The organism is Stenotrophomonas acidaminiphila (genome assembly GCA_002951995.1).
Classification (GTDB): Bacteria; Pseudomonadota; Gammaproteobacteria; order Xanthomonadales; family Xanthomonadaceae; genus Stenotrophomonas; species Stenotrophomonas acidaminiphila_A.
On record CP019797.1, the window covers coordinates 265,001 to 495,686 of the forward strand.

At 69.6% G+C, this 230,686-nt stretch carries 193 protein-coding genes, 1 tRNA gene, 2 rRNA genes and 10 pseudogenes (2 of these 206 cut by a window edge); 126 read left to right on the forward strand and 80 right to left on the reverse strand.

The window, feature by feature from the left end:
- Positions 1–2,588: ribosomal RNA gene (locus B1L07_01105) — 23S ribosomal RNA — on the forward strand (it extends 305 nt beyond the left edge of the window).
- 115 nt (positions 2,589–2,703) lie between these two features.
- Positions 2,704–2,818: ribosomal RNA gene (gene rrf / locus B1L07_01110) — 5S ribosomal RNA — on the forward strand.
- 683 nt (positions 2,819–3,501) lie between these two features.
- Here the strand turns inward: rrf and B1L07_01115 are convergent.
- Both B1L07_01115 and B1L07_01120 read right to left on the reverse strand, forming a co-directional pair.
- Positions 3,502–5,216: pseudogene (locus B1L07_01115) on the reverse strand (aminopeptidase).
- Positions 5,217–5,275: 59 nt separating this feature from the next.
- Positions 5,276–5,932, reverse strand: coding sequence for a hypothetical protein (locus B1L07_01120; protein ID AUZ53960.1), 657 nt, complete (start codon positions 5,930–5,932; stop codon positions 5,276–5,278).
- Positions 5,933–6,023: 91 nt separating this feature from the next.
- Here B1L07_01120 and B1L07_01125 point away from each other — a divergent pair, with 91 nt between their 5' ends.
- Positions 6,024–7,298 (forward strand): peptidase M23, encoded by a 1,275-nt coding sequence (locus B1L07_01125; GenBank protein AUZ56387.1) that lies wholly within the window; start codon positions 6,024–6,026, stop codon positions 7,296–7,298.
- 114 nt (positions 7,299–7,412) lie between these two features.
- On the forward strand, positions 7,413–8,816 hold the full coding sequence (locus B1L07_01130) for a peptidase S41 (protein ID AUZ56388.1): 1,404 nt from the start codon (positions 7,413–7,415) through the stop codon (positions 8,814–8,816).
- Positions 8,817–8,963: 147 nt separating this feature from the next.
- On the opposite strand, the gene B1L07_01135 is transcribed toward B1L07_01130, so the two are convergent.
- The gene (locus tag B1L07_01135; protein ID AUZ53961.1) at positions 8,964–9,287 is read right to left on the reverse strand and encodes a hypothetical protein; all 324 of its coding nucleotides are present in this window, start codon (positions 9,285–9,287) and stop codon (positions 8,964–8,966) included.
- 36 nt (positions 9,288–9,323) lie between these two features.
- Positions 9,324–10,016 (reverse strand): rhomboid family intramembrane serine protease, encoded by a 693-nt coding sequence (locus B1L07_01140; GenBank protein AUZ53962.1) that lies wholly within the window; start codon positions 10,014–10,016, stop codon positions 9,324–9,326.
- 213 nt (positions 10,017–10,229) lie between these two features.
- Here B1L07_01140 and B1L07_01145 point away from each other — a divergent pair, with 213 nt between their 5' ends.
- Together B1L07_01145 and B1L07_01150 are read left to right on the forward strand one after the other, a co-directional pair.
- Positions 10,230–11,609 carry a hypothetical protein gene (locus B1L07_01145; GenBank protein AUZ53963.1) on the forward strand — a complete coding sequence of 460 codons (1,380 nt, stop codon included), beginning with the start codon at positions 10,230–10,232 and terminating at the stop codon, positions 11,607–11,609.
- Between the two features lie 121 nt (positions 11,610–11,730).
- Entirely contained in the window at positions 11,731–12,336 is a 606-nt protein-coding gene (locus B1L07_01150; protein AUZ53964.1) for a nicotinamide mononucleotide transporter, read from the forward strand.
- A gap of 82 nt (positions 12,337–12,418) precedes the next feature.
- Here the strand turns inward: B1L07_01150 and B1L07_01155 are convergent, their stop codons facing one another.
- A complete protein-coding gene (locus tag B1L07_01155) occupies positions 12,419–15,625 on the reverse strand; it encodes a bifunctional proline dehydrogenase/L-glutamate gamma-semialdehyde dehydrogenase (protein AUZ53965.1) in 3,207 nt (1,068 codons plus the stop codon).
- A 303-nt stretch (positions 15,626–15,928) separates the two neighbouring features.
- Here B1L07_01155 and B1L07_01160 point away from each other — a divergent pair, with 303 nt between their 5' ends.
- From B1L07_01160 to B1L07_01180, 5 genes are all read left to right on the forward strand, one after another.
- Positions 15,929–16,402 (forward strand): hypothetical protein, encoded by a 474-nt coding sequence (locus B1L07_01160; protein ID AUZ53966.1) that lies wholly within the window; start codon positions 15,929–15,931, stop codon positions 16,400–16,402.
- Positions 16,403–16,419: 17 nt separating this feature from the next.
- Entirely contained in the window at positions 16,420–17,358 is a 939-nt protein-coding gene (locus B1L07_01165; GenBank protein ID AUZ53967.1) for a cytochrome c oxidase subunit II, read from the forward strand.
- Between the two features lie 64 nt (positions 17,359–17,422).
- Complete coding sequence (locus tag B1L07_01170) at positions 17,423–19,033, forward strand: cytochrome c oxidase subunit I (GenBank protein ID AUZ53968.1); 1,611 nt, start codon at positions 17,423–17,425, stop codon at positions 19,031–19,033.
- Positions 19,034–19,181: 148 nt separating this feature from the next.
- Entirely contained in the window at positions 19,182–19,763 is a 582-nt protein-coding gene (locus B1L07_01175) for a cytochrome c oxidase assembly protein (GenBank protein AUZ53969.1), read from the forward strand.
- A 21-nt stretch (positions 19,764–19,784) separates the two neighbouring features.
- Positions 19,785–20,660, forward strand: a complete 876-nt coding sequence (locus B1L07_01180) for a cytochrome c oxidase subunit 3 (protein ID AUZ53970.1) — start codon at positions 19,785–19,787, stop codon at positions 20,658–20,660.
- An 83-nt stretch (positions 20,661–20,743) separates the two neighbouring features.
- On the opposite strand, the gene B1L07_01185 is transcribed toward B1L07_01180, so the two are convergent.
- The gene (locus B1L07_01185; GenBank protein ID AUZ53971.1) at positions 20,744–20,962 is read right to left on the reverse strand and encodes a hypothetical protein; all 219 of its coding nucleotides are present in this window, start codon (positions 20,960–20,962) and stop codon (positions 20,744–20,746) included.
- Positions 20,963–21,019: 57 nt separating this feature from the next.
- Here B1L07_01185 and B1L07_01190 point away from each other — a divergent pair, with 57 nt between their 5' ends.
- Genes B1L07_01190 through B1L07_01205 form a run of 4 tightly spaced genes read left to right on the forward strand, consistent with a single transcriptional unit; the run spans position 21,020 to position 24,405 of the window.
- The gene (locus B1L07_01190) at positions 21,020–21,730 is read left to right on the forward strand and encodes a hypothetical protein (protein AUZ53972.1); all 711 of its coding nucleotides are present in this window, start codon (positions 21,020–21,022) and stop codon (positions 21,728–21,730) included.
- A 27-nt stretch (positions 21,731–21,757) separates the two neighbouring features.
- Positions 21,758–22,333 (forward strand): hypothetical protein, encoded by a 576-nt coding sequence (locus B1L07_01195; protein ID AUZ53973.1) that lies wholly within the window; start codon positions 21,758–21,760, stop codon positions 22,331–22,333.
- Between the two features lie 10 nt (positions 22,334–22,343).
- Entirely contained in the window at positions 22,344–23,507 is a 1,164-nt protein-coding gene (locus B1L07_01200) for a heme A synthase (GenBank protein AUZ53974.1), read from the forward strand.
- Between the two features lie 4 nt (positions 23,508–23,511).
- Complete coding sequence (locus B1L07_01205; GenBank protein AUZ53975.1) at positions 23,512–24,405, forward strand: protoheme IX farnesyltransferase; 894 nt, start codon at positions 23,512–23,514, stop codon at positions 24,403–24,405.
- Positions 24,406–24,485: 80 nt separating this feature from the next.
- Here the strand turns inward: B1L07_01205 and B1L07_01210 are convergent, their stop codons facing one another.
- From B1L07_01210 to B1L07_01235, 6 genes are all read right to left on the reverse strand, one after another.
- Positions 24,486–25,457: a bile acid:sodium symporter gene (locus B1L07_01210; GenBank protein ID AUZ53976.1), complete on the reverse strand. Its 972-nt coding sequence runs from the start codon at positions 25,455–25,457 to the stop codon at positions 24,486–24,488.
- A 31-nt stretch (positions 25,458–25,488) separates the two neighbouring features.
- Positions 25,489–25,986 (reverse strand): hypothetical protein, encoded by a 498-nt coding sequence (locus tag B1L07_01215; GenBank protein AUZ53977.1) that lies wholly within the window; start codon positions 25,984–25,986, stop codon positions 25,489–25,491.
- Positions 25,987–26,006: 20 nt separating this feature from the next.
- Positions 26,007–27,734 carry a DNA primase gene (locus tag B1L07_01220; GenBank protein AUZ53978.1) on the reverse strand — a complete coding sequence of 576 codons (1,728 nt, stop codon included), beginning with the start codon at positions 27,732–27,734 and terminating at the stop codon, positions 26,007–26,009.
- 57 nt (positions 27,735–27,791) lie between these two features.
- Positions 27,792–28,670, reverse strand: a complete 879-nt coding sequence (locus B1L07_01225; protein AUZ53979.1) for a BrkB protein — start codon at positions 28,668–28,670, stop codon at positions 27,792–27,794.
- A 97-nt stretch (positions 28,671–28,767) separates the two neighbouring features.
- Complete coding sequence (locus B1L07_01230; protein AUZ53980.1) at positions 28,768–29,214, reverse strand: glutamyl-tRNA amidotransferase; 447 nt, start codon at positions 29,212–29,214, stop codon at positions 28,768–28,770.
- Between the two features lie 135 nt (positions 29,215–29,349).
- The gene (locus tag B1L07_01235; protein ID AUZ53981.1) at positions 29,350–29,565 is read right to left on the reverse strand and encodes a 30S ribosomal protein S21; all 216 of its coding nucleotides are present in this window, start codon (positions 29,563–29,565) and stop codon (positions 29,350–29,352) included.
- Between the two features lie 186 nt (positions 29,566–29,751).
- Here B1L07_01235 and B1L07_01240 point away from each other — a divergent pair, with 186 nt between their 5' ends.
- From B1L07_01240 to B1L07_01260, 5 genes are all read left to right on the forward strand, one after another.
- A complete protein-coding gene (locus B1L07_01240) occupies positions 29,752–30,777 on the forward strand; it encodes a tRNA (adenosine(37)-N6)-threonylcarbamoyltransferase complex transferase subunit TsaD (GenBank protein AUZ53982.1) in 1,026 nt (341 codons plus the stop codon).
- Positions 30,778–30,885: 108 nt separating this feature from the next.
- The gene (locus tag B1L07_01245; protein ID AUZ53983.1) at positions 30,886–31,239 is read left to right on the forward strand and encodes a dihydroneopterin aldolase; all 354 of its coding nucleotides are present in this window, start codon (positions 30,886–30,888) and stop codon (positions 31,237–31,239) included.
- Between the two features lie 65 nt (positions 31,240–31,304).
- A complete protein-coding gene (locus B1L07_01250) occupies positions 31,305–32,573 on the forward strand; it encodes a mechanosensitive ion channel protein MscS (GenBank protein ID AUZ53984.1) in 1,269 nt (422 codons plus the stop codon).
- Between the two features lie 86 nt (positions 32,574–32,659).
- Positions 32,660–34,834 carry a beta-glucosidase gene (locus tag B1L07_01255; protein ID AUZ56389.1) on the forward strand — a complete coding sequence of 725 codons (2,175 nt, stop codon included), beginning with the start codon at positions 32,660–32,662 and terminating at the stop codon, positions 34,832–34,834.
- 99 nt (positions 34,835–34,933) lie between these two features.
- Positions 34,934–35,428, forward strand: a complete 495-nt coding sequence (locus B1L07_01260) for a hypothetical protein (GenBank protein ID AUZ53985.1) — start codon at positions 34,934–34,936, stop codon at positions 35,426–35,428.
- 59 nt (positions 35,429–35,487) lie between these two features.
- Here B1L07_01260 and B1L07_01265 read toward each other — a convergent pair whose 3' ends face one another.
- The 6 genes from B1L07_01265 to B1L07_01290 all read right to left on the reverse strand — a co-directional run bounded on the left by B1L07_01265 (position 35,488) and on the right by B1L07_01290 (position 43,213).
- Complete coding sequence (locus B1L07_01265) at positions 35,488–36,633, reverse strand: glucose dehydrogenase (protein AUZ53986.1); 1,146 nt, start codon at positions 36,631–36,633, stop codon at positions 35,488–35,490.
- Positions 36,634–36,733: 100 nt separating this feature from the next.
- On the reverse strand, positions 36,734–38,002 hold the full coding sequence (locus tag B1L07_01270) for a dicarboxylate/amino acid:cation symporter (protein AUZ53987.1): 1,269 nt from the start codon (positions 38,000–38,002) through the stop codon (positions 36,734–36,736).
- Positions 38,003–38,184: 182 nt separating this feature from the next.
- Positions 38,185–38,973: a hypothetical protein gene (locus B1L07_01275; protein AUZ53988.1), complete on the reverse strand. Its 789-nt coding sequence runs from the start codon at positions 38,971–38,973 to the stop codon at positions 38,185–38,187.
- 17 nt (positions 38,974–38,990) lie between these two features.
- Complete coding sequence (locus B1L07_01280) at positions 38,991–39,851, reverse strand: transcriptional regulator (protein ID AUZ53989.1); 861 nt, start codon at positions 39,849–39,851, stop codon at positions 38,991–38,993.
- A gap of 876 nt (positions 39,852–40,727) precedes the next feature.
- Positions 40,728–41,825: a dipeptide epimerase gene (locus B1L07_01285; GenBank protein ID AUZ53990.1), complete on the reverse strand. Its 1,098-nt coding sequence runs from the start codon at positions 41,823–41,825 to the stop codon at positions 40,728–40,730.
- Positions 41,822–43,213, reverse strand: a complete 1,392-nt coding sequence (locus B1L07_01290) for an NlpC-P60 family protein (GenBank protein AUZ56390.1) — start codon at positions 43,211–43,213, stop codon at positions 41,822–41,824. The genes B1L07_01285 and B1L07_01290 overlap by 4 nt, the downstream gene beginning before the upstream one ends.
- Before the next feature lie 183 nt (positions 43,214–43,396).
- Between B1L07_01290 and B1L07_01295 the strand changes: the two genes are divergently transcribed.
- From B1L07_01295 to B1L07_01360, 14 genes are all read left to right on the forward strand, one after another.
- Complete coding sequence (locus B1L07_01295) at positions 43,397–44,884, forward strand: transglutaminase (GenBank protein AUZ53991.1); 1,488 nt, start codon at positions 43,397–43,399, stop codon at positions 44,882–44,884.
- 49 nt (positions 44,885–44,933) lie between these two features.
- Complete coding sequence (locus B1L07_01300; protein ID AUZ53992.1) at positions 44,934–47,972, forward strand: energy transducer TonB; 3,039 nt, start codon at positions 44,934–44,936, stop codon at positions 47,970–47,972.
- A 129-nt stretch (positions 47,973–48,101) separates the two neighbouring features.
- Complete coding sequence (locus tag B1L07_01305) at positions 48,102–49,346, forward strand: diaminopimelate decarboxylase (protein ID AUZ56391.1); 1,245 nt, start codon at positions 48,102–48,104, stop codon at positions 49,344–49,346.
- 59 nt (positions 49,347–49,405) lie between these two features.
- Positions 49,406–50,173, forward strand: coding sequence for an N-acetylmuramoyl-L-alanine amidase (locus B1L07_01310; protein AUZ56392.1), 768 nt, complete (start codon positions 49,406–49,408; stop codon positions 50,171–50,173).
- Between the two features lie 17 nt (positions 50,174–50,190).
- On the forward strand, positions 50,191–51,747 hold the full coding sequence (locus B1L07_01315; GenBank protein ID AUZ53993.1) for a penicillin-binding protein: 1,557 nt from the start codon (positions 50,191–50,193) through the stop codon (positions 51,745–51,747).
- A 541-nt stretch (positions 51,748–52,288) separates the two neighbouring features.
- Complete coding sequence (locus tag B1L07_01320) at positions 52,289–55,150, forward strand: TonB-dependent receptor (GenBank protein ID AUZ53994.1); 2,862 nt, start codon at positions 52,289–52,291, stop codon at positions 55,148–55,150.
- Positions 55,151–55,293: 143 nt separating this feature from the next.
- Entirely contained in the window at positions 55,294–56,052 is a 759-nt protein-coding gene (locus B1L07_01325; protein AUZ53995.1) for an N-acetylmuramoyl-L-alanine amidase, read from the forward strand.
- Between the two features lie 57 nt (positions 56,053–56,109).
- Entirely contained in the window at positions 56,110–58,149 is a 2,040-nt protein-coding gene (locus B1L07_01330) for a hypothetical protein (GenBank protein ID AUZ53996.1), read from the forward strand.
- A 21-nt stretch (positions 58,150–58,170) separates the two neighbouring features.
- On the forward strand, positions 58,171–58,875 hold the full coding sequence (locus B1L07_01335; protein ID AUZ53997.1) for a D-alanyl-D-alanine dipeptidase: 705 nt from the start codon (positions 58,171–58,173) through the stop codon (positions 58,873–58,875).
- A 146-nt stretch (positions 58,876–59,021) separates the two neighbouring features.
- Complete coding sequence (locus B1L07_01340) at positions 59,022–59,402, forward strand: hypothetical protein (GenBank protein ID AUZ53998.1); 381 nt, start codon at positions 59,022–59,024, stop codon at positions 59,400–59,402.
- Positions 59,403–59,623: 221 nt separating this feature from the next.
- Positions 59,624–59,971, forward strand: coding sequence for a hypothetical protein (locus B1L07_01345; GenBank protein ID AUZ53999.1), 348 nt, complete (start codon positions 59,624–59,626; stop codon positions 59,969–59,971).
- A gap of 82 nt (positions 59,972–60,053) precedes the next feature.
- The gene (locus B1L07_01350; GenBank protein AUZ54000.1) at positions 60,054–60,803 is read left to right on the forward strand and encodes a haloacid dehalogenase; all 750 of its coding nucleotides are present in this window, start codon (positions 60,054–60,056) and stop codon (positions 60,801–60,803) included.
- Positions 60,800–61,384 carry a hypothetical protein gene (locus tag B1L07_01355; protein AUZ54001.1) on the forward strand — a complete coding sequence of 195 codons (585 nt, stop codon included), beginning with the start codon at positions 60,800–60,802 and terminating at the stop codon, positions 61,382–61,384. The genes B1L07_01350 and B1L07_01355 overlap by 4 nt, the downstream gene beginning before the upstream one ends.
- A gap of 124 nt (positions 61,385–61,508) precedes the next feature.
- Positions 61,509–62,873 carry a DUF1338 domain-containing protein gene (locus B1L07_01360; GenBank protein AUZ54002.1) on the forward strand — a complete coding sequence of 455 codons (1,365 nt, stop codon included), beginning with the start codon at positions 61,509–61,511 and terminating at the stop codon, positions 62,871–62,873.
- Between the two features lie 246 nt (positions 62,874–63,119).
- Here the strand turns inward: B1L07_01360 and B1L07_01365 are convergent, their stop codons facing one another.
- The 3 genes from B1L07_01365 to B1L07_01375 all read right to left on the reverse strand — a co-directional run bounded on the left by B1L07_01365 (position 63,120) and on the right by B1L07_01375 (position 70,884).
- Positions 63,120–66,239 carry an acriflavin resistance protein gene (locus tag B1L07_01365; GenBank protein ID AUZ56393.1) on the reverse strand — a complete coding sequence of 1,040 codons (3,120 nt, stop codon included), beginning with the start codon at positions 66,237–66,239 and terminating at the stop codon, positions 63,120–63,122.
- Positions 66,236–69,472, reverse strand: coding sequence for an acriflavine resistance protein B (locus B1L07_01370; protein ID AUZ54003.1), 3,237 nt, complete (start codon positions 69,470–69,472; stop codon positions 66,236–66,238). The genes B1L07_01365 and B1L07_01370 overlap by 4 nt, the downstream gene beginning before the upstream one ends.
- 158 nt (positions 69,473–69,630) lie before the next feature.
- On the reverse strand, positions 69,631–70,884 hold the full coding sequence (locus B1L07_01375; protein AUZ54004.1) for an efflux transporter periplasmic adaptor subunit: 1,254 nt from the start codon (positions 70,882–70,884) through the stop codon (positions 69,631–69,633).
- 209 nt (positions 70,885–71,093) lie between these two features.
- On the opposite strand from B1L07_01375, the gene B1L07_01380 reads away from it, so the two are divergent.
- The 7 genes and pseudogenes from B1L07_01380 to B1L07_01410 all read left to right on the forward strand — a co-directional run bounded on the left by B1L07_01380 (position 71,094) and on the right by B1L07_01410 (position 79,747).
- The gene (locus tag B1L07_01380; protein ID AUZ54005.1) at positions 71,094–72,410 is read left to right on the forward strand and encodes an N-acyl-L-amino acid amidohydrolase; all 1,317 of its coding nucleotides are present in this window, start codon (positions 71,094–71,096) and stop codon (positions 72,408–72,410) included.
- A gap of 209 nt (positions 72,411–72,619) precedes the next feature.
- Positions 72,620–73,432 carry an NADPH-dependent 7-cyano-7-deazaguanine reductase QueF gene (locus B1L07_01385; protein AUZ54006.1) on the forward strand — a complete coding sequence of 271 codons (813 nt, stop codon included), beginning with the start codon at positions 72,620–72,622 and terminating at the stop codon, positions 73,430–73,432.
- A gap of 102 nt (positions 73,433–73,534) precedes the next feature.
- A pseudogene (locus B1L07_01390) lies at positions 73,535–73,819 on the forward strand (peptidoglycan-binding protein LysM).
- A 58-nt stretch (positions 73,820–73,877) separates the two neighbouring features.
- Positions 73,878–74,366, forward strand: coding sequence for a hypothetical protein (locus B1L07_01395; GenBank protein AUZ54007.1), 489 nt, complete (start codon positions 73,878–73,880; stop codon positions 74,364–74,366).
- Between the two features lie 300 nt (positions 74,367–74,666).
- Complete coding sequence (locus B1L07_01400; protein ID AUZ54008.1) at positions 74,667–76,892, forward strand: isocitrate dehydrogenase (NADP(+)); 2,226 nt, start codon at positions 74,667–74,669, stop codon at positions 76,890–76,892.
- A gap of 208 nt (positions 76,893–77,100) precedes the next feature.
- The gene (locus tag B1L07_01405) at positions 77,101–78,819 is read left to right on the forward strand and encodes a bifunctional isocitrate dehydrogenase kinase/phosphatase (protein ID AUZ54009.1); all 1,719 of its coding nucleotides are present in this window, start codon (positions 77,101–77,103) and stop codon (positions 78,817–78,819) included.
- A gap of 58 nt (positions 78,820–78,877) precedes the next feature.
- On the forward strand, positions 78,878–79,747 hold the full coding sequence (locus B1L07_01410) for a protein tonB (protein ID AUZ54010.1): 870 nt from the start codon (positions 78,878–78,880) through the stop codon (positions 79,745–79,747).
- 74 nt (positions 79,748–79,821) lie between these two features.
- On the opposite strand, the pseudogene B1L07_01415 reads toward B1L07_01410, so the two are convergent.
- Positions 79,822–81,551, reverse strand: a pseudogene (locus B1L07_01415) (transcription termination factor Rho).
- Positions 81,552–81,772: 221 nt separating this feature from the next.
- Positions 81,773–82,102, reverse strand: a complete 330-nt coding sequence (locus tag B1L07_01420) for a thiol reductase thioredoxin (GenBank protein ID AUZ54011.1) — start codon at positions 82,100–82,102, stop codon at positions 81,773–81,775.
- A 197-nt stretch (positions 82,103–82,299) separates the two neighbouring features.
- Between B1L07_01420 and B1L07_01425 the strand changes: the two genes are divergently transcribed.
- The 7 genes and pseudogenes from B1L07_01425 (at position 82,300) to B1L07_01455 (ending at position 89,028) form a co-directional block, all read left to right on the forward strand.
- The gene (locus B1L07_01425) at positions 82,300–83,979 is read left to right on the forward strand and encodes an ATP-dependent RNA helicase RhlB (GenBank protein AUZ54012.1); all 1,680 of its coding nucleotides are present in this window, start codon (positions 82,300–82,302) and stop codon (positions 83,977–83,979) included.
- Positions 83,980–84,075: 96 nt separating this feature from the next.
- Positions 84,076–84,762: a cell division ATP-binding protein FtsE gene (locus B1L07_01430; protein ID AUZ54013.1), complete on the forward strand. Its 687-nt coding sequence runs from the start codon at positions 84,076–84,078 to the stop codon at positions 84,760–84,762.
- Positions 84,759–85,736, forward strand: coding sequence for a cell division protein FtsX (locus tag B1L07_01435; protein AUZ54014.1), 978 nt, complete (start codon positions 84,759–84,761; stop codon positions 85,734–85,736). The genes B1L07_01430 and B1L07_01435 overlap by 4 nt, the downstream gene beginning before the upstream one ends.
- Before the next feature lie 7 nt (positions 85,737–85,743).
- Positions 85,744–86,586, forward strand: a complete 843-nt coding sequence (locus B1L07_01440) for a histidine kinase (GenBank protein ID AUZ54015.1) — start codon at positions 85,744–85,746, stop codon at positions 86,584–86,586.
- Positions 86,583–87,315 (forward strand): annotated as a pseudogene (locus tag B1L07_01445) (uracil-DNA glycosylase). Before B1L07_01440 ends, B1L07_01445 begins: the two are co-directional and overlap by 4 nt.
- A 178-nt stretch (positions 87,316–87,493) precedes the next feature.
- Positions 87,494–88,369, forward strand: a complete 876-nt coding sequence (locus B1L07_01450) for an RNA polymerase factor sigma-32 (GenBank protein ID AUZ54016.1) — start codon at positions 87,494–87,496, stop codon at positions 88,367–88,369.
- Between the two features lie 179 nt (positions 88,370–88,548).
- Positions 88,549–89,028 carry an aldehyde-activating protein gene (locus B1L07_01455; protein ID AUZ54017.1) on the forward strand — a complete coding sequence of 160 codons (480 nt, stop codon included), beginning with the start codon at positions 88,549–88,551 and terminating at the stop codon, positions 89,026–89,028.
- On the opposite strand, the gene B1L07_01460 is transcribed toward B1L07_01455, so the two are convergent.
- Entirely contained in the window at positions 88,964–90,241 is a 1,278-nt protein-coding gene (locus B1L07_01460; GenBank protein AUZ56394.1) for an FAD-dependent oxidoreductase, read from the reverse strand. The genes B1L07_01455 and B1L07_01460 overlap by 65 nt on opposite strands.
- 154 nt (positions 90,242–90,395) lie before the next feature.
- Here B1L07_01460 and B1L07_01465 point away from each other — a divergent pair, with 154 nt between their 5' ends.
- Both B1L07_01465 and B1L07_01470 read left to right on the forward strand, forming a co-directional pair.
- Positions 90,396–91,172: a hypothetical protein gene (locus B1L07_01465; protein AUZ54018.1), complete on the forward strand. Its 777-nt coding sequence runs from the start codon at positions 90,396–90,398 to the stop codon at positions 91,170–91,172.
- A 79-nt stretch (positions 91,173–91,251) separates the two neighbouring features.
- Positions 91,252–91,872: a glutathione S-transferase gene (locus B1L07_01470; GenBank protein ID AUZ54019.1), complete on the forward strand. Its 621-nt coding sequence runs from the start codon at positions 91,252–91,254 to the stop codon at positions 91,870–91,872.
- A gap of 193 nt (positions 91,873–92,065) precedes the next feature.
- Here B1L07_01470 and B1L07_01475 read toward each other — a convergent pair whose 3' ends face one another.
- Positions 92,066–95,200, reverse strand: coding sequence for a TonB-dependent receptor (locus tag B1L07_01475; GenBank protein ID AUZ54020.1), 3,135 nt, complete (start codon positions 95,198–95,200; stop codon positions 92,066–92,068).
- 742 nt (positions 95,201–95,942) lie between these two features.
- Between B1L07_01475 and B1L07_01480 the strand changes: the two genes are divergently transcribed.
- The 8 genes and pseudogenes from B1L07_01480 (at position 95,943) to B1L07_01515 (ending at position 108,633) form a co-directional block, all read left to right on the forward strand.
- Positions 95,943–98,393, forward strand: a complete 2,451-nt coding sequence (locus tag B1L07_01480) for an alpha-mannosidase (protein ID AUZ54021.1) — start codon at positions 95,943–95,945, stop codon at positions 98,391–98,393.
- Between the two features lie 127 nt (positions 98,394–98,520).
- Positions 98,521–99,582, forward strand: coding sequence for a transcriptional regulator (locus tag B1L07_01485; protein ID AUZ54022.1), 1,062 nt, complete (start codon positions 98,521–98,523; stop codon positions 99,580–99,582).
- A gap of 31 nt (positions 99,583–99,613) precedes the next feature.
- Positions 99,614–100,921: an L-fucose:H+ symporter permease gene (locus B1L07_01490; protein AUZ54023.1), complete on the forward strand. Its 1,308-nt coding sequence runs from the start codon at positions 99,614–99,616 to the stop codon at positions 100,919–100,921.
- 6 nt (positions 100,922–100,927) lie between these two features.
- A complete protein-coding gene (locus tag B1L07_01495) occupies positions 100,928–101,923 on the forward strand; it encodes a carbohydrate kinase (protein AUZ54024.1) in 996 nt (331 codons plus the stop codon).
- Positions 101,920–103,197, forward strand: coding sequence for an N-acylglucosamine 2-epimerase (locus tag B1L07_01500; GenBank protein ID AUZ54025.1), 1,278 nt, complete (start codon positions 101,920–101,922; stop codon positions 103,195–103,197). Before B1L07_01495 ends, B1L07_01500 begins: the two co-directional genes overlap by 4 nt.
- Positions 103,198–103,267: 70 nt before the next feature.
- Positions 103,268–105,952: a beta-mannosidase gene (locus B1L07_01505; protein AUZ54026.1), complete on the forward strand. Its 2,685-nt coding sequence runs from the start codon at positions 103,268–103,270 to the stop codon at positions 105,950–105,952.
- Positions 105,949–107,381 (forward strand): annotated as a pseudogene (locus B1L07_01510) (glycoside hydrolase family 47). The gene B1L07_01505 and the pseudogene B1L07_01510 overlap by 4 nt, the downstream one beginning before the upstream one ends.
- 142 nt (positions 107,382–107,523) lie before the next feature.
- Complete coding sequence (locus B1L07_01515; protein ID AUZ54027.1) at positions 107,524–108,633, forward strand: serine hydrolase; 1,110 nt, start codon at positions 107,524–107,526, stop codon at positions 108,631–108,633.
- A gap of 39 nt (positions 108,634–108,672) precedes the next feature.
- Here the strand turns inward: B1L07_01515 and B1L07_01520 are convergent, their stop codons facing one another.
- The gene (locus tag B1L07_01520; GenBank protein AUZ54028.1) at positions 108,673–110,868 is read right to left on the reverse strand and encodes a primosomal protein N'; all 2,196 of its coding nucleotides are present in this window, start codon (positions 110,866–110,868) and stop codon (positions 108,673–108,675) included.
- A gap of 490 nt (positions 110,869–111,358) precedes the next feature.
- Here B1L07_01520 and B1L07_01525 point away from each other — a divergent pair, with 490 nt between their 5' ends.
- The 4 genes from B1L07_01525 (at position 111,359) to B1L07_01540 (ending at position 116,400) form a co-directional block, all read left to right on the forward strand.
- Positions 111,359–112,372: a hypothetical protein gene (locus B1L07_01525; GenBank protein ID AUZ56395.1), complete on the forward strand. Its 1,014-nt coding sequence runs from the start codon at positions 111,359–111,361 to the stop codon at positions 112,370–112,372.
- A complete protein-coding gene (locus B1L07_01530; GenBank protein ID AUZ54029.1) occupies positions 112,359–112,922 on the forward strand; it encodes a hypothetical protein in 564 nt (187 codons plus the stop codon). Before B1L07_01525 ends, B1L07_01530 begins: the two co-directional genes overlap by 14 nt.
- A 140-nt stretch (positions 112,923–113,062) precedes the next feature.
- Entirely contained in the window at positions 113,063–114,424 is a 1,362-nt protein-coding gene (locus B1L07_01535; GenBank protein AUZ54030.1) for an MATE family efflux transporter, read from the forward strand.
- An 83-nt stretch (positions 114,425–114,507) separates the two neighbouring features.
- On the forward strand, positions 114,508–116,400 hold the full coding sequence (locus B1L07_01540; protein AUZ54031.1) for a signal peptide peptidase SppA: 1,893 nt from the start codon (positions 114,508–114,510) through the stop codon (positions 116,398–116,400).
- A 74-nt stretch (positions 116,401–116,474) separates the two neighbouring features.
- On the opposite strand, the gene B1L07_01545 is transcribed toward B1L07_01540, so the two are convergent.
- On the reverse strand, positions 116,475–116,693 hold the full coding sequence (locus B1L07_01545; GenBank protein ID AUZ54032.1) for a hypothetical protein: 219 nt from the start codon (positions 116,691–116,693) through the stop codon (positions 116,475–116,477).
- A gap of 90 nt (positions 116,694–116,783) precedes the next feature.
- Here B1L07_01545 and B1L07_01550 point away from each other — a divergent pair, with 90 nt between their 5' ends.
- On the forward strand, positions 116,784–117,557 hold the full coding sequence (locus B1L07_01550) for a tropinone reductase (protein AUZ54033.1): 774 nt from the start codon (positions 116,784–116,786) through the stop codon (positions 117,555–117,557).
- Positions 117,558–117,572: 15 nt separating this feature from the next.
- Here B1L07_01550 and B1L07_01555 read toward each other — a convergent pair whose 3' ends face one another.
- The 8 genes from B1L07_01555 to B1L07_01590 all read right to left on the reverse strand — a co-directional run bounded on the left by B1L07_01555 (position 117,573) and on the right by B1L07_01590 (position 126,446).
- Entirely contained in the window at positions 117,573–118,247 is a 675-nt protein-coding gene (locus B1L07_01555; protein AUZ56396.1) for a hypothetical protein, read from the reverse strand.
- Between the two features lie 96 nt (positions 118,248–118,343).
- Positions 118,344–118,904, reverse strand: a complete 561-nt coding sequence (locus B1L07_01560) for a tRNA threonylcarbamoyladenosine biosynthesis protein RimN (GenBank protein AUZ54034.1) — start codon at positions 118,902–118,904, stop codon at positions 118,344–118,346.
- A gap of 130 nt (positions 118,905–119,034) precedes the next feature.
- Positions 119,035–121,554 carry a DNA topoisomerase I gene (locus tag B1L07_01565; protein AUZ54035.1) on the reverse strand — a complete coding sequence of 840 codons (2,520 nt, stop codon included), beginning with the start codon at positions 121,552–121,554 and terminating at the stop codon, positions 119,035–119,037.
- Between the two features lie 186 nt (positions 121,555–121,740).
- The gene (locus B1L07_01570) at positions 121,741–122,661 is read right to left on the reverse strand and encodes a transporter (GenBank protein AUZ54036.1); all 921 of its coding nucleotides are present in this window, start codon (positions 122,659–122,661) and stop codon (positions 121,741–121,743) included.
- A 33-nt stretch (positions 122,662–122,694) separates the two neighbouring features.
- Positions 122,695–123,393: a pilus assembly protein PilA gene (locus tag B1L07_01575; protein AUZ54037.1), complete on the reverse strand. Its 699-nt coding sequence runs from the start codon at positions 123,391–123,393 to the stop codon at positions 122,695–122,697.
- Positions 123,394–123,563: 170 nt separating this feature from the next.
- Positions 123,564–124,037, reverse strand: coding sequence for a hypothetical protein (locus tag B1L07_01580; GenBank protein AUZ56397.1), 474 nt, complete (start codon positions 124,035–124,037; stop codon positions 123,564–123,566).
- A 43-nt stretch (positions 124,038–124,080) separates the two neighbouring features.
- A complete protein-coding gene (locus B1L07_01585) occupies positions 124,081–125,232 on the reverse strand; it encodes a DNA protecting protein DprA (GenBank protein AUZ54038.1) in 1,152 nt (383 codons plus the stop codon).
- Between the two features lie 77 nt (positions 125,233–125,309).
- Positions 125,310–126,446, reverse strand: coding sequence for a peptidoglycan-binding protein LysM (locus B1L07_01590; protein ID AUZ54039.1), 1,137 nt, complete (start codon positions 126,444–126,446; stop codon positions 125,310–125,312).
- 130 nt (positions 126,447–126,576) lie between these two features.
- On the opposite strand from B1L07_01590, the gene B1L07_01595 reads away from it, so the two are divergent.
- The 4 genes from B1L07_01595 (at position 126,577) to B1L07_01610 (ending at position 130,439) form a co-directional block, all read left to right on the forward strand.
- Positions 126,577–127,092: a peptide deformylase gene (locus tag B1L07_01595; GenBank protein ID AUZ54040.1), complete on the forward strand. Its 516-nt coding sequence runs from the start codon at positions 126,577–126,579 to the stop codon at positions 127,090–127,092.
- Positions 127,093–127,180: 88 nt separating this feature from the next.
- Positions 127,181–128,104 carry a methionyl-tRNA formyltransferase gene (locus tag B1L07_01600; GenBank protein ID AUZ54041.1) on the forward strand — a complete coding sequence of 308 codons (924 nt, stop codon included), beginning with the start codon at positions 127,181–127,183 and terminating at the stop codon, positions 128,102–128,104.
- Between the two features lie 4 nt (positions 128,105–128,108).
- Entirely contained in the window at positions 128,109–129,446 is a 1,338-nt protein-coding gene (locus B1L07_01605; GenBank protein ID AUZ54042.1) for a 16S rRNA (cytosine(967)-C(5))-methyltransferase, read from the forward strand.
- 237 nt (positions 129,447–129,683) lie between these two features.
- Positions 129,684–130,439: a hypothetical protein gene (locus B1L07_01610; GenBank protein AUZ54043.1), complete on the forward strand. Its 756-nt coding sequence runs from the start codon at positions 129,684–129,686 to the stop codon at positions 130,437–130,439.
- A gap of 40 nt (positions 130,440–130,479) precedes the next feature.
- On the opposite strand, the gene B1L07_01615 is transcribed toward B1L07_01610, so the two are convergent.
- Positions 130,480–131,406: a glycosyl transferase family 2 gene (locus B1L07_01615; protein AUZ54044.1), complete on the reverse strand. Its 927-nt coding sequence runs from the start codon at positions 131,404–131,406 to the stop codon at positions 130,480–130,482.
- A complete protein-coding gene (locus B1L07_01620) occupies positions 131,403–132,341 on the reverse strand; it encodes an NAD-dependent dehydratase (protein AUZ54045.1) in 939 nt (312 codons plus the stop codon). Before B1L07_01620 ends, B1L07_01615 begins: the two co-directional genes overlap by 4 nt.
- A 230-nt stretch (positions 132,342–132,571) precedes the next feature.
- Here B1L07_01620 and B1L07_01625 point away from each other — a divergent pair, with 230 nt between their 5' ends.
- The gene (locus B1L07_01625) at positions 132,572–133,822 is read left to right on the forward strand and encodes a polymerase (protein ID AUZ54046.1); all 1,251 of its coding nucleotides are present in this window, start codon (positions 132,572–132,574) and stop codon (positions 133,820–133,822) included.
- Here the strand turns inward: B1L07_01625 and B1L07_01630 are convergent.
- Positions 133,813–134,625, reverse strand: coding sequence for a lipopolysaccharide biosynthesis protein (locus B1L07_01630; protein AUZ54047.1), 813 nt, complete (start codon positions 134,623–134,625; stop codon positions 133,813–133,815). The genes B1L07_01625 and B1L07_01630 overlap by 10 nt on opposite strands.
- Positions 134,626–134,629: 4 nt before the next feature.
- Here B1L07_01630 and B1L07_01635 point away from each other — a divergent pair, with 4 nt between their 5' ends.
- Positions 134,630–135,685, forward strand: coding sequence for a CDP-glycerol glycerophosphotransferase (locus B1L07_01635; protein AUZ56398.1), 1,056 nt, complete (start codon positions 134,630–134,632; stop codon positions 135,683–135,685).
- Positions 135,686–135,707: 22 nt separating this feature from the next.
- Here B1L07_01635 and B1L07_01640 read toward each other — a convergent pair whose 3' ends face one another.
- From B1L07_01640 to B1L07_01655, 4 genes and pseudogenes are all read right to left on the reverse strand, one after another.
- Positions 135,708–137,207 carry a hypothetical protein gene (locus B1L07_01640; protein AUZ54048.1) on the reverse strand — a complete coding sequence of 500 codons (1,500 nt, stop codon included), beginning with the start codon at positions 137,205–137,207 and terminating at the stop codon, positions 135,708–135,710.
- Positions 137,208–137,209: 2 nt separating this feature from the next.
- Positions 137,210–137,716: a hypothetical protein gene (locus B1L07_01645; GenBank protein AUZ54049.1), complete on the reverse strand. Its 507-nt coding sequence runs from the start codon at positions 137,714–137,716 to the stop codon at positions 137,210–137,212.
- A 55-nt stretch (positions 137,717–137,771) separates the two neighbouring features.
- A pseudogene (locus tag B1L07_01650) lies at positions 137,772–138,901 on the reverse strand (GTP cyclohydrolase).
- 82 nt (positions 138,902–138,983) lie between these two features.
- Complete coding sequence (locus B1L07_01655; protein ID AUZ54050.1) at positions 138,984–139,904, reverse strand: lipid A biosynthesis lauroyl acyltransferase; 921 nt, start codon at positions 139,902–139,904, stop codon at positions 138,984–138,986.
- Positions 139,905–140,026: 122 nt separating this feature from the next.
- Between B1L07_01655 and B1L07_01660 the strand changes: the two genes are divergently transcribed.
- The 8 genes and pseudogenes from B1L07_01660 (at position 140,027) to B1L07_01695 (ending at position 147,608) form a co-directional block, all read left to right on the forward strand.
- A complete protein-coding gene (locus B1L07_01660) occupies positions 140,027–140,467 on the forward strand; it encodes a D-tyrosyl-tRNA(Tyr) deacylase (GenBank protein AUZ54051.1) in 441 nt (146 codons plus the stop codon).
- A gap of 91 nt (positions 140,468–140,558) precedes the next feature.
- The gene (locus tag B1L07_01665; GenBank protein AUZ54052.1) at positions 140,559–142,412 is read left to right on the forward strand and encodes an RNA polymerase sigma factor RpoD; all 1,854 of its coding nucleotides are present in this window, start codon (positions 140,559–140,561) and stop codon (positions 142,410–142,412) included.
- Between the two features lie 134 nt (positions 142,413–142,546).
- Positions 142,547–144,880, forward strand: a pseudogene (locus B1L07_01670) (sugar hydrolase).
- Between the two features lie 69 nt (positions 144,881–144,949).
- Positions 144,950–145,025, forward strand: a tRNA-Met gene (locus tag B1L07_01675).
- Between the two features lie 488 nt (positions 145,026–145,513).
- On the forward strand, positions 145,514–145,762 hold the full coding sequence (locus B1L07_01680; GenBank protein ID AUZ54053.1) for a hypothetical protein: 249 nt from the start codon (positions 145,514–145,516) through the stop codon (positions 145,760–145,762).
- 421 nt (positions 145,763–146,183) lie between these two features.
- Positions 146,184–146,519 (forward strand): hypothetical protein, encoded by a 336-nt coding sequence (locus B1L07_01685; GenBank protein ID AUZ54054.1) that lies wholly within the window; start codon positions 146,184–146,186, stop codon positions 146,517–146,519.
- A 5-nt stretch (positions 146,520–146,524) separates the two neighbouring features.
- A complete protein-coding gene (locus tag B1L07_01690; protein AUZ54055.1) occupies positions 146,525–147,097 on the forward strand; it encodes a hypothetical protein in 573 nt (190 codons plus the stop codon).
- Complete coding sequence (locus B1L07_01695; protein ID AUZ54056.1) at positions 147,084–147,608, forward strand: hypothetical protein; 525 nt, start codon at positions 147,084–147,086, stop codon at positions 147,606–147,608. The genes B1L07_01690 and B1L07_01695 overlap by 14 nt, the downstream gene beginning before the upstream one ends.
- A gap of 170 nt (positions 147,609–147,778) precedes the next feature.
- On the opposite strand, the gene B1L07_01700 is transcribed toward B1L07_01695, so the two are convergent.
- The 13 genes from B1L07_01700 to B1L07_01760 form a co-directional block, all read right to left on the reverse strand.
- The gene (locus tag B1L07_01700) at positions 147,779–148,600 is read right to left on the reverse strand and encodes a transposase (GenBank protein AUZ54057.1); all 822 of its coding nucleotides are present in this window, start codon (positions 148,598–148,600) and stop codon (positions 147,779–147,781) included.
- Positions 148,597–148,911 (reverse strand): transposase, encoded by a 315-nt coding sequence (locus B1L07_01705; GenBank protein ID AUZ54058.1) that lies wholly within the window; start codon positions 148,909–148,911, stop codon positions 148,597–148,599. Before B1L07_01705 ends, B1L07_01700 begins: the two co-directional genes overlap by 4 nt.
- On the reverse strand, positions 148,908–149,912 hold the full coding sequence (locus tag B1L07_01710; GenBank protein ID AUZ54059.1) for a hypothetical protein: 1,005 nt from the start codon (positions 149,910–149,912) through the stop codon (positions 148,908–148,910). Before B1L07_01710 ends, B1L07_01705 begins: the two co-directional genes overlap by 4 nt.
- Positions 149,913–150,055: 143 nt before the next feature.
- Positions 150,056–150,352 carry a hypothetical protein gene (locus B1L07_01715; protein ID AUZ54060.1) on the reverse strand — a complete coding sequence of 99 codons (297 nt, stop codon included), beginning with the start codon at positions 150,350–150,352 and terminating at the stop codon, positions 150,056–150,058.
- A 693-nt stretch (positions 150,353–151,045) separates the two neighbouring features.
- Positions 151,046–151,609, reverse strand: a complete 564-nt coding sequence (locus tag B1L07_01720) for a fasciclin (GenBank protein AUZ56399.1) — start codon at positions 151,607–151,609, stop codon at positions 151,046–151,048.
- 139 nt (positions 151,610–151,748) lie between these two features.
- Entirely contained in the window at positions 151,749–152,429 is a 681-nt protein-coding gene (locus B1L07_01725; GenBank protein ID AUZ54061.1) for a hypothetical protein, read from the reverse strand.
- Between the two features lie 519 nt (positions 152,430–152,948).
- The gene (locus tag B1L07_01730) at positions 152,949–154,028 is read right to left on the reverse strand and encodes an SAM-dependent methyltransferase (protein AUZ54062.1); all 1,080 of its coding nucleotides are present in this window, start codon (positions 154,026–154,028) and stop codon (positions 152,949–152,951) included.
- Between the two features lie 22 nt (positions 154,029–154,050).
- Entirely contained in the window at positions 154,051–154,824 is a 774-nt protein-coding gene (locus tag B1L07_01735; protein ID AUZ54063.1) for a hypothetical protein, read from the reverse strand.
- The gene (locus B1L07_01740) at positions 154,821–155,354 is read right to left on the reverse strand and encodes a hypothetical protein (protein ID AUZ54064.1); all 534 of its coding nucleotides are present in this window, start codon (positions 155,352–155,354) and stop codon (positions 154,821–154,823) included. Before B1L07_01740 ends, B1L07_01735 begins: the two co-directional genes overlap by 4 nt.
- Positions 155,351–156,604 (reverse strand): SAM-dependent methyltransferase, encoded by a 1,254-nt coding sequence (locus B1L07_01745; GenBank protein ID AUZ54065.1) that lies wholly within the window; start codon positions 156,602–156,604, stop codon positions 155,351–155,353. The genes B1L07_01740 and B1L07_01745 overlap by 4 nt, the downstream gene beginning before the upstream one ends.
- Positions 156,601–157,377: a chromosome partitioning protein ParA gene (locus B1L07_01750; protein AUZ54066.1), complete on the reverse strand. Its 777-nt coding sequence runs from the start codon at positions 157,375–157,377 to the stop codon at positions 156,601–156,603. Before B1L07_01750 ends, B1L07_01745 begins: the two co-directional genes overlap by 4 nt.
- On the reverse strand, positions 157,374–158,624 hold the full coding sequence (locus B1L07_01755) for a dehydrogenase (protein AUZ54067.1): 1,251 nt from the start codon (positions 158,622–158,624) through the stop codon (positions 157,374–157,376). The genes B1L07_01750 and B1L07_01755 overlap by 4 nt, the downstream gene beginning before the upstream one ends.
- A gap of 1 nt (position 158,625) precedes the next feature.
- Positions 158,626–159,522: an acyl-CoA desaturase gene (locus tag B1L07_01760; protein ID AUZ56400.1), complete on the reverse strand. Its 897-nt coding sequence runs from the start codon at positions 159,520–159,522 to the stop codon at positions 158,626–158,628.
- Between the two features lie 212 nt (positions 159,523–159,734).
- Between B1L07_01760 and B1L07_01765 the strand changes: the two genes are divergently transcribed.
- Positions 159,735–160,373 (forward strand): RNA polymerase subunit sigma, encoded by a 639-nt coding sequence (locus tag B1L07_01765; GenBank protein ID AUZ54068.1) that lies wholly within the window; start codon positions 159,735–159,737, stop codon positions 160,371–160,373.
- A complete protein-coding gene (locus tag B1L07_01770) occupies positions 160,370–161,038 on the forward strand; it encodes a transcriptional regulator (GenBank protein ID AUZ54069.1) in 669 nt (222 codons plus the stop codon). Before B1L07_01765 ends, B1L07_01770 begins: the two co-directional genes overlap by 4 nt.
- 64 nt (positions 161,039–161,102) lie before the next feature.
- On the opposite strand, the gene B1L07_01775 is transcribed toward B1L07_01770, so the two are convergent.
- The 4 genes and pseudogenes from B1L07_01775 to B1L07_01790 all read right to left on the reverse strand — a co-directional run bounded on the left by B1L07_01775 (position 161,103) and on the right by B1L07_01790 (position 164,782).
- Positions 161,103–161,822, reverse strand: coding sequence for a GTP cyclohydrolase (locus B1L07_01775; GenBank protein ID AUZ54070.1), 720 nt, complete (start codon positions 161,820–161,822; stop codon positions 161,103–161,105).
- Between the two features lie 107 nt (positions 161,823–161,929).
- Positions 161,930–163,458: pseudogene (locus B1L07_01780) on the reverse strand (cryptochrome/photolyase family protein).
- On the reverse strand, positions 163,455–164,207 hold the full coding sequence (locus B1L07_01785; protein ID AUZ54071.1) for a hypothetical protein: 753 nt from the start codon (positions 164,205–164,207) through the stop codon (positions 163,455–163,457). The pseudogene B1L07_01780 and the gene B1L07_01785 overlap by 4 nt, the downstream one beginning before the upstream one ends.
- Positions 164,204–164,782 carry a hypothetical protein gene (locus B1L07_01790; GenBank protein AUZ56401.1) on the reverse strand — a complete coding sequence of 193 codons (579 nt, stop codon included), beginning with the start codon at positions 164,780–164,782 and terminating at the stop codon, positions 164,204–164,206. The genes B1L07_01785 and B1L07_01790 overlap by 4 nt, the downstream gene beginning before the upstream one ends.
- Before the next feature lie 201 nt (positions 164,783–164,983).
- Here B1L07_01790 and B1L07_01795 point away from each other — a divergent pair, with 201 nt between their 5' ends.
- The 4 genes from B1L07_01795 (at position 164,984) to B1L07_01810 (ending at position 167,924) form a co-directional block, all read left to right on the forward strand.
- Entirely contained in the window at positions 164,984–165,124 is a 141-nt protein-coding gene (locus B1L07_01795; GenBank protein ID AUZ54072.1) for a hypothetical protein, read from the forward strand.
- Positions 165,125–165,135: 11 nt separating this feature from the next.
- Entirely contained in the window at positions 165,136–165,801 is a 666-nt protein-coding gene (locus tag B1L07_01800; protein AUZ54073.1) for a hypothetical protein, read from the forward strand.
- A 78-nt stretch (positions 165,802–165,879) separates the two neighbouring features.
- Positions 165,880–166,644 (forward strand): diguanylate phosphodiesterase, encoded by a 765-nt coding sequence (locus tag B1L07_01805; protein AUZ54074.1) that lies wholly within the window; start codon positions 165,880–165,882, stop codon positions 166,642–166,644.
- Positions 166,641–167,924: a hypothetical protein gene (locus B1L07_01810; protein AUZ56402.1), complete on the forward strand. Its 1,284-nt coding sequence runs from the start codon at positions 166,641–166,643 to the stop codon at positions 167,922–167,924. Before B1L07_01805 ends, B1L07_01810 begins: the two co-directional genes overlap by 4 nt.
- A gap of 113 nt (positions 167,925–168,037) precedes the next feature.
- Here B1L07_01810 and B1L07_01815 read toward each other — a convergent pair whose 3' ends face one another.
- Positions 168,038–168,325 carry a hypothetical protein gene (locus B1L07_01815; protein ID AUZ54075.1) on the reverse strand — a complete coding sequence of 96 codons (288 nt, stop codon included), beginning with the start codon at positions 168,323–168,325 and terminating at the stop codon, positions 168,038–168,040.
- A gap of 1,160 nt (positions 168,326–169,485) precedes the next feature.
- Here B1L07_01815 and B1L07_01820 point away from each other — a divergent pair.
- A complete protein-coding gene (locus tag B1L07_01820; GenBank protein AUZ54076.1) occupies positions 169,486–172,119 on the forward strand; it encodes a bifunctional diguanylate cyclase/phosphodiesterase in 2,634 nt (877 codons plus the stop codon).
- 10 nt (positions 172,120–172,129) lie between these two features.
- On the opposite strand, the gene B1L07_01825 is transcribed toward B1L07_01820, so the two are convergent.
- Entirely contained in the window at positions 172,130–172,972 is an 843-nt protein-coding gene (locus B1L07_01825; GenBank protein AUZ54077.1) for an SAM-dependent methyltransferase, read from the reverse strand.
- A 163-nt stretch (positions 172,973–173,135) separates the two neighbouring features.
- Between B1L07_01825 and B1L07_01830 the strand changes: the two genes are divergently transcribed.
- Both B1L07_01830 and B1L07_01835 read left to right on the forward strand, forming a co-directional pair.
- Positions 173,136–174,068 carry a hypothetical protein gene (locus B1L07_01830; protein ID AUZ54078.1) on the forward strand — a complete coding sequence of 311 codons (933 nt, stop codon included), beginning with the start codon at positions 173,136–173,138 and terminating at the stop codon, positions 174,066–174,068.
- Between the two features lie 246 nt (positions 174,069–174,314).
- Positions 174,315–175,388 (forward strand): hypothetical protein, encoded by a 1,074-nt coding sequence (locus tag B1L07_01835; protein ID AUZ54079.1) that lies wholly within the window; start codon positions 174,315–174,317, stop codon positions 175,386–175,388.
- Positions 175,389–175,464: 76 nt separating this feature from the next.
- On the opposite strand, the gene B1L07_01840 is transcribed toward B1L07_01835, so the two are convergent.
- A complete protein-coding gene (locus B1L07_01840; protein ID AUZ54080.1) occupies positions 175,465–175,683 on the reverse strand; it encodes a hypothetical protein in 219 nt (72 codons plus the stop codon).
- A 47-nt stretch (positions 175,684–175,730) separates the two neighbouring features.
- On the opposite strand from B1L07_01840, the gene B1L07_01845 reads away from it, so the two are divergent.
- Both B1L07_01845 and B1L07_01850 read left to right on the forward strand, forming a co-directional pair.
- Positions 175,731–175,934: a hypothetical protein gene (locus tag B1L07_01845; GenBank protein AUZ54081.1), complete on the forward strand. Its 204-nt coding sequence runs from the start codon at positions 175,731–175,733 to the stop codon at positions 175,932–175,934.
- A 92-nt stretch (positions 175,935–176,026) separates the two neighbouring features.
- Positions 176,027–178,105, forward strand: a complete 2,079-nt coding sequence (locus tag B1L07_01850; protein AUZ56403.1) for a gluconolaconase — start codon at positions 176,027–176,029, stop codon at positions 178,103–178,105.
- Positions 178,106–178,113: 8 nt separating this feature from the next.
- On the opposite strand, the gene B1L07_01855 is transcribed toward B1L07_01850, so the two are convergent.
- Positions 178,114–178,488 (reverse strand): hypothetical protein, encoded by a 375-nt coding sequence (locus B1L07_01855; protein AUZ54082.1) that lies wholly within the window; start codon positions 178,486–178,488, stop codon positions 178,114–178,116.
- A 170-nt stretch (positions 178,489–178,658) separates the two neighbouring features.
- On the opposite strand from B1L07_01855, the gene B1L07_01860 reads away from it, so the two are divergent.
- From B1L07_01860 to B1L07_01900, 9 genes are all read left to right on the forward strand, one after another.
- Entirely contained in the window at positions 178,659–179,090 is a 432-nt protein-coding gene (locus B1L07_01860) for a dehydrogenase (GenBank protein ID AUZ56404.1), read from the forward strand.
- Positions 179,091–179,112: 22 nt separating this feature from the next.
- Positions 179,113–179,550, forward strand: coding sequence for a hypothetical protein (locus tag B1L07_01865; GenBank protein ID AUZ54083.1), 438 nt, complete (start codon positions 179,113–179,115; stop codon positions 179,548–179,550).
- The gene (locus B1L07_01870) at positions 179,547–179,957 is read left to right on the forward strand and encodes a glyoxalase/bleomycin resistance/extradiol dioxygenase family protein (protein ID AUZ56405.1); all 411 of its coding nucleotides are present in this window, start codon (positions 179,547–179,549) and stop codon (positions 179,955–179,957) included. The genes B1L07_01865 and B1L07_01870 overlap by 4 nt, the downstream gene beginning before the upstream one ends.
- 61 nt (positions 179,958–180,018) lie before the next feature.
- Entirely contained in the window at positions 180,019–180,375 is a 357-nt protein-coding gene (locus tag B1L07_01875) for an RNA signal recognition particle (GenBank protein ID AUZ54084.1), read from the forward strand.
- A 54-nt stretch (positions 180,376–180,429) separates the two neighbouring features.
- Positions 180,430–181,683, forward strand: coding sequence for an RNA polymerase subunit sigma-24 (locus tag B1L07_01880; protein AUZ54085.1), 1,254 nt, complete (start codon positions 180,430–180,432; stop codon positions 181,681–181,683).
- 353 nt (positions 181,684–182,036) lie between these two features.
- Positions 182,037–183,686 carry a peptidase M20 gene (locus tag B1L07_01885; GenBank protein AUZ56406.1) on the forward strand — a complete coding sequence of 550 codons (1,650 nt, stop codon included), beginning with the start codon at positions 182,037–182,039 and terminating at the stop codon, positions 183,684–183,686.
- A 211-nt stretch (positions 183,687–183,897) separates the two neighbouring features.
- Complete coding sequence (locus B1L07_01890) at positions 183,898–185,187, forward strand: sensor histidine kinase (GenBank protein AUZ54086.1); 1,290 nt, start codon at positions 183,898–183,900, stop codon at positions 185,185–185,187.
- A complete protein-coding gene (locus B1L07_01895; protein AUZ54087.1) occupies positions 185,177–185,950 on the forward strand; it encodes a DNA-binding response regulator in 774 nt (257 codons plus the stop codon). The genes B1L07_01890 and B1L07_01895 overlap by 11 nt, the downstream gene beginning before the upstream one ends.
- Positions 185,951–185,983: 33 nt before the next feature.
- Positions 185,984–186,328 (forward strand): hypothetical protein, encoded by a 345-nt coding sequence (locus B1L07_01900; protein AUZ54088.1) that lies wholly within the window; start codon positions 185,984–185,986, stop codon positions 186,326–186,328.
- Between the two features lie 37 nt (positions 186,329–186,365).
- Here B1L07_01900 and B1L07_01905 read toward each other — a convergent pair whose 3' ends face one another.
- Positions 186,366–186,968 (reverse strand): hypothetical protein, encoded by a 603-nt coding sequence (locus tag B1L07_01905; protein AUZ54089.1) that lies wholly within the window; start codon positions 186,966–186,968, stop codon positions 186,366–186,368.
- Between the two features lie 330 nt (positions 186,969–187,298).
- Here B1L07_01905 and B1L07_01910 point away from each other — a divergent pair, with 330 nt between their 5' ends.
- Positions 187,299–188,219: a hypothetical protein gene (locus B1L07_01910; GenBank protein AUZ56407.1), complete on the forward strand. Its 921-nt coding sequence runs from the start codon at positions 187,299–187,301 to the stop codon at positions 188,217–188,219.
- Positions 188,220–188,308: 89 nt separating this feature from the next.
- Here the strand turns inward: B1L07_01910 and B1L07_01915 are convergent, their stop codons facing one another.
- On the reverse strand, positions 188,309–190,408 hold the full coding sequence (locus B1L07_01915; GenBank protein AUZ54090.1) for a peptidase M13: 2,100 nt from the start codon (positions 190,406–190,408) through the stop codon (positions 188,309–188,311).
- A 175-nt stretch (positions 190,409–190,583) separates the two neighbouring features.
- Between B1L07_01915 and B1L07_01920 the strand changes: the two genes are divergently transcribed.
- Positions 190,584–193,646 (forward strand): sensor domain-containing phosphodiesterase, encoded by a 3,063-nt coding sequence (locus B1L07_01920; protein AUZ54091.1) that lies wholly within the window; start codon positions 190,584–190,586, stop codon positions 193,644–193,646.
- Here B1L07_01920 and B1L07_01925 read toward each other — a convergent pair.
- Entirely contained in the window at positions 193,638–194,546 is a 909-nt protein-coding gene (locus B1L07_01925; GenBank protein AUZ54092.1) for a LysR family transcriptional regulator, read from the reverse strand. The genes B1L07_01920 and B1L07_01925 overlap by 9 nt on opposite strands.
- Positions 194,547–194,647: 101 nt before the next feature.
- Between B1L07_01925 and B1L07_01930 the strand changes: the two genes are divergently transcribed.
- A complete protein-coding gene (locus B1L07_01930; GenBank protein AUZ54093.1) occupies positions 194,648–195,445 on the forward strand; it encodes a dioxygenase in 798 nt (265 codons plus the stop codon).
- A gap of 116 nt (positions 195,446–195,561) precedes the next feature.
- A complete protein-coding gene (locus tag B1L07_01935; GenBank protein AUZ54094.1) occupies positions 195,562–197,208 on the forward strand; it encodes a Na+/H+ antiporter in 1,647 nt (548 codons plus the stop codon).
- Positions 197,209–197,253: 45 nt separating this feature from the next.
- On the opposite strand, the gene B1L07_01940 is transcribed toward B1L07_01935, so the two are convergent.
- Complete coding sequence (locus B1L07_01940) at positions 197,254–197,502, reverse strand: glutathione peroxidase (GenBank protein ID AUZ54095.1); 249 nt, start codon at positions 197,500–197,502, stop codon at positions 197,254–197,256.
- 119 nt (positions 197,503–197,621) lie between these two features.
- On the opposite strand from B1L07_01940, the gene B1L07_01945 reads away from it, so the two are divergent.
- Complete coding sequence (locus B1L07_01945) at positions 197,622–198,164, forward strand: hypothetical protein (GenBank protein ID AUZ56408.1); 543 nt, start codon at positions 197,622–197,624, stop codon at positions 198,162–198,164.
- An 89-nt stretch (positions 198,165–198,253) separates the two neighbouring features.
- On the opposite strand, the gene B1L07_01950 is transcribed toward B1L07_01945, so the two are convergent.
- The 5 genes from B1L07_01950 to B1L07_01970 all read right to left on the reverse strand — a co-directional run bounded on the left by B1L07_01950 (position 198,254) and on the right by B1L07_01970 (position 201,485).
- Positions 198,254–198,529: a hypothetical protein gene (locus B1L07_01950; protein AUZ54096.1), complete on the reverse strand. Its 276-nt coding sequence runs from the start codon at positions 198,527–198,529 to the stop codon at positions 198,254–198,256.
- A 14-nt stretch (positions 198,530–198,543) separates the two neighbouring features.
- Positions 198,544–199,032: a hypothetical protein gene (locus tag B1L07_01955; protein AUZ54097.1), complete on the reverse strand. Its 489-nt coding sequence runs from the start codon at positions 199,030–199,032 to the stop codon at positions 198,544–198,546.
- A gap of 80 nt (positions 199,033–199,112) precedes the next feature.
- Entirely contained in the window at positions 199,113–200,087 is a 975-nt protein-coding gene (locus B1L07_01960; GenBank protein ID AUZ54098.1) for a flagellar motor protein MotB, read from the reverse strand.
- Positions 200,088–200,090: 3 nt separating this feature from the next.
- Positions 200,091–200,945: a flagellar motor stator protein MotA gene (locus tag B1L07_01965; GenBank protein AUZ54099.1), complete on the reverse strand. Its 855-nt coding sequence runs from the start codon at positions 200,943–200,945 to the stop codon at positions 200,091–200,093.
- A 72-nt stretch (positions 200,946–201,017) separates the two neighbouring features.
- Positions 201,018–201,485, reverse strand: a complete 468-nt coding sequence (locus tag B1L07_01970; protein AUZ54100.1) for a peptide-methionine (R)-S-oxide reductase — start codon at positions 201,483–201,485, stop codon at positions 201,018–201,020.
- A gap of 124 nt (positions 201,486–201,609) precedes the next feature.
- On the opposite strand from B1L07_01970, the gene B1L07_01975 reads away from it, so the two are divergent.
- On the forward strand, positions 201,610–201,987 hold the full coding sequence (locus B1L07_01975) for a hypothetical protein (protein ID AUZ54101.1): 378 nt from the start codon (positions 201,610–201,612) through the stop codon (positions 201,985–201,987).
- A 391-nt stretch (positions 201,988–202,378) separates the two neighbouring features.
- On the opposite strand, the gene B1L07_01980 is transcribed toward B1L07_01975, so the two are convergent.
- On the reverse strand, positions 202,379–202,858 hold the full coding sequence (locus tag B1L07_01980) for an AsnC family transcriptional regulator (GenBank protein AUZ54102.1): 480 nt from the start codon (positions 202,856–202,858) through the stop codon (positions 202,379–202,381).
- A 197-nt stretch (positions 202,859–203,055) separates the two neighbouring features.
- On the opposite strand from B1L07_01980, the pseudogene B1L07_01985 reads away from it, so the two are divergent.
- Together B1L07_01985 and B1L07_01990 are read left to right on the forward strand one after the other, a co-directional pair.
- A pseudogene (locus B1L07_01985) lies at positions 203,056–204,323 on the forward strand (D-amino acid dehydrogenase small subunit).
- Entirely contained in the window at positions 204,323–205,399 is a 1,077-nt protein-coding gene (locus B1L07_01990; protein AUZ54103.1) for an alanine racemase, read from the forward strand. The pseudogene B1L07_01985 and the gene B1L07_01990 overlap by 1 nt, the downstream one beginning before the upstream one ends.
- Positions 205,400–205,471: 72 nt before the next feature.
- On the opposite strand, the gene B1L07_01995 is transcribed toward B1L07_01990, so the two are convergent.
- A complete protein-coding gene (locus B1L07_01995; GenBank protein ID AUZ54104.1) occupies positions 205,472–206,041 on the reverse strand; it encodes a hypothetical protein in 570 nt (189 codons plus the stop codon).
- A gap of 238 nt (positions 206,042–206,279) precedes the next feature.
- Between B1L07_01995 and B1L07_02000 the strand changes: the two genes are divergently transcribed.
- From B1L07_02000 to B1L07_02015, 4 genes and pseudogenes are all read left to right on the forward strand, one after another.
- Positions 206,280–208,238 (forward strand): hybrid sensor histidine kinase/response regulator, encoded by a 1,959-nt coding sequence (locus tag B1L07_02000; protein ID AUZ56409.1) that lies wholly within the window; start codon positions 206,280–206,282, stop codon positions 208,236–208,238.
- A gap of 76 nt (positions 208,239–208,314) precedes the next feature.
- Positions 208,315–209,369: pseudogene (locus B1L07_02005) on the forward strand (16S rRNA methyltransferase).
- Positions 209,366–210,073, forward strand: coding sequence for a 16S rRNA pseudouridine(516) synthase (locus tag B1L07_02010; GenBank protein ID AUZ54105.1), 708 nt, complete (start codon positions 209,366–209,368; stop codon positions 210,071–210,073). The pseudogene B1L07_02005 and the gene B1L07_02010 overlap by 4 nt, the downstream one beginning before the upstream one ends.
- Complete coding sequence (locus tag B1L07_02015; GenBank protein ID AUZ54106.1) at positions 210,070–210,777, forward strand: hydrolase; 708 nt, start codon at positions 210,070–210,072, stop codon at positions 210,775–210,777. The genes B1L07_02010 and B1L07_02015 overlap by 4 nt, the downstream gene beginning before the upstream one ends.
- Positions 210,778–210,870: 93 nt before the next feature.
- Here the strand turns inward: B1L07_02015 and B1L07_02020 are convergent, their stop codons facing one another.
- The 3 genes from B1L07_02020 to B1L07_02030 all read right to left on the reverse strand — a co-directional run bounded on the left by B1L07_02020 (position 210,871) and on the right by B1L07_02030 (position 213,163).
- Positions 210,871–211,419, reverse strand: coding sequence for a hypothetical protein (locus tag B1L07_02020; GenBank protein ID AUZ54107.1), 549 nt, complete (start codon positions 211,417–211,419; stop codon positions 210,871–210,873).
- 97 nt (positions 211,420–211,516) lie between these two features.
- Positions 211,517–212,002: a YajQ family cyclic di-GMP-binding protein gene (locus B1L07_02025; GenBank protein ID AUZ54108.1), complete on the reverse strand. Its 486-nt coding sequence runs from the start codon at positions 212,000–212,002 to the stop codon at positions 211,517–211,519.
- Positions 212,003–212,062: 60 nt separating this feature from the next.
- Complete coding sequence (locus tag B1L07_02030) at positions 212,063–213,163, reverse strand: hypothetical protein (protein ID AUZ54109.1); 1,101 nt, start codon at positions 213,161–213,163, stop codon at positions 212,063–212,065.
- 81 nt (positions 213,164–213,244) lie between these two features.
- On the opposite strand from B1L07_02030, the gene B1L07_02035 reads away from it, so the two are divergent.
- The 5 genes from B1L07_02035 to B1L07_02055 all read left to right on the forward strand — a co-directional run bounded on the left by B1L07_02035 (position 213,245) and on the right by B1L07_02055 (position 217,796).
- A complete protein-coding gene (locus tag B1L07_02035; protein ID AUZ54110.1) occupies positions 213,245–214,156 on the forward strand; it encodes an EamA family transporter in 912 nt (303 codons plus the stop codon).
- A gap of 114 nt (positions 214,157–214,270) precedes the next feature.
- The gene (locus B1L07_02040) at positions 214,271–215,278 is read left to right on the forward strand and encodes a methionine ABC transporter ATP-binding protein (GenBank protein ID AUZ54111.1); all 1,008 of its coding nucleotides are present in this window, start codon (positions 214,271–214,273) and stop codon (positions 215,276–215,278) included.
- Positions 215,275–215,964, forward strand: coding sequence for a metal ABC transporter permease (locus B1L07_02045; protein AUZ54112.1), 690 nt, complete (start codon positions 215,275–215,277; stop codon positions 215,962–215,964). The genes B1L07_02040 and B1L07_02045 overlap by 4 nt, the downstream gene beginning before the upstream one ends.
- 29 nt (positions 215,965–215,993) lie before the next feature.
- Positions 215,994–216,794, forward strand: coding sequence for a methionine ABC transporter substrate-binding protein (locus B1L07_02050; GenBank protein ID AUZ54113.1), 801 nt, complete (start codon positions 215,994–215,996; stop codon positions 216,792–216,794).
- Between the two features lie 243 nt (positions 216,795–217,037).
- Complete coding sequence (locus B1L07_02055) at positions 217,038–217,796, forward strand: lipo-like protein (GenBank protein ID AUZ54114.1); 759 nt, start codon at positions 217,038–217,040, stop codon at positions 217,794–217,796.
- A gap of 90 nt (positions 217,797–217,886) precedes the next feature.
- Here B1L07_02055 and B1L07_02060 read toward each other — a convergent pair whose 3' ends face one another.
- A complete protein-coding gene (locus B1L07_02060) occupies positions 217,887–218,537 on the reverse strand; it encodes a hypothetical protein (protein AUZ54115.1) in 651 nt (216 codons plus the stop codon).
- A gap of 197 nt (positions 218,538–218,734) precedes the next feature.
- Here B1L07_02060 and B1L07_02065 point away from each other — a divergent pair, with 197 nt between their 5' ends.
- The 3 genes from B1L07_02065 (at position 218,735) to B1L07_02075 (ending at position 223,025) form a co-directional block, all read left to right on the forward strand.
- Complete coding sequence (locus B1L07_02065; GenBank protein ID AUZ54116.1) at positions 218,735–219,319, forward strand: DNA-deoxyinosine glycosylase; 585 nt, start codon at positions 218,735–218,737, stop codon at positions 219,317–219,319.
- Between the two features lie 152 nt (positions 219,320–219,471).
- A complete protein-coding gene (locus B1L07_02070; protein AUZ54117.1) occupies positions 219,472–220,848 on the forward strand; it encodes a branched-chain alpha-keto acid dehydrogenase subunit E2 in 1,377 nt (458 codons plus the stop codon).
- A gap of 17 nt (positions 220,849–220,865) precedes the next feature.
- The gene (locus tag B1L07_02075; GenBank protein AUZ54118.1) at positions 220,866–223,025 is read left to right on the forward strand and encodes a dihydrolipoyl dehydrogenase; all 2,160 of its coding nucleotides are present in this window, start codon (positions 220,866–220,868) and stop codon (positions 223,023–223,025) included.
- On the opposite strand, the gene B1L07_02080 is transcribed toward B1L07_02075, so the two are convergent.
- On the reverse strand, positions 222,980–223,420 hold the full coding sequence (locus B1L07_02080; GenBank protein AUZ54119.1) for a hypothetical protein: 441 nt from the start codon (positions 223,418–223,420) through the stop codon (positions 222,980–222,982). The two genes, B1L07_02075 and B1L07_02080, sit on opposite strands and share 46 nt — an antisense overlap.
- Positions 223,421–223,449: 29 nt before the next feature.
- Here B1L07_02080 and B1L07_02085 point away from each other — a divergent pair, with 29 nt between their 5' ends.
- The gene (locus tag B1L07_02085) at positions 223,450–223,800 is read left to right on the forward strand and encodes a hypothetical protein (GenBank protein AUZ54120.1); all 351 of its coding nucleotides are present in this window, start codon (positions 223,450–223,452) and stop codon (positions 223,798–223,800) included.
- 105 nt (positions 223,801–223,905) lie between these two features.
- Here B1L07_02085 and B1L07_02090 read toward each other — a convergent pair whose 3' ends face one another.
- On the reverse strand, positions 223,906–224,730 hold the full coding sequence (locus B1L07_02090) for a hypothetical protein (protein AUZ54121.1): 825 nt from the start codon (positions 224,728–224,730) through the stop codon (positions 223,906–223,908).
- Between the two features lie 443 nt (positions 224,731–225,173).
- Here B1L07_02090 and B1L07_02095 point away from each other — a divergent pair, with 443 nt between their 5' ends.
- From B1L07_02095 to B1L07_02130, 8 genes are all read left to right on the forward strand, one after another.
- Positions 225,174–225,506: a hypothetical protein gene (locus B1L07_02095; protein ID AUZ56410.1), complete on the forward strand. Its 333-nt coding sequence runs from the start codon at positions 225,174–225,176 to the stop codon at positions 225,504–225,506.
- A 27-nt stretch (positions 225,507–225,533) separates the two neighbouring features.
- Positions 225,534–226,331, forward strand: a complete 798-nt coding sequence (locus B1L07_02100; protein AUZ54122.1) for a F0F1 ATP synthase subunit A — start codon at positions 225,534–225,536, stop codon at positions 226,329–226,331.
- A gap of 74 nt (positions 226,332–226,405) precedes the next feature.
- Positions 226,406–226,708, forward strand: coding sequence for a F0F1 ATP synthase subunit C (locus B1L07_02105; GenBank protein ID AUZ54123.1), 303 nt, complete (start codon positions 226,406–226,408; stop codon positions 226,706–226,708).
- Between the two features lie 111 nt (positions 226,709–226,819).
- Positions 226,820–227,290: a F0F1 ATP synthase subunit B gene (locus B1L07_02110; protein AUZ54124.1), complete on the forward strand. Its 471-nt coding sequence runs from the start codon at positions 226,820–226,822 to the stop codon at positions 227,288–227,290.
- 3 nt (positions 227,291–227,293) lie between these two features.
- A complete protein-coding gene (locus B1L07_02115; protein AUZ54125.1) occupies positions 227,294–227,821 on the forward strand; it encodes a F0F1 ATP synthase subunit delta in 528 nt (175 codons plus the stop codon).
- 44 nt (positions 227,822–227,865) lie between these two features.
- Positions 227,866–229,413, forward strand: coding sequence for a F0F1 ATP synthase subunit alpha (locus B1L07_02120; protein ID AUZ54126.1), 1,548 nt, complete (start codon positions 227,866–227,868; stop codon positions 229,411–229,413).
- A gap of 78 nt (positions 229,414–229,491) precedes the next feature.
- Positions 229,492–230,355, forward strand: a complete 864-nt coding sequence (locus B1L07_02125; protein ID AUZ54127.1) for a F0F1 ATP synthase subunit gamma — start codon at positions 229,492–229,494, stop codon at positions 230,353–230,355.
- Between the two features lie 37 nt (positions 230,356–230,392).
- Positions 230,393–230,686, forward strand: the beginning of a protein-coding gene (locus B1L07_02130; protein ID AUZ54128.1) for a F0F1 ATP synthase subunit beta. It continues 1,113 nt past the right edge of the window; only the first 294 of its 1,407 coding nucleotides appear in the window; it begins with the start codon at positions 230,393–230,395; its stop codon lies off the right edge, out of view.

Consider the following 230,686-nt stretch of genomic DNA (forward strand, 5'->3'; position numbering starts at 1 on the left):
AAGGCCGGCCATAGAAGGTGATAGCCCTGTATTTGAAAGGGCCATTCCAGTGAAGACGAGTAGGGCGGGGCACGTGAAACCCTGTCTGAACATGGGGGACCATCCTCCAAGGCTAAATACTACTGACCGACCGATAGTGAACCAGTACCGTGAGGGAAAGGCGAAAAGAACCCCGGAGAGGGGAGTGAAATAGAACCTGAAACCGTGTGCGTACAAGCAGTAGGAGCTCGAAAGAGTGACTGCGTACCTTTTGTATAATGGGTCAGCGACTTACTGTTCGTGGCAAGCTTAACCGTATAGGGGAGGCGAAGGGAAACCGAGTCTGATAAGGGCGCATAGTCGCGGGCAGTAGACCCGAAACCGGGTGATCTAGTCATGCCCAGGGTGAAGGTGCGGTAACACGCACTGGAGGCCCGAACCCACTCCCGTTGCAAAGGTAGGGGATGAGGTGTGATTAGGAGTGAAAAGCTAATCGAACCCGGAGATAGCTGGTTCTCCTCGAAAGCTATTTAGGTAGCGCCTCATATGTATCCTCTCGGGGGTAGAGCACTGTTATGGCTAGGGGGTCATCGCGACTTACCAAACCATTGCAAACTCCGAATACCGAGACGGACTGTATGGGAGACACACGGCGGGTGCTAACGTCCGTCGTGAAAAGGGAAACAACCCAGACCCACAGCTAAGGTCCCAAATTTTGTGCTAAGTGGAAAACCATGTGGAAAGGCACAGACAGCCAGGAGGTTGGCTTAGAAGCAGCCACCCTTTAAAGAAAGCGTAATAGCTCACTGGTCGAGTCGGTCTGCGGGGAAGATTTAACGGGGCTAAGCACAGAACCGAAGCTTGGGGTGCATAACTTTGTTATGCGCGGTAGAGGAGCGTTCCGTAAGCCTGTGAAGGTGAGTTGAGAAGCTTGCTGGAGGTATCGGAAGTGCGAATGCTGACATGAGTAACGATAATGCGGGTGAAAAACCCGCACGCCGAAAGCCCAAGGTTTCCTTGCGCAACGTTAATCGGCGCAGGGTGAGTCGGCCCCTAAGGCGAGGCAGAAATGCGTAGTCGATGGGAAGCAGGTTAATATTCCTGCACCTCGCGTAAGTGCGATGGAGGGACGGAGAAGGTTAGGTGTACCAGGCGTTGGTTGTCCTGGGGAAAGGCGGTAGGTTTGGATCTTTGGCAAATCCGGGATCCTTCAAGACCGAGCACCGAGACGAGTCTTTAAGACGAAGTCACTGATACCACGCTTCCAGGAAAAGCTCCTAAGCTTCAGCTTACGCAGACCGTACCGTAAACCGACACAGGTGGGTAGGATGAGAATTCTCAGGCGCTTGAGAGAACTCGGGTGAAGGAACTAGGCAACATGGCACCGTAACTTCGGGAGAAGGTGCACCATTGCCGGTGGCCCATGCGGGCTATAGCTGGCGATGGTCGAAGTGACCAGGCCGCTGCGACTGTTTATCAAAAACACAGCACTCTGCAAACACGAAAGTGGACGTATAGGGTGTGACGCCTGCCCGGTGCTGGAAGGTTAATTGATGGGGTCAGCCGCAAGGCGAAGCTCTTGATCGAAGCCCCAGTAAACGGCGGCCGTAACTATAACGGTCCTAAGGTAGCGAAATTCCTTGTCGGGTAAGTTCCGACCTGCACGAATGGCGTAACGACAGCGGCGCTGTCTCCACCCGAGACTCAGTGAAATTGAAATCGCTGTGAAGATGCAGCGTTCCCGTGGCAAGACGGAAAGACCCCGTGAACCTTTACTATAGCTTTACACTGAACGTTGAGTTCGTCTGTGTAGGATAGGTGGGAGGCTATGAAACTGTGGCGCCAGCTGCAGTGGAGCCATCCTTGAAATACCACCCTGTCGTGCTTGACGTTCTAACCTAGGCCCGTTATCCGGGTCGGGGACCGTGTATGGTGGGTAGTTTGACTGGGGCGGTCTCCTCCTAAAGAGTAACGGAGGAGCTCGAAGGTACGCTCAGCGCGGTCGGACATCGCGCACTGTGTGCAAAGGCATAAGCGTGCTTGACTGCAAGATCGACGGATCAAGCAGGTACGAAAGTAGGACTTAGTGATCCGGTGGTTCTGTATGGAAGGGCCATCGCTCAACGGATAAAAGGTACTCCGGGGATAACAGGCTGATACCGCCCAAGAGTTCATATCGACGGCGGTGTTTGGCACCTCGATGTCGGCTCATCACATCCTGGGGCTGTAGTCGGTCCCAAGGGTATGGCTGTTCGCCATTTAAAGTGGTACGCGAGCTGGGTTCAGAACGTCGTGAGACAGTTCGGTCCCTATCTGCCATGGGCGTTGGAAGTTTGAGAGGGGCTGCTCCTAGTACGAGAGGACCGGAGTGGACGAACCTCTGGTGTTCCGGTTGTCACGCCAGTGGCATTGCCGGGTAGCTATGTTCGGAAGCGATAACCGCTGAAAGCATCTAAGCGGGAAGCGCGCCTCAAGATGAGACTTCCCGGGGCACAAGCCCCCTGAAGGAACCATGTAGACTACGTGGTTGATAGGTCAGGTGTGTAAGCGCGGCAACGCGTTGAGCTAACTGATACTAATGATCCGTGTGGCTTGACCATATAACCTCAAGTTGCCTTGGCCGACATGACATGTCGATAGACCCAAGTGCACGCTACGTCACAAGACCTACGAGAGGCTGGCGCTTTATCCTGCTCCAACGGATAGCGACCCTCCAACCCTCTCCCTGGTGAAATTAGCGCTGTGGAACCACCCGATCCCATCCCGAACTCGGAAGTGAAACGCAGCTGCGCCGATGGTAGTGTGGCTCAAGCCATGCGAGAGTAGGTCATCGCCAGGGGCTTTATCCCCAAACCCCCGCTGCTCACGCAGCGGGGTTTGCTTTTGTGCGGCATCCAAAACCCGGCTGTCGCATGGACCAGAACGGCGCCTGACGGCGCCGTTGGCGTTTTCCACCCCTCAAATCAGCGTTGCTGCGGGCGTTGCCCGGCAGTGAGCCGCCCTGCGCGTGGCAAGGTTGGGTGCGGTGATGCATACCGCCTCGTCGTCGTCACCGCACGCTCCAGCAGCTGTATGCCTGCCTCTCGCTCACGTGCTACGTGCGAGCCCACGGATCTGCAGGAGTGCACTGCGACGGCCGCCCTGCAGGCGCGGGACAGACAAAAAGGCCAGCAGCCACGCGGGCCTGGCTGCTGCACCCTAACCGATCCGCCTAGGCGAAGGCGTGGAGCAGGTGCAGCCTCAAGCTGATCGGCGCCCACCGCACATACGACAACGGCGCCAAAAGGCGCCGTTGCTTCCATCACTGCCGCCAGAACGCGAAGATCACACCCGCCCGAACACCAGCGTCGCATTCGTACCCCAAAACCAAAACTGTTCGACATCACCCTCTCCAACCGCGCTTCCTGCGTTGAACGCAGGATCGGAAAGCCCTCCGCGCGCGGGTCCAGCGTGGTGAGGGTCGCTGCGCCGGATCTGAAGCCGTGGCGCATGACCGACCGTGCAGTTGCAGATCGATGCGGATCAGTCGTTGGCCGTGCGCCGGCCTTGCATCATGCGATCGCGGTTGGCCTTGAACGGGTTGCCTTGGTACCAGTTGGGCCAACTGTCACCGCCCGCCAGTTCGCGGCCGACGCCGTACAGGAGTTCGAGGTCCTGCAGGGTGCCGTCGAGCTTCCAGCTGGCAGCGTCGTACTCGTCGCGCGGACTGTGGTAACGCTCGCGGGCGTAGGTTTCGGCGGCTTTCCTGCCAGCCTCGACCCCGCCATCCAGAAGATCCACCCCGCCGCCAGCGTAGAGCGCCGGAACGCCGGCCTTGGCGAAGTTGAAATGGTCCGAGCGGAAGTAGAAGCCGCTCTGCACCGCCGACTCCGCGTGCAGGGTCCGTTTCTGCGCCGCCGCCAGGGGCTTGAGGATGTCCTCGAGCTCCGAGCTGCCATAGCCGGTGACGGTCATGTCGCGGGCGCGGCCATTGACCGACATCGCGTCGATGTTGATCACGCCGGCGATCTTGTCCAGCGGGAAGGTGGGATGGCTGACGTAATACTGCGAGCCGAGCAGGCCGGACTCCTCCAGCGTCACCGCAAGGAACACCACCGAGCGCTCCGGCGCCGGCTGCTGGTGGACCATCGCGTCGGCAATCTCGAGGATGCCGGCCACGCCGGTGGCGTTGTCCACGGCGCCGTTGTAGATGTCGTCGCCGGCCTGCGCGCCGTGTGCCTGGTCCGCGTGCCTGCCCAGGTGGTCCCAATGCGCCATGTAAAGCACGGCCTCGTCGGCGCGCCTGCTGCCGGGCAGGACGCCCACGACATTGCGCGACTTCTTCTCCGCGATGCTGCTCTTCAGGTCGAGCGACAGCGTGGTACGCAGCGGTACCGGCTTGAATCCGCGCCTGCCGGCATCGCGATAGGCCTTGTCCAGGTCGAGCCCGGCATCGGCGAACAGCTGCCATGCCGCTTCCGCACTCAGCCAGCCCTGCGCCTGCAGGCGTGGCTCCTTGTCTTCGGCAGCCGGCAGGTCGTACTGCGCGCCCCCCAGGAGCTGCGCACCACGTCCCAGCCGTATGCCGCGCCCGCGGTGTCATGCACGATCAGCGCCGCAGTGGCGCCCTTGCGCGCGGCTTCCTCGAACTTGTAGGTCCAGCGCCCGTAATAGGTCATGCGCCTGCCCTCGAACAGGCGTGCATCGCCCGCGTGGAAGCCGGGGTCATTGACCAACATCACCACGGTCTTGCCCTTCCAGTCCTGGCCGGCATAGTCGTTCCAGTCCTGCTCCGGCGCATCCACGCCGTAACCGACGAACACCATGTCGCTGGCGTCGATCCGCACTTCCGGCTGGCCGCTGCGGGTGCCGACCACCATGTCGCTGCCGAAGGCGAGCGTGCGCCGGGCGTCGCCATGCACGAGTGTGAGCACGGTCGCGGGATCGGCGATGGTCTCGGTCATCGGCACTTCCTGGAACCAGCTGTCGCCGTTGCCCGGTTGCAGGCCGATGCGCTGCATCTGGTCGCGGATGTAGTCGACGGTCAGCTGTTCGCCGCGGCTGCCTGGCGCGCGTCCTTCGAACGCATCCGATGCCAGCGTCTTCACCAGTTCGGCGAAGTCCGCGGCGTTGATGCCGGTGGAGAATGCATGTCCCGGCGCGGGGGCGGGCACCGGCGCCTGCGGCGGCGTGGCCTCTTGCCGGCACGCGGCCAGCGCCGCGCCCGCGGCGAGGCACAACAGGAATCTGCGGGGCATGGAACCGGGCTCCGGATGAAAGGGGAAGCCCGATTCTAGGCAAGCCTGCCGCGAAGCGCTCAATCCTTCGGCGCGGCCTCGCTGTCAAAGCGCCGCACGGTGGCGCCGCTGACCGGGCCGATGGAGGCGCTGTCGTGCACGTACAGCGTCACTTCGCGTTCGAAGTTGAGCGGGCCGTCGACCTTCGCGTTGGGGCCGATGATCACCCGCGGCTTGCGCGGGGGCGTCAGTGACAGGCTGAACGACGGCTTGGTCACGCGGATGCCGCCCTTCACATGCGAGCCGATGCCGACGGTGATGTCGCCGTTCACCGTTTCGATGTTGCGCCCGACCTCGGTCCCGACCAGGCCGATGCCACCGTTGACGGTTTCCACGCCGCCGCCGATGCGTCCGCCCTGGTCGATGAAGATGCTGCCGTTGACGGTTTCCACGTCGCCGGAGAGGACCAGCCCGCGTCCGGCACGCACCGCGCCGTTCACCGTCTCCAGACTGCGCGCCTGCACGTTGTCGTCGGCATTGATGCTGCCGTTGACGGTTTCCACGCTGCGTGCCTGCACGCCCTTGGCGAGGTGGATGCTGCCATTGACGGTGTCCAGGTCGCGGTAGGCGGTGCCGGAGTCGGTACGGATGCTTCCGTTCACCTTGCTGATGTCGTCGGACGCCATCGCCAATGGGCTGGCCAGGCCCAGGGCCAGCAGAAGAAGGAATCGTTTCATCGCGGGTCTCCGTCGGGATTTCCTGTGGGCGAGCCGGGATGGCACCATGGCTGGATACAATCCGCATCTGCCTGAAGTCACTGGAATGCCCTTGCGACCCTCCCGCCGCCCGCCCGCCCGCTTCCCGGCACCGCCGGCCTGGGCCGCCGGCTGCCTGCTGGGGTTGTCGCTGCTGGTGCCGTCCGCGCCGGCGCAGAACACCCCGCGCGATGCGGAAAAGAAGCTGCAGCAGGTACGCGGCGAACTCAAGAACGTGGCCCAGGAGCGGCAGCGCCTGCAGGCCGAGCGGGAAGCGGCGTCGCGGCGGCTGCGCGAGGCCGACCAGAAGGTGGCCCGCAGCGGCCGGGCGGTGGCCGACACCGAGGCGGCGATGCGCCGCGAACAGCAGGCACTGGCCGGGCTGCAGCAACGCCGCGCCACGCTTGAAGCCAACCTGTCGCGGCAGCGCGAGCAGCTTGCCGCGTTGCTGCGCGGCGCCTACCGGCTGGGCAACCATGCCCCGCTGAAGTTGCTGCTGTCGCAGGACCGCGTGGCCGACGCCAACCGCGAACTGGCCTATCACCGCTACCTGCAGCGTGAGCGGGCGCGGACCATCGCCTCGCTGGCCGGCGATCTCCAGGCACTTTCAGCGAACGAACAGGAGATCCTGGCGCGCAGCCGCGAGCTGGAGCAGGCACGCGCGCAGCAGCGCGAGCAGGCCGCGGCGCTGGCCGAGGACCGGCGCAGGCGCGCGCAGCTGGCGGCCGAGCTGGACCAGCGCTACCAGGACCGCAGCGAGCGGGAGAAGGTGCTGGGCAAGGACGCGCGGGCGCTCGAGCAGCTGCTGTCCAGCCTGCGCGCGGCGGCCGCACGCGCCGAGGCCGAGCGCAAGGCGGCCGCGCGCCGTGCCGCCGCCGAGCAGTCGCGCCAGGCGGCCACCGGGACGGCACGGCCCACCCCCGGCAAGGTGCCGCCGCGGGTCACCGCGAATGCGCCGGCACCGAAGGTCGGCGGGCTGGGCTGGCCGTTGTCCGGCAACCTGCTGGCCCGCTACGGCGGGCGCCTGCCGGATGGCCGCACCAGCAACGGGGTGTTGATCGGCGCCCCGCCCGGCACCACGGTGACCGCGGTTGCCGACGGCACGGTGGTCTTCTCCGACTGGATGACCGGCTACGGCATGATCCTGATCGTCGACCACGGCAATGGCTACATGAGCCTGTATGCCCACAACGACACCCTGCTGCGCGATTCGGGCGCGCGGGTGCGCCGCGGCGAGGCGGTGGCACGGGTCGGCAACTCCGGTGGCCAGGGCGTGACGGCGCTTTACTTCGAGCTGCGCCGCAACGGCCAGCCGGTGGACCCGGGTACCTGGCTGCAGCGCCAGTGAGCGGCGGCTGAGCGGGCGCCCCCGGCGGCGGCCGCGTTCAACGTGAATTCCACCGGTGTTCGCGCATAATCGGTCCGACGCGCATGGTGCGCATCCGTTTTCATGGAGTGGTTCATGCGTGTAGCCGGCCTTGCTGCTGCCCTGCTGTTCGCACTGTCGCCGGCCGTCGGCCTGGCGCAGGGCGCCCCGGACAAGACGCCCAAGGCGGACGACCCCGATGCCCAGGAGTCGGTCACCTCGCGGGTGCCGCTGGACGAGATCCGCCGCTTCGTCGCGGTATACAACGCGGTGCGCGCGGCCTACGTGGACCCCGTGGACGACAAGAAGCTGATGCAGTCGGCGGTGCGCGGCCTGCTGCTGGACCTGGATCCGCACAGCACCTATTTCGACAAGGAAGACGCGCAGGCCTTCGATGAGCAGGCTACGGGCGCCTACGAGGGCATCGGCGTCGAGCTGCTGCAGCAGGACGGTGCGCTCAAGGTGGTGTCGCCGATCGACGAAACGCCCGCCGCGCGGGCCGGGTTGCGCGCCGGCGACCTGATCGTGGCCATCGACGGCAAGCCGATCAGTGCGTTCGAGGCGATGGAACCGCTGCGCGGTCCCGCCGGCAGCAAGGTCGTGCTGACTATCGAGCGCGGCGAGGAAAAGCCGTTCGACGTGACCGTCACCCGCGAGACCATCCGCGTCACCAGCGTGCGCAGCCGGATGCTCGAGCCGGGCTATGGCTATGTGCGCATCAGCACCTTCCAGGCCGATACCGGCGCCGACTTCCAGAAGCACCTCGCGCAGCTGCAGTCGCAGGCCGGCGGCAAGCTGAAGGGCCTGGTGCTGGACCTGCGCAGCAATCCGGGCGGCCTGCTCACCGCGGCCGTGCAGGTTGCCGACGACCTGCTGGAGAAGGGAGGGATCGTCAGCACGCGCGGCCGCATCTCGGTCAGCGATGCCCGGTTCGAGGCCACGCCCGGCGACCTGATGAAGGGCGCGCCGGTGGTAGTGCTGGTGGATGCCGGTTCGGCGAGTGCTTCGGAAGTGCTGGCCGGTGCGCTGCATGACAACCAGCGTGCGCGCATCGTCGGCAGCCGCACGTTCGGCAAGGGCTCGGTGCAGACCGTGCTGCCGCTGGACAACGGCGACTCGGTAAAGCTCACCACCGCGCGTTACTACACGCCCAGCGGACGTTCGATCCAGGCCACCGGCATCGTACCGGACGTGGAACTGACCCCGGATCCGGGCACCACGGACAAGGACGTGCCGGCTGCCATCGCCGATTTCAGCGAGGCCAAGCTGCCGGGCCACCTGCGTGGCGACGACGAGACCAGCGGCGTCGCGACCGGCGTCGTGTTGCCGGGCGAAGGGCCGGTGCGCTCGGCCCTGCGTGAGCTCAAGCGACCGGGCTCGCTCGCTGCCCGGCCCGCGGCCGCGGCACGGCCGGATGTCCCGGTGAAGCCGCCGGCAGCGCCTGCGCCGGCGGGCGTCAACGTGCCTGCCAGGCCGGAGGCGGCCGACGGCGGCAAATAGCGCGCGTTCCCGCGCGCCGCGGGGCCTGCGTGTCAATCGCCGGTGCGCGCCGCGGCAAGCCCGGCAATGGAAAGGCAGCAGCGGCGCGCGGCCGGGCGTGCTGCACGCGTGCCGCCAATTCCGCGGCGATGATCCCGCAGCCGGTGCTCAGCGCGGCTTGGCGGGCATCGGGAACGGGGTGACCACCTTCTCGCCGGTGGCCGCATCGCGGATGGCCGATTGGCCCTTCTTTTCCACTTCCTCGATGCGCACGATGCTCTGCATCGGCAGGTGCAGCACCTTGGTGTCGGCGAACTCCTCACGCAGGCGCTCTTCGGTGGGATCGACCACCAGCCCGTCGTGCAGGTCGAACACCAGCTCGGCGATTTCATTGAATCCCCACAGGTGGCTGCTGCCCACGCGCCGGGCATACAGCTCGTAGACCTTGCCGTGGTTGAGGAACGTGATCTTGTACAGGGGCTTGCTGCTCATGGCGCGATTATAGGGAGCACGTAGAGCCGGCGGCTGCTAGAACCCGTGGCGCTTGCGCAGCCGCCGGGCGATGGCCGCGCGCACGTACAGCCCGTAGACGATGCCGAACAGGAAGCCGGACAGGTGCGCCGACCAGGCCACCATGCCGAAGCTGGGGCCGATGTAGGCGAAGACGATCTGCAATGCCGCCCACACGCCGATCAACAGATACGCGGGCGCACGGACGAACTCCAGGAACAGCCCCAGCGGCAGCACCACGCCCAGCCGCGCGCCGGGGAACAGCGCCAGATAGGCTCCCAGCAGCGCTGACACCGCGCCGCTGGCGCCGATGATGATCTGGTCGGGCGATCCCATGGCGTACAGCGCCGCCAGGTTGGCCGCGGCACCGCCCAGCAGGAACAGCAACAACAGCCGCCACGGCCCCAGCACCCGCTCGGCCGGCAGCCCGAAGATCAGCAGGAACACCAGGTTGCCCAGCAGGTGCGACCAGTCCGCGTGCAGGAACAGCGCGGTGAACAGGCGCAGCACGCTGCCGTCGCGCAGTGCGGCCCACCAGTCCTGGGGATTGCCCAGGCCGGTGGACAGCGCGCCCCAGTCCATCCACAGCGAACGCCGGGCCTCGTCCGGTCGCGAGATCGACCAGAGAAAGGCCAGCCAGATCGCCGCGAACAGCAGCGGCACCGCCCAGCGGAGTCCGGGTTTGTCGCGGGAGGGAATGGAAACGAACATGGACGCGGAAGCCTACCCCGTGCGGGGCCGGACAGGGTGATGGAGCCGAAGGAAATGAATGCGGGGGCGTTATTGTTTAGTTAACAAGCTTGATGGATACTGCATACGGCGTCGTATGTCGGGAGGGGAATCCGGCGCACCGCAGGGCCGTCCGACGGCACCGGGTGCAGGCGCACAACGAATCACCTTTGGCCTACGGAGAGAGCTTCCAACATGCATACCGCTTCCACCCTCGCACGCGTCACCGCCCTGGCTGTCGGCATTGCCGGTGCCTTGGCTTTCAGCCACGCCGACGCCGCCGCGTTCCAGCTCAAGGAAAACAGCGCCAAGGGCCTGGGCCGCGCCTTCGCCGGTTCCAGCTCCGCCTGGGGCGATGCTTCGGTGATCGCCACCAACCCGGCTTCGATGCGCCTGCTCGACGGCCGCCAGTTCCAGGCCGACCTGAGCGCGATCAGCTTCTCGGCCAAGATGGAAGACGTCTACAGCGCCCGCAACGCCGGCCCGACCGGCGCTGGCAAGGGCACCCCGATCTCCGGCGGCAACGGCGGTGACGCCGGCATGATCGCCCCGGTTCCGGCCGCGTACTTCCACGTGCCGTTCGGCGAGAACGACAACATGCACTTCGGTCTGTCGCTGACCGCGCCGTTCGGTTTCAAGACCGAATACGACCGCGACTGGGTGGGCCGCTACCACGGCACCAAGACCGACCTGAAGGCGGTCGACCTGGGCGCGGCGTTCTCCTATGACGTCAACCCGTACGTGTCCTTCGGCGCCAGCGTGTTCGTCGAGCACCTGACCATCGAGCTGGCCAATGCCGTGGACTTCGGCGCCGTGGCCTACAGTTCCAGCAAGGGCGCCAGCGCCGCGCTGGGCCTGGTGCCGGGCAGCGCCGATGGCTACGCCACCGTCGAAGGCAACAACAATGCCGTCGGCTACGTGATCGGCGGTACCTTCAGCCCGACCGAGAACACCAACATCGCGCTGAGCTATCGCTCCAAGGTCGAGCACAAGATCACCGGCGGCAAGGCCCGCTTCGATGTCCCGGGCAAGGTCGACGCGGTGCTGGGCCTGGCGGCCAAGGGCCTGTTCGTCGACACCAGCGGCAAGGCCACGGTGACCCTGCCGGCCTCGGCCACCCTGAGCGTGACCCACAAGGTCAACGACCGCTGGACGGTGATGGGCGACGTGTCGCGCACCGCCTGGGCCACCGCGTTCGACAAGGTGACCGTGGACTTCGCGTCGAACCAGCCGGACAACGTGCTGGTGTTCGGCTACAAGGACACCACCTTCGGCTCGATCGGTACCGAGTACAAGCTGTCCGACACCATCACCCTGCGTGGCGGCGTGGCCTATGACGAGACCCCGACCACCTACGGCCACCGCGACGTGCGCGTGCCGGACGTGACCCGCAAGTGGCTGTCGTTCGGCCTGGGCTGGACCCCGAAGGAGAACACCGAGTTCAACTTCGGCTACACCCACCTGTTCACCAACGACCCGGCGATCAACGCCACCAGCAGCACCGGCAACGTGCTGCAGGGCAAGTACAAGGTCGGTGGCGACATCCTGGCCGCGTCGATGAACTACAAGTTCTGATCCGGGCGCACCTGGTACGACTGACCGGAGGGCCCCGCGCAAGCGGGGCCCTTCGCTTTCGTGGGCGGCGCATTGCCGCGCGTACCGTCGCCCCGCGGCGCACGACGGGCGACAATGCGGCATGAACCTGTCCGACCCCGCCTTCCAGCTGGAGCTGGCCGCCAACATCGCCGTCGCCGGTTCGATCCTGCTGGCCGGCCGCAACAACGTACACACCTGGTGGCTGGGTATTGTCGGCTGCGCGCTGTTCGCGCTGGTGTTCCAGCGGTCGCACCTGTACGCGGACATGGTGCTGCAGTTCTTCTTCGTCGCGATCAGCGTGCTGGGCTGGTGGCAGTGGCTGCGTGGCGACCATGGTGCGCCGCTGCCGATCACCTCGTTGCGACCGCGTGCATGGGCCTGGCTGGTACCGCTGGCGCTGCTGGCCACGACCGCCTACGGCTGGATGCTGACCCGCATGACCCATGCCTACGCGCCGTACATCGATTCGGCGGTGCTGGTGCTGAGCGTGATCGCGCAGCTGCTGATGATGCGGCGCAAGCTGGAATCATGGTGGCTGTGGCTGCTGGTGAACAGCATCGCGGCACCGCTGTATTACAGCCGTGGCCTGCACCTGACCTCGATCCTTTACGTGGGCTTCTGGATCAACGCGCTGGTGGCGCTGCGCCACTGGCGCCGCCTGATGGGCGATCAGGCCGCCACGCCGGTGGCCGGCAGCGCCGCCTGAGCCGAGCGGGGCGGTGGCCACGCATCGCCCATGAAAAACCCCGCCTGCGCGGGGTTCTTCGTTCACGGGGACATGCCGGCAATCAGTCGCCCAGGGTCAGCAGCGAGGCGTTGCCGCCGGCGGCGGTGGTGTTGACCGTCACCGTCTTCTCGGTGGCGAAGCGCAGCAGGTAGTGCGGGCCGCCGGCCTTCGGGCCGGTGCCGGACAGGCCCTGGCCGCCGAACGGCTGCACCCCGACCACCGCGCCGATCTGGTTGCGGTTGACGTAGACATTGCCGACGTTGACGCGCGAGGCGATGCGCTCGACGGTTTCGTCGATGCGCGAGTGCACGCCCAGGGTCAGGCCGTAGCCGGTGGCGTTGATCTGGTCGATCACCGCGTCGAGCTGGTCGGCCCTCCAGCGGATCACGTGCAGTACCGGCCCGAAGATCTCCCGGTGCAGCTGGCCCAGGTCCTTCAGCTCGTAGGCGCGCGGGGCGAAGAAGGTGCCGTGCGCGGTGGCGTCGGACAGCGGCGCGGTGGCGATCAGGCGGGCTTCGGCATCCATCCGAACGGCGTGTTCCTCGAGGATCCGCAGTGCGTCGGCGTCGATCACCGGGCCGACGTCGGTGGACAGCTCGCCCGGGTCGCCGACCTTCAGTTCGGCCATGGCACCGGCCAGCATGCCCATCACCTTGTCGGCGATGTCGTCCTGCACGAACAGCACGCGCGCGGCCGAGCAGCGCTGGCCGGCCGAGGTGAAGGCCGAGCCGATCGCGTCCTTGACCAGTTGTTCCGGCAGCGCCGAGGAGTCGGCGATGAAGGCGTTCTGGCCGCCGGTCTCGGCGATCAGCACGCCGATGGCGGCGTCGCGCGCGGCCATCGCGCGGTTGATGGCGCGGGCGGTTTCGGTCGAGCCGGTGAACGCCACGCCGGCCACGCGCGGGTCGGCGGTGAGCGCGGCGCCGACGGTGGCGCCGTCGCCCGGCAGGAACTGCAGTACCTCGGCCGGCACGCCGGCGTCGTGCAGCAGCTTGACCGCGTAGTAACCGACCAGGTTGGTCTGCTCGGCCGGCTTGGCGATGACGCTGTTGCCGGCGGCCAGCGCGGCGCTGACCTGGCCCAGGAAGATCGCCAGCGGGAAGTTCCACGGGCTGATGCAGACGAACACGCCGCGGCCGTGCAGCTGCAGCTCGTTGCTCTCGCCGGTGGGGCTCGGCAGCGTTTCGGCGTGACCGAACTGCTCGCGCGCCTGCTTGGCGTAGTAACGCAGGAAATCCACCGCCTCGCGCACTTCGGCGACGCTGTCCGGCAGGCTCTTGCCGGCTTCCTTCACGCACAACGCCATGAACTCGGCGATGCGCGCTTCCAGCTGGTCGGCGGCATGCTCGAGGATCGCGGCACGGCTGGCGGCCGGCGTGCGGTTCCAGGCAGGCTGCGCGGCGACGGCGTTGGCCAGCGCCTGCTGCACGGTGGCGCTGTCGGCGGCCTGCCAGTGGCCGACCACGTCGCGGTGGTCGGCCGGGTTGGTCACCGCGACGCTGGCGCCGGCGGGCGTGGCGCCGGGCACCAGCGGGGCGGCCTGCCACGGCTTGACGGCGGCGTTGAGCTGCCCGGCGAGGGCACGCAGTGCGTTGTCGTTGGCGAGGTTGATGCCCATGGAGTTGTTCCTGTCGTGGTTCTGGCTGCGCAGCAGGTCGACCGGCAGCGGGATCTTGGGGTGCGGGATGGAGGCGAACGAGGACACGGCCTCGACCGGATCGCGGATCAGCTCGTCGATGGACACGTCCTCGTCGGTGATGCGGTTGACGAAGCTGGAGTTGGCGCCGTTCTCGAGCAGGCGGCGCACCAGGTAGGGCAGCAGGTCCTCGTGCGAACCGACCGGCGCGTAAACGCGGCAGGGCACGCCCAGGCGGTTGGCCGGGATCACTTCGGCGTACAGGTCGTCGCCCATGCCGTGCAGCTTCTGGTGCTCGTAGGTGCGGCCCTGCGCGATCTGCTTCACCGCGGCGATGGTGGCCGCGTTGTGGGTGGCGAACATCGGGTACAGCACGTCGCTGTGGCCGAACAGCCGCCTGGCGCAGGCCAGGTAGGACACGTCGGTGTTCTGCTTGCGGGTGAACACCGGGTAGCCGGGCAGGCCATCGATCTGCGCGCGCTTGATCTCCGCGTCCCAGTAGGCGCCCTTGACCAGCCGCACCTGCAGGCGGTGGCCGATGCGGCGGGCCAGGTCGGCCAGGTAGTCGATCGTGTACGGGGTGCGCTTCTGGTAGGCCTGCACCACGATGCCGAAGCCTTCCCAGCCCTTGAGCGAAGGATCGCTGACCACCCGTTCGATGATGTCCAGCGAAAGCTCCAGGCGATCGGCTTCCTCGGCGTCGACGGTGCAGCCGATGCCGTAGGACTTGGCCAGCTGCGCCAGCTCCAGCACGCCCGGCACCAGGTCCGCGAGCACCCGCTCGCGCTTGGCGTGCTCATAGCGCGGGTACAGCGCCGAGAGTTTGATCGAGATGCCGTGCGAACGGGTCACGTCGCCATCGGCGCTGCCGCCGCGCGCCAGGTTGTCCGTGCCGATGGCATGGATCGCGCGCCGGTAGTCCTCCAGGTAGCGCAGCGCGTCCTTCATGGTCAGCGCGCCTTCGCCGAGCATGTCGAAGGAATAGCGGTAGTTGCCGTTGTCGCCCTTGTGCGAGCGCGCCAGTGCCTCGTCGATGGTGCGGCCCATGACGAACTGGTGGCCCATGATCTTCATCGCCTGGCGCACGGCCAGGCGGATCACCGGTTCGCCGACGCGGCCGATCAGGCGCTTGAAGGCGCCGTGCACGTCGCGCTTGGTGTCGTCGGCCAGGTCGACCAGGTGGCCGGTCAGCATCAGGCCCCAGGTCGAGGCATTGACCAGCACCGAATCGGACTGGCCCATGTGCCGCTTCCAGTCGGCCTCGCCGAGCTTGTCGCGGATCAGCTTGTCGGCGGTTTCCTGGTCGGGGATGCGCAGCAGCGCCTCGGCCACGCACATCAGCAGCACGCCCTCCTCGCTGCCCAGGTCGTACTGGCGCATGAACGCCTCGATCGCGCCCTGGTTGCGGGCGCGGGCACGCACCCGGCGCACCAGGTCGGCGGCGGTGGCCTGGACCCGTGCCTGTTCGTCGGCCGGCAGGCGGGCCTGTTCCAGCAGCTCGCGCACATGGGTGGTTTCGTCTTTCAGCCAGGCATCGGTGATGGCCTGGCGCAGTGCGGCCGGTGGCGGGGGCAGTTCGGGCGAGAGCAGCGGCCGCGCCGTGGCGGCCTGGGCGGAGGGTGTTGCATTCATGGGCATGACCACGTCGGGACACGTTGGGATTCGGCCATTTTAATCCCTTGCGTCAAATTTCCCAGCCCTCGCCGGCGCCCCATAGGGGCCGCGAAACCATTGGTGGGTGGGCGATTCGGGGAAACAAGCGGGGCGGTGTCAGTTTGTGCTGAATCCGGCAAATTTTCTGCCGATGTCGTTTCAGACGGCGGCCGATCCGGTGTGCAGTGCAGCAATCACAACAATGATGAATGAGAGCTTGCCGGGGTGATTGGGCGGGGCTACCATCGAAGCCGTTTTCCGCGGTACGGACGCGGTTGCGACATGATCGAGATGCTTCGGCAGGTTGAAGGCGACTCACGTGCGCAGCTGGTGCTGCATCCCCCACGGGCGCTCAGCGCCCGGCAGTTCGTCCTGTTGTTCGTCGCGCTGGCAGGGTTGATGGCGTTCTCCGCAGGCCTGGGTTGGCTGTCTGGAAACGTTTTCGCCCCGGTCTTCGCGCTATTGCATTGCTTCCTGGTGGGAGCTGCCCTGCGCGCGTCCTGGCGCAGCGGCGAACGCCGGGAAGAGATCCGGGTAGGACCGGACTGCGTGGAGGTGATTCCCGCAGCCGGATGTCCGCCGGTCTTCCGCGCCCACCCGTACTGGGTGCGCCTGGTGATCGAGGACGAACGGGTCGTGCTGGTCTCCAGCGGAAAGCGGGTCGAAGTGGGGATTCTCCTCGCGCCCGCCGAACGCAGGGAACTGGCGGCGACGCTGGATGGCTTGCTCGCGGCCAGTGACGGCCGCAACCGATGACGTCAAGGGTCTAGGCAATGAAGCAAAGCAACAGGTGGGGGGTGTGGTGCAGGCAGGGTCTGGGGGTGGCGGCAATGGCGCTGGCCGCACCCATGGCATGGGCCCAGGCGGGTGATCCCAAGCCCTGGCAGCTCAACATGGGCAAGGGCGTCACCCACACCGCGCGCATGGCGTGGGACGCGCACATGGTGGCGCTGTGGGTATGCACGGTCATCGGCCTGATCGTGTTCGCCGCGATGGGCTATGCGATCGTCAAGTTCCGCAAGTCCAAGGGCGCGGTGGCGGCGCAGTTCTCGCACAACACCAAGGCCGAGATCATCTGGACCGTCATCCCGATCATCATCCTGGTGGTGATGGCATGGCCGGCCACGGCCAAGCTGATCGCCATGTACGACACCCGCGATTCCGAGATGACGGTGAAGATCACCGGCTACCAGTGGATGTGGAAGTACGAATACCTGGGCGAGGACGTGGCGTTCACCAGCCGCCTGGACCGCAAGTCCGACGAGGTGCGCCAGAGCGGCGCGGTGCCGACTCTGGCGTCCGACCCGCACTACCTGCTGGACGTGGACAACCCGCTGGTGCTGCCGGTCGATACCAAGGTTCGTTTCGTCATCACCTCCGACGACGTGGTCCACGCCTGGTGGGTGCCGGCGCTGGGCTGGAAGCAGGACGCCGTGCCGGGCTTCATCAACGAGCGCTGGACCAACATCGAGCAGGAAGGCGTGTACCGCGGCCAGTGCGCCGAACTGTGCGGCAAGGACCACGGGTTCATGCCGATCGTGGTCAAGGCCGTGTCCAAGGACGAGTTCAAGGCGTGGCTGGCCTCGCGCAAGCCCGCGCCTGCGCCGGCCGCCGAACCCGCCCCGGCCGCCGAGCCGGCGCCCGCCACCGACGCCCCGCAGCCGGAGGCCGCGCCTGCCGCGGAGCCGGCGCCCGCGGCGCCCGGCGCCTGATACCGCCGCGCGCCGGCCGCTGCCGGCGCGATGCCTGGAAACTGGATAACGAGGTATAGCTGCAATGGCGAACTCCGCAGTGGGCCACTCCGACCATCACGGCCACCAGCAAGGCTTCTTCGAGCGTTGGTTCTTTTCGACCAACCACAAGGACATCGGTACGCTGTACCTGCTTTTCAGCTTCCTGATGTTCATCATCGGCGCCTTCATGTCGGTGCTGATCCGCTGGGAGCTGATGGAGCCCGGGCTTCAGCACATGAAGCCGGAATTCTTCAACCAGATGACCACCGTGCACGCGCTGGTGATGATCTTCGGCGGGGTGATGCCGGCCTTCGTGGGCCTGGCCAACTGGATGATCCCGCTGCAGATCGGCGCGCCGGACATGGCCCTGCCGCGCATGAACAACTGGTCGTTCTGGCTGCTGCCGGTGGCATTCACGCTGCTGCTGCTGACCCTGTTCCTGCCCGGCGGCGCGCCCGCCGGCGGCTGGACCATGTACCCGCCGCTGTCGCTGCAGGGCGGCTACAACGTCGCCTTCAGCGTGTTCGCCATCCACGTGGCCGGCATCAGTTCGATCATGGGCGCGATCAACATCATCGCCACCGTGCTCAACATGCGCGCCCCGGGCATCGACCTGCTGAAGATGCCGATCTTCTGCTGGACCTGGCTGATCACCGCGTTCCTGCTGATCGCGGTGATGCCGGTGCTGGCCGGCGCGGTGACCATGCTGCTGACCGACAAGTTCTTCGGCACCAGCTTCTTCAATGCCGCCGGCGGCGGCGACCCGGTGATGTACCAGCACATCTTCTGGTTCTTCGGGCATCCCGAGGTCTACATCATGATCCTGCCGGCGTTCGGCGTGATCAGCGAGATCATCCCCACCTTCAGCCGCAAGCCGCTGTTCGGCTACCAGGCGATGGTGTACGCCACCGCGGCCATCGCATTCCTGTCGTTCATCGTGTGGGCGCACCACATGTTCACGGTGGGCATGCCGCTGGGCGGCGAGATCTACTTCATGTTCGCCACCATGCTGATCTCGATCCCGACCGGCGTGAAGGTGTTCAACTGGGTCAGCACGATGTGGAAGGGCGCGCTGACGTTCGAGACCCCGATGCTGTTCTCCATCGCCTTCGTGGTGCTGTTCAGCATCGGCGGCTTCTCCGGCCTGATGCTGGCCATCGTGCCGGCCGACTTCCAGTACCACGACACCTATTTCGTGGTGGCGCACTTCCACTACGTGCTGGTCACCGGCGCGGTGCTGGCGCTGATCGCGGCGGTCTACTACTGGTGGCCGAAGTGGACCGGGCGCATGTACAACGAGTTCTGGGGCAAGGTGCATTTCTGGTGGACGATGGTGTTCGTCAACCTGCTGTTCTTCCCGCAGCACTTCCTCGGCCTGGCCGGCATGCCGCGCCGCATCCCCGACTACAACCCGGTGTTCGCCGACTGGAACCTGGTCAGCTCGATCGGTGCATTCGGCATGTTCGTCACCCCGTTCCTGATGGCCGCCATCCTGCTGTCGTCGCTGCGCAGCGGCCAGCGCGCCGAAGCGCGCGCCTGGGAAAGCGCCAAGGGCCTGGAGTGGACCGTGCCGTCGCCGGCGCCGGCGCATACCTTCACCGTGCCGCCGGTGATCCGGCCGGGTGACCTGGCCCACGACGACGTGACCCATTGAGGCGCGCGACGATGAGCCGTCCCGACTGGCAACCCGATGAGCTGGCCCTGCGCCGCCGCCGTTCGCGGCGCACGGCGCTGGTGGTGGGCGTGATCGCGGTACTGATCTACGCCGGCTTCATCCTGTCCGGGGTACTCGCGCATTGACCATGCCCGCGCCCCGGCCCGAACGCAATGCCGGCATCGTCCGGCTGCTCGGCGTGGCGCTGGGCGTGTTCGTGCTGACCTTCTCGCTGGTGCCGCTGTACCGCATCGCCTGTGAGAAGGTGTTCGGCGTGCGCCTTGAGCGTGGCGCCAGCCAGGCCGCCGCGTCCGCATCCGCCACCGGCAGGCGCCTGGTGCGGGTGGAGTTCGATGGCGGGGTCAATTCCAAGCTGCCGTGGGCGTTCCATCCGGAAAAGCTAACCATGGACGTGGTGCCGGGCGAGCTGAACGAGGCGCTGTACTTCGCCCGCAACGACAGCGACCACGCGCTGGTCGGCAGCGCCGTGCCCTCGGTGGCGCCGGCGCGCGCGTCGGGCTATTTCAACAAGACCGAGTGCTTCTGTTTCACCGCGCAGACCCTGCAGGCCGGCGAGCAGCGCGAGATGCCGGTGCGTTTCATCGTCGATCCGGACCTGCCCGCAGACGTCCGCACGATCACCCTGTCCTACACCTTCTTCAAGAATGACGCGCTGACGGCGCAGCTGGCACCGGCTTCGGCCGGCGGCTCGTCGCACGCGGCCCCCTGACCACGGATCCGGAAGCAAGCCATGGCCCATAACACGCCTGATGCCAACGTCTACTTCGTGCCGAGCCAGAGTCGCTGGCCCTTCGTCGGCTCGATTTCCATGCTGGTGCTGATGGTCGGAGTGGCCAGCTGGCTCAACGACGCCAGTTGGGGCCGCTGGGCCTTCTTCGTGGGCCTGGCGATGCTGGTGTTCACCTTGTTCCTGTGGTTCGGCGACGTCATCCGCGAGTCGGTCGGCGGCAACTACAACCGCCAGGTCGATGGCTCGTTCCGCATGGGGATGGTCTGGTTCATCTTCTCGGAAGTGATGTTCTTCGGCGCCTTCTTCGGCGCGCTGTTCTATACCCGCGTCTATGGCCTGCCCTGGCTGGGCGGCGAGGGCCACGGCGTGGCGACCAACGAAATCCTCTGGGACGGCTATTCGGCGGCTTGGCCGACCAACGGCCCCGGCGGCATCGGCGGTATGTTCCAGACCATCCCGGCGTGGGGCCTGCCGCTGGTCAATACGCTGATCCTGCTGAGCTCCGGCGCGACCCTGACCATCGCCCACCACGCGCTCAAGGCCGGCAACCGCCGGCAGCTGCTGATCTGGCTGGGCGCCACCGTGCTGCTGGGCTGCGTGTTCCTGTTCTTCCAGGCCGAGGAATACATGCATGCCTACGGCGAGCTCAACCTGACCCTGGGCTCGGGCATCTATGGCTCGACCTTCTTCATGCTCACCGGGTTCCATGGTGCGCACGTGGCGCTGGGCACGATCATGCTGATCGTGATGTGGCTGCGCTCGGCCAAGGGGCACTTCACCCGCGACAACCATTTCGGCTTTGAGGCCGCGGCGTGGTACTGGCACTTCGTCGACGTGGTGTGGCTGATGCTGTTCCTGTTCGTCTACGTGCTGTAAGCGACAGAAAAGACAGGGAGCGGGGCATCGGGACGGGATCCCGGCGCAACGCTCCCTGGTTCACTTCATGGACGCGCCCGGTGTCAGCCGCCGACGCCGTGCGGCCTGATCCAGCCGCTGTAGATGCCCAGGATCACCAGCAGGATCAGCACCACCGACAGCACGATGCGCCGGGTCAGGGCATTGACCGTGCGTTTGGTCTGGCCGCGGTCGATCATCAGGTAGTACAGCCCGGCGCCAAGATTCCAGACGATGACGATCAGGAACGCGATCACCAGCAGTGTCTTCAGCGAATCATTCATGCACGGCTCTAGGAGTGGGAAGGCGTTGCTATCTCACCCGCTCGCGGCGCCGTTGTCATGACGCGACAGCACACGGGGCTGCTGGGCTGGCTGCTGGCGTTCGCGGTGGCCGCGCTGTTCAGCGCGCTCGGCGCGTGGCAGCTGCAGCGCATGCACGACAAGCAGGCGCTGCTGGCGCAGGTGCCGCCGGAGCGCGGCCACGGGCTGGCGCTGGCGCAGGCGATGCGCGCGCCGGCCACGCTGCACTGGGTGCACGACACGCTCGAGTTCCTGCCCGCCACGGTGCTGCTGGACAACCAGCTGCGCGATGGCCGCCCCGGGCTGAAGGTGTACCAGGCCGCGCGCGCGGAAGGTAATGCGGTGCTGGTCGACCTGGGCTGGCTGCCGTTGCCGGGCGACCGCCGGTTGCCGCCCATCGTGCCGCTGCAGGGGCGGATCGAGGTGCAGGGCCTGTGGGCGCCGCCGCCGTCACCGGGCCTGGCGCTGGGGCCGGCGCTGGCGGCCACCGCGCAGCCGCGGGTGTGGCTGGCCACGCGCCTGGACATTCCCGCCATCGCCGCGCAGCTGCAGCTGCCGGCCGCTGCGTTGCCGGGCCAGGTGCTGCGGCTGGATCCGGCCATGCCACTGGGTTACGCCCGCGACCTGGAGCTGCTGCCCAATACCCTGCCACCTTCGCGCCATCTCGGTTATGCGGTGCAGTGGTTCGCCATGGCGCTGGCGGTGCTGGTGATCGCCGGCGTGCTGCATGTCCGCCGCCGCGGGCGCTGAACGCCAAGCCATGGGAAAATGCCGCACATGAATGCCCTGACCCCGGAACAACTCGTCATCCGCAAGCGCGGCCGCCGCGTGCTGCTGCTCATTTTCGCCCTGTTCTTCGGGTCGATGGCGCTGGCGGGCATCCTGCGCTTCTCCGGCTGGATGCCGCAGGTCAACCGCAACCACGGGCAGCTGTTCGACCCGGCGCTGGACCTGCGCCAGGAACGGCTGCGGCTGGCCGACGGCAGCGCCTATGCATGGAACCCGGCCGCCCGCCACTGGCGCATCGTGCTGGCGCCGGCCGCCGATTGCGCGCCGGCCTGCGTCACTTTGTCGCAGCAGCTGGACACCGTATGGCGGCTGTTCGGGCATAACGCCGATAATGTCGAGATACTGTGGCTGGGCACGCCGCCGGAACAGGTGGTGGCCTCGCCGGCGCTCAAGGTGCTGCAGGCCTCGCCGGCGTTCCGCGCGAAACTGCCGGGGGTGGACGACCCCGCCGGCATCCCGGTTTACGTGATCGATCCCAACGGCTTCGTGGTCCTGCGTTATGCGCCCGGCTTCGACCCGGGCGGCCTGCGCACCGATCTTTCCAGGCTGTTGAAACTGAAGTGAGTTCCATCCGATGAATGCCCCCGCGCGTCCGGCGCTGTACCGCAATTTCCACCGCCTGGCGTGGTTCGCCCTGATCATGACCGCGAGCACGATCATGTTCGGCTCGTTCGTGCGCCTGTCCGATGCCGGGCTCAGCTGCCCGGACTGGCCGACCTGCTACGGCCGCGTCACCTGGCCGCAGACCCAGGTGGAGGCCGCGCAGCACGTGGCCAGCGAGATCCGCCCGCTGGAAAGCCACAAGGCCTGGCGCGAGCAGGTGCACCGCTTCCTGGCCGGCCTGTTGGGCGTCGAGGTGCTGGCGCTGGCGCTGCTGGCCGCGCGCCGCCACCGCCGGGGCGTGGCCCAGGTGGTGACCGCCTCGGCGCTGGTGGCGCTGGCCATTCCCCTTTACATGCGCGGCGAACATGTCGCCTCCAGCGTGCTGGCGATCGGCGGCGAGGTGATCCTGCTGCTGGCGGCGCTGCGCTGGTCCAACATCGACCTGTCGCGCGCGGCGGTACTGACACTGGCGGTGGTGATCTTCCAGGCGCTGCTGGGCATGTGGACGGTGACCTGGCTGCTCAAGCCCATCGTGGTCATGGGCCACCTGCTCGGCGGCATGCTGATGTTCAGCCTGCTGGTATGGATGGCGTGGAAGGCCACGCACCTGCCGATCACCCTGGTACAGGCACCGCGCCTGCGCTGGTGGCTGCGCGCCGGGTTGGCGCTGCTGGTGCTGCAGATCGCGCTGGGCGGCTGGGTCAGCGCCAATTACGCGGCGCTGGCCTGCGGTGGCGGCAGTGCGTCGCTGGACAATTTCCCGCGCTGCGTGAGCCAGTGGTGGCCGCCGCAGAACTACGCCGAAGGCTTCACCCTGTGGCGCGGCATCGGCGTGGACTACGAAGGCGGCGTGCTCGACGGCGCCTCGCGCATCGCCATCCAGATGGCGCACCGGATGATGGCCGTGGTCGTGGCCGTGTACCTGCTGGTGCTGTCGGTGCGCATGTTCCGCCTGCCGGGCATGCGCGGCTGGGCCAGCGCGCTGGGCGTGCTGGTACTGCTGCAGGTCACCTTGGGCGTGCTCAACGTCAAGCTCGCGCTGCCGCTGGCAGTGGCGGTGATGCACAACGGCGGCGCCGTGTGCCTGTTGTTCGTGCTGGTCTCGCTGCTGGCGCGGCTGCGTGCCCCGGAGTGAGCCGATGAGTACGACGTTGCGTGATTACTGGGACCTGACCAAGCCCAAGGTGGTGGCCCTGATCGTGTTCACCGCGCTGGTGGGCATGTTCCTGGCGATCCCCGGCTGGCCGACCGCCGCGCAGGCGCTGACCGGCGCGGTGGCCTTCATCGGCATCTGGCTCTCGGCGGGCGCCGCCGCGGCGATCAACCAGCTGCTGGATGCGCGCATCGACGCGCAGATGGCGCGCACCTCGTGGCGGCCGCTGGTGGTGGGCAAGGTGACCCCGCGGCAGGTGCTGGTGTTCGCTGGCGCACTGACCGCGCTGTCGATGACCATCCTGGTGCTGTGGGTGAACGTGATCACCGCGGTGCTGACCTTCGCCTCGCTGATCGGTTACGCGGTGGTCTACACCGTGTACCTGAAGCGGGCGACGTCGCAGAACATCGTCATCGGCGGCCTCGCCGGCGCGACCCCGCCACTGCTCGGCTGGGCGGCGGTGACCGGCATGCAGGGGGGCTCCGACTGGGCCTACGCCTCGCTGCTGGTGCTGATCATCTTCGTGTGGACGCCGCCGCATTTCTGGGCGCTGGCGATCTTCCGCCGCGCCGACTACGCCAAGGCCGCGGTGCCGATGCTGCCGGTCACCCATGGCGTGGCGCACACCCGCCGGCAGATCCTGTTCTATTCGGTGGTGCTGGTGGTGGTGACCCTGCTGCCGGTGGCGCTGGGCATGAGCGGGGTGTTCTATCTCGGCGGCGCCACCGTGCTGAACCTGGTGTTCCTGTGGTACGCGTGGAAGATGCAGGATCCGCCGGACGAGATGTTCAACATGCAGATGTTCGGCTACTCGGTGGTCTACCTGATGGCGCTGTTCGCCTTCCTGCTGGTGGACCACTGGCTGCTGCCCTGGCTTTGAGGCCGGGCCCGTGCCGCAGGTGCGGGGCTTGCCCCGCACGAAGCTTCACCGGGAACGCCTCCTGCGGGCAAGCCCCTCGGCTACGGGGCGTGGCGCGCGTAGCGCTGCGCCACCACCGCGCAGACGATCAGCTGCAGCTGGTGGTAGATCATGATCGGCAGCACGATCGCGCCGAGGCTGCCGCCGGCGAACAGCACCTTGGCGATCGGCACGCCGGTGGCCAGGCTCTTCTTGGAGCCGCAGAACACGATGGGAATCTCGTCCTCGCGGCTGAACCCCAGCCGCCGCGCCAGCCAGGTGATGCCGGGCATGGCGATGGCCAGCAGCACCACCGCGACCCCCGCGGCGGCGAGCAGCGAGCCCACCGGGGTCTTGTGCCACAGCCCTTCCACCACCGATTCGCCGAACGCGCCATAGACCACCAGCAGCACCGTGCCCTGGTCGGTGTAGCGCAGCAGCGCGCGCTGCCGCTCCACCCAGCGCGCGATCCACGGCCGCAGCAGGTGCCCGGCGACGAACGGCACCAGCAGCTGCAGCATGATCGCGCCGACCGCGTGCAGCGGATCGGCCATGCCGCCTTGGCTGCCGGCCAGCAGGCCCATCAGCAGCGGGGTCAGGAACACACCGAGGATGCTCGACAGCGAGGCCGCGCACACCGCCGCCGGGATGTTGCCGCCGGCCATCGAAGTGAACGCGATGGATGACTGCACCGTGGACGGCAGCGCGCACAGGAACAGCACGCCGACGTAGAGGTCGGGCGTCAGCGCCCATCCGGCGAGCGGCTTGAACGCCAGCCCCAGCAGCGGGAACAGCACGAACGTGCAGGCCAGGATGACCAGGTGCAGGCGCCAGTGCAGCATGCCGGCGACGATGGACTCGCGTGGCAGGCGTGCGCCATGCAGGAAGAACAGGGCGGCAATGGCCAGGTCGGTGAAGCGGTCCAGCCCGCGCGCGGCATCGCCGGTCATCGGCAGCACGCTGGCCAGGGCCACGGTGGCGAGCAGGGCGAGGGTGAAGTTGTCCGGTCGCAGGCGCGACCACCAGCGGGTCATCGGCAGGGGTGTCCTTGTCGGTGTGGCGCGGTCATGGCCGCGCGGGGTGCTCCAGCGCCGCGCGCACGGCCGGCTCCAGCGACGTCAGGCCGGCATCGCGGCCGAACTGCAGCGCGGCTTCGGGCGACGCGCCGTGCACCCGCGCCTGCGCCAGCGCCAGCAGCGCCCCGGCGCGGTTGCCCGAGGCACAGTGCAGCAGCGTGCTGCCGGGGTCCTGCCGCAGCAGGCGGTCCAGCGTGCGCGCGTTGGCCTCGCTGATGCCGCCGGCACCGTCGATGGGCAGGCGCACGTAGCGCAGGCCCAGCGCCTCGGCGGCAGCGGCCTCGTCATAGCCGCGGTCCTCGTGCGGCATGCGCAGGTCGATGACACTGGTGACGCCGGCTTGCGCGGCGTCGCGCAGCTGCTGCGCGCTGGGCTGGCCGCCGGTGAACAGGCCCGGGCGTGGCTGCTTCAGTCCCTGCCCGGCGGCAGCGGTGGCGCCGGCGCAGGCCAGCAGCAGGAACAGCAGTTTCGGCAGGTGTTTATGCATCGCTTCGCTCCGTCCGCGCCTCAGCGCATCGTCGCGCGCGCCTTGAGCAGCTCGCGCAGTTCGAACTTGTCGGTCTCGTCCAGGCCCTGCTGGCGCTGCTTGGCCTGCAGCTCGTCCAGCCGCTGCTGCAGCAGCTGCTTCTCCAGCTGCACGATGGCGTCGTGCAGCTCCTGGGTCCAGCTGGCCTCGTCGCCGGGCAGGGCGACGGCGGCCAGCCGATGCAGCGCGGCCTGTTCCTCGCGGCCATCGAAATGCTCCAGCAGCGCGCCGGTGCTGATGTCCGGGCGCTGCTGCACCAGCTCCAGCAGTTCCAGCAGCAGTTCAATGCCGGGCAGGCGCAGGCCGGCGATGGCATGGTGGCCTTCCAGGCTCAGCGCCAGCGAGGGTTGCTGCAGCAGGAGGGCAATGGCCGCGCGCACCAGGCTGCGCTTCTGCACCGGTGCGGCCGCCGCGCGGCGCACGGGCGCGGCGGCGGTGCCGGCGGGCGCGCGGCCGATGCCGGTCAGGCGCTGCAGCTCCTGCTTCATCAGGTCGCCGAAGGCGCCGTCGGGAATCTGCGCCAGCATCGGCCTGGCGCGCTCGGCCAGGCGCGCCTTGCCGTCCAGCGTGCCCAGGTTGATCTCGCGGGTGAGCTCGTCGAAGAAGAACTGCGACAGCGGCGTGGCCTGCTTCAGGCGCGCGTCGAAGGCGTCGGCGCCTTCCTTGCGCACGATGGTGTCCGGATCCTCGCCGTCGGGCAGGAACAGGAAGAACGCCTGGCGCCCGTCCTTCATCCGCGGCAGCACCGACTCCAGCGCGCGCCACGCCGCGCGGCGGCCGGCGGCGTCGCCGTCGAAGCAGAAGTACACGTCCGGCGCATTGCGGAACAGCAGCTCGGCATGGTCGGGCGTGGTCGCGGTACCCAGCGTCGCCACCGCCTGGGTGACGCCGAACTGGAACAGGCTGACCACGTCCATGTAGCCCTCGACCACGATCAGCCGCTCGATCTTCTGGTTGGCCTGGCGCACCTGCCACAACCCGTACAACTCGCGGCCCTTGTGGAACAGCGCGGTCTCGGGCGAGTTGAGGTACTTGGGGCCGTCGTCCTTCTGCATGACCCGGCCGCCGAAGGCGATGACCCGGCCGCGGCGGTCGAAGATCGGGAACATCACCCGGTCGCGGAACTTGTCGTAGACATGGCCGCGGTCGTTCTTGGAGAACAGCCCGACGCGGTCGAGCAGCTTCATCCGCCGCTCGTCCTTGCCCAGCGCGTCCTTCAGCGCGCTGTAGCCGTCCGGCGCATAACCGATGCAAAAGCGTGCGCGGGTATCGGCGTCCACGCCGCGGCCATCGAGGTAGGCCAGCGCCTTTTCGCTGCCCTCCAGTTGCTTCTGGAAGAAGCGCGCGGCGGCGTCGAGCGCCGAGTACTGGTCGCGGCTGTCATCCTGCTGCTGCGGGCTGCGCGGGTGGGCGTCGCGCGGCACCTCCATGCCGGCGCGCTTGGCCAGTTCCTCCACCGCGTCGAGGAACTCGAGGCGGTCGTAGTTCATCAGGAAGCTGATCGCGGTGCCGTGCGCGCCGCAGCCGAAGCAGTGGTAGAACTGCTTGGTCGGCGACACCGTGAACGAGGCCGAACGCTCGTCGTGGAACGGGCAGCGCGCCGCGTATTCCTTGCCCTGGCGCTTGAGCGGCACGCGCGAACCCACCACTTCGACGATATCGGAGCGGGCGAGCAGGTCGTCGATGAACGCGTCGGGGATTCGGGCCATGCGGGGGACTGGAGCACCGCTGCGGGCGGTACATGGCGAAGGTGTGCGGCAAGTGTACTAGACGCCCGGCCCGGGCATGGCCGTGGCCGCGCGCGCATGCGCGCGTTCGTCGATGACCGCGGTGACCAGGGCGCCGGCGAAGAACACCACGCTGGCGTAGTACACCCAGACCAGCATGATCACCAGGGTGCCCATTGAGCCATAGGCACTGCCGGGCGCGGCGTTGGCGATGTACAGGCCGATGCCGTAGCGGCCCAGGGTGAACAGCACCGCGGTGATGGCGCCGCCGCCGAAGGCCTGGCGCCACGCCACCGGGCGGTCGGGCAGGTAGTGGTAGAGGAACGCGAAGCCCAGGGTGTAGAGCAGCAGGGTGGACACGTAGCCCACCGCCGGCAGCAGCGACGGCAGGTGCGCGAACACCACCTGCAGCGCGGTGGTGGCGACCATCGACACGATCAGCAGGAAGCCCAGGGCCAGCACCACCCCGGCCGAGAAGATGCGCTTCTTCAGCCAGCCCAGCATCCCGTCGAAACGCTGCAGGTCGGCGCGGAAGATACGGTTCAGGGCGGCCTGCAGCTGGGCGAACACGACGGTGGCGCCGATGAACAGCAGCAACAGGCTCCACGCGCCGGCCAGCGAGCCCAGGTCGGGCTGCGCGCTGGCATTGGCGATCACCGTGTCGGCGACCTCGGCGACGCTATGCCCGGCCAGCGCGCCGATCTGGCCGACCAGTGCCTGCTGCGCGGGCGGGTAGAGCGAGGCCGTCAGCCACAGCAGCAATACCAGCAGGGGGGCCAGCGAAAGCAGGGTATAGAACGCCAGCGAGGCCGCCTGGGTCATCACGTCCGCTTCGGTGAAGCGGCGGACCAGGGCGGCCGGCAGGCTCTGCTGCAACCGCGCCAGGCGGTGCTTCATGTGCGGTGACAGGGGCGCCATGCCGCGCAGGATGGCATACCCGTCCGCGTAGCCGCCGTGATGGGCGGCCGCGCGCCGGCCCGCCGCTGGCGGCAGCGGCAGGTCGGGTGCGCCGGACTCAGCCGGCCAGCGCCTGCTTGACCAGCTTCGACACCAGGCCCATGTCGGCCTGGCCGGCCAGCAGCGGCTTGAGCACGCCCATCAGCTTGCCGATGTCGGCCGCGCTGCTGGCGCCGGTTTCGCTGATCGCGGCGTTGATCGCGGCCAGGATCTCGGCCTCGCCCAGCTTGGCCGGCAGGTAGCGCTCGATCACCACGATCTCTTCGCGCTCGACCTTGGCCAGGTCTTCGCGATTGGCGGCCTCGTACTGGGTCACCGAGTCCTTGCGCTGCTTGACCATCTTGTCCAGCACCGCGATCACTGCGGCGTCGTCCAGCTCGATGCGCTCGTCTACTTCCTTCTGCTTGATCGCCGCGTTGATCAGCCGGATCACGCCCAGGGAGTGCTTGTCGCCGCCCTTCATGGCGGCCTTCATGTCGTCGGTCAGTTGCTGTTTCAGGCTCATGGATCACCTCTTGCGGGATCGGAATGCGGGGGTGCGCACGGGGCGCGGGAACGCAAAAAGCCGGCTACGCTCGCGCGTGCCGGCTTCCACTCCGGTCACGGAAGGCCGAAGCCCCCGTTCAGGAGTTGCGTCCGATCAGTACAGGCGCTGACGCTTGGTGACGTCGCGCGAGGAACGACGCAGCTGGCGCTTCACGGCAGCAGCAGCCTTGCGCTTGCGTTCCTGGGTCGGCTTTTCGTAGAACTCGCGCTTGCGGGTCTCGGCCAGCACGCCGGCCTTTTCGCAGGTGCGCTTGAAGCGGCGGAGCGCAAACTCGAAAGGTTCGTTCTCGCGGACTTTGACGCTGGGCATGGAATCTCCGGGACACAGTGAGACCGGGTCACGCCCGGTGAGCCGCGCATTATAGCCGCTTTGAATCCGGGCGCAAGTGGGCCGGCAGGACGGCGCGGCGCGGGGGCGGGCGTGGCCGCGGTCCCGGCCGCCGGGACGGACCCCGGGCGGTTCGTAAACACGCGTCGGCAGGTTCACAATACCGGCATGAAAGTCCTTGGCATCGAATCCTCCTGCGACGAGACCGGCGTGGCGGTGTACGACACCGCGCTGTCCGGCGTCGACGCCCTGCGCGCCCATGCGGTCTACAGCCAGATCGCGCTGCATGCCGAGTACGGCGGCGTGGTGCCGGAGCTGGCCAGCCGCGACCACGTGCGCAAGACCCTGCCGCTGATCCGGCAGACCCTGGACGAGGCCGGCATCGCCGTGTCCGAACTGGACGGCGTGGCCTACACCGCCGGCCCCGGGCTGGTTGGCGCGCTGCTGGTCGGCGCCGGGGTGGCGCGTTCGCTGGCCTGGGCGCTGGACGTGCCGGCCATCGGCGTGCACCACATGGAAGGCCACCTGCTGGCGCCCCTGATGGAGGACGACCCGCCGGAACCGCCGTTCGTGGCGCTGCTGGTCTCCGGCGGGCATACCCAGCTGATCGCGGTGGACGCGATCGGCAGCTATCGCCTGCTCGGCGAGACGCTGGACGACGCCGCCGGCGAAGCCTTCGACAAGACCGCCAAGCTGATGGGCCTGCCGTACCCCGGCGGGCCGCAACTGGCCAGGTTGGCCGAGATCGGCACGCCGGGGCGCTTCAGGTTCGCGCGGCCGATGACCGACCGGCCGGGGCTGGACTTCAGTTTCTCCGGGCTCAAGACCCAGGTGCTGCTGGCCTGGCGCGACAGCGACCAGAGCGAGCAGACGCGCGCCGATATCGCCCGCGGCTTCGAGGACGCGGTGGTCGATACCCTGGCGATCAAGTGCGAACGCGCGCTGGAGGCGGCCGGCTGCGACGTGCTGGTGGTGGCCGGCGGGGTCGGCGCCAACAAGCGCCTGCGGGCCAAACTGCAGGATGCGGCGCAGCGCCGCGGCGGCCGCGTGTGCTTCCCGCGCCCGGCGCTGTGCACCGACAACGGCGCGATGATCGCCTTCGCCGGCGCGCTGCGCCTGCAGGCCGGCCAGCACAGCCCGGCCGAGGTGAAGGTGGTGCCGCGCTGGGACATGGCGACCCTGCCACCGGTGTGACGCCGCCCCGCGTCCCGGGCCGTGCGCCCGGGCGCCCCCTCCTGCGCCGTAACGGCAGGCTCAGCAGCGGCTCGTTACCATGTCCGTTCATTCACCGCGACGGACGCAATGGACAAGGTATTCATCGAAGGGCTGGAGATCGACGCCCTGATCGGCATCTATGACTGGGAACGGCGCATCCGCCAGACCCTGGTGTTCGACCTGGAGATGGGTTTCGACAACCGCAGGCCGGCGGCGACCGACGACATTGCCGACACCCTCAACTACAAGGCGGTCAGCCGGCGCCTGCAGGACTACGTGCGTGGATCCGATTTCGGCCTGGTGGAAACCCTGGCCGAGCGCTGCGCGGCCATCGTGCTGGACGAGTTCGACGTGCGCTGGCTGCGGCTGAAGCTGAGCAAGCCGGGCGCGGTGCGCGGCGCGCGCGCGGTGGGCGTGGTCATCGAGCGCGAGCGGGGCTGAGCACGTTGCCGGCCGGCCGGTAAGCGCGCGGAACGAAGTACACGGAAACACACAGGAGACGACGGATGGTGGATGCGGTGGTGGCGGTACAGTGGCTCGAGCGGTTGCAGGACACACTGGAACCCTATCCCGGGGCTTACCTGGCCTTGACGATCCTGGCCCTGCTGGTGGCCGCGGGGCTGGCCAACTGGGTCACCAAGCGCATCCTGCTGCGCGGCCTGCGCCGGCTGCTCAGCCGCCTGCCCGGCGCCGAGACCGGGCGCGGCAGCCACCTGATGCGGGTGATCGCGCGCCTTTCCAACGTGGTGCCCAGCCAGGTGATCGCCGCCGGCATCAAGGTGGTGCCGGACCTGCCGCCGGGCGTGGTGACGTTCGTCGTCGGCGCCTGCCAGGCGTGGGCGGTACTGACCGTGGCGCTGGCGGTATCGCATGCGCTGGACGCGGCCAACGACCTCTACGAGCGGCGCCCGGACGCGCGCGACAAGCCGATCAAGGGCTACCTGCAGGTCGCCAAGATCGTGATCTTCGTGATCGCCGGGCTGTCCATCGTCGCCACCCTGGCCGGCGTGGACCTGCGTTACCTGGTCACCGGCCTGGGCGCGGCTACCGCGGTGCTGATGCTGATCTTCCAGGACACCATCCTGTCGCTGGTGGCCAGCGTGCAGATCAGCGGCGACGGCCGCGTGCGCATCGGCGACTGGATCGAGATGCCCAGCCAGAACGCCGATGGCGACGTGATCGACATCGCCCTGCACACGGTGACGGTGCAGAACTTCGACAAGACCATCACCACCATCCCGACCAAGAAGCTGGTCACCGAATCGTTCAAGAACTGGCGCGGCATGCAGGAGGCGGGCGGGCGCCGGATCAAGCGCGCGCTGTACCTGGACCAGCACAGCGTGCAGTTCCTCGACGCGGCGGCACTGGGCCGGCTGCAGCGGTTCGGCCTGCTCGACGATTATCTGGCGGGCAAGCAGGCCGAGCTGGAGCGCTGGAACACGCAGGTGGCGCAGGCGCACCCGGAAGAGGTCAACGCGCGGCGGCTGACCAACCTGGGCACCTTCCGCGCCTATGTCGAGCGCTACCTGCGCAGCCACCCGGGCATCCACCAGGACATGACCCTGCTGGTGCGGCAGCTGGCGCCGGGGCCGCAGGGTCTGCCGCTGGAGGTCTACTGCTTCACCGTCACCACCGCGTGGGGCGAGTACGAGGCGATCCAGTCCGATGTGTTCGACCACCTGCTGGCGATCCTGCCCGAGTTCGGCCTGCGCGTGTTCCAGGAGTCCAGCGACGCCATGCTCATGGCGATGCGCGGCGGGCCGGCCACGGGCTAGCGTACGGCGGCCTGGCCCGGCGTCGCCGGCTTCACGGCGACACGGCTAGAATCCGCGCTCTGAAAGCGTTTCCACAAGGACCGCCGCTGGTGGCAGACCGCATCGAATCCCTCATCGCCCGCATGACCCTGGAAGAAAAGGTGGGCCAGCTGGGCGTGTTCGCCGACATGGTCCGCCCGTTCGCGCCGGACGTGAATCCCGAGGCCAACGTGCGCAACGCCGCGCAGGTGCTGGAGCAGGTGCGTGCCGGCCGCGTCGGCTGCCTGTTCAACGGCGTCGGCGCCGCGCAGGGCCGCGAGATCCAGCGCGTGGCGGTGGAGGAGAGCCGGCTCGGCATCCCGGTGGCGCTGGCCGCGGACGTGATCCACGGCATGCGCACGGTGTTCCCGATCCCCTTGGGCGAGGCCGCCAGCTTCGAACCGGCGCTGGCCGAGCGCACCGCGCGCGCCACCGCCATCGAGGCCACCGCCGCCGGCATCCACTGGACCTACGCACCGGCGGTGGACATCGCCCGCGACCAGCGCTGGGGCCGGGGCGCGGAATCGGCCGGCGAGGACGTGGTGCTGGGCTGCGCCTTCGCCGCCGCGCGCGTGCGTGGTTTCCAGGGCCCGGACCTGGCCGCCGCCGATTCGCTGCTGGCCACGCCCAAGCACTTCGCCGGGTATGGCGCGGTGGCTGCCGGCATGGAATACGCACAGGTGGACATTTCGCCGCAGACCCTGCACGACGTGCACCTGCCGCCGTTCAAGGCCGCGCTGGCGGCCGGCGCGCGCGCGCTGATGAGCGCGTTCAACGACATCAACGGCGTGCCGGCCAGCGCCAACCGCTGGCTGCTGACCGACCTGCTGCGCGGGCAGTGGGGGTTCGACGGCGTGGTGGTGTCCGATTACACCGCCGACATGGAGCTGATCGCCCACGGCTACGCCGCCGACGAAGCCGACGCCACCGCCAAGGCATTCCTGGCCGGGCTCGACCTGAGCATGCAGAGCGGCTTCTATGCCGCGCACCTGCCGGGGCTGGTGCGCAGCGGCCAGGTGCCGATGGCGGCACTGGATGCCTCGGTGCGCCGCATCCTGCGCCTGAAGGAGGCCATCGGCCTGTTCGACGACCCTTACCGCTCGCTGGACCCGGCACGCGAGGCCGATACCTCGCACCTCGCCGCGCATGACGCGCTGGCGCGCGACGCGGCGCGGCGTTCGATCGTGCTGCTGAAGAACGACGGCGCCGCGCTGCCGCTGCGCCGGGCCGGGCAGAGGATCGCGCTGATCGGGCCGTTCGCCCGCGACCGCGACAACATCGAAGGCTGCTGGACCCTGTTCGGCGACAAGACGCGCTACGTGACGCTGGAAGCCGGCATGCGCGCGGCGCTGGACGACGACGCGCTGCTGGAGGTAGTGCCCGGCTGCGCGCTGGAAGACGCGGTCGAAGGCGGCATCGAGGCGGCGGTGGCCGCGGCGCGGCGCGCCGACGTGGTGGTGCTGGCGCTGGGCGAGCCGCAGCGCTACAGCGGCGAGGCGCAGTCGCGGGTGGAGATCGTGCTGCCGGCGGTGCAACAGGCACTGGCCGAAGCGGTCGCCGCGACCGGCACGCCGGTCGTGGTGCTGCTGCGCAACGGCCGCGCGCTGGCGCTGCAGGGCGCGGTGCGCGACGCCCGGGCCATCGCGGTGACCTGGTTCCTCGGCACCCAGACCGGCCACGCCGTGGCCGACGTGCTGTTCGGTGGCTACAGCCCGTCGGGCCGGCTGCCGGTGAGTTTCCCGCAGCATTCCGGGCAGCAGCCGTACTTCTACAACCACCCGCGCACGGGCCGCCCGGAGCTGCCGGAGATGTCCGAGTTCAAGGCGCGCTGGCGCGAGATCCCGAATGCGCCGCTGTACGCCTTCGGCCATGGCCTGGGCTACACCACGTTCGCCTACGGCGCGCCGCGCCTGAGCGCGCCGCAGCTGGACTGGGACGGCGAGCTGGTCGTCACCACCACCGTCACCAACACCGGCACCGTGGCCGCCGAGGAAGTGGTGCAGCTGTACGTGCACGACCGCGTCGCCAGCCGCGTGCGCCCGGTGCGCGAACTCAAGGCGTTCGAGAAGATCGCGCTGGCGCCCGGCCAGGCCAGGGACGTGGTGTTCCGGCTCGACCGCGGGCAGCTGGCCTTCACCAACAGCGAAGGCGTGTTCGCCGCCGAGCCCGGCCTGTTCGACCTGTGGGTGTGCGCGTCGTCGGCCGATGGCGAACCGGTGCGGTTCGAACTGCTGGCGCCCTGACCGCCTGCCCCGACCCGCCTGCCGGGCCGGGATGACGACCGGCATCTTGAAGCGGGCAGCGGGCGTGCGATGCTGTCGCTGCGCCCACGGAGACCCGTCATGCCCGCACCGATGCCCACCTACCTGCCGTGGCTGATGACTGCCGGTTTCGGCTGGATGTACTACCGCCGGCTCCGCCGCCACTTCGGCTGGCAGCCCTGGCAGCCGCGCCGCACCCTGGCGCGCATCGTGATCCTGGCGCTGGTGGCGGCGATGCTCGGGCTGGCGGCGGCCTTCGTGCCGCACGTGGCCGCCGGCATGGCCGTGGGCGCGCTGGCCGGCATCGCGTTGGGATGGTTTGCGCTGAAACACACGCGCTTCGACGCGCGCGAAGGCCGGCCCGGCTATACGCCCAATCCGTGGATCGGCGGCGCCCTGTCGCTGCTGCTGGTCGCGCGCCTGGCCTGGCGCTGGCAGGACGGCGCCTTCAGCCAGGGCATGGCGCCCGGCGCCGCCAACGCCAGCCCGCTGACCCTGGGCCTGGCTGCCGCCCTGGTCTGCTACGGCCTGACGCAGGCCATCGGCCTGCACCTGCGCCTGCGCTACAAACCGTAGCGCAGGCCCGTTGCGCGAGGGGCGTCAACGGCACGCCCTCCCGCGTACGACAGTGGCGGCTACGTGCGCGGCGTCAGCTTGAGCAGGCGCGCGTTGCTGCCGTCCTCCAGCAGCCACAGCGCGCCATCGGGGCCCTGCGTCACCGCGCGGATGCGCGCGCCCATGTCGAAGCGTTCGGCCTCGCGCGCGTTGTCGCCGTCGAAGGCGATGCGCACCAGCGACTGCGACGACAGCCCGCCGATGAAGCCATTGCCGCGCCACTGCGGGAACTGTGCACCGTCGTAGATGATCAGGCTGGACGGGGAAATGACCGGCGTCCAGCTGACCTTCGGCGCGACGAACTCCGGCCGGGTGTGGTGGTCGGGAATGTCGCGGCCGTCGTAATGGTCGCCGTTGGAGACCAGCGGGTAGCCGTAGTTGCCGCCGCGCCGGATCAGGTTGAGCTCGTCGCCGCCCTTCGGGCCCATCTCGTTTTCCCACAACCGCCCGCGCGCGTCGAACGCCAGCCCGAGGACGTTGCGGTGGCCGAGCGACCACACCTGGTTGGCCGGCGAACCCTGCGCGGCGAACGGGTTGTCGGCGGGCACGCTGCCGTCGTCGTTGAGGCGGATGATCTTGCCGAGGTTGCCGCCCATGTCCTGCGCGGGGTCGAACTTCTGCCGTTCGCTGGAACTGATCCACAGCTTGCCATCGGGCCCGAACAGCAGGCGGTGCCCGTAGTGGCCATTGCCGCTCACCTTCGGCGTCTGCCGCCAGATCACCTGCGGCTCGACCAGGCGGCCGCCGCCCTGCGCGTCGAGCACCAGTTTCGCGCGCGCCACCGCGGCGCCGCGGGTGTCGTTCGCGCCGGGCTCGGCGTAGCTGTAGTAGACCAGCCCGTTGCGGGCGAACTGCGGGTGCAGGGCGACATCGCCGAAGCCCCCCTGGCCGGCATGCGCCACCCGCGGCACCCCGGCGATCTCATGGCGGCGGCCGCTGGCCGGGTCGAAATGCACCAGCCTGCCCGCCTTCTCGGTGACCAGCAGGCTGCGGTCGGGCAGGAACGCCATCGCCCACGGACTGTCGAAGCGGGCCACCTCGGTGGCGGTGAACGGCCATTGCGCCGGCTTGAGCGCGGCCTGCGCGGCCGGGTCCGCGGCACAGGCGGTGATGGACAGGACGGGCGTCAGCGCAAGGGCCAGGCTGAGCAGCAGGGGGCGGGGCATGGCGAACTCCAGGGCGGCAAGCGGTGGAACCGCACACCTTATGCGAAGCCGGCGCGCGAGGCACGCCGGCATGCACGATCGTGCGTGCCCGCCGCGCGGATCAGGCCTCGTCGGCCGGCGCCATCCGCCTGGCGACGATCGAGGTGGCGGTCATGTCGCCGGTGGTGTTGCCGATGGTGCAGAACACGTCGGGGATCGTATCCACCGCCAGCAGCACGCCCAGCGGTTCCACCGGCAGGCCCATGCTCTGCGTGACCGGCATGTTGTTGGTCATGAAGTTGGCCTGGCCCGGCAGCCCGGTGGAGCCCATGCTGATCGCCGCGGCCAGCAGCACCGCCACCGCATACTGCGAGAACGTGATGTCGATGCCGTACAGCCAGGCGATGAAGCTGGCCACGGCGATGTACTGTGCCGGGCTGGTGACCCGGAACAGCGACACCGCCATCGGCAGCACCAGCGAGGTCAGCGCGGTGGGGTAGCCCAGCCGGTTGCGCGCGCTGTCGATCATCGCCGGCAGCGAGGCCAGCGACGACTGGGTGCTGCCGGCGATGACCTGCACCGGCACCAGCGCGGCGGCGAAGCGGCGCAGGCCCTCGCGCGCGGCCAGCACCGCCACCACGTACAACAGCAGCGTGATCAGGATGTAGACCACGCACATCAGCAGGATGTAGTAGCCGAGGATGCCGAGCACGCTCATCCCGACCTCGGCGCAGACCACCAGCACCAGCGCGAACACGCCCAGCGGCGCGGCCCACAGCACCCAGCGCACGATGGTGATCATGGTGTCGCCGATGATCTTGATGATCTCCAGGATGCGGTCGCGGCGCTCGGCGTCCTGCCGGCTCAGCGCGAAGCCGAAGAACATCGCGAACACCACCAGCGGCAGCATCGCGTTGGCCGACGCCACCGCCAGCACGTTGCTTGGAATCAGCGACGAGATCCATTGCGCGGCGGTCGGCGCCTTGGACAGCGTCTCCGGCGCGTGCAGCGCGGCACGGAAGGTCTGCATGGTGGCGCTGTCGTGCGGCACCAGGCCCAGCAGCGCCGGGGTCACCACCGCCGAGAAGCTGGCCGCGGCGACCAGCAGCACGATGAACACCAGGATCGCGTTGCGCGCGGTACGCCCGGAGGCGGCGGCGTTGCTGGCGGTGTTGACGCCGACGATCACCAGCGCGGTGACCAGCGGCACCACCGTCATCTGCAGCGCATTGAGCCACAGCCGGCCGATGGGCCGGGCGAACTCGGCGACCTGCAGTGCGAGCGCCGGGTCGTGGTGGGTGAGTGACAGCCCGACCACCGCGCCGACCAGCAGCGAGATCAGCACTTTGACGGGAGCGGAGAGCCGGAAACGTCGGGTCGTTGGGGTCATGGAGGGCCGGATTGCGGAAGGAGGGAAACAGGGCAGGGGGCGAGCCCGTGCCACGAGCGAGGCGTTACTGCCGGGCGCGCCTCATGCCTCAGGGCGATGCCTGAGGCGACCGGTTCGCCCATCCATGGCGTGGCAGGTACCGCCTGCCGCGGGAATACGGGAGCGCCCGGGCATGGCGCCGGTCAATGCCCGGCCTTGGCCGCAGGCGCCGGCAGGCCCCAGTGTTGCTGCAGGCGCCGGTACTCGGCTTCGGGCAGCAGCACGAACAGCGGATGCGCGGCCGGGTCCAGCCAGCCGAGCAGGGCGGACATGTGCTCCGGTTCCATCGCAGTGCAGCCGGCCGTCGCCTCGCCGTGCTGCCGCCACAGGTGGGCGAAGATGCAGCTGCCGCGTCCGGGCTCGGCCTTCGGGTTGTGCTCGATCACGAAGCCCTCGCGGTAGCGGCGGTCGCCCTGGTTGTGCAGGTCCAGCCGCATCGGCTCGGTGGAACCCTCCACCGCGTCGCTGCCCACCACCTCGGCATCGACGATGCGGTTGTACAACGGGGAATCGGGCACATCCATGCAATAGCTGGTGGCCAGCATCGGCTGGTAGGGCAGCGCGCTGTCCATCCGCGGCGCGTAGCCGAAGGCCTCGCCGATGCCGAACACGCCGGCCGGGCTGCGGCCGTCGCCCTCGCGCTTCTGCGGGCCGTCCGCCTGCGCCGGGTGCCGGCCCAGGCCCCAGGCACTGCCGTTGCGGCCCAGCGATACCTCGAATCCGGCGCCATGCGGCGTCCAGCCCTGCGCGGTGCGCTCATAGGCCTGCAGTCGGCCGGCAGGGCTGTCCCACGATGGCGTGGTGACCACCACCAGCTGGCGCGCATCGTGCACCGGCGCAGCGGGCGTCGCGGCGCCGGCAGCAGTGGCCACGGCCATCGCCGCGAGCGACGGCAGCAGGCAGCGGGCGAAGGAACGGAACAGGGAGGGCATGGCGACGGCTCCGGCAATCAGTTGTCGATCAACTGCTGGATGCGCTCCTGGTTCAACGCTAGCTGGCGCTGGCGGTCGGAGTTGGCATGGCACAGCAGCACGAACACGAAATCCAGCAGGTACTGCAACGAACAACGGTACAGCAGCTGCGCCACCGGCGGCTGCGGGTCCTGCGCGCAGATCGCCAGCGAGGCATCGGCATGCGCGCGCAGCGGGTTGGCGGTGTGGCGGGTGATCGACACCACCTTGCCGCCCATCTCCTGGAACTGGCGCGAGAGCTGCCACAGCTGCGGCAGCTTGCCGAACTCGGAGAACACCAGCAGCACATCGCCCGGGCGTGCGGCCGACAGGTTGGCGGTCATCAGGATCGGGTCGGCATGCTGCACGGTGAGGATGCCCAGCAGCGCCAGGCGCATGGCAAACTCGCGGGCATACAGGCCGTCGTCACCCAGGCCGTAGACGAACACCTTGGGCGCGGCGTCGATCAGCGCGATCACCGCTTCGACCTCTTCCTGCGGATTGGCGACGCGGGTCTCCTCCTCGGCCGCGGCCTTGCTGCGGCGCAGGCCCTCGGCTACCTGCAGGTACCCGTGCGGATCGTTCTCCGGCGGCCATTCGGTGACGTTGCCGTTGCCGTTGCCGTTGCTGGCCAGGGCCACCGCCGCGCCAACCGAGTACTTCAGGTCCGGGTAGCCCTTGAACCCGAGCTTCTGGCTGAACTTGACCACGCTCGACTGGCTGATGCCCAGCGCGTTGGCCAGCTGCTGTGACGAGTAGTCGCGCAGCAGGTGCGCGTTGTCCAGGATGAAGTCGGCGATACGCCGTTCGATCGCCGACATCTGTTCGCGTTCGGAGCGGATTTTTACCAGGGGTGGCATGGGTGGGCCGTCGGCTGCGATGGGGTGACTCTAAAAGGATTTTGCGGAGCCGGTAAGGCTTGGCATCCAGCCGGGACGTTACGTTGGCAAGGCAGCCGGGGGAAGATCGGCTGTTGCTCTTGTAGTTGCATGTGCTTTTGACTTCCCGGGTCCCCTTCCGCAGCGACGGAGCCGGCGGACAAGACCCCGTAGGGGCGACGTGCAGGGATGCACGTCGTTTTTCGACGAGACAGGGATGTCTCGTCGAAAAATCCCGCCGGCGGAGTGGACCCGGCCCGCGTAGCGGGCTGGGCGCAGAGGCAGGGGCGTGCTTTCTCTTGGTTACTTCTCTTTGCACGAGCAAAGAGAAGTAACTCGCTCCTGCGAAGCAGGGGCGAAAGCTCTGCTTCATGCCTTGGCTGCTTCGCGCTTTGGCTGTTGCTTCTTTCCAGAGCAAAAACCCAAGCAACGGCTGAAGCAGGATCAAGGGCTTTCGCCCCCTCCGGGGAGCGAGCCACCTTTCTTTGCTCGTGCAAAGAAACGTGGCCCAAAGAAACACGGGCCGGGACGCGATCCGTCGGGCTGCGCCCGCCGGTCCCCTGCGCTCCTCGCGTGCCAAGGGGACGGCGCACAACTCGCTTCGCTCAGACACGTGCGCCTCTTCGCCCCTCGGCCCGCTGTGGTGCTCGGCCCGCTCTACGGCCGGGGAAATCAAAAGCCGACGAGCAAAATCACGGGCAACGGCAACGGCAACGGCAACGGCAGAAGCGACGGCAGAAGCGACGGCAGAAGCGACGGCAGAAGCGACGGCAGAAGCACTCCCCACTGCTTCCTGCGATGCGGCCCACCCGCGAGGGAGTGCGACAGCAACAAGGTCGGTTGCCGTCGCCATGCCGGTCATGCCTTCAGCATCTCCAGCCCGCGTACCTCGGTGATGCCCAGCCCCGGCGCATCGGTGATGCTGATCTCCGATTCGTTGAAGATCACCCCGCCATTGACCGGGTTGAACAGGCTCAGCGACGGCCCGTCCAGGTCCACCTTGGTGATCGCCCCCGACTTGGCCACCGCCAGGTGCACCGCCGCGGCCACGCTGATGCTCGATTCGAGCATGCAGCCGATCATGCACGGGATGCCGTACAGCGAGGCGATGTCGGCGACCTTGATCGCGTTGGAGATGCCGCCGGTCTTCATCAGCTTGATGTTGATGATGTCGGCCGCGCGCTGCTGGATCAGGTCGAACACCTGGTGCGGGCCGAACACGCTCTCGTCGGCCATCACCGGGGTGTTGACCCGCTCGGTGACGTACTTCATGCCATCGATGTCGGCCGCCTTGACCGGCTGCTCCAGCAGCTCCAGCACCACGCCGGCGTTCTCCAGCGCGCTCATGGCATACACCGCCTGCTTGGCGGTCCAGCCCTGGTTGGCGTCCAGCCGCAGCAGGGCACGGCCCTCGACCGCGGCGTGGATCGCCTTGACCCGCTCGATGTCCAGGCCGATGTCCTTGCCGACCTTGATCTTCAGCGATTCGAAGCCGCGCTCGATCGCCGACAGCGAGTCGGCCACCATCTTGTCGATGTAATCCACGCTGATGGTGATGTCGGTGGTGATCACCGGGTCGCCGCCGCCGAGCATCTGGTACAGCGGCGCGCCGTGCAGCTGCGCCCACAGGTCGTAGATGGCGATCTCCACCGCGGCCTTGGCGCTGGTGTTGCGTTCCAGCGAGGACTGCACCAGCCCGCAGATGCGGTTGAGGTTGGCGATGTCCTCGCCGATCAGGCGCGGCTTGATGAAATTGTTGATGGCTTCGATGATCGAGCCATGGGTGTCGCCGGTGATCACCGCGGTGGCCGGCGCCTCGCCGTAGCCGGTGTGGCCGGTATCGGTGCGCACCAGCACCACGATGTCCTCGACCGATTCGACGGTGCGCAGCGCGGTCTTGAACGGGGTTTTCAGGGGCACGCGCAGCATGCCCAGTTCGATATCGGTGATCTTCATTTGGTGGTATGCGGGCGGATGCGCTGGATGTTGGTGATGCGGTCGACGTAGCTGGCGGTATCGCTGGCCATCATCGGCTGCAGCGGCGTCACCGAGACGCCATTGAGGTGGGCCTGGACCCGCTTGCCATCGGCACCGAACCAGCTGCCACCGGAGGTATCGTGGATCATCCAGGCCATGCCGTCGGCATGGCCGATGGTCATCATCACATGCCCGGGGATGTAGACCAGGTCGCCGACCTGCAGCGCGTCCACCGCGGCGTCGCGCCGCGCCTTGCCGTCCTTCTCGCCGAGTGCGATGCGGTCCAGCGCCGGGCTCACCGCCTGCGCGCTGGTATTGCGCGGCAGCAGCACGCCGAAACTGCGGTAGACCTCGGAGACGAAGCCGCTGCAGTCGCGGGTGTCGTAGGAGTGGCCCCAGCCGTAGCGCTCGCCCAGGAACTTGAAGGCCTGGGTGAGCAGGTTGCGCGGGGTCAGCGCCAGGTAGTCGTCGCTGCTGTCCTGCGAACGCGGCAACAGCGCCGGGGCGAAGCCCAGGCGGCCGTCGGCGTCGCGCACCGGCAGCTGGATGACGTGCGCGGCATGGCCCTGCTGGCCGTTGACCGGTTGCTGTGCGGGCCAGTCGGCCAGCACCGGTACGCGCACGCCCATGTCCAGCTGCAGGCGCGAGACGCGCGGTTCTTCCGGGGTGTACGTGGTGGTGGCGGTGGCGCCGGTGATCACCCGGTACGGGCCGCTGGCGCCGTAGCCGAACACCTGGGCGGCGTCACCGATGCCGACGAAGCGCTTCTCCACCCATGCGACATAGCGCTCGCTGGCGACGAACAGCCATTGGCCATCGGCGCTCTCATGCAGCACCGCCACGGCATCGCCGGGGAACAGCGCCGATTCCTGGAAGCGGTCGATGTCGGTGTCGCCGCTGCTGGAGAACACGCGCAGCCCGGTGGGGAACGCGCGCAGCGCGGCGCGGTGCACGGCCAGGCCGTACTGCAGCGGGCGGGTTTCGCCGATCCGGTCCAGCGCCAGGTTGTCGCTGATCGCGCGCAGCTGCGCGGCGTCGACCGGCTTCCCCTGCACGTCGTACAGCGTGCGGGTCGGCGGGCGTGAAATCGCCTCGATCTGCGCGCGCACGAATTCGCGCGTCAAGTTCGCCGGCAGTGCGCGCAGATCGTGGATCGACGCGTCCAGCTGGCGCATGCGCGCGTTCTGCGCCGCGATCCCGGCGCGGTCGAGGATCACCCGGTCCGGATCGGACAGCTGCGCGATCCAGTGCGCGGCCGACAGGTATTCCTCGCGCAGGCCGATGACGCCGGCATGGTCCTGTGGCGAAGCGGTGGCCGCGCCGAGCGCGAAGGCCGGCGCCGCGCACAGCGGTGCGGCGAGCAGCAGGGACCAGCACGCCCAGGTGAGGCGCCGGCGGCGGGGATGGACGGGGGTGGCGGTCATGAGGACTCCCTCTGGGTGCATTGGAATACTTATTCCTTTCTTCCTTGAAATCAAGAATAAATTATTGACCCGTTGTCGCACGCGTGTTACACAACCGTTATCCCGCGTACCCGTGGAAGTGTTGCCGTGGATCCAGCGTTGCGCCAAGTCCCAGTCGCTTTCAGGCCTGCCCGGTACCGGCTCGTGGCAGGCCTGCTGCTGTGCCTGGTGTCCGCCATGGCGGGCGCCGTGGACACACCCGGGCAGCTGGCCGCGCGCGTGGACCGCGGTGATTTTGCCGGTGCGCAGGCGCAGATCGACGCTGCACTGCAGCAGCCGGCACTGGACGCGAGCCAGCGTGACGCCTACCTGTTCCAGCGCGAGCGCATGCGCCGCATGCGACTGGATTTCAGCCTGGACCGCGAGCACGCGATGGCCGCCGTGCGCCGCATCATTCCCGACCTGCGCGAAGACGAGTTCCGTGCCTGGGACGAGGCCGGGCTGATCGAGCACCTGGACATCGATGGCCAGCGCCGCTGGTTCAACCGCGCACCGTCCAACCTGTTCCGGGTCAGTGCCGCGGCGGCCGCACGGCGCTCGCCGGCGATCAGGCCGCCGGCACCGGGCCCGTTCGAGGTGGTCACGCCGCATCACCTGGAGGTGCTCGAGCGCGCGCAGGCCGATGCCGCCAGCAGCGTCGCGCCGCGGCGGGTACGGGTCACCCAGTCGCTCACGGTCAAGGCCGATGCGGTACCGGCCGGCGAGACAATCCGCGCCTGGATCCCGTACCCGCGGGCCATTCCCGGGCAGCAGCAGGACATCCGCCTGCTGGGCAGCGTGCCGGACGGGGCGCAGGTCGCGCCGGAAGCCACGCTGCAGCGCACCGCCTACCTCGAACGCAAGGCCGTGGCCGGCACGCCGACCGCGTTCTCGGTGAGCTATGAGGTCACCGTGTACGCGCGCCATTTCGCCATCGACCCGGCCAAGGTGCAGCCGACGCCGGACGACCCGGCGCTGGCACCGTACCTGGCCGAGCGTGCGCCGCACATCGTGTTCACCCCGGCGCTGCGCGAGTTCTCGCGGCGCGTGGTGGGCAGTGAAACCAACCCCTACCGCGTCGCGCGCAGGTTGTTCGACGCGGTCGACCGCATTCCCTGGGGGGGCGCGCGCGAGTACTCGACCATCGGCAACATCAGCGACCACGCGCTGCATGCTACCCACGCCGACTGCGGGCAGCAGACACTGTTGTTGATGAGCCTGCTGCGCCTGAATGGCATACCCGCGCGCTGGCAGTCGGGCATGGTGTACTCGGACAACACCACCGGTTACAGCAACCTGCACGACTGGGGCGCGCTGTACCTGGCGCCCTATGGCTGGGTGCCGATGGATGTCACCACCGGCGCGCTCGACAGCCCGGTGCCGGCGGTACGTGATTTCTACTTCGGCGGGCTGGATGCCTACCGCATCGCGTTCAACGACGACTACGCGCAGGCGCTGGTACCGGCCAAGCAGCACTTCCGCTCCGAAACCGTGGACTCGCAGCGCGGCGAGGCCGAATGGGCGGGCGGCAATCTCTATTTCGACCAATGGAACTACGACTTCCAGTGGCAGGTCCTGCCACCGCCGGAGGGCTGAAGTTCCGTGACACCGCTGTAATACACAACACTGCAGGAGAGAGCAGGGGATGAACAGGAAAATGCTGAAAAAGGCGGCGCTCAGCGTCGCGCTGAGTGCGTGCCTCGGGGCGCTCGCACCGACCGTCATGGCGCAGAGTGCCACCGGCGCCATCGCCGGCCGCGCCAACGCCGGCGACCAGATCACCATCACCAACACCGCCACCGGGCTGACCCGCACGGTCACCGCCGGTGGCGACGGCAGCTACCGCCTGAGCCAGCTGCCGGTGGGCGACTACAGCCTGACCGTCAAGCGCGACGGCCAGGCCGACAAGGAGCCGGTCGCGGTCAACGTCTCGCTGGGCGGCACCACCAATGTCAACCTCGGTGGCAGCGACACCGGCCCGGTGACGCTGGACTCGGTGCAGGTGGTCGGTTCGCGCATCATCAACCGGGTGGACGTGTACTCGACCGAGTCCTCGTTCAACATCAACCGCGAAGAGCTTTCGCGCATGCCGGTGGCCCAGGACCTGTCGTCGGTCGCCCTGCTTGCTCCGGGCGTGATCGGCGGTAACTCGTCGTTCGGCGGCATCTCCTTCGGTGGTTCGTCGGTTGCGGAGAACTCTGTCTTCATCAATGGTCTGAACGTCACAGACTTCTACAGGCGCCAAAGCTTTTCCAGCGCGCCATTTGCCTTCTTCCAGGAATTCCAGGTCAAGACCGGCGGCTACTCGGTGGAATTCGGTCGCAGCACGGGCGGCGTCATCAATGCGGTGACCCGCTCCGGCAGCAACGAGTTCAAGAGCGGCGTGGAGTTCACGTTTGAGCCAGCCGCGTGGCGCTCGAAGGCCGATGATCACCAGTTCGACAGGGTTGATGGGGATGGCAAGCCGGCCACGGCCATCTACAAGGCCAGCCACGATACCAGCAGCTTCATGAAAGCGAATGTCTGGGCGTCCGGGCCGCTGGTAAAGGACAAGCTGTTCTTCTTCGGCATGTACGAGCAGCGCCAGGGAAATTACGGCAACACCAACAATGCCGGCACCGAGTGGTCGCGCGCCAAGTCCGACAATGGATTCTGGGGTGCCAAACTGGACTGGAACATCACGGACGATCACCGGCTCGAGCTGCTGGCTTTCTCGGACGAAGCCAGCACCGACAGATCCACCAGTCAATACGACTTCAACACCCGGGTCATCGGCGATTCGATGGGCACGAGCGTAGATGACAGCGGCGGAAAGAACGGTTCGCTGACCTACATCGGGCAGTTTGGCGAGAACTTCACCGCCAAGGCGATGTATGGCGTCAATCGCAGCCAGGCGCTCAGCGCCTCTCCGGCCGATGCCCTATGCCCGCAGGTGCTTATCGATGCCAGCTACAACGCCGTTTACACCGCGATGGGCAAGCCGGCTGTCAGCTGCCATCCCAGTGGATCTACGTCCGTGGTCAACCACCATGACGAACGCAAGGTGGGGCGTCTGGACTTCGAGTGGGCATTGGGTGACCACCTGCTGCGCTTTGGCCTGGACCGCGAGGAAATGACCACCGATCGCACCACGCACTACCCGGGGCCGCCGGGCATGCGCTATTCGGTCTTCGGCACGACGCCGGGTTCCGAGTTGGACAACGGGGCGGTTGTACCAGGCGGTGTCAATGCAATCGTGATGGGGCGCCGCCGCATCGACGGAGGTGTGTTCGAGACCACTGCCAATGCGTACTACCTGGAGGACGCCTGGAGCGTCACCCCCAATCTGGTACTGAACCTGGGCGTACGTGTGGATGGTTTCGACAACAAGACCGCGACCGGCGCCAGCTTTATCAAGATGGATAGCCTTGTGTCGCCTCGCTTCGGCTTCAGCTGGGACATGAAGGGTGACGGCAGCACCAAGCTGTCGGGCAATCTAGGCCGCTACTACTTGCCGGTCACCAATATCATCAACTACAACTTCGCCGGTGGTTTGATCGACGAACGAACCTTCTATGCGCTGGACGGCTGGCGTGCGGCTACGAATCCGATTACCGGTTCCGGCTACATGGAGCCGATCCTGGGTGCGCAGATCGGCCCGGTCGACGACTCGTACAATCTGCCGGTCGACGACCTGCGCCAGAGCGTGAGCCGCGACCTGGACGCGGTCTATCAGGACGAAGCGATCCTCGGCTTCCAGCAGATGATCAACCAGGCCTGGTCGTGGGGCGTCAATGCTACCTATCGGCGCATGCCCAACGCGATGGACGACATCCGCATTAATGCGCTGTGTGGTGTCCGCCACGGCACCTTGTGGCCCATCGCCAATCCAGGCGACAAGCTGACGTTGTGGGGCACCAAGGACATGGGCTGTGCCCAGGACGGTTGGGTCACCATTGACACGTCCAAGGAAGGCTACATGGCCGGTGGCAGCGACAAGATCATGGGTTACTTCAAGCCCAAGCGCACCTATAAGGCGTTGGAGTTCCAGATCGATCGTGCATGGGATGACAAGTGGGCGTTCAACGCTTCCTATCTGTGGTCGAAGTCAGAAGGCAACCACGAAGGCCCTGTGAACTCGGATACCAACTATGGCGACACCGGCATGGTCCAGCACTGGGACCATCCGGCCAACAACCAGGATTACGGCCCGCTGTTCAACGATCACCGCCATCAGATCAAGTTGCGCGGAAGCTACAAGCTCAATGACATGTGGTCGTTCGGCGGCACGTTCACAGCGCTGTCCGGTGGTCCGATCACTGCGTTGGGTGTTGCATGGCCGGGTGACAGCACCGGCGCCGCCAGCTTCGTGACGGAGGGGTCGGGTGGTGGTTCGTTCTGGCACTGCGTGAAGAATTGCAGCGGACCTTGGGACCAGCGCGAGTTCGAGTACGCGGGACGTGGCTGGGGCGGTCGCATGCCTTGGACCTACAATCTCGGTGCCAACATCACCTGGACCTTGCCGGTCGAGGGAGTCGACCTGAAGGCGCGACTGTCGGTCTACAACCTGCTCAACGAACAGGAAGTCATCAACCAGCGTGCGCGCTACGAAAAGGGGCCAGGCGTCACCCGTGGCCTGTATGGCACCGGCACCCGCTGGCAGTCGCCCCGCTACGCGCAGCTGGTCGTGACCTGGAACTTCTGATCCAGCCACGGCAATGACGATGCAACCGCGGTACTGAGTTCCTCCTCTGGCGGCCCCTGCATGGGGGCCGCCATCTTTTTTTGGAGCAATGCCTTGGATCAGGGATTCACACGAGATGACCACTGCGGTCTGCCGGAGGCGTTCCGGCAGGCCGATCTGGTGGAGCTGGCGGCCCGCGAGGGCACCCCGCTGTATGTCTACGCCGCGCCGGCCATCCGCCAGCGGGTACGGGCGCTGCGCGAGGCGCTGTCCGGGCTGGACGCGGGTATCCGTTACGCGGTCAAGGCCAACGGCAACGGCGCGGTGCTGCGCCTGCTGGCCGAGGAAGGCGCGGGTGCGGACATCGTGTCCGGTGGCGAGCTCGAACGCGCGCTGCGCGCCGGCATCGCCGCGGCCGACATCGTGTTCTCCGGCGTGGGCAAGTCCGACGCCGAGATCGCGCTGGCGCTGGACGTGGGCATCGGCCGCTTCAACATCGAGTCCCGCGCCGAACTCGACGCGATCCAGCGCATCGCCGCCGCGCGTGGCGTCACCGCGGTCGCGTCGGTGCGGATCAACCCCGACGTGGACGCCAAGACCCACGCCAAGATTTCCACCGGCAAGGCCGAGAACAAGTTCGGCGTGTCCATCGCCGAGGCGCGCGCCTGGTTCGACGCGAAGGCGCAATGGCCCGACGTGCGCCTGGACGGGCTGCACATGCATATCGGTTCGCAGCTGCTCAGCCTGGACCCGGTGCGCGAGGCGCTGGCACGCATGGCCGCGTTCTGGAAGGAACTGGCCGCGGCCGGGCACGCCATCGCCAGCATCGACGTCGGTGGCGGGCTGGGCGTGCGCTACCGCGAAGGCGAGCAGGCACCGGATGCGCGCGCGTATGCCGATGCCATCCGCCAGGCACTGGCCGGCTTCGGCGGGCGCATCCTGGTCGAGCCGGGCCGCTGGCTGGTGGCCGAGGCCGGCATCGTGCTGACCCGCGTGCTGCTGGAAAAGCACGGCCAGGCACGCCGGTTCCTGGTGCTGGACGCGGCGATGAACGACCTGCTGCGCCCCAGCCTGTACGACGCGTGGCATGACATCGTGCCGGTGGGCGCCGCCGCCGGGCGCGAGGCCGCGACCTATGACGTGGTGGGACCGGTGTGCGAGACCGGCGACACCTTCGCCACCGCGCGCGCGTTGCCGCGCTGCGAGGCCGGCGACCTGGTGGCGATCCTCGGCGCCGGGGCCTACGGTGCATCGATGGGGTCCACCTACAACTCGCGGCCGCTGCCGGCCGAGGTGTTGCTGGACGGCGACCGCTACGCGGTGGTGCGCCGCCGCCAGAGCCTGGATGAAATGCTGTCCGGCGAACAGCCGGCCAGTGACTGGAGGCGGACATGACCCATCGGAAAACCCGTGCTGCCCAGGCGCCGGTCTGCGGACGTGGGCCGGCCCGTGGGCTGCCGCGGCTGCTGGTTGCGCTGCTGCTGCTCGTGCTGCTGAGCGCCTGCGCGCACCGCAATCCGCTGGCCAGGTGGGAACGTTCGCCGAACTTCGACGCGCGGCGCCCGGTGGTGGTGGTGCTGCACTACACCGCCGGCAAGACCGCCGAGGGCAGCCTGCGCACGCTGCGGACCGCCAACAGCAACGGCCCGGTCAGCGCGCACTACCTGCTGGGCAAGGACGGCACGCTGTACCAGCTGGTGGACGAGCGCAAGCGTGCCTGGCATGCCGGCGACGGACGCTGGGGCACCATCACCGACCTCAACTCGGCGTCGATCGGCATCGAGATCGACAACGACGGTTACAGCCCGTATCCGGACGTGCAGATCGAAAAGCTCATCGTGCTGCTCGACGACGTGACCCGGCGCCTGGGGATCCCGCGCCAGCAGGTCATCGGCCACGAGGACATGGCACCGGGGCGCAAGATCGACCCGGGCCCGCTGTTCCCCTGGAAGCGCCTGCACGAGGCCGGCTTCGGCATCTGGCCCGACCCGGCCGCCGGCGATCCGCCGCCGGCGTTCGACGCCTGGCTGGCGATGGCCGCCATCGGCTACCCGCTGGACGACCGCGCCAACGCCCTGCAGTCCTTCCGCCATCACTTCCGTGGCATGCGCAGCGAGGGCGCCGAGCTGGATGCCGAGGACCGGCGCATCCTCTACGGCCTGAGCCGGTCGCTGCTGCAGGCCCGGGCGCCGTCGGCGTCGACCACGGCCGATACGCCGTAACGGCACGGAGCGCGTCGATGAAACCGATCCTGCTGTGCCTCGCCCTGCTGCCGGGCATCGCCCACGCCGCTGTACCCGCCGCCGATGCCGATGCCGCGTTCTACGACGCGGCGGTGCAGCAGGCCTTCGAGCACTACCGCCTGCCGGGCCTGGCCGTGGGCGTGATCGAGGACGGCAAGGTGGTGCACGTCGCCACCCGCGGCGAGCTGGTCGCCGGCGAGGGACGGCGTGTCGATGGCGACACGCTGTTCAAGATCGCCTCCAACACCAAGGCGATGACCGCGGCGGTGCTGGCGCGGCTGGTGCAGGCCGGGCGCCTGCGCTGGGACGATCCGGTGACCAGGTACCTGCCCGCGTTCCGCATGTACGACCCGTGGGTGACGCGCAACATGCAGGTCCGCGACCTGCTGATCCACAACAGCGGCCTGGGGCTGGGCGCCGGCGACCTGATGCTGTGGCCGGAGCCCAACCACTTCAGCCGCCAGGACATCATCGCCGGGCTGGCGCACCTCAAGCCGGCCGGCAGCTTCCGCGCCGACTACGCCTACGACAACCTGCTCTACGTGGTGGCCGGCGAGGTGGCCGCGGCAGCCGCCGGCAAGCCATACGCGGCACTGGTGCGGCAGGAGATCTTCGGGCCGCTGGGCATGGACCGCTGCCAGGTCGGCGAATGGTCGCCGGCGAAGGCGGGCAATGTCGCCCAGCCGCATTACCGCCAGGACGAGCGCAACGTGGTGGTGGGGCGCGATGGCGACGTCGCTGCCGACTTCCCGTCGATGGCCGCCGGCGGCGTGCGCTGCAGCCTGGATGACATGCTGCGCTGGATGCAGGCGCTGCTCGATCCGGCGCGGGTACCGGGCTGGCTCGACGCCACCCAGCGCCGCGCGCTGTGGACCGCGCACATGCCGATGCCCATCGGCCAGCGCCTGCGCGACTGGGACAACACCCACTTCCTGGCCTACGGCTACGGCTGGCGCCTGTCGGACATGGACGGGCAATGGAAGGTGGCGCATACCGGCACGTTGTCGGGCATGTACTCGTCGCTGGCCCTGCTGCCGGACCGGCGCAGTGGCGTGGTGATCCTGATCAATGGCGAGGGCGAGGACGCGCGCACCGCGCTGATGCAGGCGCTGCTCAAGCGCCAGACCGCGCCAGCCGCCGGCCATGATGTGCTGCACTACGCCGGGCTGCTGGAACGCGAGCGGACCCAGCGCCGCGCGGCCGGCCACGTGCGCCCGGTGCTGGCGCCGGCAGCCGCGGTCGCCGCGGGTGAGTTCGGCGCCGATGCCGGGGTGTGGGCCGACCCCTGGTTCGGACAGGTCACGCTGTGCCCGGTGGGTACCGGCATCACCTTCGCCGCGGCGAAATCGCCGGCCCTGCGCGGTCGGGTCATGCGCTCGGCCGGACGCCCGTGGGTGCAGTGGCAGGGGCTGGGCGAAGACGCCGAGGCCTGGCTGGTGTTCTCCGGCGAGGGCGCGCAGCGCACCCTGCACATGCGCGCCATCGATCCGGACATCGACTTCAGCTACGACTACCAGGATCTGGAATTCCGCCGCGTGGGCGATTGCCCGTGAAGGCGTGGGCGACGGGCCGCCGGCCCGCGCCCGGTTCCCTCGGTCCGCCAGGCGCACTTGCGTGATGCCGCGCCGGGATTGTGCGGCGCATCACGAAAATATTTTATTTCCATAGCCTTGGGGTATGGGGAATAGTTTATTGACCGCCGGATTCAGCCCGTGTTAAACAGCTGTGAAACGGGGTCTGGGCGGGAGCGCATGCGCCCGCCGCTTCACCGCCCGGGACTGCATGACGCAGCGTCCGGGTGGCAGCCCCGGTGCTGGACAGGTCTGCGGTCGGGGGCCTGGCATGTTGCAGGCCGGCAGACAAGGACGCTCCCCGGTGTGGTGCAACCATGGAAGGAGAGGCGCGGCCCCCGCAGCGGTGGCCGTGGATCCCATTGCCCCGGCGGAATCGTGCCGCCCCCCTTGAGGATCGATGGATGGTCGTCGTACCCCCGCCAGCCCGGATGAGCAAGGGCGCCGGCATCGCTCCTGCAGCACCCACGTTACGCGCCCTTTTCTGGAGAGAGAGCATGTCCGCAACCGCACGTCCCCCCGCATGCACCACCTGAGCGCCGCACTGTTGCTGGCGCTCGGCAGCCCGCTGGCCGCGTTCGCGCAGGCGCAGCCCGCGGCTTCCCCGGCGTCGCCGGAGGCGCGCACGCTCGACAAGATCGAAGTCACCGGCTCGCGCATCAAGCGCACCGACGTCGAAGCGGCGATGCCCGTCACCATCATCCAGAAAGCCGAGATCGAGGCCCAGGGCATCACCTCGGCCGAACAGCTGCTGCAGCAGCTGAACATCGCCAGCAGCGGCCCGGACAGTCTGGCCGCCAACAGCGGCGTCGCGCCCCCGGGCACCCGCGGCAACAACGGCGTGTCCGGCGCCAACCTGCGCGGGCAGGGCGCCGACGCGACCCTGGTGCTGCTCAACGGCCGCCGCGTCGCCGCGCACGGCCTGGCGGGCCAGGTGGTCGACCTGAACTCGATCCCGTTCGCCGCGATCGAACGCGTGGAAGTGCTGCGCGACGGCGCGTCCGCCGTGTACGGCACCGACGCCATCGGCGGCGTGATCAACTTCATCACCCGCAACAACTACCAGGGCATCACCCTCACCGCCGGCGCCGACGTGACCGAGGAGGGCGGCGGCAACATCTTCCACGGCAGCCTGCTGGGTGGCTGGGGCGACCTGGACAACGACCGCTGGAACGTCTGGGCCGCGGTCAACGTGAAGCAGAACAAGATCCTGCGCGGCAACCAGCGCGATTTCGTCAACAGTTTCCAGGCCGACCGCGGCCTGTCGCCGGATACCCGCGGCACGCCGTTCGCCAACATCGTCACCGGCACCGGCAGCATGATCGGCGGCGGCCTGAAGGACCCGGTCACCGGCCTCACCAAGACCACCATCAACACGCTGCGCCTGCCCGGCGGCGCCGGCTGCGTGAACGGCGGCGACATGATGGGCGATTACGGCGACAAGATCTGGGCCAGCCCCGGCGCCAGCTTCGGCTGCGCCTGGGACTATGGCCGCGCGCGCACCATCCAGCAGCCGGTGGACACGGTGCAGGGCATCGGCCGCGCCACCTTCAAGGTCGGCGACAACCATGAGTTCTTCGCCGAGTTCATGGGCTCCAAGGTGACCTCCAAGCGCCAGTTCGAAGCGCAGCAGATCACCACCAGCATCAACGCCAGCGCCACCCAGCTCGACGCCTACGAGCTCAACGCCAACACCAAGGCGACCTACGACGCCATCTACAACCAGCTGCACGACTATTTCGGCAACCAGGCCAACCTGGTCTACGGCAGCCCCATCGCCTACCGCTGGCGCTGCGAAGTCTGCGGCCCGCGCCAGATCGAGACCACCACCAAGGCCTACCGCGCGCTGCTGGGCATGACCGGCAGCCTCGGCAGCTGGGACTACAACATCGGTCTATCGCGCGCGCAGAGCAAGGCCGAGTCGGTGACCGCCGGCGGCTACTACTACACCCCGCAGCTGAAGGCGGCGCTGAAGAATGGCGTGCTCAACCCGTTCCTGATGCCGGGCCAGAGCCAGTCCCAGGCCGCGTACGACGCGCTGGCCGCGGCCGACGCCAGCGGCCTGCAGATCTACGAAGGCACTTCGACCACGACCACCTTCGACGCCAGCTTCAGCGGCAGCCTCGGCTTCCGCCTGTGGAGCGGCAACGACGTGCAGGCGGCGGCGGGCGTGGACGTACGCCGCGAGGAATACGAGTTCGGCGGCCCGGCCGAATGGGTGGCGGGCAACGCCTACGTGTTCGGTGTTCCCGGCGATGCCTCCAACTACATGTCGCCCAAGCAGCGCAACGTCAAGGCGGTGTTCGCCGAGGTCAACCTGCCGGTGGTCGACAGCCTGGAAGTCAACCTGGCCGTGCGCCACGACCGTTACGACGGCTTCGGTGGCACCACCAACCCGAAGTATTCGTTCAAGTGGCAGCCGATGGACTGGCTGGTGTTCCGCGGCTCCTACAGCACCGGCTTCAAGGTGCCCGATTTCGCCAAGCTGTTCCGCGGCATCACCGAGAGCCAGTACACCGGCCTTGACCTGGCCGACCCGGCGACCTGCCCCAAGGGCCAGTACAACCCGGACGTGCCCAACTGCAGCGAGCAGATCCGCCCGGACATCATCACCGGCGGCAATCCGAACCTGAAGCCGGAAGAGGCCGAACAGCGCAGCATCGGCTTCGTGATCGCGCCCAACGGCAACTTCAACGTCAGCGTCGACTGGTGGGAGATCGAGCGCACCAACACGATCCGCAGCGGCTTCAACCTGTCGACGATGACCGCCAACTACCCCCTGTACGCGTCGAACTTCATCCGCGATTCGGCCGGCAAGATCATCGCCATCGACCAGCGCTACATCAACACCGGCGGCACCCTGACCCGTGGCATCGAGCTGGACTCCAACGTGCGCGGCGACCTGGCCGGCGGTACCTGGAACGTCCACCTCAACGGCAACTACCTGGACACGTTCAGGACCAAGACCTTCGACAGCCTGCCCTACAGCGACAACCTGGTCGGCGAGTACGAGCGCTACTACAACCTGCCGATCCGCTGGAAGCACACCGTCAGCGCCGGCTGGGCGCGGGGCGACTGGGCGCACACGCTGACCCAGGTCTACCGTGGCGGCTACAAGGACTGGAAGCCGGGCGGCATCGTCAACGGCTACAACCCGCCGGCGTGGGACGGCAACGTCGATGCCTACATCACCTACAACTACAGCCTGACCTGGACCGGCATGGAGAACCTGAAGGCGACGTTCGGCATACGCAACCTGCTCAACACCGATCCGCCGTTCACCGTCCGCTACCTGGACGATGGCGACGGCGCCGGCTGGGAAGCGCGCGTCGCCGACCCGCGCGGCCGTTCGTTCAACCTGCTGCTGGAGTACCGCTTCCAGTGACATGCCCACGGGCCCGGTTGCCGGGCCCCTTTCGCCGCCGCCCGGCAACCGGCGGCGGCCAAGGCGCTTTCTTCGTGTTGTCGGCAGGCCGCGCGCCGGTCCTGCCCTGATCCACGCACCACCGTCGTGCAAGCGAGGCGTTGATGAAGATGTCCACCAAGCTGTTGCTGCCAGCCGCGCTGCTGGCCCTGCTCACCGCCTGCGGCCACGCGCCGCCGCGCAACCCGCTGGCAGGCTGGGTGCCTTCGCCGAACCAGGACGTGCGCCGGCCGAACCTGATCGTCATCCACTTCACCGAACAGGATTCGGTGCAGCAGAGCCTGGATACGCTGCGCGGCCGCAACAGCGGCGGCCCGGTCAGCGCGCACTACCTGATCGGTGCCGACGGCACCCGCTACCAGCTGGTCAGCGACGAGCGCCGCGCCTGGCATGCCGGTGCCGGCAGCTGGGGCTCGTTCACCGACCTCAACTCCGCCTCGATCGGCATCGAGCTGGACAACGACGGCAGGTCGCCGTTCGCCGAGGCGCAGGTGCAGAGCCTGCTGGTGCTGCTGGAGGACCTGTGCACGCGCCTGCGCATCCCGCGCAGCCAGATCATCGGCCACCAGGACCTGGCGCCGACGCGCAAGCCCGACCCGGGCCCGCTGTTCCCGTGGAAGCGCCTGGCCGATGCCGGCTTCGGCCGCTGGCCCGCCGCCGATGCGCCGCCGGCGCCGGCCGGGTTCGACCCATGGACCGCGCTGCGCCTGATCGGCTACCCGCTGGACGACCGCGCCGCCACCGTGCGCGCGTTCCGCAACCATTTCCGCGGCCAGGGTGGCAGCGAGCTGGACGCCGAGGACCTGCGCATCCTGCATGCGCTGGCCGCGGGCAACCTGGCCGCCCCGGCCGCCAACCCCTGAGGCGGCCGCATGACCCGACCGAACCGTGCCTCCTTCCCCCGTACCGGACGCATTGCCATGACGTTCGCCCTGAGCCTGGCGGCGATCAGTCCGGCCGCGCTTGCCGCCGATGCCGGCGAGCGGCTGGGGCTGCCGCCGTCACCGGCCTCCACCGGGTTCGTGCAGCAGCGCACCCAGTTCCAGCTGCATACGCTGCTGACCGAACAACGCCATCCCCGGACCTGGAACCTGAGTGAAGTCGCCGCGCACGACCCGGCGCAGGCGCTGGCGCAGCTGTTCTCGGTGGACGAGGATGTGGCCCGCGCCTTCGCCGCGCTGGCCGACGATCCGCAGCGCATGGCGAAGCTGCACGCCGCCTCGAGCGCGGTACAGCGCGCGCTGCGCGACGGCCATCGCATCTACTTCTACGGCACCGGCTCGACCGGGCGCCTGGCCGAGACCCTGGAAAGCGGCGTGTGGCGCCCGTTCTGGAAGCGCCTGCAGGCCGACCCGGCGTGGCCGCGCATCGCCGCCCGGCTGCCGGCCGGGCTGGGCGAGCGCGTGCGTGGCGAGATCACCGGTGGCGACCGCGCGCTGATCAGCTCGCTGGAAGGCTTCGAGGACCTGCAGCTGATCGGCGCGCTGCAGATGCGCGACGACGACATCGGCGCCGACGACGTGGTGTTCGCGGTGACCGAAGGCGGCGAGACGTCGGCGGTGATCGGCACCGCGCTGGCCGCCGCCGACCAGCGCGGTGCGGGTACCGACCGGGTCTGGTTCGTCTACAACAACCCGGACGAGGTGCTGCGCCCGTTCGAGCGCAGCCGGCGCGTGCTCGATGACGCGCGCATCCACAAGATCGCCCTGCCCACCGGGCCGCAGGCCATCACCGGGTCCACCCGCATGCAGGCCACCACCACCAGCCTGTACGCGCTGGGGCTGGTGCTGGAAGACGCGCTGCGCGCGCTGCTGCTGCCGCAACTGGACGCCGCCGATGCGCAGCGCCTGGGGCTGGATGCCCGCGACACCATCGAAAGCCGCCTGCGCGGCTTCACCGGCCTGCAGCGCCGCGTGGCCGCCAGTGCCCCGCAGCTGGCGCAGTGGACCGCGCGCGAGGCGCAGGCCTATGCCGACGGCCGCCACGCCACCTACCTGGCCGGGCAGGCGCTGATGCCGGTGTTCGTGGACGTGACCGAACGCGCGCCGACCTTCCGGCTGGCGCCGCTGGACCGCACCGACACCACGCCGCCGGCGTCGTGGATCCGCGTGTGGGCGCCGGTGGCGACACCGCAGGCGGCCTGGGACGCACTGCTGCACCGCCCGTTCCACGGGCTGGATGCGGCGCAGTACCGCCCGCAGTTCGAGCAGAACGTGGACGATCCGGCGCTGCGTGCCACCGCGCTGCGCAGCCTGGAACGCGCCGGCGCCGAGCAGCAGGCGCTGTACGACCTGTCCTGGTCGCCGGGCAACCGCGAACGGCTGCCGCCGCAGGCGGGCGACCTCGGCGTGCTGCTGCGTTACGCCGGCGAGCCGGTGGACGCACTGGCCCGGCAATGGTGGCAGGCGTTCGCCGATGCCGGCGCCGGCCGGCTCACCGTCACCGTGGGCCATGGCGCCGGTACCGGCGATGATTCCCGCGCGCTGGACGGCGCGGCGCCGGGCGTCGCGCTGGACCTGCCGCGCAGCAACGACCCGCTCGGCCTGGACCGCACGCTGGCGCTGAAGATGCTGCTCAACGCGCATTCGACCGCGGTGATGGCGCGGCTCGGGCGCACCGTGGGCAACACCATGACCGCGGTGCAGCCGGGCAACCTCAAGCTGATCGGCCGCGCCACCTACCTGATCCAGTCGCACGTCAACGCCGTGCTCGATGGCCAGCGCTGGCGCGCGCAGCACGGCAACACCGCGCCGCTGAGCTATGCCGAGGCCAACCGCGTGCTGTTCGAGGCGATCGACCAGCGCGCGCGCCTGGCCGAAGCGGCGCAGCTGCCCGAGGTGGAACTGGCGATCGTCGCCGTGCTCGAGCGCCTGGACAGCGGCAAGCCGCTGGATTGGGCCGGTGCCGCGCAGCTGCTGCGTGCCAAGGGCCTGAACGGCTACCTGCGCGGGCGCGCCTGAGCCATGGGGAGAGCCATTGCGATGAACTTCCGGTGTTGGATCGCGTTGCCTGCGCTGGCCGCCTGCGCCGCGGCGCAGGCGGCGGTACCGGCGGTGTCCCCGGCGGCCACCCCGGCGCAGGCCGGCATGCTGGATGTCGCCACCCTGGCGCCCGGGTTCTCGCTGGACATGCGCTATGCCGGCAGCGACAACTTCACCGGCCGCCCGGTGCCCGGATACGACGCACCGCGCTGCTACCTGCTCGCCCCGGTCGCGCAGGCGCTGGCGCGCGTGCAGCGCGCGCTGCACGCGCAGGGCCACGCGCTGCGCCTGTACGACTGCTACCGCCCGGTGCGCTCGGTGCAGTCGTTCGTCGCCTGGGCGCACGACCCGGCCGACCAGCAGGCCAAGGCCCGCTATTACCCGAACATCGACAAGAGCCGGTTGCTGGACGGCTACATCGCCGAGCATTCGGGGCACAGCCGCGGCGCCACCGTCGACCTGGGCCTGCTCGACTGCCGCCAGGGCGGCTGCGTGGAGCTGGACATGGGCACCGGCTTCGACCGGTTCGATCCGCTGGCGCATACCGACAGCCCCGGGATCACCGCGCAGCAGCGCCACAACCGGCGCCTGCTGCTCGACGCGATGGCGGCCCAGGGCTTCGCCAACTACCCGATGGAGTGGTGGCACTACACCTTCCGCCCCGAGCCGACGCCCGATACCGCCTACGATTTCCCGGTGCGCTAGCACCACCGGCGCCGCGTCCGGCGGCGCTGCCGGCGTGTCGGCCCTGATGGCGTCGCCAGCAAGGCCGCAGCGCGGCCGCCGGCGCACCTGCAGGCCGTGTGCGGCCGGCTACACTGCGGCGTCCCCGTTGCCATGACCGACCCCCGATGAACCTGGAACTCCACTACGGCCTGCTGGGCTCGCTGGAAGCAGCCCTGATCGCGCTGGCGGTCGGCTTCGTGGTGTTTTCCCTGTGGTGGCAGGTGTGCCGCCGCAGCGGCCTGTCGGCGGGCCATGCGATCGCCTGGCCGTGCCTGGCCGCGGTTGCGCTCGGTGCCGGGGTGGATGGCTGGAACCTGTTCTACCTGGGCATGGTGCAGCTGGAGTCGCCGCTCTACGCGCGGCTGGCGCTGGCCGGCATCCACGACCCCGACCAGCTGGGCACGCGGGTGGTGCTGGAAGTGGCCGGCGCGCTGGTCGGGGTGGGGCTCGGATGGCGGGCGTTCAGCCCGCACGCCACCGCCAGGGACGACACCCACGGCGACTGACGCCGGCCGATCCGCGCCGGCGTGCCGCGGATGGAACGCCCGAATGCGCGGCTTACCTGCGGCTCACGCATCGCTAACCAGGGCGGTAGCGGTTCCGGCGCGTGCGTTGGTTAACGTCGTGTCTGCGGCGGTTCCGCGGGGCGTGCGCGATTCAGCACCGGCCTGCGAGGGTGGCGGCGTGCGGAATCACCGCGCTTTCCAGACCGCAGGAGGAACACCTGATGACCGTTCGCAACCGCAACCCGCTGTTCGCCCTCGTCGCCGCCGCCGGTGCCGCACTGGCCATGCCGGCCATGGCTCAGGACGCCCGCGTCGAACAGCAGCACCAGGCGCACGAGCAGGCGGCGCAGGCCAGCGACACCCGCCAGGATGCCGCCGACGATGCCGCCACCCGCGGCAATGGCCAGTCGTGGGCCAGCCTGGACGCCGACGGTGACGGCAGCATCAGCCGCGCCGAATCGCAGGCCCACGCCGGGCTGGCGCAGGTGTTCGACGCCGCCGATGCCGACAAGGACGGCAAGCTGACCCCGGACGAATACCGCACCTACACCGCCTCGCAGCAGAAGTAACGCGCCGGCGCCGGCGCCCCCGTCCCGGAAGAGCGGCCGCCGGCCGCTCTTCCCCCGGGGGCGGATTGCTATCCTGTGGCGCATGACGCACGCACCCCACGCTCCCACCCCCTCTTCCGCTATCGGCCTGGTCGGCTTCGACGGCGACGACACGCTCTGGAAGAGCGAAGACTATTACCGCCTGGCCGAGCAGGAATTCGAGTCCATCCTCGGCCACTACGTCGACCTGCACGATGCCGGCACCGCGCAGCACCTGCTCAAGGTGGAGCGGCGCAACCTGGCGATATTCGGCTACGGCGCCAAGGGCATGACCCTGTCGATGATCGAGGCGGCGATCGAGCTGACCGACGAGCGTATTTCCGCCGCCCACCTGCGCCAGATCGTCGAGATCGGCCGCCGCACCCTGCAGCATCCGGTCGAGGTGATCGACGGCGTGCGCGAAGCGGTGTCGGCCATCGCCGCGCGCTGGCCGGTGGTGCTGATCACCAAGGGCGACCTGTTCCACCAGGAGCAGAAGATCGAACGCTCCGGCCTGCGCGACCTGTTCCCTCGGATCGAGATCGTCTCGGAGAAGGACCCGTCCACCTACGCCCGGGTGCTGGCCGAGTTCGGGCTGCCGGCCGAGCGCTTCGTGATGGTCGGCAACTCGCTGCGCTCGGACATCGAACCGGTGCTGGCGCTCGGCGGTTGGGGCGTGCATACCCCGTACGCGATGACCTGGGCCCACGAGGCCGAGCACGGCGTGTCCAGCGAGGAGCCGCGCCTGCGCCTGGCCGACACTGCCTGGCAGTGGCCGCAGGCAGTGGCCGCGATCGAAGCGGCCGGCCGATGAACCGGCGCGTGCGCGCGGAGCCACGCGTGGCGTGGCTGCGCCGCTGCCTGCCCGCGTTGCTTGCGTGCGTTTCCGCGTGGCCCCTGTTCCCCGCGGTGGCAGCGGCACAGGCGGCCGCCGCGGACCCGGCGGCCACCGCGCCCGCCTACGAACCGGGGACCGGCGATGCCTGGCTCGACCGCCAGCTGGCCGACGTCAACCGCTACGCCGAGCGCTACCCCGACGCCTTCATCGACGAGCTGGTGCGCTATGGCGGCGCGCGCCGCGGCTACGTCGAGGCGCTGCTGCAGCAGCATGGCTGGGTGCCCGGCGACGTCTGGTTCGCCTGCTTCTGGGGCCAGGCCATCGGTGCCAGTTGCCGCGAGCCGGTGCAGGCGCGCAGCCGGCTCCCGGGCGAGGGCTGGAGAGCCGTGGTGGAAAGCCTGCCGGTGGCGCCGGACAACCTGCACTGGCGCGCCGTGCGCCACGCCCTGGTCGCCAGTTACGACCACTGGGACCGGCCGATCCGGCTGGACGCGCTGCTGCAGCGCCAGCTCGGTGACCGCGCGCGCCGCGATGCGGCCGCCCGTGGCCACGACTGACCGCCCGCGTCGCAGTGCCGTCGGTGCCGCGACGGTACCGCGAAAGTATCCAATGCAATGGATGACCGGCTGACCCCATCCGGGCGAAAATAGCGGTTTCCCCTGCCGCGCCGCGCGCCCCGCCATGACCGCCGACCGTTTCGTCTCCGCCGATCACATCCGCAGCCTGTTCTCGCAGGCGATGTCGCACATGTACCGCACCGAGGTGCCGCTGTACGGCACGCTTGTGGAGCTGGTCGGCGAGGTCAACGCCGGCGTCCTGGCGGCGCAGCCGGAACTGGATGCGCAGATGCAGCGCAGTGGCGAGCGCGAACGCCTGGACGTGGAGCGCCACGGCGCGATCCGGGTCGGCACCGCGCAGGAGCTGTCCACGCTGCGCCGCCTGTTCGCGGTCATGGGCATGCAGCCGGTGGGCTACTACGACCTGTCGGTGGCCGGCGTGCCGGTGCACTCCACTGCGTTCCGCCCGGTCGATGGCGAATCGCTGAACCGCAATCCGTTCCGGGTGTTCACCTCGCTGCTGCGGCTGGAACTGATCGAGGACGAAGCGCTGCGCGCGCAGGCGGCCGGGATCCTGTCCCGGCGCACGATCTTCACCCCGGGCGTGCTGCAGCTCATTGAGCAGTGCGAACGCGATGGCGGCCTGTCCGGCGAGGATGCCTGGCGCTTCGTGGTCGAGGCACTGGAGACCTTCCGCTGGCACAACGAGGCCACCGTGTCGCTGCAGACCTACCACGCCCTGCATGCCGCGCACCGGCTGGTGGCCGACGTGGTCAGCTTCCGTGGCCCGCACATCAACCACCTGACCCCGCGCACCCTCGACATCGACGCCGCGCAGGCGGCGATGCACGCGCGCGGCCTGGCCGCCAAGGCGGTGATCGAAGGCCCGCCGCGCCGCGCGTGCCCGATCCTGCTGCGCCAGACCAGCTTCAAGGCGCTGGAAGAATTGGTGCACTTCCCCTCGGGCGAGGACAACGCCGCCGGCACCCATACCGCGCGTTTCGGCGAGATCGAGCAGCGCGGCCTGGCGCTGACTCCCAAGGGCCGCGCGCTGTACGACGCGCTGCTGGCCCAGGCGCGCGACAACGGCGGCGCCGGCAGCACCGGTGGCGACTACATGCAGCGCCTGCAGGCGGCGTTCGCCGGCTTCCCCGACGACCACGCAACCCTGCGCCGCGAGGGCCTGGGCTACTACCGCTACGCGCTGACCGATGCCGGCCGCGCGCTGCCGGCGGCCGAGCGCGCACTGCCGGCCGAGGTGCTGATCGAGCGCGGCCTGGCCGTCGCCGAACCCATCGTCTACGAAGACTTCCTGCCGGTCAGCGCCGCGGGCATCTTCCAGTCCAACCTGGGCGGCGAGGAGCAGCGCGCCTATGCGGCGCGTGCCAACCGCGAAGCGTTCGAGCAGGCACTGGGGGCGACGGTGGCCGACGAGTTCGCGATCTACGAGCGCCTGCAGGCGGAATCGCTGGCGCAGTTGGCGGCCTGATCCGTGGCGATGGGGCCGGTACGACACGCCGGCTGCCGACGCGACTGTGCTTGCCCCATCTGCTGCCGGCCTCCATCCGCCGGCCATGTCGCTGCGGACGAAAACCCGCACGTATGAACCGCGTGCAGCCGTTGGCCGGGGTGACGGCTGCGTCGCCGCGATGGTGATCTCCGCGATGCCGCGCAGTGCCAGGCAGGGACGTTCCCGGCTACGTTCCAGCGGAACGTAGCCCCGTGCCGGAGACGATCAGGCCCGTGCGATCCGCCGCTGGCCCTTGCGCTCGCGGCGGCGTGCGCGCCAGCCGCGCCAGTGCTGCTGCAGGCAGGAGAAGATCACGTACAGCGCCGGGGTGCTGAGCAGGGTCAGGCTCTGCGAGATCAGCAGGCCGCCGATCATCGCGATGCCCAGCGGGCGGCGCAGTTCCGAGCCTTCGCCCAGGCCGATCGCCAGCGGCAGCGCCGCCAGGATCGCGACCATCGTGGTCATCATGATCGGGCGGAAGCGCACGATGCTGGCCTCGCGCACCGCTTCGGCCGGCGACCTGCCGTGTTCGCGCTGCGCCACCAGGGCGAAGTCGATCATCATGATCGCGTTCTTCTTGACGATGCCGATCAGCAGCACCAGGGCGATGGTCGAGATCACCGACAGGTCGGTATTGGTCACCCACAGCGCCAGCAGCGCGCCCATGCCGGCGGCCGGCAGGGTGGACAGGATCGTCACCGGGTGCACCAGGTTCTCGTACAGCATGCCCAGCACGATGTAGACGGTGGCGATGGCGGCGATGATCAGCATCAGCATCGCCGCCGGGTCCAGCGCCTGGCGGAAGCCGCCGGGTTCGGCCTGGCGGATGTCGCCGGGCATGCGCAGGCCGTCGATGGCGGCCTTGACGATGGCGTCGCCCTCGCCACTGCTGACCCCGGGCGCCAGGTTGTAGCTCAGGTCCATCACCGTGTACTGGTTCTGGTGGGTCACCTGCGACGGCGCCAGCCCGGGTTCCTGGTGGGCGAAGGCGGTCAGCGGGATCATCTGCCCGCTGCTGGAGCGCACGTACACGTCGTCGATGGCCGCCGGGCTGCCGGTCTGTTCCGGCAGCGCGTTGACCACCACGCCGTACTGGTTGAGATCGGCGTAGATGGTGGAGATCTGGCGCTGGCCGAAGGCGCCGTACAGCGCGCCGTCGATCGCGCCAATGCTCACGCCCAGGCGCGAGGCCTTCTCGCGGTCGATGACGATCTTCTGCATCAGCCCGCCCTTGTCCACGTCCGAGCCGACGTCGCGCAGCTTCGGGTTCTGCTTCAGCACCTCGACCAGCTTGGGCAGCCATTCGGCCAGTTGCGCGGCATCGTTGCCCTGCAGGGTGACGCGGTTCTGCGCGCCCTGGCCGCCACCGCCGCCACCGTCGGACGGCAGGTCCTGGATGGCGCGCAGGCGCACGTCCAGGTCCGGGAACTGCGCCGCCTTGGCGCTGAGCCGGGCCACCACCAGGCTGGTCGGCTCGCGCCGGCCCTCGGCCATGGTCCTGAGCTCGATGTTGAACTGCGCGCTGCTGCCCTGGCGGCTGGAGCCCAGCCGCGAGCCGACCATCTTCACCGCCGGGTCGGCCAGGAACATGTCGCTCAGGCGCCGCTGCCGCTGGCTCATCTCGGCGAACGACACCGTGGCGCTGGAGCTGGCGCGGCCCCAGATCAGGCCGGTGTCCTGCTCGGGGAAGTTGCCCTTGCCGACCGCGCCGGCCAGGTAGAACGTGGCCACGATCAGCAGCAGCGGGGTGAGCGCCAGCAGCAGCGCATGGCGCAGCGAGAAATCCAGCGCCACCGTGTACACCTTCAGCATGCCGCCGTGCACGCGGTCGAGCAGGCGGTGCATGCGCGATTCGCGCACGTGCGCCGCGTGCGGCTGCAGGAAGCGCGCGCACAGCGCCGGGGTCAGGGTCAGCGACACCAGCGCCGACACCATGATCGCCGCCACCAGGGTCAGGGTGAACTCGCGGAAGAACGCGCCGAGCATGCCCTGGGCGAAGATGATCGGCAGGAACACCGCCACCAGCGAGGCGGTGATGGAGACGATGGTGAAGCCGATCTCGCGCGCACCCGCCATCGCCGCCTGCAGGCGCGGCATGCCGGCGTCCAGGTGGCGCATGATGTTCTCGATCACCACGATGGCGTCGTCGACCACGAAACCAATGGCGATGACCAGCGCCAGCAGGGTCAGGTTGTTGAGGGTGAAACCCAGCACCATCATCACCACCGCCGCGCCGGCCAGCGACAGCGGCACGGTGACCGCGGCGATCAGCGTCGGCGCCAGCCGGCGCAGGAACAGCGCCATGGTCAGCACCACCATCGCCAGGCTGATCATCAGGGTGATCTGCACCTCGGCCAGCGACGCGCGGATGGTCGGGGTGCGGTCGAAGTAGGGGGTGAGCGTGGTGCCGGCATCGAGATGGCTGGACAGCGCCGGCATTTCCGCCTTGACCCGGTCCACGGTCGCCACCAGGTTGGCGCCGCTGCGCAGGTACACGTACATCAGCACGCCGCGCTTGCCGTTGAACCAGGCCGCCTGGAACGCGTCCTGCTGGCCGTCGTAGACGGTGGCGATGTCCTTCAGCCGCACCACCGCGCCGTCGTGGCTGGCGATGGCGATGTTGGCGAAATCGGCGGCCCTGCGTACCTGGTCGTTGAGGACGATGGCGGTCTGGCTGCGGCCGTCGTCGAGGAAGCCCAGCGGCGAGGCCACGTTGGCCGCGCGCATGGCGTTGCGCAGGTCGTCCGGGCTCAGCCCCAGCGCGTTCATCGCGCGCAGGTTGAGGTCCACGCGCACCGCCGGGGTCGAGGCGCCGGCGATGTCCACCTGCGATACCCCCGGCAACTGGCGCAGGCGCTGCGCCAGCAGCGAATCGGCCAGGTTGTAGAGCTGCGCGACCGACTGCGTGTCCGAGGTCAGCGACAGCGCGATCACCGGGTCGTCGTTGGGGTTGGCCTTCTGGTAGGTGGGCGTGTTGATGCCGGCCGGCAGGTCGGCCATGGCGGCGTTGATCGCCGCCTGCACGTCCTGCGCGGCGGCGTCGATGTCGCGGCTGGTGTCGAACATCAGGAACACCATGCTGCGCCCGTCGCTGCTGCTCGAGCGCATGGTGCTGATGCCCGGCACCTGGCCGAGGTGGCGTTCCAGCGGCGCGGTGACGGTGGCGGCCATGGTGTCGGCGTCGGCGCCGATGTTGCTGGCCTGCACGAAGATCACCGGGATCGACAGGTTCGGCAGCGCCGCCACGCCCAGCCGCAGGTAGCAGAGCAGGCCGGCGAAGAACAGGCCGATGGCCAGCAGGCTGATGCCGATCGGGCGCTTGATGAAGGGCGCGGAGATGTTCATGCCGTGCGCTTGCCGGCGGCCTGCAGGCGTGCGGCCGCGCGCTGCTCGCGGCGCCGCGCGGCCCACTCGGAGAACCGCTCGAAGTACAGGTAGATCACCGGCGTGGTGTACAGCGTGACCAGCTGCGACAGCAGCAGGCCACCGACGATGGCCACGCCCAGCGGGCGCCGCAGCTCCGAGCCGATGCCGGTGCCCAGCGCCAGCGGCAGCGCGCCGAGCATGGCCGCGGCGGTGGTCATCATGATCGGGCGGAAGCGCAGCAGGCAGGCGCGGCGGATCGCGTCAAAGGCATTCATGCCGGCGCGCTGCGCGTCCAGCGCGAAGTCGATCATCATGATCGCGTTCTTCTTGACGATGCCGATCAGCAGCACGATGCCGACGATGCCGTCCACCGACAGGCTCATCCCGCACAGGTACAGCGCCAGCAGCGCGCCGACCCCGGCCGGCGGCAGGGTGGAGATGATGGTCAGCGGATGGATCCAGCTCTCGTAGAGCACGCCGAGCACGATGTAGATCACCGCGATGGCGGCCAGCAGCAGCATCACCACGTCGGTCTGGCTGCTGGAGAACTCGGCCGCGGTGCCGACGAACTGCGCCTGCATCTGCGGCGGCAGCTGCAGCGCGGCCACGGCCTTGTTGATCGCCGTCACGCCCTCGGACAGCGAATAGCCCGGGGCCAGGTTGAACGAGATCGTCGCCGACGGCAGCTGCTGCTGGTGGCTGACGACCAGCGGCGCGGTGCCCGGGGTGGCGGTGGCGATGGCCGACAGCGGGATGCTGCCGCCGGCGCCCAGCGCGATGCCGGTGTTGCTGTTGCCGATGCCGGTGGCGGTGGAGGAGTTGCTGGAGCTGACCTGGCCCAGGGTGGTGGCGTTGCTGCCGGTGAGCGCGCCGCTGCCGTTGCTGCCGATCGCCAGCTGGTTCATCAGCGCGTCGGCGGTGCGGAACTCCGGCGCCACCTCCAGCACCACGCGGTACTGGTTGAGCTGGGTGAAGATGGTGGAGATCTGGCGCTGGCCGTAGGCGTCGTACAGGGTGTCGTCGATGGTCTGCATCGGCACGCCGTAGCGGCTGGCCTTGTCGCGATCCACTTCCACGTGCAGGGCGCGGCCGTGGTCGGCCAGGTTGTTGTCGACGTCGGCCAGCTCCGGCAGGCGGCGCAGCGCGTCGGTGACGCGCGCGGCCTGCTCGGCCAACTCCCGGCTGTCCATGTCCGACAGCGAGAACTGGTAGGCGGTGGCGGCCACGCGCGTGTCCAGGGTCACGTCCTGCACCGGCTTGAGGTACAGCGCGACGCCGGGGATGTGCGCGGCGGCGGCCTGCAGCCGCGGCAGGATCGTGTCCAGGCTGCCGCGCTCGCCGCGATCCTTGAGCACGATGTTCAGCTGGCCCTGGTTGAGCGTGGGGTTCATCGAGCCGGCGCCGATGTAGGCGGCCACGCCGGTCACCGCCGCGTCCTGGCGCAACGCCTCGGCCACCGCCTGGGTGCGCTGCTGCATCTGCTCGAAGGCCACGTTCTGGTCGGCGATCACCACGCCGGTGATCATGCCGGTGTCCTGGTCGGGCAGCAGGCCCTTGGGAATGGCGATGTACAGCAGCACGGTCAGCACCACCGAGCCCAGGGCGATGCCCAGGGTCATGCGCTGGTGGCGCAGCACCCAGTCCAGGCTGGATTCGTACAGGTGCACCAGCCGCGACCACGCCGTCACCTTGCCCTGCGCGGCGGCGCGCTCGTGGGCATCGTCGCCCTCGGGCAGGGCGTCCGGCTTGAGCAGGTAGGCGCACATCATCGGGGTGAGCGTCAGCGAGATCAGCATCGAGATCGCCACCGCGATCGACAGCACCCAGGCGAACTCGTGGAACAGGCGGCCGGTGACGCCGGGCATCAGGATCAGCGGCAGGAACACCGCGATCAGCGACACGGTCAGCGACAGCACGGTGAAGCCGATCTCCCTGGCGCCGGTTTCGGCGGCATCCTGGCCGTCCTTGCCCTGCTCGATGTAGCGCACGATGTTCTCGATCATCACGATCGCGTCGTCGACCACGAAGCCGGTGGCCACGGTCAGCGCCATCAGCGACAGGTTGTCCAGCGACATGCCGGCGAACGCCATCACCCCGAAGGTGCCCAACAGCGACAGCGGCACCGCCACCGAGGGGATCACCGTGGCCCACAGCCGGCGCAGGAACACGAAGATCACCGCCACCACCAGGCAGATGGTCAGGATGAGGGTGAACTGCACGTCGTGCACCGAGGCGCGGATGGTGACGGTGCGGTCGGAAAACACGTCCAGCTTCACGTCCGCCGGCAACATGCCCTGCAGGCCGGGCAGGATCTGGCGGATGCTCTCCACGGTCTTGACGATGTTGGCGCCGGGCTGGCGCCGCACTTCCAGCAGCACCGCCGGCTTGCCGTCGGCCCAGGCCGCGATCTGGTCGTTCTCCACCCCGTCGACCACGCTGGCCACGTCGCGCAGCCGCACCGGCGCGCCGTTGCGGTAGCGCACGATGATGTCGTTGTAGTCGGCCGCGTCGCTGAGCTGGTCGTTGGTGGACAGCGTGTAGCTCTGGGTCTTGCCGTTGAGCGAGCCCTTGGGCGCGTTGACGTTGGCCTGGGTCAGCGCGCTGCGCAGGTCTTCCAGGGTCATGCCCATGTTGGCCAGCTGCGCCGGGTTGGCCTGGATGCGCACGGCCGGGCGCACGTTGCCGGCGATCGACACCAGGCCGACGCCGTCCACCTGCGACAGGCGCTGCGCCAGCACCGAGTCGGCCAGGTCGTTGACCTCGCGCAGCGGGCGCGTGTCCGAGGCCAGCTTGAGGGTCAGGATCGGCGCGTCGGCCGGATTCACCCGGTTGTAGACCGGCTGGTACGGCAGCGAGCCGGGCAGGGTGGCCTGGCGGATCGCCGCCTGCACGTCCTGGGCGGCGGTGTCGATGTCGCGCTCCATCGAGAACTGCAGCACGATCGTGGACAGGCCGGCCGAGGAGTCGGAGGTCATTAGGTCCAGGCCGGAGATCTGGCCCAGCTGCCGCTCCAGCGGCGTGGTCACCAGCGAGGCCATGGTCTGCGCGCTGGCGCCGGGGTACTGCGTGGTCACCACCAGGCTGGGCGCTTCGATCTCGGGCAGGGCCGAAACCGGCAGGCGCTGGTAGCCGAGGATGCCGAGCAGCATCAGCCCGACCATCAGCAGCGAGGTGGCGATGGGGCGGCGGATGAAGAGAGTCGAGAAGCCCACGGTCGATTCCTGTGGTGAGAGTGTGCGCGGCGCGGGGCGGTCAGTGCCTGCCCCAGCTCCGGCCGCGCGCGTCGCGTGCACCGCACCGGGTGTTCACGCGTGCATAGGGAGCCGGTGCCCGCGCGGCGCCGTCGCGCGCGGCAGGCAGCGGCCGCGCCTCAGCGCGGGCCACGACCGCCCCGGCCGCCGCCGCCGCCACGCTTCTCGCTGGCGGCCTTGAGCTGCGCCTCGGTCGGTGCCGGCGGCGCCTGCCCCGGCTGCAGCGGATTGACCGCGACGCCTTCCTTGAGCCGGAACTGGCCTTCGGTCACCACCTTGTCGCCCGGCTGCAGGCCCTTGCTGATGACCACGTGGCTGTCGTCGACCTGGCCGCCCTGCACCACCTCTCGCAGGGTGACGGTGTTGTCCGGCTTGATCAGGTAGACGAAGTCGCCGGTGCTGCTGCGCTGCACCGCTTCGGCTGGCACCACCACCGCGTCGGGCAGCTCGTCGAGCTTCATGCGCACGTTGACGAACTGGCCCGGCCACAGCGCCTGGTCGGCGTTGGGGAACTCGGCGCGCAGGCGGAAGGTGCCGCTGCTGGCGCTGATCTGGTTGTCCACCACCTGCAGCCTGCCGTCGGCGTTGACCACGCTGCCGCCGGCGCGGTCCAGCGTCGCGGCTTCCAGCGGTCCCTTGCCCTGCGCCGCGCGCACCGCCTCCAACTGCTGCTCGGGCAGGTTGAACAGCACGTAGATCGGCTGCAGCTGGGTCAGGGTGACGATCGCCGTACCGGCGCTGACCACGTTGCCGGGGTCGACCGCGCGGATGCCGGCCACGCCGTCGATCGGCGAGACGATGCGGGTGTAGCCCAGCTGCACCCTGCTCTGGTTGGCGCTGGCCTGGGCCGCCGCCACCGCGGCCTGGTACTGCGCGACCTGGTTGCGCAGGGTAGTCAGGTCGGTCTGCGCCACGTACTGGCGGTAGGCCTCGGAATTGGAGCGTTCGTAGTTGGACTGGGCGGTCGCCAGCAGGGCCTGGTTCTGGCGCTGGCTGGCGATGGCCTGGTCGTACTGGGCCTGGAAGGTGCGCGGGTCGATCCGGGCGAGCAGGTCGCCCTTCTTCACCGTCTGCCCTTCCTTGAAGTCCACGCTCAGCAGCTCGCCCCCCACCTGCGGGCTGACCGTGACCGTGTTGTAGGCGGCCACCGTGCCCTGCGCGGTGACATACACCGGCACGTTCCTGCGTTCGGCCGCCACCGCGGTGACCGGCACCGGATCGCGTGCCTTGTCGCCGCCGCCCCGGCCTCCCGGGCCGCCTGCGGTTGGTGCCGCGCCCCCGGCCTGCCTGCCGCCCCCCATCATCCGGTAGCCGATTCCCGCCACCAGCAGGACGGCGATGACGAGCAGCACGATCTTCCAGAAACGCGACATGCAAAAACTCCCGGGGAACCGATGGGCGAAGGGGCGGGCACAACGGCGCAGAGCATAACGCCGGGCCATGACAGCGGCTGCATGACCGATGGGCCACGCGCTCTGACCGGCAAGGGGGGTGAACGGTTCCGCGCGGCATCGGTTGACACTCGTCGCCCCGGTTCGTTTGCCCTACATTCACCTCTCGATTGCCGACGAGGAATGCCTGGATGATCCGCAAGACCGTTGTGTTGACCGCGCTGGCGTGCGCCTTGGCCCCTGCGGCCGCGCTGGCCGGTGATGCCCAGCGCCCCGAGGTCGCGGCCGCCGCCGCGCGCCTGCAGCACCAGGTGGTGGAGTGGCGCCGCGACTTCCACCAGCATCCGGAGCTGTCCAACCGCGAAGCGCGCACCGCCGCCAAGGTCGCCGAACGCCTGCGCGCGATGGGCCTGCAGCCGAAGACCGGGGTGGCCGTGCACGGCGTGGTCGCGGTCATCAAGGGCGGCCTGCCGGGCCCCAAGATCGCCCTGCGCGCGGACATGGACGCACTGCCGGTGACCGAGCAGACCGGGCTGCCGTTCGCGTCCACCGCCACCGCCGAGTACCGCGGCGAGAAGGTCGGGGTGATGCACGCCTGCGGCCACGACGCCCACACCGCCACCCTGCTCGGCGTGGCCGACGCGCTGGTAGCGATGCGCGACACGCTGCCCGGCGAAGTGATGCTGATCTTCCAGCCGGCCGAGGAGGGCGCGCCGCCGCCGGAGCAGGGCGGTGCCGAGCTGATGCTCAAGGAAGGGCTGTTCAAGGACTTCAAGCCGGAGGCGGTGTTCGGCCTGCATGTGTTCTCCAGCGTCCAGGCCGGGCAGATCGCCGTGCGTGGCGGCCCGCTGATGGCCGCGTCGGACCGCTTCGCCATCACCGTCAACGGCCGCCAGACCCACGGCTCGGCGCCGTGGAACGGCATCGACCCGATCGTCGCCGCCTCCGACCTGATCGGCACCGCGCAGACCATCGTCAGCCGCCGCGCCAACCTGTCCAAACAGCCGGCGGTGCTGACCTTCGGCGCGATCAAGGGCGGCATCCGCTACAACATCATCCCCGACGCGGTGGAGATGGTCGGCACCATCCGCACCTTCGACCCGGACATGCGCCGACAGATCTTCGCCGACCTGCGCAGCGTCGCCGAGCACACCGCGGCCGCGCACGGCGCCAGCGCCACCACCGACATCTACGAGAAGGACGGCAACCCGGCCACGGTCAACGATCCGGCGTTGACCGCGCGCATGCTGCCCAGCCTGCAGGCCGTGGTCGGCAAGGACAATGTCTACGAGCCGCCGTTGCAGATGGGCTCGGAGGACTTCTCGCTGTACGCGCAGCAGGTGCCGGCGATGTTCTTCTTCGTCGGCTCGACCGGGCAGGGCATCGATCCGGCCACCGCGCCCAGCAACCACTCGCCGAAGTTCCTGCTCGACGAGACGGCGCTGGACGTCGGCCTGCGCGCGCTGCTGCAGGTGTCGCTGGACTACCTGCACGGCGCCCGGGGCTGAGCCGCGGCGGTTACCGGCAACGGCGGGCGGCCGCACAGCCGCCGCCCGCCTGGCCGTGGCGCCGGGCCAGGGCCCGGTGGCGCGCGCGCCTGCGTGCCCCGGGGAAGGCGGCTGCGGCCCGGCCCTCCCGGCCAGCACCCGGCGGCGCTGGCACCGGCGTCGATGCTTGGTGCAGGCAGGGCTCACCCGGCACCCCCTACAATCCGCGCATGAATACCCCCCACGATTCCAGCCTCGGCCGCGAGGTCGCCTATCCCTCGCAGTACGACCCGGGCCTGCTGTTCCCGATCCCGCGCGCCACCGCCCGCGCCGCGATCGGCCTGGATGCCACCTTGCCGTTCGTCGGCCAGGACCGCTGGCATGTCTATGAGCTGGGCTGGCTGGACAGGCGCGGCAAGCCGTGCGTGGCGACCGCGACCCTGTGGGTGCCGGCGGCCTCGCCGCACCTGGTCGAATCCAAATCGCTCAAGCTCTACCTGAACTCCCTCAACGCGGCGCGCTTCGACAGCGCCGACGAGGTGCGTGCGCGCATCGCCGCCGACCTGTCCGCCTGCGCCGGGGCCGCGGTCACGGTCGAGTTCGGGCTGCCGCCGGTGGCCGACGCCGAAGGCCACAGCATCGATGGCCTGGACCTGGACATCGACCACTATGGTCCGCCGCAGGCCGGCTTCCTGCATGCCGATACCGGCGAGGCCGTCGCCGAGACACTGGTCTCGGCACTGCTCAAGTCCAATTGCCCGGTCACCGGCCAGCCCGACTGGGCCAGCATCAGCATCCGCTACGCGGGCCCGCGGATCGACCGCGGCGGCCTGCTGCGCTACCTGGTCAGCTACCGCGACCACGCCGAGTTCCACGAGCAGTGCGTGGAGCGGATCTTCCTCGACCTGATGCACCACTGCGGCTGCCATTCGCTGGACGTGGAGGCGCGCTACACGCGCCGCGGCGGGCTGGACATCAACCCGCGCCGGTCGACCCCGGACCTAGCCGCCGGCCACCGGCCGTTGCGCGACCCGCGCCAGTAGGCCGGGCCGCCCGCACCGGGTACACGCCGGCTTTACGCCGGCGCGATGGTTCCTTAACGCGGCCGGTGCAATGGTGGCACCCAGCCGAGGAGGAACGACCCGATGAGCAATGACAAGAAGGCCGATTTTTCGGACGTGACGTCCACGGTGGACAGCACCGCCACCGTCGCGCCGAAGGCTGATTTTTCCGATGTGACCGCGCGGGTGGATTCCACCGCGCAGATCGCCGGCGGGCAGCAGTACACCGTGCAGAAGGGCGACAGCCTGTCGCGCATCGCCAAGCACCTGCTGGGTGATGCCAATGCCTGGAGGCAGATCTTCGAGGCCAACCGCGACGTGCTTTCCGACCCCGACAAGATCTTTCCCGGGCAGACCCTGACGATTCCCCGCGCCAGGGTTGAGGCCGCCAGGCCCGGTGCCTTTTCCTCCCATTCCGGAGCATCCCATGAAGAAGACTTCACTCAGCAGTGTCCTGATGATCACCCTGGCCGGCACCCTGGCCGTGGCCGGCTGCAAGAAGCAGGAAGAGACCGCGCCGCCGCCGATGGAAAGCACCCCGGCGCCGGCGCCGATGAGTGAACCGGCACCGCCGCCGGCGGCCGCACCGGCGGTCAGTGTCACCTCGGTCACCGTCGGCACCACCGCGGCGGCGGACAAGTCGGTGGCGCCGGTGGCCATGGTCGGCGGCAAGGACAAGATCATCGTGTCGGTGAAGACCGACGGCGCCGCGACCAACGCCACCCTCGGCGTGAAGCTCACCTACCAGGACGGGCAGGTGGCCGGCGAGCAGACCGCAACGCTCACCGCCACCGGTGCCGAGACCACCAACGTCGAATTCAGCAAGGCAAGCGCATGGCCCGCCGGCAAGTACCGCGCGGACGTGACCCTGGACGGCCAGCCGGCCGGCACCACCCAGGAGTTCGAAGTGAAGTAGCAAGCGGCATCACCTGTCGCCCCTCTCTCCCGACAGGTGCAGGCCATGGGCGCAGTCGCAGGACTGCGCCCTTTTTTATGGCCGCATGCGCGGTGGCCGTGCCAGCGCGGCGTCGGCGTCGCTGCGCGCCCGCGCCGCGTCGCCACGCGTCCGGCTGATGCCCGCCCCATGCGCCGATGCCATGTGCCGGCGCGGCGGCGCACTGCCGCAACCGTACCGGCCCGTTTTGCCCGAACCGTCGCGACGCGCGACAATGCAGTGCTGACTACCCGCATTTACTTCCGACGGAAACCATCCCCCATGTCCGATACGCCGAAGATCATCTACACGCTCACCGACGAAGCCCCGTTCCTGGCGACGCAGTCGCTGCTGCCGATCATCGATGCGTATGCCACCACCGCCGGCATCGCGGTGGAGACCCGCGACATCTCGCTTTCCGGCCGCATCCTGTCGCAGTTCCCGGACTACCTGCAGGACGGGCAGAAGATCAGCGACGACCTGGCCGAGCTCGGCGAGCTGGCGACCCGGCCGGAAGCCAACATCATCAAGCTGCCCAACATCAGCGCCTCGGTGCCGCAGCTCAAGGCCGCGATCAAGGAGCTGCAGGACCAGGGCTACGCGCTGCCGAACTACCCGGACGCGCCGGCCGACGACGTCGCCCGCGACATCAAGGCGCGCTACGACAAGGTCAAGGGCAGTGCGGTGAACCCGGTGCTGCGCGAAGGCAACTCGGACCGCCGTGCGCCGCTGTCGGTCAAGAACTACGCGCGCAAGCACCCGCACCGCATGGGCGCGTGGAGCAGCGACTCGAAGTCGCACGTGGCGCACATGGACGACGGTGATTTCTACGGCAGCGAGAAGTCGGCCACGCTGGCCGCCGCCGGCAGCCTGAAGATCGAGCTGGTGCAGGACGATGGCCGGACCGTGGTGCTCAAGGAGAAGACCGCGGTCAAGGCCGGCGAGATCGTCGACGCCTCGGTGATGTCGCGCCGCGCGCTGGCCGCGTTCGTCGCCGCGCAGATCGCCGACGCCCGCGCCCAGGGCGTGCTGTTCTCGCTGCACCTGAAGGCGACCATGATGAAGGTCTCCGACCCGATCATGTTCGGCGTGGTGGTCGAGGAGTTCTACAAGGACGTGCTGGGCAAGTACGCCGCCGAGCTCAGGCAGGCCGGCTTCGACCCGAACAACGGCATCGGCGACCTGTACGCGCGGCTGCCGTCGCTGCCGGAAGCCACCCAGGAGGCGATCAAGGCCGACATCGCCGCCGAGTACGCCAGGCGCCCGGCGGTGGCGATGGTCAACTCCGACAAGGGCGTCACCAACCTGCACGTGCCCAGCGACGTGATCGTTGACGCCTCGATGCCGGCGATGATCCGCGACTCCGGCCGCATGTGGAACGCCGAGGGCAAGCTGCAGGACACCAAGGCGCTGATCCCGGACCGCTGCTACGCCGGCGTCTACCAGGCGGTGATCGAGGACTGCAAGGCGCATGGCGCGTTCGACCCGGCGACCATGGGCAGCGTGCCCAACGTCGGGCTGATGGCGCAGAAGGCCGAGGAGTACGGCAGCCACGACAAGACTTTCCAGATCCCGGCCGATGGCACCGTGCGCGTCAGCGACGACGCCGGCAACGTGGTGTTCGAGCACAGGGTCGAGGCCGGTGACATCTGGCGCATGTGCCAGACCAAGGACGCGCCGATCCAGGACTGGGTCAAGCTGGCCGTCAGCCGCGCGCGGCTGAGCAACACCCCGGCCGTGTTCTGGCTGGACGCCAACCGCGCGCATGACGCGCAGGTGATCGCCAAGGTCGAGAAGTACCTTAAGGACCACGATACCCAAGGCCTGGACATCCGCATCCTGTCGCCGGTGGAAGCGACGACGTTCTCGCTGGAGCGCATCCGCAGGGGCCAGGACACCATCTCGGTGACCGGCAACGTGCTGCGTGACTACCTGACCGACCTGTTCCCGATCCTGGAGCTGGGCACCAGCGCCAAGATGCTGTCGATCGTGCCGCTGATGGCCGGTGGCGGCCTGTTCGAGACCGGCGCCGGCGGTTCGGCACCCAAGCACGTGCAGCAGTTCGTCGAGGAGGACTACCTGCGCTGGGATTCGCTGGGCGAGTTCCTGGCCCTGGCCGCCTCGCTGGAACACCTGGCCCAGCGCTACGACAACACCGCCGCCGCGGTGCTGGCCAAGGCGCTGGACCAGGCCAACGGCATGTTCCTCGACAACGACCGCTCGCCGGGCCGCAAGCTCGGCACCATCGACAACCGCGGCAGCCACTTCTACCTGGCCATGTACTGGGCGCAGGCGCTGGCCGCGCAGGACGAGGACGCCGCGCTGAAGGCCAGGTTCGCGCCGCTGGCCCGGGCGCTGGCCGACAACGAGCAGAAGATCGTCGAGGAGCTGGTCGCGGTGCAGGGCAAGGCCGTGGACATCGGCGGCTACTACCGCCCGGACCTGGGCAGGACCAGCCGCGCGATGCGCCCGAGCGCGACCCTCAACGCCGCGCTGGCCGCGCTCTGATCGCAGCCGCCACGGCCGTTTGAGCCGAAGCCCGCATCGCCGCGCGATGCGGGCTTCGTGCTTCATGGTGCCGCGCATCCCCGCAACGTGGCGGGCGGCCGCGCGCTGGCGGCCGGGCACCCCTGTTGCCTGCGCGGCGGTGGCCGGGACACGCGCGCTGGCGCGGTGCGGTAGGGTGGTGGCCGGCGCCCCCCACTCTCCACTGCCGATGCCTGCCACCGAATCCGCCCACGCCATCGCCCGCTGCATCCGCGACGGCTTCGAGGACTACCACGCCCGCTTCGCTGCCATCACCCGGCGCGCGCGCGGGCGCTTCGAGCAGCGCGACTGGGCGGCGGCGCGCCAGGACGCGGTCGAGCGCATCGCGCTCTACGACCTGTGCGTCGGCGAGTGCATGGCGCGCCTGCAGGCGATCGCGGGCAGCCGGCCCGGCCGCGATGCGTGGGCCCGGGTACGCACGGCCTTCGCCGCGCTGGTGGAAGGGCAGATCGACGGCGAGCTGTACAAGACCTTCTACAACACCCTGACCCGGCGCCTGTTCGCCACCCGCGGGGTGGACGATGCCATCGAGTTCATGGCACTGGAGATCGAGCCGTCCGATGCCATCACCCATCCGGTGGCGCGCCATGTCTATACCGTTTCCGAGGCGCGCCCGGCCGAGGCCTTCGAGCGCGTGCTGGCCGACTACCGTTTCGACGTGCCCTACCGGCACCGCCTGCGCTGCGCCGCGGCCATCGCCGTGCGCCTGCAGGACGACCTGGCGCACTGGGGGCCGAACCCGGTGCGCGCCATCGAGCTGCTCGATACCGTGTTCTACCGCGAGCGCCGCGCCTACCTGGTGGGGCGCGTGTTCGGCGAGCACCGCTTCTCGCCCTGCGTGATCGCGCTGGTCAACGACGGCGACGACGGCCTGCGCGCGGAGGCGGTGCTGAGCCGGCGCCGCGACGTGGCCCACCTGTTCGGCGTGTCGCGCAGCTATTTCCAGGCCGACCTGCCCACCGTCGCCGATGCGGTGGTATTCCTGCGCAGCCTGCTGCCCGGCAAGCCGGTGGACGAGATCTACACCGTGCTGGGCCGCGCCAAGCAGGGCAAGACCGAGCGCTACCGCACCTTCTTCCGCCATTTCCAGCAGCATCCGGACGAGCGCCTGGTACCGGCGGAGGGCACCCCGGGCATGGTGATGGCGGTGTTCACCCTGCCCAGCTACCCGCTGGTGTTCAAGCTGATCCGCGACCGCTTCGCCTGGCCCAAGACGGTCAGCCGCCAGGACGTGGAGGACCGTTACGCGCTGGTGTTCAACCTGGACCGCATCGGCCGGCTGCTGGATGCGCAGCCGTACCGCCACCTACGCTTTCCGCTGGCGCGCTTCGCCCCGGCGCTGCGCCAGGAGCTGCTGGAGAGCTGCGCGCGCAGCGTGCGGGTCGAAGGCGATGACCTGGTGATATCGCTGTGCTACGTGCAGCGGCGGTTCCGCCCGCTCAACCTGTACCTGCGCGAACAGACTCCCCAGGCCGCACGCGCGGCGGCGCTCGACTATGCGCAGGCCATCACCGACATGGCGCGCAACGACATCTTCCCCGGCGACATGCTGCTGAAGAACTTCGGCGTCTCGCGCCACGGCCGCGTGGTGTTCTACGACTACGACGAGCTGTGCCGGGTCGGTGACTGCACGTTCCGCGAGTGGCCACAGCCGCGCGATGCCGCCGAAGCCCTGGCCGCCGAGCCGTGGTTCCACGTCGCGCCCAACGACGTGTTCCCCGAGCGCTTCCCGTTGTTCATGGGCCTGCCGCGGCCGCTGATGGAGGCGGTGCGCGAGGCGCACGGGGAGCTGTTCGATCCGCGCTGGTGGCGCGGCCTGCAGGCCGCCTTCGCCCGCGGCGAGTTTCCCGATACCCCGCCCTACCCACGCGCACTGCGGCTGGCGTGAACATCGCCGCCGGAAGCGCTACAGTCGCGTTTTGGACATGGAGTGCAGGGAGAGCGTCATGCTGACGTCGTTGCGTCGCGGGGCAGTGCTGGCCGCGTTGCTGTTGGTGGCCGTTGCCGCGTCGGCCGCCGGGCCCGGGGCCGTGCGCAAGCAGGCCGAGATGGCCATGCAGCTGTCCGGGCAGATCGACATCGCGCCCGATGGCAGCGTGGAAGCGGTGCGGCTGGACCAGCAGGATCGGCTGAGCGCGGAGCTGTCACGTTTCGTGCGCAGCTCGGTGATGGGCTGGACCTTCGTGCCGGTGGTCCGCGACGGCAAGCCGGTCGCCGCGCGTTCGCCGTTGATGCTGCGCCTGGTCGGCAAGAGGCTGGAAGACGGCGGCACCGAGGTGGCCATCCGCAGCGCCACTTTCCAGGCCTACGATCCGCAAAGCAGGAGCGCGGTCACCGCCTTGAAGATGACGCCGCCAAGCTACCCGCGTTCGATGTACGAGGTGGGGGCGCAGGGCAATGTCTACCTGGTCGTCAGGGTCGGGCGCGATGGCCGGGTCGAGGATGCATACGTGGAACAGGTCAACATGACCGTGGTGGCCAGCGAAGGCCAGATGCGCCGGTTCCGCCAGGTGCTGGGCGGCAATGCGCTGGCCGCGGCGCGCAAGTGGGAGTTCCGCGTACCGGTTGAAGGCGAGGACGTGGATGCGCCGCACTGGAATGTGCGCGTGCCGGTGCGCTATGCGGTGGTCGACCAGGGCCGATCGATGCCAGATGAGTACGGCACGTGGCAGGCCTACATCCCCGGACCGCGCGAGCGCGCGCCGTGGATCAGCGACGAGGACTGGGAGAACGGCTCGGACGCACTGGCTGATGGTGGCGTCTACATGGCCGGCCGCGGTGGCGGACCGAAGCTGCTGACGCCGCTGGAAGGCTGAGCGCGCCGGCTGCATCCGCCACGAAAAAGCCCCGCGTTCGCGGGCTTTTTCGTTACAGCCGATCCGGCGGGGGATCAGCGCTTCATCGAACCGAAGAACTCGTCGTTGGACTTGGTGTTCTTCATCTTGTCCAGCAGGAATTCCATCGCCGCGATTTCGTCCATCGGGTGCAGCAGCTTGCGCAGGATCCAGATCTTCTGCAGCAGCTCCGGCTCGATCAGCAGGTCTTCGCGGCGGGTGCCGGAACGGTTGATGTCGATGGCCGGGTACACGCGCTTCTCGGTGATGCGGCGGTTCAGGTGCACTTCGCTGTTGCCGGTGCCCTTGAACTCCTCGTAGATCACCTCGTCCATCTTCGAGCCGGTTTCCACCAGCGCGGTGGCGATGATGGTCAGCGAGCCGCCCTCCTCGACGTTGCGCGCGGCGCCGAAGAAGCGCTTCGGGCGGTGCAGGGCGTTGGCGTCGACGCCGCCGGTCAGCACCTTGCCGGAGCTGGGCACGACGTTGTTGTAGGCGCGGGCCAGGCGGGTGATCGAGTCCAGCAGGATCACCACGTCCTTCTTGTGCTCGACCAGGCGCTTGGCGCGCTCGATCACCATTTCGGCCACCTGCACGTGGCGTGCGGCCGGCTCGTCGAAGGTCGAGGAGACCACTTCGCCGCGCACCGTGCGCTGCATTTCGGTCACTTCTTCCGGGCGCTCGTCCACCAGCAGCACGATCAGGTGCACTTCCGGGTGGTTGGTGGTGATGGCCGTGGCGATCTGCTGCATCATCATCGTCTTGCCCGCCTTTGGCGGGGAGACGATCAGCGCGCGCTGGCCCTTGCCCTGCGGCGCCATCAGGTCGAGGATGCGGCCGGTGATGTCCTCGGAAGAGCCGTTGCCGCGTTCCAGGGTGAAGCGCTTGCGCGGGAACAGCGGGGTCAGGTTCTCGAACAGCACCTTGTTCTTCGACGCTTCGATCGGCTCGCCGTTGATGGTGTCGACGATGTTCAGCGCGAAGTAGCGCTCGCCATCCTTCGGGAAGCGGATGCGGCCGGCGATGTGGTCGCCGGTGCGCAGGTTGAAGCGGCGGATCTGGCTGGGCGAGATGTAGGTGTCGTCCGGGCCGGCCAGGTAGCTGGCCTCGGCGGCGCGCAGGAAGCCGAAGCCGTCGGGCAGGATTTCCAGCACGCCATCGGCGGCCACGCCCTCGCCATGGCGGGTCAGCACCTTGAGCAGGGCGAAGATCACGTCCTGCTTGCGGGCACGGGCCACGCCGTCGGTGATCTGCAGCTGCTCGGCGATTTCCAGCAGCTTGTGCGCCGGCATCTTCTTCAGATCGCTCAGCGAATAGACCGGGAAGCCTTCCGGCACCGAAGGGTGCGGGCGCGGTACGAAGGTCTCGTTGCCGTTGTCGCCGGGCAGGCCGTCGTCGCGGAAGCGGTCGCGGTTGCGCTCACGGCGGTTGCGGAAGCGGTCGCGGCGATTGCCCTGGCCCTGACCCTGGCCTTGCTGGTTCTGCGGGTTCTGCTGGCCGTGGCGCTGGGCGTTGTTGTTGCCGTCGCCGCCGCGCGCCTCGCCACCCTCCTGGCCGGCGGACGGGGTGCCGGCCGGCGCGGGCGCCGGGGCGTCGTTGCCGGGGCCCGGGGTCGCAGGAGCGGGGGAACTGTCGCCGGCCGGCAGCGGCAGGGCGGACTGGGCCGGGGGGAAGCGGGGCTGCTGCTGTCGGCGGCCTCGGCGGCCTTGGCGACACGCGGCTTGCGCACGCGCTTCTCGACGGGCGCGTCGGCGCTCCCGGTTTCGGAAGGAGTGTTCTCGGACAAGTGCTTGATTCCTCTCGCTGACGTGCGAGCGCCTGACAGGGCGGCGAACTGGTTGGGAATGATCCGGACGAGAACCCGGCCGGAGGGTGCGGCAGGCGAACGCTGCCGGATGCGGCGACACTAACACCGCCGCGCACGGCGGTGCAAGGTGGCGGGAAACGCCCGTTGGGCCGCGGTAAGGGCGGCCCGGAGCCGGCGGCCAGGCCGCCGGCGGGGAGGGGTCAGGCCAGCGCCTTGTCGATCATCTGGCTCAGCTGGCCCTTGCCGACGGCGCCGATCTGGGTGGCCTGGATCTGGCCATCCTTGAACAGCAGCAGCATCGGGATGGAGCGCACGTGGTACTTGACCGCGGTGGCGCGGTTGTCGTCGACGTTGAGCTTGGCGATCTTCAGCTTGCCGTCGTAGGCGTCGGCCAGTTCGTCCAGCACCGGCGAGATCATCTTGCACGGGCCGCACCATTCGGCCCAGAAGTCCACCAGCACCGGGGTGTCGGACTGCAGCACGGCGGCGTCGAAATCGGCATCGCCGACGTGTAGAACCTTATCGCTCACTTGAGGAGTCTCCTGGGGCAATGCGACGGCCCATGCCGGGTTGGCTGCCGCATTGCGCTAAACTGGGGCATTGCGCGGACCCAAAGGCTTGGCCTTGCGTCGCGCGACCCGGCGCAGGGGCCGCAGTGTGCGACGGTGCCCGATACGATGCAAGCCGCCCGGCCAACCTGGCCGGCTGGCACTACCAAGACCAAATAATGAGCGACAAACCGCTGACTGATGTGACTTTTTCCTCCTTCGAGCTGCAACCGGCGCTGTTGGCCGGACTCGAGGGAGCCGGATTCACCCGCTGCACCCCGATCCAGGCATTGACCCTGCCGGTGGCCCTGCCGGGCGGCGACGTCGCCGGCCAGGCGCAGACCGGCACCGGCAAGACGCTGGCCTTCCTGGTGGCGGTCATCAACCGGCTGCTGAGCCGGCCGGCGCTGGCCGACCGCAAGCCGGAGGACCCGCGCGCGCTGATCCTGGCGCCGACCCGCGAGCTGGCCATCCAGATCCACAAGGACGCGATGAAGTTCGCCTCCGATTCGGGCCTGCGCTTCGCCCTGGTCTATGGCGGTGTCGACTACGACAAGCAGCGCGAGCTGCTGCAGAAGGGCGTGGACGTGATCATCGCCACCCCGGGCCGCCTGATCGACTACGTCAAGCAGCACAAGGTGGTCTCGCTGCATGCCTGCGAGATCTGCGTGCTGGACGAAGCCGACCGCATGTTCGACCTGGGCTTCATCAAGGACATCCGCTTCCTGCTGCGGCGCATGCCCGAGCGCACCACCCGCCAGACCCTGCTGTTCTCGGCCACCCTCAGCCATCGCGTGCTGGAGCTGGCCTACGAGCACATGAACGAGCCGCAGAAGCTGGTGGTGGAAACCGACAACATCACCGCTGACCGTGTGCGCCAGCGCATCTACTTCCCCTCCGACGAGGAGAAGCTGCCGCTGCTGCTGGGCCTGCTCTCGCGCAGCGAGGGCGCGCGCACCATGGTGTTCGTCAACACCAAGGTGTTCGTCGAGCGCGTCGCCCGCGCGCTGGAGAAGGCCGGTTACCGCGTCGGCGTGCTGTCCGGCGACGTGCCGCAGAAGAAGCGCGAGAGCCTGCTCAACCGCTTCCAGAAGGGCCAGCTGGAAATCCTGGTCGCCACCGACGTGGCCGCGCGCGGCCTGCACATCGACGGCATCAAGTACGTCTACAACTACGACCTGCCGTTCGATGCCGAGGACTACGTGCACCGCATCGGTCGCACCGCGCGGCTGGGCGAGGAGGGCGACGCGATCAGCTTTGCCTGCGAACGCTATGCGATGAGCCTGCCGGACATCGAAGCCTACATCGAGCAGAAGATTCCCTCCGAGCCGGTCACCAAGGAGCTGTTGACCCCGCTGCCGCGCCCGCAACGCGCGGCACCAGCCGAGGGCGAAGAGAACGAAAGCGTGGGCGCGATCTTCCGCGAGGCGCGCGAAGCCCGTGCTGCCGAGGAAGAGCGCCGCGGTGGTGGCCGCAGCGGTGGGCGTTCCGGCGCCGGCCGTGGCGAGCGCCGCGATGGCGATCGCAAGCCGCGTGGCCCGCGCAAGCCGCGCGTCGAGGGCGAGCAGGGAGCGGCCGCGGCCGAACCCGCCGCCGCTCCGCGCCCGCCCCGCCCGCCGCGTGCCGAAGGCGCGCCGGAGGCCGCGGTGGAAGGCGAGCGCGCGCCGCGCAAGCGTCGCCGTCGTCGCCACGGGCGTCCGGTCGAGGGCGCCGAAGCCGCCGTCGCCGCGCCCGCGGTTGCGGCCGGCAACGGCCCGGTGCAGGTGCCGGCCACGCCGATGCGCGCGTCCGGCAATGACAGCGACTCGTTCCTGACCCGCCTGGGGCGCAAGATCCGGCGGATGCTGTCGGGCGATTGATCGAGCGCGCCGGCGCCTGGCCGGCGCCGTTGTCGTTCCGCGCCCGCGCCCGGCAGCGCGATGCACGCCGCGCTCCGGCTCCGGCATAATCGCCGCATGAGCGTCCTGCGTTTCGACAATGTCAGCAAGCACTACGCGGGCGGCCACCAGGCGCTGGTGGACGTCAGCTTCGAGGTGGCGGCCGGCGAGATGCTGTTCGTCACCGGCCATTCCGGTGCCGGCAAGAGCACCTTGCTGAAGCTGATCCATCTCAGCGAGCGCCCGACCCGTGGCGCCGTGCTGTTCGGCGAGCGCAACCTGCTCAAGGTGCGCGGCGGCAAGGTGGCGCTGCACCGTCGTGAAGTCGGCGCGGTGCACCAGGACCACCGCCTGCTGATCGACCGCAGCGTCGGCGAGAACGTGGCATTGCCGCTGATCCTGCGTGGCGACCGTCGCGCCGACACCGGCAAGCGGGTGCGCTCGGTGCTCGAGCGCATGGGCCTGGGCCATCGCGAGAAGGCGCTGCCCACGCAGCTGTCGGCCGGCGAACAGCAGCGCGTGGGCATCGCCCGCGCGATCGTCGCCGAACCCAGGCTGCTGGTGGCCGACGAGCCGACCGGCAACCTCGACCCGACCCTGGCCGCGGAGATCATGGCCCTGTTCGCCGAACTGCCCGGGCGCGGCACCAGCGTGCTGGTGGTCAGCCACGACCTGCCGCTGCTCAAGCGCATGCGCAAGCGCGTGCTGATCCTGGACCACGGTCGCCTGGTGGACGACATCTCGCCGCAGGACCTGGCCGAATGAGCAGCAATCCGGACAACAAGGACGCCGCGGGCAAGGCCGCCGCGCATGCCACGCCCGCGCCGTCGCGGCTGCGCGTGTGGTTCGCCCACCACCTGCACAGCGTGGTCTTCAGCCTCGGTCGCGCGCTGCGCAAGCCATGGGCGACGGTGCTGACCGTGGCGGTGATGGCGCTGGCCCTGGCGCTGCCGCTGGGGCTGTCGATCGCGCTGGACAACCTGAAGCTGTTCGCCGGCAGCGTGCAGCAGTCGCGCGACATCAATCTGTTCCTCAAGCCGGAAGTCGACGGCGCCACCGCGCAGGACGTGGCCGCGGGCCTGCGCTCGCGTGCCGACGTGGCCGGCGTGGTGCTGCGTACGCCGGACGAAGGCCTGGCCGAACTGCGCCAGAGCGCGGGGCTGGGCGAGGCGATCGACGCACTCGGCGAGAACCCGCTGCCGACACTGCTGATCGTCACTCCGGCCGGGGACCAGGACATGGCCCTGGCCAGCGCGCTGCAGGCGCTGCCGCAGGCCGACCTGGTCCAGCACGACGCACTGTGGCGCCAGCGCCTGGACGCCTGGCTCGGCTTCGGCACGCGTCTGGTGCAGGTGCTGTCGCTGCTGCTGGGGCTGGGCGCGGTGCTGGTGGTCGGCAATACCGTGCGCCTGGACATCCAGGCGCGGCGCGAGGAAATCGGCGTGCTGCAGCTGCTGGGCGCCAGCGACGGCTTCATCCGTCGCCCCTTCGTCTACCTGGGCGCCTGGTACGGCCTGGGCGCGGGCGCATTGGCGCTGGCGCTGGTGGGTGCCTGCGGCCTGGCCCTGCGCCCGCCGCTGGCCGCGCTGACCGGCAGTTATGGCAGTACCTTCACCCTGCATGGGCTCGATGCCCTGCATTCGGGGCTGGTGCTGCTGGGGACGGTGATCCTGGGGTGGCTGGGGGCGTGGCTGGTGACCGGGCACTTCCTCAGGCAGACTCGCCCGACCGATACCTGACACGCGCATGTCCACGCACGAACTCAAGCATCTGATCAGCGACGCCCCGCGGGTGATGGTGGTCGATGGCTCAAAACTGGTGCGCAAGCTGATCTCCGATGTGCTGCAGCGCGAGCTGCCGGACGTGGAGGTGGTGGGCTGCGCCGGCATCGAGGAAGCGCGCGCGGCGCTGGCGACCGGCCCGGTGCACCTGGTCACTACCTCGCTGGCCTTGCCCGACGGCGATGGCCTGGCGCTGGCGCGCAGCGTGCGCGAGGCGGCCGGGCAGGCCTACGTGCCGGTGATCGTGGTATCCGGCGATGCGCAGCGCCACCTGGAGCAGCGCCGCTTCAACGAGTTCGTCACCGACTATTTCGACAAGGCGCTGGGCCACGAGGCGCTGGCGACCTTCATCCGCGGCTACGTGCAGCCCGAGCCGGTGCCCGGCGCGACCGTGCTGTATGTCGAGGACAGCCGGGTGGTGGCCGAAGCCACCAAGCGCATGCTCGAGCGTCACGACCTGCACGTGGTGCACGTGCTCACCGCCGAGGATGCGTTTTCGCTGCTGACCGCCGAGTCGCTTGGGCGCACCACCCGGCGCATCGACCTGGTGCTCACCGACGTCACCCTCAAGGGCGAGCTCAACGGCCGCGACGTGGTCGAGCGCGTGCGCATCGACTTCGGTTACGGCAAGCGCCGCCTGCCGGTGCTGGTGATGACCGGCGACAGCAACCCGCACAACCAGTCCGCGCTGCTGCAGGCCGGTGCCAACGACCTGGTGCAGAAGCCGATCGAGGAGCGCCTGCTGGTGACCAAGGTGCTGTTCCAGCTGCGCCTGACCCGGCTGGCGCAACCGGCCGTGGCGCTGTGAGCGCAGCGCCGAACATCCAGCTCGAGCCGGGCTGGAAGGCGCGTATCGGCGACTGGCTGCTGCGCCCTGACATGCGCGAACTGGCGGCCTTCCTGCGCCAGCGCAAGGCCGCCGGGGCGCGGGTGTTCCCGCCGGGGCCGCAGATATTCGCCGCGTTCGACGCGACCCCGTTCGAGCAGGTGAAGGTGGTGGTGCTCGGCCAGGACCCGTACCACGGCGCCGGCCAGGCCCATGGCCTGTGCTTTTCGGTGATGCCGGGGTGCCGGTGCCGCCGTCGCTGCTGAACATCTACAAGGAGCTGGAAGGCGACGCCAGCGTCGCGCCGCCGTTCCAGCGCCCGGACCACGGCTGCCTGCTGCCGTGGACGCGGCAGGGGGTGTTGCTGCTCAACGCCGTGCTGACGGTCGAGGAAGGCCGCGCCGGCGCCCACCAGGGCAAGGGCTGGGAGGGCTTCACCGACCACGTGGTCGATATCCTCAACCGCGAGCGCGAAGGCCTGGTGTTCCTGCTCTGGGGCAGCTACGCGCAGGCCAAGGGCAAGGTCATCGACACCCGCCGCCACCGCGTGCTGAAGGCGCCGCATCCTTCGCCGCTGTCGGCCCACCGCGGCTTCCTCGGCTGCCGCCATTTCTCCCAGGCCAACGAGTACCTGGTCCGCCGCGGACAGCGGCCGATCGACTGGCGCCTGCCCCCCGCGCGGCGCTGGACGCCCAGCTCGCCGGTGGCTGAACGCTCCCTGCGCTGTCATGTGGCGGTGACCCGCTTCCTGCTACGCTGGGCTGATTCCCGGTTGATCCATACCGGGAGGTTCTGAGGTGCTTCGGCGGCTGTTTTTCGACAAAAATAGAACGCTGGAACTTTTTCTGTACCGGGCAGTCCAATAGTTCGACTGCTAAGATGAGGTCCTATGAGCCAGAACACCTCCACTGCCCTTGTGGCAAACAATCTTCCGATTCCCAGTGCGCTGGGTTCGCTGGATGCCTACATCGGTGCCGTGCACCAGATCCCGGTGCTCTCGGTCGATGAGGAACAGGAACTGGCGCGCCGCTTCCGCGACGAGCAGGACCTGGACGCCGCGCGCGAGCTGGTGCATTCGCACCTGCGCTTCGTCGTGCACGTGGCCCGCGGCTACAACGGCTACGGCCTGCAGCTGGGCGACCTGATCCAGGAAGGCAACATCGGCCTGATGAAGGCGGTCAAGCGCTTCGACCCGGACATGGGCGTGCGCCTGGTGTCCTTCGCGGTGCACTGGATCCGTGCCGAGATGCACGAGTTCATCCTCAAGAACTGGCGCATCGTCAAGGTCGCCACGACCAAGGCGCAGCGCAAGCTGTTCTTCAACCTGCGCAAGTCCAAGACCCGCCTGGGCTGGATGAACGCGGCCGAGGTCAGCGCGGTGGCCCGGGACCTGAACGTCTCCGAGCGCGAAGTGATGGAGATGGAGTCGCGCCTGTCCGGTCGCGACGTCGGCTTCGATGCGCCGTCCGACGAGGACGACGACCACGCACCGCCGTCGCCGGCGGCGTACCTGGTCGCGCGCGACGAGGACCCGTCGCAGGCCTACGAGCGCGAGGACAGCGAGGAAAACCAGCTGCAGCTGCTGCGCGAGGGCCTGGCCAACCTGGACCAGCGTTCGCGCGACATCATCGCCCGCCGCTGGCTCGATGCCGACAGCAAGGTGACGCTGCAGGAACTGGCCGACGAGTACGGCGTGTCGGCCGAGCGCATCCGCCAGATCGAGGCCAACGCGCTGAAGAAGATGAAGGCGCTGTTCACCGCCTGATCGCCACGCCGCCAGGCGGGCATGCGAAAGGCCCGGGGAAACCCGGGCTTTTTCGTTGCCGCTGGCCGCTACCGGCGCGGGCATGCCGGCACCGTCTTGCCAAACCGCGACCGCCGACGGCCTGCGTGGCGTCGGCGCGGTGTAGATTGCGCGGACGCAATCCACGAACGGAGACGACGATGAAGGGAACCTGCCTGTGCGGCGCGGTCGAAGTGGTGGCCAACGATGCGGCGCAGATCGGCCTGTGCCACTGCAGCATGTGCCGGCGCTGGACCGGCGGGCCGTTCTTCGCCGTGCATTGTGACGACACGGTGCAGTTCAGCGGCGCCGCGCTGACGACCTTCCGCTCCTCGGAGTGGGCCGAGCGCGCGTTCTGCGGCACCTGCGGCAGCACCCTCTACTACCGGTTGGTGCCCGACGGTGCGTACTACGTCTCGGCCGGCCTGTTCCAGGAGCAGGCCTTCGAACTGGCCAGCCAGATCTTCATCGACGAGAAGCCGCCGTTCTATGCGCTGGCCAACCAGACGCCGACGCTGACCGGCCAGCAGGTGTTCGAGCAGTTCGCCGGCGGCAACGGGGGTAGTCCCGCTGCGCTCAGTCCGCCGGCGGCCGCGTGGTTGGATCGGTACCGGCGCCGGTATCGGCGTCGCCGAAGATGATGCGCGCGCCGCGCTGGTAGCTCCAGTACGCCACCGCCCAGTTGAGCAACACCACCAGCCGGTTGCGGAAGCCGATCAGGAAGAACACGTGCGCGGCCAGCCAGAACCACCAGGCGAGCAGTCCGGAGAGCTTGAGCCGGCCCATGTGCACGATCGCGGCCATGCGCCCGATGGTGGCCAGGTTGCCCTGGTCGCGGTAGCGGAACGGGGGCGGTGCCCCACGCTGCTGCAGCCGCGCGTGGATGGCGGCGGCCACGTACTTGCCCATCTGCTTGGCGGCCGGCGCCACGCCCGGTACCGGCCGACCATCGACCTGGGCCAGCGCGGCCAGGTCGCCGGCGACGAAGATCTCCGGGTGGCCGGGCACGGTGAGATCGGGTTGCACCAGTACCCGGCCGGCGCGGTCCAGCGGCGTGTCCAGCGTCCGCGCCAGCGGCGAGGCGGCGACACCCGCGGCCCAGACCACGGTACGGGCGGGGATGAAGTCCTGGCCCAGGCGGAAGCCCCGTGCGTCGATCGCGGTCACCGGCGTACCGGTATGCACGTCGACCCCGAGCCGTTCCAGTTGCCGGCGCGCCTTCAACGACAGCACTTCCGGGAAGCTGGACAGCACCCGCGGCCCGGCCTCGACCAGGCGCACTTTCGCCGACGCCGGATCGATATGGCGGAATTCGTTGCGCAGGGTGTGGCGCGCGATCTCGGCCAAGGTGCCGGCCAGCTCGACGCCGGTGGGGCCGCCGCCGACGATGGCGAAACTCAGCCATGCCGCCTTCTTTGCCGGATCCGGCTCGGCCTCGGCCTTCTCGAAGGCCAGCAGCAGCCGCCGCCGCAGCGCCAGCGCGTCGTCCAGCGTCTTCAACCCGGGCGCGTCGGGCGCCCATTGGTCGTTGCCGAAATAGGCGTGGGTGGCGCCACTGGCCACCAGCAGCAGGTCGTAGTCGAGTGTGCCGCCGTCGCGCAGCCGCACCAGGCGGTGCTGCTTGTCGATCGCCTCCACTTCGCCCAGCCGTACTTCGACGTTGCGCTGGCGGCCGAGGATGTGCCGCAGTGGCGCGGCGATGTCCGGGGCCGACAGGCCGGCGGTCGCCACCTGGTACAGCAGCGGCTGGAACAGGTGATGGTTGCGGCGGTCGACCAGGGTGATGCGCAGTTTCGCGGTGGCCAGGGCGCGTGTGGCCCAGAGGCCGGCGAAGCCGCCGCCGATGATCAGCAGCCGGGGAGGGCGGTCGTGGGCATGCGTTACTCCGGTGGGGGCCGGGCGCGGCCGGCTGGAGAGCGTGACAACCGGCTTCCATCTTCGCACGAGGTGCGCGCGCGCATGTCGATGGTCGATACTGGGGCCAATCGACCGCCATGGAGACAACGCCGTGTCCGATCCGGAGAAGCGCATCGCCCTGCTGATCGACGCCGACAACGCGCCCGCGGCGAAGATCGACGAAGTACTGTCCGAGGTGGCGCGCTTCGGCGTGGCCAACGTGCGCCGCGCCTATGGCAACTGGAAGAGCCCGCGGCTGAAGGGCTGGGAGTCGGTGCTGCACGAGTACGCGATCCGGCCGATCCAGCAGTTCGCCTATTCCAAGGGCAAGAACGCCTCGGACATGGCGATGGTGATCGATGCGATGGACCTGCTCTACGCGCGCAACCTGGATGGCTTCGCCATCGTCTCCAGCGATGCCGATTTCACCCCGCTGGTGATGCGGCTGCTGACCGACGGGGTCAAGGTATATGGCTTCGGCGAGAAGAAGACGCCCGATCCGTTCGTCAACGCCTGCTCGCAGTTCACCTACCTCGAGGCGCTGGGGCAGCCGCACCCCAGTACCCCGGAAGTGGGCCCGGACGCGGCCGAGGAGGCGCGCCCGCGCAAGAGCGGCGCGGAGCTGCGCGGCGACACGCGGCTGGTGAAGATGCTGCGCCGCGCGGTGACCGCGGCCGAGGGCGAGGATGGCTGGGCGCACCTGGGGCCGGTGGGCAGCCAGATCGGCAACCAGGCCTCGTTCGATCCGCGCAACTACGGGTACGGCAAGCTCTCCGACCTGCTCGCGGCGATCGGCCTGTTCGAGCTGAAGAAGGACGGCAAGTCGTCCTACGTGCGCGCGCTGCCGCGCAAGGCCGCGCCCAAGGCCGGCAAGCCGGGCGCGGGCTGATGGCGCACCGCTGCGGACGCCATCATGACGTGGGCTGGCGTATCGTGCGCGCCTGGCATCGGCCATGACGGGAACCGCAATGCTGAAGATCTGGGGACGCCACAATTCCAGCAATGTGCGCAAGGTGCTGTGGTGCGCCGAGGAGATCGGCCTGCCGTATGAATCGATCGAGGTCGGCGGCGCCTTCGGCGGCACGCAGACGCCGGAGTACCGGCAGATGAATCCCAACGGGCTGGTACCGGTGATCGAGGACCATGGCCTGCCGGTGTGGGAATCCAACGCCATCGTCCGCTACCTGTCGGCGCGCTACGCGCTGGGTACGCTGTACCCCGAGGATCCGGCGCGGCGCGCGCAGAGCGAGAAGTGGATGGACTGGACCATCTCCAGCTTCGCCGTGGCTTTCCGCGATCTGTTCTGGGGCGTGGTGCGCACCGCACCGGCCAACCGCGACGCGGCGCGCATCGACGCCGCGCTGGTGCGTTGTGGGGAGCTGCTGGCGCTGGCCGACGCCGAGCTGTCGCGGCAACCGTGGCTGTCCGGGGAGACGTTTGCGATGGGCGACATCCCGCTCGGCGCGTTCGCGTATGCCTGGTTCGAGATGCCGGTGCAGCGCCCGGAGCTGCCGCACCTGGCCGGCTGGTACGCGCGCCTGCAGCAGCGTCCGGCCTATCGCAAGGGCGTGATGACGCCGCTGACCTGAGAACTGCCGGAATACCGCAGACGCGCGGCAGGCCCCGCATCCACGCAGGGAGTCCGCCGGTGCGGGCATTGCCCCGCACGGGGCGTTTCCGGTGAAACCCATGCGGGGCGAGCCCCGCATCTACAAGCGCTGCAAACAGCGACAGCCGCCTGTACCAGCGCGGCTGTCGTCGTCGGTGCCCGGAAGGCAGGGATCAGAACTTCCAGGTCAGGCCGAGATACAGCTGGCGACCACTGTAGCCATTGGAGTAGAAGCGGGCCTTGGTGTCATTGCCCAGGTGCGCGCGCTGCTCGGACTTGGTGGCGTTCAGTACGGAGGCGGTCAGGGTCAGATCCTCGCGGATGTTGAAAGCCGTGTTGAGGTCCAACTGATCGTACGGCTCGGTATAGATATTGAAGCCGTTGCTCAGGTCGCCAACCACCTCGCCGCGACGGTTGTACGAGGCGCGTGCCAGGAAGCGGGCATTCTCGTAGAACACGGTGAAGTTGGCCTGGTTCCTGGCGCTGCCGACCAGCGGCGAGGCGCCGATGCTTTCGCCGTTGATCTCGACCGAGGCCATGTTGGTGTCGTTATAGGTGTAGTTGGCCTGGAAACCCAGGCCGAAGTCGAAGGTGTACTGGCCATACAGCTCCACACCCTGCGACACCGCGTCACGACCATTGGCATCGGTCTTGTAGTTCTGCACTGTGACCATCTGCCCGCCGACATTCATCTGCATGTCGCGTTCGACGCCGATGGTGAAGTTCTTCACGTCCTTGCGGAACAGACCGATGCCGGCCACCGCGCCGGGCTTGAAGTACCACTCCAGGCTCAGGTCGTACTGGGTGGCCTCGAACGGATCCAGGCCCTTGTTGCTGCCTGAACCGTACCAGCCGGGGTTGACCGCGCCGCCGGCAACGACACGGTCGTTGCTGTATTCCTGGCTGTAGAAGCTCAGGCCACCCGGATAGGCGATGCTGGTGTAACGCGGGCGGGCGATGACCTTGGATGCCGCACCACGCAGCACCAGGCTGTCAGTGATGTCCCAGGCGATGTTGAAGCTTGGCAGGATGTCGGTATAGGTCTTGTCCAGCGCCGCAAGCTCGTAGGTCTTTTCGCGGGCCATGGCGTCGGGCAGGCGCACGAAGCCGCTTTCGCAGCCATAGCCGGTGTTCGAGCCCAGCAGCGCCGCGGCGGCGGGATCCGTACAGGCCATGGGATTGCCGGCGGCGTTGTCGGCGAAGTAGTCGATGAAGCGCTCGACCGAATCGCTCGATTCCGCATGCTGCCTGGTGCGTGCCACGCGCACGCCGATGTTGCCGCGCAGGCGCTCGGTGCGGAAGTTGGCCTGGAAGTAGCCGGAGTAGACCTTCTCGCCGACGTTGTAGACGAAATCGTCCTCACGGCGGTTCTGTGCCGGGCCGTAGGTGCTGTTGAGGTAATCGATGTAGGCCGGGTAGTTGATGCCCGGGAACAGGTTGGCGTTGAAGCCACCGGCGATGTTGCCCAGCGGTTGCGACAGGAAGAAGCCCGGCTGCGCGATGCCCGCGGTGGAATCACAGCCTGCCTGGTAGCGCTTGCTGTAATCGCCTGGGTCGGCGCCCTGGCACACCCAGTAGGTATTGCCGGTGTTGCGGTGCACGTCGGTGTCGTTGTACTTGGCGCCGAACTGGATCGAGTCCAGCACGCCGGCTTCGAACAGCTTGGTGAAATCGGCCTGGAAGTGGTTCTGCTCGATGCTGGTCTGCATCCACGACGAGTCGGTCGAGCCCGTGTCGATCTCGGCGACACCGGCCATCAGCTTCTGCTGCAGATCGGGCGAGAAGGTCGCGGTCGGCGTTCCGGTGAGATCCCACGCGCTGTACAGATTGCCGGCTTCCCAACTGTTGCCGACTTTGCGGCGGGGCTTGGCTGACATGCGGAAGCTCATCGACGGGCCGCCCTCGGACCAGGTGCGGCCGCCGGCGAAGCTGGCCTTCCACAGCGGGCTGATATCCCAGTCCACGCTCAGGTCGGCAGTCTGCGACAAGGCCTTCTCGCGGCTGTAGGTGCCGGTCAGCTGCGGAGTGGGGATGGTGCAGTCATCCGGACCCCAGCCACCGCCTGGCAGGCCCGCGGCGGCGGCCTCGCCCTCGCTGCAGATGTAGGTCTTGCCGGCGAGCTTTTCGTACTCGGCGCCAGTGACGATGGTGCCGCTCGGGTCCATGGTGAAGCCGTTGAGCAGGCGGCCGCCTTCCCAGTTGCCGTCACCGGCCACGCGCGCCAGGTTCCATTCCGGAATCTTGAGCATGTTCTGGGTGTAGTTGCCCTGCAGCTCGAAGCGGAAGTAGTTCGCGGTCATGGTGACGTTGTCGACCGGCTTGAACTGCAAGGTCAGCTGGCCACCGGTGCGTTCGCGCTTCTCGTCCTTCACCGCGAAGTTGACCGAGGTCGGCATCGAGAAACCGGAGTAGTGGTGGCCGTTCTGGTCATAGATGCCGGAGCGGCCCCAGAACTGCGACACACCCTTCATCGGGTTGCCATGCGCGTCGACAGGCGGGTTGCGGGTGGTGCCTGCCTCGTTCCAGACATAGTCATGGCTGATGTTGCCGTTGGCATCGAGGCGATCGCTGTACCACTGCCAGTCCTCGGTGGTGACATCCATGCTGCGGTTGGTGCGGTTCTGCCTGGTGGCACCGACCAGCAACCCGAAGCGCTCGTCCTTGCTGTGCCAGGAGTACAGCGCCGAGGCCTGCGGGTCGACACCGCTGCTGGTGTCCGAAGAGGTGCCCTCGATGCTGGCGAAGCCGGTGTTGGATTCCATGTCCAGCGGGCGACGGGTACGCAGGATCACCGTGCCGCCGATGCCGCCTTCGTCCAGGCGTGCCTCCGGCGTCTTGTACAGCTCGGCGGCCGACAGCATGTTGGATGGCAGAAGGGTGTAGTTGAACGAGCGCGAGGCTTCGTTGTTGGTTTCCGAGCTGGCGACGTAGTTGCCGTTCAGTTGCGTCAGGGTCAGGTCGGCGGCCAGTCCGCGCACGCTGACGTTCTTACCCTCGCCGCCGCTGCGGGTGATGATCACGCCCGGCACGCGCTGCAGCGCGTCGGCCACGTTCTTGTCGGGGAACTTGCCGACGTCCTCGGCGGTGATGACTTCGACCACCGCGTTGGCGTCGCGCTTCTGCTGCAGGCTCTTCTCGATGGCATAGCGGTAACCGGTGACGGTGACCGCATCCAGCGTGGTGGCATCCGGGGCCGGCGTGGCTGCCTGCTGGGCAATGGCGCTCACCGGCAGCGCCGCGGCGGCCAATGCGATGGCGATGGCACCGGACAGCGAACTGCGGGCGTGCATGCGTGATGTCTGTTTCATTCCACTCTCTCCCTCTCCTGGATTTGGATCCGCTTCTGGTACGAAAGGACTTGAATCGATCTAATTTCTGAAGCCACGCATCCCCGGCGCGCCGGGGGCGTTTCGTGCATGGATCGAGTGACGGACCCGGTCCGTTTTCCCTTGTCGCAGGCAATTGCCAGTCGATCTCTATTTGGATCGATCTAAACAAATGACGCGGGTTTTTTAGCACAGCGCCCTCCCCGCTGCATGTTGCTGCGCAATAAGACGCGGCGGGTCCGCGGGCTGGCGGCCCCCTGCCACGGGGGCGCCTGCCCGCATCTGGCGCCGCCGGCCGTGAACGGGCTAGGGGGAGACGTTCAGGGCGCGCCCGACGTCGCCGCCGGGGCCGGGCAGGTGACCTGCGGGGGCGGCGATGGTGCGCCGCAGAATGCGGTCCGGCAAAGGGCCGTGGTTTACTTGAATCGATCTAAATTCAACGCAGGTCCCGTTTGGACCGATGGAAGATCCCGCGAATGCCGGCTGTGGGCTGTTTCCGCAGCGCTGCACCCGCGGGTCGCAGGGGAGAACGCCATGACCGGATCGAATCACCCGTTGGCCCTGGCCGCGCCGTCACTCCCGGCAGGGCGGGCCGCGCGTCGCCCTGCCGCTTTCTGATCCCGGCTCCTCTCCCCATCCCGCTCGGGATGGCCGGGTATCACCGGTCCGGCTTCGGCCGGACCCCCTTTTCCACCCACCGACATCGACCCTGAGGAACCACCGCATGCGCCGATCGCCGTCCACCGCCCCCCGCAAGGGTTCCGCCGCCGGGCTCGCCTGCCTGCTGGCCCTGGCCTGGGTTCCGTCGCTGGCGGCCGCGCCGCCCGCGCTGGAGCGCGAGGTCAACACCTTCATCGGCAGCAAGGACGACGGCAACACCTTCCCCGGTGCGTCGGCACCGTTCGGCCTGATCCAGGTCAGCCCGATCGGCAGCCATTACGCCGGCTGGCGCTACGACGACGAGAAGATCCGCGGATTCGGCCATTCCTTCCTGTCCGGTGCCGGCTGCTGGGAGCAGGGCGGGCAGGTATCGGTGCTGCCGGTCACCGGCAGCATCGGCCCCGGCGGCGATTTCGACACCACCGACGCCAAGGCCTTCGACCACAAGCGCTACGCATCGGCCTACAGCCATGCCGGCGAAGTGGGGCAGGCCGGCTACTACCGGGTGCGCCTGACCGACTACGGCGGCATCGACGTGGAAGCCACCGCGCGCACCCGCGCCGCGAGCGAGCGCTATACCTTCGCCACCGGCGCCGAGGGCCATGTGCTGGTCAACGTGGGCCAGGCCAACGAGCGCCATTCGGTGATCGGCAGCGTCATCGACGTGGTCGGCGACCGCGCCGTGGAAGGCAAGCTGGTGACCCGCAGTTTCTGCGGTGGCCACCAGTACACCACCTGGTTCCGTATCGAGTTCGACCGCCCGTTCAAGGCGCACGGCACCTGGGGCGAACAGGGCGGCCTGCCCGGCGCACGCCACAGCATGGAGGGCGAGCTCAAGCCCAATGGTGCGTGGCTGAGCTTCGATCTGGCCGACGGCCGTGTCGTCACCGCGACCAGCGCGATCTCGCACGTCGATGCCGACGGTGCGCGCACCAACCTGCGTGCCGATGGCATGCAGGACGGCCGCCTGCTCGGCTTCGAGCGCATGCGCGCGCTGTCGCAGCAGGGCTGGCGCGAACAGCTGGATGCGGTGCGCGTGCAGGGCGGCAGCCGCGATGACCGCACGGTGCTCTACACCGCGCTGTACCACGCGCTGCTGCAGCCGATGACCGGCAGCGACGCCGATGGCCGCTACCGCGGTTACGACGACGCGATCCACCGCGCCGATGGCTGGACCTACTACGAGTACTTCTCGCTGTGGGATACCTACCGCGCGCAGAACCAGTGGCTGGCGCTGACCCGGCCCGACGTGGCCCGCGACATCGGCCGCACCCTGCTGGCGATCGACGCCCAGGGCGGCTGGCTGCCGCGTTGGGGTTACGCCAGCTTCGAGACCAACGTCATGACCGGCGACCCGGTCACGCCGTTCCTGGTGGACCTGTGGCGCTTCGGCGCGCTGGCGGGCCGCGAAGCCGAGGCCTGGGCGGCGCTGCGCCGCAATGCCTTCGGCATGCCGCCGCTGAACTCACGCGCGGCCGGCCGCTCCGGCAACGCCCGCTACCTGCGCGACGGCTTCGTCGCCTATGACCGCGCGTTCCCGTCCAAGGGCATGGACGTGGACCCGCACCACGGCGGTTCGGCCACGCTGGAGTACGCGCTGGCCGACTGCGCGTTGTCGCAGATGGCCGATGGCCTGGGCCATGCCGACGACGCGGCGGCGCTGCGCGAGCGCGGCCGCAACTGGCACAAGGTATGGGACCCGCAGGTGCGCGATGCGGAGACCGGCTTCAGCGGCTTCCCGCGCCCGCGCGACGAGAACGGCGCGTGGTACACGCCGGCCGATGGCCACTACAGCCCGCGCTCGCAGCATGGCTTCCATGAGGGCACCGCCTGGCAGTACCAGTGGCTGGTGCAGCAGGACGTGCCGGGGCTGGTGGCGGCGATGCACGGCCGCGAACAGGCCGGGCGCCGCCTGGATGCGTTCTTCGCCTACGACGCGCTGGTGCAGGCGCCGCTGACCGCCGCACGCAAGGAATGGGTGGTCGGCCCGTACAGCTACTACAACCAGTACCGCTACAACCCGAACAACGAACCGGACCTGCATGCGCCGTGGATGTACACGCTGATCGGCCAGCCGTGGAAGACCGCCACCGTGGTGCGCGCCGCGCAGCAGCTGTTCACCAACGCGCCCAACGGCGTCACCGGCAACGACGACCTGGGCACGATGTCGGCGTGGTACCTGTTCAGTGCGCTGGGCCTGTACCCGGCGGTGCCGGGCAGCGGCCAGTTCCTGCTGCACGCGCCGCGCTTTTCCAGCGCCGAGATCGCGCTGGGCAACGGCCACACCCTGCGCCTGCAGGCACCGGGCGCCGACGGCCGCAGCCTGCAGTACATCCAGGCCGTGCAGGTGGATGGCAGGCCGCAGCATGCGGTGTGGCTGGACTGGGCGCGGCTGCGCGCGGGCGGCACGATCCGCTACACGCTGGCCGCGCAGGCGCCGGAGCAGGGCTGGGGCACGGACGTGGCGGACCTGCCGGTGTCCTGGTGCGCCACCCCGGGCAGCGCCATGCGATGAGCCGGCGCCCTGCGGACGAGGCGGCGACGACCCGGGCGATGTGCCGGGCCACGGGGACTGATCCCGGTTCCCACTTCGTCATTGGCCGCTTTTAAGCTGTGACGTTCATGCCCACCTGCGAGCGACGATGAGCAACGACACCTCCACCGCCGGAAAATCCACGCGCCGGACCGGCAAGCGCGCGGTCACCGTGACCGACATCGCCCAGGCCGTGGGCGTGTCGCGCGCGACCGTGTCGCTGGTGCTGCGTGGCAGCCCGCTGGTCAACGTCGATACCCGCGCCCGGGTCGAGGCCGAACTGCGCCGCCAACGCTACGTGTACAACCGCACCGCGGCCAACCTGCGGCGGCGCACCTCGTCGTCGATCGCGCTGGTGATCAACGACCTGTCCAACCCGTTCTTCGCCGAGTTCGCATCCGGCGTGGACGAGGCCCTGGGCGGCAAGGGCTACGTGACCCTGCTCGGCAGCACGGGCGAGTCGCCGGAGCGGCAGCAGGCGGTGCTGAGCACGCTGATGGAGCACACCCCGACCGGCTTCATCCTGTCGCCGGCCGAAGGCAGCGACGCGGCGCAGCTGCGGCAGGTGCTCGGCAGCCACGCCAACGTGCTGTTGTTCAACCGCGAACTGCCCGGCGCCGACTGGGATTTCCTGACCATGGACAACCAGCAGGGCGCCTACCTGGCCACCCGCCACCTGATCGAGCGCGGGCATCGCGACATCGCCTTCTTCGGCGGGCACGCCGCGTCCAGCTCCTGCCACCAGCGCCGCGCCGGCTACCAGCAGGCATTGGCCGAGGCCGGCCTGCAGGCACGCCCGCAATGGATGATCGAGTCGGCGCCCAACCGCCTGGAAGCGGCCGCGCGCACCGGCGAGCTGTTCGCCGACGGCCAGCGCCCCAGTGCCGCGGTCTGCTACAACGACACCGTCGCACTGGGCCTGATGCTGGGCCTGACCTCGCGCGGCATCCGCCCCGGCGGTGATTTCGCCGTCACCGGCTTCGACGACATTTCCGAGGCCGCGGTGGCGGTGCCGCCGCTGACCACGCTGACCGCCGACCCGCGCGAGCGTGGGCGCCAGGCCGCCGCGCTGCTGCTGCAGCGGCTGGACGACCCGGATGCGCCGCCGATGCGCACGGTCGCGCCGGTGCAGCTGCGCATCCGCGAAAGCAGTGCCGCGCGCCCCATCTGATTCCTTCCGACCCCGCACCCCGAGGCGCGCCATGCCGATACCGTCCACGCCCCTGTCAACGCCCACGACGTCCACCCCGGTGGTCACGCCCCGGGTCGCGCTGGCGGTAGCCACCACGCTGTTCTTCATGTGGGGCTTCCTGACCAGCCTCAATGACGTGCTGATCCCGCACCTGAAGGCGGTGTTCGAGCTGAACTACACGCGGGCGATGCTGGTGCAGTTCACGTTCTTCGGCGCGTACTTCCTGATGTCGCTGCCCGCTGGCCGGCTGGTCGCGCACCTGGGCTACAAGAAAGGCATCATCGCCGGCCTGCTGATCGCCGCCATCGGCGCGCTCGGCTTCTGGCCGTCGGCGGCGCTGCGCACCTACGAAGCGTTCCTGGCCTCGCTGTTCGTGCTGGCCACCGGCATCACCGTGCTGCAGGTGGCGGCCAACCCGTACGTGGCGCTGCTGGGGCCGGAACAGACCGCCTCCAGCCGGCTGACCCTGGCGCAGGCGTTGAATTCGCTGGGTACCACCCTGGCGCCCTTGTTCGGCGGCCTGCTGATCCTGAGCACGACGGTCAAGAGCAGCGAGCAGATCGACGCGCTGCCGGCGGCCGAGCAGATCGCCTACCGCGCCGCCGAAGCGCAGTCGGTGCAGGGGCCCTACGTCGGCCTGGCCATCGCGCTGGCGCTGCTGGCGGTGTTCGTCTGCCTGTTCCGCCTGCCCAGCCTGACCGAGGCCACCGAGAAGGCCGACAGCGGCCACCACACCCTGCTCGATGCGCTGCGGCACCCGCACGTGCTGTTCGGGGTGCTGGCGATCTTCTTCTATGTCGGCGCCGAAGTGTCCATCGGCAGCCTGATGGTGAACTATCTGGCGTTGCCGGAGATCGGCGGCATGAGCGAGCAGCGCGCCACCCACTACGTGTCCGCGTACTGGGGCTGCGCCATGGTCGGGCGGTTCGCCGGTTCGTGGTTGCTGGTGCAGTACCCGCCGCGGCGCCTGCTGGCCGTGTTCGCCCTGGCCAACGTGGTGCTGCTGGGCGTGATCCTGGCCGCCAGCGGCGAGGTCGCGGTGTACGGCATCGTCGCCACCGGGCTGTTCAACTCGATCATGTTCCCGACCATCTTCTCGCTGGCCATCGAGCGCCTGGGGCCGCTGACCAACAAGGCCTCGAGCCTGCTGATCATGGCCATCGTCGGCGGCGCGGTGATTCCCCTGCTGCAGGGCGTGCTGGCCGACCGCATCGGCCTGCACCTGAGTTTCGTGCTGCCGGTGGCGTGTTACCTCTACATCATTTTCTACGGCCTGGTCGGTTCGCGACCGCGGGCCGCCAGCGGCCAGGGAGGCTGAGGCCAGATGGGCAAGATTGTTTGTTTCGGTGAAATTTTGATCGATCTACTGGCGCAGCCGCCGGCCACGCCGGAGACCCCGCGCGCGTTCCTGCAGTATGCCGGCGGGGCGCCGGCCAACGTCGCGGTGGCGGCGGCGCGGCTGGGCGCACGCAGTTATTTCGCCGGCATGCTCGGCCGCGACATGTTCGGCGACTTCCTTGCCGAGAGCCTGGCCGAGGCCGGCGTGCTCACCGACTGCATCGTACGCACCGATGCGGCCAAGACCGCGCTGGCGTTCGTCGCGCTGGACGCGGACGGCGAACGCAGCTTCAGCTTCTACCGGCCGCCGGCCGCGGACCTGCTGTTCCGTGCCGGGCATTTCCACCCGGCCTGCTTCGACGGCACCGGCTGCTTCCACGTCTGTTCCAACAGCCTGACCGAGCCGGATATCGCCGCGGCCACCTTCACCGGCATGGACCGCGCGCGCGCCGCCGGCGCGGTGGTCAGCCTCGACCTCAACCTGCGTCCGGCGCTGTGGCCCGCCGCGGTCGACCCGACGCCGTGGCTGTGGCAGGCGCTGGAGCGCGCCGACCTGGTCAAGCTTTCGCGCGAGGAACTGGACTACCTGGCGGCCCCGTTCGGCGAGGACGGCGAGGCGCGGGTACTGCGGCGCCTGCTCGGCGCGCAGGCGCGCTGGGTGATCGTCACCGATGGCGCCGCGCCACTGCGCTGGTTGACCCGCGAGGCCCAGGGCCAGGTGCCCAGCTTTCGCGTGCCCGTCGTGGACACCACCGCGGCCGGCGACGCCTTCGTCGGCGGCGTGCTGTACGGCCTGGCCGAACGCGGCGGTACCGGCGCCGCATTCGACGCGTTCTGCCACGACCACGATGCCATCACCGCCACCCTGCGTTTCGCCGCGGCGGTGGGCGCGCTGGCGGTCACCCGCAAGGGCGCCTTCGCCGCCATGCCCGAACTCGAAGAAGTGCAGCAGCTGCTGCAGCAACAGGACGCCATCGCATGAACACTCCCGCTCCCGATTTCCGTTCCCCGGCCTTCCTGCGCGCGCACATCGCCGACACCATGGCGTTCTACCACCCGCGCTGCATCGACCCGGCCGGCGGCTTCTTCCACTACTTCAAGGACGATGGCAGCGTTTACGACGCCCGCCACCGCCACCTGGTCAGCAGCACCCGCTTCGTCTTCAACTACGCCATGGCCTACCGCGAGTTCGGCAACCCCGAGTACCTGGCCGCGGTGAAGCACGGCGTGGATTACCTGCGCAACGTGCACCGCAATCCGGCCACCGGCGGCTACGCCTGGACCCTGCGCGACGGCACGGTCGAGGACGACATGAACCACTGCTACGGCGTGGCCTTCGTGCTGCTGGCCTACAGCTGCGCGCTCAAGGCCGGCATCGAGCAGGGCCGGCAGTGGATGGACGAAACCTGGCAGCTGCTGGAAACGCACTTCTGGGAGCCGCGGCACGGCCTGTACCGCGACGAGGCCGACGCGCACTGGAACTTCACCGGCTACCGCGGCCAGAACGCCAACATGCACATGTGCGAGGCGATGCTGGCCGCCTTCGAGGCCAGCGGCGAGCGCCGCTACCTGGAGCGCGCGCTGCAGCTGGCCGACAACATGACCCGCCGCCAGGCGGCCAAGGCCGGCGGGCTGGTGTGGGAGCACTACGACGCCGACTGGAACGTCGACTGGCACTACAACCTCGACAACCCGAAGCACCTGTTCCGCCCCTGGGGCTTCCAGCCCGGCCACCAGACCGAGTGGGCCAAGCTGCTGATGATCCTGGACCGCCACGTCGAGGCCGACTGGCTGCTGCCGACCGCGCGCCACCTGTTCGACAGCGCCGTCACCCGTTCGTGGGACGCCACGCGTGGCGGCCTGTACTACGGCTTCGCACCGGCCGGGCTGCAGCAGGCGCTGAACGAAGCGCAAGCATCGGCGCGTCCGGCCGTGGATGCCGGGGCTGCTGCGGAGGGACCGGCGGATATCTGTGATGACGACAAGTACTTCTGGGTGCAGGCCGAATCGCTGGCCGCCGCCGCGCTGCTCGCCCGGCGCACCGGTGACGACGCGTACTGGCAGTGGTACGGGAAGCTGTGGGCGTATTCGTGGGAGCACTTCGTCGACCACACCCATGGCGCCTGGTTCCGCATCCTCGACGCCGACAACCGCAAGTACGACGACGAGAAGAGCCCGGCCGGCAAGACCGATTACCACACCATGGGCGCCTGCCACGAAGTGTTGAATGTGGTGCGCGAGGGCATGCCGGGCTGAGGCCCGGCGACATCCGCGACGGCGACGACGGGAGGCAGGCATGCGCCAGGCGACATTCGGTTTTGGATCGATGCAAGTCCAGTTGGCAAGGATCTGGCGCGTGCTGCTGCCGTGCCTGCTGTGTGCCTTCGCCGGCATCGCCGCGGCCGCGCCGCTGCAGGCGCAGTGGAGCTTCCGCCTGTTGCCGGGCGATGCGCAGCTGCCGGCGCACCCCGGGCTCGATACCTGGCGCCCGGCGCAGGTGCCGGGCAGCGTGCATGACGACCTGCAGACGGCCGGCGTGATCGGCGATCCCTACGTGGGCGCGGCCGAGGCCGGGCTGCAGTGGATCGGCCTGGCCGACTGGGAATACCGCGCGCGTTTCGACGTCGACGCGGCCACGCTGGCGCGCCGCCATGCCGAACTGCGCTTCGACGGCCTGGACACCTTCGCCGAGGTCAGCCTCAACGGCCAGCCGCTGCTGAAGGCCGACAACGCGCACCGCACCTGGCGCGCGCGCGTCGACGGGCGCCTGCGCGCGCAGGACAACGAGCTGCGCGTCGTGTTCCGCTCGCCGATCCGCACCCTGCTGCCGCGGGTGCAGGCGATGCCGCACAAGATCGCCGGCAACTATCCCTCGCCCTATGGCGACGAGCCCAAGGACGCCATGGTCGGCAACTTCGCGCGCAAGCCGGCCTACCACTTCGGCTGGGACTGGGGCCCGCGCTACGTCACCGCCGGCGTATGGCGGCCAGTGCACCTGGACAGCTGGGACCAGCACCGCATCACCGACCTGGCCGTGCGCACCGACGCGCTGGATGACCAGCGCGCGCGCCTGGGTGTGCTGCTGCAGGTGGAGCGGGGCGCCACGACCGGCAAGGCCAGCGTCGCAGTGGATGTGCTCGACCCCGACGGGCGCCGCGTCGCCAGCCTCGAACGCGAAGTCACCCTGCATCCCGGCCAGAACACGGTGCAACTGCCGCTGGAGATCGCGCAGCCGCGGCGCTGGTGGCCGGTGGGCTATGGCGCACAGGACCGCTACACCGTGCAGGCGCGCATCGATGGCGGTGGCGATCCGGCGCGCGAAGCGCTGCGGCGCACCGGCCTGCGCACGGTGGAACTGCGCCGCGAGGCGGACGCCGATGGCGGCCAGGGCTTCGCCTTCGTCATCAACGGTGTGCCGGTGTTCGCCAAGGGCGCCAACGTCATTCCGTTCGAATCGTTCCCGGCGCGGGTCACCCGCGAGCGTCTGCGCCGCGACCTGCAGGCCGCGCGCGACGCCAACATGAACATGCTGCGCAACTGGGGTGGCGGCTACTACGAGAGCGACGACTTCTTCGACATCACCGACGAACTGGGGCTGCTGGTGTGGCAGGACTTCATGTTCGGTGGCGGCATGCAGCCCGGCTACGACCCGGGGTTCCGCACCAACGTGGTGGCCGAGGCGCGCGACAACATCCGCCGCCTGCGCCACCACCCGAGCATCGTGCTGTGGTGCGGCAACAACGAAGAGGAAACCGCGTGGAAGGACTGGGGGCACGGCAAGGCGCTGGCCGCCGCCGACCCCGGGTTCGCGGCCAAGGTGTGGCAGGGCTACGTGGACCTGTTCGGCAACGACCTGCGCCAGGTGGTGGCCGAGGAGGCGCTGGGCGTGCCCTACTGGTCCAGCTCCCCGGGCAACGACCTGGACGCCAAGGCCAACGACTCCCGGCGCGGCGACAAGCACTACTGGGATGTGTGGGGCGGCCCGGCGCTGCCGACGACCGCCTACCTGCGCGAGACGCCGCGCTTCATGTCCGAGTACGGCCTGCAGGCGTGGCCGCAGCTGTCCACGGTGGACGCATTTGCCACGCCCGACGAGCAGCGCATCGACGGGCCGGTGATCCTTGCCCACCAGAAGTTCATGGCCGGCCAGGGCAACGAACGCCTGCTGCACTACATCGAGCGCGAGTACGGCACGCCGGCCTCGTTCGCCGATTTCATCTACCTCAGCCAGGTGATGCAGGCCGAGGGCATTGAACTGGCGGCGCTGCACCACCGCGCCTCGCGGCCGTACACGATGGGCTCGCTGTACTGGCAGCTCAACGACGTGTGGCCGGGCGCGTCATGGTCGAGCCTGGATTACTTCGGCCACTGGAAGGCGCTGCATTACCACGCGCGCCGCTTCTTCGCCGAGGTGGCCGTGGCGGCGCTGCGCGACGAGGACGGCGTCACCCGCTTCCGCCTGCTCAACGATGGCCGCCAGCCGCTCACCGCGCAGTGGCGCGTGCGGGTCATGGACGTGGCCGGTGGCGAGTTCGCGCGCCAGCAGGAAACCATCACCCTGGCGCCGATGGCCGCGACCGCGGTGGCCGATCTGGTCGATGCCGACCTGCTCAAGGGCCACGACCCGGCACGCAGCGTGGCGGCGTTCGAGCTGCTGCGCGACGGCGAGGTGGTCGCGCGGCGGCTGGTGCATTTCGTGCCGGCCAGGGAACAGGCGCTGGCCGCCGGCCAGCTGCGCGCCGAGCTGGTTGCCGACGGCGGCGACTATCGCCTGCGACTGCACGCCGATGGCCTGGTGCGCGCGGTGTGGGTCGATTTCGGCGACACCGGCGCCCGCGTGGACGACAACGCCTTCGACCTGCTGCCGGGCGAAACCCGCGAGCTGCGCGTGGACGCCGACGCCCGTCTCGACGCACTGCGCGCCGCGCTGCGCGTGCGCACCCTGGGCGACACCCTGCACGCCGCTTCCACTTCCCCGCACGACCCCGCTTCCACCCCGAGGACCCGATGATGAACCGAGCCCTGCGCAACGCCCCCCTGGCCGCCGCCCTGCTGCTGGCGCTGTCCGCCTGCAGCCCGTCGCCGCCCGCCGCCGCGCCGGCCGATGCGGCGACCACCGCCACCCCGGCCGCCACCGCCGACGTGCCGGCGGTCGACGCCGCCGAGGCCGCACGCATGGCCGAGCAGGTGCGCGAGGCCACCCGCCATGCCTGGCAGGGCTACATGCAGTACGCCAGGGGCCACGACGACCTGAAGCCGATCAGCGCGCAGCCGCGCGACTGGTACCCGGCGCCGCTGCTGATGTCGCCGGTCGACGCGCTGGACACGCTGCTGCTGCTGGGCCTGGACAAGGAGGCCAACGAGGCGCGCGAACTGATCGTCGGCCAGCTGTCGTTCGACCAGGACATCGAAGTGCAGAACTTCGAGGTCACCATCCGCCTGCTCGGTGGCCTGCTGTCGGCCTACCAGATGACCAACGACGCGCGCCTGCTCAAGCTCGCCGACGACCTCGGCACGCGGCTGTCGCCGGTGTTCGACAGCCCCACCGGCCTGCCGTACACCCACGTCAACCTGCGCACCGGCAAGACCCGCGGCACGATCAGCAACCCGGCCGAAACCGGCACCCTGCTGCTGGAGTTCGGCACCCTGGCCAGGCTCACCGGCAAGCAGGCGTACTACGACAAGGCCAAGCGCGCGCTGGTGGAAACCTACAAGCGCCGCTCGAAGATCGGCCTGGTCGGGCTGAACATCAATGTCGAGACCGGTGAGTGGACCAACAAGGACGCCTCGATCGCCGGCGGCATCGACTCCTACTACGAGTACCTGCTCAAGTGCTGGAAGCTGTTCGGCGATGAGGACTGCAAGCGCATGTGGGAGGACAGCATCGGCCCGCTCAACCGGTACCTGGCCGACGAGGTGCGCGACGGCGAGCTGTGGTACGGCCACGCCGACATGGACAGCGGCGCGCGTACGTCCACCACCTATGGCGCGCTGGATGCGTTCATGCCGGGGCTGCTGGCGCTGGGGGCGACCTGGAACGCGCCAGGCGCCTGCAGGAGTCCAACCTGAAGATGTGGCGGCTGCATGGCATCGAGCCGGAATCGCTGGACTACGCGGCGATGCAGGTGCGCTCGCCGGGTTACGCGCTGCGTCCGGAAATCGTCGAGTCGGCCTACTACCTGCACCATTACACCGGCGACGCGCGCTACCGCGGCATGGGCAAGGAGTTCTTCGAGGACTTCGTGAAATACACCCGCACCGAACACGGCTTCTCGGCGCTGAAGGATGTGCGCAGCAAGGAGAAGGACGACTCGATGGAGAGCTTCCTGTTCGCCGAGACCTTCAAGTACTACTACCTGCTGTTCGCCCCCGCCGAGACCCTGGACTTCGACGGCGTGGTGTTCAACACCGAAGCGCATCCGCTGCGCCGCACCTGGTGAGCGCACGCCGGCCCCCTCTCCCCGCGGGGAGAGGGCGGCTGCGGTTGCGTCGCTTTAAACCTTTCTGCACCTGTCCGCCATCCAACCTCCAATCGCGCACCTGTCGGTGCGCATTGGCCATCCCCGACCCTGGAGACATTGGATGTCGACCACGCTCTGCCGGCTGTTGCTGCTGGCGCTACTTGCCCTGCTGGCCGGCGCGCCGGCCACCGCCGCTTCCCTGGCCGATGCCAATGCCGCCGCCCGCGACTTCGTCCGCGCGACCATGAAGGCGCGGGGCATCCCGGGCCTGCAGGTCGCGGTGGTCCGCGATGGTCGCGTGGTGTTCTCCGAAAGCCACGGCCTGGCCAATGTTGAGAACCGCGTGCCGGTCGAACCCACGACCCTGTTCCCGATCAACTCCGCGACCAAGGCCTTCACCGGCGTGGCGGTGATGCAGCTGGAGCAGGCCGGGCGCGTCGACCTGGAGGCGCCGATCTCGACCTACCTGGCGGACCTGCCGCCGGCGTGGCGTGGGATCCGCGTGCGCCAGCTGCTCGCGCATACCTCCGGGTTGCCGGACATCGTCGACGCGCAGGGGCTGGTCGGCACCGGCGCGGAGCCGGACGCGTGGCAGGCGGTGGCGGCGATGCCGCTGCAGGCCGCGCCGGGCGAGCGCTTCGCCTACAACCAGACCAACTACGGGCTGCTGGCGCGGATCGTCGAAGCGCAGGGCGCGATGCCGTACGCGGCGTTCGTCGCTGAACACCAGTTCGCGCCGCTGCGGATGCGCCGTTCGCGCTTCGGCGACAGCTACGACCTGGTCGCCGGTGCGGCCACCGTGTACAGCTTCCTGCCGCGCCGGAGCGATGCGCCGGGCATGCCCGCGCGGCTGTCGCACTGGTTCTACGACGTGCCGCACGGGCTGTGGGCGGGCGGCGGGATCCAGACCACCGCCAACGAACTGGCGCAGTGGCTGGTGGGGCTGATGCAGGGGCGGCTGCTCGATGCGGGTGTGCGCGAGCGCATGTGGGCGCCGGAGCGGTTGAACAATGGCGGCCTGGGCGACTGGGCCGCCGGCTGGCCGGTGGCCGGCGCCGCCCCGCATCGCGAAGTGACCAGCATGGGCGGCGCCCGCGCGGCCTTCCGCATCTATCCCGACGAGGGCCTGGCGGTGGTCGTGCTGACCAACCTGGTCGGTGCCGACCCGCAGGATTTCATCGCCGGGATCGCCGGGTTCTATCGCACGGTGCCGGCCGCCGCGGCGCGCTGACCCGGTATCGCATGCCCGGCGCGCGGCCGGGCGCCGCCGTCAATACAGGTCCATCGGGTCCACGTCCAGCGACCAGCGCACGCGCCGTGCCTGCGGCAGCGGGTAGACCTGCGGCATCAGCGTGTCGAGCAGGCCGTGCAGCGCACGCCGCTGCGTGGCCGACAGCAGCAGCTGGGTACGCTGGAAACCGGCGCGGCGCGGCATCGGCGCCGGCATCGGGCCGTAGCATTCGACCGGGCTGGCGTCGGGAACGGCCTGTTTCACCGTGGCCAGGAACGCATTGGCATGCTCCACCTGCCTGGCCTCGGCGCGGATCAGCGCCAGATGCGCGAACGGCGGGAAGCCGGCGGCTTCGCGCTGCGCCAGTTCGGCATCGGCGAAGGCGTGGTAGCCGCCGTTGACCAGCGTGTGCAGCAACGCGTTGTCCGGGTGGTGGGTCTGCAGCCAGACCTCGCCGGGGCGGTCGGCGCGGCCGGCGCGGCCGGCGACCTGGATCAACTGCTGGGCCAGCTTCTCGCTGGCGCGGAAGTCGGCCGAGAACAGGCCTTCGTCGATCCCCACCACCACCACCAGGGTCAGCCGCGGCAGGTCGTGGCCCTTGGCCAGGATCTGGGTGCCGACCAGGATGCCGGGTTGCGCGCCGAGGGTGGCCAGGGTCTGTTCCAGCGCGTCGCGGCGGGCGGTGGTGCCGCGGTCGATGCGCAGCACCGGGAAATCCGGGAACAGCTGCAGCAGCCGCTCCTCCAGCCGCTCGGTGCCGATGCCCTGCGGCTGCAGCGCCAGGCTGGCGCAGTCCGGGCAGGCCAGCGGCACCGGCGCGCGCGCGCCGCAATGGTGGCACTGCAGGCGGCGCCCGGCGCCATGCACGGTCATCGGGGTGGTGTGCAACGGCGTGCTGCAGCGGCTGCACGGCGCGGTCCAGCCGCAGTCGTGGCACAACAGCACCGGCGCGTAACCCCGCCGGTTCTTGAACACCAGTACCTGGTTGCCGGCACGCAGGTGCTGGTCGATGCCGGCCAGCACTTCCGGCGAGAGGCCGTCCTGCAGTGGCCGCTTGCGCACGTCGAACACCCGCACCGCCGGCGGTCGCGCGTCGCCGGCGCGCTGCTGCAGGCGCAGGTGGGTGTAGCGGCCGGCACGCGCGTTGTGCAGCGATTCCAGCGACGGCGTGGCGCTGCCCAGCACCACCGGCACGTCCAGCGCCTTGCCGCGCACCAGGGCGAAGTCGCGGGCGTGGTAGCGGATGCCGTCCTGCTGCTTGTAGCTGCCGTCGTGTTCCTCGTCGACGATCAGCAGCCCGGCCTGCGGCAGCGGCGTGAACACCGCCGAGCGGGTGCCGACGATCACCCGCGCCTGGCCGCGCGCGGCCGCCGCCCACACCCGTGCGCGCTCGTTGTCGTTCAGTCCCGAATGCAGCGCGTGCACGGCGATGCCCAGGCGGCCGCGGAAGCGCGCCAGCATCTGCGGGGTCAGGCCGATCTCCGGTACCAGCACCAGCGCCTGCCGGCCCTGCGCCAGGCAGCGGGCGATGGCCTGCAGGTAGACCTCGGTCTTGCCGCTGCCGGTGACCCCGTCCAGCAGGAAGGGCTGGAAGCCGTCGGCCGCGGTGATCGCCGCGATCGCCGTGTGCTGCTGCGGGTTGGGGTCCAGCCCCGGCAGCGGCTGCGCAACCGCCGGTGCCGCCGCCAGCGCCACGCGCTGCGCGAAGCCGCGCTTGAGCAGGGCGCGCCCGGCCTCGCGCCAGCCGTCCATGCGCGCGGCCAGCGCATCCTCGGCCAGGGGACCGTCGCCGAGCAGCTCGGCCAGGCGTCGCGGCCGGCTGCCCGCGCGCAGCCGCGACAGGCCCTCGCGACCGGCCGCGGTCAGTTCCCAGCCCCAGTCCTGGGTATCGGGCAGCGGTTCGCCGCGCCGCAGGGGCGCCGGCAGCGCGGTGGCGACCACCTCGCCGAGCGGCGCATGTGCATAGCGCGCCAGCCAGCGCAGCGAGGCATACAGTTCACCGCCGAGCAGCGGCGGGCCATCCAGCCATTGCAGCGCCTCGCGCAGGGTCGCCGGGTCCTGCACCGTGCCGATGCCCTCGACCATGCCGACCAGCTCGCGGTTGCCGAACGGCACCTTGATCCGGCGCCCGGCATCGCCGGCGTCCGGCGCCGGACTGCCGGGCGGGGGCAGGTAATCGAAGGTCTGCGGCAACGGAACCGGCAGCGCGATGCGCAGGGTGGGGCAGGTGGGCATGGGCGGCAGTGTAGGGCGGTGGCCGGTGCCCGGCACACCCCCGCGCCCGCTGCCCGCGGGCCGCCCGCGCCTGCGCCTGCGCCGGCGGGCGCGCTACTTGCGTGCGCTTGTGCAGCGCCAGAAGCATAAACACCGCGTAAACGCAGGCCCCGATTGGAGATTTGGGCTTATCCACACAACTTGTGGATAACTCTGTGCATCAGCGTTGTGCTCCACGCGTCCAAGGCGGTGGTTGAAGCCTTTCAGTCAACTTGGTCAAAAAATAGCCACGCCATCAATATATTTAAAATCAACAACTTGGCCGTGAAACAAAAGCGAAATGTGGGCGCGCTGGCGCAATCGCGGGCATCCGGGGCCGGACTATTGACGCTGTGCACAAGTTGCGGCATGGGCCGCCCGCAACGGCGTGAAGAGCGCGTGGAGGCCGCCGCCGGCGGCATCTGCAGGGCGGGATCGGCTGGGTATCATTCCCGCCGATGAAGGAGTCCACCTGATGGCTGCACCCGCCTCCCCCGCACCGGCCGCAGCCAGCGCCCTGTCCGCTTTCCTGAAAGGTGTCGAACGCCGCGCGCTGGTCGTCGCCAGCCTGCAGGGCGGCGACGAGGCCGCCGCCGCCCAGGCCGTGGCGGCCGCCATGCGTGGCTTTGCCGGCCCCGCCGCGGACCTGCCCATGGCCGACTGGCCGGCGCGCTTCTGGGCGTTGCTGTGCGGCAGCCCGCAACTGCGGGCACCGTCCCAGGGCGGGCGCTGGCCGCCCGCGCTGCTGCACCTGCAGCGGCTGGCGCCCGACCCGCGGCTGGCACTCTTGCTGCGTGTGGGTGGTGGCCTGGACGAAGACGCCGCGGCCGCCGTGCTGGGGCTCACGCCCGAGGCATACCGGCGCGCGCTGGCCGCTGCCTGCCCCCTGGATGCGCAGGGCCATCCGGATGCGCTGGCCTGGCGCGGGCTGGCCGAGCAGGTGCAGGCACGGGTCCGCGAGCTGCCGGCCGGGCAGGTACAACAGCTGGAACAACTGCGCGGGATGACGGCGGCCGCCGCCGCGCCGGCGCCGCGGCCGGCACCCGCGCCCCGGGTCGAGGCCGATGGACGCAGGGTGCGCGCGCCGCGCCGTACCCGGGCGCGCTGGAGCCGGCGGACCTGGCTGTTGCTGTGCCTGCCGTTGCTGCTGCTGGCGCTGGTCCTGGCCTGGGGGTGGACCCGCCATGGCCCGGCGTTGCCGGGTGCGGCGGCGCCGGCCGCCGAGGGCGCGGTGGCGGACAACGGTCCGGTGCAGGTGGAAGCGCTGCCGGACGACGGCGCCCCCGCCGGGCCGGCGGCCGCCGACAGCCATGCCGCCGACGATGCCGCGATGCTCGCCGATCCGGAGCTGGCGCTGGCGCGGGACGCCGACTTCCATGCCTGGTACGCCGCCGGCGGCCCGCTGCCGGTGGACGAATCGCAGGCGCAGCCCGGCCGCGCCGAACCTGCCGGCGGTGCACTGGAGACGGTCGATGCCGAGGATTGAGGGGCTGCTAGTGGTAGTGCTGGCGCTGTTGCCGGCCGCGTCGTCGTTGGCGGCGCCGGTGGTGCCTGTCCTGCCGGCGGGCAGTACCACGCCCGCGCCCGATCCGGCGGTGGGCTGGCAGGCACTGGCCCCGGCCCAGCAGCGCGAGCTGCGCGCACGATATGCGGCGTGGCGCGCGCTGCCCGAATCCGAGCGCCAGCGGGTGCGCCGGGCCGCGGCCGAGGTGGCGGCATTGCCCGCGTCCGAGCGCGCGGCCGTGCGCAACCGCTTCCTCGGCCTGGACCGCCTGCACCGCGATGGCTGGCGGCTGGGCCCGCAGCTGGGCGCGCACTACCCGAAGCTGCAGCCGTTGCTGGGCTACCTGCCCGGACACCAGCGCGAACCGATGCTGGCGCTGCTGCGCCAGCTTGACGCCACGCAGCTGGCGCAGCTGGGTGTGCTGGCGCTGCGCACGCCGCCGCAGGAGCGCGATGCGCTGCGCGAGCGCCTGCTGGCGCTGCCGGCGGCGCAGCGCGGCGACTGGCTGCGGCAGCGCACCGAATCGCGCTGAGACGCGCACGCCGGCCAGGGCGAAAGTGTCGCCAAGGTCGCGCCTTTCACCCGGCTTCATCCATAGCCATTACAATGCGTCCCCTCCGCGACCCGGCAACAGCGCGTCCCGCGCCGGCCGCAGTCCGCGCCATTTCCCGCATGTCCACCACCGCCACGCCGCGCTTCCGCCAGGAAGTGCGCGCCACCGGGTTGCTCGCCCTGCCGCTGGTCCTGGGCCATGTTTCGACCGGCCTGATCGCCTTCGTCGACAACACCATCGCCGGCCACCACGGTACCGATACCTTCGCCGCGGTCAGCATCGGCACCGCATTGCTGTGGCTGCCGATGCTGGTGCCGATCGGCACCCTGATCTCGCTGACCGCCTCGGTGTCGCAGCTGCACGGCGCTGGCCGCGAGCGCGACATCGGCCCGCTGTTCCGCCAGGCGCTGTGGCTGGGCGTGGGCCTGAGCGCGCTGATGTTCGCTTTCCTCAGCGTGGTGCCGGCGTTCCTGCCCGCGTTCGGCATCGCCCCGGAGATCGTTCCCGGCGCCACCGGCTTCCTGCACGCGATCCGCTGGGGCGTGCCGGCGCTGACGCTCTATTTCTGCATGCGTTACCTGAGCGAGGGCATGCACTGGACGCTGCCGACCATGCTGCTCGGGTTCGGCGGGCTGCTGGTGCTGGGGCCGCTGGGCTATGCGCTGTGCAATGGCCGCTTCGGCTTTCCCGAAATGGGTGCCGAAGGCCTGGGTATCGCCTCGTCGGTGACGATGTGGCTGCAGGCGCTGTGTTTCGCCGGCTACCTGTGGAAGACCCGGCGTTTCGCCCACCTGCGGCTGTTCGGCCATTTCGAGCCGCCGCGCTGGCGCGCGATCTGGGACCTGCTGCGTACCGGCCTGCCGATCGGCATCACCGTGCTCATGGAAGGCGGCCTGTTCATCATCACCGCGCTGCTGATCGGTCGTATCGGCGCGGTCGAGGCCAGCGCCCACCAGATCGCCATCAACGTCGCCCAGCTGTGTTTCATGATCCCGATGGGCGTGGCCGAGGCCACCACCGTGCGCGTCGGCCATGCGGTGGGCAGCAACGATCCGCTGGGCGTGCGCCGCGCCACCTGGGCCGGCTACGCGATCGTGCTGGTCACGCAGCTGCTGTCGATCACCGTGCTGCTGCTGGGCCACGACGCGGTGGTACGCCTGTACACCGACGACCTGGCGGTGGCCGCGCTGGCCTCCACCCTGCTGCTGTACGCGGCGGCCTTCCAGTTCCCCGATGGCATCCAGGTGCTGTCGGCCGGCGCGCTGCGCGGGCTCAAGGACACGCGCGTGCCGATGTTCATCGCCATGTTTGCGTACTGGGGCCTGGGCATGCCGCTCGGCGCCGGCCTCGGCCTGGGCCTGGGCTGGGGACCGCAGGGCATGTGGATCGGCCTGATCATGGGCCTGACCGCCGCCGCGGTGCTGATGGGCTGGCGCCTGCGGATCAGCAGCCAGCGCCTGTTCCTCCAGCCGGCCCCCTGACTTGAAGCCCATGCCGGGTCCGCCGGTTATGGGTATCCTGCTTTGCAACAAGCCCCTTCCGGAGCGTCCATGAATCCCCACCGCTGCCTCGCCGCAACCCCATCGCCCGCTTTTTCGTCGGGCTGTGGGACGTGATGAACTTCACCCGGCGGCTGATCCTCAACCTCGTGTTCTTCGGCCTGCTGTTCCTGGTGCTGATCGTGATGATGGTGGCGATGGGCAAGGGCGCATCGTCGGCCAAGATCCTGCAGGACCGCACCACCCTGGTGATCGCCCCGGAAGGCCGGCTGGTCGAGCAGTACAGCACCGATCCGGTGAGCCGCGCGCTGGCCAAGGCGGCGGGCGACAACAACGCCGAGGAGATCCAGCTGCGCGATCTGATCCGCGCCATCGAGGCCGCGCGCGACGACAAGAAGATCGAACGCGTGGTGCTGGAGCTGGACAAGCTGCAGCCCTCCGGCTTCGCCTCGATGCGCGAAGTGGCCGCCGCGCTGCAGGAACTGCGCGCCTCCGGCAAGCAGCTGGTGGCCTTCAGCGAGAACATGAACCAGTCGCAGTACCTGTTGGCCGCGCAGGCCGACGAGGTCTACCTGGACCCGATGGGCAGCCTGCTGCTCGAGGGGCTGGGCCGCTACCGCCAGTACTTCCGCAGCGGCCTGCAGGACAAGCTGGGCGTGGACGTGCACCTGTTCAAGGTGGGTGAGTACAAGTCGGCCGCCGAGCCCTACGTGCTCGATGCCGCTTCGCCGCAGGCCAAGGAAGCCGACCTGTTCTGGATGAACGACGTGTGGCAGCGCTACCTGGGCGACATCGCCAAGGCGCGCAAGCTCGACGCCGCGCAGCTGGCCGCCGGCATCGACACCCTGCCCGAGGGCATCGCCGCGGCCGGTGGCGACCTGGCGCGCTTCGCCCTGCAGCAGAAGCTGGTGGACGGGCTCAAGACCCGCGAGGAAGTGGAAACGCTGCTCACCCAGCGTGGCGTGGCCGACAGCGACGCCGAGGGCGGCTTCCGCCAGATCGCGCTGGGCGACTACCTGACCCAGGTCGATGCGCGCCGCTCGCCGATCGATCACCGTCCGCAGGTGGCGGTGGTGGTGGCCGAGGGCGAGATCGCCGGCGGCGACCTGCCGGCCGGCCGCGTTGGCGGCGTCTCCACCTCGGCGCTGCTGCGCGCCGCGCGCGACGACGACGACGTCAAGGCGGTGGTGCTGCGCGTGGATTCCCCGGGCGGCGAAGTCTTCGCCTCCGAGCAGATCCGCCGCGAGGTCGAGGCGCTCAAGGCCGCCGGCAAGCCGGTGGTGGTGTCGATGGGCGACCTGGCCGCGTCCGGTGGCTACTGGATCAGCATGAACGCCGACCGCATCTACGCCGACGAATCGACCATCACCGGTTCGATCGGCATCTTCGGCATGATTCCCAACTTCGCGCGCAGCCTGGACAAGATCGGCGTGCATACCGATGGCGTGGGTACCACCCGTTTCGCCGGCGCGTTCGACGTCACCCGGCCGATGGATCCGGCGGTGGGCCGCGTGGTGCAGTCGGTCATCGACAAGGGCTACGCCGACTTCACCGGCAAGGTGGCGCAGGCGCGCGACCGCGACGTGGATGCCATCGACGAGGTCGCGCGTGGCCGCGTGTGGAGTGGTGCGCAGGCCAAGGAACGCGGGCTGGTGGACGCGTTCGGTGGCCTCAAGGCCGCGATCGCCGATGCCGCCGGGCGCGCCAAGCTCGGCGAGCCGGACAAGTACCGGGTGAACTACATCGAGAAGGCGGCCACGCCGTTCGCGCAGTTCATGACCGGCTTCGCCGGCAGCCGCGCCGGCGCCTGGATGCTGTCCGATTCCAGCCTGGCGCGGTTGATGCTGGCGCGCACCCTGCCGGAAATGGACGCGCAGCTGCGCTTCGTCGAAGATGCGGTGAAGGACCGCAACGGCGCGCCGGTCAAGGCGCTGGCCTACTGCTTCTGCGGTCTGTAAGCGCCGCCACCGCATGACCTGGCAACGCCGCCCCCGGGCGGCGTTGTCGTTTCAGCCGTGTGGTGCGCGCGTGGCTACGGCGCGCGGCCGACCGGCCGTGCATGCATCCGTGCCCCGGCGGCCGCGACCGTATCGGCAACGGTGCCGCCGGCCGGCGTCCGCGCGGGCAGGCCAGCGCGGTGCGGCGCCGCGGCCTGGGGATCGGGCCGGCGCTCGGTCTCCGGCGGCTGCGGCCTGCCGCAACCGGCCAGCAGGGCCAGGGCCATCGGCAGCAGGCAATGACGGATGTCCATCGGCGTGCTCCTGTGCGGGCAGGCGTCCATCGTGACACACCGCCACGGCCGCAACCTGACCCGCGGCCGGCACGGCGGTATCCTTCACCCATGAACACGAACCGCTGGCGGCTGGACGGACAGACCGCACTGATCACCGGCGCCAGCGCCGGCATCGGCCTGGCCATCGCGCGCGAACTGCTCGGTTTCGGCGCCGACCTGTTGCTGGTGGCGCGCGATGCCGACGCGCTGGCGCAGGCGCGCGACGACCTGGCCGACGAATTCCCCGGCCGCGCCATCCACGGCCTGTCGGCCGACGTCGCCGACGACGAGGACCGCCAGGCGATCCTCGACTGGGTCGAAGACCATGGCGGGCTGAACCTGCTGGTCAACAACGCCGGCGGCAACATCACCAAGCCGGCCAACGACTACAGCGAGGACGAGTGGCGCGGGATTTTCGAGACCAACCTGTTCTCGGCGTTCGAGCTGTCGCGCTATGCCTACCCGCTGCTCACCCGCCACGCCGCGTCGGCCATCGTCAACGTCGGCAGCGTGTCCGGCATCACCCACGTGCGCAGTGGCGTGGTCTACGGCATGACCAAGGCGGCGCTGCAGCAGATGACCCGCAACCTCGCCTGCGAATGGGCCGAGGACGGCATCCGGGTGAACTCGGTGGCGCCGTGGTATATCCGCACCCGGCGCACCTCCGGGCCGCTGTCCGACGCCGATTACTACGACGAAGTGATCGCGCGCACGCCGATGCGCCGCATCGGCGAGCCGGAGGAAGTGGCCGCGGCGGTCGGCTTCCTGTGCCTGCCGGCGTCGAGCTATGTCACCGGCGAGTGCATCGCGGTCGACGGCGGCTTCCTGCGCTACGGGTTCTGAGCCGCGCCGGCGGCGTCAATGGCCGCCACAATCGCGGTCCAGCCGTGCCTCGATGCCGCGCTGTTCGCGGGTGAGGGCCTGGCGTTCGCTCTGCAGCGCGCTGTTGTAGCGGCGCACCAGTTCCCAGCGACGGTCGCGCAGGCGCGCGCACACTTCCTGTTGTGGCAGCGGGTGACAGACATCGCGGACCCAGGTGCCGCTGGCGATGACGGCGCCGCCGGGGTGGGGGTGGCCGTGGCCGGGCCGTCCGCCCGCGACCATGCCGCCACCGGAAGCCGGTGGCGCGGTGTCGATGCGCCCGGGCGGGTGGTAGCCGCCGACCCACAGCGGCACCCAGCGCGGCGTGCCGAGACCGTCTTCGCTGGTGTAGCGCCCGCCATCCGGCGCGATGCACTCGTACAGGGGCTGCGGCGGCTGCACGGTGACGATGCGCACTTCGCGCTCCGGTGGCGGTGGCGCGGGCGCAGTGGCGGGCGCCAGCGCCGGCCGCGGCGGTGGATCCTGGGGGCGCTGCATGTCCAGCACCTGCTGCCGATGCGTACCGGCACACGGGGCGTCCTGCAGCGTGACCGCGCCATTGGCAGCCACGCAGCGGTAAATGCGCACGCTGTCGGCCGGCGGTGGCTCGGCGGCCATCGCCATGGCGGGCAGCAGGCCCAGGAACCCGGGCAGGAGCAGGCGGACGCGCATGCGGCCATGGTGCCGCATCTGGCGGACCGCGGGTAGGCGGGGTTTCCGGCCGTGGTGGTGGGCACCTGCCGCCCCCGGGACCCCGCGCCGGGTGGCTTACTCGCGCAGCACCTGGCCGGTGGCGGCGACGCGGATGCGGGTAGGCTGCGCCAGCCCGCCGGTGGCGCCATCAAGCAGCCCGTCGAGCTGCGCCAGCAGGGCCGGGTCGAGCTGGTCGCGGGCGCGTGCCGGCGGCTGCCCGGCGAGGTTGGCGCTGGTCGAGACCAGCGGGCCGCCCCAGGCCTGGCACAGGGCGCGTACCTGCGGATGCGCGCTGACCCGCACCGCGATGCCGGTGTGTTCGCCGGTGATCCAGCGTGGGGCGAGCGGCCCGGCCGGCACGATCCAGGTATGGGCCCCGGGCCAGCTGTCCAGCACCGCCTGGCGGCGGTCCTCGACCAGCGCGTCCAGCCGCACCCAGCCTTGCAGCTGCGTCACGTCGGCGGCGACCAGGATCATGCCCTTCTGGACCGGCCGCTGCTTGAGCGCCAGCAGTTTCATCACCGCCGTTTCGTTGGCCGGGTCGCAGCCCAGGCCCCAGACCGCTTCGGTCGGATAGGCGATGACGCTTCCGGCGCGCAGCGCCGGGACCACGTTCTGCAGATCGAATTCAATCATCGGGGTACCGTTGGCTACCGCGGCGGTGGCCGCGGGAACGCAGGGAGGCCAGACGCACCAGACCGCCCGTGGGCGGCCTGGTACAGGTACGCGATTATCCCCCTGCCGGGGCGGCAGGGCGAGACGGCGCTCAGAACGGCGGCGCGTCGTCGGCCGCCGGTTTGCCCGCGGCCTTCACCACGGCTTTCTTGACGGCCTTCTTCGCCGTGCTCTTGGTGGCCGTGGCCTTCTTGGCCGCCGCCTTCCTGGCCGGTGCCTTCTTGGCGGCCGGCGTCTTCGGCGCGGCGTCCTTCTTCACCGTGGTCTTCTTGACGGCGGCCTTCTTGGCCGCGGCCTTCTTTGCGCCGAAGCCCTTGCGCGCCGGCTTGCCGGTCTCGGCCATCAGCTGCTGGACCTCGGCCAGGGTCAGCGAGGCCGGCTCGCGGTCCTTGGGGATCTTGCCATTGAGGGTGCCGTCGCTGATGTAGGGCCCGAAACGGCCGTTGAGCACCTGGATGTCCGAACCCTCGAACTCCTTGATGATGCGGTTGCGGGCGATCTCTTCCTTTTCCTCGATCAGGAACAGCGCGCGCGCCAGGTCGATCTTGTACGGATCGTCCTCCTTCTTCAGCGAGGCATAGGTGCTGCCGCGCTTGGCGAACGGGCCGAAGCGGCCGATGCCCACGCTCACTTCCTCGCCATTGGCGTCGGCGCCGAGCCTGCGCGGCATGTCGAACAGCTTCAGCGCGTCCTCCAGCGAGATGGAGTAGATGCTCTGGCCGGGCTGCAGCGAGGCGAACTTCGGCTTCTCCTCGTCATCCACGGTGCCGATTTGCACCATCGGCCCGAAGCGGCCGATGCGCGCGCTCACTTCCTTGCCGCTGCCCGGGTCGGTGCCGAGCACGCGCGCGCTGCCCGCGTCGGTGCGGTCCAGCGATTCACTCTTGTCGCTGACCAGCTCCTTGAACGGGCCCCAGAAGCGCTCCATCAGCGGCACCCATTCCTCCTCGCCGCGCGACACCGCGTCCAGCTCGTCCTCGAGCCGGGCGGTGAAGTCGTAGTCGACGTAGCGGGTGAAGTGGCTGGACAGGAACTTGCTGACCGCGCGGCCGACGTCGGTGGGCTTGAAGCTGCGGCCTTCCATCTCGGTGTACTTGCGGAACAGCAGGGTCTGGATGATCGAGGCGTAGGTCGAGGGGCGGCCGATGCCGTATTCCTCCAGCGCCTTGACCAGCGCCGCTTCGGTGAAGCGCGGCGGCGGCTGCGTGAAATGCTGTTCGGCGCCGATGCGTTCCAGCGGCACGTTGTCGCCGGGTTTCATCGCCGGCAGCTTGCGGCCTTCGTCCTCGTCCTCGGCATTCCTGCTGTCCTTGCCTTCCTCGTAGACGGCCAGGAAGCCGGGCACCACCACGGTGGTGCCGCTGGCGCGGAACACGTGTTCGCTGCCGGCGGACAGGTCGACGCTGACCGTGTTGAGCGTGGCCGGGATCATCTGGCAGGCCACGGCGCGCTTCCAGATCAGCTCGTACAGCCGGCGCTCGTCGTCGGTCAGGAACCTGGCCACCTGCGCCGGTGTGCGCAGCGCCGAGGTCGGGCGCACCGCTTCGTGCGCTTCCTGGGCGTTCTTGCTCTTGGTGGTGTAGGTGTTGGGCTTGTCCGGCAGCGAGGCGGTGCCGTAGTCGCGGGCGATCACGTCGCGGATCTCGACCAGCGCGTCCTGCGACAGGTTCACCGAGTCGGTACGCATGTAGGAGATCAGGCCGACGGTGCCTTCCTCGCCGATCGCCACGCCTTCGTACAGCTTCTGCGCCACCTGCATGGTCTTGCGCGTGGTGAAGCCGAGCTTGCGCGAGGCTTCCTGCTGCAGGGTGGAGGTGGTGAACGGCGGCGCCGGGCGACGCTTGCGCTCCTTGCTGGCGACGTCGGTGACGTGCAGGCGGCCCTGCGCGGCCTGCTGGATGCGCAGGCGCGCGGCCTCGGCGGTGTCGCCGTCGGTGATGGTGAACTGCTCGAACTTCTGCCCGTCCAGCTTTATCAGCTTGGCCGAGAAATGCTGGGTCGGATGCGCGCAGTCGGCCTGGATCGACCAGTACTCGCGGGCCTTGAACGCCTCGATCTCCTCTTCGCGCTCGACGATCATGCGCAGCGCCGGGCTCTGCACGCGGCCGGCGGACAGGCCGCGCTGCACCTTGCGCCACAGCACCGGGGAGAGGTTGAAGCCGACCAGGTAGTCCAGCGCGCGCCGCGCCTGCTGGGCGTCGACCAGGTTGTCGGCGATGGCGCGCGGCTGCGCCATCGCCTCCTTGATCGCGCGCGGGGTGATCTCGGTGAAGACCACGCGCTGCATCGACTTGTCCTTCAGCAGCCCGCGTTCCTTCAGGATCTCGGCGATGTGCCAGCTGATGGCCTCGCCCTCGCGGTCCGGGTCGGTCGCCAGGAAGATGTCGTCGGCGCCCTTGGCGGCCTTGGCGATGGCCTCGACGTGCTTCTCGTTCTTCTCGATCAGGTCGTAGCGCATCGCGAAGCCGTGGTCCGGATCGACCGCGCCTTCCTTTGGGACCAGGTCGCGCACGTGCCCATACGAGGCCAGGACGGTGAAGTCCTTGCCGAGGTATTTGTTGATCGTCTTGGCCTTGGCGGGCGATTCGACGATGAGCAGGTGCTTGGGCATGTCAGTGGGTTCTTGCGGGGAGGGCGGGGCCCGGTGGGGGGCGCTAGGGTGGCGCAAACGCGCCCGATAGTGAAGCCGCGGGGCCGATGCGGAGATGCGCAACGCCCGGGCAGGGCCCGGGCGTTCAGCTTTCCTTGTCCAGAGAAATCACGGAGAGGCCGCCGTTGTCAAGCGGCGGCATGTGACTCAGCTGAAGTTGGAGGCGGCGATGCCGATGATCGCCAGCAGCGCGACGATGCCCACCAGCACCATCACGCCGAACAGCGACAGGATCACGATGGTCACCGTGCCCAGCCCGCGCTGCTGCCACTCCGGGTGGTCGGTGAAGGCCCATTTGTCCACCACCAGGGTGTCGCAGATCATGTCGTGCAGGCTCTGCTTGCGCTCGGTGAAGGCGGCCATCAGGTAGCCGATGCACAGAATCAGGCCGCTGAGCATGGCCGCGAAGTAGCGGCCGATGCCGCGGGCGATGGTGATCCGCTCGCCGTTGCTGCGCACCACCTTGATGCCCACCGCCATCTTGCCCAGGGTGGCCTTGCCGGACGAGGCATGGAAGACCGCGTAGTAGGCGGCGGCCAGGCCGATGGAGACCAGGTTGGTCAGCAGCTGGATCGCGATGAAACCCGCGCCCATGGCGTCGCTGCCGCCGCCGATGCCGGCCATGCCGATGCCCAGCACCATGCCGATGCCCATCGCGATCACGCCGCCGACGATGCCCACGACCAGGCTGTCGATGAAATAGGCCGCCACGCGCTTCCAGAAGCCGGCGTAGACGATCTCGCCGCCGCCGACCACCGTTTCGCCGGTGGCGGCGCTGGTGGGCGCGGCATAGGGCGACTGCGCCGCCGCACTGGCCTTGGCGACGGCGCTGCCGTCCTCGATCGCCTGGTAATCCGCGCGCAGGTCGATGCCGGTACCGGCGGCCGCCGGCACCAGCAGCTGCAGCTCCTCGGCCATCGCCGAGAGCGGCTGCCACTGCGACATGCCTTCGCGCCAGACCAGGCTGCCCAGGTCCAGCTCGTTCCTGCGGAACTTGTCGCGCAGCACGTCGGCTTCGACCGGCCCATGCCGCTCGCGCTGCGCATCGGCGTAATACCACTGACTCATCAATATTCCCCTGTGAAGTGTGTGCGTCCCGGCTCAGCCGCGGCACTGGGCTGGCAGATGTTGGTCCGCCACGTCGGACCGGCATGTCCAGGTGGCGGTCTGCGTATCGTAGTCGAGCCAGAGGTGCTTGCCGTCAAGCGCCTGCCTGCCGGGCACCTGGAAACGCGCCTCCACGCCGCAGTGGCCGTTCTCGAAACGGCCGATGCGCGCGCTTGCGACATCGCCGGCGGCGTAGCTTTCCGGGCTGTGGAAGCCACTGTCGCCGTTGACCGGGCAGTGGCCGCTGGCGCTGGCGAACCGCGCCACGTCCTGGGTGAGTGGCTGCAGCTGCGCCCACGCCGCGGTCACCTTCGCGCGGGTCAGGTAGCTGTTGTAGGTGGGTATGGCGATGGCGGCCAGAATGCCGCCGATCGCCAGCAGCGCGACGCCCGCAACCGCGGCGATGATGCCGGCCACGGCGCACCCGGACAGTCCGGGCCGTGGCGGCGCCGGAGCGACGATAGGTGCCTGTTGCACCGGCGGTGGTAGCGGCGGCGCGGAGGATTGGCCCGCGGGCATGTCCAGGCCGAGCTCGGCGGCGAAGTCGGCCAGTGGCCGCCAGTCGCTGGCGCCCTCGCGCCAGACCAGGGTGTCGCCGGCGATGCGGTTGGAGCGGAACAGCTCGACGATGCTCGCTGCGGGCAGGGGGCCGCGGCGTTCGCGGTTGCCCTCGGCATAGAACCACTGGCTCACGGGGACTCCTTGTGGCTGTCCAGGGTGGGGCGCGTCGTGGCGCGCAGGGATGTCCTTTCCGCTACCCGCGCCTGCACCGGCGGGCCCGGCGTGCCGCCAGGAGTCGGGCGGCGGGGTCGCCAGCGCCGCGCGGGCGCTCACGGTGGCGTGATGCGCCACGCCGTCGATCCTCAGTGCAGCGGCTCGGGCTCGTCGACGAACATCTGCGTTTCCATCCACGCATAGGCGGCTTCCGCGCCCGGCTGGTTGAACAGCACCATCAGCACCACCCACTTGAGGTCGTCCAGGTCCAGTTCGTCCTGGTCCAGCGCCATCGCCCGGTCCAGCACCAGTTCGCGCTGGTCGGCATCGAGGATGCCGTGCTGTTCCAGGAACAGCAGGAACCCGCGGCTCTCCACGTCCAGCTTGTCCAGCTCCGGGCCATGGAAGATGCGTACCGGCCCGTCCACCCGCGCCTGGCCCACGGCCGGGCGCTGCTCGGCCAGGGCATCGAGCCAGTCGAAGGCCTTGCTGATCTCGGTGGGGCTGAAACCGGCCTGGATCAGGCCGTTCTGCAGGGAGTCGCGGTCTCGGATGAGATCGGCGTCCTCGCTGAAATAGTGTTCGAACAGATACAGCAGGACGTCCAGGATGCTCTCTTTCATTGCCTCGGCCTGCGCCATGCGGCGCTGTGGAGGTGAAGGAACCTCAGGTGCGGGTGTAGCAGCCGTATGCGGACGACACCTTCCCTTCCAGTTCCATGACCAGCAGCATGGATGACAGCCTGCTGGCCGTCAATCCAGTGCGCCTGATCAACGAATCCATACCGGTTGGGTCGTAACCCAGCGCATTCCACAAGCACTGGTAGTCCGGATCCGGTGGGGTGGGGGCCGGGCAAGGGCTGCCCGGGGCCTCAGGGATGGGGGTCAGTAACCGGTTTTGCAAGGCGCCCGCCAGTTCGCCGGCCAGATTGGCCACGCCTTCCACAATGTCCGCCGGTTGTGTCACCAGGATTGCACCGTCGCGTATCAGGCGATGGCAGCCGCACGCCATGGCGTTGCCGATCGATCCGGGCACCGCGAACACTTCACGACCGGCTTCGGCCGCCAGCCGCGCGGTGATCAGCGCGCCGGAGCGCGCGGCGGCTTCGACCACCACCGTGCCCAGGCACAGCGCGGCGAGCAGCCGGTTGCGGGCGGGAAACTGGCCGTTGCGCGGTGGCGTGCCGGGCGGGTACTCGCTGACCACCGCGCCGGTCGCGGCGACCTGCTCCTGGAGCGGGGCATGGCGGCGTGGGTACGCCAGGTCCGGGCCGGTGCCGATCACCGCGAACGTGGCACCGCCGGCATCCAGCGCGGCACGGTGGGCGGCGGCGTCGATGCCGGCGGCCAGGCCGCTGCCGATCGCCAGCCCGCCCGCCGACAGTTCGCGCGCGAACGCGTAGGCGTTGTCGCAGCCCCCTGCGCTGGGATTGCGGCTGCCGACGATGGCGATGGCCGGCTGCCACAGGCAGGCCGGGTCGCCATCGACGAACAGGGCCAGCGGGGGATTCGGGCAACGCCGCAGCAGGGGCGGGTAGTCCTCATCGCCCCAGCCGAGCAGGTGGTGGCGCGGATGCTCCAGCCAGCGACGTGCCTGCGCCATGCGCGCCGGTGCCGGCGCGACCAGCGCCTGCGCCTGCTGCCGGTCCAGGCCGACGGCCTGCCACGCGGGGCGCCCGGCAGCCAGCGCGTGGCGTGCGCTGCCGCAGTGGTCGAGCAGATCACGCAGCGGCCGGGCGCTGCCGCCGGCCAGCACCAGCGCCAGCAGCGCCTGGGCTTCGTCTGCGCACGCGCCGGCAGGGTCGGGAAAGGCGGGCATGCGCGGATGCTGGCCCGGAAACGACGACGGCGCCCTCGGGCGCCGTCGTGCTGCTGCATCGGATTACGCCGCGCCGCCTACTGCGCGTCCGGATGCTTGAGCTCGTAACCCACGCGCGCCGGCTTGGTGCCTTCCATCACCAGCGCATAGCTGACCCGGTCGAAGGTGCGGAACACCATGGCGTGCGCCGCATACTCGGCCGGCAGCGACACGCGGCCAGCACCGGGCTTGAGCCCGTCGTCGGTGCGCGACGTGGCCATGCCGGTCACGCGGTCGGTGACATGGCGGCCGCTGCGCCAGACCGAGAACACGGTGCCGTTGTCGATGCCGTCGCGGGCGCCGCCGGAAATGGCGATGACGTCGCGCGGACCGCCCGAGGTGAGGGCGTCGGCCACGGCCAGGACGCGCAGGTGGCCGTCCGCGACCGCCGCGCTGGGGGCGTGCGGCACGAACTGCAGGTCGTAGGGGCTGGCCTGCACCGGGACCAGGCGGTCGCCGGCGCGCACTTCGCGGCCGCTGGCCTGCAGCAGCAGGGTGCTGGTCTCGTGCTCGCCGTTGCCGACGCGGGTGACCGTGCCGGTGGCGACCTGGGCCAGCTCGTAGCCCAGCAGTTCGTGGCGGTCGCTGCTGGCCACGTAGCTCCGCCACAGGTCGCCGGTGAACGGGGTCACGTTGCCGCGCTCGTCCAGGTCGTCGCTGGGCTTGGGCTGGCCGTACCGCACCGTGGGCCGCAGCACGGCATAGCGCTGGCCGGCCTGTGCGCCCTGCAGGCCGCGCACATAGGCCTGCTGCCCGGCGCTGGCGCGCATGCGGTTGTCTTCCAGGCCGACCACGTAGGGCAGCTGCTTGAAGCTGTCCATGACGGTCAGGTTCTTCAGGAACGGTTCAACCTGCGCCAGCGGGATCGCATTGATCGGCGCTTCGTCGCGCTTGCCCGGCTGGATGCTGCCCTGCGGCGTCACCCGGTCCAGATAGGCCAGGCTCAGCACGTCGCCCGGGTAGATCAGGTGCGGATTCTTGACCTGCGGGTTGGCCTGCCAGATTTCCGGCCAAAGCCACGGCTTCTTCAGGAAACGGGCGGCGATGTCCCAGAGCGTGTCGCCCTTGCGCACCACGTAGGTGTCCGGATGGGTGGCGCCCGTCTCGACCGCCACGGCATAGGTCGTAACGGTCAGCAACGCGACGGCGGCGACCGTACGTATTTGTTTCAGCATGGCTGCGATCTGCCTGATTCCCCAACAGGTTCGCGCACTATAGTGCAGAACCCGGGGCGCGGGGCAAGCGCAGGCGCTAGAATTGGGACGTCCTGCCGAATTGTGCGGCATCCCCATTCCGGTGCACCCCATGGCCCTCCTGCCCATTCTCGAATTCCCCGACCCGCGGCTGCGCACCAAGGCGGTCCCGGTCGACCCTGCCGAAGTGACCACCCCGGCGTTCCAGCAGCTGCTCGACGACATGTTCCAGACCATGTACGACGCCCCCGGCATCGGCCTGGCCGCCAGCCAGGTGGACGTGCACAAGCGTTTCATGGTGATCGACGTCAGCGAGGAGCACGACGCGCCGCAGGTGTTCATCAACCCGCAGATCGCCAGCGCCAGCGAAGGCGGCCGGGTCTACCAGGAAGGCTGCCTGTCGGTGCCCGGCATCTATGCCGACGTGACCCGTGCCGACAGCATCGTGGTGCGTTTCCTCGACCGCGAGGGCAAGGCGCAGGAACTGGCGGCCGATGGCCTGCTGGCCACCTGCATCCAGCACGAGATGGACCACCTGGACGGCAAGCTGTTCATCGATTACCTCTCGCCGCTCAAGCGCGAAATGGTGCGCAAGAAGCTGGCCAAACAGCGCAAGCACGTCGCCTGAGCCGCGCCCCCGGCCTGGCCGGGCGCGCACCAGCGCAGCGCACGGCGCCGACCCCGGCGCCGTCGTTCTTTCCGGGAGTTGGATTGCCATGAGAATCGTTTTTGCCGGTACGCCGGAGTTCGCCGTCGCCTCGCTCGGCGCGGCCGCGCGCCACCACGAGGTGGTCGCGGTCTACACCCAGCCCGATCGCCCGGCCGGCCGCGGCCGTGGGCTGATGCCGTCGCCGGTCAAGCTCGATGCCATCGCCCGCGGCATTCCGGTGTTCCAGCCGGAGAGCCTGAAGACCCCCGAGGCCCAGCAGCAACTGCGCGACCTGCAGCCGGACCTGATGGTCGTGGTCGCCTACGGCCTGATCCTGCCCAGGGCGGTGCTCGCCATCCCCACCCATGGTTGCTGGAACGTGCACGCCTCGCTGCTGCCGCGCTGGCGTGGCGCGGCGCCGATCCAGCGGGCGATCGAGGCTGGCGACAGCGAGACCGGGGTCTGCCTGATGCAGATGGAAGCCGGGCTGGATACCGGGCCGGTGCTGTTGCGCCAGCACACCGCCATCGCCGACACCGATACCGGCGGCCTGCTGCACGACCGCCTGGCCGAGATGGGCGCGCGGGTGCTGTCCGATGGCCTGGGGCTGCTGCGCGCGGGCCTCAAGCCGGTGGCGCAGCCGCAGCCCGAGGCCGGGGTCACCTATGCGCACAAGCTCGACAAGGCCGAGGCGCGGCTGGACTGGAGCCAGGACGCCGCGGCGCTGGCGCGGCGGGTGCGCGCCTTCAACCCGTGGCCGGTGGCCGAGGCCATGCTGGCCGGCGAGCGCGTGCGCATCCACGGCGCGGTGGCCATCGACGACAACCGCGGCAAGGCGCCAGGCACGGTGATCGGCGCCTCCCGCGAGGGCATCGACATCGCCTGCGGCCAGGGTGCCCTGCGCCTGCGCGTGGTGCAGCGCGAGGGCGGCAAGGCGATCACCGCCGCCGACTACCTCAATGCCCGCCGCGACCTGCCGGTGGAGGGCTGAGCGGATGGTGGTTTCGGCATCCGGGCCGTGGAAGGGCGGCGTCGCGCAACAACCGGGCGTGCAGACGCGCGTGCTGGCGGCCAAGGTGCTGGCGGCGGTGGCCGGCCGCGGCCGTTCGTTGAAGGCCGAGCTGGCGGCAATGCTGCCGCAGCTGGACGATGGCCGTGACCGCGCCCTGCTGGAGGCGATCTGTTTCGCCGCGCTGCGTCGCCACGCCCTCTACGAACAGGCGCTGCGGCAATGGCTGCAGAAGCCCCTGGGCGCGCGCGATGCCGACCTGAAGGGGCTGCTGCTGGCCGGCTTCGCGCAGCTCGATGCGTTGCAGCTGCCGGCCCATGCGGCGCTGTCGGCCACGGTGGACGCGGCGCGCGCGCTCGGACGCGAGCGCCAGGCCGGGCTGGTCAACGCGGTGCTGCGCCGGGCGCAACGTGAAGGTTTCCCCGAGGTCCGTGCCGAGGACGCATGGCCGGTCTGGCTGCAGGAGCATGTGCGCCGCGACTGGCCGGCGCAGGCCGAGGCGGTGTTCGCCGCGAGCCTGCGGCCGGCGCCGCTGTGGCTGCGGGTCAACCGCCAGCGCCATGCGCGCGACGCCTATCTCGCCCTGTTGCACGAGGCCGGTATCGAAGCGGAAGGGTCGGCCCTGGCCGCCGACGCGATCCGCCTGCCGGTCGCGGTGCCGGTCGCCAGCCTGCCGGGTTTCGGCGAGGGCGCGGTGTCGGTGCAGGACCTGTCGGCGCAGCAGGTGGCCGACGCGCTGGCGCCCGCGCGCGGCGCGCGGGTACTGGACGCCTGCGCCGCCCCGGGTGGCAAGGCGGCGCACCTGCTGGAACGTGATCCCGGCCTGCGGCTGCTGGCGCTGGACGTGGACGCGCGGCGCCTGCAGCGCATCCGCGAGACCTTCAACCGTACCGGGGTCGGTGCGTCGGCGCAGGTGCGGGCGGCGGACGCGGCCGATTGCGCCGCATGGTGGGACGGCGAGCCGTTCGACGCGGTGCTGCTGGATGCCCCGTGTTCGGCCACCGGCGTGGTCCGTCGCCAGCCCGACGTGCTGCTGCACCGGCGCCCCGCCGACATCGACGCGCTGGTCGCCCAGCAGGCGCGGCTGCTCGATGCGCTGTGGCCGGTGGTGGCGCCCGGCGGCGTGCTGGTGTACGCCACCTGCTCGATCCTGCGTCGCGAGAACCAGCAGCAGATCGCGTCCTTCCTGGCGCGGACGGCCGATGCGCGCATCGACGCGCTGCCGGACGCGTTTGGCCATGGCGATGCCGGGACGCGGCAGCGCCTGCCCGGTGAACAGGATGGCGATGGCTTCTTCCATGCGCGGCTGCTGAAGCGCGGCTAGCCGGGCCCGGCCCGGGCTTGTTGAATGTGTTCATCATCACGGAACGCGCATTTACGTTCGCTTTCCAGTTGCCGTGCAATGCTTGTGAAGAAGTGTGCGGGCCCTGTGAAACCCCGCCCAGCCAGGCAACCAGAGTTGCGTGACGCTGGAGCGGGGGTTGCCTGGTCCGCACGCGCAGGCCGGCAGGCGTTGCCTGCTGCGCCGCAGTCCGTTTCCCCGAATCCAGAAGTGCCTCCCATGTCTCGGCCCTGCAGCGAACTGCCGATATACGTCATCAACCTGCCCGCATCGGCCGACCGGCGGGCATCGATGCAGCGCCAGGCGACCGCGCTGGGGCTGCGGTTCCAGTTTTTCGAGGCGGTGAACGGGCGCCAGCCGCACCCCCTGTTCGCGCATGTGGCCGAAAAGAAGCGGCTGCTGCGCAAGGGCAGGCCGTTCCGCCCCGGCGAGATCGGCTGCTGGGCCAGCCACTACCTGCTCTGGCAACGCTGCGTGGAAAGCGGACAGCCGATGCTGGTGCTGGAAGACGACATCGCGATCGACCCGCGCCTGCCCGCGCTGCTGGCCGACCTGGATCAGCTGCCGCAGGATGTCGGGTACTTCCGTCTGCATGCCGCCGACCGGTCCAGCGAGCCCTGGTGCCGCGTCGGCGATTTCGTCCTCCACCGCTACTGGCGCAGCCCACTGTGCACCTTCGGCTACTACCTGGCCCCGGCGGCGGCGCGGTTCCTGGAGCATGCGGACGAGTGGATCGTCGCGGTCGACGACTACATGGACCTGGCCTGGCTGCACGGCGTGGAATGCCTGGGTCTGAAGCCGGGGCTGGTCAGCAGCGACGAGAGCTTCGAGTCGATCATCCAGGCCCGCACCGGGGCGAAGGAACCGGTCGGGCCGTGGCGCTGGCTGGCCCGGGAGGGTTACCGCCTGAAGCTCGACGTGCGCTGGTTCCTGCACAACCTGCCCGGGCGCGTCCGCCCCCGCGCGGTGTCCTGACCCCGGCCGCGCCGCGCGCTGTCCTGCCGGCGGCCGGCCGTCAGCGGCCGCGCCTGTGGCCGAGCAGGATGCTGGCCGCGCGCTCGTAGCGCTTCCACCACGGCGCATCGCCGCGCAGCGCCAGCGACGCGTAGCGTTTGCGTTCCTTGCGCGTCGGTGCGGGCTTGGTGCGGTACTCGGTTTTGCTCAGCACGCAGCAGTTGTCGTCCAGCCCGCTGCGCCAGGCGTAGTGGCGGACGATCCCGTAGTTGCGCAGGCCGTTGAGGTGCAGCGATGCCGGCTGCTGGCGGGTCGCCCACCAGCCGTTGCTGCCGTGGGTCCGGTATTCGACGCAGCCGGTGGGCAGGTAGTACTTGCGCGCGCCGAGGATGCTGGCGCCGTGGACCAGGCAGGCATCGGCGCACAGCTTCCACTGTTTGCGGAAGCTGGGTGGCAGGTCCAGCACGGTGTCCGCCCAGCGCCGGCGCAGCGAGAGCGCCGAGGTCGGGGCGCCGTACCAGGTGACGAAGAAGTAGGTGCTGATCGCGGTGTAGCCCAGGTCGATCGGGCTCTTGCTGTCCTCGTACAGGATGTCCTGGTTGTCGATGCCGAAGGTCTGCAGGTCGCTGAACACGAAGTCGACGTCGCGCCGCGCGTCGTAGACCGCGCCGATCTGCTCCAGGTACCGCGGTTTCCAGCGGTCGTCGGCGTCCAGGAAGCAGACCACGTCGGCGCTGGCGGCGGCCACGCCGCGCTGGAACGCGGCCAGCTGCCCCTCGTTCTCGCCGAACAGCAGGGTCACCCGCGGATCGGCGCCGTAGCGCTGCTGCAGCAGCGCCGGCGAGCCGTCGCTGGAACCATCGTCGACGACGATGACCTGCGCGGCCGGCCGCGTCTGCGCAAGCGCGCTCTCCACCGCCTCCACCACGAACGGGAGGTAGTTGTAGCTGGTGATGACGACCGAGAATGTGGTGGCCGCGGTGCTCATGCCGCCAGCACCTGGCGGAAGTAGGCGATGGTCTCCCTGAGGCCGTCGTCCAGTGCCACTTTCGGTTCCCAGTCCAGGCTGGACCGGGCCAGGGCGATGTCCGGCTGGCGCTGCCTGGGGTCGTCCTCCGGCAGCGGCTGGAACACCAGCCTGGAGCGGCCGCCGACCAGCGAGATCACCTTTTCGGCCAGTTCCAGCATGGTGAACTCACCGGGGTTGCCGATGTTGACCGGCCCGGTGAAGCCGCGCTCGCTTTCCATCATGCGCAGCATGGCCTCGATCAGGTCGTCCACGTAGCAGAAGCTGCGGGTCTGGCTGCCGTCGCCGTAGATGGTGATGTCCTCGCCCCTGAGCGCCTGCACGATGAAGTTGCTGACCACCCGGCCGTCGCTGGGATGCATGCGCGGGCCGTAGGTGTTGAAGATGCGCACCACCTTGATGTCCAGCCCGTGCTGGCGGAAGTAGTCGAAGAACAGCGTCTCGGCGCAGCGCTTGCCCTCGTCGTAGCAGCTGCGCATGCCGATCGGATTGACCCGGCCCCAATAGCCTTCCTGCTGCGGGTGTACTTCCGGGTCGCCGTAGACCTCGCTGGTGGACGCCTGCAGGATGCGTGCGTCCAGGCGCTTGGCCAGGCCCAGCATGTTGATCGCCCCGTGCACGCTGGTCTTGGTGGTCTGCACCGGGTCGTGCTGGTAGTGAACCGGCGAGGCCGGGCAGGCGAGGTTGAAGATGCGGTCGACCTCGACGTAGAGCGGGAACGTCACGTCGTGGCGCATCAGCTCGAAGCCGGGGTTGCCCAGCAGGTGCGCGACGTTGCGCTTGTTGCCGGTGAAGAAATTGTCGACGCAGAGCACGTCGTGGCCGTTGCCGACCAGCCGGTCGCACAGGTGCGAACCGAGGAAGCCGGCACCGCCGGTGACCAGGATGCGTTTCATGGGGGAGATATCACCGGAAGGGCGGCCTGTTAAGGCGAATGATACAGGCGTGATATCGTCCACCGGTTACCAAAGTCGCGGGTCGCATGCACGGATTCAGGGGCCGTGGAGGGGTTCGGCAGCGTTTCTGGTAGGGAATGATTCATGGCGTTGGCCCCAGAGTCGCAAGGATGGCACGCAATCTGACGTATACCGCGACCCCAGGTCTTGAGCGGAAAGACGCATTGGGCATGCTGGCATCGGCAGGACTGTTCCTGTTGCCGGCGGCCATGGTGAGCACGCCCTTCAACGTGCTGCCGTTTGCCCTGGTGCTGCTGTTCACCAGCGCCCGTGGGATCTCCGACCTGTGGCGCGTGCGCACCGGTGTCGTCGGCGGCCTGCTGCTGGCCCTGGCCCTGGCGGCGCTGGTCTCCGCACTGGTGTCGTCGTTGCATTCGGTGGGGATGTTCAGGGACGAGGGCTACCGTACCCGCTTCCTGGCCATGCCCTGGGTACTGCTCTGGGTGTACGCCTTGCGTCCCCGCCAGGAAATGTTGTGGTGGGGGGCGCTGTTCGGCCTGTTCGCGACCTTGGCCATCGCCGTTTACCAGGTGACCCATGGCTGGGCGCGAGCCGAGGCCTGGACCAACGCCATCGTGCTGGCCGACGTCACCCTGGTGCTGATGATCGTACTGGTGTTCTGCCGCCCGCCCGGGCGCTGGGGCTGGATCGCGCTGGGCATGGCGGCGGGCGGCACGGTGATCCTGCTCAGTGGCAGCCGGGGCGTATGGCCGGCGCTGCTTGCGCTGCTGGTGGCGATGGCGCTGTCGATCCGCCGTGGCAGCGGGCGCCTGCGCCTGGCCTGGCTGGGCGGGCTGCTGCTGGTCGCGGCAACCCTGGTGCTGGCGGTCCCGCAACTGCGCGAGCTGACCCGCCTGAGCGAGCTGCACAGCGACGTGCAGCGCATCGAGGCCGGGGATGTGGATTCGTCGGCCGGCGCACGCCTGGAGCGGCTGCAGGTGGCATGGGACACGTTCCGCGAGCACCCGTGGACGGGCGTGGGTATCGGCAGGTTCGATACCGCCATGCAGCGCCTGCCGGAGTGCCGCCTGCCGCAGGCGGTGGAGGCGCGCTGCCATCTGGGGCATGCGCACAACGACGTTGCCGAATGGGGCGCGACCCAGGGCATCCCGGGCCTGCTGTTGCTGCTGTGCATCTATGGCCTGCCGCTGTGGATCTTCATCCACCTGCACCGCCACAGCGGCATCGGTGGGTTCCGTGGCCCCGCCGCGGCCGGGGTGATGCTGGTGGTCGCCTACCTGCTATGTGGGGTCACCCAGTCGATGTTCGCCCACCAGATAACCGTGAGTACCTACGCCACCCTGGTGGGGGTACTGGCCGGCCTGTCGCTGGTGACGGCCTCCGCGCGCTACCGCCCGCAGGACGGGCAGCGCCAGGCCGGGCAGCGCCAGAGTGGGCGCCGGCAGCCCGTTCAGGGCTGATCGCGCGGCGGATCGGCCACGTTCCGGCCGTTCTGCAGCAGCCACAGCATGATGGTCTTCTGCCGCACGTAGTTGGCGCGCACGTAGGCGTACACCAGGCCGTGCCAGCCGTCGCGGAAGCCGCCGCGCAGCAGCCAGCCGCGCCAGAAGCGCCACGCCGGCGCCAGCACCAGCTTGCCCAGGGTAGCGCGCTTGCCGCGGGCGAACTCGTGCTCGGCCATCATCCGTGCGTAGCGCTGGGTCTTGGCCAGCTGCTGCTCGAATGAGCGGTAGGGGTAGTGGACCAGGTCGCCGCGCAGCGTGCGCACCGGGCCATCGACAGTGGCCGCCTCGTGGATCTCGCGCGCGCCGCGCCAGCCGCCGCGGCGGCGGTCGAACAGGCGCAGCACGCGGTCGGGGTAAGCGTTGCCATGGCGCAGGAACCGGCCGAAGTATTCGGACAGGCGGGCGAACCGGTAGCCGGCCGCGCCGTTGAATCCGGTGTCGCGCGCCTGCTCGATGGCGTGCCGCAGTTCGGGGCTTACCCGCTCGTCGGCGTCCAGGCACAGCACCCAGTCGTGGCGGGCCTGCTCCACGCAGTACGCCTTCTGGCTGCGGAATCCGTCGAACGCGCGCTGCAGCACCCGTGCGCCCGCCGCTTCGGCGATGGCCACGGTGGCGTCGCTGGAGTATGAGTCCACCACCACGATCTCGTCGCAGAAGGCCAGCGAGGCCAGGCAGTCGCCGATGCGTGCGGCTTCGTTGAACGCGATAATGCAGGCCGTGATGCGAGGCCGTTCGGTGGGAGCGGTCGAAGAGGACATGGTGATGGCCGGATACCTGCTGTTTGCGACGGAGCGCTATGCGCTGCCTATTCTCGCGCCTCTGGCGCAGGCGTTGCACGCGGGCGGCCATGCGGTCGCGGCCTGGTTCGAGGGCGGTGCCGCCGGGGCGACCCTGGAGGGGGTGCCGTCGATCGGGCTGCAGCAGGCGCTGGCGATGCGGCCGCGCGCGGTGCTCAGCGCGGCCAACTGGGTGCCGCCGTTCGTGGCCGGGGCCAAGGTGCAGCTGTTCCATGGTTTCAACGTGCAGAAACGCGAGGATGCCCGCGGCCATTTCCGCGTGCGCGGCCTGTTCGACCTGTACTGCACGCAGGGACCGGTGACGACGCGGCCGTTCCAGGAGCTGGCCACGCGCGAGCGCCACTTCGTGGTGCGGGAAACCGGCTGGCCGAAACTCGACCCGCTGTTCCGCGATGATGGCGGGCAGGCCGCCGCCCTGCGCGCAGCGGCCGGCGACCGCGCGGTGGTGCTGTTCGGCTCCACCTTCACCGAGCGCCTCAGTGCCGCCCCGCACCTGTACGACAGCATCGCCGCCGACATCGCCGCGGGCGGTCGCTACTGGCTGCTGACCCTGCACCCCAAGTGCGCGCCGGAAGTGTTCGAGCGTTACCGCGCGCTGGCCGGCGCCAATGCCCGTTTCATCGAGCCCGAACAGGTCATGGCCGCGCAGCGCGCCGCCGACGTGCTGGTTTCGGATACGTCGTCGATCGTTTCGGAGTTCGTCGTCCAGCACAAGCCGGTGGTGACCTTCCGCAACCGCGTGCCGCAGCCGCACATGCTCGACTTCGACGATCCGCGGCAACTGCCGGACATGCTGGCGCGCGCACTGTCGCCGGAGCCGGCCTTGCTGGCCGAGATCGTCCGCTATGCCGATTCGATCCATCCGTATCGTGACGGGCGCTCGGCGGAGCGGGTGATCGCCGCCACCGAGGACTTCATCGCCGGCCGCCTCGGCACGCCCGGGCGCAAGCCACTGGGCGCGCTGTGGCGCGGCCTGCAGATCCGCCGCGAGCTGGGCTACTGGGGGCCGTCGCGGTCGTAGCGCCCCGGTCTCCGCCGCGCCCTTACCAGCGCAGCCGGCGCCGCGCCATCTCCTGCCCCAGCTGCTCCATCAGTTCGCGGGCGCGCGCTGCTTCCAGGAAGTGCAGCCGCAGCGGCGGCGAGCCGGAGGCGCCGGCGGTATCCAAGGTGAGGGTGGCGGTGCCGAAGCAGTGGTCCAGCGGCGAGCGGTCCAGGCGCAGCGCCTGCAGCTTGTCCAGCTCGGCCACCCGCCACCAGCGGCTCCACCAGCCACCGCGTATCGCGACCCGGCGCGAGTCGATGCTGTAGCCCATGCGCGCGACCTGGCGATGCGCATGCAGCGCGGACCAGGGCAGCCACAGCAGCGGCAGCAGGCCCCAGGCACCAAACTGGCGGCAGCCCAGCGCGGTCACCGCGGCAACGGTCACCAGCGCCGGCAGGCACAGGCGCCACCAGCCGCGCATCGACACCGCCTGCCATCGTGCCGGCGGCCACTGCACCGCGGGCAACAGGTGCTGCAGCAATGCGTCGCAGGCCGCGGGCGCGGCCACCGGTACCAGCTCCTTCAGGGCCCGGCCCTGCTGCTCCTGGCCACCGCCGCTGGCGATGTCCACGCGCAGCTGGCGACGCCCGAACAGGCGATGCAGCATGCCTTCGCGCAGGGTCCAGGCCTGGATGCGGCGCTGCGCGACGCTGCTGCGCGAGCGGCTGAGCAAGCCGCGTTCGACGGTCAGCCGGCGCTCGGCCTCGCTGAGGCGGAAGCCGTGGTATTGCACGATCGCCAGGGCAATGGACATCAGCGCCATCAGCAGCAGTCCGGCCACCAAGACCAGCGCGACGGTGCCGGCCAGCGGCACCGCGCCCAGCTGCAGCTGGCTGGCATAGCCCACCGCCTGCCGGCCCTGGTCGCGGACGAATTCCTCCGCGACATCGCGCGGGAACATCTGCCAGATCGCGCCGCAGGCGGCCGCGGCCACCACCAGGGCGCGGTTGGAGATCAGTCCCAGCCGCACCAGTTCCGGCAGCCGCAGTTCGAGCAGCGGGGCCGGAGCGGCGGGCCCGCTGTCCACGGCCGCCGGCGCGCTTTCGCCGCGCTGGCGGATGAGGCGTTCCAGCTCCAGCGCCTGCGCCAGCCGCAGCACCCGCATCTGCGCCTCGGGCTTGTCGCCGGCGGCCGACTCCAGGCGCAGCTCGGCCACGCCGAACAGGCGGTGCAGCAGGTTCTGGTGGACCACCACGTTGTGGATGCGCGCGAACGGGATTTCGCGGCGGGTGCGCTCGAGGATGCCACTGCGCACGGTCAGCGCATCGCTGCCGATCCGGTAGCGGTAGGTCAGGTACTGCAGCAGCGCGCTGCCGGTCATGGCCAGCAGTACCGCGAGGGTGACCAGGTGGAACGGCCATTCGCCGTCCTGGCGGCGGCTGCCGAAGAACAGCAGTGCCACCAGCGGCAGCAGGAACTGCTGCAGGTGCTGCTGCAGTTCGAACAGCCACGACCAGGGGTGCAGGCGCTGGTCCGGTGCGTCGTCCGCGCTGTCGGGCATGCTCACAGCGCGTCGTCGTGGTCGAGTTGGCGGGCCAGCCGGTCGCGCAGGTGCTCGGCGTCCTCCTGCGCCAGCCCGGCGATGGCGACGGTGTTCATCCGCGTGCCCGCGGTATGCACGACCAGCGTCGCCAGGTTGGCGGCGCGCTGCAGGGGGCCGCGGCGCAGGTCCAGGTGCTGCACGCGCGACACCGGTACATGGCTCTCGCTCTGCCACAGGTGGCCGCGGCGCACGCCCAGCGCCTGCGGATCCAGCCGCCAGAATGTGCGGCGATGCCGGCGCCAGCCGATCCAGGCACCGCCCAGCAGGCCGGCAACGGCGGCGACCAGCACGCTCGGCAGCCACCAGGGGGTGCGCAGCACCAGCGACAGCACGCCGCTGGCCAGCAGCAGCACCAGCATCGATGCCAGCCCCGCGCCGATCGCGGCGAACGGCGCGCCGCGCGCCGGCAGCGGTTGCCAGTCAGCGGTGGTGGAAGGCGGGGTGGGGAGCTCGGGAGGTTCGATCATGGCGCGACCATACAGGCACCTCGGGAGGTCCGTCATCCGGGCGCCGCGGCCGTGCCTACTGCGCCGACATGATCAGCGCGTCGACGTCCAGGTGGTGGCCGGCGCGCGCGGCCTTGGTGCGCAGGTACTGCTCGTTCTCGGCGGTGATCTCGCCGGTCACCGGGATGCTGCCCAGCACCTCGATGCCGGCATTGCGCAGGTGCTGCACCTTGGTGGGGTTGTTGGTCAGCAGCTGGATGCGCTGCACGCCCAGCCCGCGCAGCATGGCGATGGCGCTGCCGTAGCGGCGCTCGTCGGCGCCGAAGCCCAACTGCGCGTCTGCGTCGATGGTGTCCAGCCCCTCGTGCTGGTAGCCATACGCGCGCATCTTGGCGGCGATGCCGGTGCCACGGCCTTCCTGGTCCAGGTACAGCAGGATGCCGCCGCCCAGTTCCTTCAGCGTGCGCAGCGCGCGCCGCAGCTGGTCGCCGCAGTCGCACTTGAGCGAACCGAACAGGTCGCCGGTCAGGCACGAGGAATGCACGCGCACCGGCACCACGCCCTGCAGGTCGGGGCTGCCGACGATCACCGCGACCTGGTCGCGCTGCGCCACCCCGCCGCGGAACACCGCGAACTCGGTCATGCCGACATCGCGCAGTGGCACCGGCGAGCGGGTCACCAGTTCGTAGTCCTGGCCGGCCTGGGCGGCGCCGCAGCGCAGGTCGTCCAGCGCCAGGTGCAGGCAAGCGTCGAATGCCGTGTCGCCGGCATGCAGGGTGGTCGATACCAGCGCCGGCAGCAGCAGGCCCAGGCGCGCCACTTCCACGGCCGCCGCATCCAGGGCGTCGCCCTCGCTGGGAGGCCGTCCGGCGAGGGCGTGTCGCGCAGGTAGGACAGCGCCGCCAGGGCCTCGAAGCCTTGCCCGGCCAGCGCGATGCGGATGCCGTGGGCGCTGTCGATGCCCAGCGTGCGTGCGCGCGGCGTGGTCAGGAACAGGTAATGGCGGTCGTCCGCGGCATGCGCGAACGCGGCGAAGCCGGCCGGCGAGGCGCTGTCCAGCGCCATCGTGGCGAGGCGGCGGTCACCCTCGGTGATCACCACCGGTCGCCCTGCGCGCAGTTCGGCGGCGGCGCGCTCGCAGCGGATCGCCGCGGTCTCGCCAAAGCAGGGGAGGGCGGCAGCGGGGAGGGGGGAGGTGGCGTTCATCGGCAACCTAATGGGGTCGGCGCCGGCGGATTCAATCGATCACCGGGGTGACGCAGTGTTGCAGGGGCATGCTGCGGGCGCATCAGTGCGGGTGGCGCTCGGTGGCGTACGGGTCGCTCTCGCCGCTGCCCGGCGGGCGCAGCGTGTAGCGCTTGTAGGTCCACTGGTACTGCGCCGGGTCGCGCCGGGCGATGCGCTCGATGCCCGCGCTCAACGCGCTGGTGGCGACCTGCAGGTCGGGATCGGCGATCGACGCCGGCGCCGGTTCCACGTGCAGGGCGAACTCGATGTCCGGGCCGATCCGCTCGCACCAGGCGTAGAGCACGGTGGCGCCGGTACGCTCGGCCAGGCGGTTGACCAGGGTCATGGTCAGCGCCTGCACATCGAAGAACGGCACGAACACGCCGTCGCCGTTCTTCGGCTGCTGGTCGGGCAGGATGCCGACCGAGCCGCCGTCCTTGAGTACCTTGAACAGCTGCCGCACCGCGGGGCCCTCGGCCCGCACCTGGCGGATGTTGTCGCCACCGCGGACCCGCTGCAGGAAGGCGTCGCCGACCGGGTTGTCCGGGGGCGCGTAGACGATGGCGATCGGCCCGCGCGAGGCCAGCCACTGGTTCAGCAGTTCCCAGTTGCCGTAGTGCGGGGCCACCACGATCACGCCCCTGCCGGCGGCCAGCGCGGCGTCGTACAGCGCCTGGCCGTGGCGCTCGCGCAGGTGGGTGGCCAGATTGCGGGCCGGGTCGTGGGTCCACAGGTACAGGGTCTCCAGCGCCTGGCGGGCGGTGGTCCTGAGGATGTCGCGGTGCAGGCGCGCGCGCTGCGGCGCCGACAGCGCCGGGTAGGCCAGTTCCAGGTTGCGCCGCGTCACCCGGCTCTCGCGGGCGTCCAGCCGGCGCCACAGCCAGGCCAGGGCATCGGCCAGGGCCCGCTGCCAGGACCAGGGCAGGGCGGTCAGCCCGGCGGCGAGGCGGTGGTAGAGCTTGGCGGCGCGTTCCGGTTTCATCCGTGCAAGTTTAGCCCGCCGCGGCGGCGGACCCGGCAGCGGCGCCGCCGGGCGGCTGCAGGGCCGTCGCTGCGGCGTCCGGTGCGGTATATGGTGCGCGCTCCCCTTTTCCAGGAGCCGCCATGCTTTCCCTCCTCCAGCGCGTCACCCAGGCGTCGGTCAGCGTCGGGGACCAGGTCGTCGGGCAGATCGGCCCGGGGTTGCTGGTGCTGGTCGGCGTCGAGCCGGGCGACGACGAGGCGGCGCTGGCGCGGATGGCCGAGCGTCTGCTCGGATACCGGGTTTTCGCCGACGATGCTGGCAGGATGAACCGCTCGCTGCGCGATACCGGGGGCGGCCTGCTGCTGGTCAGCCAGTTCACCCTGGCCGCCGACACCCGTTCGGGCATGCGCCCGGGCTTCAGCACTGCCGCGGCGCCGGCCGAGGCTGAACGGCTATTCAATCGATTGGTGGCGATCTGCCGTGAAAAACACGTCGGCGGGGTGGAAACCGGGCGCTTCGGGGCCCATATGGTGGTCAGCCTGGTCAACGATGGACCGGTGACCTTCCTGCTCAGACCCTGACGCGCCGTGAAACCACCGCCCGGCAAGCGTTATGCTGCGCTGGTATAATAGTAGGTTCTCTATCTTTCCCTGCCGGTGGCGCGAGCACTACATGGCCAACGAACGTCCTGCCCAGCAATCCGATATCAAACAACTGATCAGCAAGGGCCTGGAACAGGGCTACCTGACCTACGCCGAAGTCAACGACCACCTGCCGGACGACATGGTCGACCCGGAGCAGATCGAAGACATCATCGGCCTGATCACCGGCATGGGCATCGACGTCCATGAAGTGGCGCCCGATGCCGACACGCTGATCCTCAGCGATGGCAACACCGGCAACCGCGAGGTGGATGATACCGCCGCCGAGGAAGCCGCTGCAGCGCTGACCGCGCTCGACACCGAAGGTGGCCGCACCACCGACCCGGTGCGCATGTACATGCGCGAGATGGGCACGGTCGAGCTGCTGACCCGCGAAGGCGAGATCGCCATCGCCAAGCGCATCGAGGAAGGCTTGGGCCAGGTGCAGGCCGCGCTCGGCACCTTCCCGCCGGCGGTCGAGTCGGTGCTGGCCGATTACGAGCTGCACAAGGAAGGCAAGAAGCGCCTGGCCGAGATCATCGTCGGCTTCAACGACCTGGTCGAGGAAGAGCCGGCGCCGGCCGCCACCGACAGCGACGACGCGTCCGACGACAGCGATGCCGAGGCCGACGAGGACGAGGACGATGTCGGCGGCGACGAGGATGCCGGCCCGACCGGTCCGGATCCGGTGGAAGTGGCCAACCGCATGGAGCAGCTGGCCAGCGACATGGCCAAGTTCAAGAAGGCCCATGCCAAGGGCGACCTCAAGGCGCAGGCCAAGCTGCGCGAAGAGCTGTCGGCGACCTTCGTGACCCTGAAGCTGCCGCTGCCGCTGACCGACGTGCTGGTGCGCCTGCTGCGCGACACCATGGGCCGGATCAAGGCCCAGGAGCGCCGCGTGCTGCACCTGGCCACAGTCACCGCGCGCATGCCGCGCAAGGACTTCATCCGTTCCTGGGAAGGCAACCAGACCAACCTGGAATGGGTCGAGGACGCGATCAAGCGCAAGCAGAAGTGGTCCTCGGCGCTGCGCGACGTCAAGGACCAGATCATCGCCGAGCAGCAGGCCACGCTCGACGTGGAGAAGGAGTCGCACCTGAGCCTGGACGAGCTGAAGGAGATCAGCCGGGTCATGGCCTATGGCGAAGCCAAGGCGCGCAAGGCCAAGAAGGAAATGGTCGAGGCCAACCTGCGCCTGGTGATCTCCATCGCCAAGAAGTACACCAACCGCGGCCTGCAGTTCCTGGACCTGATCCAGGAAGGCAACATCGGCCTGATGAAGGCGGTGGACAAGTTCGAGTACCGCCGCGGCTACAAGTTCTCGACCTATGCCACCTGGTGGATCCGCCAGGCGATCACCCGCTCGATCGCCGACCAGGCGCGCACCATCCGCATCCCGGTGCACATGATCGAGACGATCAACAAGCTCAACCGCATTTCCCGCCAGATGCTCCAGCAGTACGGCCGCGAGGCCACGCCGGAGGAGCTGGCCAAGGAAATGGACATGCCGGAAGACAAGATCCGTAAGGTGATGAAGATCGCCAAGGAGCCGATCTCGATGGAAACCCCGATCGGCGACGACGAGGATTCGCATCTGGGCGACTTCATCGAGGACACCAACGTGGAGTCCCCGATCGACAACACCACCAATATCAACCTGTCCGAGACCGTGCGCGACGTGCTGGCCGGCCTCACCCCGAGGGAAGCCAAGGTGCTGCGCATGCGCTTCGGCATCGACATGAACACCGACCACACCCTGGAAGAGGTCGGCAAGCAGTTCGACGTCACCCGCGAGCGCATCCGCCAGATCGAGGCCAAGGCGCTGCGCAAGCTGCGCCACCCCAGCCGTTCCGAGCAGCTGCGCAGCTTCCTCGACATCGACTGACCGCGCGGCGTCACCGCGGTACCGAAGAGAAGGCCCCGCATCGCGGGCCTTTTCGTTTTGTGGCGCCGCGCCAATACCTCGATGGCGACGGATGTTATCTTCGATAGAGATTGGATCGATCCAAGGGGCCGGCAATGGCAGTCAGGCAGGCGAAGTGGATGGTCGCGCTGGTGCTGTTGGCGGGCACGGCGGCAGCGGGCGAGCGTGCCGGCGAGCACGCGGTGGCGGCGGTGGACCCGTTCATCGGCACCGGCGGCGAAGGCCACACCTACCCGGGCGCGACGGTGCCGCACGGCATGGTCCAGCTCAGCCCCGACACCCAGATCCGGTCGCGCAGGGACGGCTACGGCTGGGCGGCCGGCTACCGGCACGACGACACCACCATCGCCGGCTTCTCGCACACGCACTTCTCCGGCACCGGCCACTCCGACCTGGGCGACGTGCTGCTGATGCCACTCAGCGGCGAAGTGAAATACGAGCGTGGCGACGTCACCCGGCCGGGCAGCGGCTACACCTCGCGCTTCGATCACCGCAGCGAGCGCGCCGAGCCGGGCTACTACGCCGTCACCCTGGACGACTCCGGGGTGCGCGCCGAACTCACCGCCAGTGCGCGCGTGGGCATGCACCGCTATGCCTTCCCCGCGGACCGGCCGGCGCATGTGCTGGTCGACCTGCGCACCAGCATGTACGACTACCCGGGCAAGATCCTGTGGTCGCGCCTGCGGTTGCGCGCGGACGGCACCGTGACCGGTTACCGCCAGACCCGCGGCTGGGCGCCGGGACGGCAGCTGTACTTCGCCATGCGCTTTTCGCGGCCGCAGCGCGGCCACGCCTTCCACGACACCGAAAGTGATGTGGTCTACCGCGGCTTCCCGCCGCCGGCGGAGAAGGACCCAGGCGCGCGAGCGCAGATCGAGGGCCGGCAGCTGGTGGGCAGCTTCGATTTCGGCCCGGGTGGACGCGAGCCGCTGCTGGTCAAGGTGTCGATCTCGCCGGTCAGCGAGGACAACGCCATCGCCAACCTCGACGCCGAAGCGCCCGGCTGGGACTTCGACGGCGTGCGCGCCGCCGCCCGCGCGCAGTGGGCGCAGGCGCTGGCGGCGGTGGAAGTGGACGCAGCGCCGGCGCAGCGCACCGCGTTCTACACCGCGCTGTACCACAGCATGCTCGGGCCGACCCTGTTCATGGACAGCGATGGCCGCTACCGCGGCCCCGACAACGCCGTGCACCAGGCGCAGGGCTGGACAAACTATTCGACCTTCTCGCTGTGGGACACCTATCGCGCGCTGCACCCGCTGATGACCCTGCTGCAGCCGCCGCAGCGCAGCAGCGACATGGTCAACTCGCTGTTGGCCGCGCGCCGCGAAAGCCCCTACGGGATCCTGCCGGTGTGGTCGTTCCACGGCCTGGAGACGTGGTGCATGATCGGCTACCACGCGGTGCCGGTGATCGCCGATGCCTACCTGAAGGGCATCCGTGGCTTCGACGCCGACGAAGCACTGCAGGCGATGGTCGCCAGTGCCAACTACGGGCCGTATGACGGCATCGCCCAGTACCGCGAACTGGGCTGGGTGCCGATCGACGAGGAAGGCGAGGCGGCGAGCAAGACCCTGGAATACGCCTACGACGACTGGAGCATCGCACGCATGGCCACGGCCATGGGGCGGGACGATGTCGCCGCGGAATTCGCCAAGCGCGCCGGCAACTGGAAACACGCCTTCGATCCGTCCACCGGCTTCATGCGCGCGCGCAGGCGCGACGGCCGCTTCCGCGAACCCTTCGACCCGGCCGCCAGTGGCTACGGCAGCGACTACACCGAAGGCAACGCCTGGCAGTATTCGTGGTACGTGCCGCAGGACGTGGCCGGGCTCGCCGCCGCGCATGGCGGCGCTGACACGCTGCTGCAACGGCTCGACGCGGTGTTCGATGCGAAGGTGGACCCGGCGGTGTTCGAGCACATGGAGGACATCACCGGCCTGATCGGCTGGTACGCGCACGGCAACGAGCCCAGCCACCATGTCGCCTACCTCTACGCCTACGCCGGCCAGCCATGGCGCACCCAGGCCCGGCTGAAGCGGATCATGGACACCCAGTACGCGCCGCGCCCGGATGGCCTGGCCGGCAACGACGACCTCGGGCAGATGTCGGCGTGATATGTGTTCACCGCGCTGGGCTTCTACCCGGTCACGCCGGGCAGCAACGAGTACATCATCGGCCGCCCGTTCCTGCCGCGTGCGCGCCTGAACCTGCCCAACGGCAAGCATTTCACCATCGTGGCCGAAGGCCTGGACGAGGCCCATCCCTACGTCGGCCGCGTCACCCTCGATGGCAAGCCGCTGGACCGCGCGTTCCTGCGCCACGACGAGATCATGGCCGGCGGCGAGCTGCGCTTCACCCTGCAGGCCGAGCCCAACCGCGAGTGGGGCACCCGGCCCGACGCCCGCCCGTACTCGCAGTCCACGCACTGAGCCGCGCATGCCGGAGCCGCCGCCGGTGGCCGCCTGCCGCGGCCTCCACTACACTTGCGCACCGGCAGCGGGCCTATAGCTCAACGGTTAGAGCAGAGGACTCATAATCCTTTGGTTCCAGGTTCGAATCCTGGTGGGCCCACCAGATTGACTTCTACAGAAGTCCAGAGACGTCTTGCGAGAGCTTCGTAGCGCTGGATTTGCAGCTGTTCTGGCGTCCAGCTGTGTCCAGTGGTATCCACCTGCATCCAAGAAAAAAGTGAGTCACGCTGTGTGTCAGCGGGCTATACGCCCCTAGACGACCAGACGCTCGACTCACATGTTGGCCGACACCAAGTTGCGCTCGCTCAAGCCGAAGGCCAGTCCCTTCCGTGTGTCTGATGCCAACGGCTTGTACATTGAAGTGCGCCATCGGGAGCCAAGATCTGGCGTTACCGCTATTGCTAACTGAGCAAAGCAAGCATCGTCACGCTTGATGAGTACCCCCCCCTCAATGTCGCTGCAGGCTGTTCGCGTCGAGCGCGACCGTCTGCGCTCATTGCTGCGCGTTGGGGCAAATCCTGCTCAGGTGGCTCGGGTGTAGAAGGCCGCACATGGCGAGCGGTCCGCAAACACCTTCCTCCCGGGTCGGTCGTGCGGGAGCGCAGGCTGATCGAGAAGGATCTGGTTGGGCTGGCGGATCTTCCTATCGGGGACATTACTGCTCCGGCTTTACTGGCCGCACCGGCCGTGCTGATAGGAATCCGGCCCAAGATCTTACCGGGGGCGCTCGAGCAGCAGGCGAAGCACTTTGCGAGCGTGACCGACCCGGCTCTCATCGGCGATCCGTTGTGCGCGCTTTGGGGCGCGCAGACCCCATCAACTGAGTTTTTCAGGTCGTAAAGGCGTGGAGCGACTCCCTGCTATGGCACGTGGGGTCGGAGGATCACTGGCCGAACGGCCACAATGGCAAAGACTCATTTGAGTTGAAGTAGATATGCTCCACTTTCAAGACGCCGCCAAGCTTCAGCCGTCTCGGATTCCCGCTTACCGTGAACGCTAAGGGGGACACTCTAACTAAGAAATTGAGACAGAGAAGATGACCCGAGTCTCATTCATCTTTGATACGGACTTGGCCTGTCCTTCGGCCTAGCCAGGTGCGGAAGCTCCCTGATAGATTGTGAAGAAGGGGGCTCAATACACGGAAGGCACAGTGATGATGATGCGGAAGGGAAATAGCTGGGATGAAGTGAGGCGCATGTCACAATTTTTGCTGAATCCAGTGGGCTGTAATGGCGCCACAACTAACCATGATGGTTGATAAGTGGCTCCCAAAGGCCCAATATTCGTCCTGCGCGATGTTCAGGACTTGATCAAAGCGGGGAAGGTGATCTTCACCCCCCAAGCTGAACGTGACTATCAGGAACTTGGATTCGATTCCGTCAGCGCAGCTGAGGTCGTCCGGTGGATCGACCCAAGTGAGTACCGTGACACCCTTGAGTACGACGATGGGAAAAGTTGGGATGACTACGTCACAACGGCGCGATGCCCGGCAACTCAGACTATGCGGCGACTCTACATAAAGTTCCGAATTCCCTCGCCGGCCGCGGTCCAGTACTTGGTTGTGACCTCCTTCCACTGTGAGAAGGTTCTTAAGTGACAAATATGATTTGCCCGATATGCGAAGCGGGATCCCTCCTGTCTTCAACAGCTAGCCGAACTCTTGCTTACAACGGTAAGACCTTGAGCGTAGATGGGCTGCATCAGTCCACATGCGATTGCTGTGGGCAGTCTGTAGTGCTGCCTGATCAAGCCAAGGCCAATGACAAGATTTTTGCTGACGCCAAACGTGCTAGTGATGGGCTTTGGGGGTCCACTCGCATCATGGAGTGGCGTATGCGTTGGGGCATCTCCCAGGCGCAGGCCTCTAGCATGCTCGGTGGGGGCGCGAACGCGTTCTCCAAGTATGAGCGCGGAGAAGTCATGCAAAGTAGGTCGATGGACCTTCTTATGCGTGTTTTTAATGACGTGCCTGAGGCTCGGCGGTACTTGGCGGCGCAAGCGGGAGAGTTGGAGGCGCTTGGTTGGAAGACGGTCGAGGACGAGCGGCGAGTTGCTTCTCCGCGGAAGGTGGTCTTAAAGGTTGATCAAGTTCAGCTAACGGGCGCACTCTCTGAAGTCGAACACATGCCAGCCAACTGGGAATCATACGAAGAGCTCCGCTATGGCACGGCCTAAGAAGTCTACATTCGATCCGACCCAGCACTTTGTCCTTAATGACATTTTCCTGTGGACATGTTCATTGACCAGAGATGGTTTGTATCGGAAAGATCTGCATGAGGGCAAATGCGTTCTTCAGTCGTTTCGCAAGGCCACACCTGAGCTGTTCCGTGCTGAAGTGGAAGGCGAAGAGGACACCACTCTTTTGCTGAGAGTGCTTGTTGACCTAGGTGTTCGCTCCGTATTTGAGCATGGCGATGGCTCTGAGGAAGACGAGGTGCTGTATACGGTGGAAGCCACATTCGCCGCTGAGTACTTCGTAGTCGACACACCTAAGAGCGCAGAGGACTTGCGAGCCTTCGTCGACTTGAATGTAGTGCATAACGTCTGGCCTTTCTGGCGACAGCACGTTGTCGATACGACGAGGCGTGCATCACTCCCCGTTCCCAGTGTTCCCTTGTTCGCCAAGCCTGGCGGCTCCCGGAAGAAGAAGCTGAAGGCATTGGAGCCGTTGGCTCCGGAGACTTAGCGCGTTAGCGCGTTGGCGCGGCTTCAGGAGCAACCCGGGCTTAGAGCAAGAGATCCGAAGAACGCGGGAAAGAGATGGCGTCTTACATCGACTGGTTAAGGCCCGATGGACTTCCAAGTCAACCTCGCACGTACGTAGTCGTTGTAATGACCCAGCACTTCCTGCACAGGTTAGGCCGCTAAAGCGTATGCCTCGGCGGGTGTCTTCATGCCCAGCGCCTGATGCGGCCGCCGGTGGTTGTAGAACTGGATCCAGTCGCCGATCACGCGCATCGCATGCTGTTGGCTTTCGAAGCGGTGCCGGTGTGCGCATTGCTCCTTCAGTGTCCGGATGACGCGTTCGACCATGCCGTTCTGCTGTGGACAGTGCGGGGTGATGAATTCCTGCCGCAATCCGTAGCTGCGCACCAGGCGCGTGTAGTGGCGGCTGGTGAAGACCAGTCCGTTATCCGAGCGCAGCAAGAACGGTTCGGGAACGCGGCCGAGCGTACCGAAGCGCGTGATCAACGCCTGCTCTAAAGCCGCTGCCGCCGTCGTCGCACGGCCGGTTCGCGACAGATGCCATCCCAGCAGTTGGCGGGTGTGGCAGTCGATCACCAGCGCCAATGTGAGCCAACCATCACGGCCGCCCCAGATCCGGCACAGATCGGTCGCCCAACGCTGGTTCGGCGCCGAGGCCACCGAGGGCAGTGCTTGGATGCGGGGACGCATACCCACAGCGCGTTTGCGCACCTGCCAGCCCATCAACTGGAAGATCCGTTGCACCGTGTTCTTGTTCATGCCCAGCAATCCGGCGACCGTGCGATAGCCAAACGAAGGTTCGGCCTCGATCAGTTGCTTGATCGGGCCGGCCAGCTCCGGGCGCACCGCCGGTGCAGTTCTCACTGGCCGGTAGTAAACCGTCCGACGCGGCACGTCGAACCAGCGGCACAACTGCGACATCGAGACCGCCACGCCGTCATTGCGCAGTCCCTGCTGGATCGTGACCATCAGGTCTCGTCCTTGCCCAGCAGGGACGCCAATTTTTTTCGTGCACGTAGCTCCAGCATCGCCTCGCCATACGCCTCCTGCAGATCCTTGAGCTGCCGCTCATACTGCTCGCGCACGTCCTCCGGCTTGGCACGCAGCGCGTTCTCCATTCCGCGCTTCCCGTCATCGACCCAGCTCTCGATCTCTGATGGCGGCAAGTCGAACTGGCGACTCGCCTCCGACACAGTGGTCTTGCCCTGGATGATCTCCAACACCAGCGCCGACTTCCGCCGTGCTGTCCAACGTTTGATCTCTTCTTCCATTACCGCGCTCATCGGTGTCTCCTTGAAAAGGTTACACCTGAGCAGGAAATCACTGGGTCATTACACAGATGCACGCGGTACACATCCGGCCCGGCGTCGTGCACCTCCAGCCGGGCGCGGTCGCCGTACAGCAGGTGCAGGCGCTCCTTCACCGAGCGCTGCCCCATGCCATTGCCGTCCTCGCGCGCGCCTTCGGTGCCACGCGAATTCTCGATCGACAGGTGCAGGTGCTGGCCATCCATCCATCCGCCGACGGCCACCCAGCCCGGTGCCCGTGATCGCGCGATGGCGTGGACGATCGCGTTCTCGACCAGTGGCTGCAGCGAGAGGGTGGGCACGGGGATATCCATGCAGGCGTCGTCGACGTCGACGCGGGAGCGCAGCCGCCGGCCCAGGCGGATGCCTTCGATCATCAGGTAGTCCGCGACCTGCCGGAGCTCGTCGCGCAGGGGACGTTCATGATGCTGGTCGGCACGCAGGCCGTCACGCAGCATGTCGCTGATGGCGATCAGCATGCGCTCGGCCTGTTCGACGTCCACCTGCATGAGTTCGGCCACGGAGTTGAGCGCGTTGAACAGGAAATGCGGGTTCAGCCGCGCCTTGACGGCCTCCAGCCGAGCCATCGCCAGGTTCTTCTCCAGTGCATCCAGCTGCTGCTGGCGCTGCTCGTTCTGCTCGAAGTAGACGATGCCGTGGAGCATCGCCACGACGGTGATCCCCAGGATCAGATTGTTGCCGACGCTGGTGACCAGGATTTCGCGCATTGGCGGCAGTAGCGTCAGTGGTATCCAGGGGGCCGTGCTGCCGGCGGCGTGGATCAGGGCGCGGCGCCAGGTGAACAGGTCGCCGGTCGCCGACGTCATGTCCACCAGCTGGCTCGCCAGCATCAGCCCGTACAGCAGCCACCAGGCGCTGATGGCGGCCACCAGCAGCGCGGCGCGGCGGTGCCGCCGCCACGGTGTGTGCGGCGATGGGAACCGGTGCGTGCTGGCGCGATACGGCATCGGGTACATCGGCTCCGCGGTCACCGCTCGAGCCTGCATTGTTGCGTGCCGGGGACGCGCGTGCACGCGGCTGCCGGCCGGGGCCGTTGCCGCGGGCCCGTCGCCGGGGCGCGGCGCCCGTCATCGACCACCGGCGGACGCCGCCGGGTGCGTCAACGCGCGTTGCAGACCGGCGGATTGGTCATGCCGAAGGAGAGCAGGTTGCCGCCATTGACGGTGCAGGCGTAGGTCTTGCCGCTCTTGGCCTTGAGTGTCACGTAGGTGTTCACGCCTTCGGTACGGCGCTCAAGCAGCGTCAGGTCGGACGGCGACATTCCCAGCACACCGCTGGTCTCGGAGAGGATGCGCTCGTCGGACAGGGTGTTGGTCTTGCTGGCCACGGCGGAACAGCCCGCGAGCGTGAACGGGACGACCAGCCACGCGGCCAGCAGGACGGGCTTGAACTTCATGGGGACTCCTTGTTGACGGGGAACTTCCGGGTTCGCCCGGTGCGGGACAGTAACCCTGTTGAACGACAGGGCGTGCCCGATCTTCGGTTCGCACGTCACCGCCGCTCAAGACGATGGGGATGGACCGCACCGACGCGGTGATCAACGGCACGGGAGCTGGGGGTGATGGCCGGCGGTGCCGCGTCCCGAGCGGCACTGGCCACTACTGGGCGATCGGGCAGGCGGGAAGGGCGGGCGCCGGTGCTGGCGGCGTGCGCACAATGCCGCGCACGGGCGGAATGGCGGTGGCGCCGCCCGCGCACTTCATCGGCGGATGGTGGGAGGTGCCCGATGCCGCACATGCAGGCATGGGATGCGGTCCTGCGTCACCGTGGGAGCGCGCTGGCGTCTCCCGGTTGAAACGCCGGTGTAACCAGTGTGTGCAAAGCGTCCGTCGCGGGAAGGAATCCAGGCCTGCGAGGTGAGTCGATGGGGCGGAAGCGGCGCGGAAGGCGGTGATGGGGCGCTGTATCGTTTGTGTCGGACGCGCGCAATCCGCTGGTGACCAACCGCACCCGGAAAGGGGGGGGCGGCGCTCGCGGCGTGGGCTCGCCGTGACCGTGGGTACGACGAGAGGCGCGTGCGCATGCCAGGGTGCGCGCGGCGGTCCACGGCACGGGCCTGCGGATGCCGCAGGCCCGGCCGCACATGGCCTTACTTGGGCATCAGCACGCTGTCGATCACGTGCACCACGCCGTTGGACTGCATGACGTCGGCGGTGGTGACCGCGGACTTGCCGCCCTTGGCGTCGACCACCCACACCTTGCCGTCCTTCAGTTCGACGGTCAGCTCCTCACCCTGCACCGTCTTCAGCGTGCTGTGGCCGCCATGGCTGCGCGCGGCCGCGACCAGCTGGCTGGAGGGGTGGGTGCCGGGCACCACGTGATAGGTCAGGATGCTGGTCAGGGTGGCCTTGTTCTCCGGCTTGAGCAGCGTCTCCACCGTACCCTTGGGCAGCTTGGCGAACGCCTGGTTGGTGGGGGCGAACACGGTGAAGGGGCCCTTGCCGGCGAGCGTGTCCACCAGCCCCGCGGCCTTCAGCGCGGTGACCAGGGTGCTGAGGTCGGTGGCGGCCGACGCATTCTCGACGATGGTCTTCTTCGCATCCATGGCGGCGCCGCCCACCGCGGGATTGCCCGCGGCGAAGGCGGAAGAGGCGGCGGCACTGGCAAGCGCGAGGCCGGCGGCAATGGCAAGACGCTGGATCTGGGTACGCATGGTCATGTCCTCATGGGTATCGCCTCCGCGTGGAGGCAGGGGTGAACGCAGTGTCGGCTGCGGTTTTCGGCGATCAGTGCCATGCCAGCCACGCCACCGTGGCGGCGTGGCTGGCACGGCGGTCGGAACACGGTGCCGCTCAGAAATCCCAGCGCGCGGCGACGCTCATCGGCACCGAGATGCGCTTGGCATCGTTGTTGATGCCGCCCAGGCCGAGCCCGCCGATGTCGGCGTCGTCGCCACTGAGCTTGTCCACGTAGCGCACGCCGGCCTGCGCGGTGACGCTGAAGGTCTTGCCCACCGGGATGATCACGCCCACGTCGACGCCACCGGAGGCCGACCAGGTCTTCTTGGTGAAGCGCGCATCCGGAATGGAGATGGCCGCGGCCGGAATGTCGAAGGAGGCCTTGATCGCGTCGGTATGCGTCGCGCCGATGCGCGCGGCGACGAACGGACGCACCGCGCCCGGCTCCATGAAGAAGCGGCGGTAGCCGAACTCCGCGCCGTAGCTCTTGTAGGCGCTGAAGCGGCCGTACACCGGCAGCTCGGTGTCCAGTGCCGGCACGAACGCGCCGCCCACCTGCGCGCGGCCGGGCGAGGCGTGGCTGTAGCGCACCTGGCCGAACACTTCGGCGCGGTCGCTCAGGCCATAACCCATTTCCACGCCATAGGTATCGGCCAGGCCGTAGATGCGGTCATGGCTGCGCGACTGGATGCGCAGCTCGGCATTGACGCCGGCCAGCGCGGGGTTGAGCGGGCCGAGGTCCGGCACCGGCGCGACGGCGCCGCCGTGGACATCGCCACTGGTCGGCATGTCCACGCCACCGAAGGCGGAGAAACTCCACTTTCCGGCTTCGACGCCGGATGCGTGTGCGGTAGCGGATGCAGCCAGACCGGCGGCGAGAACGACAAGGGCAGCAGACTTCATTGGGGCTCTCCAGGCTGAATGGGAAACGCACGGGGTCATGCGTTTTCCAATACGCAGCACGCCCGCGCTTGGATGCATGCCGATCGCGATTGCCGCCTGGAAAAACCGATGAAAACGACGTTGCGGCGTTGACGCGGCGTACACGCAGGAGGGTTCCGCGAACGTGGCAGCGGCCGGCACGATGGCCGCCGCGGGCGCACGCCTGCGCGCGGCGCCGACCCATGCAAGAGGGATTCGCGTTGTCGGTCCGACGCTGCGCGCCGAGCAACCGTGCGTGGCACCGCGCGGCGCGGTGACACGCGGCAAGGGGCCGCGTCCTCGCGTGGCACGCGGGTACGGAGGCAGGTGTCGCGGGCACGCCGTGCGCGCGTGGATGACGCCCGCGCCGGTGGCGTCACCCCTGCAGTAGGCTCAGCGTCGTTCGAACAGGTAGTGCGACACCATCCACTGTTGCCCGCCGGCGTACCCGAACAGTTCGGCGCAGGCCATCCAGAACATCCGCCAGCGCTGGAACCACAGCCCGGCGGCGTCGCCGTAGGCCTGGCGCAGTATCGCCATCACCGCATCGCGCTGTTCGTCCTGGCGCTGCAGCCAGTGGTTGGCGGTGCGCTGGTAGTGGGTGCCGTCCACCAGCCACTGCTGGGTGATCGACAGCGGGCCCTGGAAGTGCAGCAGCGTGTCGGCGGCCGGCATCAACCCGCCGGTGAAGAAGTGCCGGCCCATCCAGTTGTCGGCACCCTGGGTCTCGAACGGGTACAGCAGGGTGCGGTGCACGAAGATGTGCACGAACAGCCGGCCACCCGGGCGCAGCCAGGTGCCGATGCGGGCGAGCAGGCTGTCGTAGTTGCGCATGTGCTCGAACATTTCGATCGAGACGCAGCGGTCATAGGCCGCGGCGGGCAGCGCCAGGGTGTTCACGTCGCGGGTGAGCACGCGCACGTTGTGCAGGCCGCGTTCGCGGCAGCGTTCTTCGATGAAGGCGCGCTGGCCGTTGGAGTTGGATACGGCGGTGATCCGCGCGTTTGGATAGCGCGCGGCCATCCACAGGGTCAGCGAGCCCCAGCCGCAGCCCAGTTCCAGGATGTCCTGGCCGTCGGCCAGCCCGGCGCGTTCGCCGTACAGCGCCAGCATCGCCTCCTCGGCCTGCTCCAGGGTCTCGTTGCCGGTCGGGTAATAGCAGGATGAATACTTCAGCCGCGGCCCGAGGCAGTGGCCGAAGAAGGCCGGCGGCAGTTCGTAGTGCTGGCGGTTGGCGGCTTCGGTTTCGATCGCCAGCGGGCTGTGGCGCAGCTGTGCCAACCGCTCGCGCTGGCGCAGCGACTGCGCCTCCACGCCGCCGGCCAGCTCGTCGTGCAGGCGCTGGGTGCACAGGCGGCGGATGCCGGCGCGCAGTACGGCGTCCGGTACCCAGCCGCGTTCGGCCAGGCCCAGCAGGCCGGGGGCGGGCACGTCGTGCGGCAACTCGTTGCGATCCAGGGCGGTGGTGGTCATGACGCGGTCCTCGGCAATGCGATCAGGATTTGGGAAACCAGGGGAAGAACATCGGCGTGCGCCGCTGGTACGCGCGGTAGTCGTCGCCCCGCGTGCGCAGGGCCTGTTGTTCGGTGAACGGAATGCCGCTGATGAAACGCAGGAACAGGTACATCAGCACCGGTCCGAGCAGGCCCAGCCACGCGTGCGGCGCGCCCACCGCGGCAATGGCCCAGGCGCACCAGTGCAGCCATTCGAAGAAGTAGTTGGGGTGGCGCGAATAGCGCCACAGGCCGCGGTCGCAGGTACGGCCACGGTTGCCCGGATCGGCGCGGAAGCGCGCCAGCTGCGCGTCGGCCAGCGCTTCACCCAGCACCGATACCACCCACAGCAGCGCGGCGGCACCCAGTTGCAGTGGCGAAGGTTGCGGGTGTGCGACCACCGCCGCCAGCGGCAGCGAGAACAGCACCACCAGCAGGGCCTGGAACAGGAAGAAGCCCAGGAACTTGCGCTGGTCGCCATCCCAGTGCCGGCGCAGCGCACGGTAGCGGCCGTCCTCGGCCTCGCTGCGCACGCGCCGCCACAGGTGCAGGGCCAGGCGCAGGGCCCAGGCCGCGCCGAGCACGCCGACCAGGATGCGTGCCGCCGGGGCGCCGCTGCCGGTCAGCGCCAGCCATGGCGCCGCCCCGGCCAGGCCCAGGGCCCACAGCACATCGACGATGCCGGCATTGTCGTGGCGGCGCTGCCAGTGCCAGCCGCACAGCATCAGCACGCCGGCGAACGCGCCGATCCCCACCAGTTGACTGCCCAGGTTCATGACGTGTGTCCTCGCGGTATGTCACGTTGCAGACCCCGCGCGGCCAATGCGGCCAGCGCCGGCATCGCCAGCGCCCAGCCGGCGCCGAGTGCCAGCAGCGCGTGCCAGCGGGGTTCGGAGAAGCGCAGCGCATCCCAGCCGCTGGCCGCGCCCAGGTACGCCAGCGGCCCGCCGACGGCGCCGAGCGCGGCGGCCAGCCACGGGCGCCGGTGCAGGTAGCCGAGCAGCGGCACCACCACCAGCGCGAACGCGCACCACAGCGCCAGGATCCACGCCGGCGGACCGGCCCACGGCCAGGCGGCGTAGTCCAGCAGCCCGCTGCCCACCCACACCGATTCGAGCAGCAGGCCGATGCCCAGCGCCGCCAGCAGCAGGCGCAGCTCCAGCGCACGCGCCGGCGAGACCGCCAGCCGCCACAGCGCGAACAGCGCGGCCGCCAGCACGCCCGGCCACCACGATCCGCGGCCGGCGCCGATCACCGCCACGAACCAGGTCGCCTGGTAGGCCAGCAGGATCGCCAGCGTGTTCATGCCGGCTCCGCGTCCGCCGGGCGCCAGCCGGGCTTGGCCAGGACCAGGTGGGCCACGCCGATCGAGCGCTCGCGGAAGCCACCTTCGCAATAGGCCAGGTAGAACTCCCACAGGCGGATGAAGCGTTCGTCGAAGCCCTGCGCGCGCACCGCCGGCAACTGCGCCAGGAAGCGCTCGCGCCACGCCTGCAGGGTGCGCGCGTAGGACAGGCCGAAGTCCTCCAGCGCGATCAGCGCCAGGTCGCTGCTGCGGGTCTTGGAGGCGAGCATCGCGCTGATCGAGGGGATGAAGCAGCCGGGGAACACGTGGCGCTTGATGAAATCCACCGACTCCAGCGCCTGCGCGTAACGGTGGTCCTCGATGGTGATCGCCTGCACCAGCGCCAGCCCGTCGGGCTTGAGCAGGCGTCCGATCTGGCCGAAGTAGCTGTCCTGGAACTCGGCGCCGACCGCTTCGATCATCTCGATCGAGACCAGCTTGTCGTATTGCCCGCGCAGGTCGCGGTAGTCCGACTGCAACAGGGTGATGCGCCCGCCCAGCCCGGCTTCGGCGATACGCGCGGCGGCCAGGTCGTGCTGCTCGCGCGAAATGGTGGTGGTGGTGACACGGCAGCCGTAGTGGCGCGCCGCGTGCAGCGCGAACCCGCCCCAGCCGGTGCCGATCTCCAGCACGTGGTCATCGGGCCCGAGCGCGAGCTTGCGGCAGATCAGGTCCAGCTTGCGCGTGGATGCCGCTTCCAGGGTGTCGTCGGCCCCGCGCCAGCAGGCCGACGAGTACATCAGGTCCGGCGACAGGAACAGCCCGAAGAACGCGTTGCCCAGGTCGTAATGGGCGGCGATGTTGCGGCGGCTGCCTTCGCGCGTATTGCGGCGCAGTGCGTGCAGCGCTTTCATCGCCAGCCCGCCCAGGCGCGCGCTGCCGGTCTCCATGCCGTCGAGCAGGTCGCGGTTGCGCACCAGCAGGCGGATCAGCGCGACCAGGTCGCTGCACTGCCACAGTCCGTCCATGTAGGCCTGGCCGGCGCCGACGCTGCCGTGGGTGGCCAGTGCGCGGTAGAAGCCCGGGTCGTGGATCTGCAGGGTGACCGTGGGGCCCGCGTCGGCCGGGCCGGCCTGCAGCGTGCCCAGCGGGTCCTCGATCCGCAGTTGGCCGTGGGCGAAGCCTGCCAGCCGCCGCAGCAGGTGCCGGCGCAGGAAGCGGTCGAGGGTGCCGAAGCCCGGTGCGGTGCCGCGCTGCACGATGCTGTTCAAGGGGAGTCTCCGGAAACACGGGGGTGGGGATGGAAGGGGGTGCGCCTGAGCCACAGGCGCAGGGCCTGCCAGTAGATCGCGGCAAGTACCTGCGCGGTCATCAGCGGGTAGCGCCACAGCACCCGCGCGAGCGAGCGCCCGTCCAGCGGCAGCCGGCGCAGCGACAGGTGGGCGTCGAATTCGCGGCGGTCGCCGTCGGACACGTTCATGCGCACCAGCAGCCGCGACTCCGGCAGGCTGAAGCGCCAGTCGTAGCTGCGCTGCATGCCCATGAACGGGGACACGTGGAAGGTCTTGTCGAACGTCCATGCCGCCAGCCGCCCGGACTGCCGCGCCTGCGCCAGCGGCAGCACGTAGGCATGGCGCTCGCGCCACGGGGTGTTGGTGATCTCGGCCACGATGCTGTGCAGGGTCAGGCCGTCGGCCTGGAAGCAGTAGTAGAAGCTGACCGGGTTGAAGCTCAGCCCGCCGTAGCGCAGGTGGGTGAGCAGCCGTACCGGCCCTTCCGGGCGCTGCCCGGTGGCCGCCTGCACCCGGTCCTTGACCGCCTCCTTGAGTGGCCGCGTGGCCGGGCCGAGGAAGTCATCGCGGTGGAGCGCGGCCAGGTTGCGGCGACCCACCGACCACAGCCAGCGCCCGGCGAACACCTGGTCCAGTTCGTCCAGGTCCAGGTACAGCTGCGCCAGGCGATAGCTGAAGGCGTGCGCGCGCGGGTGATGGCGGCGATGGTGCACCACGCCCTCGTAGACCGCGCTGTGCAGGAGCGGCTTCATGAGGTGGGCCAGCGCACGCCCAGGCCGGCGGCGACATCCACCGCGCTGCGCATGCCGTCCTCGTGGAAGCCCCAGCCCCAGTAGGCGCCGGCGAACCAGGTCCGGTTCTGCCCCTGGATGACGGCGCGGCGCTGCTGCGCGGCGACCGATTGCGGGGTGTACACCGGGTGCTGGTAGGCGAGGCGCCGCAGTACCCGCGCCGGGTCGACCGCCTCGCTGCGGTTCAGGGTGACCACCAGCGGCTCGGGGGCATCCAGGCCCTGCAGCAGGTTCATGCAGTAGCTGACGGTGCACGGCGCGTCGGCATCGCCCGGGACGAACGCGTTCCAGGCCGCCCATGCCTTGCGCCGGCGCGGCAGCAGCGACGCGTCGGTGTGCAGCACCACTTCGTTGGGCTGGTAGCCGATCGCGCCGAGGATCGCCTGTTCGTTGTCGCTGGCGTCGGCCAGCAGCGCCAGCGCCTGGTCGCTGTGGCACGCCAGCACGACCTGGTCGAACACCTCGCTGCCGGCGGCGCTGTCCACGCTCACCCGGTCGCCATGGCGGTGTATGGCGCGCACCGGGCACGCCAGCCGCTCCTGCACCGTCCAGCGCGCGCGCAGCGCGTCGACATACCGCGCCGAGCCGCCGCGCACCACCCGCCACTGCGGGCGCCCGCTGACCTGCAGCATCTGGTGGTTGGCCATGAACTGGACCAGGTAGCGTGCCGGGAACTGCAGGATCTGCCGCGGCGGCGAAGACCACAGCGCCGAGGCCATCGGCACCAGGTGTTCGTCGCGGAAGGCCGCACCGTAGCCATTGGCCTGCAGCCACTCGCCCAGCCCGGGGCCCGGGCCGTCGCCCTCGAGCAGCGCCGGCGCCTGCCGGTAGAAGCGGAACAGGTCGCGCACCATGCCCAGGAAGCGCGGCGAGAGCAGGTTGCGGCGCTGGCAGAACAGCGCATCCAGCGAGGTGGCGTTGTACTCCAGCCCGCTGCGCCCGTTGTGCACCGAAAAGCTCATGGTGGTGGGCTGGGTCTGCACCTCCAGCGCCTGGAACAGCCGGGTCAGCAGCGGGTAGTGGTCCGGGTTGTGGACGATGAAGCCGGTGTCCACCGCATACGGGCGGCCGCCCACGCTGACGTCGTGGGTGTGGGTGTGCCCGCCCAGGTAGTCGGCGGCCTCGAACAGCACCACCTCGTGCGCCTGCGACAGCAGCCAGGCGCTGGCCAGGCCGGCGATGCCGGAACCGACGACGGCGATGCGCATCTCAGCGCTCCGGCCGTTCCAGCACCCAGGCGGGCACCGGCTTGAGGTCGCGCACCAGGCCCAGCAGGGCGAGCAGGCGCAGGCCGTACCAGGTCAGGTCCACTTCCCACCAGCGGAAGCCCTGGCGGGCGCTGCTGGAGTAGAAGTGATGGTTGTTGTGCCAGCCCTCGCCGAAGGTGAGCAGCGCCAGCAGGAAATTGTTGCGGCTGTCGTCGGCGGTCTCGAAGCGGCGGCTGCCGAAGCGGTGCGAGAGCGAGTTGATCGTCACCGTGGCATGGAACAGCACGACGGTGGAGATGAAGAACCCCCACACCAGCAACTGCGCGCCGCTGGTGTCCAGCGCCGGCCACAGGTGCTGCAGCAACGCGCCGGTGGCGTACAGGGCGATGGCCATGGCCACGGGTACCGCCACGTCGTAGCGGTCCAGCCAGCGCAGTTCCGGGTAGCGGGCCAGGTCCGGCACCCGGCTCAGGTCGGTGGCGAACGCGCGCGGGGTCATGAACCAGCCCATGTGGCTGCGCCAGAAGCCGTGCCGCGGCGAGTGCAGGTCCTGCGCCTGGTCGGCATGGCGGTGGTGGTGGCGGTGGTGGGCGGCCCACCACAGCGGGCCGCGCTGCACGCTGGTCGCGCCGATCAGCGCGAACACGAACTGCAGCCCGCGCGAGGTGCGGAAGCTGCGGTGCGAGAAGTAGCGGTGGTAGAAGCCGGTGATCGCGAACATCCGCACCACGTACAGCACCCCGGCCACCAGCAATGCCACCGGCGAGACCCCGACCCAGATCACCCCGACGCAGCCCAGGTGCAGCAGCACGAACGGCAGCACCCGCAGCCAGTCGACGCGGTCGGCATCGGCATCGTTGGCCGGCGCCGCGGCGGCGCTGTCGAACCACAGGCGCAGGCTGCGCAGGACACGGGCGGGCGCCGGGGAGGCGGGCGGGGCAGGGGAGGAGCTGGGTGCAGGGGCATTGCCGGTGGTCCGCGGGGTACGCCCTTCTATACGGTATTGCCGCGCCGTTGGATGCAGGCGCCGTGGGCGCCGGCCTGCATCCAAACCGGGGCCGTCCGCGTACAAGCAGGCAGATGCCCGCACCGCCTGCCAACTGCCCTACCATGTGCCCGGACGCCCACCCTGGAGACCTGTCGCCCTTCGAGGCGGCCAGAGTCATGTCGATCGCCGAAACAAGCCTGGGCAGTGCCGGGTACTGGTCCGCGCAGATGCAGGCCGTCGCCCTGCAGCGCGACCAGCGCTGCTTCATGCGCATCTACGATCACTTCGCGCCGCGCGTGCGGCTGTACCTGCGCGGGCTCGGTGCGCCGGAGGTGGTGGCCGAGGAGCTGGCGCAGGAAGCCCTGCTGCGGCTGTGGCAGCGTGCCGACAGCTACGATCCGGCGCGCAGTACGCTGTCGACCTGGCTGTTCCGGGTCGCGCGCAACCTGCACATCGACCGGCTGCGCCGCGAGACCCACTGGACCGCGGTGGAGATCCAGGACGATGACGGCCTGGAGTTCTGCCAGGAGACCGAGGATCCGGATTTTTCCTCGGCCGAAAGCTATGCGGCGCATGCCGACCTCAACGAGCGCATCGAACGCCTGTCCGCCATCCAAGCACGCCTGATCCGCATGTCCTACTTCGAAGCCAAGTCGCACCAGCAGATTTCCGACGAGCTGGGCATGCCGCTGGGAACGGTCAAGTCGTACATCCGCCGCGCCTTCCAGCAGCTGCAGTCCAGCGTGAAGGGGGCCGCATGAGCCCGCGCCATCACCTGGATCCGGCCACCCTGGTCAGCCACGCCGCCGGCGCCCTGTCCGCGGCCATGGCGGCAGTGGCGGCGACCCACCTGGAGGGATGCGCGCACTGCCGGCGGCAGCTGGCCGCGGCCGAGCACGTCGGCGGCGCGCTGCTGCTGCAGCAGCAGCCGGCCGTGGCCTCGGCGCGCGAGGCGCAGCTGCGCGGCGACATCCTGGCCCGGCTGCAGCAGCCGCTGCCGGCGGCCGCGGCCGAACCGGCCCCGGCGCCGATGCACCGGCCGGCCGAGCTGCTGCCGCGGGCGCTGCATCCCTACTTCGGGCGCACCTGGAAGGCGCTGCGCTGGCGCTGGGTCGCCCCCGGCGTGCACCTGGTGCGTGCCGCGGCGGGCAGTGGCGACACCCTGGTCATGCTCAAGATCGCGCCGGGCAAGAGCATCCCCCTGCACAGCCACCACGGCAGCGAGCTGACGCAGATCCTGCAGGGCGCGTACGACGACGAGCTGGGCCATTTCGGCCCGGGCGACATGGCCGACCTGGACAGCGACATCGAGCACCGGCCGATCACCTCGCCGGGGGTGCCATGCGTCTGCGTGGCGGCGCTGGACGGCCCGCTGCAGTTCCGTGGCTGGCTGGCGCGCAAGATGCAGCCGATGGTCGGCCTGTAGCCGGGCACACCCGGACACCGGTGCCGGGCCATTGCCGGCCCGGCAGCGCGGCAGCGTGGCCGGCTCAGCCGCGGTGGCGCAACGACAGGAATTCGCGGCGCAGCGCCGGGTCGCTCAGGAACTTGCCGCGCATCACGCTGTTGGTCATCTTCGAGCCGTCGTCCTTCACCCCACGCCAGTGCATGCAGTAGTGGTCGGCTTCCATCACCACGGCCAGGCCGTCGGGCCGGAGCCGCTGTTCGAGCAGCTGCGCGATCTGGCTCACCGCCTCCTCCTGGATCTGCGGCCGGCTCATGATCCACTCGACCAGCCGCGCATACTTGGACAGGCCGATCAGGTTGGAGTTGGCGTCGGGCAGCACCCCGATCCAGACCTGGCCGATGATCGGGCACAGGTGGTGCGAGCAGGCGCTGCGCACCCGCAGCGGGCCGACGATCATCAGTTCGTTCAGGCGCTCGGCATTGGGGAATTCGGTCACCGCCGGCGCTGGCTGGTAGCGGCCGGCGAACAGCTCGCGGACGAACATCTTCGCCAGCCGGCGGCCGGTGTCGCGGGTGTTGTGGTCGTTGTCGGTATCGATCACCAGCGCGCGCAGCAGCTCCTGCGCGCGGGCGGCAACCTCGTCCTCGATCGCGGCCAGCTCGCCGGCATGCAGGTGCCCGGCGATGTTGTCGTTGGCATGGAAGCGCTGGCCCGCGCGCAGCAGGCGCTGGCGGACGCGCTCGGACACCGGCAGCGGCAGCAGGGTGTCGAGCAGGGTGGGGTCGTTCGGTGGCTGGGACATGGGAGAGCGCTCGGTAGCGGGGCGGGGGAGGCCCGGTCTGGCGGACGCCGCAGGCCCGGGGCATGGTCGTGCTTACGCGGGCATCGGCGCGTTGGATGTGCGCAGGGTCACAGCGCGTCCAGCCGCGCCCGCAGCTGCGCGGCCTGCTGGGCCAGGGCCTGGCGCTCGCCGGCCGGCATCCGCGCCAGCTGCCGGTAGGGCAGGGCCAGGCGCGGGTTGTGCGCCAGCCGCGGCGCATGCCGGTCCAGGAAGTCCCAGTACAGCGCATTGAACGGGCAGGCGCGGGCGCCGGTGCGCAGGTCGCGCCGGTAGCGGCACTGGCCGCAGTGGTCGCCCATCCGGTGCAGATAGGCGGCCGCCGATACATACGGCTTGGTGGCCAGCAGCCCGCCGTCGGCGAACTGGCTCATGCCCAGGGTGTTGGGCAGCTCGACCCACTCGAAGGCATCGATGTAGATGCCCAGGTACCAGCGGTGCAGGGCCTGCGGGTCGAGCCCGGCGAGCAGCGCGAAGTTGCCGATCACCATCAGCCGCTGGATATGGTGGGCATGGGCGTGGGCCAGCGATTGACCGATCGCCCCGCGCACGCAGGCCATGTGCGTATCGCCGGTCCAGAACCAGGCCGGCAGTGGCAGGTCATGGCCGAAGGCATTGCACTGGTCATAGCCAGGCATCCGCGCCCAGTACACCCGCGCACGTACTCGCGCCAGCCCAGGATCTGGCGGATGAAACCCTCCACCGCGGCCAGCGGCGCGCGGCCATCGTGGGCGGCGGCCTCGGCGCGGGCGATGACCTCGGCCGGATCGAGCATCTTCACGTTCAGCGCGAACGACAGCAGCGAGTGGAACAGCCGCGGCGCGCGCGCGCTGATCGCGTCCTGGTAGTCGCCGAAATGCGCCAGCCCGTGGTCGAGAAAGGCCTGCAGCTGCTGCAGGGCTTCGGCGCGGTCCAGTGGCCAGCGCAGCGCATGCGCCTGCGGATCGCCGAAGCTGGCGACGCCGGCGGATTGGATGCACTGCCAGAGCGCGCGCAGGTCATGCCGCGGGCGGGTATCCGGCGGCTCCGGGGGATCGCCGCGCCACGGCTTGCGGTTGTCCGCATCGAAGTTCCAGCGCCCGCCCAGGGGGCGGCCGTCGGGTTCGAGCAGGACGTGGTGACGGCGGCGCATGTGGCGGTAGAACGGCTCCATGGTCCAGCGCCCGCGGCTGCCGAAGAAGCGGGCCGCCTCCCCGCGTCCGGCCAGGAAGTGGTGGCTGTCCACGCAGCGCACCGGGATCGCCTGCCGCGCCGCATACCGGCGCAGCTGCGCGTCCAGCCGCCATTCGTCGGGCGCCTGGTATTCCAGCGCGGTGGCGGCGTGCTGCGCCAGCAGCCGGTCCAGGTTGTCCACCAGGGACGGGCGGTTGCCGGCATCGTCGATCGCCAGGTAGTCGACCCGGTGGCCGGCCGCGCGCAGGTGCGCGGCGAAGCGCCGCATCGCCGCGAAGATCGCCAGGATCTTCTGCGCGTGGTGCAGTACGTAGTCGGTTTCCTGGCGGACTTCCATCATCACGTACAGCACGTCCGCATCGGTGTGGTCGAACCACGGGTGCCGCGGATCGAGCTGGTCGCCCAGCAGCAGCCGCACGCAGGTCACGGCGGGTCCGGCGGCAGCGCCGGGGAAAACGCGTATCTCAAGGCCACCGCGACCAGCAGCACCGCCAGCGCCAGCGCGACCAGCGCCGCCACGGTGGCGCCGGCAAGCGGTGACTGGATCTGGCGCACATAGACGCCCAGCAGCCCCCACACCGCCGGCAGGGCGTACCACGGGTTGCCGCGCAGGATGGCCAGCATGCCGAGCAGCAGCATCGCCGCCAGGCCGAACAGGGGCAGCGTCCACGGCAGCATGTGATCGACCGGCAGCAGTTCGAACGCCACCACCACCTGGGCGACATTGAGGAACACCGCCAGCGACACCCAGCCGGCGTGCAGCGACAGCGGCAGCCATTGCCACCACGGCTGGCGCGCATGGCGGCGGGTATGCGAGGCCAGCCACGCGGCCGCCAACAGGCAGCCCAGGCTCAGCCAGATCACCGCCAGCGCCAGCCAGAACCACTGCCGCGTGAACACCACCATCCACAGCGAGGTCAGGGCGAAGCCGGCGGCGGTGAACCGGCGGATGCGGCGCAGCCGCCAGCTGTCCTCGCCGGTAACCAGCTGGCCGATGCCGAACACCACGTCCAGCGCGAAGATCGGGCCCCAGATCGCGAACGCGTAGCCGGCGGCGACGATCAGGGTCGGGTAGCGCGCGGAGATTTCGCCGTTGGTCGGGCCGAGCAGGCCGCTGTTGGACAGCCACCCGACCAGCGGCATCGACAGCGCCAGCAGCAGTACCGACCATCTCATCGGCATGCTCCATCGAAGGTGTCCTTGTCCTGGCCGGTTTCAGGCCAGTGCTGGGGAACCCGCTCGATCCGCGTGGTGTCGTAGCCCAGCGCCGCCGCGCGCTGCAGCATGGCCTGGTAGTCGGCGTCGGGCACGCTGGGGTTGCGCGCCATGTACCACAGGTAGTCGCGGGCATCGCGCACCACCATGACCTGGCTGTAGTCCGGCGCCAGCCAGCCGATCAGGTACTGCGCCTTGAACAGCCCGAAGAAGCGCACCTTCCATTCGGCATTGCCGGTGCCGGGCTGCACCAGCCCGGTGGATGCCAGCAGCTTCACCGGCGCCTGGAACCCGCCGGGGCGGTAGCGGTACCAGGTACACACCTGGCCCTTGCTGTCCAGGCGGTAGGTTTCCACCGGGTTGTGGTTGCCGCGCTCCAGGCGCGTGGGAATGATCCCGATCACGTACCAGCGGCCCATGAAGCGTGGCAGGTCCACCGAGCTCACCGGCGTGATCGGAGGGTGCTTGGCCTGGGCGCAGCCGCTGAGCAGGGTGGCCATCAGCAGCGGCACGAGGAAGGGCCGGGCAAGGCGCATGGCGTGCATCCGTGATCGGGGAGATGCCGGGGTTTACGCAGCAACGGCCGCCATGGATGCATCCAAGTGCCCATCGCCTGCGTACAACCCGGTGACTGCACAGCCGCCTTGGGCCACCCATGTCCACCCGTCGCACCGTCATTGCCCCTGCGGCCGCCCCTGCATCGCCAGCTCCGCGGGCCCTGTGGACGGGGTGCACTGATGCCGCGCATGCGCGCGAAGGCCGAGCTGCCGCAGCGCATCTGCGCGGCCTGCGGGCGTGCGTTCGCGTGGCGCCGCAAGTGGGCGCGCGACTGGGAAAACGTGCGCTACTGTTCGCGGCGTTGCCGTGGGCGCAACTGAGGAACGACGTCATGGGCAAGCGCATTCTGCTGGTGGGCGCCACCGGCCTGGTCGGCCAGGGCGTGCTGCGCGTGCTGCTGGGCTCGGACCAGGTGGAGGCGGTGAGCGTGCTGGTCCGGCGCCCGCTGGCCTCGCCCGATCCGCGCGTGCAGGTGCTGCTGGCGCCGGAGTTCTCCGCCGGGGCGCTGGCCGCGATCGACCTGCGCGACCACGACGCCTGCCTGTACTGCGCCGGCCCGATGCCGCTGGGCCTGTCGGAGGCGGCGTACCGCGAGGCGACCGTGGCGACGCTGGAGCGGGTGCTGGCGGCGTACGCCGGCGCCAACCCCGGTGGCTTCGTGGCGTACATCTCCGGCATGGGGGCCGATGCCGGCAGCGCGCTGATGCCGCTGCGGGTCAAGGGTGAAGCCGAGCAGGTGCTGGCGCGGAGCGGGCTGGCCCACACCAGCGTGCGCCCCGGCGTGGTCCGCCCGGTGCACGGCACGGTGTCGCCGCACCGGCTGCGCCGCGGCCTGTACGCGCTGGGCGACCCGCTGCTGGCGCTGTTGGCCGGCGCCTGCCCACGGGTGTTCACCACTACCGAGGCGATCGGTCGCTGCCTGCTGCGGCTGGTGATCGCCCCCGGGCCGCGGCCGGCAGTCGTCGAGAACGTCGATATCGCCGCCCATGCCGGTTGACCGCCAGCGCGGGTGGCTGGCCCGGGTTGCGTGGCAGCCGCTATCCTTCGCCCACCCACGGCGCAAAGAACCCACCGCATGAACTCCACCGACACGCGCGCCGGCTGCGCCCTGTGCGTCGACGCGCAGCCGCTGGATTTCGAGTTCAGCTATGCGTTCCAGCCGATCGTCGATGTGCGCGCGCGCCGCATATTCGCGCATGAAGGCCTGGTGCGCGGCACCGCCGGCGAGCCGGCCGCTTCGGTGTTGTCGCGGATCACCGCGTCCAACCGCTATGCGTTCGACCAGGCCTGCCGCGACAAGGTGATCCAGACCGCGTCGCGGCTGCAGATGGGTTCGTACCTGTCGATCAACTTCCTGCCCAACGCCATCTACCGGCCCGAGCTGTGCATCCGCTCCACGCTGCGCGCGGCGCGGCGCTACGGCTTCCCGGTCGAGCAGATCATTTTCGAGACCGTGGAGGGCGAGCAGGTAAGCGATGGCAGCTGGCTGGCCGAGATCCTGAGCGAGTACAAGCGGATCGGCTTCAAGACCGCGATCGACGACTTCGGCGCCGGTTTCGCCGGGCTCACCCTGCTGGCCGACTTCCAGCCGGACATCGTGAAGCTGGACATGGCCCTGATCCGCGCGATCGACCAGAGCCCGCCGCGGCGCGCGATCGTCGCCGGCGTGGTCGCGATGTGCCGGGAGCTGGGCATCGAGGTGATCGCCGAAGGCATCGAGACCGCGGACGAGGCGCGCTGCCTGGCCGACCTCGGCATCGGCTTGATGCAGGGCTACTGGTTCGGGCGCCCGCAGTTCGAGCGCATCGCGCATGAGGCGGACATACCGTGGGTCGCCTGAGTGATGACGGGCAGGCGCTGGACCTGCTTGGCGCCGTCAGTCCCGCGGTGCTTGCCCACGCCGTCGACCAGAGCACCAGCGCGGTGCTCATCACCGATGCCGGGCTGGAGGGCGGCGGCCCGCTGATCGTCTACGCCAACCCGGCGTTCTGCCGCATGAGCGGCTACCGGCCGGAGCAGCTGCTCGGCCGCAGCCCGCGCCTGTTGCAGGGTCCACTCACCGACCGGGCGCTGATGGCCTCGCTGCGCCGGCACCTGCAGCAGGGGCTGCCATTCGCCGGCAGCACGGTCAACTATGCCGCCGACGGCCGTGCCTACACGGTGGAGTGGAGCATTTCCCCGGTGCGCGACGCCAGCGGTGCGATCGCGTATTTCGTGTCGGTGCAGAACGACATCAGCGCGCGGATTGCCGCCGAGCAGGAACGCCGGCTGCTGCTGCAGGCGCTGGATGCCGCGATCGACCCGATCCTGATCACCGGGCGCGACACCGGCGTCGTGTTCGTCAACGAAGCCTTTGCCCGGCTCACCGGCTATGCGCCGGAGGAGATCCTCGGGCAGTCGGCGCGGATGCTGTACCCGTCGCACCAGGACCCGCTGTTCTACCGCAACCTGCGGGTCTGCCTGCGTGAGGGAAAGCCGTTCCGCGCCACCTTCACCTACCGCCACAAGAGCGGCCGCCAGATCCACGTCGAGCAGAGCATCGCCCCGGTCGGCGACGGCCGTGGCCGGATATCGCATTACATCAGCACCGGCAAGGACGTCAGCGAACGCGTCGAGCGCGAGTGCCGGCTGATGGAGATGGCGACCATCGACTCGCTGACCGGGCTGTTGAACCGGCATGCCGGCGCCGAACAGCTCTACGGGCTGGTCGCGCAGGCGCAGGCGTCGGCCCGGCCGCTGAGCGTGATCATGGCCGACATCGACCACTTCAAGGCCATCAACGACGTGCACGGGCACAAGGCCGGCGACGACGCGCTGGTGTGCGTGGGCCGGGTGCTGAAATCCTGCGTGCGCGCCGACGACCGCGCCATCCGCTGGGGCGGCGAGGAGTTCCTGGTCATCCTGCCCGGCGCCACCCTGGCGCAGGCCATGGAGCTGGCCGGGCGCCTGCGCCAGAAGGTCAACACGACTCGGGTCAATGAGCTGGACCTGTTCTCGCTGTCGATCTCGGCCGGCGTCGCCGAGATGGCCACGGGCGAGAGCGCATCGGAACTGCTGCGGCGCGCGGATCTGGCGATGTACCGCGCCAAGCGCCAGGGCCGCAACGCCGTCAGGTGCTGAGCGCGCGGCAGCGCACCCAGGTCCGCACCGGGCATGGGCCGGCCCGGGCGGTTGCCGCGGCCATGCGCCTGCTGCGCGGTCTGGAGACGGTCGCCTGGCGGCGCCGCGCCGGCTCAGTGCGCCGGATGCCCCGGCGCGCCGGGATCGCGTGCCAGCTGGGTGAGCATGCGCATGTGCTGCTTGGCCCAGCGCGCGCCCCAGCGCATGCCGGCGCTGGCCGAACGCACCGCAATGATCGGCAGCGGGCGCGACGGCTCGTGCAGGTAGACCTCCACGATCCAGCCGAGGTTGCGCCGGCAGATTTCCAGCACCTTGACCCCGCCCAGGCACAGGCGTTTGCGATCGGGTTCCTCGACCCAGTGGAACGGCGGGGGAAGGCGGCTCGGGACGGCTTTGACCATGGCGGGTTCCTCCTGTGGCTGCGCGGTACCCCGGCCGGGGGCAGTGCCGGCCGCCTGCCAAGGGCGCACCGGCTGCCGCCGACCCTGCCGCCGTCCGGACGCCGCGCGGGCCATCGCGGGGGGCGGCCGGTACCGCGGCATCAGGGTAGCGGGGGCCGCCGTTACCCCGGCGTCGATGCGCGCGCGGGCGATTTCACGCCGCAGCCGTCAGCTGACCACCAGCACCCAGGTCGCATTCGAACCGCTGAACCGGTAGCGCAGGCCCTCATGGTCGATCTGCCGGGCCAGGTTGCCCTGCGCATCGACCAGCACATGCAGGTCGACAAGGACGCCCGTGCCGGCGTTGGGGCATGGCACAGCAGTGTCTCCAGGGGCACGCGCTCGGTCGCCAGCACGGTGACCGCGCGGCGCTCCGCCCCGGGTCCCTGCAGGAACATGTTCACATCTTTCAAGGGCACTCTCCTGCGGGGCGACGGGCCCCGGGTCATGGTGGCGTTGCCCCGTCGCGGCCGGGCAGGGCCGGCGGCAACGGCGTGGGTGGGCCGTCGCGCGGGCGCGCGACGACGGTCCCGGCTCCCGCAGGCGGGAACAGGGTTTGCATCGGGTCTGTCTGGAGGCCCGCCCCGTGCGGCGCCATGCATCTGCGGATGGCCGGAAGTGCGCACGGCGGGGGCCGGAACCGGCGGCAGATGCAGGGCCCGGCGCGTGCCTGTGTGCGGCAGGGCGCCGGGTGCGGGGAGGCGTTGTCCGGTGTCGAGATATACCCGGATTGGCGTTAAGAGAAAGGGACGACACGGCGGGTGCGCCGGTAACGGGAGCGGGCATGGTGGTCAAGGCGGGTGGGGCCGGCACGGACAGGTGCGTTGACGGCCGCGTGGCCCGGACGGCGCGTAGAATCGCCCGGGTGGTACAGGATCCTGCCGGTGGCATTGACGCTCGGCGGTACGGCGGGAAGGCCGTTCGTGGTGCGTTGCCGGGGCCGGTTGCTGGCGCCGGCGAACTGGGGTTCGGGCCGGGCAGGGGCGGTGATATGGACGATGGCGGGGCGATGACAGTCCACGGCGGCACGCTGGCCAGCGGCCGCCGGTGCAGCGCACTGGCGGTGCCTGCAAGGGCTGCCCATGCACAATGACGCCCCGCTACCCGCAGCTGACGGCGGGATGCCGCGCTCCCTGTTCGCCACGCCGCTGTGGGCACTGCTGGTGCTGGTCACCGGCCTGGCGCTGACGGCGCGGGTGGCGCTTGGCGAATGGCGCGGCGAGCGCGAACGGGTGCAGTCGCTGCAGCGCTCGCTGGCCGATGCCGCGCCCGCGCGCCTGCGTGAACCGCTGGCCGGCGCCGCGCTGGGGTTGCGGGCGATGCAGACCGTGCTGCTGGCGGGCACCGCGCAGCTGGACCAGGGCACCTTCGACAGCTACCAGCGCAACCTGCGTTCGCAGGAGTGGATCCATGGCTACGTGCTGATCGCCTTCGCGCAGCGCCAGGTGGACGCCGCTGGCCAGGCCACCTACCGCTACCAGTACGTCGCGCCGCTGGAAGGCAACGAGGTGCTGGTCGGTTTCGATGTCGCCCGGCAACCGGAGAACATGGAGGCGCTGCGGCGCGCGCGCGACGCCGATGCGGCCGCCCTGTCCGCGCCGTTCCCGCTGCTGCAGTTCCGCGGCCAGCGGGCGGCGGGCGACATGGGCATCACCGTGCGCCTGCCCGCGTACACCCCGGGCGCCATGCCGGCCACGGTCGCGGAACGGCGCGCGCGCGAGCTGGGCGCGCTGGCGGTCAGCGTGCGCCTGGAGCCGATGGTCCGCCAGGCGCTGTATGGCCGCATCCTCGACCACATGGACGTGGAGATCCGCGACCTGGGCGCATTGCCGGCGCATGCGCGGGTGTTCGCCAGCGCGCCGGTGCCGGCCGACCCGGCGGCGCTGCAGGTGCGGCGCATGGAATTCGGCGGGCGCACGTGGGAACTGCGGCTGTGGCCGCGCGTACCGATGGGCGAGTGGGCGCAGCTGCGGTTGATCGTGATCGGCGGCAGTTCAATCAGCGTGCTGCTGGCCCTGTTCCTGTGGTCGCAGGCAAGCGTGCACCGCCGCGCGCTCGAACTGGCGCGGCGGATGAGCGCGCGCTTCGGCGAAAGCGAGGCGCGGTTCCAGGCCCTCAACGAGATGCTGCCGGCGCTGGTGCTGGTGGCCGACGCGCGCGACGGGCGCATCACCTACGCCAACCGCGCGGCCAGGGCCCAGCTCGGCGCCGTCGCCGGCGCGCCACTGGAGGGCCTGTTCGCCGATGCCGTGCACGGTCGCGAGGCGGTCGCCGCCACCCGCGCGCACGGCGCATGGAGCAGCCAGGAGGCATTCGTGGTGCGCGGTGCCGATGCCGCGCTGTGGGTGAATGCCTCGCTCGCCATGCTGGAGATCGACCACGTGCCGCACCTGCTCATGGTGGCCGGCGATACCAGCGCGCAGCGCGAGATGACCGAGCGCCTGCGCTACCAGGCCGCGCATGACGAGCTCACCGGGCTGTGCAACCGCCGCGAGTTCGAGCGCTGCCTGCGCCAGGCGCTGCTCGACCGCGACGCCGCCGGCGAGGGGGCGTTCGCGCTGATGTACATCGACCTGGACCAGTTCAAGCTGATCAACGACCTGTCCGGGCATAGCGCCGGCGACCAGTTGCTGGTGCAGCTGGCGCAGGCGATGCGGCGCCACGTCCGCGATGGCGACCTGCTGGCGCGGCTGGGCGGCGACGAGTTCGGGCTGCTGGCGTCCGGCGTGGACCAGGCCCAGGCCGACCTGCTGGCCGAGCAGGTGCGCGCGTGCATCGAGCGTTCGACGTTCTGCTGGCTGGGACGCAGCTACACGGTGAGCGCGAGCATCGGGCTGGTGCTGGTCGACCAGCCCGGATGCACCCTCAAGGACCTGCTGGCCTGGGCCGACACGGCCTGTTACCAGGCCAAGGAAGACGGCCGCAACCGGGTGCGGGTGTACCGCGACGACGCCGACGCCACCCGGCGCATGGGCGAGATGGAATGGGCCAGCCAGCTGCGCCGGGCGCTGGAGCAGGACCGCCTGCTGCTGGACTACCAGGAGATCGTGCCGTTGTCGCCCGGCGCCGAACCGGTCACCCGCGTGGAGCTGCTGCTGCGCATGCGCACCGACGACGGCAGCGTGATCGCGCCGGGCGTGTTCATGGTGGCGGCCGAGCGCTATGGCCTGATGCCGGCGGTGGACCGCTGGGTGATCCGCACCGCGCTGGCCAATTTCAATGCCCTGCATCCCTGCGGCGAGCGCCTGCAGAGCTGTGCCATCAACCTGTCCGGCGCCAGCCTCGAGGACGAGGGGCTGGCCGATTTCATCCTCAATGCGATCGCCCGCAATGGCGTGCCGCCGCAGCGGCTGTGCCTGGAAATCACCGAAACCGTGGCGGTGCGCGACCTGCTGCGCGTGGTGCGGGTGATCGAGCGCCTGCGCGCAGCCGGCTGCCGCATCGCGCTGGACGACTTCGGCGCCGGCATGGCCTCGTTCGGCTACCTGAAGAACCTGCCGGTGGACGTGATCAAGATCGACGGCAGTTTCGTGCGCGACCTCGGCCGCGACCCGATGAGCCGGACCATCGTCGATGCCGTCACCCGCATCGGCCACCAGCGCGGGGCCCGGGTGGTGGCCGAGTGGGTGGACGACCTGGACACCCTGGACCTGCTGCGCGCGCTGGGCGTGGACAGCGCGCAGGGTTTCGCCCTGCACCGCCCGGAGCGGGTGCTGTTCCAGCGCGACAACACCGGGCAGCCGCCGCTGCCATGACGCGCGCCGCTCAGTCGCGGACCGCGAACACGCCGTCCAGTTCCGGGCGCGCGCGGAACCCGGCCTTGCCCAGGCGGGTGGCGACCTCGCGCGGCACGTCGCGGCCGCTGGTCAGCCGGTTGGGCATGCCGGTGTAATGGAACAGCTGGCCGCCGCGGCGCAGCACCCGCGCCAGATGGTCGTAGAACGCCTGCGAGTAAAGTTCGCCGGCGATGCCGAAGCGTGGCGGGTCATGCAGCACCGCATCGACCGAGGCGTCGGCGATATCGGCGATGGCCAGCGAGATGTCACCGTGGGTCAGCGTCAGGCGGCCGCCGGCGGCGGCCGCTGCCGGGTCCGGTGACCAGGGATTGAGCGTGCGCAGCCACAGCACTTCCGGACTCTTCTCGAACGAATGCACCGCCGCCACCCCGGCCTCCAGGCAGCAGGCGGCGAAATAGCCCATGCCGCCGCAGGTATCGAGCACCTGCTTGCCGCGCGGCGCGACCAGGGCAACCTTGCGCCGCGCGTCATCCATCGGCGACAGCTGCGCGCTGACCAGCATCTTGATGCCGTCGATCTCGAAGGTCGGCACGCCCCAGTCGGTCGGCACCAGCTTGTACAGGCCATTGCCGAACCGCGAGGCCGGCGCGAAATCCGCGCCGTCCCAGTAATACACGGTGCGGTCCTTGAGCCGCTCCGGCCACGGATAATCGTGGCCGCGCCACTGCCAGCGACCGGCCTCCAGCCGCACCGCGTCGGTGCCGCGGCCCAGGTCGAGCGAGCCGTTCCAGACCGCGTCGCCGCGTCGCTGCGCGTCGCGCATGGCGTCCAGCAGCGGGCGGGTGAGCAGGGGGCCGGAGTAGTGGGTCATGCGCTGGGAGTGCCGCGGAGCGGCACCGGTGCCGGAAAGGGCAGCCATCGTAACCCGGGCATCGGCGTGCGACGGCGATGGAACTCGCCGCCCGGCCTCCGGTCTGTAGTTGCCACGGTGCACCGCGGGGCTCCCGCCGCGTGCAGGTCTGCGATGGAGAGGCATGCACGATTCCCGCGTCAGCGAACCCCTGTCCCACCGCATCGGTGCCGGGCTGGCGACCGTGGCGATTCTCTGCCTGGCCGGCCGCGTGCTGTGGCAGGTGCCCGAACCCGCCGCGGAGCATCGGCAGCAGCGCCTGCAGGTGCGCTGGCTGGCGCGCGCGGCGGATCCGGTGCCGCCGCACTCGTCGCTGCCCGCCACGACCCGGGTGGCGGCGCCCGCCGTTGCGCCCCCGCCGTTCCCGCCCGATGGCCAGCGGCCGCCCGCGCCGCCACCGCCACCGGCCGCGTCATCGCCGCCGGTGCCCGCGGCCGGCGCCGCGCGTCGCCTGTACGCCGCCGATGGCGGGATCGCGCTGCCGGACGATGTCGCGGCGCGGGCACGCACCCCGGGCAAGGACGAGCAACTGTTCACCCACCGCGACGAACTGGCGACGGGCGTCGGCGAGCGCGCCACCGCCGGCCTGTTCTCGAAGCGTGCAGCCGGGACCCGGCAGTCACGCAGGGAGAAGTGGCTCTACGGCGAGGACATCCAGCCGGCGCAGGCGCGGCGCGCGCCGGATGTGGCGTTCAACCCGTCGTTGCACGAGCGCGCGTCCGACCTGGGCAGCGAAGCCACCGGCGATGCCTACAAGGCCGCGCCGATCCGCCATGAGCCGCTGCCCGGCCTGGATGGCGAGGCCAGCCGTCGCATCCGTACCGCCATCGGCGAGCTGGAACGGCGCTACCCGCGCTGCGACGATGCGGTACGCCGGCGCTGGTTCGGCAACGCGCTGCAGCAGCTGGACGCGCTGGAGCGGCTGGAGTACCGCTACCGCCATGGCGCCGACCCGGTCGAGGCCGAGCACACGCTGCCGTCGGCGGCCGACAGCGCCTATGACCTGGCAAGGCGCGCGCTGTGGGAGGCGGAACGACGCATGAAGACCTGCGGCTGAGCGAACGCGCCGGCGTGAGTCATGCCCGGGGCGTGATGGCTGCGCCCGGTTGCCTGCGGATGTCCTGCGCGGTGGCCCTCGCGGCGGGCCGCGACACCGCGCCGCGGCCCACCGGACAGGCCCTCTGGACAGTGCCCGGACGGCCGCGGGTCATTACCGGACAACTTCGCCAACTTCATGTTCCAGAAGGATTTTTGGTGCCGGCGGCTGTCTAGAATCGGCGCTCCTCCACCGCCTGGGATTGCGATGAAGCCGAGCCGCCTGTTGTCGTGCATGTTGTTCCTGGTCACCAGTTTCGGCTGCCACGCCGGGCAGGTCGGCGCCGCCGAGCCGCGGCCCGGCGTGACGCCGGGCTACAGCCACCCGCTGCCGCGCCATGCCCTGGTCGGCTACCTGCACAACTTCGACAACGGATCGGGGGTGCTGCCGCTCGGCCAGGTGGACGACGCCTGGGACGTGGTGGTGCTGGCATTCGCCGACGACATGGGCCAGGGCAGGGTCGCGTTCAATCCGGCGCCGGGGCTGGAGCGCACGCGCCTGGTCGCCGACATCGCCGCGCGCCGCGCGCGCGGCGGGATCGTGGCGCTGTCCTTCGGTGGTGAGCTGGGCAAGGTGACGTTGCGCACGCAGCGCGACGAGGACAACTTCGTGCGCACCACCGCGCAGGCCATCGACGCCTACGGGCTCGACGGCATCGATATCGACCTGGAGAAGGTCGCCGGTGTCGTGCACGGCGCACCGGTCACCGGCCACCTGGTCTCCGCGGTCAAGCGCCTGCATGCCATGTACCCCAACCTGTACGTGTCGATGGCGCCGGAGCACCCCTACGTGCAGGGCGGCTGGGTGTCGATGGAGGGCATCTGGGGCGCCTACCTGCCGCTGATCGACGGGCTGCGCGACGAGCTGGACCTGCTGCACGTGCAGCTCTACAACAACGGCGGCCTGCCCACCCCCTACCGCGCGGACAGACTGCCGGCCGGCAGCGTGGACATGATGGTGGGCTCGGCGAAGATGCTGATCGAGGGCTTCGCGCTGGCCGGCGGCAAGGGCCGCTTCCACGGCCTGCGCCCGGACCAGGTGGCGCTGGCCCTGCCCTCCGGCCCGCGCGCGGCCGGCACGGGCTACGCGCCGCCGGCGGCCATCATCCGCGCGTTCGACTGCCTGGCCCGCGGCACCGGCTGCGACACGCTCGAGCCGGCGCGGCCGTATCCGGACTTCCGTGGTGTGATGGCGTGGTCGATCAACTGGGACGTGGCCGACAACGGCGCGTTCTCGGTGCCGGTCGGCACCCACCTGCGCGCGGCGCGCGGCAGCCGCTGACCGCGCGGGCACGCAACCCGCCGCGCGGAGCGTGCCCGCGCGGCGCCACGTCGGGGCGTGCGGCCCGGGGCGGTACTCAGTCCGTCGCCGGCCGCAGCCGCAGCGCCGGCAGTGGAATGTGGTGCAGCAGCTCGCGCACCACCACCAGCGCGGCCGCGAAGCGCGGCTGCGCGGGCAACCCCAGGCTGTGCGCGGGAACGCCGGCCGCCACCCGCGCGAGCCGGTCGAAGACGTTCTCGACGTCGGCGATGGACAGCGTGGCCGCCGTGCCGGGGGCCGTCCACTGGCCGCCCACAGCGGCGCCAGCACCGGGTCGGCGCATTCCAGCAGCACCGGCGCCGGGTGGCGCAGCGCCGGGATCGCCGGCATCAGCGCATCCTCGACGCACTGGATGGTCTGCTCCAGCGCGCTGGGCTGCGGCGGAAAGGCGTGCAGCCCCGCCGCCAGCAGGTCCGCCAGCGACAGCGGCAGCACCACCGCGGCACCCTGCGGTGGCTGCAGCCGGATCGGGTTTTCCTGCAGGTGCAGTTGCAGATTCATGCATGACTCCGTGGGACGGGTGGCGATCCTGTCGGTGCCGGGTGGTTCCGTGGCCGGCGAGCGTCTATGGTGCCGGGTCCGCAACCGCTGGGATGTACATGGAACGCAGGCATTGGGTGATGGTCGTGGCATTGCTGACCGGGGGCGCGCTCGCGGCCAGCTATCTGTGGCCGCCACGGACGCCCTCGGTAGCGCCGGCCGCCACGCCGCTGGGCTGGCGCGCGCAGGTCGCGCTGCTGGCCGGCGACGGCATCGAAGGCGACAGCGTCGGTTCCGGCATGCACAGCCGCTTCAGCGATCCCTGGGGCGTGGCGATGGACACCGGCGGCACGCTTTATGTTGCCGATGCCGGCGACAACAACCGCATCCTCTACCGCTGGCTGGACGGTGTGTTCCACGTGCTGGCCGGCGGCCGCGAGGGCTTCGCCGACGGACGCGGGGACGCCGCCGCGTTCAACACGCCCTCCGGGCTGGCGCTGGACCGCCACGGCAACCTGTATGTCGCCGATACCGGCAACCATGCGATCCGCAAGGTCACCGCGCAGGGCGACGTCAGCACACTGGCCGGCGACGGCGTGGCCGGGTTCGCCGATGGCATCGGCCGGCAGGCGCGTTTCGACGGGCCGATGGGCGTGGCGGTGGATGCGCAGGGGAGGGTGTACGTGGCCGACACCTGGAACGACCGCATCCGCGTGATCGAGCCGGACGGCCGGGTGTGGACGCTGGCCGGCGGCGGCCGCCCCGGCTGGGCCGACGGCCAGGGCGAGGCGGCGCGTTTCGATACTCCCACCGACCTCGCGCTCGCCGCCGACGGCACGCTGTGGGTGGCCGACCTGCGCAACGACGCGCTGCGCACCGTGACCCGCAGCGGCCGCGTCACGACGCGCGCCGGCGGTCCCGGGAGCGCGCGCGTGCTGTGGGGGCCGATGACGCTGGCGCTCACCCACGACGGCGTGGCCTATGTCGGCGAGCGCATCACCGGCCGCGTGGTGCAGGTGTCGCCGGCGGGGCATGTGGTGGCGGTGGCCGGCGATGCGCAGCGCTTCGCGCGCCCGGCGGGCATCGCGCTGGCGCCCGATGGCAGCCTGCTGCTCGGCGACGCCGATGCCTACCGCCTCCATCACCTGCGGCTGCCGGTGGCGGGAATGGCGGCGGCCGAAGCGCCGGTCGGGCCTGCGATGGACAACCCGCTGCCGCGCAACGAAGGGCGCTGGCCGCTGGCGCCGCAGCTGGGCTGGCACGAAGTGGTCGGCACCCTGGGCGAAGTGCGCGGCAACTTCAGCGGCGAAAGCCGCCACCACCTGCACGGTGGCTTCGACGTCCGCGGCGACGTCGGCCAGACCGTGCTCGCCATCGCCGCGGCCAAGGTCAGCAGCCCGGCGGCGACCTGGAGCCTGGGCGGGCAGGCCGAGGGCCTGTCGCTGGACACCGTCGACTACATCCACATGAAGGTCGGCCGCGATACGTCCAACCGCCCGCTCGATCCGGCCCGCTTTCAGCTGGTGCACGACGAGGCCGGGCAGCTGCAGCGGGTGCGCGTGCGCCGCGGTACGCGCTTCCACCCCGGCGATGCGCTGGGCAGCATCAACAGCCAGGCCCACGTGCACCTGGCGGTCGGACCATCGGGTTACGAGCGCAATGCGGTACGGCTGGGCTTCGCCAATTACGCCGACCACGTGCCGCCCCGCATCGACGACATCGCCCTGTTCGACGCCCGCGGCCAGCGCCTGCGCGAAAGCCGCGACGGCCGCCTGCGGGTGCCGCGCGACGCCGGCGGCCTGCAACTGGTGGTCGAGGCCTGGGACCAGGTGGACGGCAACCTGCCGCGCCGCCGCCTCGGCCTGTACGCGCTGGGCTACCAGATCCTCGACGCCGACGGCCGCGCGCTGCCCGGCCACGAACAGCCGCGCATGAACATCGAGTTCAACCGCATGCCGCCGCAGGCGGACGCGGCCAAGGTCGCCTATGCCGAGGACAGCGGCATCACCGTGCACGGCAGCGCGGTGACGCGGTTCCGTTACGTGGTCAGCAATGTGGTGCGCGACGGGCGCCTGGCAGTGGCGGCATGGCAGCCCGCGGACCTGCCACCCGGCGAGTACGTGATCCGGGTCACCGTCCGCGATTACAGCGGTAACGAAGCGGCCGGACGCCGCGACCTACGTATCGTGGTGTCCTGAGCAGGTGCTCAGGCGCCCAGCCGCATCCGCTCGGCCTGCAGGTCATCCACCGCGCGCACTTCGATGCTGCCGTAGGCCGCCCACGGGAACTGCGCGGCGATGCGCATGGCCTCCTCCGCGTCGGCGGCTTCGATCAGGTTGAACCCGGCCAGGATTTCCCGGGTTTCGGCGAACGGGCCGTCGGTGATCCGCGGCTGGCCGTCGCGGATGCGCAGGGTCCGCGCGGTCGCCGGCGGCTGCAGCTTCTGCGACATCAGCACGGTGCCCTGTGCCTGCAGTGCGTCGGCATGGCGCAGGCATTCGCGCATCTGCGCGTCGTAGGCAGGTTGCGGCAGCGCCTCCAGCAGCGCCGGGTCGATATGGATCAACAGCAGGAATTTCATGGCCGGGTCCTGTCGGGAGCAGAGGGCCATGATGGCGCAGGGTGAAGGGTACGCCGCAACCATGAACGTGTTCATGAAAAACATCGCCGGTGTTGTCGATTCCGTCGGCGCTGGTTCGTCGTACCGGAGGTGAAGCGGATCATCCGGTCCGCAACCGGAAGGGCATGGACATGAAAGTAATGGTGATCGTGAAGGCGACGGCCGAGACCGAGGCCGGGGTGATGCCGACCGAGGCCGAGCTGGCGGCGATGGGCGCCTACAACGAGCGATTGGTGGAGGCCGGCATCATGCTGGCCGGCGAAGGCCTGCACCCGAGTCGGCGCGGCGCGCGGGTGCGCTTCGATGGCGCCCGGCGGCAGGTCATCGACGGCCCGTTCGCCGAGACCCGGGAGCTGATCGCCGGCTTCTGGCTGTGGCAGGTCCGTTCCCTGGACGAGGCCGTGGAGTGGCTCAGCCGCGCCCCGTTCGACGCCGACGGCACCGCGCCGGTGGAAGTGGAGATCCGCCCGTTGTTCGAGGCCGAGGACTTCGGCGAGGCCTTCACCCCGGAACTGCGCGCGCAGGAGCAACGTCTGCGCGAGCGCATCGAACGCAACGACTGATCCGACCGCAAGGAGACATGCGATGAAACTGATTCCTTTCCTGGGCTTCAATGGCGACACCCACGACGCCATGGCCTTCTACGCCCGGGCACTGGGCGGCAAGGTGGTGTCGGAGATGAAATACGCCGACATGCCGCCCGGCCCCGACATGGACGGTGAGGCCTGCGGCGGGTACACCCCGCAGCCGGACCACGTCGCGCACTGCCAGGTGGAGGCGGGCGGCGCGATCCTGATGGCCGCCGACGGCCCGCCTGCCCAGGGGCCGTGCGCCACCACCATCAACGTCGACGTGGACAGCGTGGAGGAAGCCGAGCGCGTGTTCGCGGCGCTGGCCGAAGGCGGCCAGGTGCAGATGCCGCTGGCCGAGACCTTCTGGGCCAAACGCTGGGGCATGCTGCTGGACCGCTACGGCAAGCCGTGGATGGTCAACTGCATGAAGCCGATGGACGGGACGCGCTGACGATGGCCCCGCCGCAGATGATCTTCGTCAACCTGCCGGTGCGCGACCTGGAGGCGTCCCGGACGTTCTTCGGCGCGCTCGGCTACACCTTCAACCCGCAGTTCACCAACCAGGACGCGGCCTGCATGGTCATCAGCGACAGCATCTTCGTGATGCTGCTGGTGGAGCCGTTCTTCCAGGGCTTCACGCCCCGGCCGCTGTGCGACGCGCGCAGCCACACCGAAGTCATCACCTGCCTGTCGGCACCCAGCCGCGCGGCGGTGGATACGCTGGTCGACAAGGCGCTGGCCGCAGGCGCGAGCGAACCGATGCCGGCACGCGACTATGGCTTCATGTACCAGCGCGGCTTCCAGGACCTGGACGGCCACCTCTGGGAAATCGCGTACATGGACGGCGCGCCGGGCTGATCCAGCGGCGGCCGGGCCCCGGCGCGGCCGCTTCCGTACCTGCTGCAGCGAGGAGAGGACGATGAGCTACGTGGATGGTTTCGTTTTGCCGGTGCCGCAGGCGCGGCTGGCCGAGTACCGGCGCATGGCGCGCCTGGGTGCCAAGGTGTGGAAGGAGCATGGTGCGCTGGCCTACGTGGAAGCGGTCGCCGACGACGTCAAGCCGGGCAGGCACACCTCGTTCCCGCAGGCGGTCAAGCTCAAGCCGGACGAGGTGGTGGTGTTCGCCTACATCGTCTACCGCTCGCGCGCGCACCGCGACCGGGTCAACGCCCGGGCCATGGCCGACCCGCGCCTGGCCGGCATGGATGCCAAGAGCGTGCCGTTCGACGGCAAGCGCATGTTCTGGGGCGGGTTCAAGGCCTTCGTCGAGGCGTGACCCGCGGCGCGCGCGCTTGCGCGCACCGTGGCTCGGTGGTGTGATCGCGGGCGGATGGATACCCGCGAGATACAGCGCAGGCTCGACACGGTGTGGCGCATGGAGTCGCCGCGCCTGATCGCGCGTCTGGCACGGATGCTGGGCGACCTGGACAGCGCCGAGGAGCTGGCCCAGGACGCGCTGGTCGCCGCGCTCGAACACTGGCCGCGGCAGGGCGTGCCCGACAACCCCGCCGCGTGGCTGATGACCACCGCCCAGCGGCGGGCGATCGACCTGTTGCGCCAGCGCCGCCTGCAGGCCGGCAAGCACGAGGCGATGGCGCATGAGCCGGACCACCAGGGGAGCGTCGTGCGTGACCACGAGCGCGAAGTGGAAGACGACATTGGCGACGACCTGCTGCGGCTGCTGTTCGTCGCCTGCCACCCGGTGCTGCCGGCCGACGCCCGGGTGGCGCTGACCCTGCGCCTGCTGTGTGGCCTGAGCACGGCCGAGATCGCGCGCGCGTTCCTGCTGCCGGAGCCGACCGTCGCCCAGCGCATCGTCCGCGCCAAGCGCACCCTGGCCGAACGCGGCATCGCCTTCGAGGTGCCGCGGCGGCAGGCGTTGCCGCGACGCCTGCATTCGGTGCTGGAGGTGCTCTACCTGGTCTTCAACGAGGGCTATGCCGCCAGCCAGGGCGAGGACTGGATGCGCCCGGCACTGTGCGGCGAGGCGCTGCGCCTGGGCCGGGTGCTGGCCGGGCTGATGCCCGGCTCGGCAGCGGTGCTGGGGCTGCTGGCGCTGATGGAACTGCAGGCGTCGCGGATGAATGCGCGCACCGATGCCGACGGCGCGGCGGTGCTGTTGATGGAGCAGGACCGCGGCCGCTGGGACTGGCTGCAGATCGGCCGCGGCCTGGCCCTGCTGGAGCAGGCGCAGGCACTGGGCGGCGAGGCGGACGCCTATGTGCTGCAGGCGGCCATCGCCGGCTGCCATGCGCGGGCGCGCCGCGCCGACCAGACCGACTGGGCGCGCATCGCGGCGTTGTATGGGCGCCTGGCGGTGGTCATGCCGTCGCCGGTGGTCGAACTCAACCGCACGGTGGCGGTGGCGCGCGCGCAGGGCGCGCAGGCCGCCTGGCCGCTGCTCGAGGCCCTGCAGCAGGACCGCCGGCTGGCGGACTATGCGCCGCTGCAGGCGGTGCGCGGCGATCTGCTCGAACACCTGGGCCGGCGCGACGAGGCCCGCACCGCGTTCGAGCGCGCCGCCGACCTGAGCGGCAACGCCCGCGAACGCGCGGCGCTGCGGGCGCGCGCGGCGAACCTGTAGCCGCGCGTGCCAGCACCCTGGTACGTAGTCGCGGGCTCGTCCGGCACCTGGCTTCGGCGGGAAGGCGCCATGCGGGGCGAGCCCCGCATCTACGGTCCGGCTGCCGTCGCGTGATTGTCACCGCCGCATGCGGGGCAAGCTCCGCATCTACGCGATCCGGCGCGCCGTCGCGTGATGCTCACCGCCGCATGCGGGGCGAGCCCCGCATCTACGGTCCGGCCGCCGTCGCATGATGCTCGCCGCCGCATGCGGGGCAAGCCCCGCATCTACGGGACGCCATGCGTTCCGGCACTGCCCGCGCGGTCGTGGTGCTGGCTACACTGCGGTGGTTGTTCGACCCATTGGAGATGGATGTGAAGCGAATCGTGATCAGCCTGCTGGCAATGTCGGTATCCAGCGCATTGATGGCCGCGCCGCCGAAGTTCGACGGCGCGCGGATTTCCGCCGACGTGAAGGAACTGGCCTCCGACGCCTATGAGGGCCGCTCCCCGGCCACCGCCGGCGAGGCGAAGACCATCGCCTACCTGAGCCGCCAGTTCGCCGAGGCCGGACTGCAGCCCGGCGGCGACCTGCAGGACGGCAAGCGCCTGTGGACCCAGGCGGTGCCGCTGCTCAAGGGCGATATCGTCGGCACGCCGCGGCTGTCGCTGTCCAGCAAGGGCACCTCGCAGGCGCTGACCCAGGGCCGCGAGATCGCGGTGCGCGCGGCGATGAACGGCGCCAGCGCGGTCGCGATCAAGGACGCGCCGCTGGTGTTCGTCGGCTACGGGGTCAAGGCGCCGGAGCGCAACTGGGACGATTTCAAGGGCGTGGACCTGAAGGGCAAGATCGCGGTGGTGCTGATCAACGACCCGGACTTCGAGACCGGGACCGGCGACTTCGACGGCAAGGGCATGACCTACTACGGCCGCTGGACCTACAAGTACGAGGAGGGCGCGCGCCAGGGCGCCGCGGGCGTGCTGATCGTGCACGAGACCGCGCCGGCGTCCTATGGCTGGGCGACGGTGGCCGGATCCAACACCAACACCATGTTCGACGTGGTGCGCGACGATCCGGCCGCGGCGCATCCGCCGCTGGAAGGCTGGATCCAGCGCGACCTGGCGGTGGACCTGTTCAAGCGCGCCGGCCTGGATTTCGAGGCGCTCAAGAAGCAGGCGCAGTCGCGCGATTTCCGCCCGGTGGAACTGAAGGGCGAGGCGTTCTCGGCCGACTACGCGGTCAAGACCGAGGTCATCACCTCGCACAACGTGGTCGCGCGCCTGGAAGGCAGCAGCCACCCGGACGAGACCGTGCTCTATTCGGCGCACTGGGACCACATCGGCGTCGGTAAGCCGGACGCGCGCGGCGACCGCATCTTCAACGGCGCGCTGGACAACGCCAGCGGCACCGCGGCACTGCTGGAGCTGGCCCGCGGCTTCGCCAAGGCGCCGCGCCCGCAGCGCTCGGTGGTGTTCCTGGCGGTGACCGCCGAGGAAAAGGGCCTGCTGGGGTCGGAGTACTACGCCAGCCACCCGCTGTACCCGCTGGGCAAGACCGTCGCGCTGATCAACATGGACGGCATGGCGCCGTTCGGCCCGTCGCGCGACTTCGGCATCTATGGCTCGGCGCGCTTCGAACTGCTGGACCAGCTCAAGGACGTGGCCAAGGGCTGGGACATCCGCTACACCCCGGACCCGAAGCCGGAAGCCGGCCTGTTCTTCCGCTCCGACCACTTCCCGTTCGCCAAGCGCGGCGTGCCGGCGCTGTCGTACTCGGCCGGGCAGGACTGGATCGACGGCGGCGTGGCGGCGGGCAAGAAGGCCTCGGACGACTACACCGCCAGGCGCTACCACCAGCAGGGCGACGAATGGCAGCCGGACTGGACCTTCGCCGGCGCCGCGCGCGACCTGGAAGTGGTCTACACGCTCGGCGAGCAGCTGGCCAATTCGCGTGCCTGGCCGAACTGGAGCGCCGGCGAACCGTTCCGCGCGGTCCGCGACGCCAGCGCCGACGAGCGCCGCTGACCCCGCCCGGTGGCGCCCATCCGGCCCGGATGGACGCCGCCTGTGCCCGGACGCCGCCCCGCAACGGGCGGCGTCCGCGTTTCCGCCCGCCGGTTCCAGCCGCCGGCACCCGTGTTCGTTCCCCCGATTCCCGTCTTCGTCGCAGGGCGCTTGTGCATGGCGGCCCAGCGCCTATGCTCGCCACCACTGTCCAGCCGGGAACACCGCCGCCATGATCGCCAGCCTGTGGTTCTGCTTCCGCATCCTCGTGGCCTGGGCGCTGGCGTTGATCGTGCTGGGCATCGTATGGGCGCAGGTCTTCGGCGACCCCGGCGCGATATTCGCGTTGCTGGTGATCGGCGTGCTGGCGATGGCGGCGATCAGTGCCGCCAGCCATCTGCACCGGGTCAAGCTGACGGCGGGCCGCCTGGACCACGACAGCCTGTCCAGCCGCCAGCGGCGCCAGATCGAACTGCCGTTCGACGCCGGGCAGGCGTTCGCGCTGGTCGAGTCGGTGATCGCGGGGCTGCCGCGCGTCACCGATATCGAAAGCTCGCCCGGCAGCCTGCAGCTGCGCGCCAAGCTCGTGCGCGTGGATCCCTACAACATGAGCCCGCCCTCGCGCTGGAACCCGCGGTCGTGGCTGGCGATCAAGCGCAACCAGGTGTCGGCGACGGTGACGCCCGGCCAGGGCACCAGCAGCGTCTCCCTGCTGTTCGAGCCCGAGGCCGGCGCCTGGGCCGACCTGCTGATACCGGACGAGGGCAGCAACCGCGAGAACGCCGAGGCGGTCAGTCGCGCGATGCGCCGGCGCGTGGCCGAGCTGCGCCGCGACGAACGCGAGACGGCCGAGCGCACCGAGGCGGAGAAGGAACTGAGCGTGGCGCGGTTGAACCTGCTGCATGCGCAGGTCGAACCGCACTTCCTCTACAACACCCTGGCCAACGCGCAGGTGCTGACCCGCACCGATCCCGAACGCGCCGAACGCATGCTCGGCCACCTGATCCAGTATCTGCGCAGCTCGCTGCCGGGCATCGACCAGTCGCTGTCGACCCTGGGGCAGGAGCTGGAGCGGGTGCAGGCCTACCTGGAAATCCTGCGCATCCGCATGGGCGCGCGGCTGGCGGTGCGGATCGACGTGCCCGAAGCGCTGCAGGACGTGGTGCTGCCGTCGATGGCGCTGCAGACGCTGGTGGAGAACGCGATCAAGCACGGGCTGGAACCCAAGCCCGGTGGCGGCACGATCTGGGTGCTGGCGCGCGAGGCCGATGGCCAGGTCCACCTCACCGTGGCCGACGACGGCCAGGGCGTCGGTGGCAGCAGCGGCGGCGGCACCGGCATCGGCCTGAAGAACCTGCGCGAGCGGCTGCGGCTGGGCTGCGGGGCGCAGGCCGGCTTTGCCCTGGTCTCCAACTTCCCCAGTGGCGCGGCGGCCACGATCACCCTGCCGCGCAGGCCGCCCACGGCACAGGCCGCGGCGGCCGCCGCCATCCAGGTACCGGAGCTGCCCCATGCAACTTGATGCCCTGGTCGCCGAGGACGAGCCGCTGCTGCGCCAGGCGCTGGTGGCGCAGCTGCAGCGGCTGTGGCCGGAACTGCGCGTCGCCGCCGAATGCGAGGATGGCGCCGCCGCACTGGAGGTGCTGGAAACGCTGCGGCCGGACCTGGCGTTCCTCGACATCCGCATGCCCGGCGTCACCGGCATCGACGTCGCCCGCGCGCTGGAAACGCTCAGCCCGCGCACCCAGGTGGTGTTCATCACCGCCTACGACCAGTACGCGATCGATGCCTTCGAGCGCGGTGCGGTCGATTACCTGCTCAAGCCGGTGGCCGACGAACGCCTGCTGGCCACGCGCCAGCGGGTGCTCGCGCGGCTGCAGGCCGGTGCGCCGGACCGGCGCCTGCTGGACCAGTTGCTGGAACAGCTGGCGCGGCAGCCGGCCGCCAGGACCAGCGCGCCGCCGCCGGCATGGATCACCGCCAGCAACGGCCGCGAGACGCGGCTGGTGCTGCTGGAGGACGTGCTGTATTTCCGCGCCGACAGCAAGTACACCGCGGTCGTGACCGCCGACGAGGAACTGCTGCTGCGCAGCTCGCTGCGCGAGCTGGCACAGGTGCTGGACCCGCAGTGCTTCCGCCAGGTGCACCGCTCCACCATCGTCAACATGAAAGCGGTCGCGGCAGTGAGCCGCGACGACAGCGGCCGTGGCGTGCTGCGGCTGAAGGCGCGCAGCCAGACGCTGGTGGTCAGCCAACCGTTCATGAGCCTGTTCCGCGGCATGTAAGCCCCGTCCGCGGCCCGTACAAGGAGAAGTGCCATGCAGTACCTGACGTTCCTGCTCGGCAGCCTGCTGGCGATGCTGGGCTACCGCGAACCCCAGGGGCAGACCTCGATCGTCCGCGTCAGCGGCGAGCAGGCCGTGCTCAGCCGCACCACGGTGTCCGGCGACCATGCCCGCTTCCAGTGCCTGCAGAGCCAGAGCGGCAACTGCTTCTACCGGCTCTACCGCGAGCACTGCCGCGACCAGGCGGGCGGGGAGCTGTGCCAGCGGCAGGCGCTGGGCGATTTCAGCCTGGTGGTGGGCGGGGTGCGCGACGTGCAGGGCCTGCCGCATGGCTTCGGCCAGCAGGTGCGGGCCCACAACGCGCAACGCCGCGACTGAGCGCGGCGTTGCGGGAGCGAGGCAGCGGCAGCGGGGGTCAGAACGCCGGTTGCAGGCGCAGCCCGTCGTCGCCGATGTGGTTGAGCTTGCCGACCAGTTCGGAGTGCTGCCGCATGCGGCCCAGCTCGCGCATGATCCGGATGTCCTCGTGGCGCAGTTCGCGGCGGGCCGCCACCGCCTGCTTGTAGTCGAGCACTTCGGGGTAGTGCTGGGCCATCTCCAGCGCTTCGGCCACGGTTTCCACGCTGTCGGCGTCGGAACTGATGCGGGCGCGGCTGTTGAACGCCTTCATCCAGCGCTCGAAGCCGGCGGTGTGGTCGAACATGTTGGCCATGAACCAGATCACGAACAGGATCGACACCCACGAGCCGAACACGATCACCACGCGGGTGAAGGTGATATGGAAATCATCGCGCCACAGGTAGTTGGTGATCAGCCCCAGGATCAACAGCGAGGACGCCTGCCAGAGCACGATGGACGCCATCAGCCACTGGCACTTGGCCTTGGCCAGTACCGACACCTCGTCGCGTATCTGTTCGTCGCTGAGGTTCTTCCAGTGTTCGACCTGTTTCTCGAACGGACTGCGGTACAGCTCATTGTCCTGCAGCAACAAACCCAAACCCTTGAACAACGCGATCATGTGGAGCTCCTTGCAGATACTGGCTGGAACGAGCGACGGATACGGCGTGGAACGATCTGGCGGCTCCAGTTCTAGCACTTTCGCGCCGCTTGGCAATGGGCGCGATGCGATGACGCCGCCGCGCGGCCGCGGACCGGCGCACGCCCGGCCCCGGAGTTTTGCGGTGCGTCATCGTGCAAGTGGCGGAATCGAAAATCGAAAGGGAAGCGACATGCTGCGGACGCACATGCGGCGCGAGGGGGCCGGACGCGGCCATTGCCCGGGCGGGCCGGCCGTCGCGCCGTGGCCGCCGCCGCCGGCGTGCGCGGCCGTTCCACTACGATGTGGCGCATGTCGCTCCTGTCCACGCCCGTGTCCTCGGTGGTCACCGCGCAGATCCGGCGCTGGGTGCTCGACGCCTTCCCGCGCGAACCCAGCGGCATCGATTACGACGCGCCGGCCGGCGACCCGGGCTGGTTCGGCCCCGACAGCGTGACCTGGCGCATCCATTCCGAATTCCCGGGCATGCTCGCCGGCGGCCTGTGCGCGCTGATGCTGCAACTGCTGCACCCGCGCGCGCTGGCCGGCGTCTACGACCATTCCAACTTCCGCCACGACCTGGTCGGGAGGCTGCGCCGCACCACCGCGTTCGTCGCCGGCACCAGCTACGCCCCGGCGGCCGCGGCCCAGGCACTGGTCGACCGGGTCCGGCGCATCCATGCAGGCGTCACCGGGACCTTGCCCGATGGCCGCGCGTATGCCGCCGACGATCCGGAACTGCTCACCTGGGTACACGTCACCGAGGCCTATGGTTTCCTCGAAGGCTGCCGCCGCTATTGCCGCCAGGTGCCGGCAGCCATCGCCGACCGCTATTACGCCGAATACCGGCGCGTGGCCGAGGCACTGGGCGCGCGCGCGGTGCCGGCCAGCCAGGCGCAGGTGCGCGCGTACTTCGCCGCGCAGCAGCCGCAGTTGCGCATGGATGCGCGTTCGCGCGAGGTGCTGGCGGTGCTCGAGGGCGTACGCCTGCCGGTGCCCTTGCCGGGGGCCTCGCGCGACCTGTTCCTGTCCGCGGGTGCGGCGCTGTTGCCGGACTGGGCACCGCCCCTGCTCGGGCGCCGCCGCGGCCAGCAGCTGCGCGCGGCGCTGGCCGCGCGCCTGCTGCGCGGGTCGGCGCCGTCGTTCCGCGCCGCGCTGGGCGACGGCATCGCCGCGCGCGCCTGCCGGCGCATGGGCCGCGACCCGCAGCTACTGCTGCACTGGCCGCCGTGACCCCGGAACACCAGGGTCAGGCGCGGATCGCCGCGCGCACGCGCTGGCGCAGGCGCCGTGCCGCGCCGCGCCCGGCGGGCGGCGCGGCGTCACCAGACCTTGACCCGCTTGTCCGGGGCCAGGTACAGCGCCTGGCCTTGCTCCACCCCGAACGCCGGATACCATGCATCGAGATTGCGCACGGTCAGTGCGCGGAACTGGCCCGGCGCGTGCACGTTGGTCAACAGCGAGTTGCGCAGCGCCTGTTCGCGCATCTTGCTGCGCCAGGCCTGGGCGAAGCCGAGGAAGAAGCGCTGGTCCGGGGTGAAGCCCTCCAGGTCCTGCGCCGGCTTGCCCTGCCGCGCCAGGCGGTAGGCGTCGTACGCGGTCGCCAGCCCGGCCACATCGGCGATGTTCTCGCCCAGGGTCAGGCGGCCATTGACGTGCACCCCCGGAAACGGCGCGTAACCGCTGAACTGCGCGGCCAGCGCGTCGCCGGCGGCGTTGAACTGCTTCAGGTCTTCGGCCGTCCACCAGTTGTGCAGCCTGCCGGTCTCGTCGAACAGCGCGCCGGCGTTGTCGAAGCCGTGGCTGATCTCATGGCCGATCACCGCGCCGATGGCGCCGTAGTTCACCGCGTCGTCGGCCGCTGGGTCGAAGAACGGCGGCTGCAGGATCGCGGCCGGGAACACCAGCCGGTTCTCCAGCGGCACGTTCATCGCGTTGATGGTCTGCGGCAGCATCGCCCATTCGCCGTGGTCCACCGGCTGGCCGAGCTTGGCGATGTTGCGCCGGTACTCGAACAGCGCCGCGCGCTGCGCGTTGCCCAGCGCGTCGTCGCGCTTCACTTCCAGCGCGCCGTAGTCGCGCCACTTGTCCGGGTAGCCCATGCCCACCTTGAGCCCGGCGACCTTGGCCTTGGCATGCGCCTTGGTTTCCGGCGACATCCACTGCAGCGCGTCGATGCGCCTGGCGAAGGCGGCGATGATGTTCCTGGCCATCTCGTCGGCGCGCGCCTTGGTGGCGGCGTCGAAATGACGCGCGACGTAGAGCTTGCCGACCGCCTCGCCAAGGGCGTTGTTGGTCTCGTCGACGGCGCGCTTCCAGCGCTCGCTCTGTTGCGGGGTGCCGCTCATCGCGGTGCCGTGGAAGGCGAAGTGCGCATCGGCGAATGCCTTGGGCAGGTACGGCGCGGCCTCGTCCAGGGCACGGAACGCGAGGTATTCCTTCCATGTGTCCAGCGGTTCGCTGGCGACCAGCCTGGACAACCCGGCCACCGCCCGTGGCTGCCAGACGATGAAATCCTGCTGCGCCGACAGGCCGGCCGCGTCCAGGAACGCCGCCCAGTCCAGGCCCGGCGCCTTCGCCGCCAGCTCGGACTGCGTCCAGGCATTGGCGCCCTTTTCGACGTCGTTGGTTTCTTCCTGGGTGGCGTGCGCGCGCGCGATCCGCGTTTCCAGCGCGACGATGCGCGCGGCCTTGGCCGCGGCGGCGCTGTCCCCGGACAGTTCCAGCAGCCGCGCGACATAGCCCTCGTAAGCCTTGCGCAGCTCGGCCATGCGGCCGCCTTGCAGGTAGAAGTCGCGGTCGGGCATGCCCAGCCCGCCCTGCACCAGGTAGGGCACGTTGCGGTCCGGCTGCAGCAGGTCCACCGACACCCACAGGCCGAACAGGTGCGGGGTGTAGAAATGGGTGGCGTTGAGCAGGTCGACATCGGCGCGCAGGCTGGCGCCCAGTGCCCGCGCCAGCGCCTGGCGGTCGCCGATGCCGGCGATGGCCTGCAGCTGCGGCTGCAGCGGTGCCACGCCACGCGCCTCGATGCCGGCCTCGTCCATGAACGCGGCGTAGTAGTCGCCGATCCTGCGCGCCTCGCCGTCGCTGGCGCGCGTGGCTTCTTCCAGGATCGCGCGGGTGTCGCCCAGGGTCTTCTCGTAGATGATGTTGAAGCTGCCGTAGCTGGAACGGTCGGCCGGGATCGCGGTGCGCTGCACCCACTGGCCATTGGCGAAATCGAAGAAGTTGTCGCCGGCGGCCACGCTGCGGTCCATGCCGGAGACGTCGAAGCCGAAACTGCCCAGTTGCGGCCGGGCGCTGGCAACCGGGGTGGCGGGGGCGGCAGCGTCGCCGGTGGGGGCCTTGCCGCCGCCGCAGCCGCCCAGTGACAGCGCGGCCCCGAGAGCGAGTGCGAGGATCGAACGTTGCAGGGCCATGGCGGTTCCGGAATCTGGGATGGAGTGCGCAGTCTAGTGCCGCACCCGCGCCCGCGCCTTGCCGATTGCGGTACTTCTGGCATGCCGACTCTTCCCGTCCGGGGCGTTTGTACTGCATGCTGTGGAACGGACATCGACAGCGACTTCAGGGGAGGACGGAAGTCGCGTTGCGTGCGTGCGGCGCGGCGCGAACCAGGCGGCCGGCCGCGTGCGGCCGGCGGTTTCCGATGGCGCAGGGGACAACGAGCGAGACCATGCACGCACAGCGAATGCCGACGCAGGGAAGATGCGGGTGCCCCGGGGCATGAGCCAGCCGTTGCGCCAGGTCGTCGTGTTCGGTGCCGTGATCGCGCTGTTGCTGGCGGCGACCCTGGCGATCATGTTGTGGAACGACCGCGGCAGCCGCCTGCAGGCGGCGCAGCGCCAGAGCATGGCCCTGGCGACCGGCAGCGACCGCCTGCTGCGGGCGGAACTGACCACGATGGAACGCGCACTGCGCGGCGCCGCCCGCGACGGCCGCGAATACTACCGGCAGGTGCCGGAGCGGGCGCCGGCGCTGCTCGCCGCCAGCGTGCGCGGCACGCTCGAACGCAATACCGACCTGGCCGCGATCACCGTGGTCGACGATGCCGGCATGCCGCTGGGCGAAGGCCGCGGCGATCCGACGCTCGCGCAATGGGTGGTGCCGGAGAACCGCGTGCTGGCCGGCGAGCTGTATGTCGGCGGGCTGGAGGCGCTGCCCGGCGGTGGCATGGTGCTGTTGACCGCGGTGCCGGTGCAGCCGGGCCAGTGGCTGCTGGCGCGCGTGCGGCTGGCGGTGTTCCAGCGCGTGGTCAGCGGCCTGGATACCGGCCGCAGTGGCGTGGTCTCGATCAGCAGCCGCCAGGGCTCGCTGCTGGCGCACAGCCTGGATCCGTCGGCGGTGGAGCGGCCGCTGCCGCGGCCGCTGCGGCCGCTGCCCGGGTCGGACCAGGTGCAGGCGCTGGGGGTGGCGACCAGTCCGCTGGACGGCGTGCGCCGCGTCGTCGCGGTGAGCGTGCCGCACGATTACCCGCTGATCCTGTTCGCCGGCCTGTCCTACGACGAGGTCATGGCGCCGTGGCGCACGTATTTCCTCGTCGCCTGCGGCATCTACCTGCTGTACCTGTGCGGGTTCGCGTACCTGTACGCCAGCATGCGCCGCGGCGCGCTGCGCCAGGCGCGGCTGGCCGACGAGCTGCGTGCCGGCGCGGCGGAGCTGGCGCTGGCGCACCAGGTCGGCAAGGTGGGGACCTGGTCGATCGACCGCAAGGACGGCACCCTGCGCTGGTCGGCGCTGACCCGGCGGATGTTCGCGCTGCCGGTGCGGCAGGCGCGGCTGGAGGAGTTCTACGCGCACGTGCACGAGGAAGACCGGCCGTGGCTGCGCCAGCAGGTCCAGCAGGCGACCGAAGCCGGGCGCGCGGTCAACGCGCTGTTCCGCCTGGTGCTGCGCGACGGCTCGGTGCGCTGGCTGTCCGCGCGCGGCGAGCGCGTGCAGGGGCTGGGGCCGCACCCGCGCATGACCGGCGCGGTCACCGACATCACCGAGCGGGTCCGCAGCGAAGCCCGGGTGCAGCGCGCCGAACACCAGTTCCGGCTGGTGTTCGACCGCAACCCCGCCCCGTTCTGGATCTTCGACCTGGACACCCTGCAGTTCCTCGAGGTCAACCAGGCGGCGATCGACCAGTACGGGTACAGCCGCAGGGAATTCCTGGCCATGACCATCCTCGACATCCGCCCGGAGGAGGCCAGGGAGGAGATCCGGCGCACGCTGGAGGCGTCGCGCGACGGCAGTTCGCCGGCGCCGCGGGTGCGCATGCACCGGCGCCGCGACGGCAGCCTGTTCGAGGTGCTGGCGCATATGGCGCGGCTGGAATTCGACGGGCGCCCGGCGTGCCTGGTGCTGGCCGAGGATGTCAGTCAGCGGTTGGCCTATGAACGCGACCTGGCCTGGCGTGCCAGCCACCACCCCGGCACCGGGCTGCTGACGATCGAGGCGCTGGCCGAGCGCCTGGACGCCAGCGGCGCCGGCTACACCATCGTCCATGCGCAGCTGCGCGGACTGCAGATGGTGACCGATACCCTGGGCCGCGAAGCCGGCGACGAGGTCCTGCAGGCGATGGTGGCCCGGCTGGAAACGCTGGGCACGCGCTATGGCCTGCTGGCCTACCAGCCGGCGGAGGATTTCGTGCTGGCGGTGGCGCAGGAGCACGATCCCGCGCAGGCGCTGGAGGCGCTGCGCGCGGCGGTGTCCGAACCGGTGCGCGGCCGCGATTCCTTTCACCAGCTGGAACCGCGCATCGGCGTGGCCGGCAACCCCGGCGATGGCACCAGCGCCGACCTGGTGCTGGGCCGCGCCGCCCAGGCCGCGCACGCTGCCCGCGAGAACGGGGTGGTCGTACTGCGTTTCGACCATACCCTGGCACAGCGCCATGCCGACCGCCTGCAACTGGCCGGGCGCATCCACCTGGCCATCGAGCGCGACGAGTTCGAGCTGTACTTCCAGCCGATCCGCCATGCCGCCGACGGCTCGCCGGCGGTGCTCGAAGCGCTGCTGCGCTGGCCACAGCCCGACGGCAGTTTCATCCCGCCGTCGGATTTCATCCAGTTGTGCGAGGACACCGGGCAGATCATCGCGCTCGGCCGCTGGGTGATCCGCGCCGCGGCCCGCGCCAGCCGCGCGCTGGCCGACAACGGCTGGGCCGGGCTGCCGGTGGCGGTCAATGTGTCGGCGGTGCAGTTGTTCAACAGCGACCTGGTCGGCGAGTTCACCCAGGCCGCCGCCGAGCACGGGCTGCCGCCGGGTGCGCTGCAGATGGAGCTGACCGAGAGCAGCCTGATGCGCAACCCGGCGCAGGCGATGCAGGTGCTGGAGAGCCTGAGCGCCAATGGCATCGCGGTGGCGCTGGACGATTTCGGCACCGGGTTCTCCAGCATGTCCTACCTGCAGCACCTGGCGCTGGATTCGCTGAAGATCGATCGGGCGTTCGTTGCCGACGTGGAGCGCAACCCGCGCAACGCGGCCATCTGCCGCGCGCTGTTGTCGCTGGGGCACAGCATGGGGCTGGTGGTGATCGCCGAGGGCGTGGAGACCGAGGGCCAGCTCGACTGGCTGGTGGCGCACGGCTGCGACCAGGTGCAGGGTTACCTGCTGGGCCGGCCGATGCCGCTGCGCGAACTGCTGGCGCTGCTGGCGCTGGCGCCCGACTCAGCGTGAGCCAGGGGGGCCGGCGTCCGCGCCGAGCCGTTCCACCAGGTAGTCGATGAAACTGCGCACCTTCGGCGCCAGGTGGCTGCGGCTGGCATAGACCGCATGGATGCCGACCGGCGGCAGCCGCCAGTCGGCCAGTACCGGCACCAGGCGGCCGTCGGCCAGGGCCTGGACGACGATGAAATCCGGCTGCGCGATGATGCCCATGCCGGCGATGGCGGCCTCGCGCAGTACCTCGCCGTTGTTGGCGCGCATGCGCGCGGCCACCGGCACGCTTACCTCGCCCTGCGGCCCCTGCAGTTGCCAGCTGTCGCCCCCGGCCCAGTAGCTGTAGGCCAGGCACGCGTGCCGCGACAGGTCGTCCGGGTGTTGCGGGGTGCCATGCCGCGCCAGGTAGGCCGGCGCGGCGCACAGCACGATGGCCGCTTCGGCCAGGCGCCGGGCGATCAGCGAAGGCGCCGGCTGGCGGGTGATGCGGATCGCCAGGTCGAAGCCTTCCTCGACCATGTCCACCTGGCGGTCGGACAGCGACAGGTCCAGTTCCACCTGCGGATGGCACCCGGCATAGCCGGGCAGCAACGGCGCCAGGCGGGCGATGCCGTAGCTGACCGGCGCGTTGATCCGCAGCCGGCCCGAGGGCTGCAGCGCCTGCGCCCCGACCGCGGCCTCCAGCGCGTCGAACTCGGCCAGCAGCTGCACGCAGCGCTGGTAGTAGGCGGCGCCGGTGCTGGTCGGGCTGACCCGCCGCGTGGTGCGGTTGAGCAGGCGTGCGGACAGGCGCTTTTCCAGCGCGGCGACCTGCCGGGTGACGGCGGCGGTGGACAGGTCCAGGGCCTGCGCGGCGGCGCTGAAACCATTGCGCTCGACCACCGCGACGAACACCCGCATGGCATCGATGGTGTCCATTGTTTCCGCTTTGGCAATAAAACGTTGATGCCGAGGTTATTTGTTGGCGGGCGCCGCGGCAATAACCTGTGTGGCATCGCATCGCCCCCTTGGAGTTCCCCATGCCATCGACATCGCTGCCGTCCCTGTACATCTCGCACGGGTCGCCGATGACCGCGCTGCAGCCCGGTGCGGTGGGGCCGCGCCTGGCCGAGCTGGCTGCCGCGCTGCCGCGCCCGCGCGCCATCGTGATGGCCTCGGCGCACTGGCTGGGCCGCACGCCGACGGTATCGGCGGCGGAGCGGCCGCGGACCATCCACGATTTCGGCGGTTTTCCCGAGGCGCTCTACCAGCTGCAGTACCCGGCGCCGGGCGCGCCGGAGCTGGCGCAGGACGTGGCGGCACGACTGGCCGCGGCCGGGTTGTCGCCGCTGATCGATCCGCAGCGCGGGCTCGACCACGGCGCCTGGGTGCCGTTGCGCTTCCTCTACCCGCAGGCCGACATCCCGGTACTGCAGCTGTCGATCCAGCCCGCGCTGGGGCCCGCGCACCAATGGGCGATGGGCCGCGCGCTGGCGCCGCTGCGCGCGGACGGGGTGCTGCTGGTCGGCTCGGGCAGCATCACCCACAACCTGCACGACTGGCACCACTACGCGCAGGGCGGGGAGGCGCCGTACGTGCGTCCGTTCATCCGGTGGGTGGAGCAGAAGCTGCACGCCGATGACGTGCCGGCGCTGCTGGACTACCGCCGCCAGGCGCCGTTCGCCGAACAGGCGCATCCCACCGACGAGCACCTGCTGCCGCTGCATTTCGCCATGGGCGCGGCCGGCACGGACCGGCTCGGCGCACGCCGCATCGACGCCGGCATCGACATGGGCTTCCTGGCGATGGACATCTACCGCTTCGACGGCGCGGCATAGGCCCGGAGCTTCCTGCGCGGATACCCGCCGCCCCCATCGGCGGCGGCGCGTGCCTGTGATAGTTTTTCCGCGTTGTTCCAACCGTCGCTGCCATGGTGGCGACTTCGTGGAGAGGCATGCACACGATCGAAGTCGTTCTGGCGATGCTGGTGGCGGTGGTCGCCAGCGGCTACCTGGTCAGGATCCTGCCGTTCTCGCTGCCGCTGCCGCTGGTGCAGATCGGCCTGGGCGCCTTGATCGCCGGCGTGTTCAAGCGCGGCCATGCGCTCGAGCCGGACATGTTCTTCCTGCTGTTCCTGCCGCCGCTGCTGTTCCTTGACGGCTGGCGCATCCCCAAGCAGGGCCTGTTCCGCGACAAGGGCGCGATCCTGGAGCTGGCATTCGGGCTGGTGGTGTTCACCGTGGTCGGCGCCGGCCTGCTGATCCACTGGCTGATCCCGGCCATGCCGCTGGCGGTGGCGTTCGCGCTGGCGGCGATCGTCTCGCCCACCGATCCGGTCGCGGTGGGTGCCATCGCCTCGCGGGTGCCGATTCCCAAGCGGCTGATGCACATCCTGGAAGGCGAATCGCTGCTCAACGACGCCTCCGGCCTGGTCTGCTTCCGCTTCGCGGTGGCCGCGGTGATGACCGGCAGCTTCTCGCTGGCGCAGGCCTCGCTGACCTTCCTGTGGGTGGCCTTCGCCGGCCTGGCCATCGGCGTGGCGGTGACCCTGGGCGTGTCCACCTTCCAGCGCTGGCTGTGGCGCAGCTTCGGCGAGGAGCCGGGCGCGGCGCTGCTGGTCAACCTGCTGATCCCGTTCGCCGCCTACCTGCTGGCCGAGGAGTTCAACGCTTCGGGCATCCTCGCCGCGGTCGCCGCCGGCATCACCATGAGCTATGTCGAGCTGACCGGCCGCATCAGCGGCAGCATGCGGGTGCAGCGCGCGGCGGTGTGGAGCACCGTGCAGTTCAGCTTCAACGGCATCATGTTCGTGCTGCTGGGCGAGCAGCTGCCGGGCATCGTGCAGCGCGCGGTGGATACGCTGGCGGTCACCGGGCATAGCGACTGGTGGTGGCTGGCGATCTACGTGGTGGCGATCAACGCGATGCTGGTGGTGCTGCGCCTGGTGTGGGTGTGGCTGTCGCTGCGCTGGAACCTGCTGCGCGCGCGCTGGCGCGGCGAGGCGCGTGCGAACCAGACCTCGTGGCGGGTAGTGCTGGCGATGTCGGTGGCCGGCGTGCGTGGCGCCATCACCCTGGCCGGCGTGCTGACCCTGCCGCTGATGGTCCCCGGCGGCGAGCCGTTCCCGGCGCGCGACCTGGTGATCTTCCTGGCCGCGTCGGTGATCCTGGTCTCGCTGCTGGGCGCGAGCCTGCTGCTGCCGCGGCTGCTGCGCGGGCTGGAGCTGCCGCGGGACGACGACAGCCGGCGGGTCGAGGACCTGGCCCGCACGCTGTCGTCCAAGGCCGCGCTGACCGCGGTGGAGAAAGCCCGGCAGCAGCTGGTCGAGGGCCAGACCACCACCAACGTGCAGCTCTACAACGACGCCGCGGCGCGGGTCAGCCTGCTGTACCAGCGCAACCTGGAGAAGGGGCAGGGCCCCGACGAGGACCCGGAGAAGGTGCGGCGCATGGAGCAGGCCTACCGCAGCCTGCGCGCGGCCGGGCTCACCGCCGAGCGCGAGGAACTGTTCCGCCTGACCCGGCACGGGCAGATACCCGACGAGGTCGCGCGCAGGCTGATCCGCAACCTGGACCTGCTGGAGAGCCGGCAGCGGGATTGAGCCCGCGGCCGGCATTGCCGGCGCCCGCGCGGGGCGCCGCCTGGCTTACTTCCTGTTCAATTCCAGGAAATACGGCTCGACCGCACCGTTGATCTTCAGCGTCATCGGGTTGCCGCGGCGGTCGCGGGCCTTGCCGGCCTGCACCCGGATCCAGCCTTCGCTGACCGAGTACTCCTCCACGTCATCGCGCTCGATGCCGTTGAAGCGCACGCCGACGCCGCGTTCGAGCGCGGCCGGGTCGTGGAACGGGCTGCTGGGGTTCACCGCCAGGCGGTCGGGAGGGGTATCGCTCATGATCTGTGTTCGTTGACGGCCACCGTGGCCCTCTTCATGCGCACAAGGATAACCGTTGCCGCTTCCGCTGCCGTGCGCGTGGCGGCAGAATGCGCGCCATCACGCAGTGGAGCGCCGCCATGCCCGACAACAGTGCCGATTACGAAGATTCCGACGAACTGCTGCCGACCTTCGACGAGGACGACCATCCGGCGCGGGTGTGGAACCTGCTGTGGCTGGTCAACCCGGGCGACGAGGAGGCCGCGCTGCAGCAGTTCGATGCCTGGCGCGAGGCGCGTGCCGGCGCCGAGCACGACTGCGGCGACGAGCAGTGGCTGTGGGACCTGAAGGACGCGATCGACTGGCGCGCCGGCTTCTACGTGGACTGGAAGGACATCGATTCGTTCGTGGCCGCGATCGACGAGCTGGCCGCGCGCTGGAACCTGCGCATCGACTGGGGCGGTGACCTGGACGACGAGGATTTCGCGCAGGACCTCGACGTGCCGGCGCTGATGGCGACCGCGCACGACCGCCTGCGCGAGCATGGCTACACGCTGTGGAACTGGAACACCGGCGGCGACGACTATGCCGGCTGGATCGCGCTCAGCCGCGACGACGAAGCGATGCTGGCGCTGTGCTCGCTGCTGGGCGTGGAAGTGCGGCCGGGCAGCGACCCGTTCTGAATCCCGCCGCGCGTGGCTGCGGGGCTTGCCCCACCGGCGCTGGCGGACGCGACGGGTGCCGCGGCAGGCGTGCGCGGCGAGCCCCGCGCCTACGGCTGGTATTGCGCGCGCGCGTTGGCGATGACCCGCCGCACCAGGTCGCGGTCGGTGTGGCGCGAGATGGCGCGCGCGCCCAGCGCGATGGCGGTATCGCGCAGCGCCGCCGGCACGTCGTAGTGCGCGCCGCTGCGGCGGTTCTGGAATGCCCGCCGCGGAATCCCGAGCTGCTGCGCCATGGCATGCAGCTCGGGCAGGGTGTCGGCCAGCAGATGCGCCCAGCGCTCGCCGCGCCAGGGGTGTACCGCATCGTCGATATAGACCGTCACCGCGGCGCCATCGCTCAGGCCTGCGGCTTGTCGCCGGTCTCGGCCGCTGCTTCGCCTGCGTCGGCGTCCACGGCGTCCACGGCGTCATTGCCGGCGTCCGCGACCGCGGCGTCCTCGCCTTCGACGCCCTCGAACTCGGCCACCAGGCCGGCCAGGTAGTCGTCGGCGCTCTTGCCTTCGGCCGCGGCGGCGGCGTCGATCAGCTGCTGCAGCTGCTCCGAATACTCCAGCGCGACCTTGCGGCCTTCCTTCTCCTGCACGTTGGCCAGGTGTTTGAGCATGGCCAGCATCGGCACCGGGTTGTCGGCGTTGCCCATGGTCTGGCCGCCGACGGACAGCAGCCACTGCCGCCCCTGCAGGCCGATGGCAGCGACCACCTGGCCTTCTTCGTTCACCAGCACGGCGTGGTTCTGCACCTGCTGCTGCGCGTCCAGGCGCAGGAACGGGCGGCGGGGCTGCTGCTTCTTGCGCTTGTCGCGCTTGGCTTTGGACTGCTTGGACATGAGGGCTGCACAAAAGGAAACGGCCGCCATTGTAGGCGGCCGCTTCGCTGGTTGCCGAACCGGCGCCGTCGCGCGGCCGTTCAGTCGACGCCCGGGCCCGGTGCGGCACCGGCCGCGGCGTCGCCGCTGGCAGGCGCGGCAGCTGTGGCAGCGGCGGATCCACCCGGAGCGGGCAGCGCGGCGATCGCCGACAGCGCGGCGGCTTCGGCCTCCTTGGTCATCACCACGATGCTGATGCGGCGGTTGATCGGGTTCTGCGGGTCGGTCTTGTCGAACAGCACCGACGACGACAGCCCGACCACCCGCGCCACCTTGTCCTCGCCCATGCCGCCTTCCAGCAGCGCGCGGCGCGCTGCGTTGGCGCGGTCCGCGCTCAGTTCCCAGTTGCTGTAGCCCAGCTGCGTGGAATAGGCGGTGATGTCGGTGTGGCCGCTGATGCTGATGTGGTTGGGTACCTGGTTGATGAAGTGCGACAGCTCGCGCAGGATCTCGCGCGTGTACGGCATCAGCTTGGCGCTGCCCATGTCGAACATCGGCCGGTTCTGCTTGTCCACGATCTGGATGCGCAGCCCTTCGGAGGTGATGTCCAGCAGCAGCTGGTCCTTGAACGGCTCCAGCGCCTGGCTCTTGCCGATGGCTTCCTCCAGCTCCTGCTTCAGCACCTCGAGCTGCTGCTTCTCGCGTTCGCGTTCTTCCACCGGGGTGGGGATCGACTCGCGCTGGTTCTGGAACGGGTCGTTGCTGTTGCCGCGGGAGATGTCGGTGGCACCGCCGAGCTTGATCATCGAGGTGCTGGCGCCGCCGGGCCCGGCCATGCCCGGCGCCGGGGTGGAGCTGGTGCCGCTCAACGGGCTCGGGTTACGGAAATACTCGGAAATGGCCGCACGCTCGGGCTTGCTGGTGGAGGCCAGCAGCCACATCACCAGGAAGAACGCCATCATCGCGGTGACGAAGTCGGCGTAGGCGACCTTCCACGAGCCGCCGTGGTGGCCGCCGCCCTGGATCTTCTTCACGCGCCGCACGATCACCGTGGGCTTGGCATCGTTGCTGGCCATGGCTTACTTGACCGACTTCAGGTGCTGCTCGAACTCGGTGAAGCCCGGGCGCAGTGCCGACGGCACGGTCTTGCGCGCGAACTCCAGGGCGATCTTCGGGTTGTAGCCGCGCAGGCAGGCCAGCAGCGCGGTCTTGACCGATTCGTAGATGCGCGAATCCTGTTCGGCGCGGGCCTCCACCGCGGCCGCGACCGGGCCGATGAACCCGTAGCCGAGCAGGATGCCGAGGAAGGTGCCCACCAGGGCGCCGGCCACGTGCGCGCCGACTTCCTTGATGTCGCCGCCGATCGAGCCCATGGTGATGACGATGCCCAGCACCGCCGCGACGATGCCGAAACCGGGCAGGCCGTCGGCCACCTTGGTCAGCACGTGCGCCGGCTCAATGGCTTCGTGGTGGTGCTTTTCCAGCTCCAGCTCCAGCAGCGGTTCCAGCTCGTGCGGCTCGATGTTGGAGCCGATCATCAGCCGCAGGCAGTCGGTGATGAAGTCGATCAGGTGGTGGTCGGCCTGGATCTTCGGGTAGTTGGCGAAGATCGGGCTCTCGGCGGCGTTCTCCACGTGCTCCTCGAGCGACATGAAGCCCTCGCGGCGCGCCTTGTTGAGCAGTTCGTACAGCAGGCTCAGCACGTCCAGGTAGTCCTGCTGCTTGTAGCGCGGGCCCTTGAACACGCCGACCACGGCCTGCAGCGTCTTCTTCACCGTCTTGGCCGGGGTGCCGACCAGGAACGCGCCCAGTGCCGCGCCGCCGATGATCACCAGTTCATAGGGTTGCCACAGCGCGCCGAGCTTTCCGTGCGCGCCGACATAGCCACCGAGCACGCTGAGGATGACGACAAGCAGACCGACGATGATGAGCATGGGCGCGGGACACGGGAGGGGATATCCCGTTGTCGGCCGCGCCGGCCGGAACTGAAGGGGGAAAGTGTGAACTCAGTCGGCGGGCATTGCTTCGGCCCCGCCGCGCCGCAGCGGATCCGGCCAGCGCTCGCCGCGGCCGACGAAGGACAGCGACACCGAGTTCAGGCAATGCCTTTCGAAGGTCGGCGGCGGGCCGTCCGGGAACACATGGCCCAGGTGGCTGCCGCAGCGGGCGCAGACGATTTCCGTGCGCACCATCCCGTGGCTGGTGTCGCGGATGCGGCCGACATGGGCCGGGTCGAACGGGGCGAAGAAGCTGGGCCAGCCGGTGCCCGAGTCGAACTTGGTGCTGGAGCGGAACAGCGGCAGGCCACACAGCCGGCAGCAGTAGGTGCCTTCGCGCTTGTTGTCCAGGAACACGCCGCAGAACGGCGCCTCGGTGCCGTGATGCAGCAGGACGCGCTTTTCGTCGTCGCCCAGGCCGGCGACCAGGGCGTCGCGCCGGGCGGCATCGGGGGGAGTCAGGTCGAAAGCGGTCATGGCCGCGCCTCCAGGGGGAGGCCCCATGGTAGGGCGCGGCCGGCGCTGCTCCAACCGTGGCGGTTAACCCGCCTGCAGCGGCGCAGGTGCATCATGGCCAGACATGGACCCCTGGGAGTACCCGATGAAACGGATTGCCCTGCTGTTGACCACGCTGCTGGCGGCCACCCCGGCCCTGGCCCAGCTCAAGCCCACGCCGGCGCCGACCGAGACCCGGCCGGTGAGCCTGCCGCCGCCCTCGAAACCGGCCAGTGACGCCTCCGGCCAGGCGGCCGACAACGCACGCCTGCGCGAGCGGCTGGAAGATTCGGCGGGCAAGGCGGCCCCGGTGCGGCCCCGGCCGGCTGCCAAGCCGCAAACGGCCCAGGTGCCGGTGTACGACCAGGAAGGGCGACGGCTCAACGGCATGCGCCCGGCCGGTCCGGGGCGGGTGATGGATACCCGTACCGGGCGCTACCACGACACCGTGCCCAGCGGCGACGGCGTACGCATCGTGCGCTGATCAGCCGCGGGAATGACCACCGGCAACGCGCCCCGCGCAGTCATCCACGCGATGGCGGCAATCACCGTGCCCTGGCGCCTGCTTGACCCTTCCCGGGCGCACTGTGCGCAGGCGCAGTCGATGCGCGCTACTGCCGTACCGGCGTACCGGGTGTCCCACATGCACCACCACCCTCCGAACCCGGGTCATGCCCCGCAGCGCAGCGCAGCGCTGGCCAGCCGGCGCCGCAGGAACCGTCGCGGCCGTCGAAGATGGCCAGCGGCAGCCAAGCCGCGGGCAAGGCGGACAGGCAGGCGCACAAGGCGCCGGAGCGGGACCGCCGCTGGCAACGCGCCGGGCGTTACGGGTTGAGCCAGCGGCGGGCCTGTCCCGCCGCTCTGCCGTCGCCGGCTCAGTCGGCGATGGGCAGGCTGAGCGTTTCCTTTACTTCCTCCATCACGATGTAGCTCTTGGATTCGCGCACGTGCGGCAGGGTCAGCAGGGTGCTGCCGAGCAGCTTGCGGTAGGAGGCCATTTCGTTGATGCGCGCCTTGATCAGGTAGTCGAAGTCGCCCGAGACCAGGTGGCACTCCAGCACGTTGGGCAGCTTCAGCGCGGCGCGGCGGAACTCCTCGAAGATGTCGCCCGACTTGTAGGCCAGCGAGATCTCCACGAATACCAGCAGCCCCGCCTTGAGGTACTGCGGGTCCAGCCGCGCGTAGTAGCCGGTGATCACCCCCTCGCGCTCCAGCCGGCGCACGCGCTCGGTGCACGGGGTGGTGGACAGGCCCACCCGTTCGCCCAGTTCGGTGAAGGAAATGCGGCCTTCGGCCTGCAGGATGCGCAGGATCCGGCGGTCGATCTTGTCCAGTTCGCGGCTGCGGGCGGCCATGGGCGCTCTGTTTTGCGTGAAGGAAACGGGAAATTACCCTGTTTTATCCGTCAATACGGGGAAAAACACTGGAATGGGCTGAATATACTGCGCCGTTCATGGCCCCTGCGCGATCCGGCGCAGGGAATTGACAGGGTCAGGGCCTGCCGCCCCCGCCGCGCCTGCGCCGGGCGCGCGCAGGTTCCCAGGAGACGACGATGCGGGTTCTGATACTCGGCAGTGGTGTGATCGGCACGACCAGTGCCTGGTACCTGCGACAGGCGGGCCACGAGGTCACGGTGGTGGACCGGCAGCCCGGCCCGGCGCTGGAGACCAGCTTCGCCAACGCCGGCCAGCTCTCCTTCGGCTACACCTCGCCGTGGGCCGCGCCCGGGGTGCCGCTGAAGGCGATCAAGTGGCTGTTCCAGGAGCACGCGCCGCTGGCCATCCGCCCGACCGCCGACATCGCCCAGTACCGCTGGCTGTGGCAGATGCTGCGCAACTGCACCGCCGGCCGCTATGCGATCAACAAGGCGCGCATGGTGCGCATGTCCGATTACAGCCGCGACTGCATCAACGAGCTGCGCGCGGCCACCGGCATCGACTACGAGGGCCGCCAGCTGGGCACCACCCAGCTGTTCCGCACCCAGCAGCAGCTGGACGCCGCCGCCCAGGACATCGAGGTGCTGCGCCAGTACGGCGTGCCGTATGAAGTGCTGGACCGCCAGGGCATCGTCCGCGTGGAGCCGGCGCTGGCCGGCACCGCCGACACCCTGGTCGGCGCGCTGCGCCTGCCCGAGGACCAGACCGGCGACTGCCAGCTGTTCACCCACAAACTGGCCGCGCTGGCCGCCGCCGCCGGGGTCGAGTTCCGCTTCGACCAGGACGTGGCGGGACTGCAGCGCGACGGCGACCGCATCACCGGGGTGCGCATCGGCGGCCGGCTGGAGACCGCCGACCGTTACGTGGTCGCGCTGGGCAGCTATTCGCCGCAGTTGCTGGCGCCGCTGGGCATGCGCCTGCCGGTATACCCGCTCAAGGGCTATTCGCTGACCCTGCCGATCACCGACCCGGCGATGGCGCCGACCTCGACCATCCTGGACGAGAGCTACAAGGTGGCGGTCACCCGCTTCCAGGACCGCATCCGCGTCGGCGGCATGGCCGAGGTGGCCGGTTTCGACCTGTCGCTGGACCCGCGCCGCCGCGCCACCCTAGAAAAGGTCGTGGGCGATCTCTACCCGCACGGCGGCGACCTGTCGCGCGCCGAGTTCTGGACCGGCCTGCGCCCGGCCACCCCGACGGCACCCCGGTGGTGGGCGCCACCCCGTACCGCAACCTGTTCCTCAACACCGGCCACGGCACGCTCGGCTGGACCATGGCCGCCGGTTCCGGGCGCTACCTGGCCGACCTGATGGACGGCCGGACGCCGCAGATCAGCAGCGAAGGCCTGGATATCTTCCGCTACGGCGGCCAGGAGCGCGGCTGATGCGCCCGGCACAGGCCCTGATCGACCTGGACGCGCTGCGCGGCAATTACCGGCTGGCGCGCGAGTTGGGCGGCGGCAAGGCGCTGGCGGTGATCAAGGCCGACGCCTACGGCCACGGCGCGGTCGCCTGCGCGCGCGCGCTGGAAGCCGAGGCCGACGGCTTCGGCGTGGCCTGCATCGAGGAGGCGCTGGAGCTGCGCCAGGCCGGCATCGGCAAGCCGGTGCTGCTGCTGGAGGGCTTCTTCGACGCCGCCGAACTGCCGCTGATCGTCGAGCACGAGCTGTGGACCGTGGCGGCCTCGCCGTGGCAGGTCGAGGCGCTGGCCGCGTTCGGCACCGACGCCACCGTGCAGGTCTGGCTGAAGCTGGACAGCGGCATGCACCGGCTGGGACTGGGGGTGGACGAGTTCCGCGCCGCGCACGCGCGGCTGTCGGCGTTGCCGCACATCGCGCCGATGGTGCTGATGAGCCACCTGGCGCGCGCCGACGAGCTGGACAGCCCGCGCACGCTGGAACAGCTGGAAACCTTCAACCGCGCCATCGACGGCCTGCCGGGCGAGACCAGCCTGTGCAACTCGCCGGCGCTGCTGGGCTGGCCGCAGGTGCGCAGCGACTGGGTGCGCCCCGGCCTGATGCTGTACGGCGCCGACCCGCTGTACCCGCAGCCGGGCCCGCACGCGGCACGGCTGCGGCCGGTGATGACCCTGCAGTCGCGGGTGATCGCGGTGCGCGAGATCGGCGTCGGCGAGCCGCTGGGCTACGGCGCGCGCTTCGTCGCGCAGCGCCCCACGCGCGTGGGCGTGGTGGCCATGGGCTACGCCGACGGCTATCCGCAGTTCGCGCCCAACGGCACCCCGGTGCAGATCGACGGCGTGCCCGGCCAGCTGATCGGGCGGGTGTCGATGGACATGCTCACCGTCGACCTGACCGATCACCCGCAGGCCGGGCTGGGCAGCATCGTGCAGCTGTGGGGCACGGCACCCACCATTTCCGAACTGGCGCCGCGCTGCAACACCAGCGCCTACCGGCTGCCGTGCAGCCTCAAGCGCACCCCGCGCGTCTATCTGTCGCAATAGGCAACAGAAAAGGGCCGCGAACGCGGCCCTTTTCCTTTCGTTCCCCTGCGCTCGCGCGCACCACTGCCGGCATCAGAGCCCGGCAGTGGCGCGGTCCTCGCGCAGTTCGCGGCGCAGCCAGTCGTCGAGCAGGCGCTTCTCGTAGCGCAGCGGATCGGTGTCGGACAGGCGCGTGGTGCCATACAGGTAGGCGTTGTCCACCAGCTTGCGCTCGCCCTGGTCGATCACCCGGCCTTGGGCGTCGGTGACGGTGAACTGCAGGTTGATCCGCGGCGGGTAGATGTTGCGCATGATGCGCACGTCGTCCAGGCGCGGGCCCTGCCACGGCTCGTAGTCGCCGGCGCGCTTGATGTCGGTGATGGTCACGCTCATCTGCTGCCCCTCGGGCAGCTTGCTGGATGCCTGCTTGCGCAGGTACTCGGCCAGGTCCACCACCCAGTTGCCGCGCTCGGCGTCCCAGCGATTGTGGCTCTGGCGCAGTTCGGTGAACCCGGACGGATCGTTCCACTGCACCTGCACCGGGCCTTCCTGGGCCAGGGCGCGCGGCGCCTGCGGGTCGGTGACAGTGGCGGGCCGGGCATGGGCGCTACCCGCCGCGAGCAGGCACGCCAGCGCCAGGGCGGTTACGGTCGGGGTTTTCATGACGAACCTCCGGAATCGGGTGTCCCTGCAGTGTGGGGGCGATCGGCGCGCCGGGCAATCGCCCGCCGCCCGGCGGTTGGAGCCGGGTTGCGGACGGTTCATCATCACATGCCGTGGATAGCTGGACGCCGAGACTTTTCCCCGTTGCGGCATCGCCGCGAGGACCCGATCACCCCCCTTGAGCACGCATCCATCCGAACTGGAGCCGTTCGTTCCGCCGCCGCAGGTCGCGGCGGGGCTGGACAGCGCGTCGCTGTACCAGGAGGTGTTCGAGGCCGCCGGTACCGGCTTCTGCGTGATCGAGGTGCTGTTCGACGAGGCCCGCGCGGTGGACTTCCTGCACTGCAGGGTGAACGCGGCCTTCGAGCGCATCACCGGGCTGGCCGGTGTCGCCGGGCGCCGCGCCACCGAGGTGCTGCCGGGGCTGGACGAGTACTGGTTCCGGGTGTTCGGGCGGGTGGTCGACGAGGGCGTGCCGGCGCAGTTCGAGCGTTACCTGCCACAGCTCGGGCGCTGGTACTCGGTCGAGGCGGTGCGGCTGCGGCCGGCGGCGGCGCGGCGGCTCGCGGTGCTGTTCGTCGACATCTCGCGGCGCAAGCAGATCGAGACCGAGCTGGCCGAAAGCGAGGCGCGCTTCAGCGCCCTGGCCGACGGCCTGCCGATGCCGGTCTGGGTACTGGATGACCTGGGCCACGTACGTTTCGTCAACAATGCCTTCGGCAGTTTCTTCGGCCTGCAGGCCGACCACCGCTTCGGGCCGCGCTGGTGGGAAGGGCTGTTGCACCCGGAGGACCTGAAGGTCTTCGAGTACGCATTGGAAGACGCGCTGTGCAACGAGCGCGAACTGCACCTGAGCGCGCGCCTGCGCCGCCATGACGGCCAGTGGCGGTGGCTGGAAATGAACGCCGCGCCGCGCTTCTCGGCCGATGGCCGCTTCATCGGCCTGGCCGGCAACAGCCCGGACATCACCGAGCGCCGCGAGATCGAGATGGCGCGCGAGGAGTTGCTGGGCGCCGAGCGTGCCGCGCGCAGCGCCGCCGAGGGCATGGCCCGGGTCAAGGACGAGTTCCTCGCCACCCTGTCGCACGAACTGCGCACCCCGCTCACCACCATCCTGGGCTGGAGCGAACTGCTGCTGCAGCGCATGGAGGCCGACCATCCCATGCGCCGCGGGGTGGAAGTCATCGCCAGCAGCGCGCTGGCGCAGAAGCGGTTGATGTCGGACATGCTCGACCTGAGCAGCATGCTGCTGGGCAAGGTGCAGCTGGAGGTCGAAGTGCTCGACCTTGCCGAGCAGGTGCGCGAGGCCGTGCGCCTGCAGGAGCTGGCGGCGCAGGACAAGGCGCAGGCGCTGGTGGTCGATGTGCCGCGGGCGCCGTGCCCGGTGCTGGGCGATGCCACGCGGCTGCAGCAGGTGCTGTGGAACCTGCTGGCCAACGCCATCAAGTTCACCCCGGTCGAGGGCCGGATCGAGGTCGTGCTGCGGCAGGAGGACGGGCAATACGTGGTGGACGTGCGCGACAACGGCGACGGCATCGCGCCGGAATTCCTGGCGCAGCTGTTCAGCCGCTTCAGCCAGGCCGACACCACCACCACCCGCCGTCATGGCGGCCTGGGGCTGGGGCTGGCCATCGCCAGGCAGTTGACCGAACTGCATGGCGGTTCGGTGTGCGCGCAGAGCGCGGGTGCCGGCCAGGGGGCCACGTTCAGCGTGCGCCTGCCGGCATACCGGGTGGAGAACGCCGGGCGGCCGCGGCGCACCGTGCAGCGGGTCGCGGCCGGCGAACAGGTGGTGGCCGGCCACGCGCTGGCCGGGACCCGGGTCCTGGCGGTGGAAGACCAGCCGGAGGTGCTGGCCTATCTGCGACGGGTGCTGGAAGAGCAGGGCGCGCAGGTGGTGGCGGCGGCGTCGGCCGCCGAAGCGCTGGAGCTGCTGGACCTGCGTGGCCACGCCGCCTTCGATGTGCTGGTCAGCGACGTCGGCATGCCCGGCATGGACGGCTACGGGCTGGCACGCACGCTGCGCGAGACCATGGGCATTTCCGCGGCGGAGCTGCCGGCGGTCGCGGTGACCGCGCTGGCGCGCGGCGATGACCGCCGCCGCGCGCTGGCGGCCGGCTTCCAGGTGCACGTCGCCAAGCCGTACAGCGTGGCGCAGCTGGTAGGCGCGGTCCGCGAAGCCTGTAGCGGCCGCTGAATCCACGCCGCGTGTGGCCGGCCCCGGCCCGGGCGGGCCGCTAGAATGACCGGCTACGTTCCGCTGGATATCCGCGATGGCCGCCGCCCAAGACGCCCCGCTGCAGACCCTGTTCCTCCCGTTCGCCAGTGGCAGCCTGCCGTGGCCGCAGGGGCCGGTGCTGTTCCTGCGCGCCCGCGAGGGCTGGCCGCTGCGCGAGCATGCCGCGCCCGGGCAACTGGTGTGCGTGCAGAGTTTCCGGCCGTTCGCGCAGGCCCTGGAGCGCGGTGGCTGGGAGGTGCGCGACGAGGCCGCCGTGGAAGACACCGCCGCCACCTACCCGCTGGTGCTGGTGTTGCCGCCGCGCCAGCGCGACGAGGCGCGCGCGCTGCTGGCGCGGGCGCTGGCGCAGCTGGCGCCGGGCGGCGTGCTGGTCGCCTGCCAGGCCAACAGCGAGGGCGCGCGTTCGGGTGAAAGCGACCTGGAGCGCCTGGCCGGCCTCGGTGGCAAGCTCACCAAGAACCACTGCCGGGTGTACTGGAGCGCGCCGCGTGACGGCCACCACGACGAGGCGCTGCGCGCGCGCTGGGCGGCGCTGGATGCGCCGCGGCCGATCATGGACGGGCGCTTCCTCAGCCGCCCCGGGGTGTTTGCCTGGGACCGCATCGACCGCGCCTCGGCGCTGCTGGTCGAACAGCTGCCGCCGGACCTGGCCGGGCGTGGCGCCGACCTCGGCGCCGGCTGGGGCTATCTGTCGGCCGAGCTGCTGGCGCGCTGCCCCGGGGTGACCGCGCTGGACCTGTACGAAGCCGAGTCGCGGGCGCTGGCGCTGGCCCGCCACAACCTGGCCGGCAGCCGCGCGCAGCTGGATTTCCGCTGGCACGACGTCACCGCCGGCATCGACGGGCGCTACGACTTCGTCGTCTCCAATCCGCCGTTCCATACCCCGCGCGCGAGGACCGGCCGGACATCGGCCAGCGCTTCATCGCCGTGGCCGCGCAGGCGCTGCGCCCGGGCGGGCGCCTGTTCATGGTCGCCAACCGGCACCTGCCGTACGAACAGATCCTCAACGACAGTTTCGGGCAGGTGCGCGTGGCGGCCGAGCGCGACGGCTTCAAGGTCATCGTCGGCACCCGCGGGGGCCGCGCATGAAGCTGGTCAAGCACATCGCCAACCTCGGTTATGGCAGCCGCAAGCAGGTGCAGTGGCTGTTCCGCGAGGGCCGCGTCACCGATGCCGATGGCGACGTGCTGTACGCCGACGACAAGGTCGCGCACGACGCCATCCGCATCGATGGCGAGCCGCTGGATCCGCCGCCGGGCCTGGCCCTGATGCTGCACAAGCCGGCCGGCTATACCTGCTCGACCAAGGACCAGGGCCGGCTGGTCTATGACCTGCTGCCCACCCGCTTCCGTGACCGCTCGCCGCTGTTGTCCACGGTCGGCCGGCTGGACCGCGACACCAGCGGGCTGCTGCTGATGACCGACGACGGCGCGCTGCTGCACCGGATCGTGTCGCCGAAGTCGAAGCTGGACAAGGTCTACGAGGCGCGGCTGGCGCAGGACCTGCGCGGCGACGAGGCGGCGACCTTCGCCAGCGGCACGCTGTTGCTGGAATCGGAGGACAAGCCGCTGCTGCCGGCCGAACTCGAGGTGCTGGGCCCGCGGCACGCGCGCCTGACCCTGCACGAGGGCCGCTACCACCAGGTGCGGCGCATGTTCGCCGCGGTCGGCAACCACGTCGAAGCGCTGCACCGCAGCCGCATCGGCGGGCTGGCGCTGGACGGGCTGGCCGAAGGCCGGTGGCGGGTGCTGTCGGCCGCCGATCTGCAGGTCCTGTTCGGGGACGCGCCATGACCCTGCTGGCGTCGCTGGCGGCGCGGCCACAGGCGGTGATCTTCGACATGGACGGGCTGATGCTGGACAGCGAGCGCGCGCTGCTGGGCTGCCTGGCGCAGGCCGCTGCGGACGCCGGCCACGCGCTGCCCGAGGCGTTCCTGCTGTCGCTGATCGGCTCCAGCGACGCGCTCACCCGCCAGCGCATCGCCGGGCAGGTCGGGGCCGGTGCGGTCGATGCCCTGCTGCAGGATTCGTACGCGCGCTATGAACAGCTGGTGGTGGCCGGGGTGCCGCACCGCCCGGGCATCACCGACCTGCTCGACACCCTGGTCGCGCACGGCGTGCCGCGCGCGGTGGCCACCTCCACGCGGCGCCCGCTGGCGCTGCGCAAGCTCGAAAGCGCCGGGCTGCTGCGCTACTTCGAGCACGTGGCGACCAGCAGCGACGTCGCCCACCCCAAGCCGGCGCCGGACATCTACCTGCTGGCCGCGGCGCGGCTGGGGGTCGAGCCACGCCACTGCCTGGCGCTGGAGGATTCGCCCACCGGCGTGCGCGCGGCGCTGGCTGCCGGCATGACCGTGATCCAGGTGCCGGACCTGCTGCAGCCGGACGCGGACGTGCGCGCGCTGGGCCATGCCATCGCCGGCTCGCTGCACGATGTGCGCGGGCTGCTGCTGCCGCTGCTCGACGGCCCGCCCGCGGCGCGCCCGCGGGCCGGGTAAGGCGCGGGCGGAACCCGGCCACGGCGACCGCGCCGGGCCGCGGCCTTCATCGGTTCCTTCGCCGCTGCGCGCCGGCGGCCGGGAGCGGCCGCCTCACTCCCCGTCCAGCAACCGCTTCCAGCCGTCCACGCCGAGCCTGTCCAGGGTGGCGATGTTGCGCTCGACGATCACGTCCGGGTCCGGGAACGCGGCCACCGCGCGTTCCACGCTGTCCTCGCGCAGCAGGTGCAGGGTGGGCCAGGGGGCGCGGTTGGTGTAGTTGCTGGCGTCGTCCGGCGCGGTGCCGGCGAACTGGTACTGCGGGTGGAAGCTGGCCACCTGCAGTATGCCCTGCAGGTCCAGTGCCTCCACCGCCGCGTCGGCGTTGTCCAGGAAGTCGTTGTAGTCGAGGAAATCGGTGAGCACCTGCGGGTGCACGATCAGCGTGGTATCGATCTGCTCGGCCGGCGTGTCGCGCAGCAGCAGCAGTTCCTCGGCCAGCTGCTCCAGCAGCGCCTCGGGCGTGCTGGCGTCGCTGAGCACGAAGCGCACCTGCTCCTTGACGTACACCGCCTTGGCGAACGGGCACAGGTTGAGCCCGATCACGGCCTTCTCCAGCCAGCGGCGGGTGTCGGCGATCGGGTCGTGGGCGGTGTCGTTCATGGCGGGCAGGCGGGCAACGGGGCGGCCATTCTAGGCGATGGCGGGCCGTGCCGCGGCGCCGGCGCGCGGGCCGCCGCGGGCATCGCGCCGCGCCCGCTCAGTCGCGGAAGTTGTCGAACTGCAGCGGCTGCTCGAATTCGCTCTTCTTCAGCAGCGCGATCGTTTCCTGCAGGTCGTCGCGCTTCTTGCCGTTCACGCGCAGCTTGTCGCCGTTGATCTGGGTGTCGACCTTGATCTTGGACTCCTTGATCTTCGCCGCGATCTGCTTGGCCAGCTTCTGCTCGATGCCCTGCTTGACCTTGACCTGCTGGCGCGCGCCACCGAGGTTGGTTTCGATGTCGCCGAACTCCATGCAGCGGAAGTCGATGCCGCGCGCGGCCAGGCGCTGCTTGAGGATGTCGGCCATCTGCTTGAGCTGGAAATCGCTGGGCGCGGCCAGTTTGATCAGCGCGTCACCCTCCTGCTCGAACTTCGCGTCCACGCCCTTGAAATCGAAGCGCGTGGACAGCTCGCGGTTGGCCTGGTCGATGGCGTTGGTCAGTTCGTGCTTGTCGACTTCGGACACGACGTCGAAGGAAGGCATGGGAGAGCTCCTGGCGGAAAAACAGCGGCCATTCTAGGCGATCGCCCGGTGGCGCCGTCGTCAGGGCGCGTCCTTCCACTGCGCATGCAGCAGGTTGGATACCGCGAAGCAGGCCGGCGCGTCCTTGTTGGACAGCACGATCACGGTTTCGCCGGTATGCGGGTAGCTGCGCACGTCGGTGCAGATGCCGTCGGCGCTGCCGCCATGCCCCCAGCGGAAGTCGCGTTCGGGCACGCCCGGGCCGTAGCCCGTGGCGAAGAAACCCAGCCCCATGAACTCGTGCTGCGGCGTGGTCGCCTGCCTGAACAGCGGCAGGGGCAGCAGCCGGCCGTCGCGCAGGGCCTGCACGAAGCGCAGCAGGTCGCCGGCCGGCGCCACCTGCCCGCCGGCGGCGAAACCGCGCGCCGGCAGCGTGGCGCAGTTGCGCACGCGCCGGCCTTCGACTTCCGCATAGCCCGCCGCCAGGTCCGGTGCCGGGGCGTCGCAGTCGACGAAGCCGGTGCGGGTCATCCCGGCCGGCGCCAGCACATGCGCGCGGACGTAGGACTCGAAGTCCTGCCCGGACAGTACCTCGACCATCCGCCCCAGCACCACGTAGCCATAGTTGCCGTATTTCTGCTGCGTGCCCGGGGCGAACTCCGGCGCGCGCCGGCCGTGCAGGGCGATGATGTCGGCGGCGCTGCGCAGCCGCGCGCGCTCGGCCGCATGTTCGGCGCCGAACAGTTCGTCCACGTCGCCGGCGCCGGCGGTGTGGGTGAGCAGCTGCCGCACCGTCACCGTGTCGGCGAAGGCGCGGTTGGGGTAGTCCTCCAGCACCTCGCCGACGTGGCTGTCCAGGGTGATGCGGCCGGCAGCGACCTGCTGCAGGATCGCCACGCTGGTGAACATCTTGCCGGCGGACGCCAGGTTCAGGCGGTCATCGGTGCGCAGCGGCGCCTCGCCGGTCTCGTCGCGCAGGCCGTAGGCTTTCTCGAACACCACCTGGCCGTCGTGTGCGACCAGCACCACGCCGGAAAAGCGTCCGGCCGCCTCCAGCCCGAGGGCGAAACCATCGAGCCGCGCCAGGTCGGTGGCCGCAGGCGCCTGCGCGGCGGCCGTCGCGCAGGCCAGGGACAGGGCCAGTGGGGCCAGGCAGCGAAGCGGGGTGGAAGCGACAGGCATGCATCCGGCTCCGGCGGAAGATGCGGCGAGCATAACGGCACCGCGGCGGCGGTTGCCGGCGTGGCCTGCGATAATCGCGCCATGTCCGTTTCATCCTCCCCCGTTCCGCGCTCCCCCGCCGCCGCCGTGGCGTGGATGCTGTCCGCCGTCGCCTTCTTTTCGCTGATGGACGCCGGCATGAAGCTGCTGTCGGCCAGCTACCCGACCCTGCAGGTCACCATGCTGCGCGGCGCCGCTTCGCTGCCGTTCGTCCTGGTGTGGGTGTTGGCCACTGCCGGCCCGCGCTCGCTGATCCCGGTGCGCTGGGGCCTGCACCTGCTGCGCGGCGCGCTGGGCATGGCCATGATCGGCTGCTTCGTCTACGCGCTGCGCAGCCTGCCGCTGTCCACCGCCTATTCGATCTATTTCGTCGCGCCGCTGCTGGTGGCCGCGCTGTCGGTGCCCTTGCTGGGCGAGCGGGTGGGGCCGCGGCGCTGGGTCGCGATCGGCGTCGGCCTGGTCGGCGTGCTGGTGGTCCTGCGCCCGGGCGTGGACGGCTTCATCTCGCTGCCGGGGCTGATGGTGCTGCTGGCGGCAACCGCCTATGCCATCGCCGCGGTGACGGTGAGCCTGCTGACCCGCACCGATACGCCACAGTCCATGGTGGTCTGGTTCCTGCTGATCATGGCGATCGGCGCCGGGCTGCTGGCGTGGCCGCAGTGGCAACCGCTGCAGTGGCGGCACGCCGGGCTGATCGCCGGCATGGGCCTGGCCGGCGCGCTGGGGCAGATCGCGCTGACCCGCGCCTTCCAGCTGGGGCAGGCGTCGATGATCGCGCCGCTGGAATACACCGGGCTGGTCTGGGTGATCGGCTGGGACCTGCTGCTGTGGGGCGTGCTGCCGGATCGCATGACCTGGGTCGGCGCGGCGATCATCGTCGCCAGCGGCCTGTACCTGCTGCACCGCGAGCGGGTCCAGCACGCGCGGCGGGCGGGGCAGGTGGACCACCCCTGACGGCCGTCCGGGCATGCATAGAACCAAAAGGAATAAGATTCCCCCTGCCCGTGCAGGCGCCGCGGCCGCGGCGCTGCTAGGCTTGCCGCCCTTCCGTCCGCCCGCTGCCTGGCCGTGATCGAGTTCCAGAACCTGCACAAATCCTATGCCGTGGACGGCCGCGCGATCACCGCGCTGCATCCGCTCGACCTGGCGATCGGCGCCGGCGAGGTGTTCGGCATCATCGGCCATTCGGGGGCCGGCAAGTCGACCCTGATCCGCCTGATCAACCGCCTGGAGGAACCCAGCGGCGGCCGCGTGCTGATCGACGGCCAGGATGCCACCGCGCTCGACGCCGAGGGGCTGCGCGCGCTGCGCCGGCGCATCGGCATGATCTTCCAGCACTTCAACCTGCTGTCGGCGCGCACCGTGGCCGGCAACGTCGCCTTCCCGCTGGAGCTGGCCGGCACGCCGAAGGCGCGGATCGACGCACGCGTGGCCGAGCTGCTGCATACCGTCGGCCTGGAAGCGCACGCGGCCAAGTACCCGGCACAGCTGTCCGGCGGGCAGAAGCAGCGGGTGGGCATTGCCCGCGCGCTGGCTACCGCGCCCAAGATCCTGCTGTGCGACGAGGCCACCAGCGCGCTCGACCCGCAGACCACCGCCTCGGTGCTGGCGCTGCTGGCGAAGATCAACCGCGAACTGGGCCTGACCATCGTGCTGATCACCCACGAAATGGACGTGATCCGCCGGGTCTGCGACCGGGTGGCGGTGCTCGATGCCGGCCGCCTGGTCGAGAGCGGGCCGGTGAGCGAGGTGTTCCTGCATCCGCAGCACCCGACCACGCGCCGCTTCGTGTCCGAATCCGAGCACGTGGACGAGGGTGAACTGCACCGTGATTTCGCCGCCGTGGGCGGGCGCATCGTGCGCCTGACCTTCCTCGGCGACGGTACCTACGAACCGCTGCTGGGCCGCATCGCGCGGCAGACCGGGGTGGACTACAACATCCTGTCCGGCCGCATCGACCGGATCAAGGACACGCCCTACGGGCAGCTGACCGTCGCCCTGGTGGGCGGCGACCAGAACGCCGCCCAGGCCGGTTTCGTCGAGGCCGGCGTGCACGTGGAGGAACTGCGTCGATGATCGCCACCACCACCGACGGCTTCTTCCGCCACCTGGATGCCGGCAAATGGGCCGACATCGGCCAGGCCACCGTCGACACGCTGCTGATGCTGGCCGGCTCGCTGCCGCTGACCCTGGCCATCGGCCTGCCGCTGGGCGTGCTGCTGTTCCTCACCGGCTCGCCGCAGCTGCACCGCCGCCCGTTGCTGTACGGGCTCACCGCGCTCGTGGTGAATGTGCTGCGCTCGGTGCCCTTCATCATCCTGATGATCGTGCTGATCCCGGTGACGCTGGCGCTGATGGGCACCTCGCTGGGCGTGCGCGGCGCGATCCTGCCGCTGGTGGTCGGCGCCGCGCCGTTCTACGCGCGGCTGGTCGAGACGGCGCTGCGCGAGGTCGACCGCGGCGTGATCGAGGCCAGCCAGGCCATGGGCGCCACTACCGCGCAGCTGGTGTTCAAGGTGCTGCTGCCCGAAGCGCGGCCGGGGCTGATCGCCGGCGCCACGGTCACCACCATCGCCCTGATCGGCTTCACCGCCATGGGCGGCGCGATCGGCTCGGGCGGGCTCGGCGACCTGGCGTTCCGCGACGGCTACCAGCGTTCGCACACCGACGTGGCCCTGGTCACGGTGGTGCTGCTGCTGGTGCTGGTGCAGCTGCTGCAGATGCTGGGCGACCGCCTAGTACGCCACTACACTCGCCGTTGAGCGGCTCCCCTTCCCGCACTGGAATACCGATGAAGACTTCCCTGTTCCGTCCGTTGCTCGCCGCTGCCGCCGTGTTGGCGCTGGCGGCCTGCGGCAAGCCCGCCACCGACGAATCCCGGCTGGTGGTGGCCGCCACCGCGGTGCCGCACGCCGAGATCCTGGAAGTGGTCAAGCCGATCCTGCAGAAGCAGGGCGTCACCCTGGACGTGCGCGTGTTCAACGACTACGTGCAGCCCAACGACCAGCTGGTGCAGAAACAGGTGGATGCCAACTATTTCCAGACCGAGCCGTACCTGGATGCCTACAACCGCGACCGCAAGACCCGGCTGGTGACCGTGGTCGGCGTGCACATCGAGCCGTTCGGCGCCTATTCGCGCCGGGTCAAGTCGCTGGCCGAGCTGCCGGCCGGTGCCGACGTGGTCATTCCCAATGACCCGAGCAACAACAGCCGCGCGCTGATCCTGCTGGACAAGGCCGGCGTCATCAAGCTGAAGGATCCATCCAACGCGCTGTCCACCCAGCGCGACATCGTCGACAACCCCAAGCAGCTCAAGTTCCGCGAGCTGGACTCGGCGATGCTGCCGCGCGTGCTCGACCAGGTCGACCTGGCGCTGATCAACACCAACTACGCGCTCGACGCCGGGCTCGACCCGACCCGTGACGCGCTGGCGATCGAAAGCAAGGATTCGCCCTACGTGAATTTCCTGGTCGCGCGCGCGGACAACCGCGACGACGCGCGCGTGCAGAAGCTGGCCAAGGCGCTGACCGGCCCGGAAGTGAAGGCCTTCATCGAGCACAAGTACAAGGGTGCGGTGCTGCCGGCGTTCTGAGCGCGAACCGCGCACTGCCGGCCCGCGCGTGCGGCGGCGCCCTGCGCGCCGCCGGCGCAGGTGTGACGCCGCTGGATTCCGCAAGCACGCGGGCCTGCTCCTGGCGTAGCGCCGGGCAACATGCCGCTGGCGCACGCCGCGCAAGGCGCCGCCGCAACGCGCCGCCGCCATGCGCCGAGCGGTTGTGCGGCGGCGGCGGCGGCGGGGGCTAGGCTTCCCCCCACGCTTTCGCGGAGGGCAGGGATGGGATTGCTGCGTTTTGCCGGGCGCCGCATGGCGCATTTCCTGGCACAGCCGCGGCGCCGGCAGGCGCATCCGCCCACCAGTGGCCCGCAGCTGCTGGCGCGCACCCTGCGCCGTGGCGACGTGCTGCTGGTGGAGGGCAACAGCCGCTTCTCCACCGTCATCAAGTACCTCACCCAGTCCACCTGGTCGCACGCGGCGCTGTATATCGGCGAGGAAGCGCTGGAGCCGGGCGGGCCGCGGCGGCCGATGTTGATCGACGTGGACGTGGAAGCGGGTGTGCGGCGGGTGCCGCTGGACGCGTTCAGTGACGTGCATACCCGCATCTGCCGCGCGCACGGACTGCCGCCGCCGGTCATCGACCAGCTGGTCGGCTTCATGCGCGCGCGCATCGGCTACAGCTACGACCTGAAGAACGTGTTCGACCTGGCGCGCTACCTGATCCTGCCGCCGGTGCCCGGGCACATGCGCCGGCGCATGATCGCGCTGGGCAGCGGCGAGCCGACCAAGGCGATCTGCTCGACCCTGCTGGCGCAGGCGTTCGAGTCGATCCGCTACCCGATCCTGCCCGGGATCGAGACCGTGCTTGGCCATGCCGGCGGCCGCCAGCAGCAGCGCGAGATCCTGCATATCCGCAACTACAGCCTGTACACGCCGCGCGATTTCGACGTGTCCCCGTTCTTCGAGATCGTCAAGCCGCGGCTGCAGTCGGGCTTCGATTACCGCACCCTGCAGTGGGGCGACGACGGTACCCCATGACCTTGCTGGCGCAGCGCCGGGGGCCATGAACGCGACAGGCACGGACCGCGGACGGTCCGTGCCTGCCGTTGGCACCGTTTGCGGGCTGGATCAGAAGCGGGCGCCGATGCCGAAGCCCACGGTCCACGGGTCCAGCTTGAGCTTCTCGCCGGTGCCGCTACCGGCCACGCTCAGTTCCGGGCGCGCATGCATGTAGCGCGCGTCGGCACGGGCGAACCAGGTGGAGTTGATGTTCATGTCCACGCCGACCGTGCCGATGGCGCCCTTGGCGGTGCGCAGGCCCACGTGGTCGCCGCTGGCGCCCAGGCCGTCGATCTTCTCGTTGCTGAAGTTCGACTCGTAGTAGCCCGCGCCCACGAACGGACGGAACACGTTGTCGGCCGCGCCGAAGTGGTACTGCGCGCTCAGCGCCAGCGGCTGCTGCTCGACCGTACCGGCCTTGGCGCCGCCGCTGGTGCGCACGCGGTGGTCGAACTTGTCCGCCGCGCCCCACAGTTCGACCGCGACGTTGTCGTTGAAGTAATAGCTGGCGCTGAGCGTCGGCGCCGGGCCGCCGTCGACCTTGTCGATGCCGGTGGCCGGGCCGCTCTTGGGCTGCAGCAGGGTCACGCCGCCGACGACGGCGAAGCGCTTGCCGGAGGCGGTATCGGCCGGCGCGGCGCCGGCGTCCTGCGCGAACGCGGCGGGCGACAGCGCCAGGGCGCCCAGGACGGCGAAACTCATGATCTTGATGGTACGCATGGGGTGACTCCTCGTAGTGCTCTCGGGATTGCGTTGTTATCGAGGCCCTCGCTCGGGGCGCGCCCATCCTCGCCGCGGCAGGATGAATCGATCCGTACGCGCCAATGCCCTCATGCTGTGTCGTTCAGCGAAAATGGCGCCACGCCCGGAATGGCGGGCGCGGCTGCGGCAGGATCATTCATGGAGTTGGGTCGCGCGTGACGAACGAAACACTGCTGCTGGGGTTGCCTGCGCAGGTGAACGCGCACTGCCGCGTGCTCGTGCTCGGTTCGATGCCGGGCATGGCTTCGCTGCAGGCGGCGCGCTATTACGCGCATCCGCGCAATCGCTTCTGGCCGCTGATGGGGGCACTGTGCGGTTTCGACCCGGCACTGGACTATCCATTGCGACTGGCCCGGCTGCAGCAGGCCGGTGTCGGCCTGTGGGACGTGATCGGCCGGTGCCGGCGGCGCGGCAGCCTGGACGCGGCCATCGTCCGTGGCAGCGAAGTCGCCAACCCGCTGCCGGAACTGCTCGGGCGGTTGCCGCATCTGCGCGCGATCGCCTGCAACGGCGCCGCGGCGGCGCAGGCGTTCGAACGCCATGTGCACCCCGCGTTGCCCGCCGGACATGGAGTGACCGTGCTGGCGCTGCCGTCCACCAGCCCGGCCAACGCCGCCTGGTCGTTCGCGCGGCTGCTGGATGAATGGCGCCGGCTGGCGCCGTGGCTGCCGGTGGCGGAACAGTCCATTTCCGCAGTGCCTGGCCGTGGAGACAGGCCGGGACAGGCGCCTGGCCGGTGATGCCCGCGCGGCGGGCGTGCGCAGCCGCGCCTGGCCTGCCATGGCCCGTCCCTGTCCGCGGACATACGTATGCGAATCCACGGGCGGCGGTTGGCGCTGCGCCGCACTGGCGCCACAATAGGAGTTTCCCTCACTGTTGCTGGAGTAGTTTCATGGCCGAAATCAAGGAAGCAGTTGTCCCCGATATCGGTGACTACAGCGACATCCCGGTGATCGAAGTGCTGGTCGCCGTCGGTGATACGGTCATGAAGGACCAGGGCCTGGTCACGCTGGAATCGGACAAGGCGACCATGGAAGTGCCGTCGGCCGTGGCCGGCGTGGTCAGGGAAATCAAGGTCAAGGTCGGCGACACCCTGTCCGAGGGCAAGGTCGTGGCGCTGATCGAAGTGGCCGAGGAGAGCGCAAAGCCGGCCGCCGCCGCCGCGCCGGCCGCACCGGCCAAGGTCGAGCCGACCGCCGAGACCGGCGCCAGGGTCGAGCCGGTGGCCGTGGCCCCGGTGGCGGACAAGCTGGCCCAGCGCGAAATCGCGCAGGAAGCCGTGCTGGCCGCCAGCAAGCCGGCCAGCCCGCCGGTGCAGTTCAACGCCGAGGGCGTGCTGCCGTCCAACGTGCCCTACGCCAGCCCGGCGGTGCGTGTGTTCGCCCGCGAGCTGGGCGTGGATCTGGCCCAGGTGGCCGGCACCGAGAAGGGCGGCCGCATCACCAAGGCCGACGTGCAGAAGTTCGTCAAGGGCGCGCTGACCGGTGGCGGTGCTGCCGTGGCCGGCGCCCCGGTGGCCGCCGGCGGTGGCCTGAACCTGCTGCCGTGGCCGAAGGTGGACTTCAGCAAGTTCGGCGAGACCGAAGTGCAGCCGCTGTCGCGGATCAAGAAGATTTCCGGTGCCAACCTGGCGCGCAACTGGGCGATGATTCCGCACGTCACCCAGTTCGACCAGGCCGACATCACCGACCTGGAAGCGCTGCGCGTGGCGCTGAACAAGGAGAATGAGAAGGCCGGCATCAAGCTGACCATGCTCGCGTTCCTGATCAAGGCCAGCGCCGCGGCGCTGAAGAAGTTCCCCGAGTTCAACGCCTCGCTGGATGCCAGCGGCGAGAACCTGACCCTGAAGAAGTACTTCCACATCGGCTTTGCCGCCGACACGCCGAACGGCCTGGTCGTGCCGGTCATCCGCGACGTGGACAAGAAGGGCGTGGTGCAGATCGCGCAGGAAACCGGCGAACTGGCGAAGAAGGCGCGCGACGGCAAGCTGGGCCCGGCCGAGATGAGCGGCGGCTGCTTCTCGATCAGCTCGCTGGGCGGCATCGGCGGCACCGCGTTCACCCCGATCGTCAATGCCCCGGAAGTGGCCATCCTGGGCGTCTCCAAGTCCTCGATCCAGCCGGTCTGGAACGGCAAGGAGTTCGCGCCGAAGCTGCTGCTGCCGCTGTCGCTGAGCTACGACCACCGCGTCATCGACGGCGCCCTGGCCGCGCGCTTCACCACGTACCTGTCGCAGGTGCTGGCCGACATGCGCCGCGTGCTGCTCTGATCCCGAGGACTTGAAAGATGGCGAACACGATTGAAGTCAAAGTCCCCGATATCGGCGATTACAGCAACGTGCCGGTGATCGAGATCCTGGTGGCCGTGGGCGACACGGTGGCCAAGGACCAGGGCCTGGTGACGCTGGAATCGGACAAGGCGACGCTGGAAGTGCCGTCCACCGCCGCCGGCGTGGTCAGGGAGATCAAGGTCAAGCTCGACGACAAGCTGTCCGAGGGCGATGTGGTGGTGGTGCTGGAAGCCGCAGGCGCGGCCGCCGCACCTGCGCCTGCCGCCCCCGCCGCGACGCCGGCTCCCGCCGCGCAGCCAGCCGCCGCGGCTGCGGCCGCGCCGGCGGCGGTGAGCGCGCCGGCGGCTCCGGCCCCGGCCGCAAGCGGTGGCCCGGTCGAGATCAAGGTGCCGGACATCGGCGACTACAGCGGCGTGCCGGTGATCGAGATCCTGGTGGCCGTGGGCGACACGGTGAAGAAGGACCAGGGGCTGGTGACGCTGGAATCGGACAAGGCCACGCTGGAAGTGCCGTCCACCGCCGCCGGCGTGGTCAGGGAGATCAAGGTCAAGCTCGGCGACAAGTTGTCCGAGGGCGACGTGGTGGTGGTGCTGGACGCGCAGGGCGCCACGCCCGCGGCGGGCGCCGGCAACGTGGCGCCGGGCAGCAAGCCGCCGGTGACCCCGTCGCACCGCGCACCGGACCCGGCCGTGGCCGCGCGGGCGCTGCCGTCGACCGGCCGCGCCGCCGACATCGAGTGCCGCATGGTGGTGCTGGGCGCCGGCCCGGGCGGCTATACCGCCGCGTTCCGTTCGGCCGACCTGGGCATGGACACGGTGCTGGTCGAGCGCTACGCCAGCCTCGGCGGCGTCTGCCTCAACGTCGGCTGCATTCCGTCCAAGGCGCTGCTGCATGCGGCCGAGATCATCGACCATGCCGCGCATGCCGAAGAACTGGGCATCGCCTTCGGCAAGCCGAAGATCACCCTGGACAAGCTGCGCGAGTACAAGGAAAAGGTAGTCGGCCAGCTGACCAAGGGCCTGGCCGGCATGGCCAGGCAGCGCAAGGTGCGCACCGTGCAGGGCGTGGCGAAATTCGTTTCGGCCAACGAACTGGAGATCACCGGCGACGACGGCAAGACCCAGCTGCTGCGCTTCGAGCAGTGCATCATCGCCGCCGGCTCGCAGGCGGTGAAGCTGCCGAACTTCCCGTGGGACGACAAGCGCGTGATGGACTCCACCGACGCGCTGGAACTGGCCGACGTGCCGAAGTCGCTGCTGGTCGTGGGCGGGGGCATCATCGGCCTGGAAATGGCCACCGTGTACGGCGCGCTGGGTGCCCAGGTCACCGTGGTCGAGTTCATGGACCAGCTGATGCCGGGCGCCGACAAGGACCTGGTCAAGCCGCTGGCCGAGCGCCTGAAGAAGCAGGGCATCGAAGTGCACCTGAAGACCAAGGCCTCGGGCGTCACCGCCGACAGGAAGGGCATCACCGTGACCTTCGAGGCCGCCACCGAGGGCGAGAAGCCGGCGATGCAAAGCGGCACCTTCGACCGCGTGCTGGTGGCCGTGGGTCGCGCGCCGAACGGCAAGAAGATCGATGCCGACAAGGCCGGCGTGGAGGTGACCGACCGCGGCTTCATCCCGGTCGACCGGCAGATGCGCACCAACGTCCCGCACATCTTCGCCATCGGCGACATCGTCGGTAACCCGATGCTGGCGCACAAGGCCACGCACGAGGGCAAGCTGGCCGCGGAAGTCGCATTCGGCGAGAAGAAGGAGTGGGTGGCGCGGGTGATCCCGTCGGTGGCCTACACCAACCCGGAGATCGCCTGGGTCGGCGTCACCGAGACCGAGGCCAAGGCCAAGGGGCTGAAGGTCGGCGTGGCCAAGTTCCCGTGGGCGGCCAGCGGCCGCGCCATCGGCATCGGCCGCACCGAGGGCTTCACCAAGCTGATCTTCGACGAAGAGACCCATCGTGTGATCGGCGGTGCCATCGTCGGTGTGCATGCCGGTGAGTTGCTGGCCGAAATCGGCCTGGCCATCGAGATGGGTGCCGAGGCCGAGGACATCGGCCACACCATCCACGCCCACCCGACGCTGAGCGAATCGGTGGCGATGGCTTCGGAGATCTACGACGGCACCATCACCGACCTGTACCTCCCGAAGAAGAAGTGATCCACGCGACGCCCCTTCACCGGGGCGTCGTCGTTTCCGGCGTCCGGAGGAACAGGGAAATGTGGCGAGCGATCGTGGCGGCGGTGTGGCTGGCAGGTGCGGGCGGTGCGCTGGCGGAGGAGGTGGAGGAGGCGGACCCGCAGCTGGAGGCGGCGCTGCTGCAATGCCCGGGTGCGGCGCCATTCGTGGAGGCGGACAGGCTGCGCGAACAGGCACTGGCGCGCAGGAGCGCCGGCATCGAGCCGTCCGAACCGCGGTTGCGCGAACAACTGCTGGAAATGGCGCGCCTGGACCAGCAGGCGCGCGACGGCGACTGGTCGCAGGCGATGGTCGAGAAGATGCTTGCGGTGGACGCGGCGAACCTGGCGAAGATCAGGCAGGTGGTCGCCGATCATGGGGACTGCCGGACGTGCGCGCGGTTGGCGTGGATGGCCTGCGCGCGGCCTGGCTGCTGGTGCAGCACGCCGACGCCGATGCCGGCTTGCAGCGGCAGGTGCTGGACGGGCTGGCGCCGCGGTTGGCCAGCGGCGAGGTCTCATCGCGCGAATTCGCCCTGCTGACCGACCGGGTGCTGGTGAACGCCGGCAAGCCGCAGCGTTACGGCAGCCAGCTCGCCGCCATCGGCGGCAGGTGGCAGCCCAAGGCCATGGAAGCGCCGGAACAGGTGGACCAGCGCCGCGCCAGCATCGGGCAGATGCCGCTGGCGGATTACCTCTGCGTCGCGGCGCAGATGTTCCCGGCGCCGGCCACCGATGCCGAAGGCAGGCTGCTGTAGGCCTGCCATCGGTGCCGGGACGCGTTGCCATGCCGCGCGGTGCGCGTTGCCCGCATGGCGCCTGGCGGGCATGGCCCGCCGCCACGCATGCCGTGACCGGCCGGGTCAGAACGACAGGCTCACGCCGACCAGCGGGCCCTTGAATTCCTGCTTCAGGCCGATGAGGCCGTCGCTGCCCTTGCGGTCGACGTCGAGCTTGAACCAGTCGTAGCCGGCGAAGATGCCGAAGTTCGGGTTGACGTTGTACTGCACGATGGCGTTGGCGCGGCTCAGGTCGCCTTCGTAGTCATCGAAGTTGCCCCAGCGCGTGTTGAGGTACTGGCCCTGCAGGTTGATCAGCCAGTGCTCGGACGGGGTGAAGGTCAGGCGCGCGCCGACCACCGGGGCAATGCCGTCGGTCTTCTCGTCGAGCACCTGGCCCTGGTACAGCTGGCCGAGGTCGGCATAGGCGTTGGCGTCCACCTTGGCGTACTCGGCGCCGAGCTGCAGGCCAAGGTCGAAACGCTCGCCGTCGACCACCGCGTAGTCGTAGACCAGGCTGGCCACCTGGTACTTCAGGTTGCCCTTGACGAAGCTGCCGGCCGGCACCGTGGTGCCGTCGAAGCTGATGCTCTCGCCCAGCGCCTGGCGGCGGTCCTTGTCGTAGCGGAAGTAATCGAAGATCAGCCGCTGGCGCTCGCTGATGCGGAACAGGCCGTCCACGCGCGGCTCCCATTCCTTGCCCCCCAGGTCGAAATCCTCGTCGAAGGCCAGTTCCTGGCCGCCGACCGTGCCGCTGCCGCGCAGGGTATTGGACGAATCGATGTTCATCGCGCCCAGGCGCAGGGTGAAGCGCGGATCGCCGTCCGCGGCGTGGGCGGGCGCGGCCTGCAGCAGGGCCAGGGCAAGCGCGCAGGAGGCGCAGGTCGTGAGGTGCGGGGGGAGGCGCATCGTTCGGTTCGCTCCGTGTAGGAAATCAGGGAGCGGCTACCGTGGCCGAAGCGATGTGGCACCTGCGTGACCGCGGAGTGCACGCGGTGTGCAAAATGCGGCGAGGTGGCCCTGGGCGGGCCACCTCGCCCGGTGCGTCCGTCGCGCACATCGACGAGGTAATGGCGGCGGACGTGCAGGTGTGACCCGCCGCCGCGGCCGAAGTTCCGCATGTTGCAGCGCAAAAACGGGATTCGCCCGCCCTAACCCGGGACGGCTGAAAATTCCAGTAAATGCCGCAACTTGCGATCCGCAGGGGGGCGGCTTGTGGCGGTTGTCTCGCAAAATGTCCCGCTGCTATACTTTCGCGGCTCGACGAGGCGCCCCCGGCGCCGCCAGATCTCCTTGTTCCATGAAGCAGGACATTCCACGTGCTGAACTCCGTTGATGCGGGTCGGCGGCTGATGCTGCGTGCCGCGGTGTACCCGCTGGTCGCAGTGGTTGTCCTCGCGCTGGCCTTCCTGCTGTTGGGGCCGAAGTACGCCCTGGGCGCGCTGGTTTCCGGCGTGGCGGTGGTGGCGGGGACGGTGCTGGCGGCATGGGTGGGACTCGGCGGCGGCGTTCAGGCCGCCGGTTCGGCGATGATCCGCATGTTCCTGGGGTTCGCGCTGAAGATCGTGCTGATTGTCGCCGTGCTGGCAATGGCGTTCGTCTGGTGGCGGCTTCCTCCCTTGGCCCTGCTGGCAGCGATTCCAGTGGCGCTGATGTTCCAGGTTCTGGCTCTGGCCAGGCGTTGATCGAATTCACAAAAGGTATCCGGACTCATGGCGGGCGAGGCTCTAACCCCTACCACCTATATCCAGCATCACCTGCAGAACCTGACCGCCAAGGTCGGGGACGGCGGCAGCTTCTGGACCATCCACGTCGATACCGTCGTCACCGCGGTGCTGATGGGCCTGCTGATGGTGTTCGCCTTCTGGATGGCCACCCGCAAGGCCACCGCTGGCGTGCCGGGCAAGTGGCAGGCGTTCGTTGAAATCTGCCTGGAGTTCGTCGACCGCCAGGCCAAGGACACCTACCACGGCAAGAGCAAGCTGGTGACGCCGATCGCGATCACCATCTTCTTCTGGATCCTGTTGATGAACCTCATCAAGATGATCCCGGCCGACTTCATCGCCAAGCCGCTGGAATGGGCGGGCGTCCACTACTGGAAGCCGGTGCCGACCGCCGACGTCAATGCCACCTTGGGCATGTCGATCAGCGTGTTCTTCCTGATGGTCTTCTTCTCGCTCAGTTCCAAGGGCCTGGTCGGCTTCGTCAAGGAGTTCCTGACCGCCCCGTTCGGCAAGTGGATGATGCCGTTCAACCTGATCCTCAACATCGTCGAGTGGCTGAGCAAGCCGATCTCCCTGGCGATGCGACTGTTCGGCAACATGTTCGGCGGCGAGATCGTCTTCCTGCTGATCTGGGTGCTGGGCGGCGCCGGCTTGTTCGGTGCTGTTGCCGGTGGCGTATTCGGCCTGGGCTGGATGCTGTTCCACCTGCTGGTGATTCCGCTGCAGGCCTTCATTTTCATGATGCTGTCGATCGTGTACCTGAGCCTGTCGGAAGACAGCCACTAAGCTACAAGCTTCAACCAGTTCCAACCTTCATCCGTTTCATCACCCTTAGCTACCCTTAGTTCTCGGAGAAAACCATGTACTTCGCCGTCCTGACCAATCTCGCCCAAGTTCAGAGCTCCACCGCCCTTGCCGTCGGCATCATGATCGGCCTGGCCGCGCTGGGCGCCGGTCTGGGTCTGGCCATCATGGCTGGTAAGTTCCTGGAATCGGCTGCCCGCCAGCCGGAACTGATCCCGGTCCTGCAGGTCCGCATGTTCATCACCGCCGGCCTGATCGACGCCGCGTTCATCATCTCGGTCGCCGTCGGCCTGCTGCTGGCCTTCGCCAACCCGCTGGCCGCTGCCCTGCTGGCCGAAGCCGCCAAGCTGGCGGGCTGATCCAGCTGAAGTGAGACGGCCGGGTGCCTGCGGGCATCCGGCTTCGGATGAAGGTCCGGTTGCGCCGCCACGGCGGCGCAACCACCCCGACACCAGCGATCGAGCTAACCCATGAATATCAATCTCACCCTCTTTGCACAGGCACTGGCCTTTGCCGCGCTGATCTGGATCATCGCGACCAAGATCTGGCCGCCGCTGATGAAGGCCATCGAAGAGCGCCAGCAGAAGATCGCCGAAGGCCTCGCCGCGGCCGATCGCAGCCAGAAAGACCTGGCCCAGGCGGAAGTGAAGGTCAACGAGGCGCTGAAGGAAGCCCGTGGCAAGGCCAACGAGATCATCGACCAGGCCCATGCCCGCGCCAACCAGATCGTCGAGGCCGCCAAGAACGAAGCCATCGCCGAAGCCAACCGCCAGAAAGAACTGGCCCAGGCTGAAATCGACGCCGCCGCCAACCGCGCCCGCGAAGACCTGCGCAAGCAGGTGTCCGTGCTGGCCGTGACCGGTGCCGAGAAGCTGCTCAAGCGCGAAATCGACGCCAACGCCCACAAGGCGCTGCTCGACGAGCTGGCCGCGGAGATCTGATAGATGAGCCAGGCCCTCACGCTTGCCCGCCCGTATGCCCGCGCCGCGTTCGCGATTGCGCGCGAGGAAGGCAAGTTCGCGCCGTGGTCCGAAGCGCTTGCGTTCTCCGCCCGCGTTGCCGCCGATCCGCGCGTGTCGGCCCTGCTGTCCAATCCGGAGCTGGCCCGCGGCGACGCCGTGGCCCTGTTGGCCCCGGAAGCGGCGGGCGAAACCTACGGCCGCTTCCTGAACCTGCTGGCCGAATCGCACCGCCTGCAGCAGCTGCCGGAGATCGCCGGCCTGTTCGACCAGCTGCGCGCCGAAGCCGAGAACGTGGTCAAGGCCACCGTCACCTCGGCGGCCGCGCTGTCGGCCGACGAGCTGGAAAAGATCAAGCTCGCGCTGCGTCGCCGCTTCGGCCGCGACGTCGAGGTGTCGACCGCGGTGGACGCTTCGCTGATCGGCGGCGCCGTGATCGATGCCGGCGACGTGGTCATCGATGGTTCGCTCAAGGGCAAGCTGTCGCGCCTGCAGACCGCGCTCGCAAACTGAATTCACTTATCGTCCGGCTTGATCGCCGGCACTAGGACTTGACGATGGCTACCACGCTCAACCCCTCCGAAATCAGCGAACTGATCAAGAACCGCATCGAGAAGGTCGCGCTGTCCGCGGAATCGCGCAACGAAGGCACCGTGACCTCGGTGTCCGACGGCATCGTGCGCATCTACGGCCTGGCCGACGTGATGCAGGGCGAAATGATCGAGCTGCCGAACAACACCTACGCGCTGGCGCTGAACCTGGAGCGCGACTCGGTCGGCGCCGTGGTGCTGGGCGACTACGAGCACCTGCGCGAAGGCGACGTGGCCAAGACCACCGGCCGCATCCTGGAAGTGCCGGTGGGTCCGGAAATGCTCGGCCGCGTGGTCAACGCGCTGGGCGAGCCGATCGACGGCAAGGGCCCGCTGGGCACCTCGCTGACCGCTCCGGTGGAGCGCGTTGCCCCGGGCGTGATCTGGCGCAAGTCCGTCGACCAGCCGGTGCAGACCGGCTACAAGTCGGTCGACTCGATGATCCCGATCGGCCGTGGCCAGCGCGAGCTGATCATCGGTGACCGCCAGACCGGCAAGACCGCCATGGCGATCGACGCGGTGATCAACCAGAAGGGCACCGGCATCAAGTGCGTGTACGTCGCGATCGGCCAGAAGGCCTCGACCGTGGCCAACATCGTGCGCAAGCTGGAAGAGAACGGCGCGCTGGCCCACACCGTGGTCGTGGCCGCCACCGCTTCCGAGTCGGCCGCGATGCAGTACATCAGCGCCTACGCCGGCTGCACCATGGGCGAGTACTTCATGGATCGCGGCGAAGACGCGCTGATCGTGTACGACGACCTGTCCAAGCAGGCCGTGGCCTACCGCCAGATCTCGCTGCTGCTGAAGCGTCCGCCGGGCCGCGAAGCCTACCCGGGCGACGTGTTCTACCTGCACTCGCGCCTGCTGGAACGCGCAGCCCGCGTGTCCGAGGAGTACGTCGAGAAGTTCACCGAGGGCAAGGTCACCGGCAAGACCGGTTCGCTGACCGCGCTGCCGATCATCGAGACCCAGGCCGGCGACGTGTCCGCGTTCGTCCCGACCAACGTGATCTCGATCACCGACGGCCAGATCTTCCTGGAAACCGACCTGTTCAACGCCGGCATCCGCCCGGCCGTGAACGCCGGTATCTCGGTGTCGCGCGTTGGTGGCTCGGCCCAGACCAAGATCATCAAGAAGCTGTCCGGCGGCATCCGCATCTCGCTGGCCCAGTACCGTGAGCTGGCGGCGTTCGCGCAGTTCGCCTCGGACCTGGACGAAGCCACCCGCAAGCAGCTGGAGCGTGGCCAGCGCGTCACCGAGCTGATGAAGCAGAAGCAGTACGCGCCGATGTCCATCGCCAACCAGGCGCTGTCGATCTACGCCGTCAACGAGGGTTACCTGGACGACGTGCCGGTCAACAAGCTGCTGGCGTTCGAAGAGGGCCTGCACGCCCACTTCGCCAACACCGCCGGCGAGCTGACCGCCAAGATCAACGCCACCGGCGCCTGGAACGACGAGATCGAAGCCGCCTTCAAGAAGGGCATCTCCGAGTTCAAGACCACCGGCAGCTGGTAAGCCGCACGTAGAGCGGGGCCTTGGCCCCGCTTCACTGTGACACAGCGGGGGAAGGCCCCCGCTCCATGGGAATAAGAGATGGCAAGCGGACGCGAAATCAAAACCAAGATCAAGAGCGTGCAGAACACCCGCAAGGTGACGCGCGCGCTCGAGATGGTCTCCGCCTCCAAGATCCGCAAGGCGCAGGATCGGATGAAGACCTCGCGTCCGTACGCGCAGGCGATGAAGCAGGTGATCGGCCACCTGGCCCAGGCCAGCACCGACTTCCAGCATCCGTTCCTGGTCGAGCGCGACAACGTCAAGCGCGTGGGTTACATCGTGATCTCCTCCGATCGCGGCCTGGCCGGCGGCCTGAACAACAACCTGTTCCGCAAGGCCGTGGCCGAAATGCGCGGCTGGCAGGAAAAGGGCGCCGAGATCGACATGGTGACCATCGGCCAGAAGGCCAGCGTGTTCTTCCGCCGGGTCAACGTGAACATGGTCGGCAGCGTCACCCACATCGGCGACCAGCCGAAGCTGGAGACGCTGATCGGCGTGATCAAGGTGATGCTCGACGCCTTCACCGAAGGCAAGGTCGATCGCGTGTACCTGGTCTACAACCGCTTCATCAACACGATGACGCAGAAGGCGTCCTTCGACCAGCTGCTGCCGTTGCCGGCCAGCGACACGCAGGTCGCCTCGCACGACTGGGACTACCTGTACGAACCCGATGCCGCGACCGTGCTCGAGCACGTGATCACGCGCTACATCGAGTCGCTGGTGTACCAGGCCGTGCTGGAGAACGTTGCTTCCGAGCACGCGGCACGCATGGTGGCGATGAAGGCGGCAAGCGACAACGCGAACAAGCTGATCGGAACCCTGCAGCTGGTCTACAACAAGGCCCGCCAGGCAGCGATCACCCAGGAAATCTCCGAAATCGTCGGCGGCGCGGCAGCAGTCTGACGCGCACAGTCAAAGCATTTAATTAGAGGATGCAGCAATGAGTCAGGGCAAGATCGTTCAGATCATCGGCGCCGTCGTCGACGTCGAATTCCCGCGCAGCGACGTGCCGAAGGTGTACGACGCGCTGAAGGTCGAGAACACCGACATCACCTTGGAAGTCCAGCAGCAGCTCGGCGACGGCATCGTCCGTGCCATTGCGCTGGGTTCCACCGATGGCCTGAAGCGTGGCCTGGTCGCCAACAACACCGGCCGCGCCATCTCGGTGCCGGTCGGCGCCGGCACCCTGGGCCGCATCATGGACGTGCTGGGTCGCCCGATCGACGAGGCCGGC

Bases quoted from the DNA above. Each gene is read 5' to 3' on its own strand.
- B1L07_01265 (AUZ53986.1), bottom strand. From the start codon at position 36,633: ATGCCCCGCCCCCTGCTGCTCAGCCTGGCCCTTGCGCTGACGCCCGTC.
- B1L07_01850 (AUZ56403.1), top strand. From the start codon at position 176,027: ATGGAACGCAGGCATTGGGTGATGGTCGTGGCATTGCTGACCGGGGGC.
- B1L07_01720 (AUZ56399.1), bottom strand. From the start codon at position 151,609: ATGCGTACCCAGATCCAGCGTCTTGCCATTGCCGCCGGCCTCGCGCTT.
- B1L07_01740 (AUZ54064.1), bottom strand. From the start codon at position 155,354: ATGAACACGCTGGCGATCCTGCTGGCCTACCAGGCGACCTGGTTCGTG.
- B1L07_01660 (AUZ54051.1), top strand. From the start codon at position 140,027: ATGCTTTCCCTCCTCCAGCGCGTCACCCAGGCGTCGGTCAGCGTCGGG.
- B1L07_01285 (AUZ53990.1), bottom strand. From the start codon at position 41,825: ATGAAGATCACCGATATCGAACTGGGCATGCTGCGCGTGCCCCTGAAA.
- B1L07_01300 (AUZ53992.1), top strand. From the start codon at position 44,934: ATGAACAGGAAAATGCTGAAAAAGGCGGCGCTCAGCGTCGCGCTGAGT.
- B1L07_01515 (AUZ54027.1), top strand. From the start codon at position 107,524: ATGTCGACCACGCTCTGCCGGCTGTTGCTGCTGGCGCTACTTGCCCTG.
- B1L07_01225 (AUZ53979.1), bottom strand. From the start codon at position 28,670: ATGGCGCCCCTGTCACCGCACATGAAGCACCGCCTGGCGCGGTTGCAG.
- B1L07_01270 (AUZ53987.1), bottom strand. From the start codon at position 38,002: ATGACCCCAACGACCCGACGTTTCCGGCTCTCCGCTCCCGTCAAAGTG.
- B1L07_01365 (AUZ56393.1), bottom strand. From the start codon at position 66,239: ATGAACATCTCCGCGCCCTTCATCAAGCGCCCGATCGGCATCAGCCTG.
- B1L07_01385 (AUZ54006.1), top strand. From the start codon at position 72,620: ATGAATACCCCCCACGATTCCAGCCTCGGCCGCGAGGTCGCCTATCCC.
- B1L07_01765 (AUZ54068.1), top strand. From the start codon at position 159,735: ATGTGCCCGGACGCCCACCCTGGAGACCTGTCGCCCTTCGAGGCGGCC.
- B1L07_02015 (AUZ54106.1), top strand. From the start codon at position 210,070: ATGACCCTGCTGGCGTCGCTGGCGGCGCGGCCACAGGCGGTGATCTTC.
- B1L07_01455 (AUZ54017.1), top strand. From the start codon at position 88,549: ATGAAGGGAACCTGCCTGTGCGGCGCGGTCGAAGTGGTGGCCAACGAT.
- B1L07_01275 (AUZ53988.1), bottom strand. From the start codon at position 38,973: ATGCCCTCCCTGTTCCGTTCCTTCGCCCGCTGCCTGCTGCCGTCGCTC.
- B1L07_02070 (AUZ54117.1), top strand. From the start codon at position 219,472: ATGGCCGAAATCAAGGAAGCAGTTGTCCCCGATATCGGTGACTACAGC.
- B1L07_01970 (AUZ54100.1), bottom strand. From the start codon at position 201,485: ATGACCGCTTTCGACCTGACTCCCCCCGATGCCGCCCGGCGCGACGCC.
- B1L07_02010 (AUZ54105.1), top strand. From the start codon at position 209,366: ATGAAGCTGGTCAAGCACATCGCCAACCTCGGTTATGGCAGCCGCAAG.
- B1L07_01220 (AUZ53978.1), bottom strand. From the start codon at position 27,734: ATGGCCCGAATCCCCGACGCGTTCATCGACGACCTGCTCGCCCGCTCC.
- B1L07_01665 (AUZ54052.1), top strand. From the start codon at position 140,559: ATGGCCAACGAACGTCCTGCCCAGCAATCCGATATCAAACAACTGATC.
- B1L07_01205 (AUZ53975.1), top strand. From the start codon at position 23,512: ATGAGTACGACGTTGCGTGATTACTGGGACCTGACCAAGCCCAAGGTG.
- B1L07_01935 (AUZ54094.1), top strand. From the start codon at position 195,562: ATGCACACGATCGAAGTCGTTCTGGCGATGCTGGTGGCGGTGGTCGCC.
- B1L07_02120 (AUZ54126.1), top strand. From the start codon at position 227,866: ATGGCTACCACGCTCAACCCCTCCGAAATCAGCGAACTGATCAAGAAC.
- B1L07_01160 (AUZ53966.1), top strand. From the start codon at position 15,929: ATGATCGAGATGCTTCGGCAGGTTGAAGGCGACTCACGTGCGCAGCTG.
- B1L07_01375 (AUZ54004.1), bottom strand. From the start codon at position 70,884: ATGTCGCGTTTCTGGAAGATCGTGCTGCTCGTCATCGCCGTCCTGCTG.
- B1L07_01335 (AUZ53997.1), top strand. From the start codon at position 58,171: ATGAACTTCCGGTGTTGGATCGCGTTGCCTGCGCTGGCCGCCTGCGCC.
- B1L07_01910 (AUZ56407.1), top strand. From the start codon at position 187,299: ATGTCGCTCCTGTCCACGCCCGTGTCCTCGGTGGTCACCGCGCAGATC.
- B1L07_01715 (AUZ54060.1), bottom strand. From the start codon at position 150,352: ATGAAGTTCAAGCCCGTCCTGCTGGCCGCGTGGCTGGTCGTCCCGTTC.
- B1L07_01900 (AUZ54088.1), top strand. From the start codon at position 185,984: ATGCAGTACCTGACGTTCCTGCTCGGCAGCCTGCTGGCGATGCTGGGC.
- B1L07_01380 (AUZ54005.1), top strand. From the start codon at position 71,094: ATGATCCGCAAGACCGTTGTGTTGACCGCGCTGGCGTGCGCCTTGGCC.
- B1L07_02035 (AUZ54110.1), top strand. From the start codon at position 213,245: ATGTCCGTTTCATCCTCCCCCGTTCCGCGCTCCCCCGCCGCCGCCGTG.
- B1L07_01245 (AUZ53983.1), top strand. From the start codon at position 30,886: ATGGACAAGGTATTCATCGAAGGGCTGGAGATCGACGCCCTGATCGGC.
- B1L07_01175 (AUZ53969.1), top strand. From the start codon at position 19,182: ATGCCCGCGCCCCGGCCCGAACGCAATGCCGGCATCGTCCGGCTGCTC.
- B1L07_01485 (AUZ54022.1), top strand. From the start codon at position 98,521: ATGAGCAACGACACCTCCACCGCCGGAAAATCCACGCGCCGGACCGGC.
- B1L07_01620 (AUZ54045.1), bottom strand. From the start codon at position 132,341: ATGAAACGCATCCTGGTCACCGGCGGTGCCGGCTTCCTCGGTTCGCAC.
- B1L07_01215 (AUZ53977.1), bottom strand. From the start codon at position 25,986: ATGCATAAACACCTGCCGAAACTGCTGTTCCTGCTGCTGGCCTGCGCC.
- B1L07_01790 (AUZ56401.1), bottom strand. From the start codon at position 164,782: ATGCGCCTTGCCCGGCCCTTCCTCGTGCCGCTGCTGATGGCCACCCTG.
- B1L07_01410 (AUZ54010.1), top strand. From the start codon at position 78,878: ATGCTGACGTCGTTGCGTCGCGGGGCAGTGCTGGCCGCGTTGCTGTTG.
- B1L07_01145 (AUZ53963.1), top strand. From the start codon at position 10,230: ATGCATACCGCTTCCACCCTCGCACGCGTCACCGCCCTGGCTGTCGGC.
- B1L07_01775 (AUZ54070.1), bottom strand. From the start codon at position 161,822: ATGTCCCAGCCACCGAACGACCCCACCCTGCTCGACACCCTGCTGCCG.
- B1L07_01595 (AUZ54040.1), top strand. From the start codon at position 126,577: ATGGCCCTCCTGCCCATTCTCGAATTCCCCGACCCGCGGCTGCGCACC.
- B1L07_01630 (AUZ54047.1), bottom strand. From the start codon at position 134,625: ATGTCCTCTTCGACCGCTCCCACCGAACGGCCTCGCATCACGGCCTGC.
- B1L07_02045 (AUZ54112.1), top strand. From the start codon at position 215,275: ATGATCGCCACCACCACCGACGGCTTCTTCCGCCACCTGGATGCCGGC.
- B1L07_01135 (AUZ53961.1), bottom strand. From the start codon at position 9,287: ATGAGCAGCAAGCCCCTGTACAAGATCACGTTCCTCAACCACGGCAAG.
- B1L07_01645 (AUZ54049.1), bottom strand. From the start codon at position 137,716: ATGATCGAACCTCCCGAGCTCCCCACCCCGCCTTCCACCACCGCTGAC.
- B1L07_01355 (AUZ54001.1), top strand. From the start codon at position 60,800: ATGAACCGGCGCGTGCGCGCGGAGCCACGCGTGGCGTGGCTGCGCCGC.
- B1L07_01755 (AUZ54067.1), bottom strand. From the start codon at position 158,624: ATGCGCATCGCCGTCGTCGGTTCCGGCATCGCCGGCCTGGCCAGCGCC.
- B1L07_01475 (AUZ54020.1), bottom strand. From the start codon at position 95,200: ATGAAACAGACATCACGCATGCACGCCCGCAGTTCGCTGTCCGGTGCC.
- B1L07_01600 (AUZ54041.1), top strand. From the start codon at position 127,181: ATGAGAATCGTTTTTGCCGGTACGCCGGAGTTCGCCGTCGCCTCGCTC.
- B1L07_01770 (AUZ54069.1), top strand. From the start codon at position 160,370: ATGAGCCCGCGCCATCACCTGGATCCGGCCACCCTGGTCAGCCACGCC.
- B1L07_01490 (AUZ54023.1), top strand. From the start codon at position 99,614: ATGCCGATACCGTCCACGCCCCTGTCAACGCCCACGACGTCCACCCCG.
- B1L07_02125 (AUZ54127.1), top strand. From the start codon at position 229,492: ATGGCAAGCGGACGCGAAATCAAAACCAAGATCAAGAGCGTGCAGAAC.
- B1L07_02105 (AUZ54123.1), top strand. From the start codon at position 226,406: ATGTACTTCGCCGTCCTGACCAATCTCGCCCAAGTTCAGAGCTCCACC.
- B1L07_02095 (AUZ56410.1), top strand. From the start codon at position 225,174: ATGCTGCGTGCCGCGGTGTACCCGCTGGTCGCAGTGGTTGTCCTCGCG.
- B1L07_01940 (AUZ54095.1), bottom strand. From the start codon at position 197,502: ATGAGCGATACCCCTCCCGACCGCCTGGCGGTGAACCCCAGCAGCCCG.
- B1L07_01955 (AUZ54097.1), bottom strand. From the start codon at position 199,032: ATGTCCAAGCAGTCCAAAGCCAAGCGCGACAAGCGCAAGAAGCAGCAG.
- B1L07_01880 (AUZ54085.1), top strand. From the start codon at position 180,430: ATGGATACCCGCGAGATACAGCGCAGGCTCGACACGGTGTGGCGCATG.
- B1L07_01260 (AUZ53985.1), top strand. From the start codon at position 34,934: ATGCCCGCACCGATGCCCACCTACCTGCCGTGGCTGATGACTGCCGGT.
- B1L07_01210 (AUZ53976.1), bottom strand. From the start codon at position 25,457: ATGACCCGCTGGTGGTCGCGCCTGCGACCGGACAACTTCACCCTCGCC.
- B1L07_01815 (AUZ54075.1), bottom strand. From the start codon at position 168,325: ATGGTCAAAGCCGTCCCGAGCCGCCTTCCCCCGCCGTTCCACTGGGTC.
- B1L07_01555 (AUZ56396.1), bottom strand. From the start codon at position 118,247: ATGCGCGTCCGCCTGCTCCTGCCCGGGTTCCTGGGCCTGCTGCCCGCC.
- B1L07_02055 (AUZ54114.1), top strand. From the start codon at position 217,038: ATGGGATTGCTGCGTTTTGCCGGGCGCCGCATGGCGCATTTCCTGGCA.
- B1L07_01545 (AUZ54032.1), bottom strand. From the start codon at position 116,693: ATGGACATCCGTCATTGCCTGCTGCCGATGGCCCTGGCCCTGCTGGCC.
- B1L07_01565 (AUZ54035.1), bottom strand. From the start codon at position 121,554: ATGCCCAAGCACCTGCTCATCGTCGAATCGCCCGCCAAGGCCAAGACG.
- B1L07_01735 (AUZ54063.1), bottom strand. From the start codon at position 154,824: ATGAACCTGGGCAGTCAACTGGTGGGGATCGGCGCGTTCGCCGGCGTG.
- B1L07_01890 (AUZ54086.1), top strand. From the start codon at position 183,898: ATGATCGCCAGCCTGTGGTTCTGCTTCCGCATCCTCGTGGCCTGGGCG.
- B1L07_01520 (AUZ54028.1), bottom strand. From the start codon at position 110,868: ATGCCCACCTGCCCCACCCTGCGCATCGCGCTGCCGGTTCCGTTGCCG.
- B1L07_02100 (AUZ54122.1), top strand. From the start codon at position 225,534: ATGGCGGGCGAGGCTCTAACCCCTACCACCTATATCCAGCATCACCTG.
- B1L07_01530 (AUZ54029.1), top strand. From the start codon at position 112,359: ATGCCGAGGATTGAGGGGCTGCTAGTGGTAGTGCTGGCGCTGTTGCCG.
- B1L07_01250 (AUZ53984.1), top strand. From the start codon at position 31,305: ATGGTGGATGCGGTGGTGGCGGTACAGTGGCTCGAGCGGTTGCAGGAC.
- B1L07_02090 (AUZ54121.1), bottom strand. From the start codon at position 224,730: ATGCGCCTCCCCCCGCACCTCACGACCTGCGCCTCCTGCGCGCTTGCC.
- B1L07_01865 (AUZ54083.1), top strand. From the start codon at position 179,113: ATGAAACTGATTCCTTTCCTGGGCTTCAATGGCGACACCCACGACGCC.
- B1L07_01405 (AUZ54009.1), top strand. From the start codon at position 77,101: ATGCCTGCCACCGAATCCGCCCACGCCATCGCCCGCTGCATCCGCGAC.
- B1L07_01180 (AUZ53970.1), top strand. From the start codon at position 19,785: ATGGCCCATAACACGCCTGATGCCAACGTCTACTTCGTGCCGAGCCAG.
- B1L07_01550 (AUZ54033.1), top strand. From the start codon at position 116,784: ATGAACACGAACCGCTGGCGGCTGGACGGACAGACCGCACTGATCACC.
- B1L07_01615 (AUZ54044.1), bottom strand. From the start codon at position 131,406: ATGAGCACCGCGGCCACCACATTCTCGGTCGTCATCACCAGCTACAAC.
- B1L07_01995 (AUZ54104.1), bottom strand. From the start codon at position 206,041: ATGAAAACCCCGACCGTAACCGCCCTGGCGCTGGCGTGCCTGCTCGCG.
- B1L07_01155 (AUZ53965.1), bottom strand. From the start codon at position 15,625: ATGAATGCAACACCCTCCGCCCAGGCCGCCACGGCGCGGCCGCTGCTC.
- B1L07_01315 (AUZ53993.1), top strand. From the start codon at position 50,191: ATGAAACCGATCCTGCTGTGCCTCGCCCTGCTGCCGGGCATCGCCCAC.
- B1L07_01170 (AUZ53968.1), top strand. From the start codon at position 17,423: ATGGCGAACTCCGCAGTGGGCCACTCCGACCATCACGGCCACCAGCAA.
- B1L07_01590 (AUZ54039.1), bottom strand. From the start codon at position 126,446: ATGCTGAAACAAATACGTACGGTCGCCGCCGTCGCGTTGCTGACCGTT.
- B1L07_01400 (AUZ54008.1), top strand. From the start codon at position 74,667: ATGTCCGATACGCCGAAGATCATCTACACGCTCACCGACGAAGCCCCG.
- B1L07_01640 (AUZ54048.1), bottom strand. From the start codon at position 137,207: ATGCCCGACAGCGCGGACGACGCACCGGACCAGCGCCTGCACCCCTGG.
- B1L07_01820 (AUZ54076.1), top strand. From the start codon at position 169,486: ATGCCGCGCTCCCTGTTCGCCACGCCGCTGTGGGCACTGCTGGTGCTG.
- B1L07_02110 (AUZ54124.1), top strand. From the start codon at position 226,820: ATGAATATCAATCTCACCCTCTTTGCACAGGCACTGGCCTTTGCCGCG.
- B1L07_01500 (AUZ54025.1), top strand. From the start codon at position 101,920: ATGAACACTCCCGCTCCCGATTTCCGTTCCCCGGCCTTCCTGCGCGCG.
- B1L07_01320 (AUZ53994.1), top strand. From the start codon at position 52,289: ATGCACCACCTGAGCGCCGCACTGTTGCTGGCGCTCGGCAGCCCGCTG.
- B1L07_01570 (AUZ54036.1), bottom strand. From the start codon at position 122,661: ATGAGTCAGTGGTATTACGCCGATGCGCAGCGCGAGCGGCATGGGCCG.
- B1L07_01580 (AUZ56397.1), bottom strand. From the start codon at position 124,037: ATGAAAGAGAGCATCCTGGACGTCCTGCTGTATCTGTTCGAACACTAT.
- B1L07_01185 (AUZ53971.1), bottom strand. From the start codon at position 20,962: ATGAATGATTCGCTGAAGACACTGCTGGTGATCGCGTTCCTGATCGTC.
- B1L07_01280 (AUZ53989.1), bottom strand. From the start codon at position 39,851: ATGCCACCCCTGGTAAAAATCCGCTCCGAACGCGAACAGATGTCGGCG.
- B1L07_01505 (AUZ54026.1), top strand. From the start codon at position 103,268: ATGCAAGTCCAGTTGGCAAGGATCTGGCGCGTGCTGCTGCCGTGCCTG.
- B1L07_01625 (AUZ54046.1), top strand. From the start codon at position 132,572: ATGCTGGCATCGGCAGGACTGTTCCTGTTGCCGGCGGCCATGGTGAGC.
- B1L07_01350 (AUZ54000.1), top strand. From the start codon at position 60,054: ATGACGCACGCACCCCACGCTCCCACCCCCTCTTCCGCTATCGGCCTG.
- B1L07_01535 (AUZ54030.1), top strand. From the start codon at position 113,063: ATGTCCACCACCGCCACGCCGCGCTTCCGCCAGGAAGTGCGCGCCACC.
- B1L07_01795 (AUZ54072.1), top strand. From the start codon at position 164,984: ATGCCGCGCATGCGCGCGAAGGCCGAGCTGCCGCAGCGCATCTGCGCG.
- B1L07_01695 (AUZ54056.1), top strand. From the start codon at position 147,084: ATGGCACGGCCTAAGAAGTCTACATTCGATCCGACCCAGCACTTTGTC.
- B1L07_01895 (AUZ54087.1), top strand. From the start codon at position 185,177: ATGCAACTTGATGCCCTGGTCGCCGAGGACGAGCCGCTGCTGCGCCAG.
- B1L07_01340 (AUZ53998.1), top strand. From the start codon at position 59,022: ATGAACCTGGAACTCCACTACGGCCTGCTGGGCTCGCTGGAAGCAGCC.
- B1L07_01945 (AUZ56408.1), top strand. From the start codon at position 197,622: ATGCCCGACAACAGTGCCGATTACGAAGATTCCGACGAACTGCTGCCG.
- B1L07_01345 (AUZ53999.1), top strand. From the start codon at position 59,624: ATGACCGTTCGCAACCGCAACCCGCTGTTCGCCCTCGTCGCCGCCGCC.
- B1L07_01705 (AUZ54058.1), bottom strand. From the start codon at position 148,911: ATGAGCGCGGTAATGGAAGAAGAGATCAAACGTTGGACAGCACGGCGG.
- B1L07_01860 (AUZ56404.1), top strand. From the start codon at position 178,659: ATGAAAGTAATGGTGATCGTGAAGGCGACGGCCGAGACCGAGGCCGGG.
- B1L07_02030 (AUZ54109.1), bottom strand. From the start codon at position 213,163: ATGCCTGTCGCTTCCACCCCGCTTCGCTGCCTGGCCCCACTGGCCCTG.
- B1L07_01960 (AUZ54098.1), bottom strand. From the start codon at position 200,087: ATGGCCAGCAACGATGCCAAGCCCACGGTGATCGTGCGGCGCGTGAAG.
- B1L07_01325 (AUZ53995.1), top strand. From the start codon at position 55,294: ATGAAGATGTCCACCAAGCTGTTGCTGCCAGCCGCGCTGCTGGCCCTG.
- B1L07_02075 (AUZ54118.1), top strand. From the start codon at position 220,866: ATGGCGAACACGATTGAAGTCAAAGTCCCCGATATCGGCGATTACAGC.
- B1L07_01330 (AUZ53996.1), top strand. From the start codon at position 56,110: ATGACGTTCGCCCTGAGCCTGGCGGCGATCAGTCCGGCCGCGCTTGCC.
- B1L07_01200 (AUZ53974.1), top strand. From the start codon at position 22,344: ATGAATGCCCCCGCGCGTCCGGCGCTGTACCGCAATTTCCACCGCCTG.
- B1L07_01610 (AUZ54043.1), top strand. From the start codon at position 129,684: ATGTCTCGGCCCTGCAGCGAACTGCCGATATACGTCATCAACCTGCCC.
- B1L07_01915 (AUZ54090.1), bottom strand. From the start codon at position 190,408: ATGGCCCTGCAACGTTCGATCCTCGCACTCGCTCTCGGGGCCGCGCTG.
- B1L07_01835 (AUZ54079.1), top strand. From the start codon at position 174,315: ATGAAGCCGAGCCGCCTGTTGTCGTGCATGTTGTTCCTGGTCACCAGT.
- B1L07_01635 (AUZ56398.1), top strand. From the start codon at position 134,630: ATGGCCGGATACCTGCTGTTTGCGACGGAGCGCTATGCGCTGCCTATT.
- B1L07_01470 (AUZ54019.1), top strand. From the start codon at position 91,252: ATGCTGAAGATCTGGGGACGCCACAATTCCAGCAATGTGCGCAAGGTG.
- B1L07_01235 (AUZ53981.1), bottom strand. From the start codon at position 29,565: ATGCCCAGCGTCAAAGTCCGCGAGAACGAACCTTTCGAGTTTGCGCTC.
- B1L07_01710 (AUZ54059.1), bottom strand. From the start codon at position 149,912: ATGTACCCGATGCCGTATCGCGCCAGCACGCACCGGTTCCCATCGCCG.
- B1L07_01195 (AUZ53973.1), top strand. From the start codon at position 21,758: ATGAATGCCCTGACCCCGGAACAACTCGTCATCCGCAAGCGCGGCCGC.
- B1L07_01560 (AUZ54034.1), bottom strand. From the start codon at position 118,904: ATGATTGAATTCGATCTGCAGAACGTGGTCCCGGCGCTGCGCGCCGGA.
- B1L07_01605 (AUZ54042.1), top strand. From the start codon at position 128,109: ATGGTGGTTTCGGCATCCGGGCCGTGGAAGGGCGGCGTCGCGCAACAA.
- B1L07_01495 (AUZ54024.1), top strand. From the start codon at position 100,928: ATGGGCAAGATTGTTTGTTTCGGTGAAATTTTGATCGATCTACTGGCG.
- B1L07_01750 (AUZ54066.1), bottom strand. From the start codon at position 157,377: ATGAAGCCGCTCCTGCACAGCGCGGTCTACGAGGGCGTGGTGCACCAT.
- B1L07_01980 (AUZ54102.1), bottom strand. From the start codon at position 202,858: ATGGCCGCCCGCAGCCGCGAACTGGACAAGATCGACCGCCGGATCCTG.
- B1L07_01990 (AUZ54103.1), top strand. From the start codon at position 204,323: ATGCGCCCGGCACAGGCCCTGATCGACCTGGACGCGCTGCGCGGCAAT.
- B1L07_01805 (AUZ54074.1), top strand. From the start codon at position 165,880: ATGAACTCCACCGACACGCGCGCCGGCTGCGCCCTGTGCGTCGACGCG.
- B1L07_02020 (AUZ54107.1), bottom strand. From the start codon at position 211,419: ATGAACGACACCGCCCACGACCCGATCGCCGACACCCGCCGCTGGCTG.
- B1L07_01785 (AUZ54071.1), bottom strand. From the start codon at position 164,207: ATGAGATGGTCGGTACTGCTGCTGGCGCTGTCGATGCCGCTGGTCGGG.
- B1L07_01230 (AUZ53980.1), bottom strand. From the start codon at position 29,214: ATGAGCCTGAAACAGCAACTGACCGACGACATGAAGGCCGCCATGAAG.
- B1L07_01395 (AUZ54007.1), top strand. From the start codon at position 73,878: ATGAAGAAGACTTCACTCAGCAGTGTCCTGATGATCACCCTGGCCGGC.
- B1L07_01690 (AUZ54055.1), top strand. From the start codon at position 146,525: ATGATTTGCCCGATATGCGAAGCGGGATCCCTCCTGTCTTCAACAGCT.
- B1L07_01975 (AUZ54101.1), top strand. From the start codon at position 201,610: ATGAAACGGATTGCCCTGCTGTTGACCACGCTGCTGGCGGCCACCCCG.
- B1L07_01965 (AUZ54099.1), bottom strand. From the start codon at position 200,945: ATGCTCATCATCGTCGGTCTGCTTGTCGTCATCCTCAGCGTGCTCGGT.
- B1L07_01905 (AUZ54089.1), bottom strand. From the start codon at position 186,968: ATGATCGCGTTGTTCAAGGGTTTGGGTTTGTTGCTGCAGGACAATGAG.
- B1L07_01925 (AUZ54092.1), bottom strand. From the start codon at position 194,546: ATGGACACCATCGATGCCATGCGGGTGTTCGTCGCGGTGGTCGAGCGC.
- B1L07_01930 (AUZ54093.1), top strand. From the start codon at position 194,648: ATGCCATCGACATCGCTGCCGTCCCTGTACATCTCGCACGGGTCGCCG.
- B1L07_01360 (AUZ54002.1), top strand. From the start codon at position 61,509: ATGACCGCCGACCGTTTCGTCTCCGCCGATCACATCCGCAGCCTGTTC.
- B1L07_01120 (AUZ53960.1), bottom strand. From the start codon at position 5,932: ATGAAACGATTCCTTCTTCTGCTGGCCCTGGGCCTGGCCAGCCCATTG.
- B1L07_01480 (AUZ54021.1), top strand. From the start codon at position 95,943: ATGCGCCGATCGCCGTCCACCGCCCCCCGCAAGGGTTCCGCCGCCGGG.
- B1L07_01830 (AUZ54078.1), top strand. From the start codon at position 173,136: ATGCACGATTCCCGCGTCAGCGAACCCCTGTCCCACCGCATCGGTGCC.
- B1L07_01450 (AUZ54016.1), top strand. From the start codon at position 87,494: ATGAGCCAGAACACCTCCACTGCCCTTGTGGCAAACAATCTTCCGATT.
- B1L07_02060 (AUZ54115.1), bottom strand. From the start codon at position 218,537: ATGCGTACCATCAAGATCATGAGTTTCGCCGTCCTGGGCGCCCTGGCG.
- B1L07_01800 (AUZ54073.1), top strand. From the start codon at position 165,136: ATGGGCAAGCGCATTCTGCTGGTGGGCGCCACCGGCCTGGTCGGCCAG.
- B1L07_01165 (AUZ53967.1), top strand. From the start codon at position 16,420: ATGAAGCAAAGCAACAGGTGGGGGGTGTGGTGCAGGCAGGGTCTGGGG.
- B1L07_01130 (AUZ56388.1), top strand. From the start codon at position 7,413: ATGCGTGTAGCCGGCCTTGCTGCTGCCCTGCTGTTCGCACTGTCGCCG.
- B1L07_01730 (AUZ54062.1), bottom strand. From the start codon at position 154,028: ATGACCACCACCGCCCTGGATCGCAACGAGTTGCCGCACGACGTGCCC.
- B1L07_01150 (AUZ53964.1), top strand. From the start codon at position 11,731: ATGAACCTGTCCGACCCCGCCTTCCAGCTGGAGCTGGCCGCCAACATC.
- B1L07_02050 (AUZ54113.1), top strand. From the start codon at position 215,994: ATGAAGACTTCCCTGTTCCGTCCGTTGCTCGCCGCTGCCGCCGTGTTG.
- B1L07_01655 (AUZ54050.1), bottom strand. From the start codon at position 139,904: ATGAAACCGGAACGCGCCGCCAAGCTCTACCACCGCCTCGCCGCCGGG.
- B1L07_01585 (AUZ54038.1), bottom strand. From the start codon at position 125,232: ATGCCCGCCTTTCCCGACCCTGCCGGCGCGTGCGCAGACGAAGCCCAG.
- B1L07_01140 (AUZ53962.1), bottom strand. From the start codon at position 10,016: ATGTTCGTTTCCATTCCCTCCCGCGACAAACCCGGACTCCGCTGGGCG.
- B1L07_01875 (AUZ54084.1), top strand. From the start codon at position 180,019: ATGAGCTACGTGGATGGTTTCGTTTTGCCGGTGCCGCAGGCGCGGCTG.
- B1L07_02115 (AUZ54125.1), top strand. From the start codon at position 227,294: ATGAGCCAGGCCCTCACGCTTGCCCGCCCGTATGCCCGCGCCGCGTTC.
- B1L07_01190 (AUZ53972.1), top strand. From the start codon at position 21,020: ATGACGCGACAGCACACGGGGCTGCTGGGCTGGCTGCTGGCGTTCGCG.
- B1L07_02025 (AUZ54108.1), bottom strand. From the start codon at position 212,002: ATGCCTTCCTTCGACGTCGTGTCCGAAGTCGACAAGCACGAACTGACC.
- B1L07_01430 (AUZ54013.1), top strand. From the start codon at position 84,076: ATGAGCGTCCTGCGTTTCGACAATGTCAGCAAGCACTACGCGGGCGGC.
- B1L07_01440 (AUZ54015.1), top strand. From the start codon at position 85,744: ATGTCCACGCACGAACTCAAGCATCTGATCAGCGACGCCCCGCGGGTG.
- B1L07_01425 (AUZ54012.1), top strand. From the start codon at position 82,300: ATGAGCGACAAACCGCTGACTGATGTGACTTTTTCCTCCTTCGAGCTG.
- B1L07_01240 (AUZ53982.1), top strand. From the start codon at position 29,752: ATGAAAGTCCTTGGCATCGAATCCTCCTGCGACGAGACCGGCGTGGCG.
- B1L07_01435 (AUZ54014.1), top strand. From the start codon at position 84,759: ATGAGCAGCAATCCGGACAACAAGGACGCCGCGGGCAAGGCCGCCGCG.
- B1L07_01855 (AUZ54082.1), bottom strand. From the start codon at position 178,488: ATGAAATTCCTGCTGTTGATCCATATCGACCCGGCGCTGCTGGAGGCG.
- B1L07_01825 (AUZ54077.1), bottom strand. From the start codon at position 172,972: ATGACCCACTACTCCGGCCCCCTGCTCACCCGCCCGCTGCTGGACGCC.
- B1L07_02080 (AUZ54119.1), bottom strand. From the start codon at position 223,420: ATGATCGGCGACCACCTGCCTGATCTTCGCCAGGTTCGCCGCGTCCAC.